We start from the raw sequence: 230686 nt of genomic DNA, 5'->3' as shown, positions 1-230686 counted from the left end.
CCATGACAAACTGGCGATGCACCTGAAGCGCATCGATTTGCCGCGCACGGGCGTGGTCCACGGTTTCGCCGGCAGCCTTCAGCAGGCGCAGCGTTTTATCGGGCTGGGCTATAAGATTGGCGTCGGCGGCACCATCACCTATCCGCGAGCCAGCAAAACCCGCGACGTGATGGCGCAACTCCCCCTGTCTTCGCTCCTGCTGGAAACGGATGCGCCTGACATGCCGCTGAATGGTTTTCAGGGCCAGCCCAACCGCCCGGAGCAGGCGGCGCGCGTTTTTGACGTGCTGTGTGAACTGCGTCAGGAGCCTGAAGAGGTGATTGCCGGCGCGCTGCTGGAAAATACCCGCGCGGTCTTTGGCATCACGCTATAGATAAAGGGCCGGGCGGATCACCGTAATGTGCTGCTGTTCCAGCGCCCGCGCCAGCGGCTCGACGTCCTCCGGCGTGGCGCTCCGCCATTGCGCCGCCTCCCTGTAAACTCCATGGGCATGAAACGCGTTGATCCGCACCGGAACGTTCCCCAACGCGTGGATAAAAGCGGTCAGCGATGGCAGATGTTGCAGATAATCACACCGATCGGGGATCGCCAGCAGGCGCAGCTCCGTCAGGCGATGACGCTCGGCCAGCCAGCGTATGCTCTGCTTGATCAGCGAATTTTCGCGCCCGGTCAGAAAACGGTGATGCTCATTGCCCCAGGCTTTCAGATCCACCATCGCGCCGTCAAACACCGGTAACAGCTTTTGCCAGCCGGTTTCGCTTAACATACCGTTGCTGTCTACCAGGCACGTCAGATGGCGCAGGGACGGATCGGCTTTGATCGCGGTGAACAGCGCCACCACAAACGGCAGCTGTGTGGTGGCTTCACCCCCGCTGACGGTCACGCCCTCAATAAAAGGCGCGGACGTGCGGACCCGGGCGAGGATCTCCTCGACGCTGTAGCGCTGCGCCATCGGCGTCGCCTGCTGTGGACACAGGTGCAGACAGGTGTCGCACTGCTGACAGTGACTTTCCTGCCACCAGACGCGCCCGGCCTGAAGAGTCAGCGCGTCATGAGGGCAGTGAGGAACACAGTCGCCGCAGTCGTTGCAGCGCCCTATCGTCCACGGATTGTGGCAGGTTTTGCAGCGCAGGTTACAGCCCTGAAGGAACAACGCCAGGCGGCTGCCCGGCCCGTCCACGCAGGAGAAGGGGATGACCTGACTAACTAAAGCGCATCTGCTGTTCATGGCTAATCACGCGCGGCTGACGTTCCAGAATACGGGTATTGCGTGCGGCCTCTTCGCCCAGCCACGTGGTGTTCGTTCTCGAACCCGCTTCCCGGTATTTCTCCATATCCGACAAGCGAACCATATACCCGGTCACGCGCACCAGGTCGTTTCCCGCCACATTCGCGGTGAATTCACGCATACCGGCATTGAACGCCCCCAGGCACAGCTGCACCACCGCCTGAGGATTGCGTTTGACCGTCTCATCCAGGGTGAGAATATCGCTGATTCCCGAGTGATAGTGTTTATGGTGTGGCGCTACGGCGAGCAGGTGGCTGATGGGATCCGGCTCGTCACCGTACGGCAGACGCGCCCCCGGCGTGGTGCCCGAATCAGAACTGATCCCTGACTGCGCATGCAGCATTGCGCGATGCTGCCAGCCGTGTTTCACCGGCGTGTTTTCAACAAACGCCGCAAGCTGTTCACTGATGCGGTAGCCCAGCGCATTGGCCTGCTCGCTTTTACCGTACCGTCCCGCTATGCCTGCTTTCTCGCACAGTACGTTCACCGCTTCGGCCAGGCCGTACATACCAAACATCGGCACAAAACGATCGGCATCAATCAGCCCCTCTTTTACCAGGAAGCTATTCTCAAAGAAGCCGGACTGCTCATATAAAAAATCGCAGCGCGCGTCGATTATTGCGATTTGCTGCTGACAGTAGTGCGGCAGGGTACGGGTGAAAAAGTCTTCCGGGGAGTGGCTGTGCTCCGCAATCGCTTTCAGGTTAAGGCGCACCAGCGTGCTGCCACCGCCTGCGAGCGGCAGGGAGTTGTAACAGCTCACCACGCCATAGCGACCTTTTGTGAAAATTTTATCATTCACCGGACCGTTGGAAATATGCGGCTTGCTGCACTCACAAATGTTTTTCGCCACGCTCAGCAGCAAATCGTCGGGGGTAACGTCCGGGTCGTAGATAAAGGTCAGATTCGGCGCAACCTGCTTCAGTTCAGCATCTGCGCGCAGAATGGCGCGGGTGACGGGCGTATCCGCCGGGCCGATATTGGCATGCATAAAGGCGTCTGGCAGGGTGCGGTCCAGATAGCGCCAAAAACGTTTTATTCGGCTATCGATTTCATCCTGTGTTAGAATTTTAACATAAGGACTGAGGATTTCATCGAGCTGGCCCAGATAGACCGGCATGGACGTGACGGACGGAACGTGGTGGTAAAGGATAGTGAGCAGCGAGAGGGCATCATCCAGATCGTTCGCCCCTTCCAGCTCCAGCCATTCTGAACCGTTAGCCAGGAATTTAGCGTAGTCCGGCAGCACGTAGCGCGGTTTGTAAGGCGCATGGCCTTCGAACATGTCGCAGATAAATCCCTCATCCAGCGCGGCGCGTGCCGCCTCTGGCAGAGCGGGATAGGGCAGATTGTTTTCCGCTTCCAGCGCCAGAAAATGACGTTTTTGTTCCGGGGTTAACACCGGGCTTGTCACAATGTGCTGGCATCGTTGTTGCAGGGCGTCGGGCATGTTCAACTTCCTTGAGGGTTCTGCGGATGGTGAACGAATTGTAGAAAGCCAGCCCGTTGGCGCTTTTGATCCGACAGGGGGTATCGCTGCTTTAGTCGGCGGTTGGCGCATGAAAGTTTGAAGAAGATCTCATTACAGTAATGCAAATTTGCACACAGTTTTCATTAACTGTGATGAATGTCGAAGTGTAGAGGCGGGTGAATGTTAGAATACTCACAGACCCGCAAGGTAAAATTGATACGGCACTGCCGTTGGAGAATGTTATGACCGATTTAACTGCAAGCAGCCTGCGCGCGTTGAAGCTGATGGACCTGACCACCCTGAACGATGACGACACCAATGAAAAAGTCATCGCCCTGTGCCATCAGGCGAAAACGCCAGTGGGTAACACCGCCGCCGTTTGTATCTACCCGCGCTTTATCCCGATTGCCCGCAAAACGCTGAAAGAGCAGGGCACGCCGGACGTGCGCATTGCAACCGTGACTAACTTCCCGCACGGCAATGACGACATTGAGATTGCGCTGGCGGAAACCCGCGCGGCGATTGCCTACGGCGCAGACGAAGTTGACGTGGTGTTCCCGTACCGTGCGCTGATTGCCGGCAATGAGCAGGTTGGCTTTGACCTGGTGAAAGCCTGTAAAGACGCCTGTGCGGCGGCAAACGTGCTGCTGAAAGTGATCATCGAAACCGGCGAGCTGAAAGAAGAAGCGCTGATTCGTAAAGCATCTGAAATTTCCATCAACGCTGGCGCAGATTTCATCAAAACCTCTACCGGTAAAGTGCCCGTCAACGCCACGCCGGAAAGCGCGCGCATCATGATGGAAGTCATTCGCGATATGGGCGTATCCAAAACCGTTGGCTTCAAACCTGCGGGCGGCGTACGTACTGCCGAAGACGCGCAGCAGTTCCTGGCGATTGCCGACGAACTGTTTGGTGCCGACTGGGCGGATTCCCGTCACTACCGTTTCGGCGCGTCCAGCCTGCTGGCCAGCCTGCTGAAAGCGCTGGGTCACGGCGACGGTAAGAGCGCAAGCAGCTACTGATTGCCAGACAATGCCGGATGACGCTTCGCTTATCCGGCCCACAGGATCGTAGGGCGGGTAAGTGTACCCGCCACAACTCCCCCGATTCCGCATGGAGGTTACCGTGTTTCTCGCACAAGAAATTATTCGTAAAAAACGTGATGGTCTTGCTTTAAGCGACGAAGAGATCCGCTTCTTCATCAACGGCATTCGTGACAACACCGTCTCAGAAGGGCAGATTGCTGCTCTGGCGATGACCATTTTCTTCCACGATATGTCGATGCCTGAGCGCGTGTCGCTGACCATGGCGATGCGAGATTCAGGAACCGTTCTGGACTGGAAAAGCCTTAACCTTAACGGCCCGATTGTGGACAAACATTCCACCGGCGGCGTGGGGGATGTGACTTCGCTGATGCTCGGCCCTATGGTGGCAGCCTGCGGCGGTTACGTTCCCATGATCTCCGGGCGCGGCCTGGGCCACACCGGCGGTACGCTCGACAAACTGGAAGCCATTCCGGGCTTCGATATCTTCCCGGATGACAATCGCTTCCGCGAGATTATTAAAGACGTTGGCGTGGCGATTATCGGCCAGACCAGCTCTCTTGCGCCGGCAGACAAGCGTTTTTACGCGACGCGCGATATTACCGCCACCGTAGACTCCATCCCGCTGATCACCGCCTCTATCCTTGCCAAAAAACTGGCGGAAGGGCTGGACGCGCTGGTGATGGACGTGAAGGTGGGCAGCGGCGCGTTTATGCCGACCTATGAACTCTCTGCTCAGCTTGCCGAAGCGATCGTTGGCGTCTCCAACGGCGCAGGCGTGCGCACCACCGCGCTGCTTACGGACATGAACCAGGTGCTGGCCTCCAGCGCCGGTAACGCGGTTGAAGTGCGCGAGGCCGTGCAGTTCCTGACGGGTGAATACCGCAACCCGCGCCTGTTCGACGTCACCATGGCGCTGTGCGTGGAGATGCTGATTTCCGGCAAGCTGGCCAAAGACGATGCGGAAGCCCGCGCGAAGCTTCAGGCGGTGCTGGACAACGGCAAAGCGGCGGAGATCTTTGGCCGTATGGTGGCGGCGCAGAAAGGCCCGACCGACTTCGTGGAAAACTACGCGAAATACCTGCCAACCGCGATGCTCAGCAAGGCGGTCTACGCGGACAGCGAAGGTTTTGTCTCCGCCATGGACACCCGCGCGCTCGGCATGGCTGTCGTGTCTATGGGCGGCGGTCGTCGCCAGGCATCGGACACCATTGATTACAGCGTCGGCTTTACCGATATGGCCCGTCTGGGCGACAGCGTTGACGGTCAACGTCCGCTGGCGGTGATCCACGCGAAGGACGAAGCCAGCTGGCAGGACGCGGCGAAAGCGGTGAAAGCGGCAATATCTCTTGACGATAAAGCACCGGAAACCACACCGACGGTCTATCGTCGTATCACCGAATAGCGGTATACTGATCTGATCGCATTTTTATGAAGCACTAAGTACGGAGAACAATTATGAAACGTGCATTTATTATGGTGCTGGACTCATTCGGCATCGGCGCAACCGAAGATGCAGAACGTTTTGGTGACGTGGGTTCCGATACCCTGGGTCACATCGCGGAAGCCTGTGCAAAAGGCGAAGCGGATAACGGTCGTAAAGGCCCTCTGAACCTGCCAAATCTGACCCGCCTCGGGCTGGTAAAAGCGCATGAAGGCTCTACCGGTAAAATCGCAGCCGGTATGGACGGTAACGCGGAAGTCGTGGGCGCCTACGCCTGGGCGCACGAGCTCTCTTCCGGGAAAGATACCCCGTCCGGCCACTGGGAAATCGCCGGTGTGCCGGTGCTGTTCGACTGGGGTTACTTCTCCGATCACGAGAACAGCTTCCCGCAGGAGCTGCTCGATAAGCTGGTGAAGCGCGCCAACCTGCCGGGCTACCTCGGTAACTGCCACTCTTCCGGTACCGTGATTCTGGATCAGCTCGGCGAAGAGCACATGAAAACCGGCAAGCCGATTTTCTACACCTCTGCTGACTCCGTGTTCCAGATTGCCTGCCACGAAGAGACGTTTGGCCTGGATAAACTCTACGAGCTGTGCGAAATCGCCCGTGAAGAGCTGACCGAAGGCGGCTACAACATTGGCCGCGTGATCGCACGTCCGTTTATCGGCGACAAAGCGGGTAACTTCCAGCGTACCGGTAACCGTCACGACCTGGCCGTTGAGCCACCGGCACCTACCGTGCTGCAAAAGCTCGTCGACGAGAAAGGCGGTCAGGTGGTTTCCGTGGGTAAAATCGCGGACATTTACGCCAACTGCGGCATTACCAAAAAGGTCAAAGCGACCGGTCTGGATGCGCTGTTCGACGCTACCATCAAAGAGATGAAAGAGGCGGGCGATAAGACCATTGTCTTCACCAACTTCGTGGACTTCGACTCCTCCTGGGGCCACCGTCGCGATGTAGCCGGTTACGCGGCAGGGCTGGAGCTGTTCGACCGCCGTCTGCCAGAGCTGATGGAGCTGGTGGGGGAAGATGATATTCTGATCCTGACCGCCGACCACGGCTGTGACCCAACCTGGACCGGTACCGACCACACCCGCGAGCATATTCCGGTGCTGGTGTACGGCCCGAAAGTAAAACCGGGTTCGCTGGGGCACCGTGAAACCTTCGCGGACATCGGCCAGACGATTGCGAAATACTTTGGTACGTCTGACATGGAATATGGCAAGGCTATGTTCTGATGTCATTGCCGGGTGGCGGCTGCGCCTTACCCGGCCTACAAAACCGTAGGCCCGGTAAGCGAAGCGCCACCGGGCAAAAAAACAAATGAAAAGGAACTGAAGATGGCAACTCCTCACATTAATGCAGAAATGGGTGATTTCGCTGACGTCGTATTGATGCCTGGCGACCCGCTGCGCGCGAAGCACATTGCAGAAACTTTCCTCGAAGACGTGCGTGAAGTGAACAACGTGCGCGGCATGCTGGGCTTCACCGGTACCTATAAAGGCCGCAAGATCTCCGTAATGGGCCACGGTATGGGTATCCCGTCCTGCTCCATCTACACCAAAGAGCTGATCACCGATTTCGGCGTGAAGAAAATCATCCGCGTTGGCTCCTGCGGTGCGGTGCGTATGGACGTTAAGCTGCGTGACGTGGTGATCGGCATGGGCGCGTGTACCGACTCTAAAGTTAACCGCATCCGCTTTAAGGATCACGATTTTGCGGCAATCGCCGACTTCGACATGGTGCGTAACGCGGTTGACGCGGCAAAAGCACTGGGCGTTGACGCGCGCGTGGGTAACCTGTTCTCTGCCGATCTGTTCTACTCGCCAGAAGGCGACATGTTCGACGTGATGGAAAAATACGGCATCCTGGGCGTGGAAATGGAAGCGGCCGGTATCTACGGCGTGGCGGCTGAGTTTGGTGCGAAAGCGCTGACCATCTGCACCGTGTCTGACCACATCCGTACCCACGAGCAGACCACCGCTGCCGAGCGTCAGACCACCTTCAACGACATGATCAAAATCGCGCTGGAATCCGTTCTGCTGGGCGATAAAGAGTAAAAGCTGTTGTGCCGGGTGGCGGCTTCGCCTGACCCGGCCTACGGTTTTCCAGGCCCGCTAAGCGCAGCGCCAGCGGGCTTTTTTACTAGCGTACTGCCTGCGCAATCCACGCCGATAAGTCCCGCAACTCTTGTTCCTGTTCCGGAAAATCAACGAGTAACGCGTCACACTCCTGTTGCAGCATATCCGCCCGATACAAACAGCCCTGCAACCGTGCCGCCAGCGCCTCCAGCGGTGCCGGATTCAGGCTATCGGTAAACACCTGCGTACGGGTGATATGGCCTTTTTCCACGTCAAAGTGCAGCTCCACGCCGCCCCAGGTGAAGCGCTCGTCCAGCAGGTGTGAAAACGCCGGTGCCTGGCCGAAGTTCCACTCCCAGCTGCTCTGGCGGGCAAAGGTTTCAGCGAAGTTGGGCAGGTCGGGGGTCTTATCGGGGGAGATCACTTCCGCCTCCACGCGCTCGCCGTAATGCTCAAAGAAGGCTTCACGAATCGCATCGCAAATTTGCTCGTGGGTAATGCCCGGCAGCAGTTCCACCAGATTCGTCACGCGACCGCGTACGGAGGTGATCCCTTTCGCCTGGAGCTTTTTCTTGTCCGGGTTGAGGTAGTTCGCCAGACGGCTCAGGTCGGCGTTCAGCAGGAGGGTACCGTGGTGGAATCCGCGATCCAGGGTTTCGCGGTAGGCGGAGCCTGACACTTTCCGGTCGCCCTCGGGCGTTTTCACGACCAGATCGTTACGTCCGGAGGCTTCGGCCTTCACGCCGAGCGCGTTGAGCGCGTTGAGGACAATGGCGGTCGAGATGGTTTTATCGTATTCAGGCTTGCCCGCCATAAAGGTAAAGCAGGTATTGCCCAGATCGTGAAACACCGCGCCGCCGCCGCTGCTGCGGCGCGCAAGGCGGACGTTGTCCTCTTCCATACGGCGGGTGTTACACTCTTTCCACGGGTTTTGCGCGCGGCCAATGACGACCGTATCGGCGTTGCGCCAGAGAAACAGCACGCGCTGAGTGGCGGGCATCTGGCGGAAGATGCACTCTTCCACCGCGAGATTAAACCAGGGATCGTAAGAGTCAGAGATAAGCAGGCGTAACGTCGTCATGGCAGAGTTCCTTTTCCGAATCATCTGCCTACTTTATCACTATTCTTTCTTCTCGCTCTCTTCCTCTTCGGGAACCGGCTTGCTGGCGGTTAGCAGGAACGGCGACTGCTGCCAGCGGGTACGTTTGCCTTGCAGCAGCGTACGCGCCAGTACCACGCCAATCGCCAGCGAGAGGAGCAGCATCAGGCGCAAAATATTGGTGGTGTTATCCACCTGTTTGGCTTCGGTTGGCAGGGTGTGGGTATCGAGCGTCAGGCGTAAATAGCCGAGCGGACCATTTTTGCCCTCAATAGGTTCGACGATTTGCTGATTGAAATAACCGCCGGCTTTTTTGCCGTCCAGCGCCAGCCTGTCGCGCACGTCGACATGCTCACCCGCGCGGGCAATCAGGTCGCCCTGTTCATCGTACACGCCTGCGTCCAGAATACGGCTGTTTTCCGTGAGCTGGCGCAATACCTGGGCTATCCGCTTGTCGTCCGGCGTTTCGGTACGCATAGACGGCGCGACGTTAAGCGTCACCTGGCGCGCCAGCGTGCGGGCCAGCTCTTCAAACTGCGGGTTACGTTGCCGTTGGTGATTCTGGCTAAACCAGGATGCCCCCTGCATCAGCGCCACTAACAGGGCGAGACAGATAAGGACAATCACGGCGCGATGAAGCCGGAATTTCAGTTTTGCGCGAGCCATATTCCACCTGCTGAAAATTTACGGCTTAATGTTGCCAGAAGTGATGGTTACAGGGTAGCCTCATGCGTTATTTTCCCTCTGGAACCTTCCGGCGCGAACGAAATTACAGGAGCTTCAATGCCGAACATTACCTGGTGCGACCTGCCAACGGATGTCTCTTTATGGCCAGGATTGCCGCTCTCGTTAAGTGGCGATGAGGTGATGCCCCTCGATTACCACGCTGGCCGTAGCGGCTGGCTGCTGTACGGACGCGGCCTGGATAAGCAACGCCTGACCCAGTATCAAACCAAACTGGGCGCAGCGATGGTCATCGTTGCGGCCTGGTGCGTGGAAGATTATCAGGTCATTCGCCTCGCGGGTTCCCTGACGCAGCGCGCCACGCGCCTGGCGCACGATGCCGGGCTGGACGTTGCCCCGCTCGGCAAGATCCCGCACCTGAAAACGCCGGGCCTGCTGGTGATGGACATGGACTCTACCGCCATTCAGATCGAATGTATCGACGAGATCGCTAAACTGGCGGGCAGCGGCGAGCTGGTGGCGGACGTCACCGAGCGCGCGATGCGCGGCGAGCTGGATTTCACCGCCAGCCTGAGACAACGCGTGGCGACCCTGAAGGGAGCCGATGCGAACATTTTGCGTCAGGTGCGCGATGAACTGCCCCTGATGCCGGGGCTGACGCAGCTGGTGCTCAAGCTGGAGACGCTCGGCTGGAAAGTGGCGATTGCCTCCGGCGGGTTCACCTTCTTTGCCGATTACCTGCGTGACAAGCTGCGTCTGACCACCGTGGTGGCAAACGAGCTGGAGATCATGGACGGCAAGCTGACCGGACAGGTCATCGGCGACATCGTGGATGCGCAGTACAAAGCCAGTACGCTGACGCGTCTGGCGGAAAAATATGACGTTCCGGTCGAGCAGACCGTCGCCATCGGCGATGGCGCGAACGATCTGCCGATGATCAAAGCTGCCGGTCTGGGTATTGCCTACCACGCCAAGCCAAAAGTGAATGAAAAGACGGAAGTCACTATCCGTCACGCTGACCTGATGGGGGTGTTCTGCATTCTCTCCGGCAGCATCAACCAGAAATAACGGTCTGCGTTGTAGGCCGGGTAAGCGTAAGCGCCACCCGGCACGCAGGCCGCACAGAAATAACGAGGTAAACCGTGGCGAAAGCTCCAAAACGCGCATTTGTCTGTAATGAATGTGGTGCGGATTATCCGCGCTGGCAGGGGCAATGCAGCGCCTGTCATGCCTGGAACACCATCACCGAAGTGCGTGGTGTGGCGGCTTCGCCGAGCGTGGCCCGCAATGAACGGCTGAGCGGCTATGCGGGCAATGCAGGCGTGTCGAAGGTACAAAAACTTTCGGATATCAGCCTTGAGGCGCTGCCGCGCTTCTCAACCGGATTCAAAGAATTTGACCGCGTGCTCGGCGGCGGCGTGGTGCCGGGCAGCGCTATTCTGATCGGCGGTAACCCGGGCGCGGGCAAATCGACCCTGCTGCTGCAAACGCTCTGCAAGCTCGCCGAACAGATGAAAACCCTGTACGTGACGGGTGAAGAATCCCTCCAGCAGGTGGCGATGCGCGCTCACCGTCTCGGACTGCCGATCGGTAACCTGAATATGCTGTCGGAAACCAGCATCGAGCAGATCTGCATGATCGCCGAAGAAGAGCAGCCGAAGCTGATGGTGATCGACTCCATCCAGGTGATGCACATGGCGGACATTCAGTCCTCGCCGGGCAGCGTGGCGCAGGTGCGTGAAACGGCTGCGTATTTAACGCGCTTTGCCAAAACGCGCGGCGTGGCGATTGTGATGGTCGGTCACGTCACCAAAGACGGCTCGCTGGCGGGGCCGAAGGTGCTGGAGCACTGTATCGACTGCTCGGTGATGCTCGACGGCGATGCGGACTCCCGCTTCCGTACCCTGCGCAGCCACAAAAACCGCTTCGGCGCGGTGAATGAGCTGGGCGTTTTTGCCATGACCGAGCAGGGGCTTCGCGAAGTCAGCAATCCGTCGGCCATCTTCCTGAGCCGTGGCGACGAGATTACGTCCGGGAGTTCGGTGATGGTGCTGTGGGAGGGGACGCGTCCGCTGCTCGTCGAAATTCAGGCGCTGGTGGATCATTCGATGATGGGCAACCCACGGCGCGTGGCGGTCGGTCTGGAACAGAACCGCCTGGCGATCCTGCTGGCGGTGCTGCACCGTCACGGCGGCCTGCAAATGGCGGATCAGGATGTGTTCGTCAACGTGGTGGGTGGCGTGAAGGTGACCGAAACCAGCGCGGACCTGGCGCTGCTGCTGGCGATGGTCTCCAGCCTGCGCGACAGGCCACTCCCGCAGGATCTGGTGGTGTTTGGCGAAGTGGGGCTGGCGGGCGAAATCCGCCCGGTGCCGAGCGGACAGGAGCGTATCTCCGAAGCGGCAAAACACGGCTTCCGCCGCGCGATTGTTCCGGCCGCCAACGTGCCGAAAAAAATCCCGGAAGGGATGCAGGTTTTTGGCGTTAAAAAACTCGCAGATGCGTTAAATGTCTTTGACGACTTATAATTACGTATTCGATTTTGCAGGAGGCACCGTAATTTATGTCATCCTTTGACTACATCAAGACCGCGATCCGCCAGAAGGGCTGCACGTTGCAGCAGGTGGCGGACGCCAGCGGCATGACCAAGGGCTACCTGAGCCAACTGCTGAACGCCAAAATCAAAAGCCCCAGCGCGCAGAAGCTTGAAGCGTTGCACCGTTTTCTGGGGCTTGAATTTCCGCGGATGCAAAAGAATATAGGCGTGGTGTTCGGCAAGTTCTACCCGCTGCATACCGGTCATATCTATCTGATCCAGCGCGCCTGTAGCCAGGTCGACGAGCTGCATATCATCATGGGTTACGACGAAACCCGCGATCGCCAGCTGTTTGAAGACAGCGCCATGTCGCAGCAGCCCACGGTGCCGGACCGCCTGCGCTGGCTGCTTCAGACGTTTAAGTATCAGAAAAATATTCGCATTCATGCCTTTAATGAAGAGGGCATGGAGCCGTATCCGCACGGCTGGGACGTGTGGAGCAACGGCGTCAAAGCGTTTATGGAAGAGAAGGGCATTACGCCTAACTGGATCTACACCTCTGAAGAGTCCGACGCGCCGCAGTTCCGCGAGCATCTGGGCATCGAGACGGTGCTGATCGATCCTAAACGCACCTTTATGAACATCAGCGGGGCGCAGATCCGTGAGAACCCGTTCCGTTACTGGGACTACATCCCGACCGAGGTGAAGCCGTTCTTCGTGCGTACGGTGGCGATCCTTGGCGGCGAGTCGAGCGGCAAATCGACGCTGGTCAATAAGCTGGCAAATATCTTTAACACCACCAGCGCGTGGGAGTACGGACGCGATTATGTCTTCTCACACCTCGGCGGTGACGAGATGGCATTGCAGTATTCCGACTACGACAAAATTGCGCTGGGACACGCCCAGTACATTGATTTTGCGGTGAAATACGCCAACAAAGTCGCGTTTATTGATACTGATTTCGTCACCACGCAGGCGTTCTGTAAAAAGTACGAAGGACGCGAGCACCCGTTTGTGCAGGCGCTGATTGACGAATATCGCTTTGACCTGGTGATCCTGCTGGAAAACAACACGCCGTGGGTGGCCGACGGCATGCGCAGCCTGGGCAGCTCGGTAGACAGGCGCGAGTTCCAGACCATGCTGGTTGAGATGCTTAACGAAAACAACGTTGAGTTTGTGCATGTTGAAGAGTCGGACTACGACACCCGTTTCCTGCGCTGCGTCGAGCTGGTGAAAGAGATGATGGGGGAGCAGGGTTAGGGTGAGGGGAATTATCCACTCAGAACTCAACCACTACCTCCCCACGCATATACCCCTGCGGCGCAATCATTTCACTGACCTGTGCTCCTAGATGAAATGCGTCTTGTTGAGGCTAGTCTGGTAAGGGGTCAACTGCGTGATAAAATGGACAATCCAGAGCTCACCGTTCGCACGGGATGAACAATCATGTTTAAACAGCTTCAGGATATGGCGCTGTTTGCGCTGGTGGCAGAAATGGGCAGCTTTACCGCGGCGGCGCTGAAAGCTGAGCTGCCGAAATCCAGCGTCAGCCAGCGCATCAGCCAGCTTGAACAGCAGGTGGGGATCCGTCTGCTGAATCGCACCACGCGCAGGATCAGCCTGACGTTCGCGGGCGAGCACTATCTGGTGCACTGTCGCGAGATGCTGGCGGCCAGCGAGCGGGCGGAGTATGCCATTCAGCGCCTGCGCGAAAACCCCAGCGGACGGCTGCGTATTACGTGTCCGGCGGGGATTGGCGCGACCCTGCTGGCGCATATGAATGCCGAGTTCCAGCTTCGCTATCCTGACGTTTCGCTCGATGTTTCAATTTCAGATGATGTCCTCGATCTGGTGGAGTCGGGTTTCGACGTTGCCCTGCGAACCGGGAAACCTCAGGACTCTTCCCTGATCGGCCGCATGATAGGGCACTGTCCACGCTACATGCTGGCATCGCCCGACTATCTGGCGCGCCGGGAGCCGTTAACCCATCCCCGACAGCTGGTGGATCACCGTTGTATTACCCATAAATCCTGGGCTGAGTGGTTGTTGCAGAGCGAGAGCGAGGATTATCGCTTTCTGCCGGATAACGCCCATCTGACGGATAACCTGGTGTACGCCCGCGAGTGCGCGATTGCCGGGGCGGGGATCACGCTGTTACCCGCATTCCTGCTGGAAGACAAAATCGAGAGAGGCGCGCTGGTGAAAGTGCTGCCGGAGTGGAGCGTTGAGGGAAACGATCTGTGGCTGGCCTATCCGAGCCGTAAGCTCAATTCGCCCGCGCTGATGAGCTATATCGAGTTTGCGATGGAGTTTGACGAGGTGAAGCGGTATTACGTGGGCAAATAAAAAAGCCGGGTGGCGGCTTCGCCTTACCCGGCCTACAAACAGAGCAGAACCGTAGGCCGGGTAAGCGTGAGCGCCACCCGGCTTTTTTTGGCACTTACTTAGCAATACGCTTGTACTTAATACGCTTCGGCTCCAGCGCGTCAGCGCCCAGCGTGCGTTTCTTGTACTCTTCGTATTCGGTGAAGTTACCTTCGAAGAACTCCACTTTACCTTCGTCCTGGTAGTCCAGGATGTGGGTCGCGATACGGTCAAGGAACCAGCGGTCGTGCGAGATAACCATGGCGCAGCCCGGGAACTCCAGCAGGGCGTTTTCCAGCGCGCGCAGGGTTTCGATGTCCAGGTCGTTGGTCGGTTCATCGAGCAGCAGAACGTTGCCGCCAACCTGAAGCAGTTTCGCCAGGTGCAGACGACCACGCTCACCGCCGGACAGCTCGCCCACGCGTTTGCCCTGGTCGGTGCCCTTGAAGTTAAAGCGGCCAACATAGGCGCGGCTTGGCATCTCGGTATTGCCGATACGCATGATATCCAGCCCGCCGGACACTTCTTCCCACACGGTTTTGCTGTTGTCCATCGCGTCGCGGAACTGGTCAACGGACGCCAGCTTCACGGTCTCACCCAGGGTGATAGAGCCGCTGTCAGGCTGCTCCTGACCGGACATCATGCGGAACAGGGTGGATTTACCCGCGCCGTTCGGACCGATAATGCCCACAATCGCACCTTTCGGTACGGAGAAGGTCAGATCGTCGATCAGCAGGCGGTCGCCGTATGACTTACGCAGGTTGGTCACTTCAACCACTTTATCCCCCAGACGTGCTCCAGGCGGGATAAACAGTTCGTTGGTTTCGTTACGCTTCTGGTATTCGGTGTTGTTCAGCTCTTCGAAGCGCGCCAGACGGGCTTTGCCCTTGGACTGACGGCCTTTCGCGCCCTGACGAACCCACTCCAGCTCTTTCTCAATAGACTTACGGCGCGCCGCTTCCTGAGAAGCTTCCTGCGCCAGACGCTGATCTTTCTGCTCCAGCCAGGAAGAGTAGTTGCCTTCCCACGGAATCCCTTCACCGCGGTCCAGCTCCAGGATCCAGCCTGCCACGTTGTCGAGGAAGTAACGGTCGTGGGTAATTGCCACTACGGTACCTTCGAAGTCGTGCAGGAAGCGCTCCAGCCAGGCCACGGATTCGGCATCCAGGTGGTTGGTTGGTTCGTCGAGCAGCAGCATGTCTGGTTTTTCCAGCAGCAGGCGGCACAGCGCCACGCGGCGGCGCTCACCACCGGAGAGGTTAGCGATTTTTGCATCCCAGTCCGGCAGACGCAGGGCATCGGCCGCGCGCTCCAGCTGCACGTTCAGGTTGTGACCGTCGTGCGCCTGGATAATCTCTTCATATTTGCCCTGCTGAGCGGCCAGTTTGTCGAAGTCCGCATCCGGCTCGGCGTATTTGGCATACACTTCATCCAGACCTTTCAGCGCGTTAACCACTTCGGACACCGCTTCTTCAACGGATTCACGCACGGTGTGCTCCGGGTTCAGCTGAGGTTCCTGCGGCAGGTAGCCGATCTTGATGCCAGGCTGCGGACGGGCTTCACCTTCGATGTCTGTATCGATGCCGGCCATGATGCGCAGCAGGGTGGACTTACCGGCACCGTTGAGACCCAGAACACCAATTTTTGCGCCCGGGAAGAAGCTCAGCGAGATATTTTTAAGAATATGACGTTTCGGCGGGACAACTTTGCCGACACGATGCATGGTATAAACGAATTGAGCCACGTTGGACTTCGCCTCTTTTATCGTGATGAGAATGAATTTCAGCCTCGAAGTGTAGCCTTTTTCACGCCCTAATCCCAGCCAGGAACGTCGGGAGTGTTAAAACGCGCAAGAAAGGTAAAAAAGTGTCCACGACGTGGCGCGTTGTGGGATGCCTGGTTAGCATAAGTTGAGGTAACTTTGACGTGGCAAGACGCTGCAACTAACGAAAAACAATGAGGAAGAGCTTGTGGAAAAAGCCAAACGGGTGGTCTGGCGTCTGCTGGCTGCCAGCGTATGCGTAATGGCGGTAAGCCAGGCGGTGCATGCCGATTCACTGGATGAACAACGTAACCGCTATGCCCAGATTAAACAGGCATGGGACAACAAGCAGATGGATACCGTGCAGGCGCTGATGCCGACGCTGAAGGATTATCCGCTGTATCCGTACCTTGAGTATCGCCAGATCACGGACGATCTCATGAATCAACCGACCGTCACCGTGAATAACTTCATTCAGGCGAACCCGACCCTGCCGCCTGCGCGCACCCTGAAATCCCGGTTCGTGAACGAGCTGGCCCGTCGTGAAGACTGGCGCGGCCTGCTGGCCTTCAGCCCTGATAAACCGGGTGCGACGGAAGCGCAGTGTAATTACTATTATGCGAAATGGGCGACCGGCCAGCAGGAGGAAGCCTGGGCCGGGGCGAAAGATTTGTGGTTGACGGGCAAAAGCCAGCCAAACGCCTGTGACCCGCTTTTCAGCGCCTGGCGCGCCTCGGGCAAGCAGGATCCGCTCGCTTACCTGGAACGCATTCGCCTGGCAATGAAGGCCGGAAACACCCGGCTGGTCAACGTGCTGGCGGGCCAGATGCCAGCGGATTATCAGACCATTGCGTCTGCCGTTATCGGTCTGGCAAACGATCCCAACACCGTGCTGACGTTTGCGCGTACCACCGGCGCGACCGATTTTACCCGTCAAATGGCGGCGGTGGCCTTTGCCAGCGTGGCGCGTGACGATGTGGAAAACGCGCGGCTGATGATCCCGCAGCTGGTGCAGGCCCAGCAGCTTAATGACGATCAAACCCAGGAGCTGCGCGACATTGTGGCGTGGCGACTGATGGGCACGGATGTCACCGACGAACAGGCGCGCTGGCGTGACGATGCGGTGATGCGTTCAAACTCCGTTTCGCTGGTGGAGCGCCGCGTGCGCATGGCGCTGGGCACGGGCGACCGCCGCGGCCTCAATACCTGGCTGGCGCGTCTGCCGATGGATGCCAAAGAGAAAGATGAGTGGCGTTACTGGCAGGCGGACCTGCTGCTGGAGCGTGGCCGTGAAGACGAAGCCAAAGCGATCCTCCACTCCCTGATGCAGCAGCGCGGCTTCTACCCGATGGCGGCGGCACAGCGTCTGGGTGAGGAGTACACGCTGAAGATCGACAAAGCGCCCGCCAACGCGAACCCGGCGCTGACCCAGGGGCCAGAAATGGCCCGCGTGCGTGAGCTGATGTACTGGAATCTGGATAATACCGCGCGCAGCGAGTGGGCCAATCTGGTGACCAGCCGTACCGTCGATGAGAAGGCGCAGCTTGCCCGCTACGCGTTTGATAATCGCTGGTGGGATCTGAGCGTACAGGCGACGATCGCCGGCAAGCTGTGGGATCATCTTGAGGAGCGTTTCCCGCTGGCGTACAACGATCTCTTTGAGCGCTACACCCGCGACAAAGATATCCCGCAGAGCTACGCGATGGCGATCGCGCGCCAGGAGAGCGCCTGGAACCCGAAAGTGCGTTCTCCGGTGGGGGCCAGCGGCCTGATGCAGATTATGCCGGGCACCGCGACGCACACGGTGAAGATGTTTAATATCCCGGGGTACAGCAGCCCGTCCCAGCTGCTGGATCCGGATACCAACATCAATATCGGTACCAGCTACTTGCAGTACGTCTATCAGCAGTTCGGTAATAACCGCATCTTCGCGTCAGCGGCGTACAACGCAGGGCCTGGGCGCGTGCGGACGTGGCTCGGCAACAGCGCAGGGCGACTCGACGCCGTGGCGTTCGTTGAAAGCATTCCGTTCTCGGAAACGCGCGGATACGTGAAGAACGTGCTGGCGTATGACGCCTACTATCGGCACTTCATGGGGGAGAAAGATGCCCTGATGAGCGATGCTGAGTGGCAGAGACGTTACTGATCGGCGTGGGTTGTGTTATGCTGTACTCGTTAATGAGTACAAGAGGCAGCATAACATGACCCAGCATTCCCCGTATTCCTCGGCCATGGCCGAACAGCGTCATCAGGAGTGGCTTCGTTTTGTGGAGCTGCTTCGACAGTCTTACGAGCAGGATTTGCACCTACCCCTCATGCAGCTGATGCTTACGCCGGACGAGCGTGAGGCGCTGGGCACGCGCGTGCGGATTATTGAAGAGCTATTACGCGGTGAGATGAGCCAGCGCGAGCTGAAAAACGAGCTGGGCGCGGGCATCGCGACTATCACCCGTGGATCGAACAGCCTGAAGTCTGCGCCGGTTGAGCTGCGCCAGTGGCTGGAAGCGGTATTGCTGAAAAACGCCGGATGACGGCTTCGCCTTATCCGGCCTACAAACTTAACGATAAATCGCGTTATGAAACGGGCTCAGCGCCAGGATCACCGCCTGGTGATAAACGCTCGAACGGGTGAGCTTGCCGGCGGTAAAGACGCCAATCGCCCCTTCTTTACGCCCAATTTCATCAATGCCGGTGTACTGTGACATCACCGGCCCGAGCGCTTCACCTGCGCGGACTTTTTCCAGAATGACCTCCGGCAGCGGCAGGGTGGCTGAACGCGCTTCGCCGCGCTGCTCGCGGCTTTCGATGACAACCCAGCTAAAGGTTGCTCCTTCGTCGATGCCCGCTTCAATCGCGACCCAGAAGTCAGCGTCGGGTGCGGCGGCTTTTGCATTCGCCACGCGATTTCGTGCGCCAGCGCGCGTTTCCTCGCTGCCAAACGGCTGTTCCGGCACGCCACTCTCGACGCCGACGGCGTCCATATGGCAGGATCCTTCGCCGAAGATCTCTTCAAATGCCCTTAGAATTGCCTGAATTTTGGCAGGATTGGTGGTAGCAGAGACAACATGGTGCATAATTAAGCTCGATTAAAAAATTCATCGCAGTATAACGGAAAAAAAGCATGTTACAGGTATACCTTGTTCGCCACGGTGAAACGCAGTGGAACGCCGAGCGACGTATTCAAGGGCAGTCAGACAGTCCTCTCACCGACAAGGGTGTGCAACAAGCGTGGCAGGTGGCGGAGCGCGCCAGAACGCTGGGCATCACTCACGTTATCTCCAGTGATTTAGGCCGCACGCAGCAGACGGCACGCATCATCGCCGATGCCTGTGGCTGTGACGTCACCCTCGAACCGCGCCTGCGCGAGCTGGATATGGGCGTGCTGGAAAAACGTCCCATCGATACGCTGACGGAAACCGAAGAAGGCTGGCGTCGCATGCTGGTGAACGGTACCGAAGATGGCCGCATCCCGGAGGGTGAATCCATGCAGGAGCTGAGCGTGCGTATGCATGCCGCGCTGGCCGAGTGCCTGAAGCTTCCGGCAGGTAGCCGTCCGCTGCTGGTGAGCCACGGTATCGCGCTGGGTTGCCTGGTGAGCACCATTCTGGGTCTGCCGGCTTACGCCGAGCGCCGTTTACGTCTGCGCAACTGTTCCATTTCCCGTATCGACTATCAGGAAAGCGCCTGGCTGGCATCGGGGTGGGTGGTTGAAACGGCAGGGGACATTTCGCATCTTGATGCCCCTGCACTGGACGAATTACAGCGTTAACGACGTACCGGAATCAGGAATTCCATACGCAGATTGATAGGGCCTTCTTCCGGTTTAGCATCCTGTGCCGGATAGTAGCGCTCAATGTCCTGACCTTTACGGCGATTCAGATTCAGCATCGGCATGCAGGTCCCGTAAACGGTCAGGATGAACTCCTGAACGCCCGTTCCTAACCCTTCGTATGAGAACATTACATATTCGCCGCCTTCCAGCACGACAGGCTGCGAGCCATGAATGTACCCGTTCGCCATGTCAGGCGTGAGCGCCGTGGTATAAAACACCTCCTGCTCGTCGTCTTTTTCCTGGCTTGGATGCGTTTCGTTCAGGCCATACAGAATCGGCGGGATCGCCGGCGCGTGGCTTAAAAATTCGCGCCAGAACTGAACGCGCATCTGATGGCGGAACTCGGAGATCTGCTCCAGGGAACAGGAGTAGCTCTGGGTGGTGCCGACCAGGTGCGTTTCCGGCAGGGTGATGATTTCATATTTTGGCATCGCAAATTCGCCCAGACGCAGCGGCGGACGCATACCAAAGGAGCTCCAGTCAGGCGAGCGGCGATAAAGCGCAGGCGTTAACGAGAACTGTTTCTTAAAGGCGCGGGTAAAGGTTTGCTGTGAATCGAAGCGATATTGCAGGGCAATATCGAGGATGGGTCGCGCGGTCAGGCGCAACGCAACAGCAGACTTTGATAACCGACGTGCACGAATATAGGCACCGATAGCATGACCGGTGACATCCTTGAACATCCTTTGCAGATGCCACTTGGAATAGCCTGCTTTTGCCGCCACATTATCCAGTGACAATGGCTGGTCGAGATGACCTTCCAGCCAGGTGAGCAGGTCGCGAATAATTCCAGCCTGATCCATATACTATCCTCATCCTTAAAACTGCCGCAGGTGCCTGTTTACAGGTTAGCGGATAATAGCATTTTTTGACGTTTTAGCATTCAGTGTTTTTTTTGCGCATAAATGCTTTTTGTGGGGGTTTATGTGCGGATATATTCTAATCCTGTGATCTTGCTACATTTTTAGCTAACGTGTTGAATAATCGCTCAGCGTAATTTTTTATGAATGGTAACAATATGAAATACAAGGCTTTACTCTTTACAGCGTTGGTACTCATGGCGGGAAGCGCAGCGCAGGCTGAACAGGTGGGCTCTGTGGATACCGTGTTTAAAATGTTTGGGCCGGACCACAAAATTGTGGTGGAGGCCTTTGACGATCCGGATGTTAAAAACGTCACCTGCTACGTCAGCCGGGCAAAGACGGGCGGGATTAAAGGCGGGCTGGGGCTGGCTGAGGATACGTCTGACGCGGCCATTTCCTGCCAGCAGGTCGGCCCGGTTGAATTGAGCGACAAAATCAAAAACGGCAAAGCTCAGGGCGACGTCGTATTCCAGAAACGGACCTCGCTGGTGTTCAAAAAGCTACAGGTGGTGCGTTTCTACGATGCGAAACGCAACACGTTAGCTTATCTGGCTTATTCCGACAAAGTCGTGGAAGGCTCACCGAAAAACGCGATCAGCGCGGTGCCCATTATGCCGTGGCATTGATAAAAAAAACGGCGCAAATGCGCCGTTTTTTACTGCGTGACGTGACGGATTATTCCTGTAGGTCACCGCAGAAACGATAGCCTTCACCATGGATCGTGGCGATGATTTCCGGCGTATCAGGCGTAGATTCGAAATGTTTACGAATACGACGGATGGTAACGTCAACGGTACGATCGTGTGGCTTCAACTCACGACCGGTCATTTTCTTCAGCAGTTCTGCACGGGACTGGATCTTGCCCGGGTTTTCGCAGAAGTGCAGCATCGCGCGGAATTCACTGCGCGGCAGTTTATACTGCTCACCGTTCGGGCTAATCAGCGAACGGCTATTGATATCAAGTTCCCAGCCGTTGAATTTGTAGCTGTCGACGCTACGACGCTCTTCACTGACCGTACCCAGATTCATGGTGCGGGACAGCAGGTTGCGTGCACGAATGGTTAACTCGCGTGGGTTAAACGGCTTGGTGATGTAGTCGTCCGCGCCGATTTCCAGACCAAGAATTTTATCAACCTCGTTGTCACGGCCTGTCAGGAACATCAACGCGACGTTCGCCTGTTCACGCAACTCGCGCGCCAGAAGAAGGCCGTTTTTGCCCGGCAGGTTGATATCCATAATCACCAGGTTGATATCATTTTCAGAAAGGATCTGATGCATCTCTGCGCCATCGGTCGCTTCAAAGACATCGTAGCCTTCTGCTTCGAAAATGCTCTTTAACGTGTTGCGTGTTACCAACTCGTCTTCAACGATAAGAATGTGCGGGGTCTGCATGTTTGCTACCTAAATTGCCAACTAAATCGAAACAGGAAGTACAAAAGTCCCTGACCTGCCTGATGCATGTCGCAAATTAACATGATCGGCCTAACGTGACTAAAGTACGTAATTGCGTTCTTGATGCACTTTCCATCAACGTCAACAACATCATTAGCTTGGTCGTGGGTACTTTCCCTCTGGACCCGACAGTGTCAAAAACGGCTGTCATCCTAACCATTTTAACAGCAACATAACAGGCTAAGTGACACCGGACACCCAATAAAACTACGCTTCGTTGACATATATCAAGTTCAATTGTAGCACGTTAACAGTTTGATGAAATCATCGTAGCTGAATGCTAGCCTTTGTCACAATTTTTCAATAAACCAACTAGTTGCGGACATTGATTGATAAACGATACGAATCCAATCAGAAAAGAGTATTCATATAGTCATTATCATTACAAAACATAAGGATAATATACTTCTGTTAACATTCTAACTGATTGTTCAGTCACAAAATAGTTTAGCTTTTTTTAATTGTTATGAAACGCTATTTCGGTGATTTGTGTTGCAAAATTGTAAATTCGTGCTGCGTAATATGTTGAAGTGAATCACATTTTTACCTGCTAACTGATTAAAAAGAGAGCATAAATGCATCTGTCGATTGTGCTGGTGGCACCAGCAAGAGCTGAAAATATTGGCGCTGCGGCGCGTGCCATGAAGACCATGGGTTTTACCGATTTGCGTATTGTAGACAGCACGGCGCATCTGGAGCCTGCCGCACGGTGGGTGGCGCACGGTTCGGGTGATATTCTCGATAATATAACCACTTACGCGACGCTCGCTGACGCCCTGCACGATATTTCCTTTACCGTCGCGACCACCGCGCGCAGCCGGGCGAAGTTTCACTATTACGCCACGCCTGCTGAACTGGTGCCCATGCTGGAAGAAAAAAGCCAGTGGCTGGAGAAAGCGGCGCTGGTGTTTGGGCGCGAAGATTCGGGGCTGACGAATGAAGAGCTGGAGCTGGCTGACGTGCTGACGGGCGCGCCGATGGTGGCGGATTATCCGTCACTTAATCTGGGCCAGGCGGTGATGGTTTACTGCTATCAATTAGCATCCTTAATACAAATTTCTCAGCCACCGGTGACGGCAACGGATGAAAACCAGCTGGCGGCCCTGCGCGTTCGCGCTGACAAACTGCTTATGCAGCTGGGCGTGGCTGACGATCGGAAAATGGTGGACTGGTTGCAGCAGCGCCTGGGACGTCTTGAACAGCGCGACACGGCAATGCTGCACCGATTGCTCCATGATATTGAAAAAAAATTAGCCGAGTAAAATGCTGTCATAAGTTTTTAATATGGCCGATCTCGCTGATAACTGGGGTTGCATATGGGGTATTCGGATGAAAATAAATCTGCTCGCAGCGGGACGTGAGAATGTCCCGAATTGTGATCAAAGTAAAAATTCATTGACTTAAGGTGCCCGATCCTTTAACCCTAAAAGAATAGAGCACAGACAGATAATAATGACAGAGTACACAACATCCATGAAACGCATCAGCATCACCACCATTACTACAACCACCATCATTACCACAGGTAACGATGCGGGCTGACGCGTACAGGAAAAACAGAAAAAAGCCCGCACCTGAACAGTGCGGGCTTTTTTTTCGGCTAAAGGAAATGAGGTAGAACCATGCGAGTGTTGAAGTTCGGCGGTACGTCAGTGGCAAATGCGGAGCGTTTTCTGCGCGTTGCCGATATCCTGGAAAGCAACGCCAGGCAGGGGCAGGTTGCCACCGTGCTCTCTGCCCCGGCCAAAATCACGAACCACCTGGTGGCGATGATTGAAAAAACCATTGGTGGTCAGGATGCACTTCCGAACATCAGCGACGCTGAGCGTATCTTCACCGAGCTGCTTCAGGGGCTGGCAGATGCCCAGCCGGGCTTCCCGCTGGCGCAGCTGAAAACCACCGTTGAACTCGAATTTGCCCAGATTAAACATGTCCTTCACGGTATCAGCCTGCTGGGTCAGTGCCCGGACAGCATCAACGCGGCGCTGATTTGCCGGGGTGAAAAACTCTCCATCGCCATCATGGCGGGCGTGCTGGAAGCGCGCGGTCACCGCGTGACGGTCATCGACCCGGTTGAAAAACTGCTGGCGGTGGGCCACTACCTCGAATCCACCGTGGATATTGCCGAATCAACCCGCCGTATCGCCGCGAGCAAAATCCCCTCTGACCATATGATCCTGATGGCGGGCTTTACCGCCGGGAACGAGAAGGGCGAATTAGTCGTGCTGGGCCGTAACGGCTCTGACTACTCCGCTGCCGTGCTGGCCGCGTGCCTGCGCGCAGACTGCTGTGAGATCTGGACTGACGTCGACGGCGTTTATACCTGCGATCCGCGCCAGGTGCCGGACGCCAGGCTGCTGAAGTCCATGTCGTATCAGGAAGCGATGGAGCTTTCCTACTTCGGCGCCAAAGTACTTCACCCGCGCACCATCTCCCCGATTGCCCAGTTCCAGATCCCATGCCTGATTAAAAACACCGGTAACCCGCAAGCGCCGGGCACGCTGATTGGCGCCAGCGCGAATGAAGATGACCTGCCGGTGAAAGGCATTTCGAACCTGAATAACATGGCGATGTTCAGCGTCTCCGGCCCGGGTATGAAGGGGATGGTCGGCATGGCTGCACGCGTGTTTGCCGCCATGTCCCGCAACGGGATCTCGGTGGTGCTGATCACCCAGTCCTCTTCCGAATACAGCATCAGCTTCTGCGTACCGCAGGGCGATTGCCTGCGCGCCCGTCGCGCGCTGGAGGAAGAGTTCTATCTGGAGCTGAAAGAGGAGCTGCTGGAGCCGCTCTCTATTCAGGAGCGTCTGGCGGTGATCTCCGTCGTTGGCGACGGCATGCGCACCCTGCGTGGTATCTCTGCCAAATTCTTTGCCGCGCTGGCGCGTGCCAATATCAACATCGTGGCGATTGCGCAGGGCTCGTCCGAGCGTTCAATTTCAGTTGTAGTCGATAACGACGATGCGACCACCGGCGTGCGCGTGGTTCACCAGATGCTGTTCAACACCGATCAGGTCATCGAGCTGTTCCTGATTGGCGTCGGCGGCGTCGGCGGTGCGCTGCTGGAGCAGGTGAAGCGCCAGCAGGAGTGGCTCAAGAAAAAGCACATCGATCTGCGCGTCTGCGGAATTGCGAATTCGAAAGCGCTGCTCACTAACGTCCACGGTCTGAACCTGGAAAACTGGCAGGCGGAGCTGGAAGAGGCGAAAGAGCCGTTCAACCTGGGCCGCCTGATCCGCCTGGTGAAAGAGTATCATCTGCTCAACCCGGTGATCGTTGACTGTACCTCGAACCAGGCCGTGGCCGACCAGTACGCGGACTTCCTGCGCGAAGGTTTCCACGTGGTGACGCCGAACAAAAAGGCCAACACCTCGTCGATGGATTACTATCACCAGCTGCGTCTGGCGGCGAGCAAGTCGCGCCGCAAGTTCCTGTACGACACTAACGTGGGCGCGGGCCTGCCGGTCATTGAGAACCTGCAAAACCTGCTGAACGCGGGCGACGAATTGCAGCGCTTCTCCGGCATCCTCTCCGGCTCCCTGTCGTTTATCTTCGGCAAGCTGGATGAAGGCATGAGCCTCTCGGAAGCCACCCGTGCCGCGCGCGAGCTGGGCTACACCGAGCCGGACCCGCGCGACGATCTCTCCGGGATGGACGTGGCGCGCAAGCTGCTGATCCTGGTGCGCGAAACGGGCCGCGAGCTGGAGCTTTCGGATATCGTGATTGAGCCGGTGCTGCCAGCAGAATTTGATGACAGTGGCGACGTCAGCGCCTTTATGGCGAATTTACCTCAGCTTGACGATGCCTTTGCCGCACGCGTGGCGAAAGCCCGTGATGAAGGTAAGGTATTGCGCTATGTTGGCAACATTGAAGAGGATGGCGTCTGCCGGGTGAAGATTGCCGAAGTGGATGGCAACGATCCGCTGTACAAGGTGAAAAACGGCGAGAATGCCCTGGCGTTCTACAGCCACTATTATCAGCCACTGCCGCTGGTGCTTCGCGGCTATGGCGCAGGGAATGATGTGACGGCGGCGGGCGTGTTTGCCGATCTGCTGCGTACCCTGTCATGGAAGTTAGGAGTTTAAGATGGTTAAAGTATATGCCCCGGCTTCCAGCGCCAATATGAGCGTCGGATTTGACGTGCTGGGCGCGGCGGTGACGCCGGTGGACGGTTCGCTGCTGGGTGATACGGTAACGGTTGAGGCGGCAGAGCGCTTCAGCCTGACTAACGTGGGCCGTTTCGCCAGTAAGCTGCCGCCTGAACCACGCGAGAATATTGTTTATCAGTGCTGGGAACGCTTCTGTCAGGAGATCGGCAAAAACGTGCCGGTCGCCATGACGCTGGAAAAAAGCATGCCGATTGGCTCGGGACTGGGCTCCAGCGCGTGTTCGGTAGTCGCCGCGCTGGTGGCGATGAACGAGCACTGCGGCAAGCCGCTGAACAACAGCCGTCTGCTGGCGCTGATGGGCGAGCTGGAAGGGCGCATCTCCGGCAGTATTCACTATGATAACGTGGCACCGTGCTTCCTCGGCGGCATGCAGCTGATGATTGAAGAAAATGGCATCATCAGCCAGCAGGTGCCCGGGTTTGACGAGTGGCTGTGGGTGCTGGCCTATCCTGGCATTAAGGTCTCGACCGCGGAAGCGCGCGCGATCCTGCCGGCGCAGTATCGTCGTCAGGACTGTATCGCTCACGGGCGTCACCTGGCGGGCTTTATTCACGCCTGCTACACCCGCCAGCCGCAGCTGGCGGCGAAACTCATGAAAGACGTGATTGCCGAGCCGTACCGCACGAAGCTGCTTCCTGGCTTTAACGAGGCGCGACAGGCTTCAATGGATATCGGCGCGCAGGCATGCGGCATCTCCGGCTCCGGCCCGACGCTGTTCGCCCTGTGCGACAAACCAGACACCGCGCAGCGCGTGGCGGACTGGCTCTCTAAACACTACCTGCAAAATCAGGAAGGCTTTGTTCATATTTGCCGTCTGGACACGGCTGGCGCACGAGTACTGGGATAACGAATGAAACTCTACAACCTTAAAGATCATAACGAGCAGGTCAGCTTCGCGCAGGCGGTCACGCAGGGGCTGGGCAAAAATCAGGGGCTGTTCTTCCCGCACGACCTGCCGGAATTCCAGCTGACCGAAATCGATGAGCTGCTGAAGCAGGACTTTGTCACCCGCAGCACCAAAATTCTGTCTGCGTTTATCGGCGATGAAATCCCGCAGGAGCTGCTGGAAGAGCGCGTGCGTGCGGCGTTTGCTTTCCCGGCTCCGGTTCAGCAGGTTGAGCCGGACGTCGGCTGTCTTGAGCTGTTCCACGGCCCGACGCTGGCGTTTAAAGACTTCGGCGGCCGCTTTATGGCGCAGATGCTTACTCACATCAGCGGCGACAAACCGGTGACGATTCTGACCGCGACCTCCGGCGATACCGGTGCGGCGGTGGCCCATGCGTTCTACGGCCTGAAAAACGTCCGCGTGGTGATCCTCTATCCGAAGGGCAAAATCAGTCCGCTTCAGGAAAAACTGTTCTGCACCCTTGGGGGCAACATTGAAACCGTGGCGATCGACGGCGATTTCGATGCCTGTCAGGCGCTGGTGAAGCAGGCCTTCGACGACGAAGAGCTGAAGGTGGCGCTGGGTCTGAACTCCGCCAACTCAATCAACATCAGCCGTTTGCTGGCGCAGATCTGCTACTACTTCGAAGCGGTGGCGCAGCTGCCGCAGGACGCGCGCAATCAGCTGGTGGTTTCCGTGCCAAGCGGCAACTTCGGCGACCTGACGGCGGGCCTGCTGGCGAAATCACTCGGTCTGCCGGTGAAGCGCTTTATTGCCGCCACTAACGCCAACGACACCGTGCCGCGCTACCTGAAAGACGGGAAATGGGCGCCGAACGCGACGCAGGCCACGCTCTCCAATGCGATGGATGTGTCACAGCCTAACAACTGGCCGCGTGTGGAAGAGCTGTTCCGCCGTAAGGTCTGGCGTCTGGGCGACCTCGGCTACGCTGCGGTGACGGATGAAACCACCAAAGCGACCATGCGTGAGCTGAAAGCCGTGGGCTATACCTCTGAGCCGCACGCGGCGATTGCTTACCGTGCGCTGCGCGACGCGCTTCAGCCGGGCGAGTATGGCCTGTTCCTCGGAACCGCTCATCCGGCGAAGTTTAAGGAGAGCGTGGAAGCGATCCTGGGTGAAACGCTGCCGCTGCCAAAAGAGCTGGCCGAGCGCGCTGATCTGCCGCTGCTGTCCCATGAGCTGCCGGCAGATTTTGCAGCACTGCGTAAGCTGATGATGGCCCGAGCGTGATTCTCTTGCCCGGTGGCGGCTACGCCTTACCGGGCCTACAAGATCCACAACGACCCCAACGAACCCAATCGTAGGCCGGGTAAGCGCAGCGCCACCCGGCAACGAGAGCTCCGGTCCGTAGGCCGGGTAAGGCGCAGCCGCCACCCGGCTTTTTTATGGAGAAATTAAGGAGAAAAACAGCAGGAAAAAAGCAGAAATTCCCAATAAATGCGGCCACTTAGCGTTTAGGATTGCAGAGAATAACATCCGCCGTTCCCATCACGTACTCTCCTTACATCGGCCCACGCTGGGCAAGAAGAATAAGGAGTCACCTATGTCTACACTGAAACCTGCACTCATCGCGCTCTCACTGATGCTGGTCGCTCCCATGGCGGTGCAGGCCGCTGAGATAACCCTCGTGCCTGCTGTAAAGCTGCAAATTGGCGATCGGGATAATAACGGACACTACTGGGATGGCGGCCGCTGGCGCGACCATGACTGGTGGAAAGCGCACTATGACTGGCGCGACAACCACTGGCGTCCGCACGATGAACATCGCGATCGTCACGATCGCCACCGTCATGACGATCATCGTCCGGGCCCGGACAGGAAACACCATTAACACAAACCCCGCCAGCTGGCGGGGTTGTCTTTTATTGCTCGTGACGCTTAAACACCAGTTCATTTTTGCCTGACGATGCCTCGTCGAAGAAATACCCTTCGCTGTTAAAAGCGGTGAGCTGCTCCGGCTTTGTCAGGCGGTTTTGAATGATGAATCGGCTCATCAGACCGCGCGCTTTTTTGGCGTAGAAGCTGATCACTTTAAATTTGCCGTTCTTCTCGTCGAGAAACACCGGCTTGATAATGTCCGCGTTCAGCTTTTTCGGCTTCACCGATTTGAAGTACTCATCGGAGGCCAGGTTGATCACCACGTTATCCCCCTGGGCTTGCAGCGCCGCGTTAAGCTTGTCGGTGATCACATCGCCCCAGAAGTGGTACAGATCTTTGCCTTTGGCGTTTTCCAGGCGAATACCCATCTCCAGACGATACGGCTGCATCAGATCCAGCGGGCGAAGTACGCCATACAGGCCGGACAGCATGCGCAGATGCTGCTGGGCAAAATCGAAATCGGCTTCGCTAAACGTTTCTGCTTGCAGGCCAGTGTAGACGTCACCTTTAAAGGCCAGCAGCGCCTGGCGCGCGTTGTCGGGCGTGAAGTCAGGCTGCCACTCGTGAAAACGGGTGGCGTTCAGGTCGGCGAGTTTATCGCTGATGCTCATCAGCGAGGCGATCTGCGGAGCCGACAGTTTACGCGCCTCGTGGATCAGCTGTTGCGAGTAGTCCAGCAGTTCCGGCTGGGTATAACGCTCAGTGGCGAGCGGGCTCTGGTAGTCAAGCGTTTTTGCAGGTGAAATCAGAATCAGCATATCCAGTCCTTGCAGGAAATTTAGAGCGACTTTAACAAAAAATCGCCCTGATTTGATCGATAGCTGTTATTGCCGCGGCAAATCATCCCAGGTGCCAGGGGCAATTTGTGACTCGATTTCGGGATAGCGTGAGGCGTCAAAGACGGGCGGCACGCCAAGCTTGCGCTGACGCAGATAATCCCGCGCGATCAGCGCCACAACCGGTGAAAGCAGCAAAATGGCCGTCAGGTTAGTGATGGCCATCAGCGCCATAATGACGTCCGCTATTTGCCAGACCATCGGCATGCTGAGCAGGGAGCCGACGAACACCATCCCCAGCACAGCCGCGCGAAGGACGTTGCGGGCCAGACGCGAATCGACGTTCAGGAAGACAAGGTTGTTTTCGGCATAGATATAGTTCACCGCAATGGAGCTGAAGGCAAAAAACCCCACGACAAGGGCGACCAGACCGGCGCCCCAGCCGCCAACGAGTGAGACCAGCGCCTGTTGTACCCAATGAATGCCTGCCGTACTGCCGGATGGATGTTCAACGGCGCCGGCCAGCAGCATTATCATCGCACTGGCGGAGCAGATAACAATGGTGTCCGTGAAGACGCCAATCATCTGCACAATGCCCTGCGCGGCGGGATGCGGGGGCCAGGATGCGGCCGCGGCGGCGGCATTTGGCGTGGAGCCCATTCCCGCTTCGTTGGAGAACATCCCCCGCTGAAACCCGGCAGTGAGGGCCTGGCTAACGGTGTAACCCAGCGCGCCGGACGCCGCTTCGCGCCAGCCAAACGCGCTTTTGAAAATGGTGGCGATGACGTTCGGCACCTCGTCGATATGTATCGCGCATACCAACAGGCTGGTGGACACCCACAGCAGCGCCATCAGGGGAACCAGCCACTGCATCAGTCGGGCAACCCCTTTAAGACCGGTCACTATGGTCAGCAGGGTGAGAAGGGCAAGCGCGCCGCCCGTCAGCCACTCCGGACAATTGAAGGCAAAGCGCAGCGCGTGGGCGACGGAATTTGCCTGAACGGTGTTGAAAATCAGGCCATACGCCACCAGCAAAAAGATCGAGAACAGAACGCCCATCCAGCGCATTCCCAGCCCGCGAGCCATATACCAGGCAGGTCCGCCGCGAAACTGGCCTTTGCTGTCTTTTTCTTTGTAGAGCTGGGCCAGCGAGCACTCGGCAAAGGCGGTGGCCATGCCGATAATCGCCGTTACCCACATCCAGAACACGGCGCCCGGACCGCCCGCGCCGATCGCCAGCGCAACACCGGCCAGGTTACCGCTGCCGATGCGTGCGGCGAGGCTGGTACAGAGCGCCTGAAACGACGTCAAGCCGCCCGGCTGCGGGGTGACGCTGTTTTTCAGACTTCTGCCAAATTTGCGGATATAGCGAAACTGAATCAGCCCGCTGCGCCACGTAAACCAGATACCTGCCCCTGAAAGCAGGTAAATCATGATCGAACCCCAGAGGACTTCGTTGATAAAGAAAAAGAAATCAGGCACTAACGTCCCTCTTGTTGATGCCAAAGTGAATATGTAAGCGCTACCACTGATTGTGCATGCTGTTACTTAGCAGCCTGTTAATATTGTGAGTTTATCATACTCTGCCTAAGCGCACTGTCTGCGGTTGCGCTGCCTCTCACTCGTGTTATCATCAGGGCAGACCGGTTACATCCCCCTAACAAGTAAACCTGTCATTTTTCCGCTGCTGGCAGGCTGTCGGTAGTGTGAATTATCCAGGGAACGTTAAAAGAGAAACACTATCATGACGGATAAATTGACCTCCCTTCGTCAGTTCACCACTGTCGTCGCTGACACCGGAGATATTGCGGCAATGAAGCTGTACCAGCCGCAGGATGCTACAACCAACCCTTCTCTGATCCTTAACGCTGCGCAGATCCCTGAGTATCGCAAACTGATCGACGAAGCGGTGACCTGGGCGAAAGCGCAGAGCAATGACCGCGCGCAGCAGGTTGTGGATGCTACCGACAAACTGGCGGTGAACATCGGTCTGGAAATTCTGAAACTGGTTCCTGGCCGTATCTCAACTGAAGTTGATGCTCGCCTGTCCTACGACACCGAAGCCTCTATCGCCAAAGCAAAACGCCTGATCAAACTGTACAACGATGCGGGCATCAGCAACGACCGTATCCTGATCAAACTGGCCTCTACCTGGCAGGGCATTCGCGCCGCCGAGCAGCTGGAAAAAGAAGGGATCAACTGTAACCTGACTCTGCTGTTCTCCTTCGCGCAGGCGCGTGCCTGTGCCGAAGCTGGCGTATACCTGATTTCTCCGTTCGTGGGCCGTATTCTGGACTGGTACAAAGCCAACACCGACAAGAAAGAGTACGCGGCGTCTGAAGATCCAGGCGTGATTTCCGTGACGGAAATCTACGAATACTACAAACAGCACGGCTATGAGACCGTTGTGATGGGCGCAAGCTTCCGTAACGTCGGTGAAATTATCGAGCTGGCCGGCTGTGACCGCCTGACCATCGCCCCTGCGCTGCTGAAAGAGCTGGCAGAAAGCGAAGGCGCTATCGAGCGTAAACTGTCTTACACCGGTGAAGTGAAAGCGCGCCCGGAGCGCATCACGGAATCCGAGTTCCTGTGGCAGCATAACCAGGATCCAATGGCAGTAGACAAGCTGGCGGACGGTATCCGTAAGTTTGCTATCGACCAGGAAAAACTGGAAAAAATGATCGGCGACCTGCTGTAATCATTCTGCGTGACCGGGCTCCCGGTCACGCGTCTTTCCCCCGCCTCTGTCTGAATTTTCTCTCTGCGTGTATCATTCCCATTAATCAGTACTTTTTGAATGGAATGGATATGAATACCTTACGCATCGGCTTAGTGTCGATTTCTGACCGCGCCTCCAGCGGTGTTTATCAGGATAAAGGCATCCCTGCTCTGGAAGAATGGCTGGGCAGCGCGCTGACTACCCCGTTTGAGATCCAGACTCGCCTGATCCCGGACGAGCAGCCGATCATCGAGCAGACCCTGTGCGAGCTGGTGGATGAGATGAGCTGCCACCTGGTGTTGACGACGGGCGGAACCGGCCCCGCGCGCCGCGACGTGACGCCTGACGCGACGCTGGCTATCGCCGAGCGGGAAATGCCGGGCTTCGGTGAACAGATGCGCCAGATCAGTCTACACTTTGTTCCGACGGCCATTCTTTCCCGTCAGGTCGGTGTGATCCGCAAACAGGCGCTGATCCTGAACCTGCCGGGGCAGCCGAAGTCGATCAAAGAGACGCTGGAAGGCTTAAAGGCCGAGGACGGTAGCGTCATCGTCCACGGTATCTTTGCAAGTGTACCGTATTGTATACAGCTGCTTGACGGGCCGTACGTTGAAACTGACGACAACGTGGTAGCAGCATTTCGTCCGAAAAGCGCCCGCCGCGAGACAATCTCCTGAAGTTGATTAAAATGTGACATTCGGGCCAGCGGCAGTAGCGTGTAAATGGATTTACGATATAGTAATTTTTTCTTTACGATTGCTGTAAAAATAAATCCACAACACACGCACAATGGTTCGCTATGTCACATAACGCCCGACCTCTGAATCGACAGGACTACAAAACCCTCACGCTCGCTGCCTTAGGCGGCGCGCTGGAGTTTTACGACTTCATCATCTTCGTTTTCTTCGCCGCCGTCGTGGGTGCGCTGTTCTTCCCGGCGGATATTCCGGAATGGCTGCGCCAGGTGCAAACCTTCGGCATTTTTGCTGCCGGGTATCTGGCGCGTCCGCTGGGCGGCATCGTCATGGCGCACTTTGGCGATCTGGTCGGGCGCAAGAAGATGTTTACCCTCAGTATCCTGCTGATGGCCGTGCCGACGCTGGCCATTGGCCTCTTGCCGACCTATGCATCGATGGGCATTATCGCTCCGTTATTGCTGCTGCTGATGCGCGTGCTCCAGGGCGCGGCCATTGGTGGAGAAGTGCCGGGCGCGTGGGTGTTTGTCGCCGAGCACGTCCCGGCGCGGCGCATCGGCATTGCGTGCGGAACGCTGACGGCCGGGCTAACGGTTGGCATTCTGCTTGGCTCCGTGGTGGCAACCCTCATCAATACCAGCATGACGCAGCAGACCGTTTACGACTGGGGCTGGCGTATTCCTTTCCTGCTGGGGGGAGCGTTCGGGCTGGTGGCGATGTACCTGCGTCGCTGGTTGCAGGAGACGCCAATATTTCTGGAAATGCAGCAGCGGAAGACGCTGGCACAAGAACTGCCGGTGAAAACGGTGGTGGTGCGGCATAAAAAAGCGGTGGTGGTGTCGATGCTGCTCACCTGGCTGCTGTCTGCGGGTATCGTGGTGGTCATTTTGATGTCGCCGGTCTGGCTGCAAAAGCAGTACGGTTTTGCGCCTGCGGTAACGTTGCAGGCGAACAGCATCGCGACGATTATGCTCTGCTTTGGCTGTCTGGCCGCCGGGCTGGCGGCGGATCGTTTTGGCGCCAGCGTGACCTTTATCGTTGGCAGCCTGCTGCTGGCCGCGTCGAGCTGGGCTTTTTATCATCTGGCGGGCACCCATCCTGAACAGCTGTTCCTGCTGTACGGCATCGTTGGGCTGTGCGTGGGGGTCGTTGGCGCCGTACCGTACGTGATGGTCCGCGCCTTTCCGCCGGAGGTACGCTTCACCGGGATCTCGTTCTCTTATAACGTCTCGTATGCCATTTTCGGTGGGCTAACGCCAATAGTGGTTACGGTGTTGATGGGCGTGTCGCCGCTCGCACCAGCGTGGTACGTGCTGGCGTTATCGCTGATGGGGCTGGTATTGGGGATATGGCTTCGTCAGTCTGGGGGTTATCGTGCCCGCGATGCGGGCACGACAGAGGGATCAGTGTTTTTCACCAATCGGTAATACGGTGCGGCCGAACTGCTCGTTCAGCACTTCACCCATTGCCAGGTAGATAGCGCTTGCGCCGCACACCAGACCAACCCAGCCGGCAACGTGAACGATGCCTTCGTTATCCGCCAGGTGACCCATTGCCAGCAGGGCGAACAGCACGGTCAGGCTCAGGAAGACGAATTGCAGTGCGCGGTTCGCCTTCAGGGTGCCGAAGAACATGAACAGGGTGAAGACGCCCCACAGTCCCAGGTACACACCCAGGAAGTGGGCGTTTGCCGCATCCGCCAGGCCCATTTTAGGCATCAGCAGAATTGCGACCAGCGTCAGCCAGAACGAACCGTAAGAGGTAAAGGCGGTTAAGCCGAAGGTATTGCCTTTCTTATATTCCAGCAGGCCTGCAAAGATTTGTGCGATACCGCCGTAAAAAATGCCCATCGCCAGGATTACGCCGTCCATCGGGAACATCCCGATGTTGTGCAGGTTCAGCAGAATGGTGGTCATGCCAAAACCCATCAGGCCCAGCGGAGCCGGATTAGCCAACTTAGTGTTGCCCATAAGTCCTCAAAAAAATCATCATTAAAATGGTGAAATGGTTAAACCCGCGTCAGTTCTACCTGACAGGGCGCGGCATCATAATGGGCGCGAGATGCTGCGTCTATGATCTGGATAGGGTGAAATAAAAAATTTTTACCTGCTAAGTTAGACAATTTCTCAAGTTATTCCTTAGTTTTTGTAATTGTATTTTAAAAGCCTCTGCCGCCAAACCAGACAGGGCGTCATGATGGCCACGACCTGTTCATATGTTTGTTAAAGCTAGGTTTAGCAATCATAAAATCATCAGGCTTTCGTTAGTAAGCGACGGATGCTTGGAAGGGGAGGTTTTAAGCGCAAAAATTAATACTCGCCGAGGGAATGCCTTCGCGTGTGCTTAAATGTTTAGGGAAGGGGGAGATTTTTTTATCTGATTTGACAGCACTCAAGTGGGAGTACTTTGGAACTGTATATTTGAGTGATTTTTTCGCTTTGGTGTTCACATCAACCCTGATACAGGCGCATCCATATTCGTAATCTCCACTGATTGTAACATATTGATCATAAAGAAATTTTTTGGATTTTCTACTTCTGGTGAAGAATTATCCCCTTGCAAAGAAATATCACATGTACCGTCTCGATCGGTGAGCCACTGATTGGCTGGACTGGGGCTTTGTAACCAGCCACACCTTAACTCCTTGGCTAAGGCATGATTGCTTAAAATCAGTAAGACCAAGGGTAGGTATTTTCTCATTGCGGCTCCCTCGTTACTGTTTTTTTGTACCAATACCTGTCTTTGTGGGGGTAAGAGTGTCAGAATGAATCCAACCGGACACAGAAGCTCCATTTCTTTTGAAATAGATGATTGAGGAAAACCCGTTATAATCGGCATTAGCGTTGACCAAGTCCCCTTGCACTAAAAAGAGATCTTTAATCTTACAGCTTTCATCTGGTGCGCTGTAAATATATGTTCTCCCAGCATTTTTAATAACATAGATTAAATCTTCAAGCGGTGTTTTTTCCTGCATTGCAACTGCCATTTTATTAGCGTCACTGCATTTTGAATTCGGGGAAGGCAATGCTCTAAAATCATCTGGATCACTTCCTTGGTTTGTGTAAATTCGACCATCAAATTTCCTTATGCGTAGGTCAAATAATTTTGCTGATGTTCCAGTATCGCCGCCGCATTGTGGCTTTGAATGATTCTCGCGAATAGGGATTAGAATATAACCATCATTACTATCATCAACATCAAATTCCAGGCACTCACCCTTGACTGACGTTAGGCGGTTATCATGGATAGCATCATATGCCTTTAGCACCATTTCATCTTTTTCCGAGCCAAGCGCAGAGAGGCTGTAACAAACTGAAGATATAAAAAATATTTTATTTATCAAATTCATATAAATCATATCGCTCCATAAGACGGATAAGTTTTGGTGCATAATCAGGATCAGTTGCATAGCCAGCTTTAGCTATTTCAGTGATGAATTGGTTTGGCTCAGTCGTGTGAATGAATGCGGGTTTATATCGTTTGTTTTCGTTCAAAAAACGACCGTAGTCATCAGCCGACTCCGCGTAATCTGCGTATGCACGAAAAGTATCTTTAATATGAATTACCTTGCCGTCGATGACTTCTGTTGTGCCAAATGACGTACTGTTTCCAGTTGGTGATTTGCCTTTAATGCCAAAGTATGCATTTTTTTTGACATGTTTCCCCCAGCCGGATTCCAAAGCTGATTGTGCGAGTAACACGGAAGCTGGTACTCCCCATTTAGCAGCGGCTTGTTCTGCTGAATCCGAAGCCATGTCCAGAAAGTCTTGGACATTTCGGGGTCTGATTACACCTCTTCGAGACTGCATTTTTAGCGCATCAAGGAACACCACCGGATGCATATGCCACAGAGCCTCACTGCTACGGATCTCTGGTACGTCCTTCATCCACACCAGTTTATTGATGAAGTCACGGTTGAATAGTGCCAGATCAGGATATTTCTTTGCCTGCTCATCAAGCGCTGCCTGCCAAAGAGCTGATGTGCCATCTTTAAGCCATTCGCTGTGGTGCTTCACCACCAGGCGCTGTACCTGATACCGGATATGTGGCTGACGGTTGTGCAGAAACCGCCACAGTTCACCAGCATCGATTACACCATCCTGGTTTGAATCCATCTGTTTAAGCAACTTCTGATACTTTTCGGTGTAGCTGGAGGAATACATATCCCGTGTTTCTCCCCTGGCTAATTCTTCAAGTCGTCCGAACGTTTGTCGTAGCCAGCTTTCTCTCGGGGTCTGGAAAATGCTCTGTGGGGCGTCCTCCTGTTCCAGAGGTATAAATCCTCTTTTTTCAAGATCAAATTGATTTGCTCTTTCCACATCTTCCGCCGCCATCCATGCCAGCTCGCCGGGAATGTAATACCAGGTTTTTCCGTCGGCCTCCAGTCGGCGGCACTGAGTTTCGGGAGTGTAACGCTCTGCTGTTGTTGGCGAAGGGTCACCGCCGACACCAGCCACGACAAAGGAATTATCTCTGTCACGATGCTGCCAGCGCATTTTATCCGCCAGAGTGTGCAGTTCTGCGACTCCTCTCGTTACGCCAGCCTTATTTGTCAGAAAATCCTTCATTCGTGCATCCTGGCTGAATAATTCCAGATGACAAAAATACTGAGGATTGCCATACGGTTGTTCTTTCAGGCTAAGGTGACCTATAACATCCCCGGCCTTAATCGGAAGTGCATCTTCCCCGGATACCGTCACGACCTGATTGAATACGTCATGTTTACGGGCTTCCTGCATCCACGCTGGTAATGTAATGTCTTGCCTCTTAACAAACTTATCCAGCCCAGAAATCCAGCCAGACTCTCCGACAGATAATCCGGTTTTAGCTCCTTCGGGGACTGACACAACAGTAATGAAAATGAATGGAGCCGGTTTGCCGTTAAGAATAAAAATCGCCTCTTGTTCAATCTCCACGACTGAACCGCGCGGTAATGTAGTATGCGTGTCCTGTGGAGCTTCATAGTGATGCAATGCATCGCGGGGAACGTTTATCCCCTGGGACATTCCGTTACGCATCCAGCCTGAAAATGTGTTGTCCTGACGGATTTTCAATGCGCTGGCGGTCACGGTGGCAGTCGGTGTGTCCGTAACACCATACTCAGAAAGCGGGGCTATTTGCATCCACAGCGTATAGAAGTCCAGTGAGTTATCGGGTCTGTCTTTATCTGGGGTACAGGTTGATTTGATGAGAACAAAGGTGGTGCTGAATTTAAGTATCTTCTTTTTAAACGGAGCGGTCTGGTAATCATCATTTAATCGCCAGGCGACCACCTGACCATCAGTCATGCATTTCAGACCATGGCTGCCGGGTTTAAATACAGCATTAGCCGCAAAACTGTCATAAAGATGGATTCCACCATGCCAGTGTTCGGCCTTCTTCATCAGCCAGTGAGTATCTCCCTCAGTGCCCTCTAAGGCCTCCATGAACCCTGTTGCCGAACTATAGCCATTAACTGGCAGTACCATTTTCATCATCTGTCCCTGGATTTACTATGGTTATTTGCTCATGCTACACCGCTTATGACATAACCCAAACTTTCAAAAGTGGACAAATTTGTTACAAAACGAAGCCTCAAAGCCTAAGGTGTTCTATCGTATTAATGCTCCGCTGAAAATCATCAGGAGTATCTCTCCCGTTTTGTTTTGCCATCTATGAAAAATATCCATAACGAAAAGTCAGATTGGTCAGGCAGTTTTCCCCCGTTAGTAATAGTTGCTCTTAATGTTTACCAAATATCAGCAGGGGTGAGGGCGTCATCGTCTAAGTGGTATCAACAATTGTTCGTTTTGTGATGCCAGTGAAACTTTTGTCAAGGTGGCGTAAACATAGTCGTAATCGGCGCCGTCTATGATCTCATCAGGGTGAAATTAAAAATTTTTTATGTCTCCCCCTTGATGGATGACGTTGCGACCCCATCTTGTAAGCAACCGCAGTGTGTGGACCTGAAAAAAATCAAATCTGGGCAGTTGAAAAAGCACGTTCTGCCCTTATTACAGGTACACAACCACATGTTGACTGAATTTTTAGTGGAGACGTTTAGATGGGTAAAATTATTGGTATCGACCTGGGTACTACCAACTCTTGTGTAGCGATTATGGATGGCACTACTGCACGCGTGCTGGAGAACGCTGAGGGCGATCGCACCACGCCTTCTATCATTGCTTATACCCAGGATGGTGAAACTCTGGTTGGTCAGCCGGCTAAACGTCAGGCAGTGACAAACCCGCAAAATACCCTGTTTGCGATCAAACGCCTGATTGGCCGCCGCTTCCAGGACGAAGAAGTTCAGCGTGACGTTTCCATCATGCCTTACAAAATCATCGCAGCCGATAACGGCGATGCATGGCTTGATGTGAAAGGCACCAAAACTGCACCTCCGCAGATCTCTGCTGAAGTGCTGAAGAAAATGAAGAAAACCGCAGAAGATTACCTGGGCGAACCGGTAACTGAAGCTGTTATCACCGTACCTGCTTACTTCAACGATGCTCAGCGTCAGGCAACCAAAGATGCTGGCCGTATCGCAGGTCTGGAAGTAAAACGTATCATCAACGAACCAACCGCAGCGGCGCTGGCTTACGGTCTGGATAAAGAAGTCGGCAACCGTACTATCGCGGTGTACGACCTTGGTGGTGGTACTTTCGATATTTCTATTATCGAAATCGACGACGTTGACGGCGAAAAAACCTTCGAAGTTCTGGCAACCAACGGTGATACCCACCTGGGTGGTGAAGACTTCGATACCCGTCTGATCAACTACCTCGTTGACGAGTTCAAGAAAGATCAGGGCATTGACCTGCGTAACGACCCGCTGGCGATGCAGCGCCTGAAAGAAGCCGCTGAGAAAGCGAAGATCGAACTGTCTTCCGCTCAGCAGACCGACGTGAACCTGCCGTACATCACCGCAGACGCGACCGGTCCTAAACACATGAACATCAAAGTGACCCGTGCGAAACTGGAAAGCCTGGTAGAAGACCTGGTGAACCGTTCTATCGAGCCACTGAAAGTTGCATTGCAGGACGCTGGCCTGTCCGTGTCTGACATCCAGGACGTTATCCTGGTAGGTGGTCAGACCCGTATGCCAATGGTTCAGAAGAAAGTGGCTGAATTCTTTGGTAAAGAGCCACGTAAAGACGTGAACCCGGACGAAGCGGTAGCTATCGGTGCTGCGGTTCAGGGCGGTGTATTGACCGGTGAAGTGAAAGACGTACTGCTGCTGGACGTTACCCCGCTGTCTCTGGGTATCGAAACCATGGGTGGCGTGATGACTCCGCTCATCAACAAAAACACCACTATCCCGACGAAACACAGCCAGGTGTTCTCTACCGCTGAAGACAACCAGTCTGCGGTAACCATCCATGTGATTCAGGGTGAGCGTAAGCGTGCGGCAGATAACAAATCTCTGGGTCAGTTCAACCTGGACGGTATCAGCCCGGCACCACGCGGTATGCCACAGATCGAAGTTACCTTCGACATCGATGCTGACGGTATCCTGCACGTGTCTGCGAAAGACAAAAACAGCGGTAAAGAGCAGAAGATCACCATCAAGGCATCTTCTGGCCTGAACGAAGCGGAAATCGAAAAAATGGTTCGTGATGCCGAAGCTAACGCGGAATCCGACCGTAAGTTCGAAGAGCTGGTTCAGACCCGTAACCAGGGTGACCATCTGCTGCACAGCACCCGTAAGCAGGTTGAAGAAGCGGGCGATAAACTGCCAGCGGAAGACAAAACTGCGATCGAAACTGCACTGAGCGCGCTGGAAACGTCTCTGAAAGGCGAAGACAAAGCGGACATTGAAGCGAAGATGCAGGAGCTGGCACAGGTTTCTCAGAAACTGATGGAAATCGCTCAGCAGCAGCACGCACAGCAGCAGGCGGGCGCTGATGCTTCGGCGAACAACGCGAAAGACGACGACGTTGTCGACGCTGAGTTCGAAGAAGTGAAAGATAAAAAATAATCGCCCTGATGCAGGGTAATTAATCGGCACGGGCGTAGGAGAATTCTCCACGCCCGTGCTCGCATGTTAAGGGGCTTAAAAAAACCAATGGCAAAGCAAGACTATTACGAGATTTTAGGCGTTCCGAAAACTGCGGAAGAGCGTGAAATCAAAAAGGCGTATAAGCGCCTGGCCATGAAATATCATCCAGACCGCAATCAGGGTGATAAAGAGGCTGAAGCCAAATTTAAAGAGATTAAAGAAGCCTACGAAGTCCTGACCGACGCGCAAAAACGCGCGGCTTATGACCAGTATGGTCACGCGGCCTTTGAACAGGGCGGCATGGGCGGCGGTGGATTTGGTGGCGGCGGCTTCGGCGGCGGCGCTGATTTCAGCGATATCTTTGGTGATGTATTCGGCGATATCTTCGGCGGCGGTCGTGGTCGCCAGCGCGCGGCGCGCGGCGCAGACCTGCGCTACAACATGGAGCTGACGCTGGAGGAAGCGGTTCGCGGCGTCACCAAAGAAATCCGTATTCCGACGCTGGAAGAGTGTGACGTTTGCCACGGCAGCGGCGCGAAAGCGGGGACTCAGCCACAAACCTGTCCAACCTGTCACGGTTCCGGTCAGGTGCAGATGCGCCAGGGCTTCTTCGCGGTGCAGCAGGCGTGTCCGCACTGTCACGGTCGCGGTACGCTGATCAAAGATCCGTGCAACAAGTGTCACGGCCACGGTCGCGTTGAGAAAACCAAAACCCTGTCCGTTAAGATCCCGGCAGGCGTCGATACGGGCGACCGCATCCGTCTGGCAGGCGAAGGCGAAGCGGGCGAGCACGGCGCACCGGCAGGCGATCTGTACGTTCAGGTTCAGGTGAAGCAGCACGCCATTTTCGAGCGTGAAGGCAACAACCTGTACTGCGAAGTGCCGATCAACTTCGCGATGGCGGCGCTGGGCGGCGAAATCGAAGTGCCGACGCTGGACGGTCGCGTGAACCTGAAGGTGCCGGGCGAAACACAGACCGGCAAGCTGTTCCGCATGCGCGGCAAAGGCGTTAAATCCGTTCGCGGTGGCGCGCAGGGCGACCTGCTATGCCGCGTGGTAGTCGAAACGCCAGTTGGCCTGAACGACAAGCAGAAACAGCTGCTGAAAGAGCTTCAGGAAAGTTTTGGCGGCCCGACGGGTGAGAAAAACAGCCCGCGCTCCAAAAGCTTCTTCGATGGCGTCAAAAAATTCTTCGATGATTTAACCCGCTAACCCGCAAGCTGGTTACTATCCTTTAAAGCCCGGAAGCGATTCCGGGCTTTTTCTTTACAGCGTTATTGCTCGGTTAAACTGAATCCATACCCAATATTAATCTGTTTTTACCGATCTGTTTGCGCTGATATTATGGTTTTACCGAGGTATTGTTGTAAAAGAGAGAATTAACGTGAAATTACTACACCGTTTCTTTAGCAGTGAGGCATCCGGCGGCGTCATCCTGATTATTGCTGCTGCGGCCGCCATGCTGCTCGCCAATATGGGTATGACGCGCGATCTCTATCACGCATTTCTGGAAACGCCCGTCGAGCTGAAGGTCGGGGCGCTGGAAATCAACAAAAACATGCTGCTGTGGATCAACGATGCGCTGATGGCGGTATTTTTCCTGCTGGTGGGCCTGGAGGTCAAACGTGAGCTGGTGAGCGGCTCGCTTGCCAGCCGTCAGCGCGCGGCGTTCCCTGCGATCGCGGCGATTGGCGGGATGATCGTGCCGGCGCTGCTCTTCCTCGCGTTCACGTGGCAGGATCCGGTTGCGCGCGACGGCTGGGCGATCCCGGCCGCAACGGATATCGCGTTTGCGCTCGGGGTATTAGCCTTGCTCGGTAGCCGCGTCCCGGTAGCACTGAAAATTTTCCTGATGGCGCTGGCGATTATCGATGACCTGGGCGCTATCGTGATTATCGCGCTGTTCTACACCAGCGATCTGTCCGTTCTGTCGCTGAGCGTGGCGGCCGTGGCTATCGCGGTGCTGGCGTTGCTGAACGTCTTCAACGTCCGACGCACGGGCATTTATATCCTGGTGGGAATGGTGCTGTGGACGGCGGTGCTGAAATCCGGCGTGCACGCCACGCTGGCGGGCGTCATCGTTGGTTTCTTTATCCCACTGAAGGAGCAGGACGGCAAATCGCCTGCCAGACAGTTAGAGCACGTGCTTCACCCGTGGGTAGGCTTTATGATCCTGCCGCTGTTTGCGTTTGCTAATGCGGGCGTTTCCCTAGAAGGGGTGACTTTGGACGGCCTCACCTCCGTGCTGCCGCTGGGTATTATCGCCGGTCTGTTTATCGGTAAGCCGCTGGGCATCAGCCTGTTCTGCTGGCTGGCGCTGAAGCTTAAGCTGGCGTCATTGCCAAACGGGACCACCTTTAGTCAGATTATGGCCGTCGGGGTGCTGTGCGGTATTGGATTCACCATGTCGATCTTTATCTCGACGCTGGCGTTTGGCGCAAGCGCGCCTGAGCTTATCGTCTGGGCGAAACTCGGCATTCTTATCGGGTCGCTGCTGGCCGCGGTTATCGGCTATACCTTGTTGAAGGTGAAGTTGTCCGGACAGGCTGTCCAGGCATAACGGGAAACCGGGAGGAGGGAAGCCTTCTCCCGATAAACTATCAGGGAGTGAAAACGCGATGTCTCATTTGAACTACAACCATCTCTATTACTTCTGGCATGTCTACAAGCAGGGCTCGGTCGTGGGAGCCGCTGAGGCGCTCTACCTGACGCCACAGACCATTACCGGGCAAATCAAAGCCCTGGAAGAGCGCTTGCAGGGCAAGCTTTTTAAGCGGAAAGGGCGTGGCATTGAGCCGAGCGAGCTGGGTGAGCTGGTGTTCCGTTACGCGGACAAGATGTTCACCCTGAGCCAGGAGATGCTGGATATCGTTAACTATCGCAAAGAGTCTAACCTGCTCTTTGACGTGGGCGTGGCGGATGCGCTATCCAAACGGCTGGTAAGCGGCGTGCTGGATGCGGCGGTGGTGGAAGATGAACAGATTCATTTACGCTGCTTTGAGTCCACCCACGAGATGCTGCTGGAACAGCTGAGCCAGCATAAGCTGGATATGATTATCTCGGATTGCCCCATCGACTCCACCCAGCAGGAAGGCTTGTTCTCGGTGAAAATTGGCGAATGCGGCGTCAGCTTCTGGTGCATCAATCCGCCACCGGAAAAACCGTTTCCGGCCTGCCTGGAAGAGCGCCGTTTGCTGGTGCCGGGAAGACGGTCAATGCTCGGACGTAAGCTGCTGAACTGGTTTAACTCCCAGGGGTTGAACGTGGAAATCCTCGGTGAGTTTGACGATGCCGCGCTGATGAAGGCCTTTGGCGAAGCGCATAATGCGATCTTCGTTGCCCCGACGCTGTACGCGCACGATCTCTATTCAGACGACAAGATTACTGAGATTGGCAGGGTGGAAAACGTGATGGAAGAGTATCACGCCATATTCGCCGAAAGGATGATTCAGCACCCGGCGGTGCAGCGTATCTGCAACCGGGACTACTCGGCGCTGTTTACGCCACCGGCAATCTGAAGACATAAAAAAACCCGCGTTAAGCGGGTTCTTTCAAACAAGCAACAACAAGTGGCGATTAAGCCAGTTTGTTGATCTGCGCGGTCAGGTTTGCTTTATGACGCGCTGCTTTGTTTTTGTGGATCAGACCTTTAGCAGCCTGACGATCCACGATTGGTTGCATTTCGTTAAATGCGTTCTGCGCTGCAGCTTTGTCGCCAGCTTCGATTGCTGCGTATACTTTCTTGATGAAAGTACGCATCATAGAGCGACGGCTTGCATTGTGCTTACGAGCCTTTTCAGACTGAACGGCACGTTTCTTAGCTGATTTGATATTAGCCAAGGTCCAACTCCCAAATATGATCTATGTGGACAATTCAAAGGCCGAGGAATATGCCCTCTATACCTTCTTTTGTCAATGGATTTGTGCAAATAAGCGCCGTTAATGTGGCGACGCTACGTTACGTAGTGATGGCGCAGGATTCTACCAGCTTGTCGTTCGTGAATACAGCTTTTCGGCGTAAAAAACGCTGTTCGCGGGCAGATTTTTTTGCTGTGAAAGGTCAGCGTGATGAAATCATACGGCTTTCTGTTTCGCGTGAACAATCGCCGGTTAACCTTAACCGCTGTACAAGGTATACTTTGGCGATTTTCACTGTTTTGAGCCAGTCATGAAGCTGATACGCGGCATACATAATCTCAGTCAAGCCCCGCGCGGGTGCGTGCTGACCATTGGTAATTTCGACGGCGTGCATCGTGGGCATCAGGCGCTGTTGCAGGGATTGCGTAAAGAAGGCGAGGCGCGAGGCCTGCCCGTCGTGGTGATGATTTTCGAGCCTCAGCCGCTGGAGCTGTTTGCGGGTGAGAAATCCCCCGCACGGCTGACCCGCCTGCGCGAGAAGTTACGCTATCTGGCGGAGTCCGGCGTGGACTACGTCCTGTGCGTACGTTTCGACCGTCGCTTTGCCGCGCTGACCGCACAAAACTTTGTTAGCGATCTGCTGGTCAGGCAGCTTGGCGTGCAGTTCCTCGCGGTAGGGGATGATTTCCGCTTTGGCGCTGGTCGTCAGGGCGATTTCTTGTTATTACAGAAGGCTGGTCTGGAGTACGGGTTTGACGTCACCAGTACGATGACCTTCTGCGAGGGCGGCGTACGCGTCAGCAGCACGGCGGTACGCCAGGCGCTGGCGAACGATGATCTGGACACGGCAGAAACGCTGCTGGGCCACCCGTTCACGATTTCAGGTCGCGTGGTCCATGGCGATGCGCTGGGCCGCACGATAGGTTTCCCGACGGCGAACATACCGCTGCGTCGTCAGGTCTCCCCGGTTAAAGGGGTATATGCGGTGGAAGTGACAGGACTGGGCGAGAAGCCTTTCTACGGCGTCGCCAACATTGGCACGCGTCCAACGGTTGCCGGTGTGCGTCAACAGTTAGAAGTACACCTGCTGGACGTTGTAATGGACCTCTACGGTCGCCATATAGATGTGATACTGCGTAAAAAAATACGCAATGAACAGCGATTCGCTTCGCTGGACGAGCTTAAGGCGCAAATCGCGCGAGATGAATTGACGGCCCGCGAGTTTTTTGGGCTTTAGAACCGGCTTAACTGCCTACGTGATAAATACGGAACCGAGAATCTGATGAGTGACTATAAATCAACCCTGAATTTGCCGGAAACAGGGTTCCCGATGCGCGGCGATCTCGCCAAGCGCGAACCGGGAATGCTGGCGCGTTGGACCGATGATGACCTGTACGGCATCATTCGTGCAGCCAAAAAAGGCAAAAAAACCTTCATTCTGCACGATGGCCCTCCATATGCGAATGGCAGCATTCATATTGGTCACTCTGTAAACAAGATTCTGAAAGACATTATCGTGAAGTCCAAAGGACTCGCGGGATATGACTCGCCTTACGTTCCGGGTTGGGACTGCCACGGCCTGCCAATCGAGCTGAAAGTTGAGCAAGAGTACGGCAAGCCAGGCGAGAAGTTCACCGCCGCTGAGTTCCGCGCGAAATGCCGCGAATATGCTGCCACCCAGGTTGACGGCCAGCGCGCAGACTTTATCCGTCTGGGCGTGCTGGGCGACTGGTCGCACCCGTACCTGACCATGGACTTCAAAACCGAAGCCAACATCATCCGGGCGCTGGGCAAAATCATCGGTAACGGTCACCTGCACAAAGGCGCTAAGCCGGTGCACTGGTGCGTGGACTGCCGCTCTGCGCTGGCAGAAGCCGAAGTGGAGTATTACGACAAAACGTCTCCTTCTATCGACGTGGCTTTCGAAGCGGTCGATCAGGATGCGATCAAAGCTAAATTCGGTCTGCCTGGCGTAAGCGGCCCGATCTCGCTGGTGATCTGGACCACCACCCCGTGGACCCTGCCGGCGAACCGCGCAATCTCTCTCTCCGGCGAGTTCGAATACGCGCTGGTGCAGGTTGACGGCCGCGCGGTTATCCTGGCGAAAGATCTGGTAGAAAGCGTGCTGAAGCGCGCGAACATCACCAACTACACCGTGCTGGGCACCGTGAAAGGCGACGCGCTGGAGCTGATGCGCTTCAAACACCCGTTCCTGGACTTCGACGTTCCGGCGATCCTGGGCGACCACGTTACGCTGGACGCGGGTACCGGTGCGGTGCATACCGCTGGCGGTCACGGTCCTGACGATTACAACATCAGCCTGAAATACGGTCTGGAAATCGCCAACCCGGTTGGCCCGGACGGGTCTTACCTGCCTGGCACCTACCCGGCGCTGGACGGTATCAACGTCTTTAAAGCCAACGACATCATCGTTGAGATGCTGCGTGAGCGCGGTGCGCTGCTGCACGTTGAAAAAATGCAGCACAGCTATCCGTGCTGCTGGCGTCACAAGACGCCGATCATCTTCCGTGCGACGCCGCAGTGGTTCGTCAGCATGGATCAGAAAGGCCTGCGCGAGCAGTCCCTGAAAGAGATCAAGGGCGTGCAGTGGATCCCGGACTGGGGTCAGGCGCGTATCGAATCCATGGTGGCTAACCGTCCTGACTGGTGTATCTCCCGCCAGCGTACCTGGGGCGTGCCGATGTCGCTGTTCGTGCACAAAGAGACGCAGGAACTGCATCCGAATACCCTGGAACTGATGGAAGAAGTGGCGAAGCGCGTTGAAGTTGACGGCATTCAGGCGTGGTGGGATCTCGACGCCCGCGACATCCTGGGCGCGGACGCGGATAACTACGAGAAAGTGCCGGATACCCTGGACGTGTGGTTCGACTCCGGTTCAACCCACGCCTCCGTGGTTGACGTGCGCCCTGAGTTCGCCGGTCACGCTGCCGACATGTATCTCGAAGGCTCCGACCAACACCGCGGCTGGTTCATGTCATCGCTGATGATCTCCACCGCCATGAAGGGCAAAGCGCCTTACCGTCAGGTACTGACCCACGGCTTCACCGTGGATGGCCAGGGCCGTAAGATGTCCAAGTCCATCGGTAACACCGTTTCGCCGCAGGACGTAATGAACAAGCTGGGCGCGGACATCCTGCGTCTGTGGGTAGCCTCTACCGACTACACCGGCGAAATGGCGGTGTCTGACGAGATCCTGAAACGTGCTGCCGACAGCTATCGTCGTATCCGTAACACCGCGCGCTTCCTGCTGGCGAACCTCAACGGGTTCGATCCGGTAAAAGACATGGTGAAGCCGGAAGAGATGGTCGTGCTCGATCGCTGGGCGGTAGGCTGCGCGAAAGCGGCGCAGGAAGACATCCTGAAAGCGTACGAGTCTTACGATTTCCACGAAGTGGTGCAGCGCCTGATGCGCTTCTGCTCCATCGAGATGGGCTCGTTCTACCTCGACATCATCAAAGACCGTCAGTACACCGCGAAAGCGGACAGCGTGGCGCGCCGCAGCTGTCAGTCTGCGCTGTACCATATCGCAGAAGCGCTGGTGCGCTGGATGGCGCCGATCATGTCCTTCACCGCCGATGAAATCTGGGGTTACCTGCCAGGCGAGCGTGAGAAGTATGTCTTCACCGGCGAGTGGTACGAAGGTCTGTTCGATCTCTCCAGCACCGAAGCGATGAACGATGCCTTCTGGGACGAGCTGCTGAAAGTACGTGGCGAAGTGAACAAGGTTATCGAGCAGGCGCGTGCTGACAAGAAAGTCGGCGGCTCTCTGGAAGCGGCAGTAACCCTGTACGCCGAACCGGAGCTGGCGGCGAAGCTGACGGCGCTGGGCGATGAATTGCGATTTGTCCTGTTGACCTCCGGTGCGAAAGTTGCGGATTATGCTGACGCGTCTGCTGATGCTCAGCAGAGCGAACTGCTCAAAGGACTGAAGGTCGCACTGAGCAAAGCCGACGGTGAGAAATGCCCGCGTTGCTGGCATTACACTACCGATGTCGGTCAGGTGGCGGAACACGCAGACATCTGCGGACGCTGTGTAAGCAACGTCGCCGGTGACGGCGAAAAACGTAAGTTTGCCTGATGAGTAAAACTCTCTGTTCCACAGGACTGCGCTGGCTGTGGCTGGTGGTGGTGGTGCTGATTATCGATCTGGGCAGCAAGTTCCTGATCCTCCAGAACTTTGCTCTGGGGGATACGGTCTCGCTGTTCCCGTCGCTTAACCTGCACTACGCCCGCAACTACGGCGCGGCGTTTAGTTTCCTGGCCGACAGCGGTGGCTGGCAGCGCTGGTTCTTCGCAGGTATCGCAATGGGTATCTGCGTTGTGCTGGCGGTGCTGATGTACCGTTCGAAAGCAACGCAAAAGCTGAATAACATCGCCTACGCGCTGATCATTGGCGGCGCGCTGGGCAACCTGTTTGACCGCCTGTGGCACGGCTTTGTGGTCGATATGATCGACTTCTACGTCGGCAACTGGCACTTCGCGACCTTTAACCTCGCCGATAGCGCAATTTGCATCGGTGCGGCGTTAATCGTGCTGGAAGGCTTCTTGCCTAAACCGGCGGCGAAAGAGCAGGCGTAACCAAACCAGCCGGGTGACGCTAGCGATCCCGGTCTACGGTTAATGTAGGCCCGGTAAGCGCAGCGCCACCGGGCAAAACAAGCGAGCAATTTGCATGTCTAAATCCGTACAGAGCAACAGCGCGGTACTCGTTCACTTCACGCTGAAGCTGGATGACGGCTCCACGGCTGAATCCACCCGCAATAACGGCAAACCGGCGCTGTTTCGTCTGGGCGATACCTCCCTGTCTGAAGGCCTTGAGCAGCAGCTTCTGGGTCTGAAAGAGGGCGAGACAAAGGCGTTTTCGCTGGAGCCGGACGCGGCATTTGGCGTGCCAAGCCCGGATCTGATTCAGTACTTCTCGCGCCGTGAGTTTATGGATGCGGGCGAGCCGGAAATCGGAGCGATTATGCTCTTTACCGCTATGGACGGCAGCGAAATGCCTGGCGTGATCCGCGAAATCAACGGGGACTCCATCACCGTTGACTTCAACCATCCGCTAGCCGGGCGTACCGTTCATTTTGATGTAGAAGTGCTGGAGATCGATCCGGCACTGGAGGCCTGAAATGCAGATCCTGTTGGCTAACCCGCGCGGTTTTTGCGCCGGTGTAGACCGCGCTATCAGCATTGTTGAAAACGCGCTGGAAATTTACGGCGCGCCGATTTACGTGCGTCATGAAGTGGTACACAACCGCTACGTGGTCGACAGCCTGCGCGAGCGCGGGGCGATTTTCATCGAGCAAATCAGCGAAGTGCCGGACGGCGCTATCCTGATCTTCTCCGCGCACGGCGTATCGCAGGCCGTGCGTAACGAAGCCAAAAGCCGCGATCTGACCGTCTTCGACGCCACCTGTCCGCTGGTCACCAAAGTGCATATGGAAGTGGCGCGCGCCAGCCGTCGCGGTGAAGAGTCGATCCTGATTGGTCACGCCGGTCACCCGGAAGTCGAGGGTACCATGGGCCAGTACAGCAACCCGGAAGGGGGGATGTATCTGGTTGAGTCGCCGGAAGATGTCCTGACGCTGAACGTGAAAAACGAAGCGCGTCTGTCGTTTATGACCCAGACCACGCTCTCCGTAGACGACACCTCAGACGTGATTGACGCCCTGCGCCAGCGCTTTCCGAAAATCGTCGGGCCGCGTAAGGATGATATCTGCTACGCCACCACTAACCGTCAGGAAGCGGTGCGCGCGCTGGCGGAACAGGCGGACGTGGTGCTGGTGGTCGGTTCAAAAAACTCCTCTAACTCTAACCGTCTGGCCGAACTGGCACAGCGAATGGGCAAGGCGGCGTTTTTAATCGACGACGCAACGGACATACAGGAAGCGTGGGTTAAAAACGCGGCCTGCGTCGGCGTCACCGCAGGGGCTTCTGCGCCGGATATCCTCGTGCAAAACGTCATTGCCCGCCTGCAAGAGCTGGGCGGTGGTGAAGCCGTTCCGCTCGAAGGCCGCGAGGAGAATATCGTCTTCGAAGTGCCGAAAGAGCTGCGAATCGACGCCCGCGAAGTGGAATAACTTCTTTTCTGATGAAAGGCCAGCACCTCCTGTGCTGGCCTTTTTTTTGCCCCGGACTTTATCGTGACGACAAAATCATGTCTTTTACTGATATCTGAGTCGGTTTCACGTTAAATTCTAATTATTGGTGTTTTCAGTTGGCAGCCTTTACGAAGGCTGGTTAATCTGAAAACGGTTTACATCATTTTAACGTAAGAGAATAACTATGCATGATGCACAGATCCGTGTCGCCATTGCGGGCGCGGGTGGACGTATGGGTCGCCAGCTGATTCAGGCGGCAATACAAATGGAAGGCGTGGCACTCGGCGCGGCGCTGGAGCGTGAAGGTTCATCCCTGCTGGGATCCGATGCGGGTGAACTGGCCGGCGCGGGCAAGACAGGCGTTACCGTTCAGAGCAGCCTTGATGCGGTGAAAGATGACTTCGACGTGTTCATCGACTTTACCCGTCCGGAAGGTACGCTGACTCACCTGGCGTTTTGCCGCCAGCACGGTAAGGGGATGGTGATTGGCACCACTGGCTTCGATGATGCGGGTAAACAGGCCATTCAGGATGCCGCCACCGACATTGCGATTGTCTTTGCCGCGAACTTTAGCGTAGGCGTTAACGTCATGCTGAAGCTGCTGGAAAAGGCGGCGAAGGTGATGGGCGACTACACCGACATTGAGATTATTGAAGCGCACCACCGTCATAAAGTTGATGCTCCATCAGGCACGGCGCTGGCGATGGGCGAAGCGATTGCTTATGCAATGGATAAAGATTTAAAAGACATCGCAGTCTATTCCCGTGAAGGGCATACCGGAGAACGCGTGCCGGGCACCATCGGTTTCGCAACCGTCCGGGCGGGCGATATCGTCGGCGAACACACGGCGATGTTCGCCGATATTGGCGAACGCGTTGAGATTACGCACAAAGCGTCAAGCCGCATGACGTTCGCCAATGGCGCAGTACGCTCCGCGTTGTGGCTGAAATCGAAAGAAAAGGGTCTTTTTGATATGCGAGATGTGCTTGATCTCACTAATTTATAAGCGTTATTACCCATCGTGATGTGGTTATTGCAGTCGTAATGTGTTGATTGCAAAGGGCAATAATTTATTGCCCTCTTATTTTGCCTGTTTTAGATGAAATTTGGTTTTTAATGGTTATAAAGCTGAGTTTTACGCCATTATTCTGTGAATTGAATGTAAATTTTGACCATTTGGTCCACTTTTTATCACTCCAGCCTCTAAAATTCCAAAAAACCTGCCGCGCAAGCGTTTCCCAGGATGATTTACCTGATCTTTTTGCCCTTTAAATCCCATTCAAGCCGCCAGTCCTGCAAAAGAATAAACAAAATACCCGTTTTAAGTTGACTTTTACATGCCAAATCCCCAGAATGCCGCCGTTTGCCAAAAATCCGCTGGCAACACATTTGCATTGATTCATGACGTGGTTATGAATTAATATGCAAATAAAGTGAGTGAATATTCTCTGGAGGGTGTTTTGATTAAGTCAGCGCTATTGGTTCTGGAAGACGGAACCCAGTTTATCGGTCGGGCCATAGGGGCAACGGGTTCGGCGGTTGGGGAAGTCGTTTTCAATACTTCAATGACCGGTTATCAAGAAATCCTCACTGATCCTTCCTATTCTCGCCAAATCGTTACTCTTACTTATCCTCATATCGGCAATGTCGGCACCAATGCGGCTGACGAAGAATCCTCTCAGGTACATGCGCAAGGCATGGTCATTCGTGACCTGCCGCTGATTGCCAGCAACTTCCGCAACACCGAAGACCTCTCTTCTTACCTGAAGCGCCATAACATTGTGGCGATTGCCGATATCGATACCCGCAAGCTGACGCGTCTGCTGCGTGAGAAGGGTGCACAGAACGGCTGCATCATCGCAGGGGATAACCTCGACGCGACGCTGGCGCTGGAAAAAGCGAAAGCCTTCCCGGGCCTGAACGGTATGGACCTGGCGAAAGAAGTGACCACGGCGGAAGCCTACAGCTGGACGCAGGGGAGCTGGACGCTGGAAGGCGACCTGCCGGAAGCGAAAAAAGAGAACGAACTGCCGTTCCACGTGGTGGCCTACGATTTTGGTGCCAAGCGCAACATCCTGCGTATGCTGGTTGACCGCGGCTGCCGCCTGACGGTGGTTCCGGCGCAAACGTCCGCTGAAGACGTGCTGAAGATGAACCCGGACGGCATCTTCCTTTCTAACGGCCCAGGCGACCCGGCGCCGTGCGATTACGCTATCGACGCCATCAAGTCCTTCCTCGAAACCGATATCCCGGTATTCGGCATCTGCCTCGGCCATCAGCTGCTGGCGCTGGCCAGCGGAGCGAACACCGTGAAGATGAAGTTTGGCCACCACGGTGGGAACCACCCGGTGAAAGACATCGACAACAACACGGTGATGATTACCGCGCAGAACCACGGCTTTGCCGTCGACGAAGCCTCGATGCCCGCTAACCTGCGCGTGACGCACAAATCCCTGTTCGATGGCACCTTGCAGGGTATCCATCGCACCGATAAGCCTGCGTTCAGCTTCCAGGGCCACCCTGAAGCCAGCCCGGGCCCGCACGATGCCGCGCCGCTGTTCGATCACTTCATCGAACTTATCGAGCAATACCGTAAGACCGCTAAATAATCAGGAGCTGAGAAGACCATGCCAAAACGTACAGACATAAAAAGCATCCTGATCCTTGGCGCTGGCCCGATCGTGATCGGCCAGGCCTGTGAATTTGACTACTCCGGCGCGCAGGCATGTAAAGCCCTGCGCGAAGAGGGTTACCGCGTTATCCTGGTGAACTCTAACCCGGCCACCATCATGACCGACCCGGAAATGGCGGATGCGACTTACATCGAGCCAATTCACTGGGAAGTGGTACGCAAAATCATCGAGAAAGAGCGTCCGGACGCGGTGCTGCCAACCATGGGCGGCCAGACGGCGCTGAACTGCGCGCTGGAGCTGGAGCGTCAGGGCGTGCTGGAAGAGTTCGGCGTGACCATGATCGGTGCAACCGCCGACGCGATTGATAAAGCTGAAGACCGTCGCCGCTTCGACGTGGCGATGAAAAAAATCGGCCTCGACACCGCGCGTTCCGGTATCGCACACAATATGGAAGAAGCGCTGGCCGTTGCGGCTGAAGTGGGGTATCCGTGCATCATCCGTCCTTCCTTCACCATGGGCGGCACCGGCGGCGGTATCGCCTACAACCGCGAAGAGTTTGAAGAGATTTGCGAGCGCGGCCTGGATCTCTCCCCAACCAAAGAGCTGCTGATTGATGAATCGCTGATTGGCTGGAAAGAGTACGAGATGGAAGTGGTGCGTGATAAAAACGACAACTGCATCATCGTCTGCTCCATCGAAAACTTCGATGCGATGGGGATCCACACCGGCGACTCCATCACCGTTGCGCCAGCCCAGACGCTGACCGACAAAGAATATCAAATCATGCGTAACGCCTCGATGGCGGTACTGCGTGAAATTGGCGTGGAAACCGGCGGCTCTAACGTGCAGTTCTCGGTGAACCCGAAAACCGGTCGTCTGATCGTTATCGAAATGAACCCGCGCGTGTCCCGTTCCTCCGCGCTGGCCTCTAAAGCCACCGGCTTCCCGATTGCGAAAGTGGCGGCGAAGCTGGCGGTGGGTTATACCCTCGACGAGCTGATGAACGACATCACCGGTGGCCGCACGCCAGCCTCCTTCGAGCCGTCTATCGACTACGTTGTGACCAAAATTCCACGCTTCAACTTCGAGAAATTCGCCGGCGCGAACGACCGTCTGACGACCCAGATGAAATCTGTGGGTGAAGTGATGGCGATTGGCCGCACGCAGCAGGAATCCCTGCAAAAAGCGCTGCGCGGCCTGGAAGTGGGCGCCACCGGCTTTGACCCGAAAGTGAGCCTGGACGACCCTGAAGCGCTGACCAAAATTCGCCGCGAGCTGAAAGACGCGGGCGCAGAGCGTATCTGGTACATCGCCGATGCCTTCCGCGCGGGCCTGTCCGTGGATGGCGTATTTAACCTGACTAACATCGACCGCTGGTTCCTGGTGCAGATTGAAGAGCTGGTGCGTCTGGAAGAGAAAGTGGCGGAGCTGGGCATCAACGGCCTGGACGCAGACTTCCTGCGCATGCTGAAGCGTAAAGGCTTCGCCGATGCGCGTCTGGCTAAACTGGCGGGCGTGCGTGAAGCGGAAATCCGCAAGCTGCGCGACCAGTATGACCTGCACCCGGTTTACAAGCGTGTGGACACCTGTGCGGCAGAGTTCTCGACCGATACCGCGTACATGTACTCCACTTATGAAGACGAGTGCGAGGCGAACCCGTCCGTTGACCGCGACAAGATCATGGTGCTGGGCGGCGGTCCAAACCGTATCGGCCAGGGCATCGAGTTCGATTACTGCTGCGTACACGCCTCGCTGGCGCTGCGCGAAGACGGTTACGAGACCATCATGGTCAACTGTAACCCGGAAACCGTGTCGACCGACTACGACACCTCCGACCGCCTCTACTTCGAGCCGGTAACCCTGGAAGACGTGCTGGAAATCGTGCGCATCGAGAAGCCAAAAGGCGTGATCGTGCAGTACGGCGGCCAGACTCCGCTGAAGCTGGCACGCGCGCTGGAAGCCGCAGGCGTGCCGGTTATCGGCACCAGCCCGGACGCGATTGACCGCGCGGAAGACCGTGAGCGTTTCCAGCAGGCGGTTGACCGTCTCAAGCTGAAACAGCCGGCGAACGCCACCGTGACCGCCATTGAAATGGCCGTTGAGAAGGCGAAAGAGATTGGCTACCCGCTGGTGGTGCGCCCGTCCTACGTGCTGGGCGGCCGCGCGATGGAAATCGTCTACGACGAAGCCGACCTGCGCCGCTACTTCCAGACGGCGGTGAGCGTTTCCAACGATGCGCCAGTGCTGCTTGACCGCTTCCTCGACGACGCGGTTGAGGTGGACGTGGATGCTATCTGCGACGGCGAAATGGTGCTGATTGGCGGCATCATGGAGCATATCGAGCAGGCAGGCGTGCACTCCGGTGACTCCGCCTGTTCTCTGCCGGCCTACACGCTGAGCCAGGAAATTCAGGACGTGATGCGCCAGCAGGTGCAGAAGCTGGCCTTTGAGTTGCAGGTTCGTGGCCTGATGAACGTTCAGTTCGCGGTGAAAGACAACGAAGTTTATCTGATTGAAGTCAACCCGCGTGCGGCGCGTACCGTACCGTTCGTCTCTAAAGCAACCGGTATTCCGCTGGCGAAAGTGGCGGCGCGCGTGATGGCTGGCCAGACGCTGGCGCAGCAGGGCGTCACCAAAGAAATCATCCCGCCGTATTACTCGGTGAAAGAGGTGGTGCTGCCGTTCAACAAATTCCCGGGCGTTGACCCGCTGTTAGGGCCAGAGATGCGCTCTACCGGGGAAGTGATGGGCGTGGGCCGTACCTTCGCAGAAGCGTTTGCCAAGGCGCAGCTGGGCAGCAGCTCTACGATGAGAAAATCGGGCCGTGCGCTGCTCTCCGTTCGCGAAGGCGATAAAGAGCGCGTGGTTGACCTGGCCGCCAAGTTGCTGAAACAGGGCTTCGAGCTGGACGCAACCCACGGTACGGCGATTGTGCTGGGTGAAGCGGGTATCAACCCGCGTCTGGTGAACAAAGTGCATGAAGGTCGTCCGCACATTCAGGACCGCATCAAGAATGGCGAGTACACCTACATCATTAACACCACCGCAGGTCGCCAGGCGATTGAAGACTCCAAGCTGATTCGCCGCAGCGCCCTCCAGTACAAAGTGCACTACGACACCACCCTGAACGGCGGTTTCGCGACGGCCATGGCGCTGAATGCGGACGCCACCGAGAAGGTGATTTCGGTGCAGGAAATGCACGCTCAGATTAGCAAATAATCTGCGTAGGCCCGGCAAGCGGAAGCGCCGCCGGGCAAATGGCGGGTGGCGCTTCGCTCACCCGCCCTACGGTTTTCTTTACCCATCTTAAGAACCTTCTGGTTTTTCATCCGCTTTCAGTCAGTTAGCCTAAAATGGTTAGGTCGATAACGAAAATTCAACTGAGAGCAGGGGAAAACACCATGCAAAATAAACTACTGATCGCTTCCGTTCTGGCTGCCACCGCAATGTTCACCGTAGCGGGCTGTTCGTCCAATCAGGCCGTAAAAACCACCGATGGCAAAACGATTGTCACCGACGGGAAACCGCAGGTGGATGACGATACCGGGCTGGTGTCGTACAAAAACGCCGAAACCGGTCAGACTGAACAGATTAACCGCGACCAGGTGAAATCCATGGGCGAACTGGATAACTAATTCAGTTTTCTGACGTTAGCCCGTCAATAATATTCACTATTAGCCTGTTGAATTACTGTCTACACTCTTCTGGTAAAAGAAAGCAGTAAAACAACAGGCTACTCAATGATTCTGATAATTTATGCGCACCCTTATCCGCAGCACTCTCACGCGAATAAGCGGATGCTTGAGCAGGCAAGGACGCTCGAAAACGTAGAGATACGTTCCCTCTATCAACTCTATCCCGATTTTAATATCGATATCGCCGCCGAACAGGAGGCGCTCTCTCGTGCCGATCTGATCGTCTGGCAGCATCCGATGCAGTGGTACAGCACGCCACCGCTGCTGAAACTGTGGATCGACAAAGTCTTCTCGCACGGTTGGGCATACGGACACAACGGCAAAGCGCTTCAGGGCAAAAGCCTGATGTGGGCCGTAACCACCGGCGGCGGTGAAAGCCACTTTGAGATTGGCGCTTTCCCGGGATTTGAGGTGCTGGCGCAGCCGCTTCAGGCTACCGCCCTTTACTGTGGCCTGACCTGGCTTCCGCCTTTTGCAATGCACTGTACCTTTGTCTGCGACGATGAAACCTTGCAGGCGCAGGCTCGTCACTACAAACAACGTTTACTCGAGTGGCAGGAGGCGCACAATGGATAGCCATACGCTGATACAGGCGCTGATTTACCTCGGCGCGGCGGCATTAATTGTGCCGGTAGCGGTGCGTCTGGGGCTGGGATCGGTCCTCGGCTATCTGATTGCAGGATGTGTCATTGGCCCCTGGGGTTTCCGCCTGGTGACGGATGCCGAGTCGATCCTGCATTTTGCAGAGATCGGCGTGGTGCTGATGCTGTTTGTGATTGGTCTGGAGCTGGATCCGCAGCGGCTGTGGAAGCTGCGCGCCTCGGTATTTGGCGGAGGCGCTCTGCAAATGCTGGCCTGCGGCCTGTTGTTAGGCGGATTCTGCATTTTGTTAGGCATGGAGTGGAAAGTCGCGGAGCTGATCGGCATGACGCTGGCGCTCTCCTCGACGGCGATTGCCATGCAGGCAATGAACGAGCGTAACCTGACGGTCTCGCAAATGGGGCGCAGCGCCTTTTCCGTTCTGCTGTTCCAGGATATTGCCGCGATCCCGCTGGTGGCGATGATCCCGCTGCTGGCAACCAGCGGCGCGTCAACGACGCTGGGAGCGTTTGCCCTCTCGGCGCTGAAGGTTGTCGGCGCGCTGGCGCTGGTGATCCTGCTGGGCCGCTACGTAACGCGTCCGCTGCTGCGCTTTGTTGCGCGCTCTGGCCTGCGCGAAGTGTTCAGCGCCGTTGCGTTATTCCTGGTGTTTGGTTTTGGATTGCTGCTGGAAGAGGCCGGGCTGTCGATGGCGATGGGTGCCTTCCTCGCGGGCGTTTTACTGGCAAGCTCCGAATATCGGCACGCGCTGGAAAGCGATATCGAGCCGTTTAAAGGGCTGCTGCTGGGGCTGTTTTTCATCGGCGTCGGGATGTCTATCGACTTCGGAACGCTGGTCACCCATCCGCTGCGCATCATTATTCTGCTGGTGGGCTTCCTGGTTATAAAAATGACCATGCTGTGGCTGATTGCCCGTCCGTTAAACGTGCCAAAACCGCAGCGCCGCTGGTTTGCCGTGCTGCTGGGGCAGGGGAGTGAGTTTGCGTTCGTGGTCTTTGGCGCGGCGCAAATGGCCAACGTACTCGATCCAGAATGGGCAAAAGCCCTGACGCTGGCGGTCGCGCTGTCGATGGCCGCAACGCCGATCCTGCTGGTGCTGCTGACGCGTCTGGAAAAAGCGGGAAGCGAACAGGAGCGAGAAGCCGACGAGATCGACGAAGAGCAGCCGCGCGTAATCATCGCTGGGTTTGGCCGCTTCGGGCAAATCACTGGCCGTTTACTGCTCTCCAGCGGTGTGAAAATGGTTATCCTCGATCACGATCCCGACCATGTCGATACGTTGCGTAAGTTCGATATGAAGGTGTTTTACGGCGATGCGACCCGGGTTGACCTGCTGGAATCCGCCGGCGCGGCGAAGGCCGAGGTGTTGATTAACGCCATCGACGATCCTGAGACCAGCATGCAGATGGTTGAGCTGGTCAAAGAGCACTTCCCGAACCTGACGATTATCTCGCGTGCGCGCGACGTGGATCACTACATCCAGCTGCGTCAGGCGGGAGTGGCGGCACCGGAGCGTGAAACCTTCGAAGGGGCGCTCAAATCGGGCCGCATGGCGCTGGAAAGCCTGGGGCTTGGCGCGTATGAAGCGCGTGAGCGTGCCGATCTGTTCCGCCGTTTTAATCATGAGATGGTGGAAGAGATGGTGGCGATGGCGAGCAGTACGGCAACCGAACGCGCAGCGGTGTTTAAACGCACCAGCACCATGCTGACGGAGATCATCAACGAGGATCGTAATCACCTGTCGCTGGTTCAGCGCCACGGCTGGCAAGGAACGGAAGAGGGCAAACATACCGGTAATCCGGAAGATGAACCGGAGAGTAAACCCTCCGCGTGAAGTGGAGTTGCCAGCAATATTAAAAAATTTCTAATTCTTTACCCTGCCGCCAGTCGACGAAAGATTAAGCTTTCCGTATAGTGGCGGCAATTTTTTGCATCCGGGAAATTTTCAATGATCAGTCTGATTGCAGCGCTGGCGGTAGACCGCGTTATCGGCATGGAAAACGCCATGCCGTGGAACCTGCCTGCCGATCTCGCATGGTTTAAACGTACGACGTTAAACAAGCCGGTAGTGATGGGCCGCCTGACCTGGGAGTCGATTGGTCGTCCATTGCCAGGGCGTAAGAATATTGTGATCAGTAGCCAGCCGGGCACAGACGATCGCGTTCAGTGGGTTAAGTCCGTTGATGAAGCGATTGCCGCCTGCGGTGATGCCGAAGAGATCATGGTCATCGGCGGCGGTCGTGTTTATGAGCAGTTCCTGCCAAAAGCGCAGAAGCTGTATCTGACCCACATTGATGCGGAAGTGGAAGGGGACACGCATTTCCCGGATTACGATCCGGATGAGTGGGAGTCCGTGTTCAGCGAGTTTCACGATGCGGATGCGCAAAACTCACACAGCTACTGCTTCGAAATTCTGGAACGTCGTTAACGGTTTTATCCTCTCCCGGTGGGAGAGGATAAACGTCCTCAGGAAGCGACCGCTTCACCCTCACCTAAGTCCAGCTGTCGGTTGGATGGCTGCACAAAGTAAGTTTTATCTTCCCAGCGTAAGCAGGTTAAATCCCCACCCCAGCAGCATCCGGTATCCAGCGCATAGATATTTTCCGGCGTACCTTTCCCTTCCAGCGAGGCCCAGTGGCCAAATACCACGCTGTATTCATTCGTCACGGGGCCTGGAATGGCAAACCACGGCTTAAGCGGCGCAGGGGCATTTTCCGGCGTATCTTTGCAATACATATCCAGCTGCCCGTTCGGGAAGCAGTAGCGCATCCGCGTAAACGCATTGGTGATAAAACGCAGTCGCGCCAGGCCGCTGAGGTCATCACTCCAGTTGTTCGGCATGTCGCCGTACATCGCATCGAGGAAGAACGGATAGGAGTCGCTCGCCAGCACCGCTTCCGCGTCGCGCGCGCAGGTTTTTGCCGTCTCAAGATCCCACTGAGGCGTGATGCCGGCATGGGCCATCACCAGTTTTTTCTCTTCGTCAATCTGGAGCAGCGGCTGGCGACGTAGCCAGTTGAGCAACTCGTCGGCATCCGGTGCTTCCAGCAGGGGGGTAATACGATCTTTCGGCTTATTACGGCTGATCCCGGCGTATACGGCCAGCAAATGCAGATCGTGGTTGCCCAGCACCAGCCGCACGCTGTCGCCCAGAGATTTGACATAGCGGAGGACGTCCAGCGAGCCTGGACCGCGCGCCACTAAGTCGCCTGTGAGCCAGAGCGTGTCCTGCCCGGGAATAAAGTCGACCTGTTTTAATAATGCGATCAGTTCATCGTAGCAACCGTGAACGTCGCCAATCAGATATGTAGACATTAGATTAATGAATAAGTGTAGGTACGGCGAGACGGAATACGGGAATGGCAATGCGGAAGGCATTACCGTCGGCATCGACCATTTCGTAATGGCCCTGCATGGTGCCCAGCGGCGTTTCAATTACCGCGCCGCTGGTGTACTGATACTCTTCGCCAGGGGCGATATGAGGTTGTTCACCGACCACACCTTCACCCTGGACTTCAATTTCACGGCCATTGCCGTTGGTGATAAGCCAGTAGCGCCCGAGCAGCTGCACGGGCATCCGCCCCAGATTGCGAATGGTTACGGTATAAGCAAAGACAAAACGTTCTTCATCCGGTGTGGATTGGGACTCAATGTAGACGCTTTGAACCTGAACACAGACGCGGGGCGAATCAATCATGGCTTAGCTCTCCTTCGGCGGCGCATTGTCGCTGATGTAATTAGCCAGCTTGCAGTACTGCTCAACGGAAATATTTTCCGCACGCATTGCCGGGTCGATACCCAACTCAGCTAACACGTCAACGGTAAACAGATTGCCAAGGCTGTTACGAATCGTTTTACGACGCTGGTTAAAGGCTTCAGTGGTAATACGGCTCAGCACGCGCAGGTCTTTGACCGGGTACGGCATCGTTTTATGCGGCACCAGGCGTACCACCGCAGAATCCACTTTTGGCGGCGGCGTGAACGCGGTAGGCGGTACTTCTAATACCGGGATCACGTTGCAGTAATATTGCGCCATCACGCTTAAACGACCATACGCCTTACTGTTCGGCCCTGCAACCAGACGGTTAACGACCTCTTTTTGCAGCATGAAGTGCATGTCGGCAATGGCATCAGTATAGCTAAACAGATGGAACATCAGCGGGGTGGAGATGTTGTACGGCAGGTTACCGAACACGCGCAGCGGCTGGCCCATTTTTTCTGACAGTTCGCCGAAGTTCATGGTCATCGCATCTTGCTGATAAATCGTCAGCTTCGGCCCGAGGAACGGATGCGTTTGCAGACGCGCGGCCAGATCGCGGTCAAGTTCGATAACGGTCAGTTCGTCAAGGCGTTCGCCTACCGGCTCGGTCAGCGCGGCAAGACCCGGGCCGATTTCGACCATGGCCTGGCCTTTCTGCGGATTAATGGCAGAGACGATGCTGTCGATCACGAACTGATCGTTGAGAAAGTTTTGCCCGAAGCGTTTACGGGCTAAGTGGCCCTGATGGACTCGATTAGTCATTGAGTATTAACAATCATTTTGATGGCGAGATTAAGCGCCGTAATAAAACTGCCGACATCCGCTTTTCCCTGGCCTGCCAGATCCAGCGCAGTACCGTGGTCAACGGACGTTCGAATAAAGGGTAAACCGAGGGTGATATTCACCCCGCGGCCAAAGCCCTGGTATTTTAGCACGGGCAGACCCTGATCGTGGTACATCGCGAGCACGGCGTCAGCATTATCCAGGTATTTGGGCTGGAAAAGGGTGTCGGCAGGCAATGGCCCGCTGAGGTTCATCCCTTTCGCCCGCATCTCCTCAAGTACCGGAATGATGGTGTCGATCTCTTCGGTGCCCATATGTCCGCCCTCACCCGCGTGCGGATTCAGGCCACAAACCAGCACATGCGGCTGCGGAATGCCGAATTTGGTTTGCAGATCGTGATGCAAAATGCCGATGATCTCACGCAGGAGTTCAGGCGTAATGGCATCCGGAATGGCTTTGATGGGCAGGTGAGTCGTAACCAGCGCAACGCGCATTTCTTCGGTTGCCAGCATCATGACCACTTTCGGGCTGTGCGAACGCTCTTCGAAAAATTCGGTATGCCCGGTAAATGGAATGCCCGCGTCGTTGATTACGCCTTTATGCACCGGACCGGTGATCAGGGCGGCAAATTCGCCCTTCAGACACCCGTCACAGGCGCGCGCCAGCGTCTCGACAACGTAGTGGCCGTTTTCAGTGTGTAACTCACCGGGGACAACAGGTGCACGAAGCGGAACAGAGAGCAGGGTGAGGGTGCCAGCCTGCTGCGGTGCGGGCTGTTGGCCTTCAACGTATGGGATGAGCGTTAAAGGCAGACCGAGCAAGGCTGCCCGGTCTTGTAACAGTGTTGCATCAGCGCAGACAACCAGCTCGACTGGCCAGCTACGCTGGGCGAGCTGAACCACAAGGTCAGGCCCAATCCCGGCGGGTTCGCCGGGAGTGATCGCAACACGATGCGGCTTCATCAGTTGCTCAGGACCTTCACGTAAGCGCTGGCGCGTTGTTCCTGCATCCAGGTTGCAGCTTCTTCAGAGAACTTACGGTTGAACAGCATACGATACGCTCGGTCTTTCTGTGCCGCGTCGGTTTTATCCACGTTGCGGGTGTCCATCAGCTGGATCAGATGCCAGCCGAAGGAGGAGTGCACTGGCGCGCTCATCTGGCCTTTGTTCAGCTTCATTAACGCATCGCGGAAAGCCGGATCGTAAATATCGGCTGCCGCCCAACCCAGGTCACCGCCCTGGTTAGCAGAGCCAGGATCCTGAGAGAACTCTTTTGCCGCTTTATCAAAGGTGGTTTTACCGCTCTTGATGTCTGCCGCGATCTGTTCCAGCTTCGCACGGGCCTGATCGTCAGTCATGATCGGAGACGGTTTAAGCAGGATATGACGCGCGTGAACTTCGGTGACGGAAATGTTCTGGCTCTGGCCGCGCAGATCGTTCACTTTCAGAATGTGGAAGCCCACACCGGAACGGATAGGACCGACGATGTCGCCTTTCTTCGCCGTGCTCAGCGCCTGTGCAAACAGGGATGGCAGCTCCTGAATACGTCCCCAGCCCATCTGGCCGCCTTTCAGCGCCTGCTGGTCAGCAGAGTACGTGATGGCCAGCTTGCCGAAGTCATCGCCATTACGCGCCTGCTCAACGATAGCGCGCGCCTGGCTTTCTGCCTCAGCCGCCTGATCGGAGGTTGGGTTTTCCGGCAGTGGGATCAGGATGTGGCTCAGGTTAAGCTCGGTGCTGGCATCATTCTGATTACCCACCTGTTTTGCCAGAGCTTCCACTTCCTGAGGCAGGATGGTGACGCGGCGACGGACTTCATTATTACGCACTTCTGAAATCAGCATCTCTTTACGGATCTGATTACGGTAGGTGGCATAGCTGATGCCGTCATAGGCCAGGCGGCTACGCATCTGATCCGGGGTAATGTTGTTCTGCTTTGCGATGTTGGCGATCGCCTGATCGAGCTGCTCGTCAGAGATCGTCACGCCCATTTTCTGGCCCATTTGCAGGACAATCTGATCCATGATCAGACGTTCCAGGATCTGGTGGCGCAGCGTGGCGTCATCCGGAAGTTGTTGACCTGCTTCGCCCGAATTGAGCTTTACAGATTTCATCAAACCGTCAACGTCACTTTCAAGCACGACGCCGTTGTTAACCACAGCCGCGACTTTATCGACAACCTGTGGGGCCGCGAAGCTGGTATTCGCAACCATAGCGACACCGAGTAGCAGCGTTTTCCAGTTCTTCATACTTTTTCCATTTCAATTAACCGCAAAGCGGATTACGTTGTAAATCAAGCACATTACAATGAACTACGATACGGCAGAATGTTCGAGCGCAGCATCTGCTGCGTGCCCAGACCGTAGTTAGAACTCAGGCCGCGCAACTCGATATTAAAGCCAATCACGTTATCGTATTTGCCCTGACTGTTTTGCGTATCCCAGCCGTTAAGTTTGCGTTCGTAACCGACACGTATTGCGTAACAGCAGGAGTTATATTGCAGACCTAACATCTGGTCGGCAGGTTTTTGGGCATTCGTGTCATAGTAGTAGGCCCCGACGACTGACCAGCGATCGGCGATCGGCCAGCTCGCGGCAGTACCTACCTGTGAAATACCGTCTTTGTATTGGTCCGTATTCGCATAGTTAGGCAGCGTCGCCTGGATATACTCCGGGCTGGCGTAACGATACGTCAACTGCAACATGCGGTCTTCATCACGACGATACTCAATGGCAGCGCTGCCCGTCGCGATATTGTCCAGTCGTGTATCGTACTGAACACCACCGCGCAGACCCCAACGATCCGTCATGCGCCAGTAGGTATCGCCTGCCCATACCAGTGAGCCCGTTTTGTTGTCTTTCTCCCAGTTAATGTCGTCATCACCGGTACGAGACTCGGTGAAATAGTAGATTTGACCAACAGAAACGTTAAAACGTTCAACGGCAGCATCATCATAAACGCGCGTTGTGACGCCGGTCGTTAACTGGTTAGCAGACGCAATACGGTCAAGGCCGCCGTAGGTACGGTCACGGAACAGGCCGCTGTAGTCTGATTGCAGGAAAGACGAGTCGTAGTTTTGAATTTTGCTCTGATCGCGATAAGGCACGTAGAGATACTGCATACGCGGCTCAAGCGTCTGGGTGTATCCATCGGCGAGAAGACCCATATCACGTTCGAAGATCAGCTTTCCGTCCATTTTGAACTGCGGAAGCGTACGGTTTACCGACTCTTCAAGATCGGTGCCATAGCGTTTGTTATACCAGTCCAGATTCTTCTGCTGGTAGTGGGTGGCCATCAGCTTGGCTTCGGTGTTGAGGCTCGCCCAGTCGTTTGACCATGGCAGATTGATCGTTGGCTCGATATGCAGACGCGTTGATTCCGGCATATCCGAGTTGGTGTTGACGAAATGAACCGCCTGAGCATAAACGAGCGTGTCGAAAGGACCCACATCGTTCTGATACCAGTTCACGTCCAGCTGCGGCTCTGCACCGTAGGTACTGCGCGATTGCGTATCAAATACCTGGAACTGCTTGGTCGACACGGTGGCGTCAAAGTTCTCAATGGCGTAGCCCACGCTGAATTTCTGCGTGGCGTAACCGTCGGTACTGGACCCGTATTTAGAGTCAAAGTCGTTGAAGTAATACGGATCGCTGACCTTGGTATAGTCGATGTTGAAGCGCCATACCTGATCCAATACCCCGGCGTGCTTCCAGTAGTACATCCAACGGTGCTTATCGCCTTCGGAAGGATGCTCGTCCTGGAACACTTTATCTGATGGCAGATAATCAAATTCCATCAGACCCGCGCCCGCCTTGGTCAGATAGCGGAACTCGTTCTCCCACATGATGTTACCGCGCTTGTGGATATAGTGCGGCGTGATCGTGGCGTCCATGTTGGGCGCAATGTTCCAGTAGTACGGCAGGTAGAACTCAAAGTAGTTCGACGTGCTGTACTTGGCGTTCGGGATCAGGAAGCCCGAACGACGTTTGTCGCCCACCGGCAATTGCAGGTAAGGACTATAGAAAATCGGCACCGGGCCAAGCTTGAAGCGAGCGTTCCAGATCTCGGCGACCTGTTCTTCACGGTCGTGGATCACTTCACTGCCCACGACGCTCCAGGTATTTGACCCAGGCAAACAGGACGTAAACGTACCGTTTTCAAGAATGGTGTAGCGGTTTTCGCCGCGCTGCTTCATCAGGTCTGCGGTTCCGCGACCCTGACGACCCACCATCTGGTAATCACCTTCCCAGACGTTGGTATCTTTCGTATTCAGATTGGACCAGGCTTTCGGACCTTTCAGGATGACCTGATTGTCGTCATAGTGCACATTACCCAGCGCATCCACCGTACGGACAGGCGCCTGGGCACCTTCCGGTTGCTTCTGGTGCAATTGCACTTCGTCAGCCAGCAGACGGCTGTTTCCCTGGTTAATATCGACATTGCCCGTAAAGGTCGCGTTGTCAGGATAATTACCTTTTGCGCTGTCGGCATTAATGGTGACGGGTAAGTCATTCGTATCGCCTTTCACCAGTGGGCGATTGTAACTTGGGACGCCAAGCATACACTGCGAGGCGAGATCGGCTGCGAGCCCCTGTTGGCTATACAGGGCGGTGCCAATCATTGTGGCCAGAAGGGTGGGGATACGTTTTTTCATACGTTGTATTTTATTGTTCCGTCATCAGTGGCTACGGCTTACAAACGCTCAGAGACTATCTTACTCATCAGCGCAGTACCAGCGTTAATCCTGCCCGTTTGCGCGCCAGAGTGTTAGGCTCGCTATCGAATGACGAGTATGATAATGCAAATTATAGGCGATGTCCCTCAATTGACCGTGGCGCGACCACTGTAATGATGGCGTTGCGTCGGCCAGGAACATGACCATTCGGGGAGTATATGCAGTATTGGGGTAAAATAATCGGCGTTGCGTTCGCAATTATTATGGGTGCCGGATTCTGGGGCGTTGTTCTTGGCCTCATTATCGGTCATATGTTTGATAAGGCACGCAGCCGCAAAATGGCCTGGTTTGCCAACCAGCGCGAGCGCCAGTCACTCTTTTTCTCCACCACCTTTGAGGTGATGGGGCATTTAACCAAATCAAAAGGGCGCGTAACGGAAGCCGACATTCAGGTCGCCAGCGTCTTTATGGATCGCATGAATCTGCACGGCGAATCACGCATCGCGGCGCAGAATGCGTTCCGGATTGGTAAAGCAGATAACTACCCGCTGCGAGAAAAAATGCGGCAGTTCCGTAGCATCTGTTTCGGGCGCTTTGATTTAATTCGGATGTTTCTGGAAATTCAAATCCAGGCCGCTTTCGCGGATGGCTCTCTGCATCCGAATGAACGGGACGTCTTATACGTGATTGCCGAAGAGCTGGGCATTTCCCGTATGCAGTTCGACCAGTTCCTGCGTATGATGCAGGGCGGTGCGCACTTTGGCGGCGGTTATCAGCAGCAATCGTCCGGCGGCGGCTGGCAGCAGGCGCAGCGTGGCCCTACGCTTGAAGATGCCTGTAACGTCCTCGGCGTGAAGCCGTCTGACGATGTCACGACCATCAAACGCGCGTATCGTAAGCTGATGAGCGAGCACCATCCGGATAAGCTGGTGGCGAAAGGCCTGCCGCCAGAGATGATGGAGATGGCGAAACAGAAAGCGCAGGAAATCCAGAAAGCCTACGAGCTGATTAAAGAGCAGAAAGGTTTTAAATAAAAAAAGGCCCGACACAGCGTCGGGCCTTTTTTTCAGAAGTCCACCGGGGCTTTAAACGTCATGGTGTTGCCGAAAGCAGGGTGGGTGATGGTGAGCGTCTGCGCATGCAGTTGCAGGCGCGGCGCTAACGCCAGCGCTTCCGGCGGCGCATAAAATCTGTCTCCCAGAATGGGGTGACCCATCGCCAGCATATGCACGCGCAGCTGGTGGGAGCGCCCGGTAATCGGCTTCAGCAGGACGCGGGCGGTGTTATCCGGCGCGTACTCCAGCACTTCATACTCGGTTTGCGCGGCCTTGCCGGTTTCATAACACACCTTCTGCTTTGGCCGGTTCGGCCAGTCGCAAATCAGCGGTAAATCCACCAGCCCTTCCGCCTGCGCCGGATGGCCCCACACGCGGGCGACATACTGCTTCTTCGGCTCGCGCTCGCGGAACTGACGCTTAAGCTCGCGCTCCGCGGGTTTATTCAGCGCCACCACAATCACGCCGCTGGTGGCCATATCCAGACGATGGACAGACTCGGCCTGCGGATAATCGCGCTGAATGCGCGTCATCACGCTGTCCTTGTGCTCATCCAGACGGCCCGGCACGGACAACAAGCCGCTTGGCTTGTTGACCACCATAATGTGCTCATCCTGATACAGAATGACCAGCCACGGTTCCATCGGGGGATCGTAGGGCTCCATTACCATCTTGCGCTCCGCTTACTGATGCGTCACAACGATAAGGCGCAGGGCGTCGAGACGCCATCCCGCCTGATTCAGGCTTTCCAGCACCTGCTGACGGTTGCTCTCAATCGCGGCCAGTTCATCGTCACGAATGTTCGGGTTCACCGCTTTCAACGCTTCCAGACGCGACAGTTCAGCTGACAGCTTCTCGTCGGCTTCGCTGCGCGCCGCATCGATCAGCTCTCTGGCCGCTTTTTCGGCCTGGGCTTCACCCAGTTGCAGGATGGCATGCACGTCCTGCTGCACCGCATTCACCAGCTTGCTGCCGGTATGGCGGTTGACCGCGCTCAACTGGCGGTTGAAGCTTTCAAACTCCACCTGGCCGGCCAGGTTCGTACCGTTTTTATCCAGCAGCAGACGCACCGGCGTTGGCGGCAGGAAGCGGTTAAGCTGAAGCTGTTTCGGCGCCTGCGCTTCCACAACGTAGATCAGCTCCACCAGCAGCGTGCCCACGGGCAACGCTTTGTTCTTCAACAGGGAGATGGTGCTGCTGCCGGTATCGCCGGAGAGGATCAGATCCAGACCGTTGCGGATCAGCGGGTGCTCCCAGGTGATGAACTGTGCGTCTTCGCGGGACAGCGCCACATCACGCTCAAAGGTGATGGTGCAGCCATCTTCCGGCAGGCCCGGGAAATCCGGCACCAGCATGTGATCGGACGGGGTCAGCACGATCATGTTCTCGCCGCGATCGTCCTGGTTAATGCCGACGATGTCGAACAGGTTCATGGAGAAGCTGATGAGGCTGGTGTCGTCGTCCTGTTCTTCAATACTTTCGGCAAGCTGCTGCGCTTTTTCACCGCCGTTGGAATGGATCTCCAGCAGGCGGTCGCGCCCCTGCTCCAGCTGGGCTTTCAGCGCGTCGTGCTTCTCGCGGCAGGATTTGATCAGCTCATCAAAGCCGTCGGTATTTTCCGGCGCCGCGAGATAACCGATCAGATCGCCATGCACCTGGTCATAAATGGTGCGGCCCGTCGGACAGGTATGTTCAAACGCATCCAGCCCTTCGTGATACCAGCGAACCAGAACGGACTGAGCGGTTTTCTCCAGATACGGAACGTGGATCTGAATGTCGTGCGCCTGACCGATACGATCCAGACGGCCGATACGCTGCTCCAGCAGATCCGGGTTAAACGGCAGATCAAACATCACCAGATTGCTGGCAAACTGGAAGTTACGGCCTTCAGAACCGATTTCGGAGCACAGCAGAACCTGTGCGCCGCTGTCCTCTTCACCAAACCAGGCCGCAGCGCGGTCGCGCTCGACAATGGACATGCCTTCGTGGAACACGGCGGCGCGAATACCTTCACGCTCGCGCAGAACCTGTTCCAGCTGAAGCGCGGTGGCGGCTTTGGCGCAGATCACCAGCACCTTCTGGGAACGGTGCGCGGTCAGGTAGCCCATCAGCCACTCCACGCGCGGATCGAAGTTCCACCAGGTGCCGGTGTCGCCTTCAAATTCCTGATAAATCTGCTCCGGGTAGAGCATGTCGCGCGCGCGATCTTCCGCCGATTTACGGGTGCCCATGATGCCGGAGACTTTAATCGCGGTCTGATACTGGGTCGGCAGCGGCAGCTTGATGGTGTGCAGCTCGCGTTTCGGGAACCCCTTCACGCCGTTACGGGTGTTGCGGAACAGCACGCGGCTGGTGCCGTGACGGTCCATCAGCATGTCGATCAGCTCTTTACGCGCGGATCCCGCGTTATCACTGTCGCTGTTCGCGGCCTGAAGCAGCGGCTCGATGTCCTGCTCGCCAATCAGATCGCTCAGGGTGTTGAGTTCATCATTAGAGAGACGATTACCTGCCAGCAGCAGCGCGACGGCGTCCGCTACCGGACGGTAGTTTTTCTGCTCTTCAACAAACTGCACAAAATCGTGGAAACGGTTCGGGTCGAGCAGGCGCAGACGGGCGAAGTGGCTCTCAAGACCCAGCTGCTCCGGCGTTGCGGTCAGGAGCAGAACGCCCGGTACGCGCTCGGCAAGCTGCTCGATCGCCATGTATTCACGGCTTGGCGCATCTTCGCTCCAGACGAGGTGGTGTGCTTCGTCGACGACCATCAGATCCCATTCAGCATCGCACAGATGCTCCAGGCGCTGCTTGCTGCGGCGCACGAAGTCCAGGGAGCAAATGACCAGCTGTTCGGTTTCAAACGGGTTGTCCGCGTCGTGCTGGGCTTCGGCATAACGCTCGTCGTCGAACAGGGAGAAGCGCAGGTTAAAGCGGCGCAGCATCTCGACCAGCCACTGGTGTTGCAGCGTTTCCGGCACCACAATCAGCACGCGCTCGGCAGCGCCAGAGAGCAGCTGCTGGTGCAGGATCATGCCGGCTTCGATGGTTTTACCCAGGCCCACTTCGTCAGCCAGCAGCACGCGAGGCGCATGGCGACGGCCCACGTCATGGGCGATGTTCAGCTGATGGGGGATCAGGCTGGTACGCTGACCGCGCAGGCCGCTCCACGGCATGCGGTACTGTTCACTCTGGAACTTACGCGCGCGGTAGCGCAGGGAGAAGCGATCCATTCGGTCGATTTGCCCGGCAAACAGACGGTCCTGCGGCTTGCTGAACACCAGTTTGCTGTCGAGCAGCACTTCACGCAGGATGACGTTCGTCTCGTCGGTATCAAGGCGCGTTCCGATGTAGGCGAGCAGTCCATTCTCTTCTTTTACGTCTTCAACCTTTAGCTGCCAGCCGTCATGGCTGGTCACGGTATCACCCGGATTGAACATTACGCGGGTAACAGGGGAGTCATTGCGAGCGTACAGGCGGTTTTCACCGGTAGCAGGGAAAAGGAGGGTAACCATGCGCGCATCGACGGCAACGACGGTTCCTAATCCAAGTTCGCTTTCTGTATCGCTGATCCAGCGTTGACCAAGTGTAAAAGGCATAGTTGTTCGGCTCTAATCTTTAATTGCAGGCAATAGTTCGACCCCCGTCAAAAAAGACGGTCATCGAAAAATGGGTCCGGGAATGGAAAGGGCGCTATGGTACTGGATGGCAACGGTTTCGTCACGCGTCAAAATAGCCCAAGTTGTCCTGTCACTAGTGTAGCAAAGTCGTCGTCGATGAACGGTAAAATTCCCTCCGCAACCGGCTGAAGCTGGCGGGTGAGGTAGTGATCGTAATCGAGAGGCGACTGTTGATAATCAACGGGTTCCGGTCCGTTCGTCGTCCAGACGTATTTTATGGTCCCCCGGTTCTGATACTGCGGTGCGCGTCCCCGACGAACGTTCTCTTCGTCCGCCAGCCGCGCGGCGCGCACGTGAGGGGGAACGTTACGCTGATACTCCGCCAGCGGGCGGCGCAGGCGTTTGCGATACACCAGCTGGTCATCCAGTTCACCCGCCATCAGGCTGGCGATGGTGTCGCGCACGTAATCCTGATAAGGCTCATTGCGGAATATTCGCAGGTAGAGCGTCTGCTGGAACTGCTGTGCCAGCGGCGTCCAGTCGGTGCGCACCGTCTCCAGCCCCTTAAACACCATCCGCTGCGCTTCACCTTCCTGAATCAGCCCGGCGTAGCGCTTCTTGCTGCCCTGGTCGGTTCCGCGAATGGTTGGCATTAGAAAGCGGGTGAAATGGGTTTCAAACTCCAGCTCTAACGCGCTGGTTAACCGCTCTTTTTGCAAAGTTTCGCGCCACCAGTCGTTCACAAAGGCGACCAGATCTTTGCCGATTTGCGCGGCGTCGTCTTCCGAATGGGCAGCTTTCAGCCAGACAAAGGTGGAGTCGGTATCGCCATAAATGACGTCATAGCCCCGGGATTCAATCAGTGCTTTGGTCTGGCGCATAATCTCGTGCCCGCGCATGGTGATGGACGACGCCAGACGCGGATCAAAGAAGCGGCAGGCGCTGGTACCCAGCACGCCGTAAAAGGCGTTCATAATGATTTTTAGCGCCTGTGAGAGCGGCTTGTTGCCGTGGCGTTTCGCCTCGTCGCGGCCGTGCCAGATGTTTCCCACGATTTCCGGCAGGCAGTGTTTTTCGCGCGAGAAGCGTGCCCCGAGAAAACCTTCGGTGCTGTGTTCATCATCTGGCTGCGCCATCCCCTCCACCAGCCCTACCGGGTCAATGAGGAAGGTGCGGATAATCGACGGGTACAGGCTTTTATAGTCCAGCACCAGAACCGAGTCATACAGCCCGGGCCGAGAATCCATCACGTAGCCGCCGGGGCTGGCCTGCGGCGGCACGTCCCCGAGGTTGGGCGCAACGTAGCCCGCACGGTGCATTCGTGGGAAATAGAGGTGGCTAAAGGCGGCTACCGAGCCGCCGTGCCTGTCGACCGCCAGGCCGTTCACCGTCGCGCGCTCCAGCAGGAACGGCATGATCTCGGTTTTGTGGAAAATCTGCGTCACCAGCTCGCAGTCCTTCAGGTTATAGGTGGCGAGCGCCGGCTTATCTTCGTTAAAGCGCCGGTCAATCTCGTCCATTCTGTCCCAGGGATTGTCGATGGATTTCCCTTCGCCGAGCAGCTCCCGGGCGACCGCTTCGAGGGAGAATGACGAGAAGTTCCAGAAGGCGGATTTCAGCGCCTCGATGCCGTCGAGAATCAGGCGACCATTGGCCTGGGCAAAGAAAACGCCGTTCTTGAAACCGTGCTCACGCCACTCCAGCTCGCTGTTGCCGCGTCCCAGTATTAAGGGAATGCGGTAACGTTCGGCATGTTTTTGCAGCACGCGCAGGTCAAACTGGACGACGTTCCAGCCTATCAGCACGTCCGGATCGTGCTCGGCAAACCACTGGTTAAGCTTCTCCAGCAGCTGCGGGCGGCTGCTGACGTACTCAAGCTGAAAATCCAGCGCGGATGCATCGCCGTTCGGTGGCCCGAGCATATAGACAACCCGCTGCCCGCAGCCTTCCAGGCCAATGCAATACAGTTCACCGTGGCGGGTGGTTTCGATATCCAGCGAGACCCACTTGAGCGGCGGGCGATAATTCGGGTTAGGCTTGAGGCGCGCGTTCACGAGACTGCCATTCTTTTCCGCGCCGTCCACCCAGACGGGCGCGGTAATAAACCGCTCCATCAGAAAACGTTCCGGCGGGCGAATGTCCGCTTCGTAGAGCGTTACGCCCGCTTCGCGCAGCAGCTTTTCGTAGCGCATCAGCTGGCGATGGGCGCGGCAGTAAAGGCCATACACCGGCTGACGGTGGAAATCTTTTAGCTCAAGAGGCGTGAGGCGCCAGCCGTTTTCACCGCGCAGCAGCTGCTTTACCTTCTCGACGTGGCCTTCAGGGATAAACGCCACGGACTCCTGAGGCGGCAGGGTAACGTGCAGCGGGCCGTTATCCGTCGCCAGCCAGAACGCAACCTCGGTGCCCTGAGGAGTATCCCGCCAGTGTCGGGTCAGTAAAAAGCCTTCTTGCGCCTGTGCCACGCTGCGATCCCATAAAACAAAACCAGGCCTGATTATAGCCTGGTTGAGGGGTGTTTGCTGGGGTTTTATACAGTGCCTGTTTTGCCGGATGGCGCTGCGCTTATCCGGCCTACAGGACCCGTAGGCCCGGCAAGCGCAGCGCCACCGGGCAATGATTTACTGCCCGTAGTACGCCTTCGCGCCGTGCTTGCGCAGATAATGCTTATCCAGCAGGGTTTGCTGCATATCCGGCAATTGCGGCGCCAGCTGGCGGCAGAAGATCCCCATGTAGGCGACTTCCTCCAGCACTATCGCGTTATGCACCGCATCTTCCGCATTTTTCCCCCAGGCAAACGGGCCGTGGGAGTGCACCAGCACGCCGGGCATCTGCGCCGCGTCGATCCCCTGTTTTTCAAAGGTTTCGACGATCACATTACCCGTTTCCCATTCGTACTCACCGTTAATCTCCGCATCGGTCATCAGACGCGTGCAGGGAATGGTGCCGTAAAAGTAGTCCGCGTGGGTGGTGCCGGTGGCCGGAATGGACTGGCCCGCCTGCGCCCAGATGGTCGCGTGACGCGAATGGGTATGCACGATGCCGCCGATGGTCGGGAAGGACTGATACAGCAGGCGATGAGTCGGCGTATCGGATGAGGGCTTTTTGTTGCCTTCGACCACTTCGCCCGTTTCGATGCTGACCACGACCATATCCTCTGCGGTCATCACCGTGTAATCCACGCCCGAAGGCTTGATCACGAATACCCCTTTTTCCCGGTCAACGGCGCTGACGTTGCCCCAGGTCAGGGTCACCAGGTTATGTTTTGGCAGCGCCAGGTTAGCTTCAAGTACCTGACGTTTGAGATCTTCTAACATGGTTGTCTCCAGTGCCGGATGGCGCTTCGCTTATCCGGCCTACAGGAGCGTAGGCCCGGTAAACGCAGTGCCACCGGGCATTGCGTACTTAGCGTTTTGAACCGTAATAGACTTCGTTCCAGCGCAGCGCGTCTTTAAAGGCTGGCAGACGGGTGTCGTTATCAATCACGGTCAGCTCGATGTCGTGCAGCTCGGCAAACTGACGCATATCGTTCAGGTCAAGCGCATGGCTGAAGACGGTGTGGTGCGCGCCACCCGCCAGGATCCACGCCTCTGACGCGGTTGGCAGGTCCGGCTGCGCTTTCCACAAGGCATTGGCGACCGGCAGCTTCGGCAGAGAGTGCGGGGTTTCAACCGCATCGACGCAGTTCACCAGCAGGCGGAAGCGGTCGCCGAGGTCGATCAGGCTGGCGTTGATGGCCGGGCCGGTACGGGTGTTGAAGATAAGACGGGCCGGATCCGCTTTGCCGCCAATGCCGAGGTACTGCACGTCAAGGATCGGTTTCTCTTCAACCGCGATGGAGGGACACACTTCCAGCATGTGCGAGCCGAGCACAAGATCGTTGCCGTTCTCAAAGTGGTAGGTATAGTCCTCCATAAAGGAGGTGCCGCCCTGTAGACCGGTCGACATCACCTTCATGATGCGAAGCAGAGCGGCAGTTTTCCAGTCGCCTTCGCCCGCAAAGCCGTAGCCCTGCTGCATCAGACGTTGTACTGCCAGACCCGGCAGCTGTTTCAGGCCGTGCAGGTCTTCAAATGTAGTGGTAAAGGCGTGGAAGCCGCCCTGTTCCAGAAAACGCTTCATGCCCAGCTCAATGCGTGCGGCATCCAGCACGTTCTGGCGCTTGTCGCCGTTAACTTGCGCCGCAGGCGTCAGGCGGTAGCTGCTTTCATATTCATCTACCAGCGCGTTAACGTCACCCTCGCTGATGTCATTCACCACCTGCACCAGGTCGCCCACCGCCCAGGTGTTCACGGAGAAGCCAAACTTGATCTGCGCGGCCACTTTGTCACCGTCGGTGACCGCCACTTCGCGCATGTTGTCGCCAAAACGCACCACCTTCAGGTGACGGGTGTCCTGCTTAGAGACCGCCTGACGCATCCAGGAGCCAATGCGTTGTTGTGCCTGGCCGTCCTGCCAGTGGCCGGTCACCACGGCGTGCTGCTGGCGCATGCGCGCGCCGATGAAGCCGAACTCGCGGCCGCCGTGCGCGGTCTGGTTCAGGTTCATGAAGTCCATGTCGATGCTGTCCCACGGCAGGGAGGCATTGAACTGAGTGTGGAATTGCAGCAGCGGTTTATTGAGGATTGCCAGGCCGTTGATCCACATTTTGGCCGGTGAGAAGGTGTGCAGCCACACCACCAGGCCGGCGCATTTGTCGTCGTAGTTGGCATCGCGGCAGATGTTGGTGATTTCGTCCGGCGTCGTACCCAGCGGCTTCAGCACCAGTTTGCACGGCAGTTTGGCTTCCGCGTTCAGGGCATTCACAACGTGCTCCGCATGTTTCGTCACCTGCTGCAACGCTTCCGGCCCGTACAAATGCTGGCTGCCAATCACAAACCACACTTCATAATTATTAAAAATGGTCATTATCGTGTCCTTAATGTGTCAGGGTTGCCGTAGTGTCCGCGGTACTTTTGGCCGGGGCGGCGACAGGGAGATAGTGAAGTTCGGCGCTTTTTGCCCATTGCTGGTAGCGCTGATAAAGCTGTTCAAAGCGTTGTGCCTGCTGAGGCTGCGGCTGGAGCGTACTTTCGACGGCGCTCGCCATATGCTGTTGCGCGGTCGGGATATCCGCATGTACGCCTGCGGCCACGGCAGCGAAAATCGCGGCGCCCAGCGCACAGCACTGATCGGAGGCCACTATTTGCAGCGGACGGTTCAGCACGTCGCAGCAGGCCTGCATAATCACCGGGTTTTTACGGGCGATACCGCCCAGCGCCATCACGTTGTTCACGTCGATGCCCTGTTCGGTGAAGCACTCCATAATGGCGCGCGCGCCGAACGCGGTGGCAGCAATCAGGCCGCCGAACAGCGCGGGCGCGTCGGTCGCCAGGTTGAGATCGGTAATCACCCCTTTCAGGCGCTGGTTCGCGAACGGCGTGCGGCGTCCGTTGAACCAGTCCAGCACCACCGGAAGGTGGTCGAGAGACGGATTTTTTGCCCAGGCTTCGGTGAGTTGCGGCAGGAGCTGTTTTTTGCTCGCGATAATCTGTGTTTTCAGCTCAGGATGCGCGGCAGCCAGCTGACCCAGCGGCCAGCCGAGCACGCGGCCAAACCAGGCGTAGATATCACCAAACGCGGACTGTCCGGCTTCAAGGCCGATAAACTCCGGCACCACGCTGCCGTCAACCTGGCCGCAGATGCCTTTTACCGCGCGGTCTCCGACGCTGGCCTTATCTGCCGTCAGGATGTCGCAGGTAGAGGTGCCAATTACTTTCACCAGCGTGTTAGGCTGTGCACCCGCGCCCACGGCGCCCATGTGGCAGTCGAACGCGCCGCCGGAAATGGTTACATTTTGCGGCAGGCCGAGACGCGTCGCCCACTCTTCGCAGAGCGTGCCGACCGGAATATCGGCGGTGAAGGTGTCGGTAAAGAGCGGGTATGTCAGGTTTTTGTTGATGATCGGGTCAAGCTCATCGAAGAACGCTGCCGGAGGAAGACCGCCCCAGCCTTCATGCCACAGGGATTTATGTCCGGCGCTACAGCGTCCGCGGCGGATATCCTGCGGGCGAGTGGTGCCGGAGAGCAGGGCGGGCACCCAGTCGCACAGCTCAATCCATGATGCCGCGGCCTGGGCGACCGAAGCGTCCGCGCGGGTAACGTGCAGGATTTTGGCCCAGAACCACTCGCTGGAGTAAATTCCGCCGATATAGCGTGAGTAGTCGGTCTTGCCCGGCTGATGGCATAAGCGGGTGATGGCTTCCGCCTCTTCCACGGCGGTATGGTCTTTCCACAGCACAAACATGGCGTTCGGGTTGTCGGCAAACTCCGGGCGCAGCGCCAGCACGCGGCCTTCGGCATCGACAGGGGCCGGCGTTGAGCCAGTGCTGTCGACGCCAATCCCCACGACGTCGGCCCGCTGGGCGTCCGTCAGTTCAGCCAGCACGGTTTTGATCGCCGCTTCCATCGATTCAATGTAATCGCGCGGGTGGTGACGGAACTGGTTGTTTGGCGCATCGCAGTAGCGCCCCTCTTGCCAGCGCGGATACCACTCAACGCTGGTTGCTATCTCCTGGCCAGTCGTACAGTCCACTGCCAGCGCGCGAACCGAGTCGCTGCCAAAATCGAGGCCAATTGCAATTGCCATGGTGTTGCTCCATCCGAAACAGGTATGGAAGAACATTAGAGACTGGGGACAAAAATCGTCAGGCAGGATCCGCTAATCTTATGGACTAAATTGCTGTAGCAACGGAAAGTGTGACGCCGTGCAAATATTCAATGTGGACATTTCTGCCGTACTTATAGACACTTTTGTTACTGCTTCTCTGCCCGTGTCGGCAGAAAAATCAGGGGAAAAGGCTGAAACATGGCGGACGTAAAAGAGGCGTGATGCTTTTTGGATCTTTTCGCGGGCCATTTTTATACTGCTTTTATCGATATGGACAAATGGTTTCCTTCAGGACCCTTTGGAGAACTGAATCTATGGCCGAACCGCAAAACGATCCCCTGCTGCCGGGATACTCATTTAACGCCCATCTGGTGGCGGGTCTGACGCCAATTGAGGCCGAGGGGTATCTCGATTTTTACGTCGACCGACCGCTCGGCATGAAAGGGTATATTCTGAACCTGACCGTACGCGGGGAAGGGGTGATCAAAAACGGCGATCGGCAGTTTGTTTGCCGCCCGGGCGATATGCTGCTGTTCCCGCCGGGGGAGATCCACCACTACGGGCGTCACCCGGATGCCAAAGAATGGTATCACCAGTGGGTCTATTTCCGCCCGCGCGCCTACTGGCAGGAGTGGCTCTCATGGCCGGCTATTTTCGCGCAAACCGGTTTTTATCGTCCGGATGAGGCGCATCTGGCGCAGTTTCGTGAGCTGTTCGCACAAATTATTGAGGCGGGGCAGGCGGGCGGGCGCTATGCCGAGCTGCTGGCGATCAACCTGCTTGAGCAGGTGCTGCTGCGCCGCATGGAGGCGATCAACGAATCGCTTAACCCGCCGCTGGACAACCGCGTCCGTGATGCCTGTCAGTACATCAGTGACCATCTGGCCGACAGCCAGTTTGATATCGCCAGCGTTGCCCAGCACGTCTGTCTTTCGCCGTCCCGCCTGTCACACCTGTTCCGCCAGCAGCTTGGCGTGAGCGTGCTCAGCTGGCGTGAGGATCAGCGCATCAGCCAGGCGAAACTGCTGCTCAGCACCACCCGAATGCCTATCGCCACCGTCGGACGTAACGTGGGCTTTGAAGATCAGCTCTATTTTTCTCGCGTGTTTAAGAAGTGCACGGGCGCCAGCCCCAGTGAATTTCGCGCGGGATGTGAATAATCGGTAAAAAAAGCTAAACATGCAGGTGAACTCAGAAAGCACCCTGTAAACTATTCAGACAATTGTTGCCTTGACGCGGTGCAGGGCGCTAAGCAGAATCGCTGATTCGTTTTCTGACCGGAATAGTTATGCAGGCATTGCTGGAACATTTTATTACCCAGTCCGTTATGTATTCGCTCATCGCCGTGGCGCTGGTGGCGTTTCTGGAATCGCTGGCGCTGGTCGGGCTGATCCTGCCCGGCACCGTGATGATGGCGGGGCTTGGGGCGCTTATCGGCAGCGGTGAGGTCAATTTCTGGCAGGCGTGGATGGCCGGGATTATCGGCTGTTTGCTGGGGGACTGGATCTCCTTCTGGCTGGGCTGGCGCTTTAAGAAGCCGCTGCACCGCTGGTCATTCATGAAAAAGAACAAAGCGCTGCTGGATAAAACCGAGCATGCGCTGCATCAGCACAGCATGTTCACCATCCTCGTGGGGCGCTTCGTTGGCCCAACGCGTCCGCTGGTGCCGATGGTTGCCGGGATGCTGGACCTGCCCGTCGCGAAATTCGTGGTGCCGAACATCATTGGCTGCGTCTTCTGGCCGCCGTTCTACTTCCTGCCGGGTATTCTGGCAGGCGCGGCCATTGATATCCCTGACGGTATGCAAAGCGGTGAGTTCAAATGGCTGCTGCTGGGAACGGCGGTGCTGCTGTGGCTGGCGGTCTGGCTCTGCTGGCGGCTATGGCGCAGCGCGAAAGCCAGCGTCGATCGCCTGACGCGCTATCTCCCGCGCACGCGCCTGCTCTGGCTGGCCCCGCTGACGCTGGGCGTGGCGGTGGTGGCGCTGGTCGCGCTGATTCGTCACCCGCTGATGCCGGTGTACGGCGAGATCCTGTTGAAGGTGGTGAGCCGTTAAGGTGTTTTCCCTCTCCCCGTGGGAGAGGGCCAGGGTGAGGGCATCAGACCGCACGAATGCCCAACAATGAAGATGCCCCCGCGTTACCACTCAGAAGTTCTTCTGTTTCTCCATCCCACAAAATCCGTCCCTCCGCGATCACTACCGATCGCGGCGCGATGCGTGCGGCATCTTCAATGCTGTGCGAAACCATCAGCATCGTGATCTGCTGGCGCTGGCAAACCTCCTCAACCAGCGAGAGCATCTCCTGACGCAGGGCCGGATCAAGGGCCGAGAAGGGTTCGTCGAGCAGCAGCAGCGGCTGTTCGCGCACCAGGCAACGTGCCAGCGCCACGCGCTGACGCTGGCCGCCGGAAAGCTCGCCGGGCAGTCTGGTAATCAACGCGGACAGGCCCATTTGTTCGGCAATCGCCGCCAGCTTCTGACGCTGCGCAGCGTTGAGCTTTAACCCCGGATCGATTCCCAGCGCGATGTTCTGCCACACCGTAAGGTGATTAAACAGATTGTTTTCCTGAAACAGCATCGACACCGGGCGCTTAGCCGGCGGAGCGTAGGTATACTCGCCATTATCAATGACGATCGACCCGCTGGCAGGCTGCAAAAAACCGGCAATCAAATTGAGCAGGGTACTTTTTCCGGCCCCGCTTGGGCCAAGCACCGCAATTCGCTCCCCCTGACGAACGGAAAGGGTAAAACGCATGGGCAGGTGCTCGTAAAGCCAGGTTACATCAGTCAGTTTTAACATCACGCCCCGGAAGTTTTTCGATAACGGTAAATAAGGCAAAGCACAGCAGTAACAGGAGCAGCGCCGTGACGGCACCGTCCTGGCTGCGGTAGGAGCCAATTTGCTGATAAAGCCAGAACGGCAGCGTGCGGAAATCCTCGTTGCCAAAGAGGGCCACCACGCCAAAATCTCCAATCGACAGCACGCAGGCGAAGGCCATCGCCTGGGCGAGTGGCCGCTTCAGGGCGCGCAGTTCGACCACTTTCAGCCGCCGCCAGCCCATAATGCCTAGGGACTGGCACAGGGCGCTGTACCGGCTGTTAACATCCCGCATCGGGTTTTCCAGCACCTTCAGCGCATACGGGATGGCCATTAAGGCGTTGGTAAAAATGACGATGCCGTCGGCGCTTTCCGGCAGGCCGATGGTGCTGTTAAACAGTAAAAAGAAGCCGGTCGCCAGCACGATGCCCGGCATCGCCAGGATCAGCATACCCGTCAGTTCCAGCGCGTGTCCGGCTTTGCGGGCATGGCGCGCGTAAAGCTCGCGGCTGCTCCAGAGCAGCATCATGGTCAGGATCACACACAGGAGCCCGGCTGCCAGCGCGATGCGCAACGAGGTCCACGTGGCCTGCCACAGGACCGGCTGTTGCAGTACCGACACCACATTCCTGTTGAGGCCATCGGCGATCACGGCCAGCAGCGGCGGCAGCAGAAGCAGGAGCGCCAGCGCGATCAGCATCACGTCCGAGATGCGGCTGTGCAGGCTGTCCAGCGGATCGCGCCAGCCGGAAAGGGTATTGCTTCCTGCGGGGATCGCTTTGCTCAGCCGCTGGCTAAGTAACACCAGCGCCAGGCAGCACACCATCTGCACGATCGCCAGCAACGCGGCGCGCCCCGGATCGTAGTCGTAGCTTAACGCCTGATAGATCGCCAGCTCAATGGTGGTGGCCTGCGGGCCGCCGCCGAGCGAAAGGACGGTGGCAAAGCTGGCGAAGCAGAGCATAAAGATCAGCGCGGCAACCGGGGCGATCTGACGTCGCAGCCACGGCCATTCGACAAAACGGAAGAACGACCAGCCGCGCATGCCAAGCTGGGCGGCAATCTGGCGCTGCTCGCCGGGAATGTTCTCCAGCGCCTGTAAAAAGAGGCGCGTCGCCATCGGCATATTGAAAAAAATATGCGCCAGCAGAATGCCCTTCAGGCCGTAAGGGGAGAAGGTCCATTCCAGACCAAGCAGGTTGAAGAGGGAGGCCAGCCAGCCCTGGCGACCGTATACGCTCAGAATCCCGAACACCGCCACCAGTACGGGCAGGATCAGCGTCATGGCACACAGGCGCAGCAGGGCCAGCCTGCCGGGGAAACGTCTGCGATAGAGGGCGCGGGCGAGGAAAATGGCCGGGATGACTGACAGCAGCGCGGAGAGAAATGCCTGCCAGAAGGAGAAACGGATGACGTGCCAGAGATAGCTATCGTGCCAGAGCGCGAGCAGATCGCTCTCTGGCGCGTTAAACCACAGCGCGAGAAACGCGCCCAGACTGACGATCACCATCAGTATGGCGGCAATCAGTCCGGGCACTAACCAGCCGGGGATCAGCGGCTGACGGCGCGTTGCCATTCACTTATCCATGCGGCGCGCTGAGTGGCAACCTGCTGCGGCGTAAATTCCAGCGCGGTCTGCGGTTTGTCCAGCTCCTCAAAGCCTGCCGGCAGCGCCGCGTCGGTGACCGGGTACATCCAGTTGCCCGTCGGAATGGCGTTCTGGAATGCCGGGGAGACCATAAATTTCAGGAATTTTTCGGCCAGTTCCGGCTGCTTGCTGGCAGCGGTCCGCGCCGCCACTTCCACCTGGAGATAATGCCCTTCGGCAAAGTTCGCGGCGGCGTAGTTATCTTTCTTCTCGGCAATAATGTGGTAGGCCGGAGAGGTGGTGTAGCTCAGCACCAGGTCGCTTTCGCCTTTCAGGAACAGGCCATAGGCTTCGCTCCAGCCTTTCGTGACCGTAACGGTTTTCGCAGCCAGCTTCTGCCACGCCTCCGGCGTTTTGTCGCCGTAGACTTTCTGCATCCACAGCAGCAGCCCCAGGCCCGGCGTGCTGGTGCGCGGATCTTCATAAATCACGCGCCATTTCTGGTCGCTTTCGACCAGCTCTTTCAGGCTCTTCGGCGGATTCTTCAGCTTGTTTTTATCGTAGACGAACGCAAAGTAGCCGTAATCGAAGGGAACGAAGGTGTCGTTTTTCCAGCCGCCCGGCACGTTGACGGCATCTGCCGCTACGCCGCTTTTGGCAAACAGTCTGGTTTGCGTGGCGGCTTCCAGCAGGTTGTTATCCAGCCCGAGTACCACGTCGGCCTTGCTGTTTTTGCCTTCCATGCGCAGACGGTTGAGCAGCGACACGCCATCTTCCAGCGCCACGAACTTCAGCTCGCAGTTGCAGTCGGCTTCAAAGGCTTTTTTCACCACCGGGCCAGGGCCCCAGTCGGCGGAGAAGGAGTCGTAGGTATAGACCGTCAGAACAGGCTTAGCAAAAACAGGCAGCGCAAACAGCGCCAGCAGAGGAAGAACGTTTTTTAACACTTTGCACCTCAGGGTTGAGTGGCAAAGGATTTTGAGAAACAGCCTCAAATCCCTTCGCCGGCGTTATCCGGATCAGGTTCGACGGGTATTATCTCAGCGCACATCAGTGATGCAGCACCCCGTTGAGAACGGCGCTATTGTAATGATTTGGTGAATATTACGAAAGCGTTATGGCTCCGGCGGCGCAAACCACGCGGATTTAAAATCAAACCAGCCCAGTGTGTTCATCCGCAGGCCGCGCATGCTGCGCTGCCCCTGGATCAGCAGCCAGTGGTGAATTAACGGTACGATCGTCTGCCCGGCCAGCAGCTCCTGGCACCAGGCGGCCAGATCCATCTCTCCTGCCCGCCACCTTGCGGCGTCCTGCTGCCAGTCCCGGCTGATGCAGTGCTGAATAAGAGGCACTTCATACAGGTGTGAAAAGAGCGAGAAATCCAGCGGCAGCGTGAAGTTCGCGCTGTTGAGCCAGATATCGCTGACCACATCCCCACGGTGCCATTCATCATAGTCCACTTCCTGTATCGCCAGCGTCACCCCCTCGGCTGCCAGCAGCTTACTCATGATCCTCGCGATAAACCGGTGCTCAATGTGATCGCGATAGTAGCTGAGGGTGATGGTCTCCAGTCCGGCAGGTTTCTCGCTGCGGACCGGCTGTGCATGATGCCAGCGCGGAAGCAGGCCATAGGCCGGGAACCACCAGGTCTGGTATTGCTCTTCAGCGTGATAAATCAGGTTAGCGGGGGCCAGAATATGGCTGATCCACTTGCGGACGTCGTGATTCGCCCCGCGATGGCTGCGGCTGTCAAAAAGCAGATAGTAGCAGCCCTCTTCCAGGCGACTCTCGAACGCCTTTTCGCTGGTTGTTGGCCCTTCCAGGGTGAGGCCTGCGCTCAGCTCTTCGTTGAGATCCGGTAACACCCAGACGTTCACTTCGTCGATCAGCGCCCGATAGCCAAAATAGTCATCAAAGGCGCGGATCTTCAGCTGATTGCTGTTATTGCGCGTAACGGAGTAGGGGCCTGTACCAATCGGCTGGCTGGAAAAATTGTTCAGGGATCGCCACTCGGCAGGCAGGATCATCGAGGGCACGTAGCCAAGAAGCCACGGAAGCCAGTTGTCCGGCTGCGATAGCTCAATATCCAGCGTCCAGGCCGTTGGGGAGTGGATCCGCGTGATATGCGAATAGAGCGGCAGCGTGCGGGCGCGCTCTAAAGAAGCGATGACGTCACGCATCTCCAGCTCGCGTCCATGGTGGAAATGAATGCCCGGGCGTAAAAAGAAGCGCCAGTGCAGCGGGGAAAGCTGCTGCCAGTGGTGCGCGATATCCGCTTCCAGTTCCCCGTTTTCCTCATTTATTTTCGTCAGGCCGCTGAATATCTGCCGGGCCATGTGGGTTTCAGAGCGACGCAGCGCCGTACCAGGCAGCAGATTTTTCATTGGGCGGTAGTAAAGCACCCGCAGAATGTGGCGTCCCTGGCGAAAGCTGCGTCCCAGGTGCGAGACCAGCATCTGGCGCACGGCGGCTTTGTCGCCCACCAGCTGGACCAGCTGATCGATGCGGTCCTGCTCCAGCAAATCTTCCGCCCGCTGCTGCTGCAACGCCAGGCCGGTATAAAGGAACGTCAGGCGCGAGCGCTTGCCGCGTCCCGCCTCCGCTTCCCAGCTGAGCCAGCCGTGCTGCTGCATGGTGTTGAGAAGGGTGCGCATATGACGCCGGGAGCAGTTAAGCAGCTCGGCCAGTTCGTTCAGCGTGGTCTCCTGCGACTGCCCCTCGCAGCACTGCCACAGGCGGATGAATTGTTGTTGCAGACGACCGGAAGGCATAAAAGGGGAACTCCTGACAAAAAACCAGCAATTTATTTATCCCTATATTAGGCCAATAATTCTTCCCGATGAAGCGAGGAGGTAAATTATGAAGAGGTCTACCGCACGTCAGTTTTATCAGCACTATTTTTCAGCGACAAAGGGAGTGTCCTGGCTGGCCCGCCAGTGCGCAGAGCAGCGGCTGAGAATCCTGGAAGATCTGATGCAGTGGGACGTTACGAAACCGACCTCTTCTCGCTAACTCGCCTCGATCATGTGTGACTGAGTATTGGTGCTAATCACCCGCCAGCAAAATGTTTTTGCTGGCTTTTTTCGTTTACTATTTCACCCAAATTCGATTCGCTTTCACAAGGACTTGCGCATGCTCTGGTTGATGACGATGGGGCGACGCCTGAACGGCGTGTACGCCGCTTTTATGCTGGTGGCCTTCATGATGGGCGTGGCCGGTGCGCTACAGGCACCGACGCTGAGCCTGTTTCTCAGCCGTGAGGTGGGGGCGCAGCCGTTTTGGGTGGGGCTGTTCTATACCGTCAACGCCATTGCCGGGATCCTCGTCAGCCTGTGGCTGGCGAAACGATCCGACAGCCAGGGCGATCGCCGCAAACTGATCCTCTTTTGCTGCGCCATGGCCGTGGGCAACGCGCTGCTGTTTGCCTTCAACCGCCATTACCTGACCCTCATCACCTGCGGCGTGCTGCTGGCTTCTCTGGCAAACACCGCCATGCCGCAGCTGTTCGCTCTGGCCCGGGAGTACGCCGACAACTCGGCGCGGGAAGTGGTGATGTTCAGTTCGGTGATGCGTGCCCAGCTCTCTCTCGCGTGGGTCATCGGCCCTCCGCTGGCGTTCATGCTGGCGCTGAACTACGGTTTCACCGCTATGTTCTCCATCGCCGCGGGGATTTTTGCCATCAGCCTGGCGCTGATTGCCTTTGCGCTGCCGTCGGTGGCGCGCGTGGAGCAGGCGTCGGACAAGCCCATCACGCAGGTGAGCGGCTGGCAGGATAAAAACGTCCGCATGTTGTTTATCGCCTCCACGCTGATGTGGACCTGCAACACCATGTACATCATCGACATGCCGCTGTGGATCAGCAGCGATCTGGGGCTGCCGGACAAGCTTGCGGGGATCTTAATGGGTACCGCTGCCGGGCTGGAAATTCCGGCAATGATTCTGGCGGGATATTACGTCAAGCGCTTCGGAAAACGCAAAATGATGGTGGTGGCGGTTGCCGCCGGGGTGATGTTCTATATCGGGCTGATCTTCTTCCACTCGCACAACGCGCTGCTGGCGCTGCAACTGTTTAATGCCGTGTTTATCGGGATTGTCGCCGGGATAGGCATGCTCTGGTTCCAGGATCTCATGCCTGGACGCGCTGGCTCGGCGACCACGCTGTTTACCAACAGTATTTCGACTGGCGTGATCCTGGCGGGTGTAATTCAGGGGGCGCTGGCGCAAAGCTATGGCCATGCATCCGTGTACTGGGTGATTGCGGCGATTTCGATTGTCACGCTGGTGTTGACGTGCCGGGTTAAAGACGTTTGATTCTGGAAGGCGGCTTCACGAAATGAAACGATTTTCTGACAGGTGCAAAGAAGGCGCATAGAGTGCGTGACGGGTGCTTGAGGCTGTTTGCCTCAGGCTTTCGCAAGAGGCAAACAGTGGAGAGTCCCACATCAAAAAACTGATGGGGAGACAAACTTCACAACGATCATTGCGAGGTTAGTCTCTTCATTGCCGAAAAGCAATAAGGAGGCTGGAATGCCAAAACGTACTCTGCTGTTAGGTTTGTTTCTGATCTGTTCGACGCTGTTGATCTTCACCTGGATGGTGCGCGACTCGCTGTGCGAACTGCATTTCAGACAGGAGAAAACAGAGCTGGCGGCAGTGTTGGCTTACGAAGCAAAACGTTAGCGGTATGGGCGGGGAGAGGTTTCCCCGCCACTTAAAAGTGGTTACGCCTCAACGCACCCTTATCAATGGCCCGCGCCCTGCGGGCCATTGCTTCTACCCCATAAACGCAGGCTGTTTTTTCTCGTAGGCGGAGATAGCCTCTTCGTGTTGCAGCGTCAGGCCAATGCTGTCCAGACCGTTCAGCATGCAGTGGCGACGGAACGCATCAATGCTGAAGCTATAGGTTTTATCCCCGGCTTTCACCACTTCCGCTTCCAGATCCACCTCAAACGAAATCCCCGGATTCGCCTGCACCAGCGCAAACAGTTCATCGACCTGCTCGTCGCTCAGCGTCACCGGCAGCAGCTGGTTGTTGAAGCTGTTGCCGTAGAAAATATCCGCGAAGCTCGGGGCGATAACCACCTTAAAGCCGTAGTCGGTCAGCGCCCAGGGCGCGTGTTCACGCGACGATCCGCAGCCAAAGTTTTCCCGCGCCAGCAGAATCGACGCGCCTTTGTATTCCGGAAAGTTCAGGACGAACTCCGGGTTGGGCACTTCGCCTTTATCGTCAAGGAAACGCCAGTCGTTGAACAGGTGCGCGCCAAAGCCCGTGCGCGTCACTTTCTGCAAAAACTGCTTAGGAATGATCGCGTCCGTATCGACGTTCGCGGCGTCCAGCGGGACAACACGGCCCGTATGTTGGGTAAATTTCTCTGCCATGATTGTCTCCTTATTTCAGGCTGCGAATATCGGCGAAATGACCGGTAACTGCCGCGGCGGCGGCCATTGCCGGGCTGACCAGGTGGGTGCGTCCACCCCGGCCCTGTCGGCCTTCGAAGTTACGGTTGCTGGTGGATGCGCAACGCTCACCCGGATTCAGGCGGTCATTGTTCATCGCCAGACACATCGAGCAGCCCGGCAGGCGCCACTCGAAGCCTGCATCAATAAAAATCTTATCCAGACCTTCCGCTTCCGCCTGGGCTTTCACCGGACCGGAACCCGGCACAACCAGCGCCTGCACACCGGGCGCCACTTTGCGGCCTTTAGCAATCTCAGCCGCCGCGCGTAAATCTTCGATACGGGAGTTGGTGCAGGAGCCGATGAACACCTTATCAATGCTCACGTCAGTCAGCGGTACGCCGGGTTTCAGCCCCATATAGGCCAGCGCTTTTTCCGCACTGGCGCGTTCGACCGGATCGGCGAAGGAAGCCGGGTCAGGAATGCTGTCGTTGACGGAGATGACCTGGCCCGGGTTGGTGCCCCAGGTGACCTGGGGGGCGATCTCTTCCGCCTGCAACGTCACCACGGTATCAAAAACTGCCCCCTCGTCCGTTTTCAGGGTTTTCCAGTACGCGACCGCGTCGTCAAAATCCTGTGCTTTCGGGGCATGCAGACGCCCCTTCACATAGTTGAAGGTGGTTTCGTCCGGTGCGACCAGCCCTGCCTTGGCGCCCATCTCAATGGCCATATTGCACAAGGTCATACGACCTTCCATGCTCAGCGCCTGGATAGCGCCACCGCAGAATTCAACCACGTGACCGGTGCCGCCTGCGCTGCCGGTTTTGCCGATAATCGCCAGCACGATATCTTTCGCGGTGATACCCGGTGCGGCTTTGCCCTTCACCTCAATCTTCATGGTTTTGGCGCGGCCCTGTTTCAGGGTCTGTGTCGCCAGAACGTGTTCAACTTCAGAGGTGCCTATCCCGAACGCCAGCGCGCCAAACGCGCCGTGCGTCGCGGTATGGGAGTCGCCGCAGACGATGGTCATGCCCGGCAGCGTAATACCCTGCTCAGGTCCCATCACGTGGACGATTCCCTGATACGGGTGGTTCAGATCGTACAGCTCCACGCCAAATTCGTTGCAGTTCTTGATCAGCTCCTGCATCTGGATGCGCGCCATCTCGCCGGAAGCATTAATGTCTTTGGTCTGGGTGGAGACGTTGTGATCCATCGTGGCAAAGGTTTTACCCGGCTGACGCACCGGGCGCTTGTGCGCACGCAGTCCGTCGAAGGCCTGAGGGGAGGTCACTTCGTGCACCAGATGGCGGTCAATGTACAGCAGCGGGGTTTCGTCTGGCGCCTCGTGGACAACGTGCGCATCAAACAACTTCTCATATAACGTTTTAGCCATGATTACACCCCTTCAGCGACATAGCGGGCAATGATGTCGCCCATTTCATCGGTACTGACTGCCGCCGTGCCGCGTGCTAAATCACCGGTACGGACGCCTTCTTCTAACGCGCGGTTAATGGCGTTTTCAATTGCGGTTGCTGCATCGCCTGCATCCAGGCTGTAGCGCAGCAGCAGGGCCAGCGAAAGAATTTGCGCAATCGGGTTGGCAATGTTTTTGCCTGCGATATCCGGCGCGGAGCCGCCCGCCGGCTCGTACAGGCCAAAGCCTTCTTCGTTCAGGCTGGCAGAGGGCAGCATGCCCATCGAGCCGGTAATCATTGCGCACTCGTCCGAGAGAATATCGCCGAACAGGTTGGAACACAGCAGGACGTCAAACTGTGACGGGTCCTTAATCAGCTGCATCGTCGCGTTGTCGATGTACATGTGCGACAGCTCAACGTCCGGGTACTGCTTAGCCACTTCGCTGACGATTTCGCGCCACAAAATAGACGACTGGAGTACGTTCGCTTTATCAATGGAGGTCACCTTGCGGCGGCGTTTGCGCGCCGACTCAAAGGCGATATGGGCAATACGTTCAATTTCAAAACGGTGATAGACCTCGGTATCAAACGCTTTTTCATGCTGACCGCTGCCTTCGCGGCCTTTTGGCTGACCGAAGTAGATGCCGCCGGTAAGCTCACGCACGCACAGGATGTCGAAACTGTTGGCCGCGATATCCGCACGCAGCGGACAAAACTCTTCCAGCCCCGGGTACAGCTTCGCCGGACGCAGGTTGCTGAACAGCTTGAAATGTTTACGCAGCGGCAGCAGCGCGCCGCGCTCAGGCTGCCCGGCCGGCGGCAGGTGTTCCCACTTCGGGCCGCCTACGGAGCCAAACAGCACGGCATCGGCATTTTCACAGCCTTCCACCGTTGCATTTGGCAGCGGCGTACCGTGGTTATCAATCGCAATACCGCCCACGTCGTAGTGGCTGGTGGTAATTTTCATCGCAAAACGCGAGCGAACGGCTTCCAGTACTTTCAGCGCCTGTGCCATCACTTCCGGGCCAATACCGTCACCCGGCAACACGGCAATATGGTAATTCTTCGACATCACACGGTTTCCTTGTTGTTCTCTTTATTCTGAGCTTTGCGTTGCAACTCTTTTTCGACTTCAGCGGCGCGCCAGATGTTGTTCAGGACATGCACCATCGCTTTTGCGGAGGATTCGACAATATCTGTCGCCAGACCCACACCGTGGAAGCGGCGACCGTTGTAGTTGACGACGATATCAACCTGACCCAGGGCGTCTTTGCCGTGCCCTTTCGCCGTCAGGTCGTATTTCACCAGCTCAACGTCGTACTCGGTAACGCGATTGATCGCCTGGTAAATGGCATCCACAGGGCCGTTACCGTTGGCGGCTTCCGCTTTAATTTCCTCGCCGCAGGCCAGCTTGACGGAGGCGGTAGCGATATCGCTTGAGCCTGACTGCACGTTGAAGTAGTCCAGACGGAAATGCTCTGGCTCTTCCTGCTGTTTGTTGATGAATGCCAGCGCTTCCAGGTCGTAATCGAATACCTGGCCTTTCTTGTCGGCCAGCTTCAGGAAGGCGTCGTACAGCTGATCCATGTTGTAATCGCTGTCCTGATAGCCCATCTCTTCCATACGGTGTTTAACCGCCGCGCGGCCAGAGCGTGAGGTCAGGTTCAGCTGAACCTGGTTCAGACCGATGGATTCCGGTGTCATGATTTCGTAGTTTTCACGGTTCTTCAGCACGCCGTCCTGGTGAATACCGGAGGAGTGGGCGAACGCGCCGGTTCCAACAATCGCCTTGTTGGCCGGGATCGGCATGTTGCAAATCTGGCTCACGGTCTGGCTGGTGCGCCAGATTTCGTTGTGATTAATGCGGGTGTGCACGTTCATGATGTCTTTGCGCACCTTGATCGCCATGATCACTTCTTCCAGCGAGCAGTTGCCGGCACGTTCACCAATGCCGTTCATTGCGCCTTCAACCTGACGCGCACCGGCGTGGACGGCGGCGATGGCATTACCCACCGCCAGGCCCAAATCATCGTGGGTGTGCACGGAGATGATGGCTTTATCAATATTTGGCACGCGGTCGTACAGGCCGGTAATGATGTTGGCGAACTCAAATGGCATGGTGTAGCCGACGGTGTCCGGGATGTTGATGGTTCTGGCACCGGCATTGATGGCGGCTTCCACCACGCGGGCCAGATCGTCAATCGGCGTGCGGCCAGCATCTTCACAGGAAAATTCAACGTCATCAGTGTAGTTACGCGCGCGTTTGACCATGTAAACCGCGCGTTCGATCACGTCATCCAGCGTACTGCGCAACTTGGTCGCAATGTGCATAGGTGAGGTGGCAATGAACGTATGAATACGGAAGGCTTCTGCAACTTTCAGGGATTCCGCAGCCACATCGATATCTTTCTCAACGCAGCGCGCCAGACCGCACACGCGGCTGTTTTTGATGGTGCGGGCGATGGTCTGCACAGACTCAAAATCACCCGGCGAGGAGACAGGAAAACCGACCTCCATTACGTCTACACCCATGCGTTCCAGGGCCAGCGCAATTTGCAGTTTCTCTTTAACACTCAGGCTCGCCTGTAATGCCTGTTCACCGTCACGTAAAGTAGTATCGAAAATAACGACTTGCTGGCTCATGGGTTAGGTCCTTGTCAGTCTTAGGGCGCCTTGCTACGAGCATAAAAAAACCCGCGCAGTGGCGCGGGTTTTTAGTTTTACTGAAGACGATTCAACGCTGAATTTCGCCCGCCAGTCTACCGCGCACAGTGGATGCGTTTAGTAGTAGTAGACCGGTGAAACGAAGGGTGCGAATCATGAATCGTGCTCCAGGTGAATGCGTTATGCTTTTAGTGGTACTGGATACGCTGACGCATGTCAACCCCTCACAGGCAAAACGGCTATTCAGTACAGGGTAAGTACGTTAGCTAATTGTGCTGGTTTTGGCATGGCTAACCGACTTTATTGTCTATTATTGGACTGAAGATTCATCTCTGGAATAATTTGAATATAATTGGTAGCAATTGAACACAGTATTTTTACCGACATGCTGTGAAAAGAAATCTGTTTCATCTTGTTGATTTATAAGTGACGTGAATGAGTTGCGGGTGAGTAAATGATCAATATTGATATCAGTTTGTTAATGAAAACGCGGCCTATGCCATTAATAGTTTAATAATACTTAAGTCGTTATTCAAGAGGGCGGTGATTGTGTATTTGTCTGGTTTATGGTTTCATGCCTGCATTAAAGTTTAAGATATCATTTGAACGTTTTTAGCGCTTCATTTTTGGGCGGCGTAATGCCACGCCAGAAACGAGGGCTCTTTATATATTCCGAATTTTAAATAATTCTCTTTCGCTTGTTGTATATGCATGGTAAATCATATTTTTCGAACTTATTACTGTACTTTGGCAAAGGGAATTTAGCGTGACGGTGGAGTCAGAAATGCCAGAAAATAATATTAACCAACCACAGTCTTATGATGGGGTTAAGCCTCAGTTACGCACAGTGGATCTTAACTTGTTAACGGTATTTGATGCTGTGATGCAGGAGCAGAATATTACACGAGCAGCGCAATCTCTGGGAATGTCTCAACCTGCCGTGAGTAATGCCGTAGCCAGACTTAAGGTGATGTTTAACGACGAGTTATTTGTACGTTATGGACGGGGGATACAGCCCACGGCGCGTGCATTCCAGCTATTCGGTTCGATTCGTCAGGCGCTACAGCTGGTTCAAAATGAGCTTCCCGGTTCGGGCTTTGAACCCTTAAGCAGTGAGCGAGTTTTCCATCTCTGTGTTTGCAGTCCGTTAGACAATTATTTGACGTCTGTTATATATAATAAAGTTGAACAGATCGCCCCAAATATTCACCTCGTTTTTAAATCATCATTAAATCAAAACACTGAACACCAGCTTCGTTATCAGGAAACAGAGTTTGTTCTGGGCTATGAAGAGTTCCGCCGTCCAGAATTTGCCTGCGTTCCATTGTTCAAAGATGAAATGGTATTAGTTGCCAGTAAAAAACATCCCCGTATGAATTCGCCGCTGCGTGAAAGCGATGTTTACAGCGAGCAGCACGCCGTTGTTGCGCTTGACCGATATGCCTCATTCAGTCAGCCGTGGTATGACACTGCCGATAAACAAGCCAGCGTGGCCTATCAGGGGATGGCCATGGTCAGCGTATTAAACGTCGTTTCTCAGACCCATTTAGTCGCCATCGCACCGCGCTGGCTTGCTGAAGAGTTCTCCGATTCGCTGGACCTGCAAATTTTACCTCTGCCGCTCAAGCTTAATAGCCGTACCTGTTACCTTTCATGGCATGAAGCCGCGGGTCGGGATAAAGGGCATCAGTGGATGGAAGAGCTGCTGATCGCTATTTGTCGTCGCTAAATTCGGGTGAATAAACCGCATGGCACCGTGCGGTTTATTCTGTGATTTTTCATGCGGGCAAAATTTTGTTCTGCTTTCATTTTTTTCACTCACTCAGACATGCTCAAAAATAGATGATTTCCTGATCCCTCCTCTTTTTAAGAGATGAATTATTATTGTCTCCACGCATTCCAGACGAATACACCATATTCGTATCTGACAGCTGTTTATTCTGCTTTTCTTACTCATTCCCGTTTCCGGTTTGCTAATTGCCTGCCTCATAACGAGCGGTTAAGGTAGCAATCACTCTGCAAATTATAAGATGGGTTAACCCTGTCAGAAGACGGCGCGGAAATGAATTCTGTAGACCGTCTATAACAAAAGCCTGGAGGCAAAGCATGGAGATGTTGTCTGGCGCGGAAATGGTCGTCCGATCGCTTATCGATCAGGGCGTGAAGCAGGTGTTCGGCTATCCTGGAGGCGCAGTTCTCGATATCTATGACGCGCTGCACACGGTAGGCGGTATCGATCATGTTCTGGTTCGTCATGAGCAGGCCGCTGTGCATATGGCTGACGGTCTGGCCCGCGCCACGGGCGAAGTGGGTGTTGTGCTGGTCACTTCCGGCCCCGGGGCGACCAATGCCATTACCGGCATCGCGACGGCGTATATGGATTCCATTCCGCTGGTCATTCTTTCCGGACAGGTGGCGACGTCACTGATTGGCTATGATGCGTTTCAGGAGTGCGACATGGTGGGGATCTCACGCCCCGTGGTGAAGCACAGCTTTCTGGTTAAGCAAACTGAAGACATCCCGGGCGTACTGAAAAAAGCCTTCTGGCTGGCCGCCAGCGGTCGTCCCGGGCCCGTGGTCGTCGATCTGCCAAAAGATATTCTCAACCCGGCAAATAAACTGCCTTACCTGTGGCCTGAGTCGGTGAGCATGCGTTCGTATAATCCAACGACGCAAGGGCACAAAGGACAGATTAAGCGTGCGCTGCAAACGCTGCTGGCTGCGAAAAAGCCGGTAGTCTATGTGGGCGGCGGCGCCGTCAATGCGGCCTGTGAAACGCAGCTACGCGAACTGATCGAGAAGCTTAATCTTCCTGTCGCGTCATCGCTGATGGGGCTGGGGGCATTCCCGGCTACCCACCGTCAGGCGCTCGGCATGCTGGGTATGCATGGCACCTATGAAGCCAATATGACAATGCACAACGCTGACGTGATTTTTGCCGTCGGCGTGCGTTTTGACGATCGCACCACCAATAACCTGGCGAAATACTGTCCGAATGCGACGGTGCTGCATATTGATATCGATCCTACCTCTATCTCTAAAACGGTGCCGGCGGATGTACCGATCGTGGGTGACGCCCGTCAGGTGCTGGAGCAGATGTTAGATCTGCTGGCGCAGGAATCCGCGTCTCAACCGCTGGACGAGATCCGCGACTGGTGGCAGCAAATCGAGCTATGGCGGAGCCGTCAGTGCCTTAAATACGACACGCACAGTGAGAGCATCAAGCCGCAGGCGGTGATCGAAACGATCTGGCGTCTGACGAACGGCGATGCGTATGTAACGTCTGACGTGGGCCAGCATCAGATGTTCGCTGCGCTGTATTACCCGTTTGATAAACCGCGTCGCTGGATCAACTCAGGCGGGCTGGGCACGATGGGCTTTGGCCTGCCCGCCGCGCTGGGAGTGAAGCTGGCGCTGCCGAACGAAACGGTCATCTGCGTGACGGGTGACGGCAGTATTCAGATGAATATTCAGGAGCTTTCTACCGCGCTGCAATATGAGCTGCCAGTGCTGGTGCTGAACCTGAATAACGGTTACCTCGGGATGGTGAAGCAGTGGCAGGATATGATTTATTCCGGCCGTCACTCTCAGTCTTATATGAGGTCACTTCCGGATTTTGTCCGTCTGGCTGAAGCCTATGGCCATATTGGCATGCGGGTAACCGATCCGTCAGAGCTGGAAGCGAAGCTCGGCGAAGCGCTTGAGCACGTTAAAAACAATCGCCTCGTCTTCATGGACGTGATCGTTGACGGCTCAGAACACGTTTATCCGATGCATATTCGCGGCGGTGGTATGGATGAAATGTGGTTAAGCAAAACGGAGAGAACCTGATATGCGCCGGATATTATCTGTATTACTGGAAAATGAGTCGGGCGCACTGTCGCGCGTCATTGGGCTTTTTGCGCAGCGTGGCTACAACATTGAAAGCCTGACCGTTGCACCGACCGACGATCCCACGCTCTCCCGAATGACGATCCAGACCGTCGGCGATGCGAAAGTGCTTGAGCAGATCGAAAAGCAGCTGCATAAGCTGGTGGACGTGTTGCGCGTCAGCGAGCTGGGGCAGGGGGCTTACGTTGAACGTGAAGTGATGCTGGTGAAAATCCAGGCCAGCGGTTACGGCCGTGAAGAGGTCAAACGCAACACGGATATCTTCCGTGGGCAGATCATCGACGTCACGCCTTCTATATATACTGTGCAGCTTGCCGGAACGAGCGATAAGCTGGACGCATTCCTGGCGTCTGTCAGGGATGTGGCAAAAATTGTTGAAGTTGCGCGCTCTGGCGTTGTTGGCCTCTCGCGCGGCGATAAAATCATGCGTGAGTAGCGCAAAAGGTTCGCCTCTTTCAGCCCGGTAGCCAAAGCCGGGCTTTTTTTTGCGTAATCCGCCGACAACGCAGACAAAAGCGGTTGCCGTGAAGGCTATTCTGCGTTTAGATGTTAAAATATTTAACCATAACCTTGACAGGGCCATGGACTTTTTTCTTTTTTGAGAGGCAATTGTGAAACTGGATGAAATCGCCCGGCTCGCCGGCGTGTCGAGAACCACGGCCAGCTATGTGATTAACGGTAAAGCAAAGCAGTATCGTGTCAGCGATAAGACCGTTGAGAAAGTGATGGCAGTCGTTCGTGAGCATAATTACCATCCGAATGCTGTCGCCGCAGGGTTACGTGCCGGGCGCACCCGCTCGATTGGCCTGGTGATCCCGGACCTGGAAAACACCAGCTACACCCGCATCGCCAACTATCTGGAACGTCAGGCTCGCCAGCGTGGCTATCAGCTGCTGATTGCCTGCTCCGAGGATCAGCCCGACAACGAGATGCGTTGCATTGAGCATCTGCTGCAACGTCAGGTTGACGCCATCATCGTGTCGACCTCTTTACCACCGGAGCATCCTTTCTATCAGCGCTGGGCGAACGATCCGTTCCCTATTGTGGCGCTGGATCGTGCGCTTGACCGTGAGCATTTCACAAGCGTAGTGGGTGCCGATCAGGATGATGCAGAAATGCTGGCTGCCGAGCTGCGTACTTTCCCGGCTGAAACGGTACTGTATCTTGGCGCGTTGCCTGAACTCTCCGTGAGCTTCCTGCGTGAACAAGGGTTCCGTACCGCATGGAAAGACGATCCGCGTGACGTTCACTATCTGTATGCCAACAGCTATGAGCGCGAAGCGGCTGCTCAGCTGTTCGAGAAATGGCTGGAAACGCACCCTATGCCGCAGGCCCTGTTTACCACCTCGTTTGCCCTGTTGCAGGGGGTCATGGACGTCACATTACGTCGCGATGGCAAGCTGCCATCCGATCTGGCGATTGCGACCTTCGGCGATAACGAACTGCTCGACTTCCTGCAATGTCCGGTGCTGGCCGTGGCCCAGCGTCACCGCGACGTCGCCGAGCGGGTGCTGGAGATCGTTCTGGCAAGCCTGGATGAACCCCGTAAGCCGAAACCCGGGCTGACGCGCATCAAACGTAATCTCTATCGGCGCGGAATTTTGAGCCGTCATTAATATCTCAGCGGGGGGAGCGAAAACTGCCCCCTAGCTGTACATTTATTACGTAAATTAAAATCCGGATAAAAATTAAGATTATTCCTTATGAAAGATAGCCTGCTATTTTTCTGAATCTTTTTTGGCTTATAAAAGACCTTTTATTGCTCTATAAAAGATTTTGTTTGTATTGTTTTGTTACAAACAGGCGCCAGCCGATGAATATTCAGCCATTTTTTAAAACGTCTCCAGCCCTTAAGGCACCTGAAGGGCACCTTATCGCCTTATCGCTCATCTGAGGCTGTCATCACCCGCCAATATGCCTTAAAATGCTGCCCGCGTCGCAAACTGACACTTTATATTTCCTTGCGATGATATTGAGTGAGTCTTAACGCTCGTGTGCATATTCGGTTTTTTTCTTACAAATATTCATAACGTTAATTTTGCCTCGCCAGTTGTGTAGTTATTAGCCAGGTCACTCTTGCTCTGTAAATACGGTGCTTTCGCCCCGGTATAGAGAGAGTCCTGGCTTGACAAGCTTTTCCCTCGCTCCGTAAACTCCTTCAGGTGGGAATTTGTGGGTTAAAGTGGTGAGGAGGGGTGAGGCTGGCATGTTCCGTGGAGCAACGTTAGTCAATCTCGACAGCAAAGGGCGTTTATCGGTACCAACCCGATACCGCGACCAGCTGATTGAGAACGCTTCGGGTCAACTGGTTTGCACCATTGACATCAACTCCCCCTGCCTGCTGCTTTACCCTTTGCCTGAATGGGAAATCATTGAGCAAAAGCTGTCGCGACTGTCGAGCATGAACCCGCAGGAACGCCGCGTGCAGCGGCTGTTATTGGGTCATGCCAGTGAATGTCAGATGGATAGCGCCGGGCGATTATTGATTGCGCCGGTGTTGCGGCAACATGCCGGTCTGACAAAAGAAGTGATGCTGGTCGGGCAGTTCAACAAGTTTGAACTGTGGGACGAAACGACCTGGTATCAACAGGTCAAGGAAGATATCGACGCTGAGCAATCTGATTCCGCAACATTGTCGGAACGGTTGCAGGACTTGTCACTATAAATATGATGGAAAATTATAAACATACAACGGTGCTGCTGGACGAGGCCGTTAACGGCCTGAATATTCGTCCGGACGGCATCTATATCGATGGCACTTTTGGTCGCGGTGGTCACTCGCGTTTGATCCTCTCTCAGCTTGGAGCGGAAGGACGCCTGCTGGCAATTGACCGCGATCCGCAGGCGATTGCCGTTGCGCAAACCATCGATGACCCTCGCTTTTCCATCGTGCATGGACCTTTCTCTGCGCTTGCGGATTATGTTGCCGAGCGCGACCTGACCGGCAAAATCGACGGGATCCTCCTCGATCTTGGCGTCTCTTCACCACAGCTTGATGATGCAGAACGCGGCTTCTCCTTTATGCGCGACGGTCCGCTGGATATGCGTATGGACCCCACCCGCGGTCAGTCTGCCGCCGAGTGGTTACAAACCGCCGACGAAGCGGATATCGCTTGGGTGATTAAAACCTTCGGCGAAGAGCGTTTTGGCAAACGTATCGCGCGCGCCATCGTTGAGCGCAACCGTATTGAGCCTATGACTCGCACCAAAGAGCTGGCAGAAGTCATCGCGGCGGCAACGCCGGTGAAGGATAAGCACAAACATCCTGCGACCCGTACCTTCCAGGCGGTTCGCATCTGGGTAAACAGTGAACTGGAGGAAATAGAGCTGGCGCTAAAAAGCTCGCTCGACGTGCTGGCCCCGGGTGGGCGGTTATCCATCATCAGCTTCCATTCACTGGAAGATCGCATCGTGAAGCGCTTTATGCGTGAACAGAGCCGCGGTCCACAGGTTCCAGCGGGGCTGCCGATGACGGAAGAACAACTCAGGAAACTGGGCGGCCGTCAGTTGCGAGCATTAGGCAAGTTGATGCCGGGCGAAGAAGAGGTGGCAGAGAATCCACGTGCCCGTAGTTCAGTGCTGCGCATTGCAGAGAGGACGAACGCATGATCGGCAGAGTGACAGAGACCCTAAGCAAAGTTAAGGGATCGTTAGGAAGCAACGAGCGCCATGCCTTGCCTGGCGTGATCGGCGACGATCTTTTGCGGTTTGGGAAGCTGCCACTCTGCTTGTTCATTTGCATCATTGTGACGGCAATCATGGTGGTCACTACCGCGCACCATACCCGTTTATTGACTGCGCAGCGCGAGCAGATGGTGCTGGAACGCGATGCGCTGGATATTGAATGGCGAAACCTGATCCTTGAAGAAAATGCGCTCGGCGATCACAGCCGGGTTGAACGGATCGCAACGGAAAAGCTGCAATTGCAGCATGTTGATCCTTCGCAGGAAAATATCGTAGTACAAAAATAAGGGAAAACGCGACGCATGAAAGCAGCGGCAAAAACGCTAAAACCAAAACGTCAGGAAGAACAGGCCAACTTTGTCAGTTGGCGTTTTGCGTTGCTTTGCGGCTGCATTTTACTGGCGCTGGGTTTCCTGCTGGGCCGCGTGGCGTGGCTGCAAATCATCGCCCCCGACATGCTGGTACGTCAGGGTGATATGCGTTCTCTGCGCGTACAGGAAGTCTCTACCTCTCGTGGGATGATCACCGACCGCTCCGGCCGTCCGCTGGCGGTAAGCGTGCCGGTGAAGGCGATCTGGGCCGATCCGAAGGAACTGCACGACGCCGGCGGGATCTCGCTGGATAACCGCTGGAAGGCGCTCGCAGACGCGTTAAAAATGCCGCTGGACCAGCTGGCTTCCCGCGTGAATGCCAACCCGAAAGGGCGCTTTATCTATCTGGCCCGTCAGGTAAACCCTGATATGGCTGACTATATTAAAAAGCTGAAGCTGCCGGGCATTCATCTTCGTGAAGAATCCCGCCGCTACTATCCTTCCGGCGAAGTAACCGCTCACCTCATTGGCTTCACTAACGTCGACAGCCAGGGGATCGAGGGCGTTGAAAAAAGCTTCGATAAATGGCTGACCGGCCAGCCTGGCGAGCGAATCGTACGTAAAGACCGCTATGGCCGCGTCATTGAAGACATTTCCTCAACAGACAGCCAGGCCGCGCACAACCTCGCTCTGAGTATTGATGAGCGCTTGCAGGCGCTGGTCTACCGCGAGCTGAACAACGCCGTGGCGTTTAACAAGGCGGAATCGGGCAGTGCCGTGCTGGTGGATGTGGCGACAGGTGAAGTGCTGGCGATGGCCAGTAGCCCTTCATACAATCCAAATAATTTTGCCGGTACAGCAAAGGATGCGATGCGTAACCGCTCAATCACCGATGTGTTTGAACCCGGCTCAACCGTAAAACCGATGGTGGTGATGACGGCTCTACAACGAGGCATCGTCAACGAAAATACCGTTCTGAATACGATCCCTTACCGAATTAACGGTCACGAAATCAAAGACGTGGCGCGGTACAGCGAACTGACCCTGACCGGGGTCTTACAGAAGTCGAGTAACGTCGGTGTGTCAAAGCTGGCGTTAGCGATGCCGTCCTCAGCGTTAGTAGATACTTACTCACGTTTTGGGCTGGGAAAGGCGACCAATTTGGGGTTGGTCGGAGAACGCAGTGGCTTATATCCTCAAAAACAACGGTGGTCTGACATAGAGAGGGCCACCTTCTCTTTCGGCTACGGGCTAATGGTAACCCCGTTACAGTTAGCGCGAGTCTACGCAACGATTGGCAGCTATGGCATTTATCGCCCGCTGTCGATCACCAAAGTTGATCCACCGGTTCCGGGTGAGCGTGTTTTCCCTGAATCTATCGTGCGTACCGTTGTGCATATGATGGAAAGCGTTGCGCTGCCTGGCGGTGGCGGCGTGAAGGCCGCGATTAAGGGCTATCGTATCGCCATTAAAACCGGTACGGCTAAAAAAGTGGGGCCGGACGGCCGCTATATCAACAAATACATTGCCTATACCGCAGGCGTAGCGCCTGCAAGCAATCCGCGTTTTGCGCTGGTGGTTGTCATTAACGATCCGCAGGCGGGTAAGTACTACGGCGGCGCCGTCTCCGCGCCTGTATTCGGGGCTATTATGGGCGGCGTGTTGCGCACCATGAATATTGAACCGGATGCGCTGGCGACGGGCGAAAAAAGTGAATTTGTAATTAATCAAGGCGAGGGAACAGGTGGCAGATCGTAATTTGCGCGACCTTCTTGCTCCGTGGGTGCCAATGCTACCTGCGCGAGCACTGCGAGAGATGGTACTGGACAGCCGCGTAGCGGCTGCTGGCGATCTTTTTGTGGCAGTGTTAGGTCATCAGGCGGACGGGCGTCGTTATATCCCGCAGGCGATTGCGCAAGGTGTTGCTGCCGTTATTGCAGAGGCCAAAGATGAGGCAACAGACGGTGAGATCCGTGAAATGCACGGCGTGCCGGTCATCTATCTCAGCCAGCTGAATGAGCGTCTCTCCGCGCTGGCAGGACGTTTTTACCACGAACCTTCCGACCAGTTAAAGCTGGTTGGCGTGACCGGAACCAACGGAAAAACCACCACAACCCAGCTGATGGCGCAGTGGGCACAGCTGCTGGGCGAAACCGGCGCCGTCATGGGCACGGTGGGGAACGGTCTTCTGGGCAAAGTCAGCCCGACGGAAAACACCACCGGCTCGGCGGTTGACGTGCAGCGTGTGCTGGCGGGCCTTGCAGAGCAGGGGGCGACCTTTGCCGCGATGGAAGTCTCTTCCCATGGCCTGGTACAGCATCGCGTGGCGGCGCTGAAATTTGCCGCCTCCGTCTTTACCAACCTGAGCCGCGATCACCTTGATTATCACGGTGATATGGAACACTACGAAGCGGCGAAATGGCTGCTCTATTCCACTCACCACCACGGACAGGCGATCATTAACGCCGACGACGAAGTCGGTCGCCGCTGGCTGGAAAAACTGCCGGATGCGGTAGCGGTGTCGATGGAAGATCATATTAACCCTAACTGCCGTGGCCGCTGGCTGAAGGCGGTCGAGGTGAACTACCACGATAGCGGGGCGACGATCCGCTTTGCTTCCACCTGGGGCGACGGTGAGATCGAAAGCCGCCTGATGGGGGCCTTTAACGTCAGCAACCTTCTGCTGGCGCTGGCGACGCTGCTGGCGCTGGGGTACCCGATGGCGGATCTGCTGAAAACGGCTGAGCGTCTGCAACCGGTTTGTGGCCGAATGGAAGTGTTCAGCGCGCCGGGCAAGCCGACGGTGGTGGTGGATTACGCCCACACGCCGGACGCGCTGGAAAAAGCGCTGGAAGCGGCGCGTTTGCACTGCGCAGGCAAGCTCTGGTGCGTATTTGGCTGCGGCGGCGATCGCGACAAGGGCAAACGACCGCTGATGGGCGCGATTGCCGAGCAGTTCGCGGATATTCCGGTGGTGACCGATGACAACCCGCGTACCGAAGAGCCGCGTGCCATTATCAACGACATTCTGGCCGGCATGCTGGATGCGGGCCGCGCGCGCGTGGTCGAAGGCCGTGCGGAGGCCGTGACTAACGCCATTATGCAGGCGCAGGAGAATGATGTGGTTCTGCTGGCCGGTAAGGGTCATGAAGATTATCAGATAGTCGGCAATCGTCGTCTGGATTACTCGGATCGCGTGACGGCAGCGCGTCTGCTGGGAGTGGTGGCATGATTAGCATTACCTTAAGCCAGGCCGCTGCGGTATTGCAGGGGGCACTGCATGGTCAGGATCTGACCATCGAGGCCGTGACCACCGACACCCGTAAAGTGACTGCGGGCTGCCTGTTTGTGGCGCTGAAGGGCGAGCGTTTTGACGCCCACGATTTTGCACAGCAGGCCAAAGATAACGGGGCCGGCGCGCTGCTGGTCAGCCGCAAGCTCGATATCGATCTGCCGCAGATTGTGGTGAAAGATACGCGCCTGGCGTTTGGCGAGCTGGCGGCATGGGTTCGCCAGCAGGTGCCGACCCGCGTAGTGGCGCTGACGGGCTCGTCGGGAAAAACCTCCGTTAAGGAGATGACGGCGGCCATCCTCAGCCAGTGCGGCAACACGCTTTATACGGCGGGCAACCTTAATAACGACATCGGCGTGCCGATGACGCTGCTGCGCCTGAGCAAAGAGCATGAATATGCGGTGATTGAGTTAGGGGCTAACCATCAGGGCGAAATCGCCTGGACCGTGAGCCTGACGCGTCCGGAAGCGGCGCTGGTGAATAACCTGGCGGCGGCACATCTTGAAGGTTTTGGTTCGCTGCAAGGCGTGGCGAAAGCGAAAGGTGAAATCTATACCGGCCTGCCGGATGACGGCATCGCCATCATGAATGCCGATAACAACGACTGGCTGAACTGGCAGAACATCATCGGTTCACGCAAGACCTGGCGCTTCTCGCCAAACGCGGCAAACAGAGATTTTTCGGCGACCAACATTCATGTGACGTCACACGGTACTGAGTTCACCCTCTCTACCCCAACGGGCGACATTGACGTGCTGCTCCCGCTGCCGGGTCGTCATAACATCGCCAACGCGCTTGCCGCGGCAGCGCTGTCGATGGCGGTAGGTGCTTCACACGATGCGATCAAAGCAGGTCTGGCAAACTTAAAGGCCGTGCCGGGACGTCTGTTCCCGATTCAGTTGGCTGAAAACAAACTGCTGCTGGATGACTCCTACAACGCCAACGTCGGCTCCATGACGGCGGCCGTGCAGGTACTGTCTGAAATGCCGGGCTATCGGGTGATGGTTGTGGGCGATATGGCCGAGCTGGGTGATGAAAGCGAAGCCTGCCATATTCAGGTTGGCGAAGCGGCGAAAGCGGCAGGACTTGACCGAGTACTGAGCGCCGGCACGCTGAGCAAGGCTATTTCTGATGCCAGTGAAGTTGGCGAACATTTTGCCGATAAATCTGCACTGATTGAACGCCTGAAGGCGCTGATTGCAGAAAAACAAATTGTGACTGTTTTAGTTAAAGGTTCACGTAGTGCCGCCATGGAAGAGGTTGTGCACGCATTACAGGAGAACGGGACATGTTAGTTTGGCTGGCCGAACATTTGGTCAAATATTATTCAGGCTTTAACGTCTTTTCCTATCTGACGTTTCGCGCCATCGTCAGCCTGCTGACTGCGCTGTTCATCTCGCTGTGGATGGGCCCGCGCATGATTGCCCGTCTGCAAAAACTCTCTTTCGGCCAGGTTGTGCGTAACGACGGTCCGGAATCGCATTTCAGCAAGCGCGGTACGCCGACCATGGGCGGGATCATGATCCTGACCGCGATTGTGGTGTCCGTTCTGCTGTGGGCATATCCGTCTAACCCGTACGTCTGGTGCGTGCTGACGGTTCTGGTTGGCTACGGGATCATCGGCTTTGTGGATGACTACCGCAAAGTCGTGCGTAAAGACACCAAAGGCCTGATTGCCCGCTGGAAGTATTTCTGGATGTCGGTGATTGCGCTGGGCGTGGCGTTCGCGCTGTACCTGGCGGGTAAAGACACCCCGGCCACCGAGTTGGTGGTGCCGTTCTTCAAAGACGTGATGCCGCAGCTGGGGCTGTTCTACATCCTGCTGGCCTATTTTGTCATCGTCGGCACCGGTAACGCCGTCAACCTGACCGATGGTCTGGATGGCCTGGCCATCATGCCAACCGTTTTTGTCGCCGGCGGTTTCGCGCTGGTAGCGTGGGCGACCGGTAACATGAACTTTGCTAACTACCTGCACATTCCATACCTGCGTCACGCGGGTGAGCTGGTGATCGTCTGTACGGCGATTGTCGGGGCGGGTCTCGGCTTCCTGTGGTTCAACACCTATCCGGCGCAGGTCTTTATGGGCGACGTCGGTTCGCTGGCGCTGGGCGGCGCGCTGGGCATTATCGCCGTGCTGCTGCGTCAGGAGTTCCTGCTGGTGATCATGGGCGGTGTGTTTGTGGTTGAGACCCTGTCGGTGATTTTGCAGGTCGGTTCCTTCAAGCTGCGCGGTCAGCGCATCTTCCGTATGGCACCGATTCACCACCACTATGAACTGAAAGGCTGGCCGGAGCCGCGCGTCATTGTGCGCTTCTGGATTATTTCGCTGATGCTGGTGCTGATTGGCCTGGCAACGCTGAAGGTACGTTAATCATGGCAGATTACCAGGGCAAAAAAGTCGTTATCATCGGGTTGGGCCTGACCGGGCTCTCCTGCGTGGACTTTTTCCTTGCGCGTGGCGTGACGCCGCGCGTGATGGATACGCGCGTCTCTCCGCCGGGTCTGGACAAGCTGCCGGAGCAGGTTGAACGCCACCTGGGTGGTCTGAATGATGAGTGGCTGCTGGCCGCGGATCTGATTGTTGCCAGCCCGGGCATGGCGCTGGCGCACCCTTCGCTGAGCGCTGCGGCGGATGCCGGGGTTGAGATCGTTGGCGATATCGAACTGTTCTGCCGGGAGGCGCAGGCCCCGATCGTTGCCATTACCGGTTCAAACGGTAAAAGCACCGTCACCACGCTGGTGGGTGAGATGGCGAAAGCGGCGGGTAAAAATGTCGGCGTGGGCGGTAACATTGGTCTGCCCGCGTTGATGCTGCTCGATAAAGGGTGTGAGCTGTTTGTACTGGAGCTTTCCAGTTTCCAGCTGGAAACTACCTCAAGTCTGCATGCAGCGGCGGCGACGATCCTTAACGTCACCGAAGATCATATGGACCGCTACCCGTTCGGCTTGCAGCAGTACCGCGCGGCCAAGCTGCGCGTCTATGAAAATGCCAACGTTTGCGTGGTGAACGCCGATGATGCGCTCACCATGCCGGTGCGCGGCGCGGACGATCGCTGCATTAGCTTCGGTATTAACATGGGTGACTATCACCTCAACCGTCAGCAGGGCGAAACCTGGCTGCGGGTGAAAGGTGAGAAGGTGCTGAACGTGAAAGAGATGATACTTTCCGGCCAGCATAACTACACCAATGCCCTGGCGGCGCTGGCGCTTGCGGATGCCGTTGGCCTGCCGCGATCGTCCAGCCTGAAAGCGCTGACCACCTTTACCGGCCTGGCGCACCGTTTCCAGCTGGCGCTGGAGCATAACGGCGTGCGCTGGATTAATGATTCCAAAGCCACCAACGTAGGCAGCACCGAGGCCGCGCTGAACGGCCTGCACGTTGACGGCACGCTGCACCTGCTGCTGGGCGGCGATGGTAAATCGGCCGACTTCTCCTCGCTGAAGCCGTATCTCGGCGGCGATAACGTGCGCCTGTACTGCTTTGGCCGCGACGGTCGCGAGCTGGCGGCGCTGCGTCCTGAGGTTGCCGAGCAAACCGAGACCATGGAGCAGGCGATGCGCCTTATTGCCCCGCGCGTGAAGCCCGGCGATATGGTGCTGCTGTCGCCTGCCTGCGCCAGCCTCGACCAATTTAAGAATTTCGAACAGCGGGGCGATCTCTTTACCCGCCTGGCGAAGGAGTTAGGCTGATGCGTTTTTCACTCCCTCGCCTGAGAATGCCGCGCCTGCCAGGATTTGGCATCCTGGTGTGGCTGTTTGAGGCGCTGAAAGGCTGGGTGATGGCTTCCCGGGATAAAGATTCCGACAGCCTGATCATGTATGACCGTATGCTGTTCTGGCTCACGCTGGGGCTGGCAGCAATCGGCTTTATCATGGTCACCTCGGCGTCAATGCCCGTTGGACAACGTCTGGCAAACGATCCGTTCCTGTTTGCCAAGCGTGACGGACTGTACATCATTCTGGCGTTCTGCCTGGCGATGATCACCTTACGCCTGCCGATGACGTTCTGGCAGCGGCACAGTACGGCCATGCTGATTGCGTCGATTATTATGCTGCTGATTGTACTGGTAGTCGGGAGCTCCGTTAACGGGGCATCGCGCTGGATCGCCTTTGGTCCACTGCGTATTCAGCCTGCGGAGTTCACCAAGCTCTCTCTGTTCTGCTACCTGGCGAACTACCTGGTGCGTAAAGTTGACGAGGTTCGTAACAATCTGCGCGGCTTCTTAAAACCGATGGGCGTGATTCTGGTGCTCGCGATCCTGCTGCTGGCGCAGCCCGACCTCGGTACGGTAGTCGTACTGTTTGTCACAACGCTGGCGATGCTGTTCCTGGCGGGCGCAAAGCTGTGGCAGTTCATCGCCATTATCGGAATGGGGATCTCGGCGGTTGTGCTGCTGATCCTGGCCGAGCCATACCGTATCCGCCGCGTAACCTCGTTCTGGAACCCGTGGGAAGATCCGTTCGGCAGCGGCTATCAGCTGACGCAGTCGCTGATGGCGTTTGGTCGCGGCGAAGTCTGGGGGCAAGGCCTGGGCAACTCGGTGCAAAAACTGGAGTATTTACCGGAGGCGCACACCGACTTCATCTTCTCCATTATTGGGGAAGAACTGGGTTATATCGGTGTGGTATTGGCGCTATTAATGGTATTCTTCGTCGCTTTCCGCGCCATGTCGATTGGCCGTAAAGCGCTGGAGATCGATCACCGCTTCTCCGGTTTTCTGGCCTGCTCAATTGGCATCTGGTTTAGCTTCCAGGCGCTGGTAAACGTTGGGGCCGCAGCGGGTATGCTGCCAACCAAAGGCCTGACGCTGCCGCTGATCAGTTATGGTGGTTCGAGTCTGTTGATCATGTCGACGGCCATCATGTTTTTGTTACGCATAGATTATGAAACGCGTCTGGAGAAAGCCCAGGCGTTTACACGAGGTTCACGATGAATCAACCGAAGCGGTTAATGGTGATGGCAGGCGGTACCGGCGGACACGTGTTCCCGGGGCTGGCGGTTGCGCACCATTTAATGGATCAGGGCTGGCAGGTACGCTGGCTGGGAACCGCAGACCGCATGGAAGCCGACCTGGTACCGAAGCACGGTATCGAGATCGACTTTATTCGTATTTCCGGCCTTCGTGGCAAAGGGATTAAGGCGCTGCTGCTGGCCCCGGTGCGTATTTTCAACGCCTGGCGTCAGGCGCGCGCCATTATGAAGCGTTTTAAGCCTGACGTCGTACTGGGTATGGGCGGTTACGTTTCCGGTCCTGGTGGGCTGGCGGCGTGGTCACTTGGGATCCCCGTTGTTCTGCACGAGCAGAACGGTATTGCCGGTTTGACCAACAAATGGCTGGCGAAAATTGCCACCAAAGTGATGCAGGCCTTCCCTGGGGCATTCCCGAAAGCAGATGTCGTAGGGAACCCGGTGCGCGTAGACGTGCTGGCGCTGCCGCTGCCGGACGTGCGTCTGGCCGGTCGCGAAGGACCGGTGCGTGTGCTGGTGGTTGGCGGTTCACAGGGCGCACGTATCTTAAACCAGACGATGCCGCAGGTTGCGGCAAAACTGGGTGATGCCGTGACCATCTGGCACCAGAGCGGGAAGGGCGCACAGCAGACCGTTGAGCAGGCCTACGCGACAGAAGGTCAGCCGCAGCATAAGGTCACTGAATTTATTGATGACATGGCCGCAGCCTATGCCTGGGCCGATGTCGTGGTCTGTCGTTCGGGCGCGCTGACGGTGAGCGAAATCGCTGCCGCCGGCCTGCCTGCGCTGTTCGTGCCGTTCCAGCACAAAGACAGACAGCAGTACTGGAATGCGCTGCCGCTGGAGAAAGCGGGCGCGGCGAAAATTTTTGAGCAGCCACAATTTACCGCTGAGGCGGTCGCCACTACCCTGGCGGGCTGGAACCGGGATGTATTACTGGAGATGGCGCAACGCGCGCGCGCGACCGCTATCCCGGATGCAACGGAACGGGTGGCAAAAGAAGTGAGCCTGGCAGCCCAGGCATAATTCTCGCAGCGCGTGTTGCGCTGCACGATTTTTTTGAAGTAGTCGATGGCGTTTAGAGAATGAATACACAACAACTGGCAAAACTGCGTTCTATCGTGCCCGAGATGCGTCGCGTCCGGCACATTCACTTTGTCGGCATCGGTGGTGCTGGCATGGGCGGTATTGCCGAAGTGTTAGCTAACGAAGGCTATCAGATCAGCGGGTCTGACCTGGCGCCAAACCCTGTTACGCAGCAGCTGGCGTCGCTTGGGGCGACTATCTATTTCAATCATCGCCCGGAAAACGTGAGCGATGCGAGCGTGGTGGTGGTATCCAGCGCCATCTCCGCCGATAACCCGGAAATCGTTGCCGCGCATGAGGCGCGCATTCCGGTGATCCGTCGCGCGGAAATGCTGGCGGAACTGATGCGTTTCCGTCACGGCATTGCAGTGGCCGGTACGCATGGCAAAACCACTACCACGGCGATGGTTTCCAGCATTTATGCGGAAGCGGGTCTCGATCCGACGTTCGTCAACGGTGGTCTGGTGAAAGCCGCTGGCGTACATGCGCGTCTGGGTCACAGCCGTTATCTGATTGCGGAAGCGGATGAGAGCGACGCGTCGTTCCTGCACCTGCAACCCATGGTGGCGATCGTCACCAATATCGAAGCTGACCATATGGATACCTACCAGGGTGACTTCGAGAACTTAAAGCAAACCTTTATTAATTTCCTGCACAATCTGCCGTTTTATGGCCGTGCGGTAATGTGCGTGGACGATCCGGTGATCCGCGAGCTGCTGCCGCGCGTCGGGCGTCAAATCACCACCTATGGTTTCAGCGAAGACGCTGACGTACGCGTAGAAGATTACAAGCAGATTGGTGCGCAGGGGCATTTCACCCTGGCACGTCAGGACAAAGACCTGCTGCGTGTCACCCTGAACGCGCCGGGGCGCCACAACGCCCTGAATGCGGCTGCGGCCGTAGCGGTTGCGACAGAAGAAGGCATTGACGATGAGGCGATCCTGCGCGCGCTGGAAAGCTTCCAGGGAACGGGCCGTCGCTTCGACTTCCTCGGTGAATTCCCACTGGAGCCGGTAAATGGTAAGCCAGGTTCTGCGATGCTGGTAGACGACTACGGTCACCATCCGACCGAAGTGGACGCCACCATCAAAGCGGCACGCGCGGGTTGGCCAGAAAAGAATCTGGTTATGATCTTCCAGCCGCACCGTTACACGCGTACCCGCGATCTGTACGACGATTTTGCCAACGTGCTTTCGCAGGTCGATACCCTGCTGATGCTGGACGTTTATGCCGCAGGCGAAAATCCGATTCCGGGCGCGGATAGTCGTTCTTTATGTCGTACCATCCGTGGACGAGGTAAAGTGGATCCTATTCTGGTTCCCGACCCGGCACAGGTGGCAGAAATGCTTGCCCCGGTCCTGACAGGCAACGATCTGATCCTGATTCAGGGTGCGGGAAATATCGGCAAAATCGCCCGTACCTTAGCTGAAATCAAACTGAAGCCGCAAACTCAGGAGGACGAGCGTCATGGCTGATAAGATTGCTGTCCTGTTTGGCGGCACCTCCGCCGAACGCGAGGTATCTCTGAATTCGGGCGCTGCCGTGCTGGCGGGCCTGCGTGAAGGGGGCGTCGACGCGCACCCGGTTGATCCGAAAGACGTAGACGTTACGCAGTTGAAAGCGATGGGCTTCGATAAAGCCTTCATCGCGTTGCACGGTCGCGGCGGTGAAGACGGCACGTTACAGGGGCTGCTGGAGCTTATCGGTATGCCGTATACCGGCAGCGGCGTGATGGCATCTGCCATCTCCATGGATAAACTGCGCAGCAAACTGCTGTGGCAGGGCGCCGGCCTGCCCGTTGCGCCATGGGTTGCACTGACGCGTCGCGAATATGAATTAGGCCTGTCGGACAACATTAATACACACATTGCCGCGCTGGGCTTACCGGTTATTGTCAAGCCGAGCCGCGAAGGGTCGAGCGTGGGAATGTCCAAAGTGGATAAAGCTGGCGATTTAGCGTCCGCTTTAGCATTGGCATTTCAACACGATGAAGAAGTATTGATTGAAAAATGGCTCAGCGGGCCGGAATTTACCGTCGCGATGCTTGGCGAAGAAATTTTACCGTCAATTCGCATCCAACCCGCGGGAGTCTTCTATGATTATGAGGCGAAGTATCTCTCTGATGAGACGCAATATTTCTGTCCTGGTGGCCTTGAAGCAGAACGTGAAGCCGAATTACAGTCTCTGGTGCTTAAAGCCTGGAATGTTCTCGGATGCCGTGGCTGGGGACGCATCGACGTGATGCTCGACGGTGACGGGCAATTTTATCTGCTGGAAGCAAACACGTCTCCGGGTATGACCAGCCATAGCCTTGTGCCAATGGCGGCGCGTCAGGCAGGAATGAGTTTCTCGCAGTTAGTCGTACGTATTCTGGACCAGGCGGGCTGATATGTCTCAGGCTGCATTGAACACGCGCAACCGCGAGGAAGAAGAATACACTTCTTCGCGCCGGAGTAATGGTACGCGTCTTGCAGGTATCATCTTCCTGCTCGGAGTGCTGTGCACCGTGTTTATCAGCGGCTGGATGGTGCTGGGCTGGATGGAAGACGCGCAGCGGTTGCCGCTGTCGAAGCTGGTGGTGACCGGGGAACGTCACTACACGCGTAACGATGACATTCGCCAGTCTATTCTGGCACTAGGGTCGCCTGGCACCTTTATGACGCAGGACGTCAACATTATCCAGAGTCAGATTGAACGTCTGCCCTGGATTAAACAGGCAAGTGTCAGAAAGCAATGGCCCGATGAATTGAAGATTCATCTGGTTGAATATGTGCCGATTGCGCGTTGGAATGATCAGCATATGGTTGACGTAGACGGAAATTCGTTCAGCGTCCCGAGCGATCGTGTCAACAAGCAGAATTTACCGATGTTGTATGGCCCGGAAGGCAGCGAAAACGAAGTCTTGCAGGGTTTTCGTGAGATGGGGCAGGTGCTGGCTAAGGATCGTTTTGCGTTAAAAGAAGCTGCGATGACGGCGCGCCGCTCCTGGCAGCTGACGCTTACGAACGGCATTAAGCTTAACCTTGGCCGCGGCGACACAATGAAACGTCTGGCGCGTTTTGTAGAACTTTACCCGGTTTTACAGCAGCAGGCGCAGACGGATGGCAAACGGATAAGCTACGTTGATTTGCGCTATGACTCAGGCGCAGCAGTCGGTTGGGAGCCGGCTCCGGTCGAGGAACCTAATCAGCAACAGAATCAGGCACAGGTACAGGCAGAACAACAATGATCAAGTCGACGGACAGAAAATTGGTAGTAGGACTGGAGATTGGCACCGCGAAGGTTGCCGCTTTAGTAGGGGAAGTTCTGCCCGACGGTATGGTCAATATCATTGGCGTGGGCAGCTGCCCGTCCCGTGGTATGGATAAAGGTGGGGTAAACGACCTTGAGTCGGTGGTGAAATGCGTTCAGCGCGCCATCGACCAGGCTGAATTGATGGCAGATTGCCAGATTTCCTCTGTCTATCTGGCCCTTTCTGGTAAGCACATCAGCTGCCAGAATGAAATCGGTATGGTGCCGATTTCCGAAGAAGAAGTGACGCAGGAAGACGTTGAGAACGTTGTCCACACGGCGAAATCCGTGCGCGTTCGCGACGAGCACCGTGTGCTGCATGTGATTCCGCAGGAATACGCGATCGACTACCAGGAAGGCATCAAGAATCCAGTCGGTCTGTCGGGCGTGCGTATGCAGGCAAAAGTGCACCTGATCACATGTCACAACGATATGGCGAAGAACATTGTAAAAGCCGTTGAACGTTGTGGCCTGAAAGTTGACCAACTTATTTTCGCCGGTCTTGCCGCGAGCTATTCCGTGCTGACCGAAGACGAACGTGAACTGGGCGTCTGTGTGGTGGATATTGGTGGTGGTACAATGGACATGGCTGTCTATACCGGCGGTGCGTTGCGCCACACCAAAGTGATCCCGTACGCCGGGAATGTGGTGACCAGCGATATCGCTTACGCCTTTGGTACGCCACCGAGCGACGCAGAGGCGATTAAAGTGCGCCATGGTTGCGCGCTGGGTTCTATCGTCGGCAAAGACGAAAGCGTTGAAGTGCCGAGCGTAGGTGGGCGACCGCCGCGCAGCCTGCAACGCCAGACCCTGGCAGAGGTGATTGAGCCGCGCTATACCGAGCTGCTTAACCTGGTCAACGAAGAGATTTTGCAGTTACAGGAACAGCTTCGCCAGCAGGGTGTGAAACATCATCTCGCGGCGGGGATTGTATTAACCGGCGGGGCAGCGCAAATTGAAGGTCTTGCGGCCTGCGCTCAGCGCGTGTTCCATACGCAGGTGCGTATCGGTGCGCCGCTGAATATCACCGGTTTAACGGATTATGCTCAGGAGCCGTACTATTCAACGGCGGTGGGCCTGCTGCACTACGGGAAAGAGTCCCATTTAAGTGGTGAAGCAGAGGTGGAAAAACGCGTCTCGGTGGGGTCGTGGGTCAAACGACTTAACACCTGGTTGCGAAAAGAATTTTAATTTTTTAAGAGACCGGAGAGAATTAGCGGTCTCGGGCGACAGGCACAACGGAGAGAAACTATGTTTGAACCAATGGAATTAACCAACGACGCGGTGATTAAAGTCATCGGCGTCGGTGGCGGCGGCGGTAACGCCGTAGAGCATATGGTGCGCGAGCGCATTGAAGGTGTTGAATTCTTCGCGGTGAACACCGATGCACAGGCACTGCGTAAAACGGCTGTTGGCCAGACCATTCAGATCGGTGGTGGCATCACCAAAGGCCTGGGAGCAGGGGCTAACCCGGAAGTGGGCCGTAACGCGGCTGAAGAAGATCGTGAAGCGCTGCGCGCTGCACTGGACGGTGCTGACATGGTCTTCATCGCAGCGGGTATGGGCGGCGGTACAGGTACCGGTGCAGCACCCGTTGTGGCGGAAGTCGCAAAAGATTTAGGTATTCTGACCGTTGCTGTCGTGACCAAGCCTTTCAACTTTGAAGGCAAGAAGCGTATGGCTTTCGCGGAGCAGGGTATCACCGAGCTGTCCAAGCACGTGGACTCTCTGATTACCATCCCGAACGACAAGCTGCTTAAAGTGCTGGGTCGCGGTATTTCTCTGCTGGACGCCTTTGGCGCAGCAAACGACGTGCTGAAAGGCGCGGTTCAGGGTATCGCTGAACTGATTACCCGTCCTGGCCTGATGAACGTTGACTTTGCAGACGTTCGCACCGTGATGTCCGAAATGGGCTACGCGATGATGGGTTCTGGCGTGGCAAGCGGCGAAGACCGTGCGGAAGAAGCGGCTGAAATGGCGATCTCTTCTCCACTGCTGGAAGATATCGACCTGTCCGGTGCGCGCGGCGTGCTGGTCAACATTACCGCTGGCTTTGACCTGCGTCTGGATGAGTTCGAAACCGTGGGTAACACCATCCGTGCGTTCGCCTCTGACAACGCGACCGTGGTAATCGGTACGTCACTTGATCCGGAAATGAACGACGAGCTGCGTGTGACTGTTGTCGCCACCGGTATCGGTATGGACAAGCGTCCTGAGATCACCCTGGTAACCAACAAACAGACTCAGCAGCCGGTGATGGATCGTTACCAGCAGCACGGTATGGCGCCTCTGACTCAGGAGCAAAAACCGGCGGCGAAAGTGGTGAACGACCCGACTCCACAAACGGCAAAAGAGCCAGATTATCTGGACATCCCGGCGTTCCTGCGTAAGCAAGCTGACTAAGAATTGGCTGGAATTTGGGGATTTGCGCTCTTTGTGCTAAACTGGCCCGCCGTTAGTGATATACACTCTCGGTTGGATAGTTAATTTGGCGAGATTATACGATGATCAAACAAAGGACACTTAAACGTATCGTTCAGGCGACGGGTGTCGGTTTACATACCGGCAAGAAAGTCACACTGACGTTACGCCCTGCGCCGGCCAATACCGGGGTCATCTATCGTCGCACCGACTTGAATCCACCGGTAGATTTTCCGGCCGATGCCAAATCTGTGCGTGATACTATGCTCTGTACTTGTCTGGTGAACGAGCATGACGTGCGGATTTCTACCGTAGAGCACCTGAACGCCGCCCTGGCGGGTCTGGGTATCGACAACATTATTGTTGAAGTCGATGCGCCAGAAATCCCGATCATGGACGGGAGTGCTGCTCCGTTCGTTTATTTGCTGCTGGATGCCGGCATCGAAGAACTGAACTGCGCGAAGAAATTTGTTCGCATTAAAGAGACCGTTCGCGTCGAAGATGGCGACAAATGGGCTGAATTCAAACCGTACAATGGTTTCTCGTTGGACTTCACCATCGATTTTAACCACCCGGCGATTGATTCCAGCACCCAGCGCTACGCGATGAACTTCTCTGCGGATGCGTTTATGCGTCAGATCAGCCGAGCGCGTACTTTCGGCTTCATGCGTGATATCGAATATTTGCAGTCCCGCGGCCTGTGCCTGGGCGGCAGCTTCGATTGTGCCATCGTTGTTGACGATTATCGCGTACTGAACGAAGACGGCCTGCGTTTTGAAGATGAATTTGTTCGTCACAAAATGCTGGATGCGATCGGCGACCTCTTCATGTGTGGTCACAATATCATTGGTGCCTTTACCGCGTTTAAATCCGGTCATGCACTGAACAACAAACTGTTGCAGGCAGTCCTGGCAAAACAGGAAGCCTGGGAATATGTGACCTTCGAAGACGAAGCTGAACTGCCGCTGGCGTTCAAAGCACCGACTATGGTCCTGGCGTAACGGTTAAACCCGTTTCGTAAGAAAAGCGACTGGTTCACCTGGTACTCTCTCCGACCAGGGAAGCCAGTCGTTTTTATTTCTGCCTTTCTTTGATTTGCCCCTCTCACCCCTGGCGCGTGTCAGGTGCCGAATAACGGTGTGTTCGCTGCATTATTGACCGTTTTTACCTGCTGCAAGGTGTCATTCCTGCTGCTGTGTATTGGCTTTAGTGGTAATATCTGGGCGCTAAAAAAAGAATAACTGAATTCAGCCTGCACCGGCGGGCGAACGTGGTGGAGCAAGTGAGCGGAATACTGACGCGCTGGCGACAATTTGGCAGACGTTACTTCTGGCCGCATCTCTTATTAGGGATGGTCGCGGCGAGTCTCGGCTTGCCTGTGCTCAGCAACAGTGCAGAGGCGGCAACGCCAGCACGTTCCACGACGACCAAACACGATCTCACCACGCGGGTTAACTTTACTAATCTCGCCTGGCTTGAAGCCAGCCGTCGTCCCAATTTCTCCGTTGATTACTGGCAGCAACACGCTATACGCACGGTTATCCGCCATCTGTCGTTCGCGATGGCGCCGCAGACGATGCCCGTTGCTGAGGAAACGCTGCCGGTTCAGGCCCAGCATCTTGCCCTGCTTGATACGCTTAATGCGCTGCTGACGCAGGACAATCAACCGCCTGTGGCCGTAAGCCAGACGGCACAAACCGATTTTGTTCCCCCTTCCTCCTTCTCTGTTTCGACATGGATTAGCCAGGTTCACGGCATCCGTGCCGGGCCTCTGCGCCTCAGCTAAATTAATCTTTTTCAATACCTTAATTTATCTGCCCGTCTGGGGCGTTTGAGAATTTATTATGCTAATCAAATTATTAACCAAAGTTTTTGGTAGTCGTAACGATCGTACCCTGCGCCGTATGCGCAAAGCTGTAAACGTCATCAACGGTATGGAACCGGCGATGGAGAAGCTCTCTGATGATGAGCTGAAGGCGAAAACTGCGGAGTTCCGCGCGCGCCTGGAAAAAGGCGAAACCTTAGAAAGCCTGATCCCGGAAGCCTTTGCTGTCGTTCGTGAGGCGAGTAAGCGTGTGTTCGGCATGCGTCACTTCGACGTACAGCTGCTGGGCGGCATGGTGCTTAACGAGCGCTGCATCGCCGAAATGCGTACCGGTGAAGGTAAAACCCTGACCGCTACGCTGCCGGCCTACCTGAACGCGCTGACCGGGAAAGGCGTTCACGTTGTTACCGTCAACGACTATCTGGCGCAGCGTGACGCCGAAAACAACCGTCCACTGTTCGAATTCCTTGGCATGACCGTCGGCATTAACATGTCCGGCCTGCCGGCACCCGCCAAGCGTGAAGCCTATAACGCGGATATTACTTACGGAACGAACAACGAATACGGCTTCGACTACCTGCGCGACAACATGGCGTTCAGCCCGGAAGAGCGCGTCCAGCGTAAGCTGCACTATGCGCTGGTGGATGAGGTTGACTCCATTCTGATTGATGAAGCGCGTACCCCGCTGATCATCTCCGGCCCGGCCGAAGACAGCTCCGAGATGTACCGTAAAGTCGACAAAATCATTCCACACCTGCTGCGTCAGGAGAAAGAAGACTCCGATACCTTCCAGGGTGAAGGTCACTTCTCCGTGGATGAAAAAGCGCGCCAGGTGAACCTGACCGAACGCGGTCTGGTGAAAATCGAAGAGCTGCTGGTGGCTGAAGGCATTATGGAAGAGGGCGAGTCCCTGTATTCCCCGAGCAACATCATGCTGATGCACCACGTGACCGCCGCACTGCGCGCGCACGCGCTGTTTACCCGCGACGTTGACTATATCGTGAAAGACGGTGAAGTCATCATCGTCGATGAACACACCGGTCGTACCATGCAGGGCCGTCGCTGGTCCGATGGCCTGCACCAGGCCGTGGAAGCGAAAGAAGGCGTGGACATTCAAAACGAAAACCAGACGCTGGCATCTATCACCTTCCAGAACTACTTCCGTCTGTACGAGAAGCTGGCGGGGATGACCGGTACCGCAGATACCGAAGCGTTTGAATTCAGCTCCATCTACAAGCTGGATACCGTGGTGGTGCCAACCAACCGTCCAATGATCCGTAAGGATATGCCGGACCTGGTATACATGACCGAAGCGGAAAAAATTCAGGCGATCATCGAAGATATTCGCGATCGCACTGCGAAGGGGCAGCCAGTACTGGTGGGGACCATCTCCATCGAGAAATCCGAAGTGGTGTCTAACGAACTGACCAAAGCGGGCATTAAACACAACGTACTGAACGCTAAGTTCCACGCAAAAGAAGCGGATATCGTAGCTCAGGCGGGTTATCCGGCAGCCGTGACCATCGCCACCAACATGGCGGGTCGTGGTACCGATATTATGCTCGGTGGTAGCTGGCAGGCCGAAGTCGCGGAGCTGGAAAACCCAACGCCAGAGCAAATCGCGCAGATCAAAGCCGACTGGCAGGTGCGTCACGACGCGGTGCTGGCATCCGGTGGTCTGCACATCATTGGTACCGAGCGTCACGAATCTCGTCGTATCGATAACCAGCTGCGTGGCCGTGCGGGCCGTCAGGGTGATGCCGGTTCTTCCCGCTTCTACCTGTCTATGGAAGATGCGCTGATGCGTATTTTCGCCTCCGACCGCGTGTCCGGCATGATGCGTAAACTGGGCATGAAGCCTGGTGAAGCCATTGAGCACCCGTGGGTGACTAAAGCGATTGCCAACGCCCAGCGTAAAGTGGAAAGTCGCAACTTCGATATTCGTAAGCAGCTGCTGGAATATGATGACGTGGCCAACGACCAGCGTCGTGCGATCTACACCCAGCGTAACGAACTGCTGGACGTGTCTGACGTGAGCGAAACCATAAACAGCATTCGTGAAGATGTGTTCAAAGCCACTATCGATGCGCACATTCCGCCGCAGTCTCTGGAAGAGATGTGGGATATCGAAGGCTTGCAGGAACGTCTGAAAAATGACTTCGACCTCGAGCTGCCAATCAAAGAGTGGCTGGACAAAGAGCCTGAGCTGCACGAAGAGACGCTGCGCGAGCGTATCTACGAAACCGCGCTGGACGTCTACAAGCGTAAAGAAGAAGTGGTTGGCGCTGAGATGATGCGTCACTTCGAGAAAGGCGTTATGTTGCAGACGCTGGATTCCCTGTGGAAAGAGCACCTGGCGGCAATGGACTACCTGCGTCAGGGTATCCACCTGCGTGGTTATGCGCAGAAAGATCCGAAGCAGGAGTACAAGCGTGAATCCTTCGCCATGTTTGCTGCCATGCTGGAATCGCTGAAGTATGAAGTCATCAGCACCCTGAGCAAAGTTCAGGTGCGTATGCCGGAAGAGGTAGAAGCGATGGAGCAGCAGCGCCGTGAAGAAGCTGAGCGTCTGGCGCAGATGCAGCAGCTGAGCCACCAGACCGATGAAAGCGAAGCCGCAGCGGCAATCGCCGCGCAGACGGGCGATCGTAAGGTCGGTCGTAACGATCCGTGCCCATGCGGTTCCGGCAAAAAATACAAGGCGTGCCACGGCCGCCTGAGCTAAGACATAACCACTCGAAAAGGCGCAGACTTCTGCGCCTTTTTTATGGACGTGACACGATGAAAACACTGCAAATTGCTGTCGGGATCATTCGCAACCCGCAAAATCAGATCTTTATAACCCAACGCGCCGCCGATGCGCACATGGCGAACAAATGGGAATTTCCGGGCGGGAAAATTGAATCCGGTGAAACACCGGAGCAGGCGCTGGTGCGCGAGCTTCAGGAAGAGGTCGGCATTACTCCGATTGGCGCAACGCTGTTTGATAAGCTGGAATACCAGTTTCCGGACAGGCACATCACGCTGTGGTTCTGGCTGGTGGAAAGCTGGGAAGGTGAACCGTGGGGCAAAGAGGGGCAACCGGGTGGCTGGGTTACGCTTCACGCGAGTGATGCCGAAAAATTTCCTCCGGCAAATGCGCCCGTCATATCCCGGCTAACGGGAGACCTGTAGGCCTGCTAAGCGAAGCGCCAGCAGGCTTCAGAGGTTACTGCTGGTTCTCGCTCCAGTCATCGCTATCGGAGAGATCGCCTTCGCTGGGAATGCGTTTCTCTTCCGCCGCCCATTCGCCCAGGTCTATAAGCTGACAGCGCTTGCAGCAGAACGGGCGAAACGGACTCACTTCTCCCCAGACGACAGTTTTCCCACAGGTTGGGCAGTTTACGGTGGTTACGTCAGACATCGGCACTCCTTAACAACAGGCCAGTTCAAAATCGAGGCGTTCCGGCACGGTGCCATGTTCACTGTCCAGCGGCATGAAGCGGATCGCGAAACGGCTTTTATGCCCGGAAATTTGCGGGTAAAGCTGCTCGCCAAGAGCCAGATTCAGACGCAGAAGATCGGCGTCGTCGCCGTTGTCCTGATAGAAACCGTTGAGGCTGGTTTGCTTGCGGAACGGGGCAGAGTTACGCACAAGATCGAGGATCAGCGATAACGTCTGATTCATCGGCTCCAGGCTGCCCAGCCAGCTGTTTACCTGACGATCGCGCTGCTCCTGCGGCATGTGCAACCACATATGCAGCGTTGGCAGGTCAAAGCTACAGCACCCACCCGGTATGCTCAGGCGCTGGCGCACCAGCGCAATGAGACGGTCCTCTCGTAAAAACTGCCCGACGCGCGGTGCAGCCATCAGCGTTGTGCTGCTGTTTTTCAATTGCTGGCGTAAGGCGTCAATTCGGCTTTGATCCACGCCCGGCACTTCGGCCCAGGCCTGCAATTTACGCTGCTGGCGCTCCAGCTCTTTCAACAGCTCCGTGCGGACATCGCCGCGTTCAATCACATCCAGCAGATCGCCCACGTTGCGGAAAAAATGCAGCGCGGTGGCGTGATCGTTGACGGGCAGATGTTGTGAAAGCTGTTGAATAAGGAATTCTATGCGTAGCCAGGTACGCATTTTTTCGTTAAGCGGGTGCTCAAAAAGGATATGAGTCGACATTATGGTTTTTCCTGTGCAACGGCCTGCGCGGCGAAGGTCAGATACTGCGCGTGCAGACGAGCAACATCCGATGCAATGGCATCTGGTGCGCCGTTATTATCAATAACATCATCCGCAACGGCGAGGCGCGCTTCGCGCGTGGCCTGTGCGGCAAGAATTTGTTCAGCATGCTCGCGTGAAACGTGGTCACGCGCCATGGTTCTCTGGATTTGCGTTTCGCGGGAAACGTCAATCACCAGCGTTCTGTCTGCTTTATTCTGAAGCTGATTTTCAACCAGTAACGGGACCACCCACAACACATAGGGCGAACGGGCTGCGGCAATTTGACGCTGGGTTTCCTGGTGGATAATGGGGTGGAGCAGGGCATTAAGCCAGGCTTTTTCCACAGGATCGGAAAATATGCACTCGCGCAGCTGCCGACGATTCAGGGTGCCGTCAGCCTGTATAACACTGCGACCAAAATGCGCTTCGATGGCGTTTAAGGCGGGTGTATTGGGTTCTACCACCTGACGGGCAATGATGTCGGCGTCGATAATCGTGATGCCGAGACGAGCAAACGCCTGCGCAACGGTGCTTTTACCACTACCGATGCCGCCGGTTAATGCGACGATATACCCCATTAAATCGGATCCTGGGAATTATTCATTTTTAAAATCAGTTGCTTAAAATTCAAACTTACAACAGCCAATGTTTAGCTCTCTTTACCCGCTTTTTACCAGGTAAATTTATAGGATTGTAGCGTAAAAAAAGAGAATTTCGCAGTCTTGCGGAGCAGGTATTAGTGCGTATGATAGCGTCACTGGAGTTGTGCTTTTAATAAATTTGCCTCTAACCCCAGGAATCCGCACATGCGTATCGAAGAAGATCTGAAGTTAGGTTTTAAAGACGTTCTTATCCGCCCTAAACGCTCTACACTGAAAAGTCGCTCAGACGTTGAACTTGAACGTCAATTCACCTTTAAGCATTCCGGTCAGACGTGGTCTGGCGTGCCGATTATCGCGGCCAACATGGACACGGTCGGGACCTTCGAGATGGCGACCGCACTGGCGCAATTCGACATCCTTACTGCGGTACACAAACACTACAGCCCTGAGGAGTGGAATGCGTTTGTCGCCTCAGCCTCCGCTGACGTGGTGAAGCATGTGATGGTCTCGACCGGTACGTCTGATGCCGACTTCGAGAAAACCAAACAGATCCTGAACGCGAATCCTGCGCTGAATTTTGTCTGCATTGACGTGGCAAACGGGTATTCCGAGCATTTCGTCCAGTTCGTCAGCAAGGCGCGTGAAGCCTGGCCAACCAAAACCATCATCGCGGGCAACGTGGTGACCGGTGAAATGTGTGAAGAGCTGATCCTCTCCGGTGCCGACATTGTGAAAGTGGGCATCGGCCCGGGGTCCGTATGCACCACGCGCGTGAAAACCGGTGTGGGTTATCCGCAACTGTCTGCGGTCATTGAATGCGCTGACGCCGCGCACGGTCTGGGCGGCCAAATCATCAGCGACGGTGGCTGCACCATGCCGGGCGATGTCGCGAAAGCCTTTGGCGGCGGCGCAGACTTCGTGATGCTCGGCGGCATGCTGGCAGGCCACGAAGAGAGCGGCGGTACCGTGGTGGAAGAAAACGGCGAGAAATTCATGCTGTTCTACGGCATGAGCTCTGAATCTGCGATGACCCGTCACGTGGGTGGCGTAGCCAAATACCGTGCGGCGGAAGGCAAAACCGTTAAGCTGCCGCTGCGTGGCCCGGTCGAGAACACGGCGCGCGATATTCTCGGCGGTCTGCGCTCCGCCTGTACCTACGTTGGGGCTTCCCGCCTGAAAGAGCTGACTAAACGCACGACGTTTATCCGCGTTCAGGAGCAGGAAAACCGCGTATTTAATAGCCTCTGACGGCTACGGCTGGCGCGCATCCGTGCGCCAGCGCTACCCCAAGCTCATTGCATCCCCCAGATGAAAAATCGGCAGATACATCGCCACCACCAGCGTGCCGATAATCAGTCCCGTCACGACAAGTAACAGAGGCTCAAGCAGCGCCGCCAGATTGTCTGCCTGCTGAAATGTCTGCTCCGTATGGTGACGGGCCAGATTCATCAGCATTACATCAAGCGAACCCGATATTTCGCCGGTGCGAATGAGCTGAATACACAGTGGCGTAAAAACAGAGGCCTTCTGGAAGGAGGACCACACGGGCATGCCCTGTTCGATATTGCTGCGTATCGCGCGGAGTTTCTCCTGCCAGTAGCCACGCTCAACGATCTCCTCCGCGCTTTCCAGCCCTTGTAAAAAGGTAATGCCGGCCTGCTGGGTTAATGACAGCACGGTAAAAATTTGTCCCAGCTTTTGTCCGCGCGTCAGCGTGCCCATTACCGGTACGTGTAACAAGACATACTGCCAGTGCGGGTGCCGCCGCAGTTTAAAGGCGATGATAGCCAATATGATGAGCAGGGCGACAAGGGTAAGAACATGCGTCTGAACAAAGGCCGCCAGCCCCATGACTGCCTGCGTGAGCAAGGGCAGCGGGGTGTTAAACGTTTTGTAGATTGCAGCAAACTCGGGCAACACCAGCGTGACCATAGCCAGCACCACGAAAACGGCCAGCGTCAGAATGATCGTTGGATAGCGCAGCGCTTTCTTTACCTTTGCATTGAGCTGCTGCTGGGATTTCTGCTGCTGCGCAAGCTGACGGCAGCACGCTTCGAGCTTTCCCGTCAGCTCACCCGTTTTCACCATGGAGACATACAGGGGACTGAACACCTCAGGCCATTTCTTCATGGCCTCTGACAGGGCGCAGCCTTCACTGAGGTCATCAGCAAGACTGTGCAGCAGCGCCTGCCACTGTTTCAAAGGATGCTGTTCCGCCAGCATTTGCAGGCTTTGGGACAGCGTGAGTCCGGCCTGTAACAGCGTGGCGAGCTGGCGAAAAATCTCGTAGCAGTGCTCCACCTGCCATCGGTGGCGTCCCTGACAGCGCTTGAGCGCCAGCGGGTGCAGCTGTTTAAGCACCAGTGCGGTGAAAGCTGCGTCACGGTCTATGGCCCAGAGGGTGCCCGTTTGCACGTCCCCCTCGGGGGTAAGAGCACGCCAGCGCCAGAGCGAATTAGCAGCCATCGGGCATTCCCAGTACGCGCAACAGCTCTTCGAGCGTGGTCAGCCCTTGCTCCACGGCCATGCAGCCATGCTCAAACAAAGAGGCCATTCCCGCCTGTCGTGCGCTGGAGCCAATCACCTCCGTACTTGCTCCGCTGGCAATGGCCTGACGGAGCGCATCGTCAATGACCAGCACTTCAAAAATGGCTACGCGACCGTAAAAACCGTGATAGCAGCGATCGCAGCCGGTGGGTTGCCAGCGAGGAAGCGGACGGGGCCACAGCGTGCGCGGCAGTTCGGCGTGGCGGCCGGTTTCCTGCCGGCAGTACGGACATAAACGGCGTACCAGCCGCTGGGCAATCACCATCGAGAGCGCCGAGGAGATCATCCAGCGTGCGACGCCCATCTGTTGCAGCCTGACCAGCGTTTCAGTCGTCGAGTTAGTATGAAGGGTGGACAGCACCAGATGCCCGGTTTGCGCGGCCTTAATCGCAATTTCTGCCGTTTCGCCGTCGCGAATTTCACCCACCATAATGATGTCAGGATCCTGCCTGAGCAGCGCGCGCAGCACGCTCTGAAAGGTCAGCCCCGCGCGCGGATTAATCTGCGTCTGGTTTAAGCCTGCAAGGGGAATTTCCACCGGATCTTCCACGCTGCAAATATTGACGTCAGGGGTATTCCTGGCCTGCAACGCGCTGTACAGCGTCACCGTTTTCCCGCTACCGGTCGGGCCGGTGACCAGAATTAAACCCTGAGGGCTGTTAAGCACTCCGGCAAAACGGGCCTGCTGGTCTGCGCTCATCCCCAGCTGTTCAAGCTCCAGAGCTTGCTGTACCTGATGAAGCAGGCGGAGCACGATTTTTTCTCCACCGCTACAGGGAAGGGTTGCGATACGAAAAGAGACGGGGACGCTTGCCAGCTCCACCGTAAACTGACCGTCCTGCGGCAGCCGACGTTCTGCAATATCCAGCTGGCCCAGCACCTTCAGGCGTGCGGCAAGCGTCGTCCCGAGGGCGGCAGGGATCGGCGGCTGCGGGTAGAGAACGCCGTCAATTCGCAACCGGATCTGGTAGCCGTTGTCGGTCGGTTCAATATGGATGTCGGAGGCACGCTGGTTTACTGCCTGCTGCAACGTTGTGTTGAGCACATCTGCGGCTGAGTTTGGCGCTATGCCCGGCAGATGTGATAATGAGACGGGCTGTAGCCGTTTTTCCATCCGCTCGGCCGTCCAGCACTCGATATCAATACGCTTCTGTGTGGCGAAGCGTAACGCCTCCATCAGCTCAGAGGCAGGGTTACCCACCACCGCAATGCTGATCGTGTCGGTGTCGCTTGCGAGCAGCAGTGCGTGATGGCGCTGACAGAGCGTCATAAGCTGTTCGGTATTCATTGCCCACTCCTGTCAGTTGGTGTCGAAGCGGAAAACATCTTCACAGGCTTGTCTGAGCGCACTGTCGGACGCAATTTTGCAGTCACGCGTCCAGCCCGTCATACCGTTACCGTCGCTCCAGATCGGCGTCATCAGCACTTCGAGTCCGTTAAGACTTTCCTGCCCTGTTAACGATACGACCCCCTTTGCTACGCTCATCGCCGAAACGTAACGCGTGGTTGTCGGAGAGGGAATGCCATTGGTGCCTGCGTCGCAGCGATCCACGCCCCCCCGATCCAGGGCGCAAAGGTCAATGGCGGTACGGTAGGGAATGAACGTTTGCAGCATATCGGTGAGCGCCGCTTTTCGCAGGTAGTTCTGGTAGGCCGGGACGCCAATCGCGCTCAGGATGGCAATAATGCCAATGACGACCATTAGCTCAATCAGCGTAAATCCTTGTTGTCTGTTCATGTCTGCTCCTTACGTTAGGTGGCGCTACTCTGGCAGTGCCGGGACGCAGAAACGAGGGGCAAAAGCGTGAACGTGAAGGGGCTTTCAGGGAAATGATTCAGCGTTGCAGAGATGGACAGCGTAATTGCGAGCGGTTTCGTATTTCCCCCCTCCGGGCGGAGAGGGGAAGGGCAAATTATTTGAAGCGCATCGAGAGGTCGAGGGCGCGTACGTGCTTGGTCAGCGCGCCAACGGAGATGTAGTCGACGCCGGTTTCAGCAAATTCACGGAGGGTGTCGAACGTCACGTTGCCGGACACCTCCAGCTGCGCCTGGCCGTTTGTGCGTTTGACCGCTTCACGCATCTGCTCCGTGTCGAAGTTATCGAGCATGATGATGTCAGCCCCCGCCTTGATGGCCTCGTCCAGCTCGTCCAGATTTTCCACTTCTACTTCGACCGGCACATCCGGATGCAGCCAGAAGGCTTTTTCTACTGCCTTGCGCACCGAGCCAGAGGCAATAATGTGGTTCTCTTTGATCAGGAAGGCGTCGGATAAGCCCAGACGATGGTTTGCGCCGCCGCCGCAGAGCACGGCGTATTTTAGCGCGGTGCGCAGGCCAGGCAGGGTTTTACGGGTGTCCAGCAGCTGCGTGCGGGTACCTGCCAGCAGGTCAACGTAGCGGCGCACTTCGCTGGCGACGCCAGAGAGCGTTTGCACAAAGTTGAGCGCGGTGCGTTCGCCGGTCAGCAAGACGCGGGACGGACCGTCCAGCTCGAAAAGGGGCTGATTCGCACTGACCGTATCGCCGTCGTTAACGTGCCATGTTACCTGCACCTCGTCGCCCGCCAGCTGGGTGAAGACCTCCTCAACCCAGCGTTTGCCGCAAAATACGCCGTCTTCGCGGGTGATGATGACCGCGTGCGAGCGTGTCTCTTTTGGCAACAATTGGGCGGTAATATCGTTATCGGCGCTGACGTCGCCGCCCAAGTCTTCTTTCAGAGCATGGGCAACGCTTGTCGGAATATCACTATTAATACGTTCCAGAAGCGCGTCACGTCGGTGGTCGGGGTTATAGCGGCGAGGCGGCATGATAAAACTCCAAATTGGTAACGAATCATAATATTGAAACATGCTACTCTGAACCGAGTAACTGCACCATAGATAAGGAGTTCCAGCATGTTGTTAGAAAACGGATGGCTGGTGGACGCGCGACATGTACCGTCGCCGCACCACGATTGCCGCCCGGAGGATGAAAAACCCACACTGCTGGTGGTTCATAACATTAGTCTCCCGCCGGGTGAATTTGGCGGTCCGTGGATCGACGCGTTATTCACTGGAACGATAGATCCCGATGCCCACCCTTTCTTTGCTGAGATTGCACACCTGCGCGTATCGGCGCACTGCCTGATCCGTCGTGACGGCGAAGTGGTTCAGTATGTTCCCTTTGATAAGCGAGCCTGGCATGCGGGCGTGTCGATGTACAAAGGACGCGAGCGCTGCAACGATTTTTCCATTGGAATAGAGCTGGAAGGCACCGACACCACGCCTTACACCGATGCGCAATATCAGAAACTGGTTGCTGTGACGAAAACGTTAGTCGGGCTTTATCCCGCCATTGCAGACATTATTACGGGCCACAGCGACATCGCCCCCGAAAGAAAAACTGACCCCGGCCCGGCGTTTGACTGGTCCCGGTTTCACGCCATGCTTACCACGTCGTCAGATAAGGAGATAACATGACGTTGTTTACCATGCTGCTGGTTATGATCGCCGAACGCCTGTTTAAGCTCGGCGAGCACTGGCATCTGGATCACCGGCTGGAAGTGTTATTCCGCCGCATCAGGCATTTTTCTATGCTACGCACGCTGCTGATGACGGCCGGTGTGATGGTCATTACCTTCCTGCTGCTGCGCGCGCTTTACGGCCTCTTTTTCAACGTGCCGCTGCTGGTGGTGTGGATCCTGCTGGGCGTGCTGTGCATCGGCGCGGGCAAGGTGCGTATGCACTATCATGCCTACCTGAAAGCCGCCTCACGGGACGATGCCCACGCGCGCGGCGCGATGGCAAGCGAGCTGACGATGATCCACGGCGTGCCGCCGGACTGCGATGAACGTGAGTTCCTGCGCGAGCTGCAAAACGCGCTGCTGTGGATTAACTTCCGTTATTACCTGGCGCCGCTGTTCTGGTTTGTGGTGGGCGGCCCGTGGGGGCCGGTTCTGCTGATGGGCTATGCGTTCCTGCGCGCCTGGCAGACCTGGCTTGCCCGTTATCTGACCCCGCATGAGCGTTTGCTTTCCGGCATTGATGCCATTCTGCACGTGCTTGACTGGATCCCGGTGCGTCTGGTGGGCGTGGTCTATGCCCTTATCGGTCACGGCGAAAAAGCGCTGCCCGCGTGGTTTGCCTCCCTTGCGGACCGCCATACGTCGCAGTATCAGGTGTTAACCCGCCTGGCGCAGTTCTCACTGGCGCGTGAGCCGCACGCGGACAAAGTCGAAACGCCAAAAGCAGCTGTCTCGATGGCGAAGAAAACGTCGTTTGTGGTGGTGGTGGTTGTGGCGCTGTTGACGATTTACGGCACGCTGGTCTAAGCCAGCGCGCCGAAGCCGTTACAGCGTATCCGCAGGCGGGATGCCGAAATCAGGCATCCCGTTTTCGTCCCAGCGGACGCGCTTCAGGCGAGTGTGGCGATTGGGATCGTACAGCGGATCGCCTTCAATTTCAGTGTAGTTTCGCGCGTGGTAGACCAGCACATCGTCGCCCTCAGGGGTCTGCGTAAAGCTGTTATGGCCTGGCCCATACTGCCGGTTTTCATAGCTGGTGACGAACACCGGGCGCGGGGATTTCTGCCAGTTAGCCGGGTTTTGCGGATCGGCATTCACGTCTATCCACAGTAATCCCATGCAATAGTTTTCGTCGGTGGCGCTGGCGGAGTAGCTGATGAACAGCTTATCGCCGTGGAACAGCACTGCCGGGCCTTCGTTAACCCAGAACCCACGGCACTCCCAGTCATATTCCGGCTTGCTGAGCATCACCGGTTCTCCCTTCAGCGTCCACGGATTTTCCATTTCACACAGGTAAAGATTGGAGTTACCGGAAATATCCGGGGCTTTTTGCGCCCACAGGTACCAGCGTTTGCCCTGATGAACAAAGGTGGTGGCGTCCAGCGCGAAGGTGTCGAAAGGCGTTTTGATTTGCCCTTTTTCCACCCACGACCCGGTGAGCGGATCGCCGTCGGCGCACGCCAGCGCGAACATGCGGTGCTGGAACATCCCCAGCTTGTCGAGCGCCTGCGTATGCGTGGCGGCAAAATAGATGTACCACTTGTTGTCAATGTGGTGCAGTTCGGGTGCCCAGATCAGCTGGCTCATCGGGCCGGCGTCAGGCTTGCGCCAGACCACCACCTCTTCGGCATCACGTAAACCTTCCAGCGAGTCCGCGCGGCGGATCGCCAGCCGATCGTACTCCGGCACGGAGGCGATAAAGTAATATTGCCCGTCGTGGCGCAGGATGTACGGGTCGGCGCGTTGTTCAATAAACGGGTTTGGCCAGGTTTGCATTCGGCTTTCCTTATTTAGTCTCAGCGGCGCTGATTTCCTGATACTCGTTCAGCTCGCGATAGTTAATGCGGCGCTTCTCCAGGTCTTCCTGGATCCGCTTCATCGTCTCCCGGTCAACCTTCAGCAGACGCACCACGCCAGCGGTTATGAGATACCCGACGCCTGGAATGACGGTAAAGAGCAGCACGATGCCGTTGATGGCATCCGCGCTCTGCGCTTTCGCCCCCGCGTCGTAACCGTACCAGGAGAGCAGGAAGCCCACCATCGCACCGGCAATCGCCAGGCCCAGCTTGAGGAAGAAGATGTTGCCGGAGAAGCTGATCCCGGTGATGCGCTTCCCGGTTTTCCATTCGCCGTAGTCGTCCACGTCGGCCATCAGGGACCAGTGCAGCGGGGAGGGGATCTGGTGCAGGATGTTGAGCAGGACGTAGAGCACCACGATGGTGACGGTGGCTTTCGGGTCGAAGAAGTAGAAGGCGCAGGAGAAGATCGCCAGCGCGATGTTGGTCCAGAAGAAGACCTTCAGCTTACACCAGCGGTCGGTCAGCACTTTCGCCAGCATGCTGCCAAACATCATGCCGACAACGCCCAGGCTGATAAACAGCGTGGCAAAATGGGTGCTTTGACCCATTACCCAGGTAACGTAATACATGGTTGCCGCCATGCGGATAAAGCCCGGGCAGACGTTGCACAGCGTCAGCAGCAGAATACGCACCCACTGGTCGTTCTTCCACACGTCCTTCAGATCATTTTTCAGCTCATCATGGGTTTGCACCGCCGGACGTACGCGCTCGCGCACGGTGGCGAAGCAGAACAGGAACATGCAGGTACCCACCAGCGCCAGCACGGTCATCGCCATCTGGTAGCCTTTGGCTTTGTTATCCCCGCCGAACCAGTCGGCCATCGGCAGCAGCGTTAAGGAGAGCAGCAGCGTGGCGATACCGACCATCACAAAACGATAGGACTGGCAGGCAACGCGCTCTTTCGGGTCGTTGGTGATCACGCCCCCGAGCGAGCAGTACGGGATGTTGATGGCGGTATAGGTCAGCGACAGCAGGAAATAGGTGACGAACGCATAGATAACCTTGCTGTTATAGCTCCAGTCGGGCGTGGTAAACATCAGGATGCTGAACAGCGCATAGGGGAAGGCAATCCACAGCAGCCATGGACGAAACCGGCCATATTTGCTGCGGGTACGGTCGGCTATCGCGCCCATGATCGGGTCCGTTACGGCATCGATGACGCGTACAGAAAGCAGCAAAACGCCAACCAGCGCAGGCGCAAGACCAAAAATATCCGTATAAAAATAGTTAACAAATAACATGATGGCGCCAAAGATAATGTTGCATCCGGCGTCACCCATGCCATAGCCGATCTTTTCTTTTACTGACAGTTTGTTGTTATTCATCGACAGCTCTCCGGGTTTCGGTATGGAGAGAATTATTCGCTGGCAAACGAATATATGCGTTGCAGTATAAGGGCGGTGATATGGATGATTTTGCTGTTGGCGTGAATTTGTGAGGAAGGTAACAAGACGCTGCGCCCGGCAGGACGGGCGCAGCGAGAAAACACTTAGTGCGCTTTCACCGTTTTGGCATTTTTCTGCTTCACCAGATAGCCCACGCCGAGGATCGCAATCCAGACCGGGATCAGGTAAACGGAAATCGCCATGCCGGGGGTGATGAGCATGATAACCAGCACGGCCGCCATGAACACCAGGCAAACCCAGTTCCCCAGCGGATAGAGCAGGGCAGGGAAGCGAGTGGTTACGCCCTGCTGCTGCTTGGCGCGGCGGAACTTGATGTGCGCGAGGCTAATCATCGCCCAGTTGATCACCAGCGCGGAAACCACCAGCGCCATCAGCAGGCCGAAGGCCGATTCCGGGGCCAGGTAGTTAATCAGCACGCACAGCGCCGTCACGACCGCCGACACGATAATGGTGTTAACCGGTACGCCACGCTTATCAACGGTGAGCAGCGCTTTCGGCGCGTTGCCCTGCTGCGCCAGGCCGAACAGCATACGGCTGTTGCAGTAAACGCAGCTGTTATAAACAGAGAGCGCGGCAGTCAGCACCACGACGTTAAGCGCGTTCGCTACGAAGGTGTCGCCCAGCTCGTGGAAGATCAGCACGAACGGACTGGTATCCGCCGTGACGCGCGTCCATGGCAGCAGGGAGAGCAGTACCGCCAGGGAGCCCACATAGAAGATCAGAATACGGTAGATAACCTGGTTAGTGGCTTTCGGGATACTCTGCTCCGGGTTGTCGGCTTCGGCAGCGGTGATGCCCACCAACTCCAGACCACCGAAAGAGAACATAATGATCGCCATCATCATCACCAGGCCGGTCATGCCGTGCGGCAGGAAGCCACCCTGTTCCCAGAGGTTGCGTACGGTGGCCTGCGGGCCGCCGTTGCCGCTGAAGAGCAGCCAGCCGCCGAAGATGATCATCGCCACCACGGCAATGACTTTGATAATCGCAAACCAGAACTCCATCTCGCCGAACACTTTTACGTTGGTCAGGTTAATGGCGTTGATGATAACGAAGAAGGCCGCGGCTGACGCCCAGGTGGGGATCTCCGGATACCAGAACTGAATGTACTTCCCAACCGCGGTTAGCTCGGCCATAGCAACCAGAACGTACAGAACCCAGTAGTTCCAGCCGGAGGCGAAGCCTGCAAAGCTGCCCCAGTATTTGTAGGCAAAGTGGCTGAACGAGCCTGCGACCGGCTCCTCAACGACCATTTCACCCAGCTGGCGCATAATCAGAAAAGCAATGAAACCCGCAATCGCGTAACCCAAAATAATGCCTGGACCGGCAGACTGGATTACGGATGCGCTGCCCAGAAACAGGCCAGTACCAATAGCACCGCCCAGGGCGATGAGCTGAATATGGCGGTTTTTAAGGCCGCGCTTTAGCTGATCGCCATGCTGTTGAGCTTCCATTTGAAACCTCGTGTGTGGTTGTTATGTTCACGCTGTGCGTGTGTAATTATGAAAGTCCATATTCTGTATTTATTTCTTTACGGTTAACGATACCGAAAAAAGCGGAGATGGCTTCCGTTAGCGCCAGAATAGTGGTAAGCGCAGCCGAATGCACCTGCTTTATGAAGGGATGAAGACGACTTGAATAAAAAGAAACCAATTGTAAATCGGTACGTTAACCCCTCATACCCAACCTATAGAATAGAAATGCGTCAAAAGCGGGCGAATTTTCATATTTTGCCCTGTTGAATCGCTTCAGATTGCAATAACCCTCGTTTAATTATGGTTAAAACTGCCTCTTTGGGAGTAACCATTTCATTTGTGCAAAGTTACATTCCTGAAACGTTAGTTCTGTAAGGTTGTTAAAATCTGCCGGGTTTACTGATTTCAATCAAAACCAATATGGACAGAAGGTGAATACTTTGTTACTTTAGCGATACGAACATGAAATTGGTAAGACCAATTGACTCCGGGCAAAAAGGCGTAAGACAGGGAATATGGCCTACAGCAAAATTCGCCAACCAAAACTTTCCGATGTGATTGAGCAGCAGCTGGAGTTTTTAATTCTCGAAGGGACACTGCGCCCGGGCGAGAAGCTCCCGCCAGAACGCGAGCTGGCCAAACAGTTCGACGTTTCACGTCCCTCTCTGCGTGAGGCGATTCAACGTCTCGAAGCAAAGGGCCTGTTGCTCCGTCGCCAGGGTGGCGGAACCTTTGTGCAAAACAGCCTGTGGCAGAGCTTCAGCGATCCGCTGGTCGAACTTCTCTCTGACCACCCAGAATCCCAGTTTGATCTGCTTGAGACCCGTCACGCGCTGGAAGGTATTGCGGCCTATTACGCCGCCCTTCGCAGCACTGATGAAGATCGCGTGCGTATTCGCGAGCTGCATCAGGCCATTGAACGGGCACAGCAGTCCGGCGATTTAGACGCCGAGTCCAGCGCCGTCGTCCAGTATCAAATTGCCGTCACCGAAGCAGCACACAACGTGGTGCTCCTCCATCTGCTACGCTGCATGGAGCCGATGCTGGCCCAGAACGTTCGTCAGAATTTTGAATTGTTGTATGCCCGTCGGGAGATGCTCCCGCTGGTAAGCAACCATCGCACCCGAGTATTCGAGGCGATAATGGCCGGGGAACCGGAGCAGGCGCGTGAAGCGTCGCACCGCCATCTGGCTTTCATTGAGGAAATCTTGCTGGACCGCAGCCGTGAACAATCGCGTCGCGAACGTTCATTACGCCGCATACAGCAACGAAAGGATTAAGCGCCAGGTACTTTTAGAGCGCGGCAACTAAACGCAGAACCTGTCTTATTGTGTTTTCTGGGGAAAATACAATGGGACAGGTTCCAGACAAATCAACGTATTAGATAGATAAGGAATACCCCCATGTCAGAACGTCTCCAAAATGACGTGGATCCGATCGAAACTCGCGACTGGCTACAGGCGATCGAATCGGTCATCCGTGAAGAAGGTGTTGAGCGCGCTCAGTATCTGATTGATCAGCTGCTTTCTGAAGCGCGCAAAGGCGGCGTGAAAGTGGCTTCAGGTGCAGGGGCTAACAACTACGTAAACACGATTGCCGTCGAAGACGAACCGGAATACCCGGGCAATCTGGATCTGGAACGCCGTATCCGTTCTGCTATCCGCTGGAACGCCATCATGACCGTTCTGCGCGCATCCAAGAAAGACCTGGAGCTGGGTGGCCACATGGCGTCCTTCCAGTCTTCAGCGACCGTTTACGAAGTGTGCTTCAACCACTTCTTCCGTGCAGCTAACGAGAAAGATGGCGGCGATCTGGTGTACTTCCAGGGCCACATCTCTCCGGGCATCTATGCGCGTGCCTTCCTGGAAGGTCGTCTGACTGAAGAGCAGATGAACAACTTCCGTCAGGAAGTTCACGGTAAAGGTCTGTCTTCTTACCCGCACCCTAAACTGATGCCTGAGTTCTGGCAGTTCCCGACCGTTTCTATGGGTCTGGGCCCAATCGGTGCGATCTACCAGGCTAAATTCCTGAAGTACCTGGAACACCGTGGTCTGAAAGACACCTCTGAGCAGACCGTTTACGCCTTCCTGGGCGACGGTGAAATGGATGAGCCAGAATCTAAAGGTGCGATCACCATCGCAACCCGTGAGAAGCTGGACAACCTGTGCTTCATCATCAACTGTAACCTGCAACGTCTGGATGGTCCGGTAACCGGTAACGGCAAGATCATCAACGAGCTGGAAGGCATCTTCGCGGGTGCTGGCTGGAACGTGATCAAAGTCATGTGGGGCGGTCGTTGGGATGAGCTGCTGCGTAAAGACACCAGCGGTAAGCTGATCCAGCTGATGAACGAAACCGTTGACGGCGACTACCAGACCTTCAAATCCAAAGACGGTGCGTACGTACGTGAGCACTTCTTCGGTAAATACCCTGAAACCGCAGCACTGGTTGCAGACTGGACTGATGAGCAGATCTGGGCCCTGAACCGTGGCGGTCACGATCCGAAGAAAGTCTACGCTGCACTGAAAAAAGCGCAGGAAACCAAAGGTAAAGCGACTGTAATCCTGGCCCACACCATCAAAGGTTACGGCATGGGTGATACCGCAGAAGGTAAAAACATCGCTCACCAGGTTAAGAAAATGAACATGGACGGCGTGCGTTACATCCGCGACCGTTTCAACGTTCCAGTGACCGATGAGCAGGTAGAAAACCTGTCTTACATCACCTTCCCGGAAGGTTCTGAAGAGCACAAGTACCTGCACGAACGTCGTCAGGCGCTGAAAGGCTACCTGCCTGCTCGTCAGCCTAACTTCACCGAGAAGCTGGAACTGCCGGCGCTGGAAGACTTCTCTCAGCTGCTGGAAGAGCAGAACAAAGAGATCTCCACCACCATCGCTTTCGTTCGTGCCCTGAACGTGATGCTGAAGAACAAGTCGATCAAAGATCGTCTGGTCCCAATCATCGCCGACGAAGCGCGTACTTTCGGTATGGAAGGTCTGTTCCGTCAGATCGGTATCTACAGCCCAAACGGCCAGCAGTACACCCCGCAGGACCGTGAGCAGGTTGCTTACTACAAAGAAGACGAGAAAGGTCAGATCCTTCAGGAAGGTATCAACGAGCTGGGCGCAGGCGCATCCTGGCTGGCTGCTGCGACCTCTTACAGCACCAACAACCTGCCGATGATCCCGTTCTACATCTACTACTCCATGTTCGGGTTCCAGCGTATCGGTGACCTGTGCTGGCAGGCAGGCGACCAGCAGGCTCGCGGCTTCCTGATCGGTGGTACTTCTGGTCGTACGACCCTGAACGGTGAAGGTCTCCAGCACGAAGATGGCCACAGCCATATTCAGTCTCTGACTATCCCGAACTGTATCTCTTACGATCCGTCCTACGCGTACGAAGTGGCAGTCATCATGCATGACGGCTTGCAGCGCATGTACGGCGAAGCGCAAGAGAACATTTACTACTACATCACCACCCTGAACGAAAACTACCACATGCCGGCAATGCCAGCAGGTGCCGAGGAAGGTATCCGTAAAGGTATCTACAAACTCGAAACCATTGAAGGTAGCAAAGGTAAAGTTCAGCTGCTGGGCTCCGGCTCTATCCTGCGTCACGTTCGTGAAGCAGCACAGATCCTGGCGAAAGACTACGGCGTCGGTTCCGACGTGTACAGCGTCACCTCCTTCACTGAACTGGCGCGTGATGGCCAGGATTGTGAGCGCTGGAACATGCTGCACCCACTGGAAACCCCACGCGTTCCGTACATCGCTCAGGTGATGAACGACGCGCCAGCGGTGGCGTCTACTGACTATATGAAACTGTTCGCTGAGCAGGTTCGTACTTACGTTCCAGCTGATGATTATCGCGTACTGGGTACTGACGGCTTCGGTCGTTCTGACAGCCGCGAAAACCTGCGTCACCACTTCGAAGTTGATGCTTCCTACGTGGTGGTAGCAGCACTGGGCGAACTGGCTAAACGTGGCGAAATCGATAAGAAAGTGGTTGCGGACGCAATTACCAAATTCAACATCGATGCAGATAAAGTTAACCCGCGTCTGGCGTAAGAGGTAAAAGAATAATGGCTATCGAAATCAATGTACCGGACATCGGGGCTGATGAAGTTGAAATCACCGAGATCCTGGTCAAAGTGGGCGACAAAGTTGAAGCTGAACAGTCGCTGATCACCGTAGAAGGCGACAAAGCCTCTATGGAAGTCCCGTCTCCTCAGGCTGGCATCGTTAAGGAGATCAAAGTCTCCGTTGGCGATAAAACCGAGACCGGCAAACTGATCATGATTTTCGATTCCGCCGACGGTGCAGCAGTTGCTGCACCTGCGCAGGAAGAGAAGAAAGAAGCCGCTCCGGCCGCCGCTGCTCCAGCAGCTGCCGCGAGCGCGAAAGACGTTAACGTGCCTGACATCGGCGGTGACGAAGTTGAAGTTACCGAAATCCTGGTGAAAGTGGGCGACAAAGTTGAAGCTGAGCAGTCACTGATCACCGTAGAAGGCGACAAAGCCTCTATGGAAGTACCGGCGCCGTTCGCGGGTACTGTGAAAGAGATCAAGATCAACACCGGTGACAAAGTGTCTACTGGTTCCCTGATTATGGTCTTCGAAGTGGCGGGCGCCGAAGGCGCTGCGGCTCCAGCGAAAGCGGAAGCTGCTCCGGCTCAGGCGGCTGCACCAGCGGCTGCTGGCGGTGCGAAAGACGTTAACGTACCGGATATCGGCGGTGACGAAGTTGAAGTCACCGAAGTGATGGTGAAAGTGGGCGATAAAGTTGCCGCTGAACAGTCACTGATCACCGTTGAAGGCGACAAGGCTTCCATGGAAGTGCCTGCGCCGTTTGCCGGTACCGTTAAAGAGATCAAAATCAGCACCGGCGACAAAGTGTCTACTGGCTCCCTGATTATGGTCTTCGAAGTGGAAGGCGCTGCGCCTGCCGCAGCTCCGGCTGCCGCGGCTGCTCCAGCACCGGCTGCTGCACCGGCTCAGGCTGCTAAACCAGCCGCTGCCCCTGCTGCAAAAGCAGAAAAATCTGAGTTTGCTGAAAACGACGCATACGTCCACGCGACTCCGCTGATCCGTCGCCTGGCGCGCGAGTTCGGCGTGAACCTGGCGAAAGTGAAAGGCACCGGCCGTAAGGGTCGTATCCTGCGCGAAGACGTTCAGGCTTACGTGAAAGACGCGGTGAAACGCGCCGAAGCTGCACCTGCGGCAGCGGCTGGCGGCGGTATCCCGGGCATGCTGCCATGGCCGAAAGTGGACTTCAGCAAGTTCGGCGAAATCGAAGAAGTGGAGCTGGGCCGTATCCAGAAAATCTCTGGTGCTAACCTGAGCCGTAACTGGGTGATGATCCCGCACGTTACGCACTTCGATAAGACCGATATCACCGATCTGGAAGCGTTCCGTAAACAGCAGAACGCCGAAGCCGAGAAGCGTAAGCTGGACGTGAAATTCACCCCAGTGGTCTTCATCATGAAAGCCGTTGCCGCTGCTCTGGAGCAGATGCCACGCTTCAACAGCTCCCTGTCCGAAGACGGCCAGAAGCTGACGCTGAAGAAATACATTAACATCGGTGTTGCGGTAGATACGCCAAATGGTCTGGTTGTTCCGGTCTTCAAGGACGTGAACAAGAAGAGCATTACCGAGCTGTCCCGTGAACTGACCACCATCTCCAAGAAAGCGCGTGATGGTAAGCTGACTGCCGGCGAAATGCAGGGCGGCTGCTTCACTATCTCCAGCATCGGCGGCCTGGGTACCACCCACTTCGCGCCGATTGTTAACGCGCCGGAAGTGGCTATCCTCGGTGTGTCCAAGTCCGCGATGGAGCCGGTGTGGAATGGCAAAGAGTTCGTGCCGCGTCTGATGATGCCAATCTCTCTGTCCTTCGACCACCGCGTGATCGACGGGGCTGATGGTGCGCGTTTCATCACCATCATCAACAACACCCTGAGCGACATTCGCCGCCTGGTGATGTAATCGAAAAGCCGGCCAATCGGCCGGCTTTTTTCTGATAATCTCATGGGGCTTTTGAGGTTATTGGTGAAAGCGATAATTCGTGAGCCGTTTGTTGTTTCAAAATTGTTAACAATTTTGTAAAATACGGGCGGATAGAACGACCCGGTGGACGACGGGTATACATTAAGAGGTCATGATGAGCACAGAAATCAAAACTCAGGTCGTAGTACTTGGGGCAGGCCCGGCAGGTTACTCCGCAGCATTTCGCGCAGCGGATTTAGGTCTGGAAACCGTCATCGTAGAACGTTACAGCACCCTCGGCGGTGTTTGTCTGAACGTCGGCTGTATCCCTTCTAAAGCGCTGCTGCACGTAGCGAAAGTTATCGAAGAAGCCAAAGCGCTGGCTGAACACGGTATCGTCTTCGGCGAGCCAAAAACCGACATCGACAAAATTCGTACCTGGAAAGAAAAAGTTATCACTCAGCTGACCGGTGGTCTGGCTGGCATGGCGAAAGGCCGTAAGGTAAAAGTGGTTAACGGTCTGGGTAAATTCACCGGTGCGAACACCCTGGAAGTGGAAGGCGAAAACGGCAAAACCGTGATCAACTTCGACAACGCGATCATCGCGGCAGGCTCTCGCCCAATCGAACTGCCATTCATTCCGCATGAAGATCCGCGCGTGTGGGATTCCACCGATGCCCTGGAGCTGAAAACCGTTCCTAAGCGCCTGCTGGTGATGGGCGGCGGTATCATCGGTCTGGAAATGGGTACCGTATACCATGCGCTGGGTTCAGAGATCGACGTGGTTGAAATGTTCGACCAGGTGATCCCGGCTGCTGATAAAGACATCGTTAAAGTCTTCACCAAGCGCATCAGCAAGAAATTCAACCTGATGCTGGAAACCAAAGTGACTGCCGTTGAAGCGAAAGAAGACGGTATTTACGTTTCCATGGAAGGCAAAAAAGCCCCTGCTGAACCACAGCGTTACGACGCCGTGCTGGTGGCTATCGGCCGCGTGCCGAACGGTAAAAACCTCGACGCCGGTAAAGCGGGCGTGGAAGTGGACGACCGTGGCTTCATCCGCGTTGACAAACAGCTGCGCACCAACGTGCCGCACATCTTTGCTATCGGCGACATCGTCGGTCAGCCAATGCTGGCGCACAAAGGTGTTCACGAAGGTCACGTTGCCGCTGAAGTTATCGCCGGCATGAAGCACTACTTCGATCCGAAAGTGATCCCATCCATCGCGTACACCGAGCCAGAAGTGGCATGGGTCGGTCTGACCGAGAAAGAAGCGAAAGAGAAAGGCATCAGCTACGAAACCGCCACCTTCCCGTGGGCTGCTTCTGGCCGTGCTATCGCGTCCGACTGTGCAGACGGTATGACCAAGCTGATCTTCGACAAAGAGACTCACCGCGTGATCGGTGGTGCGATTGTCGGCACCAACGGCGGCGAGCTGCTGGGTGAAATCGGTCTGGCTATCGAAATGGGCTGTGACGCGGAAGACATCGCGCTGACCATCCACGCGCACCCGACTCTGCACGAGTCCGTGGGCCTGGCGGCAGAAGTGTTTGAAGGTAGCATCACTGACCTGCCAAACGCGAAAGCGAAGAAGAAATAAGTTTCTTCAGATGAAAAAAGCGGCCTCAGGCCGCTTTTTTTATGCGCTGCGTTCAGGGGGCGACAGGCTGCCAGGTTTTATCCGGGTGATATTCAGACAGAGCCTGCGCTTTCTGCGCTGAGTCATTACCGAGATCAGCCTGATAGACCTCGTCATTCTGGTTTACAACAAAGCTCATTATCCCCGTCTGACCGTAGCTCACGGGCCAGGCAACCATGGCAAAGCCATTCTTATCCGACAGGATGCGGAAGCGATAGCCATGGTAACCCGCCCCCGGATGTGGTGGACTAAACGCCGGACCAAGCGGACTTGGCGCATCGCCTGGCGAGACGGGCCAGTACAGCCCATCCTTTTTCCCTTCAGAACTGACAATTTTCTGCGCGTATTTCTGGTTCAGTGCAAAGTAACGCTGCTGCGCATCGACGTAGGCGTGAAGCGCTTCGATGGCTGCGAGCTCGTTGCGACCGATTTCGCGGGTCTGGATCTCTTCAGCAGCTTTCTGCATGTCGAACTGCCAGCCTGAGGCGGTTTTGATTACCGGTATCGGCAGCTGCCAGCCGTTCTCGCCCACCGCCAGGTGCGCCACGTCGCCATTGACGACGGTTTCATGGCGAACCTTCCAGTCTCTCAGAAAACGATCCACGGCATCGGGATCGACCCCTTCGGGCGGCAGAACCTCGCGCCATTTTTCGCCGAGCAGCGCGCTCATCGCGCTTTCGTTGTGCTCGCTGATGGCGGTTGCCAGCGCGCGGGTCGCCCGATCCGGCGAGCTGAAGGATTGCTGCGCCATAACCGCAGCCGACACCATGAACAACACTATTCCACTGAGTAGTTTACTTTTCATGTCGGCTCCCTTAACGATGACGGAATTCGCGGTGTTCGGTACGGTCGGCGGTGCGCTGTCGGGGATGCTGCTGTGCCGACAGGTGGCGGCTTTGCGCCCCGCGCTGCTGCTGGGCCTGCCAGGAGGCCGAGCGGCTGTCGTTGCCGCTCAGGGCATTGGCGCGGTGTGCGCTGGCAGGGTGCCGCGCCGTCTGCGTAATACGCTTCTCAGGAGCCTGATGATTTTCATGCTGCGGCGCGCTGGTCCGTTGTACGGCTTGCGGCCTGGCGTCATACCCGCGGAAATTATTGCGCTGTGATATTTGCTTAAGCTGCTGCGTTGAGGCCAGACGCTGAGCGTCTCGCGCATTCGTATGTGTCGATTGTGGGAACGTTTTTCCCGTCGCTTTTTCCATCTGGCTGAGAGCGGCCTGGCGCTGGCTGTCGCGATTGACCGGCCTTTGCTGGGTCGCACTTAATCCCGTCGCCGCGTTCGTGGGGTGGAAACGGTTAGCCAGTTGGTTATTTGGATAAGCCACGCCTTCACGATAAGCAGGGTTGTGCTGCCAGGTGCGGTCATTGCCGTTCAGGTGCTGCCCGCTGATTCTGTTGAAGTTATCCACGTTGATATTGATATTGTTATCACCGTTACGGTTATAGCCGCCGTGATTGTCCCAGTCATCATCGTGATGATGGTGATCCCAGTCGTCGTCATCCCAGTCAATATTGCTGAAGATGGCGTAGGTTGTCGCGACCCCGAGGCTGAAGCCTAATCCTTTAACAAGGCTGTCGGTAAACTGTTCGCCGGGTGAGGGCGGGAGATAGACGGGCGGGTACGCGGGTTCAGGCCAGGTGCCGTAAACCGTATTCGGGTTATAGGTAGGGACATACACCACCTGCGGATCGGCGGATTCAATCTTAATCACCGTTGGGCTGGAGGGGGTTGCGGTTGTCGCGGTTTTTGTCGGTGCAGCCTTTGTGACGGTGGTGACCGTCTGCTGCGGCGTGGATTGTAGCGCACCCGTTTGTTGGGCCAGCAGGCGCAACCGCTGTACTGAATCCATCACATCCTTCGGCTGTGCAAGAAAGGCATCCCCCAGGTTCTGTACCCATGGCGGATTTTCGCCCATCAGCGACATCAACTGAGGAAAGGCGACCAGCGATTTTACGCTGGGATCCCATGGCTGGTTGGCGACCGCCTGAATGGCGGCATCCCCCTGCATTTTGGGGTTATCCTTTGACCACTGCGCGGCCTGTATAACGTTAGACGGGTAGGTCGACGCCATCAGGATTTGCGACAGCAGGGCATCCGGGTAAAGCGCAACAGGGGCTACCCACTGGTCGATTTGCGCAGCAGTGTAGGCCGGGGTAGCGACAGCAGCAGGTTGGGCTGCCGGTGGGGCAGAGGGCTGTGCAACCGGAGCAGGCTCCGTTACGCGGCTTTTAACAAACATGACGCCCGAGGCGGCAAACAGTCCCGCACTGCAAAGCAGAACAAGAAGATGGGGTTTAAAAGGCAACTTCATAAAATGGCTCCAACGAGACGAGTGCAGTGCCGGGAGGCGTTGCTGTTGCCGCGAGTATCATTCACCCGTGTTTTACCGTTTTGACTTTTCTTGGGAAACCACCCGGCGCGTCCGGATAAAGAGTGTGTGCATTTATTACACAATTATATCTCGTGGCTAAAAAAGACGCAGGGAAAGAGAGCGAAAGTCGACGTGTCTCCCCGCTACACCATGCTTAACGATTCAGCAAATAATTTAATGTTGCTTTTTTGTAAACAGATTAACACTGTGCAGAAATCCTGCTATGCTGCCCGACGCGGTATCGGGCATTTACCCTACAAACTGCTGTCTCACAGGAGCGTGAAGAGAACGCCCGCCGCATATGACAATGAGAGCGAGGAGAACCGTCGTGCTAGAAGAATACCGTAAGCACGTAGCAGAACGTGCCGCCGAGGGAATTGTACCCAAACCTTTAGATGCAACCCAAATGGCCGCGCTCGTCGAGCTGCTGAAGAGCCCGCCTAAGGGCGAAGAAGAATTCCTGTTAGATCTGTTGATCAACCGTGTACCGCCTGGCGTAGATGAAGCTGCCTACGTAAAAGCCGGATTCCTTGCCGCCGTTGCCAAAGGCGAAGCCACCTCCCCACTGGTTACTCCTGAAAAAGCGATTGAACTGCTCGGCACCATGCAGGGCGGCTACAACATTCATCCGCTGATTGACGCGCTGGATAACGACACGCTGGCACCGATTGCCGCCAAAGCGCTCTCTTCAACGCTGCTGATGTTCGATAACTTCTACGATGTGGAAGAAAAAGCCAAAGCGGGCAACGTTTACGCGAAGCAGGTCATGCAGTCCTGGGCCGATGCCGAATGGTTCCTGAACCGCCCTGCGCTGGCTGAAAAAATTACCGTGACCGTCTTTAAGGTGACCGGTGAAACCAACACCGATGACCTGTCTCCGGCACCGGACGCGTGGTCTCGTCCTGATATCCCGCTGCACGCTCTGGCGATGCTGAAAAACGCCCGTGAAGGGATCGAGCCGGATCAGCCGGGCGTAGTGGGCCCGATCAAACAGATCGAAGCGCTGCAACAAAAAGGTTTCCCGCTGGCCTACGTTGGCGACGTTGTGGGTACCGGTTCTTCCCGTAAGTCCGCAACCAACTCCGTGCTGTGGTTCATGGGCGACGATATTCCGCACGTGCCGAACAAGCGCGGCGGCGGCCTGTGCCTCGGCGGCAAAATTGCACCGATCTTCTTTAACACCATGGAAGATGCGGGCGCGCTGCCGATCGAAGTGGATGTTTCTAACCTGAACATGGGCGACGTGATTGACGTTTACCCGTTCAAGGGCGAAGTGCGCAATCACGAAACCAACGAACTGCTGGCAAGCTTCGAGCTGAAAACCGACGTGCTGATCGACGAAGTGCGTGCCGGTGGCCGTATCCCGCTGATCATCGGTCGTGGCCTGACCACTAAAGCGCGTGAAGCGCTGGGTCTGCCGCACAGTGATGTATTCCGTCAGGCGAAAGACGTGGCGGAAAGCAACCGCGGCTTCTCGCTGGCACAGAAAATGGTGGGTCGCGCCTGCGGCGTTGCCGGTATCCGTCCTGGCGCGTACTGCGAGCCGAAGATGACCTCCGTGGGTTCTCAGGACACCACTGGCCCAATGACCCGTGATGAACTGAAAGATCTGGCGTGCCTGGGCTTCTCTTCTGACCTGGTGATGCAGTCCTTCTGCCACACGGCGGCGTATCCTAAGCCGGTTGACGTGACCACGCACCACACGCTGCCGGACTTCATCATGAACCGCGGCGGTGTCTCCCTGCGTCCGGGCGACGGCGTCATCCACTCCTGGCTGAACCGCATGCTGCTGCCGGATACCGTGGGCACCGGCGGTGATTCTCATACCCGTTTCCCAATCGGGATCTCCTTCCCGGCGGGCTCCGGCCTGGTGGCGTTTGCCGCCGCGACCGGCGTAATGCCGCTCGACATGCCTGAATCCGTGCTGGTGCGCTTCAAGGGCAAAATGCAGCCGGGCATCACGCTGCGCGACCTGGTTCACGCGATCCCGCTGTACGCCATTAAACAGGGGCTGCTGACCGTTGAGAAGAAAGGGAAGAAAAACATCTTCTCTGGCCGCATTCTGGAAATTGAAGGGCTGCCGGATCTGAAAGTTGAGCAGGCGTTCGAGCTGACCGACGCCTCCGCCGAGCGTTCTGCGGCAGGCTGTACCATCAAGCTGAACAAAGAGCCGATTATCGAGTATCTGACCTCCAACATCGTGCTGCTGAAGTGGATGATTGCAGAAGGCTACGGCGACCGTCGTACGCTGGAGCGTCGTATTCAGGGCATGGAAAAATGGCTGGCGGATCCGCAGCTGCTGGAAGCCGACGCTGACGCAGAGTACGCGGCGGTGATCGACATCGATCTGGCGGATATCAAAGAGCCGATCCTGTGCGCACCAAACGATCCTGACGATGCGCGTCTGCTTTCAGACGTGCAGGGCGATAAGATCGACGAAGTGTTCATCGGCTCCTGCATGACCAACATCGGCCACTTCCGCGCCGCCGGTAAGCTGCTGGATACCCACAAGGGCCAGCTGCCGACCCGCCTGTGGGTGGCGCCGCCAACCCGTATGGACGCGGCACAGCTGACGGAAGAAGGCTACTACAGCGTGTTCGGTAAGAGCGGGGCGCGTATTGAAATCCCTGGCTGTTCCCTGTGCATGGGCAACCAGGCGCGCGTGGCCGACGGTGCGACGGTGGTTTCCACCTCTACCCGTAACTTCCCGAACCGTTTAGGTACCGGTGCGAACGTCTACCTGGCCTCTGCGGAGCTGGCGGCGGTTGCGGCGCTGATTGGCAAACTGCCAACGCCGGAAGAGTACCAGACCTTTGTGGCGCAGGTGGATAAGACGGCGGTGGATACCTATCGCTATCTGAACTTCGACCAGCTCTCTCAGTACACCGAGAAGGCTGACGGGGTGATCTTCCAGACGGCGGTATGAATGCTACCCTCTCCCGTGGGAGAGGGGCTGGGGGTGAGGGCACCAGACCGCACCTGACCCATTGCCCGGTGGCGCTACGCTTACCGGGCCTACAAAACCCATCGCAACATCGGTGGGTTTTTTATTTTCATTCCTCCCACCTCTCCCGCTTTTTTTCTTCCTCTCTGCTGCGATAATTACCCTAATGGCTTTGCAGAGGAAAACGCTATGGATTACGAATTTTTGCGCGACATCACCGGCGTGGTGAAAGTGCGAATGTCGATGGGGCACGAAGCCGTTGGGCACTGGTTTAACGAAGAGGTGAAAGAGAACCTCGCGCTGCTGGATGAAGTCGAACAGGCGGCGGAAACGGTGAAAGGCAGTGAACGCTCCTGGCAACGTGCCGGGCATGAGTACACCCTGTGGATGGATGGCGAAGAGGTGATGGTGCGCGCCAACCAGCTGGAGTTTTCGGGGGATGAGATGGAAGAGGGGATGAGCTACTACGACGAAGAGAGCCTGTCGCTGTGCGGTGTGGAAGACTTCCTGAAAGTGGTGAACGCCTACCGCGACTTTATGAAACAGAAGTAACTCCCCGAAGCATCCCTGCTTCGGGTCACGTTTACACGGTCGGAATATTGCGGCCGTAGTAAATCTCGCGCATCTCTTTCCAGAGCAGGTCGGTAATGACCTTACGCTCTTCTTCACTCAAATCTTCCGGCCTGGTGTGGAACATATAGTGCTTAAGGTCGAATTCTTTAAGCATCATCTTGGTATGGAAGATGTTTTCCTGATAGACGTTCACATCCATCATGTCGTACAGCGACTTCATATCGTCGGACATGAAGTTCTGAATGGAGTTGATCTCATGATCGATGAAGTGCTTCATGCCGTTGATATCACGGGTAAAACCGCGCACGCGATAATCAATGGTGACGATGTCTGATTCCAGCTGGTGGATTAAGTAATTCAACGCATTCAGCGGTGAAATCACCCCGCAGGTCGACACTTCAATATCCGCGCGGAACGTACACAGTCCGCCTTCAGGGTGGCTTTCCGGGTAGGTGTGAACGCAGATATGGCTTTTATCGAGGTGCGCCACCACCACTTCGGGCAGCGGGCCGGGATGTTCGGTTTTGTCGATCAGCTGCGGGTCAACCGGCTCTTCACTGACCAGGATGGTGACGCTCGCGCCCTGAGGCTCATAATCCTGGCGCGCAATGTTCAGGATGTTCGCGCCGATAATCGAGCAGGTCTCTGACAGGATCTCGGTCAGACGGTTGGCGTTGTAGAGTTCATCGATATAGGCGATATAACCATCGCGCTCTTCTGCCGTTTTGGCGTAGCAGATATCGTAAATACAAAAACTCAGGCTTTTGGTCAGATTGTTAAAGCCATGCAGTTTAAGCTTTTTCAATTAGTTCACCTCCTTTGAGGACAGCGCGTCTTGCAGGTATTGAGGCAACGCAAAGGCTGCGGTGTGGATCGCCGGATTGTAGTATCGGCACGTGAGTCCGGCCTGGTGGAAGCGGGCCTGAATGATTTCGGTGGAGAGATGGCGCAGGACGTCGTTATCCGTCGCCCAGGCAAAGGTCATAATCCCGCCGTAGTAGGTCGGGATCGCCGCCTGATAGAAGCTGACATCGCTAAAATAGGTGCTCAGCTTACGGTGGCTATCCAGCGCTTCATCCTGTTGCAGGAAGCAGACGCCGTTTTGCGCCACAAAAATCCCACCAGGTTTCAGGCAGCGCTTGCAGCCTTCGTAAAACGAAGAGGTAAACAGCGACGCGCCGGGGCCGATAGGGTCGGTACAGTCAGAGATAATGACATCAAACGTTTGTATGGTCTGGTTAACAAAATTGACGCCATCGTCGATAACCAGCTGAAAGCGCGGATCGTCATAGCTGCCGGCATTGTGGTTTGGCAGATACTGGCGGCAAAACGACACCACCCCGGCGTCGATTTCCACCATGGTGATGGTTTCGATATTCTGGTGGCGAGAAACTTCACGCAGCATGGCGCCGTCACCGCCCCCAATGATCAGCACGTGCTTCGCGTGGCCGTGGGCCAGCAGCGGGACGTGGGTCATCATTTCGTGATAGATAAACTCGTCGCGCTCGGTGGTCTGCACCACGCCATCCAGCGCCATGACGCGGCCAAAGGCAGCGTTCTCGAAGATTATCAGATCCTGATGATCGGTTTTCTCATGATAGAGCACGTTATCCACGGCAAAATATTGACCAAACTGGTCATGCAGCGTTTCTTGCCATACCGTTTTATCGGTCATGGGGAGCACCTCCTTCGTTAACATCCATTACATCCGGCAGATGGGCGCAACACAAAACCGCCGTGAGGCGGTTAGCGGGTCAACAAGGGGCGTCGGGAAGGTTACTTCACGTAGGCGAGCAGGCTGAGTGAATCGCGTGCCAGCGCTTTGCATTTTTTAGCAGTGGGAATACCAATACCGCTTAAATCACGGTAGCTGTCTTCACCGAGCGCCTTCATGTCGAAGCTGTCGTAGTTGCTGAGGTCCCATTGGTTCTGCTGGGCAAAAAAGACCAGTGCGCGACGAATTTGCCCATTGGGTAAATTCTGGTAACCACAATCGTTCTTCAGAAAAACAAAAACTGCCGTCAGATCGGCCATATCTTCCGCTTCGTTTTCACTAAGCGCGTAACTGTTCGCACACATCGCCATCAGGCTGGCGAACAAAATTGTTCTGAAAAACGTCTTCATTGCCTTTACCACTGCATCACGGAAAATTAACGTTAGCATACTTGATGCCAGGCCGACGATCTTTATTATTGCCGCCGTGCTTGACCTTCCGGTAAGGGGAGGGTTTATGCTCAAAAGATCGCCGCCTGGAAATAAGGAAATGCACATGCAACGTCGTGATTTTTTAAAATATTCTGCCGCGCTGGGGGTTGCCAGCGCGTTACCGCTCTGGAGCCGCGCTGTTTTTGCCGCCGACAGACCTGCTTTACCCATCCCTGAGTTACTCAGCGCAGATGCCCGCAGCCGCATCCAGCTTGTGGTGCAGGCAGGCAAAACCACGTTCGGGCAACACGCCGCGACGACGTGGGGTTATAACGGCAATCTGCTCGGCCCGGCGTTGCAGCTACGAAAAGGGAAAGCGGTGACGGTAGACATTCATAACTCGCTTTCTGAAGAGACCACGCTGCACTGGCACGGGCTGGAAGTCCCGGGCGAAGTGGATGGTGGTCCCCAGGGGCTTATCAAGCCTGGGGGTAAACGCAGCGTAACCTTTACCCCTGACCAGCGGGCGGCAACCTGCTGGTTCCACCCGCATCAGCATGGCAAAACGGGCCATCAGGTGGCGATGGGGCTGGCCGGACTGGTGTTGATTGAGGATGACGAAAGCCGTCTCCTGCGCCTGCCAAAACAGTGGGGTATCGACGATGTGCCGGTGATTGTGCAGGACAAAAAATTCAGCGCTGACGGGCAAATTGACTATCAGCTGGATGTGATGAGCGCGGCGGTAGGCTGGTTTGGCGATACGTTGCTGACCAACGGGGCAATCTACCCACAGCATGCCGCCCCGAAAGGCTGGCTGCGCTTACGCCTGCTTAACGGCTGTAACGCCCGCTCGCTGAACTTCGCCACCAGCGATAAGCGCCCGCTTTACGTGGTGGCAAGCGACGGCGGCCTGCTGCCGGAACCGGTAAAAGTGAGCGAGCTGCCGATGCTGATGGGCGAACGCTTCGAGGTGCTGGTGGATATCAGCGATGGCAAAGCGTTTGATCTCGTGACCCTGCCGGTCAGCCAGATGGGGATGGCCGTCGCGCCGTTTGATAAACCACACCCGGTGCTGCGCATTCAGCCACTACAGATCACCGCCTCCGGCACGCTGCCGGACACCCTGACCACGCTGCCTGCGCTCCCGTCGCTGGATGGGCTCACGCAGCGTAAGCTTCAGCTCTCTATGGACCCGATGCTCGACATGATGGGCATGCAGGCGCTGATGAAGAAGTATGGCAATCAGGCGATGGCGGGAATGCACCACGGCCAGATGATGGGCCACATGAATATGGACCACGGCAAGATGGGCGGCATGGATCACGGCGGACATGGCTTCGATTTCCACAACGCCAACCGTATCAACGGCCAGGCGTTCGATATGAACACACCGATGTTCGCCGCCACGAAAGGGCAGTTTGAGCGCTGGGTCATTTCAGGCGAAGGCGACATGATGCTGCACCCGTTCCATATCCACGGCACGCAGTTCCGCATTCTCTCCGAGAACGGTAAAGCGCCGGACGCGCATCGCGCGGGCTGGAAAGATACGGTGAGGGTGGAAGGCGGCGTCAGCGAGGTGCTGGTGAAGTTCGACCACGAGGCGCCGAAAGAGTTTGCCTATATGGCGCACTGTCACCTGCTGGAGCATGAAGATACGGGGATGATGCTGGGCTTTACCGTATAAAAAAAGCCGGGTGGCGGCTTCGCCTTACCCGGCCTACATAGGACACCCGAAAGCCCGGTATGCGTTAGCGCCACCGGGCTTTTTCATTACTTAGCGTCGTCAGGCAATGCATACGCGACAATATAGTCGCCCATCTTCGTACCAAACGAACCGTGACCACCCGCAGAGATGACAACGTACTGCTTGCCATTCACTTCATAGGTCATCGGCGTTGCCTGGCCACCGGCCGGCAGACGGCCCTGCCACAGTTTTTCACCGTTGGTCATGTTGTACGCGCGCAGGTAGTTATCTGCGGTTGCCGCGATGAACAGCACGTTACCGGCGGTGGAAATTGGACCACCCAGCATAGGCATACCCATATTGAACGGCACCGGAACCGGCATCGGGAACGGCATGCTGTCCTGCGGCGTACCAATACGTTTCTTCCAGACAATCTTGTTGGTCTTCAGATCCAGGCCGGAGATATAACCCCAGGCAGGCTGTTTACACGGCAGACCGAACGGAGAGAGGAACGGATTCAGAGTCACGCCGTAAGGAACGCCATACTGCGGCTGGATACCGGCTTCGGTACCGCTGCCTTTCGCATCTTTCGGCTGCTCCATTGGGTTACCCGGACCGCGTGGGATCAGACGGGACACGAACGGCAGCGCCATTGGGTTAGCGATAGCGACCTGACGGTTCGGGTCAACGGAGATCCCGCCCCATTCGAACATCCCCAGGTTACCCGGGAAGACCAGCGTACCCTGCTCTGACGGTGGGGTGAAAATCCCTTCGTAGCGCAGCTGATGGAACATCACGCGGCACACCAGCTGGTCAAACATGGTGGCACCCCACATGTCTGCACCGCTGAGGTTTTTCTCCGGACGGAAGCTCAGGTCAGAGAACGGCTGCGTTTTGGTGACGTAGTCGCCTTTGGCAGCGCCCTGTGGAACCGGTTTTTCCGGCGCAGGCACAACCAGCTTACCGTTGCTGCGATCCAGCACGAAGATATTGCCGGTTTTCGCCGGGGCGTAAATCACCGGAACGGTTTTGCCGTTAACGGTAATGTCCGCCAGCGTCGGCTGGGATGGCATATCCATATCCCACAGATCGTGGTGAACGGTCTGATAGCTCCACGCCAGTTTACCGGTCGTTGCGTTCAGCGCCACGATGGAGCTGGCGTAACGTTCCTGCTCCGGCGTGCGGTTACCGCCCCAGATATCCGGCGTGGTCACGCCCATTGGCAGGTAAACCAGGTCCAGCTTTGCATCATACGCGGCCGGTGCCCAGGAGTTCGGCGAGTTAAAGGTAAAGGTGTGCTCGTCAGACGGGATTGCGTTTGGATCTTTCGCGCCCGGGTCGAAGGCCCACAGCAGTTTACCGGTGTTCACGTCGAAACCACGGATAACGCCGGAGGTTTCACGGGTAGAGAAGTTATCCGTTACCGAACCGGCAATCACGATGGTTTTATCGGTGATGATTGGCGGGGAGGTTGGCTCATACAGACCCGGCGTGGTGTCCGGCATGTTGGTCTGAAGATTCAGGATACCTTTATTGGCGAAGGTTTCGCACAGCTTGCCGGTCTCAGCGTTAATGGCAAACAGGCGGCCATCGTTAACCGGCAGCATAATGCGGCGAGGACAGTCGGCAATGACTTCCGGGCTGGCATTATCCGCGCGCGCTTCGTGGTAAGAGACGCCGCGGCAGGTGATGTGCTGGAACGACGGGTTGGAGTTCAGTTGTGGATCGAAGTGCCATTTCTCTTTACCGGTGGCCGCGTCGAGCGCGAACAGACGCTGGTGCGCCGTACACAGGTAGAGCATGTTGCCCACTTTAATCGGGGTCACTTCGTTGGTCAGCTCACCCGGATCGTTCGGCATTTTCAGGTCGCCGGTGCGGAATACCCAGGCTTCCTTCAGGTTTTTCACGTTGTCCGCGTTGATCTGCTTCAGCGGGGAGTAGCGTTGACCTTCCTGATTACGGCCATAGGCGGGCCAGTCGCCGTCAGCCACCTGCGAAATAGCCGCGGTTGGCGTGGATTCTGTGTTCAGCGTACCGTGGATCTCCTGCGGGTCGTTGAAACCGGCCCAGGTCAGGATACCGCCGCTAATCAGCAGGGCAACGAGCAGGCCGGCTACGGCACCGCTGGACGGAACGATCAGGCGACGCCAGACAAACGGCAGGATCAGCCAGATACCGAAGAAGACCAGAATGTCGCTGCGCGGCGTCAGCGCCCAGAAGTCGAACCCGACTTCCCACACGCCCCAGATCATGGTGGCAAGGAGCAGGGCGGCATACAGCCACAGAGCAGAACGTTTTCTCCGCAACAGCAGGACGGTTACGCCCACCATAACCAGACCCGCAATCGGGTAGTACCAGGAGCCGCCAATAGCGACCAGCCAGACGCCACCGATCAACAAATACAGCGCGCAGAATGCGGCAAACGCGGCTGTTAATGTTACCAGTAGACGCGGCTGCTTAGTTTTTGTTTCAGCCATAGAAAAGTACTCGTCAGTTTTGTTAATTATTTGCTAGCAATTAATTATAGGTATTAACAACTGTGATCGGAATCACAAATATTGCTTTTATAACTCATACGCCAGGCTTATCCATTTACTGATATAATGGCTGGCTTGCGTATCGATGCCGGAGCAAGATTCATCCGCATTGAGAGATTTTCATTAAAATCATTTGGTTAGTAATATGAAACATACTGTTGAAGTGATGATCCCGGAAGCCGAGATCAAAGCGCGTATCGCCGAACTGGGTCGTCAAATCACCGAGCATTACAAGGACAGCGGCAGCGAAATGGTGCTGGTTGGTCTGCTGCGCGGTTCTTTCATGTTCATGGCAGACCTGTGCCGTGAAGTGCAGGTACCGCACGAGGTCGATTTTATGACCGCTTCCAGCTACGGCAGCGGCATGTCCACAACCCGTGATGTGAAAATCCTGAAAGATCTGGATGAAGATATTCGTGGCAAAGATGTGTTGATCGTTGAGGACATCATCGACTCCGGCAACACGCTCTCTAAAGTGCGGGAGATCCTGAGCCTGCGCGGACCAAAATCGCTGGCGATTTGTACCCTGCTGGATAAGCCTGAGCGCCGTGAAGTACAGGTGCCGGTGGAGTTCGTTGGCTTCTCCATCCCGGACGAATTCGTCGTGGGTTACGGCATTGACTACGCGCAGCGTTATCGTCATTTGCCGTATGTTGGCAAGGTCGTGATGCTGGACGAGTAATGGTGGCGTGTTGCCCGGTGGCGCTCCGCTTACCGGGCCTACGAAGGGCACGTGTAGGCCGGGTAAGGCGCAGCCGCCACCCGGCTTTGTTTATTTGTGGTTAACGTGCTTAAGCTTGAGGTTGGCAATCCCCGAGCGGTAACGCTGCTCCAGCGTTTCACGGTTGGTGGCGGTCACTTCCAGATTGCGCAGCAGACCGTCGTGAATACCGTACGCCCAGCCGTGGATAGAGACCTTCTGCCCGCGTTTCCACGCCGACTGCATAATGGTAGAGTGGCCCAGGTTGTACACCTGCTCCATCACGTTCAGCTCGCACAGGGTGTCGAGACGGCGTTCCTGCGGCATTTCGCCCAGCAGTGAGCTATGTTTGAACCAGATATCACGAATGTGCAGCAGCCAGTTATCGATTAACCCCAGCTCTGTATTTTCGACCGCCGCCTGCACGCCGCCGCAGCCGTAGTGGCCGCAGATAATAATGTGCTCGACCTCCAGAACATCAACGGCATACTGAACAACCGAAAGGCAGTTGAGATCGGTATGAATAACCAGATTAGCAACGTTGCGGTGAACAAACAGTTCGCCAGGCTCAAGACCGGTCAGACGTTCGGCGGGGACGCGGCTGTCGGAACATCCAATCCAGAGAAAGCGCGGGTTCTGCGCTTGTGCTAGTTTTCCAAAAAATCCGGGGTCTTCCTCCACCAGCATTTTTGACCATAGTGCATTGTTGCTGATGAGTGTATCTATGTCGTTCATGGAGGTTAGCGACCTGTAACCAAGTGATTGCGTTGCGCTACTATAGGGTAACCAGACTTTTAATGAAACCACACAACGTGTGTCAGAACTTAAGGTAAGTTGAATTCATGGCGATTGCACTGGAGCTGGAACAGCTCAAAAAAACCTACCCGGGAGGCGTTCAGGCGCTGCGCGGGATAGATCTTAAAGTCGAAGCGGGAGATTTCTACGCGCTTCTGGGGCCGAACGGGGCGGGGAAATCCACCACCATCGGGATCATCAGCTCGCTGGTCAACAAAACTTCCGGTCGCGTCAGCGTGTTTGGCTACGATCTGCAAAAAGACGTGGTCAACGCCAAGCGTCAGCTGGGGCTGGTGCCGCAGGAGTTTAACTTCAACCCGTTTGAAACGGTGCAGCAGATTGTGGTTAACCAGGCGGGTTACTACGGCGTCGAGCGTAAAGAGGCGCTGGAGCGTAGCGAAAAGTACCTGAAACAGCTCGATCTGTGGGAAAAGCGTAACGAACGCGCGCGGATGTTGTCCGGGGGGATGAAGCGCCGCCTGATGATTGCCCGCGCGCTGATGCATGAGCCAAAGCTGCTTATTCTCGATGAGCCGACCGCCGGGGTGGATATTGAACTGCGTCGCTCCATGTGGGGCTTCCTGAAGGATCTGAACGATAAAGGCACCACCATCATTCTGACCACGCACTATCTGGAAGAGGCGGAAATGCTGTGCCGCAATATCGGCATTATCCAGCACGGCGAGCTGGTGGAAAACACCTCAATGAAGAATCTGCTCTCTAAATTGAAATCAGAGACCTTTATCCTCGATCTGGCGGCGAAAAGCGCACTGCCGAAGCTGGAGGGGTATAACTACCGTCTGGTCGATACCTCGACGCTGGAAGTGGAAGTGCTGCGCGAGCAGGGGATCAACAGCGTGTTTTCACAGCTGAGCGCGCAGGGCATTCAGGTATTAAGTATGCGTAACAAAGCGAACCGACTGGAAGAGCTGTTTGTCTCTCTGGTGCACGATAAACAAGGAGACAAGGCATGACGCATCTTTACTGGGTCGCGCTGAAAAGCATCTGGGCGAAAGAGATCAACCGCTTTATGCGTATCTGGGTGCAAACCCTGGTGCCGCCGGTTATCACCATGACGCTCTACTTCATCATTTTCGGTAACCTGATTGGTTCCCGCATCGGTGAGATGCACGGTTTCACCTATATGCAGTTCATCGTGCCGGGCCTGATCATGATGGCGGTGATCACCAACGCTTATGCGAACGTGGCCTCGTCGTTCTTCAGCGCCAAGTTCCAGCGCAACATTGAAGAGCTGCTGGTGGCGCCAGTGCCAACGCACGTCATCATCGCCGGTTACGTGGGCGGCGGCGTGGCGCGCGGGCTGTGCGTGGGGATCCTGGTTACGGCCATTTCGCTGTTCTTCGTGCCGTTCCAGGTTCACTCCTGGCTGTTCGTGGCGCTGACGCTGTTGCTGACGGCAATCCTGTTCTCGCTGGCCGGCTTGCTGAATGCGGTGTTCGCGAAAACGTTTGACGACATCAGCCTGATCCCGACCTTTGTGCTGACGCCGCTGACCTACCTCGGCGGGGTGTTCTACTCCCTGACGCTGCTGCCGCCGTTCTGGCAGGCGCTCTCGCACCTGAACCCGATTGTCTACATGATCAGCGGTTTTCGCTTCGGTTTCCTCGGCATTACCGACGTGCCGCTGTTCACCACCGTCGTCGTGCTGGCGGTGTTTATCGTGGCGTTCTACCTGCTGTGCTGGTATCTGATCCAGCGTGGTCGCGGCCTGCGCAGCTAAACCTCTGCCTTCTGCCCGGCAACGTACCGTCTGCCGGGCACTTTCTTTGACAGTTATCACCGTAAACTAACCTTCACTCCGGTAAACTACTCGCCTGCTAAGGAGAGACGTTATGCTGGGATGGGTGATTACCTGCCACGATGAAGTGGCGCAGGAAATGCTGCTGAAGCTGGAGGCCCGATTTGGTCCCCTGGCGCAATGCCGCGCGGTAAACTACTGGCGAGGGCTAAGCACCAACATGCTCAGCCGAATGATGTGCGACGCGCTGCATGAAACCGACACCGGTGATGGGGTGATTTTTCTCACCGACAGATCGGGCGCGGCGCCTTATCGTTCAGCGGCATTAATGAGCCACAAGCACGATAATTGTGAAGTGATCTCCGGTATCAGCCTGCCGTTACTCGAAGTCATGTACCCGCTACGCGCAACGTTGAGCAGCGCTGAGTTTCGCCACGCCATTGTGGCGCAGGGCTTGCCGGGCGTGAGTAGCCTATGGCACCAGCAGCAGAAAAACCCGCCTTTCGTTCTGCTTCACGATCTGTATAAGCATTAAACATTGGTATTGATGACGCTTTTGCTACAATGGCGGCTGATTTTCCGTGTCGATTTATATCCCATGCTCATGCGCGTCATCTTTATCCTTCTGCTGCTGGTTTCCAGTGGTGCGTCTGCCAGCCTGACCAGTCAGCAAGGCCTACCTGCTCAATATATGCAAACCACTGAAGATGCGGCCATATGGGCGCAGGTGGGTAACGCCGTGGTGAACGTGGGTAACGTCCACGCCGGGCAGATCCTCGCCGTTTTCCCGGCGGCAGCTGATTACTACGAATTTCGTTTTGGATTTGGCACGGGCTTTATTGATAAAGACCACCTTGAGAAAGTGCAGGGTAAACAACGTGTTGAGGATAGCCTGGGCGACCTCAATAAGCCGCTCAGTAATCAAAACCTCATCACCTGGAAAGACACGCCTGTCTACAATGCCCCCAGCAGCGGAAGCGCGCCGTTTGGCACCTTAAGCGCCAATCTTCGCTATCCGATCCTGAATAAGCTGAAAGACCGCCTGAACCAGACCTGGTTCCAGATCCGTATCGGCAATCGTCTGGCGTGGATCAGCAGCCTGGACGCGCAGGAAGATAACGGACTGCCGGTTCTGACCTACCATCATATTCTGCGTGATGAAGAGAACACCCGTTTTCGCCACACCTCCACGACGACAAGCGTACGCGCGTTTAATAACCAGATGGCCTGGCTACGCGATCAAGGCTATACCACGCTGACGATGTACCAGCTGGAAGGGTACGTGCGCAACAAAATGAACCTCCCCGCGAAAGCGGTGGTGATCACCTTTGACGACGGCCTGAAGTCGGTGAGCCGCTACGCGTATCCGGTGCTGAAAAAGTATGGCTTCAACGCGACGGCGTTTATTATTTCATCCCGTATCAAGGGCCATCCGCAAAAGTGGGACCCAAAATCGCTACAGTTCATGAGCGTTCAGGAAATTAAGAGCATCCAGGACGTGTTCGACATCCAGTCTCACACCCATTTTCTGCATCGCGTGGATGGGTATAAACACCCCATCTTACTGAGCCGCAGCTATCATGTGATCCTGTTTGATTTTGAACGCTCGCGGCGTGCGCTGGCGCAGTTCAATCCGCGCGTGCTGTATCTCTCCTACCCGTTTGGCGGGTATGACAATAAAGCGATAAAGGCGGCGAATGATGCCGGTTTCCATCTGGCCGTGACGACGATGAAGGGGAAGGTGAAGCCGGGGGATAATCCGTTCTTACTGAAACGCCTGTATATCTTAAGAACGGATTCGCTGGAGACGATGTCGCGGCTGATCAGTAATCAGCCGCAGGGGTAAGCGTCAGGCAACCTGAACCGGAATCGCCTTAGCGGTGCGCTTCATGTCGTTATCGCCTTCAAAGTAAGCGACCTTTGGCTGCCAGCGGCGCGCTTCTTCATCAGACATCATGACGAAGCTGGCGATGATCACAATATCACCCACGTCCGCGCAGTGTGCCGCCGCGCCGTTCACGGAGATGATTTTAGAGCCGCGCTCGGCGGCGATCGCATACGTGGAGAAGCGTTTGCCGTTATTCACGTTCCAGATATCAATCGCTTCGTTTTCGAGAATACCCGCCGCGTCGAGAAAATCCTGGTCGATCGCGCAGGAGCCTTCATAGTGCAGGTCGGCCTGAGTGACTTTCACACGGTGAAGCTTACCTTGCAGCATTTTGCGAATCATTACGTTTACCTTTCATCTTCCGGGTAGAAAAACTACGCCAGCTCAACCACTTTGTTGTCGATAAGGCGAGCCTGGCCGAGCCATGCCGCCACCAGAATTACCGCACGTTTGCTGGTCTCTGAAAGCGCCAGAAGCGTATCGGCATCCCGAATTTGCACGTCGTCAGCACGAAGACCTTTGTCGTTCAGCGCCTGTTCAGCCAGAGCAACAATCTCTTCTGCGGTTAACTCTTTCGCCAGCAGCTGCTCTGCCATGGTATTCATGACCTTGCTTAAGCCCGGCGCAATTTTACGCTGTTCGGCGGTCAGGTAGCCGTTACGGGAACTGAGCGCCAGGCCGTCTTTCGCACGCACAATCGGCACGCCGACAATCTCTATGTCGTAGCCCATGTCGGCAACCATTTTGCGGATCAGCGCCAGCTGCTGGAAATCTTTCTCACCAAAGCAGGCGATGTCCGGCTGCACCAGGTTAAACAGCTTGCTGACGATGGTGGAGACGCCGCGGAAATGGCCCGGGCGGCTGGCGCCTTCCAGCATGGTGGAAATGCCCGGTACGTCCACGTAGGTCGCTTCACCGGTTCCCTGTGGATAAACGTCTGCCGGAGCCGGCGCGAAGACGATATCCCCATGACGTTTTTTGAGCTTCTCGCAATCTTCCTGCAAGGTGCGCGGGTAGCGCGCCAGATCGTCTTCACGATCGAACTGCATCGGGTTAACGAAGATGCTGACTACCACGATATCTGCACGGGCTCTCGCTTCATCGACCAGCTTCATATGGCCGTCGTGCAGGTTGCCCATGGTTGGGACCAGTGCGATACGTTTACCTTCCTGACGCGCCCGGCGGATATGCTGGCGCAGCAGCGGCAGGGTTTCTATGATTAGCACACCTTGACTCCTTAATGGAAACTGTGTTCTTCGCCCGGATACACGCCGGACTCAACCTCGGTAATATACTGCCGCACCGCAGCGCGCATGTCGCCTGCTTCTGTCAGGAAATTTTTAGCGAATTTTGGAATATGTCCGCCGGTGATCCCGAAGGCATCATGCATCACCAGAATCTGGCCGTCGGTGACGTTGCCCGCGCCGATGCCGATAACCGGAATCGACAGCGCCTCGGTGATGCGTTTAGCCAGCTCAACCGGCACGCACTCCAGCACCAGCAGCTGCGCCCCGGCGGCTTCCAGCGCCAGGGCATCATCGAACAGCGTCTGCGCCGCATCGCCGCGCCCCTGAACCTTATAGCCACCAAAAATGTTTACTGATTGCGGCGTCAGCCCTAAGTGCCCGCAAACCGGCACGGCGCGTTCGGTGAGCATTTTCACCGTGTCCACCAGCCAGGCGCCGCCTTCAATTTTGACCATATTGGCGCCGGCGCGCATCACGGCTGCCGCATTTTCAAAGGCCTGTTCCGGGGTGGCGTACGCCATAAACGGCAGATCGGAAAGCAGCAGGCAGGCGGGGGCACCCCGGCGCACGGCGCGGGTATGGTATGCAATATCGTCGACTGTGACCGGCAGAGTGGAATCATGCCCTTGTACCGTCATCCCTAACGAATCTCCGACCAGCATGACGTTGATCCCCTCTTCGGCAAACAGTTTTGCGAAGCTGTAGTCATACGCGGTGATGGTGGCGAAGCGTTTTTTTTCCTGTTTGCATTTCTGCAATAAGGAGATGGTGGTTGGTTTCATACTGTTTCCTGATGGCCCAAAAGCGAATCTTTGCGCATTCTAACAGTAACATTCGAGGGAACAATGATTTTAGGCAATCGATTAACCACAATTAACAAATGGCTAATCGACGGTGACGCGGGATTACCAGCGGGCCGGTTTTTCCACGTTGAGGTTTTGCAGAACGGTCTTCAGCGAGATGCCGTCAGGGAAGGTGAGATCGGGGGCGATTTCATACAGCGGCCAGAGCATAAATCCACGGTTTTTCATGTCGTAATGCGGAACGGTGAGGCGTTCGGTGTTAATCACCTCGTGGCCGAATAGCATCATATCCAGGTCGAGCGTGCGCGGCCCCCAGCGTTCGGCTTTGCGGACGCGGCCCTGCTGTAGCTCAATGCGCTGGGTGTTATCCAGCAGCGTTTCAGGATCAAGGGCCGTTTCCAGCGCCACGGCGGCGTTCAGATAGTCAGGCTGATCCTGCGGGCCGAGCGGTGGCGTACGGTAAAACGAAGAGACAGCAACGATGCGGCTTTGCGGGATCTCCCCCAGCGCCTGCACGGCAGCGTTAACCTGCTCCAGCGGAGAGGCCAGATTGCTGCCGATGGCTATATACGCGAGGGTCATGCCGTGCCTTCACGACGCGGTGCGCGCTTGCGCGGACGACGGTGACGACGGCGCGGTGCCGGCTCATCATCCAGATCCGTAAGCATATCTTTTTGCTCCGGTGGTGCAGAAACCTGAAACTCGCCCCACCACTGCGCCAGGCGCTGTAGCTCCGGGTTTCTTTCCACTTCAGCACGCAGAGAGAGCAGGTCGAACGCGGCGCGGAACTTCGGATGCTCCATCAGCTTCCAGGCGCGTTTACCCTGACGGCGGGACATGCGCAGCTGAAGCTGCCAGATATCACGCACCAGCGTGGTAATACGTTTCGGGATCGCCAGCGTGCGACAGCCTTCGTCCAGCACGTCGTTTGCCGCCAGCGCGAACGCATCATAATAGGCGAGACCGCTCTCCTGAGTGATGCGCTGTGCCGTTTCCAGCAGCGGATACCAGAACATGGCCGCGAACAGGAATGCCGGGTTAACGCGCATATCGTTATGAATGCGGGTGTCAGTGTTCTTCAGCACCTGCGCAATCATCCGCTCCATTGCGCTGTCACCGTTTTCGGTGAAGTAGCGGGTAATGGTCGGGAACAGCGGCTGGAACAGGTTGTATTCACGCAGCAGATTGTAGGTTTCAAACCCGTAGCCTGCCTGGAGCAGCTTTAATGACTCTTCGAACAGACGGGCAGGGGGCACGTCGTTAATCAGCGTTGCCAGGCGTGGAATAGGTTCTGCGGTTTCCGGGCTGATACGCATGTTCAGCTTGGCGGCGAAACGCACGGCGCGCAGCATCCTGACCGGATCTTCGCGATAGCGCGTTTCTGGCGTGCCGATCAGACGAATCAGGCCGTCTTTCAGATCCTGCATGCCGCCGACGTAATCACGCACGGTGAAATCCGCCACGCTGTAGTAAAGGCTGTTGATGGTGAAATCGCGACGCTGAGCATCTTCTTCAATAGAGCCGAAGATGTTGTCGCGCAGCAGCATGCCGTTTTGACCGCGCTGGGAAGTGGTGCGATCGTTGACGCCCGCTTCGTGGTGACCGCGGAAGGTCGCCACTTCAATAATTTCCGGGCCAAACATCACGTGCGCCAGACGGAAACGGCGGCCAACCAGACGGCAGTTGCGGAATAATTTACGCACCTGCTCAGGCGTGGCGCTGGTCGTCACGTCGAAATCTTTTGGCTTTTTGCCCAGCAGTAAATCGCGAACCCCGCCGCCGACGAGATAGGCCTCGTAGCCTGCTTTATTCAGACGATAGAGCACCTTGAGGGCATTTTCACTGATATCTTTGCGGGAAATGTTGTGCTGCTCACGCGGAACGACCGACATGTGTGGCTGTGCAATAGCGTCGTTCGCCATGCTCTCTTCGCGGCTCAGCACTTTACGGCAAAAATTAGCGACTCGGGTAAAAATAGTACACCTCGTAGTGTGTTTTGTTATCAAAAAAGCGGCTAATCATAGCTCAGCGCAACGCATTTGAGAATGCTGGATTTTTGGCACGGCCATTAGCGTCCAGCCAGCAACCGCTCTTTTCAGCAATTCATCCAGACTCAGATCCTGCCATTCCTGCGTTACATTCTGGTTGAGAAATCGCAGCGCGTCGATCAAAACCGGGCGCGGATCGCCGTCAGGCAGCGCCGGGGCATGGTTCTGTTTTGACAGCTTATTCCCCTGTTCATTGACCGCCAGCGGCAGATGAATGTAATCCGGCACCGTCCAGCCAAACTGCTGGTAAAGCGATATCTGCCGCACGGTAGGTTCGACGAGATCCGCTCCACGCACGATTTCCGTGACGCCCTGAAAATGGTCATCGACAACGACCGCCAGATTATAGGCAAACAGACCATCACGACGGTGAATAATAAAATCCTCACGCGCCAGGCGTTCGTCCGCCTGAAGGGTGCCTGAGAGCACGTCGGTAAACTGCGTCACCGGGAAGCGCTGTATCAGCCGTACGGCGGCATTTTCAGGGCCGTTGTGCAGCGTACGGCAGTGGCCGTCGTAAACGCCACCCACGCTCTGAATACGCGCGCGCGTGCAGGTGCAGTTATAAGAAAGACCCTGTTCAGCAAGCCATGCCAGGCGTTCACGGTAGGCATCATGGCGTTGAGACTGCCAGAGCACTTCGCCGTCCCAGTGAAGACCGTAATGTTCCAGCTGACGCAGAATGGTTTCTGCTGCACCGGGAACTTCACGCGGAGGATCGATATCTTCAATGCGGACCAGCCATTTACCCTGACGGGCGCGAGCCTGTAGGTAGCTGCCGAGCGCGGCAATTAATGAGCCGAAGTGTAATTCACCGGAGGGAGATGGCGCAAAGCGCCCAATATAGTGAGATTCAGACATATCAACGGTAACAAGGCGGGAGAGACTCCCGCCTTTGCAGTAGTGAGAGGGCAGGCGTTAACCGGCCATCTGTTTTTCGCGGATTTCTGCCAGCGTTTTACAGTCGATGCACAGATCGGCTGTTGGACGCGCTTCCAGGCGACGAATACCGATTTCAACACCGCAGGATTCGCAGTAGCCAAAATCTTCGTCCTCGACCTTCTTCAGCGTTTTTTCAATCTTTTTGATCAGTTTGCGCTCGCGGTCACGGTTACGCAGTTCGAGGCTGAACTCTTCTTCCTGAGCGGCACGGTCGACCGGATCCGGGTAGTTAGCAGCTTCATCCTGCATATGTGTAACGGTGCGATCGACTTCATCCCTGAGTTGATTACGCCATGCTTCAAGAATACGCTTGAAGTGCGACAGCTGGGCTTCGTTCATATACTCTTCGCCCGGCTTCTCTTGATACGGCTCCACCCCAGCGATGGCGAGAATACTCAGGGACGATGTTTTACGGTTTTGCCCTTCTTGCATGTTGCTTCTCCTTAACACGCACTATCGATCCCCATGTTGGGGGAAAAATCAGGTCGCTATAAATAGCAGATGCTTTTCCGTATGGCAATTATCTAAACGTAACACTTGACAACCCTGTGAGGAAAAGCGTATTTGCGCACGCGGCCAGAACACTTATTAGTCAATCGTCTAATCCCTTATAAGACAATGGGAAGAGAGGATCTCAGAGTCATATTATCGGCAGAAAGTTCCGCTTTATAAGCCAAAATCTCTACCCCCTGCTTTTGTGCCTCATTCAACAATTGCGCGTATTTAGGATCAATATGACGGGCCGGGGAAAACCGTTCAATGGCTGAATGCAGAACCGCAAACAGCAACACGGCGCGCTTGCCCGCCGCCGCCACACTCATTAGCTCTCGCAGATGCTTCTGGCCACGTAGCGTTACCGCATCCGGAAAGAAGCCGTTTTCCTGTTCTGCTAACGTCACTGATTTCACTTCAATATAGCACTCAGGCCGGTCTTCCGCCTGTAGCATAAAATCAATTCTGCTGCCTTCATCGCCATATTTCACTTCGCTTTTTTGCGTGCCGTAACCCACAAGTTCAGGAAGGGTTCCCTGGGTCAGGGATTCTTTAACCAGCTGATTGGCGCGCAGGGTATTAACACAAATAAATGCCCCGTTTTGCGTTTCGGTCATTTCCCAGGTATGGGGATATTTGCGTTTAGTATTTTCTGAAGTGGAATACCAGACCGTATCACCCGGCGTGGCGCAACCGGTCATGGCGCCGGTGTTAGGGCAGTGCAGCGTGAGCGTTTCGCCCTCAGGCGTGATTACGTCAGCGAGAAAGCGTTTGTAACGCTGGAGCAGCGTGGCGGGCTGGAGTGCAGGGCTAAACTTCATCAGGATTCCTTAGCGTGTCGCCCAGCGTCCAGCGCTGGAGCGGAGTATAGCGGGTGCGTCCTTGTACAAAGGCAGATTCGTAAAGCGCAAATTCCTTCACCTCAAAGGACCAGTGAAAGCCCGGTGGCGGGATGGCAACGGCCTGACCCGCATCGCGCAGCAGGGTAATGTGGGGATGAAACGGCTGCGGGCTCTGGTAACAGCCGCTGCGCGCGGCCTGCGCCCGCAGCATGCTGGCGAGCTGGAGCAGCCCGCGAGGGGGCTGACGCGTCCCCAGCCAGACCACCCGAGAGCGCAGCCATTGCCCGGCATCGTCAAGATGCAGCGTAAACCCCGGCTGGGAAATGCGTCCGGCCAGTGCGCTTAAGGCGCGCTGCTTTTCAGCGCTTACATCGCCGAGAAACGCTAACGTCAGGTGCATATTGGCGGCGGCGACAGGGCGGCCCGCTTCTGCCGGGAAGTGGCTGGCGCGCCAGCGAACAATTTGCCGTTGAAGCGAGGCGGGTAATTCAATGGCGAAGAATAGCCGTTTTGACTCAGACATGCGCAAGACTCGGTAATGATATGCGCCGATGCTACAATGTACGCCGATTAATGTTAACCCTCTGGAGCCGTAAGTGTCTTCTTTGCCCGTTGCCGTCGTCCTTCCTGAGCTTCTTGCTGCCTTAGAACATGCGCCACAGGTTTTGCTCAGCGCGCCCACGGGAGCGGGTAAATCCACCTGGCTGCCCCTGCAAATCCTGCGTGAGGGGAACATCAGCGGGAAAATTATCCTGCTGGAGCCGCGCAGGCTGGCCGCGCGCAACGTGGCGCAGCGCCTCGCGGAACTGCTGAATGAAAAACCGGGCGAGACGGTAGGGTACCGGATGCGCGCCGAAACCTGCGTTGGCGCGTCCACGCGGCTGGAGGTGGTCACCGAAGGCATTCTCACCCGCATGCTGCAAAACGATCCGGAGCTGACCGGCGTCGTGCTGGTGATCCTTGATGAATTTCACGAGCGCAGCCTACAGGCCGATCTGGCTCTTGCGCTGCTGCTCGACGTTCAGCAGGGGCTGCGCGACGACCTTCGCCTGCTGATTATGTCGGCGACGCTGGATAACGAGCGGCTCCGGCAGACGCTCCCCGACGCGCCGATGATTGCCTCCGAAGGACGAGCCTTTCCGGTTGAGCGCCGCTATCAGCCGCTGCCTGCCCATCAGCGCGTTGACGAAGCCGTTGCCATCGCCACCGCCGAACTGCTCCGCCAGGAGCCCGGCTCGCTGCTGCTGTTTTTACCCGGCGTAGGTGAAATCCAGCGCGTACAGGAACAGCTGGCGTCACGGGTGAGCAGCGATGTTGCGCTTTGTCCGCTGTATGGCGCCCTGTCGTTAAGCGACCAGCGCAAAGCAATCCTTCCCGCCCCGGCGGGGCAGCGCAAAGTGGTGCTGGCGACCAATATTGCCGAAACCAGTTTGACCATCGAAGGCATTCGCCTTGTGGTGGACAGTACGCAGGAGAGGGTCGCCAGCTTTGATCCGCGCACCGGGCTGACCAGGCTGCTGACGCAGCGCATTAGCCAGGCCTCGATGGTGCAGCGCGCAGGGCGAGCCGGGCGTCTTGAGCCGGGTATTTGTCTGCATTTAACCAGCGCCGAGCAGGCGGAGCGTGCGGCACTACAAAGCACGCCTGAAATTTTACAAAGCGATCTCTCCGGGCTGGTGATGGATCTGATGCAGTGGGGCTGCCCGGATCCTGACCAGCTCACCTGGCTTAATCCTCCGCCTGTCGTGAACCTCACCGCCGCGCGCAGCCTGCTGACCCAGCTTGGCGCGCTGGAAGGTGAACGTCTGACGGCGCGCGGCCAGAAAATGGCGGAACTGGGCAACGATCCGCGACTGGCAGCGATGCTGGTGGCCGCGCAGGGCGAAGATGAAATTGCCACGGCGGCGAAACTGGCGGCTATTCTTGAGGAGCCGCCGCGCGGCGGCGGCAGCGATCTGGGGCAGGCCTTTTCACGCAATCAGGGAAACTGGCAGCAGCGGGCACAGCAGCTATGTCATCGCCTGAAGTGCCGGGGAGGATCGCCTGACAGCGATAAAATGACTTCTCTGCTGGCACAGGCTTTTCCGGACAGGATTGCGCGCCGCCGCGGACTTGACGGCCGCTATCAGCTGGCAAACGGGATGGGCGCGATGCTCGACAGCGATGATGCCCTGACGCGTCATGAATGGCTCATTGCCCCTTTGCTGCTACAGGGCAGCCATTCCCCGGATGCGCGCATTTTGCAGGCGATTGCGGTGGATATTGACGCCCTGACGCGTGCCTGCCCGCAGCTGCTTCAGCAATCTGACATTGTCGAATGGGATGATGCCCAGGGTACGCTGAAGGCATTCCGTCGTAGTCAGATTGGTAAACTGACGCTCGGGACGACACCGCTGGCGAAGCCGTCGGAAGAAGAGTTACACCAGGCGATGCTGAACGGCATTCGTGAAAAAGGGCTGAGCGTTCTGAACTGGACACCGGAGGCGGAGCAGTACCGTATTCGTCTGCACTGCGCCGCGAAATGGCTGCCGGCGTACGGCTGGCCGGCGGTGGATGACGATACCCTGCTCGCGACGCTTGAACAGTGGCTGCTGCCGCAAATGAGCGGCGTGCACTCGCTGCGCGCCCTTAAGGCGCTTGATGTTAAGGCAGCGTTACAGAATTTACTGGACTGGTCGTTACGTCAACGTCTGGATAGTGAACTGCCTGGGCATTACACTGTGCCAACCGGGAGCCGGATTGCTATTCGTTATCATGAGGATAATCCTCCGGCGCTGGCGGTTCGGATGCAGGAGATGTTTGGTGAGGCCACCACGCCGTCGATCGCTGAAGGGCGTGTGCCGTTGGTGCTTGAGCTGCTTTCGCCCGCGCATCGTCCCTTGCAGATCACCCGCGATCTGGGCGCGTTCTGGGCGGGGAGCTATCGTGACGTGCAGAAAGAGATGAAAGGGCGGTACCCCAAACACGTCTGGCCGGACGATCCGGCGAATACCGCGCCGACGCGGCGCACGAAGAAATATTCGTGATGAATCGAAAAGGGGAGGGCGGCCTGATGCCCTCACCCCGGCCTTCTACCACGGGGAGAGGGGAGAAACAAACTTTGAGAGATTTCTTCTTTCACTGACCTGTGCAAGATAAGAAAATCTGGCCTTTGCGCCTGAATGTTGCGGAGAAAAAGCATGGCGGGGAATGACCGCGAGCCAATAGGACGTAAGGGAAAGCCAGCGCGTCCGGCGAAAGAAAAGGTAAGCCGTCGTCGCCTCAGAGATGAGGAGTATGACGATGACTATGAAGACGATTATGAGGATGAAGAACCGATGCCGCGTAAAGGGAAAGGCAAAGGGCGTAAGCCTCGTGGGAAGCGCGGCTGGTTCTGGCTGCTGCTGAAGCTGTTCATTGTTTTTGTTGTTCTGATCGCGATTTACGGCGTGTATCTGGATCAGAAGATCCGCAGTCGTATCGACGGGAAAGTCTGGCAATTGCCGGCGGCAGTGTATGGTCGCATGGTGAACCTTGAGCCGGACATGTCCATCAGCAAAAACGAGATGGTGAAACTGCTGCAAGCTACGCAGTATCGTCAGGTCACGAAAATGACCCGTCCGGGCGAATTTACCGTCCAGGCGAAAAGCATTGAGATGATCCGCCGTCCGTTCGACTTCCCGGACAGCAAAGAGGGCCAGGTGCGCGCGCGTCTGACCTTTGACGGCGATCGCCTGGAAACCATTGAGAACATGGATAACGACCGCCAGTTCGGTTTCTTCCGTCTCGATCCGCGCCTGATCACCATGCTGTCGTCCGCAAACGGCGAACAGCGCCTGTTCGTGGCGCGTAACGGCTTCCCGGATCTGCTGGTGGATACCCTGCTGGCAACCGAAGACCGTCACTTCTACGAGCACGACGGTATCAGCCTCTACTCCATTGGCCGTGCGGTGCTGGCGAACCTGACCGCCGGGCGTACGGTGCAGGGGGCGAGTACGCTTACCCAGCAGCTGGTGAAAAACCTGTTCCTCTCCAGCGAGCGCTCTTACTGGCGTAAAGCCAACGAAGCGTACATGGCCGTGCTGATGGATGCGCGCTACAGCAAGGATCGTATCCTTGAGCTGTACATGAACGAGGTGTACCTCGGCCAGAGCGGCGATAACGAAATCCGCGGCTTCCCGCTGGCGAGCCTGTACTACTTTGGCCGTCCGGTGGAAGAGCTGAGCCTTGATCAGCAGGCGCTGCTGGTGGGCATGGTTAAAGGGGCGTCAATCTATAACCCGTGGCGCAACCCGAAACTGGCGCTGGAGCGTCGTAATCTGGTGCTGCGTCTGCTGCAACAGCAGCAGGTGATTGACCAGGAGCTGTACGACATGCTGAGCGCGCGTCCGCTGGGCGTTCAGCCGCGCGGTGGGGTGATCTCCCCGCAGCCTGCCTTTATGCAGATGGTGCGTCAGGAGCTGCAATCTAAGCTCGGAGATAAAGTAAAAGATCTCTCCGGAGTGAAGATCTTTACCACCTTTGACTCCGTGGCGCAGGATGCGGCAGAAAAAGCGGCGGTGGAAGGTATTCCGGTTCTGAAGAAGCAGCGTAAGCTGAGCGATCTGGAAACCGCGATGGTGGTGGTTGACCGCAACACCGGTGAAGTTCGCGCCATGGTGGGCGGTGCCGAGCCGCAGTATGCGGGCTATAACCGTGCGATGCAGGCGCGTCGTTCGATTGGTTCTCTGGCAAAACCGGCGACCTATCTGACCGCGCTGAGCCAGCCGAACCTCTATCGCCTGAACACCTGGATTGCCGATGCGCCTATCTCCCTGCGCCAGCCTAACGGTCAGGTATGGTCTCCACAGAACGACGATAAGCAGTTCAGCGGTCAGGTGATGCTGGTGGATGCGTTAACCCGCTCAATGAACGTGCCGACGGTTAACCTCGGGATGGCGCTGGGCCTGCCGGCCATCACCGATACCTGGCAGAAGCTGGGCGTGCCGAAAGATCAGCTGCACCCTGTTCCGGCCATGATCCTGGGGGCGCTTAACCTGACGCCAATCGAAGTAGCCCAGGCGTTCCAGACCATTGCCAGCGGCGGTAATCGTGCTCCGCTTTCCGCCCTGCGTTCGGTGATAGCGGAAGATGGCTCCGTGCTGTATCAAAGCTTCCCGCAGGCTGAGCGCGCGGTTCCGGCGCAGGCAGCCTATATGACGTTATGGACGATGCAGCAGGTTGTACAGCGCGGTACCGGGCGTCAGCTGGGGGCGAAGTATCCGGGTCTGCATCTGGCAGGTAAAACCGGGACCACCAACAACAACGTTGATACCTGGTTTGCCGGTATTGACGGCCGTGAAGTGGTGATCACCTGGGTGGGTCGCGACAACAACCAGCCGACCAAACTGTATGGTGCAAGCGGTGCAATGTCGATTTACCAGCGCTATCTGGCAAATCAGTCTCCGGTGCCGCTGAACCTCGTTGCGCCGGAAGATATCGTCGATATGGGCGTGGACAGCTCAGGTAACTTCATCTGCGGCGGCGGCGTGCGTTCGCTGCCGGTCTGGACGACCAATCCGGATGCGCTGTGTCAGCAAAGCCAGCCTGAGCAGCCAACGGGCAATCCGTTTGACCAGTCTTCTCAGCCTCAGCAGCCGCAGCAGCAACAGCCGCAGCAGCAGGACGAGAAGAAAGACAGCGACGGCGTCGCCGGCTGGATCAAAGACATGTTCGGCGGAAATTAATTAATTCCCTGAATTTAAAAGCCGCTTTCTCGTAAAGCGGCTTTTTTTTATTTCCCTCCGTTGCTTTAGTATAATTATTAAATACTGAATGTAGAATTATTAATCTTATAGACTAGTTTTATAAATCAGGGGGTTATAATAATCGTGACCGATTTTACCCTTTTGCACGCTGGACATGATAAAGAATAATCTGATGTAATCCCGCCATGAAATTCATCATTCATCAGGACATTCTTATTAATAGGTGTCGGAAAATGAATGATGTCTCGCTTTACCTGACATTCTGATGCAAATTCGCTTTGCCGGGAATGGATACCTTCATCAGCAAATATAAGGATATTGTTATGCGTAAATATATTATTACTTCTTTACTGGGCGGAAGCATTTTGGCGGCGCTGTCGCTTCCGGTTTTGGCATCGAATGATTCCGGCACGGTGAACTTTGCCGGAAAAATTGTTGCGGATACCTGCGAAATTAACGTTGATGGCACCGGTACGAATGCATCGACAGTAACGTTTGCCGATACCTATCCTTCGGATTATAGCGGCGACGGCTCGGTGGGAACGTCAAAAGCGTTCAAAATTGAGGTGAAGAAATGTGACCCGCTGGTCGCAAAACTGAACCTGAAGTTCAGCGGCTCCACCACGGACGCCGCCTACAAACGTCTTCAGAACGATCTGACCGGTGTAGGTAATGCCACCAACGTCGGTATTATCGTCAGCAATGAGAATGGCACGAAAGGGGACGTGATTTTTGACGGATCTACCCCTAACGCGGGCACTGACGTTGCGAACGATGCGACGGGACAGGCTGCTTCCGTCTTTAACTACACCGCGAAGGTTATTCAGGCTGGAGAAGACGCGCCAACGGCGGGTCATTATGCCTCCTCTGCCACGTTCGAGGTTGTTTATCGCTAAAAAAAATCAGGCAGCCTGAAAAGGCTGCCTTCTGGAACGCAGGATGAAACATTTAATTAAAGTGTTATGCGGCTGCCTGGTTATTTCCTGCTGTACAGCGCAGGCCAGCGTGGTTCTCGGTGGAACGCGAATCGTTTATCCATCGAATAAGTCTGAAGTGCAAATTGCCCTCAAAAATAAAGATCCTCATACGCGTTATCTGGTACAGAGCTGGGTGAGCTATCCCGATAATGCGAAAGCCCCCTTTGTTATCACGCCTCCCGTGTATAAATTACAGGGAAATCGCCAGACGCTTTTACATATTATTTTTACCGGCGATAAAAAAAGCCTGCCTGCGGATCGGGAGTCGCTATTTCTGGCTAACGTTAAATCCGTTTCGGCCTTATCGCCGGAATTAAAAGATAAGAATACCCTTCAGTTTGCGATGAAGACGCGTCTGAAGCTGTTCTGGCGCCCTGCGCAACTGAAAGAAACGGACGCTCTGCACGCCTTTGAAAAAATCACGTTTCGCCGTCAGGGTGACACTCTGATTGCAAAAAATTCCACGCCTTTTTACGTCTCATTTGGCGAGCTGGCCGTTGGCGGCAAAAGCGTGCCGGTGGTGGATAACAAAGCCATGCCGGGAGCGATTTCCATGATGGTTGCGCCATTCAGCGAGCAGCGTTTCGCCCTGCCCGGTTCGGCAAAAGGTGCCGTGACGTGGACGGCAATCAACGATTTCGGCGCGCAAACCCCTCAACGCAGTCAGGCACTGTAAACCGATCATGCTGGTATCGTATGTCATCATCGTCACGGCTCAAACAGGTTCTGAAGGGGATCGCGCTGGCATTGCTGGCCGCGATCCAGCCTGCCGCGGCTGATGACGACTTCAACCTGCGGATTCTGGAGCTGGATACGCCGCTTGAAAATACCGCGACGCTGAAAAATTTCATCAATGATAACGGCCTGATGCCCGGCAGTTACCAGACCACGATCCTCTGGGACGGGGATGTTCTGGATAAGCGCCCCGTAACGTATGTTCTCTCGGCGGACAAACAGCGCCTGCTGCCTGAGCTGACCAAAGCCGAGCTGCGCGCGCTGGGGGTAAAGGTGGATGCCATTGCCGATATGGCCGGGCTGGACGACGCGGCGCGCATCGACGATATCTCCCGTTTTATAAAAAATGCCCGCTACGAATTTAATCAGGATAATCAGACGCTGACGCTGGTTATCCCCCAGATGTACCGCGATCGGGCGACGGCGGGGGCCATCAGCCCTAAGCTGTGGGATGACGGTGCTCCGGCGGCCTGGACCAGCTACCAGCTTAGCGGTTCGCAGCAGCGCTATAGCGGGGGCAATACCTCGTCAACCTGGCTGGGCCTGGACTCCGGTATTAACGTGGGCGCATGGCGCCTGCGCAACAACAGTACCTGGAGCGATACCGCCGGCTGGGACGCTATCGCCACCACGCTACAGCGCGACGTTAAGCCGCTGCAAAGCCAGATGGAGATTGGCCAGACCTATACCAACGGTGAACTTTTCGACAGCATTCAAATGACCGGGATGAAGCTCGAGACCGACACGTCCATGCTTCCCACCGGCCAGCAGGGTTTTGCTCCGGTCATACGCGGCATTGCGAACAGCGACGCGAAGGTCACCGTGAAGCAAAACGGCTACACGATTTACCAGAGCAACGTCTCGCCGGGGCCGTTCGCGATCCGTGATTTGAGCCAGGTGGCGTCGGGCGCCGATCTGGAAGTGACCGTTGAAGAAGCGGATGGCAGCGAGCACAGCTTTATCCAGGCCAGCGCGTCGGTGCCGGTGCTCCAGCGCGAAGGAAACCTGAAATATTCTCTGGCGATGGGGCGCTATCGCGGCAGCGAGGGCGAGGATACGCCTGCGTTTGCCCAGGGAACGGCGATCTATGGCTTTCCGTATGGCATAACGGCCTATACCGGCGTGCTGGGTGCGTCGCAGTATCACGCGGCGCTGGTCGGGGCGGGGGCGGATTTGGGGCGCTTCGGTTCGGCATCGGTGGATGTCACGGGTGCCCGCACCGCTTTTGATGACGGTCGTGATGACGCGAGCGGATTATCCTGGCGCGCGCAATATGCGAAAGATATTCCGGATACGAATACCACCGTCACGCTTGCCAGCTACCGCTACTCCACCGCCGGTTTTTACACCTTTCAGGAGGCAATCGACCAGCGCGACGGTGAGATTGACGACGGGATTTATACCTATCGCCTGACCAACAACCGGCGAAGCCGTATGCAGCTTAACCTTTCTCAGCGCCTTTCGGACTGGGGGTCGGCTTACCTGAACACCTATCAGCAGGATTACTGGGACATGGATGGCCGCGAGCGCAGCGTCAGTGCCGGGCTGAGCTCCAGCTGGCGCGATATCTCCTGGTCATTAAGCTACAGCCTGACCCGGACGCCCGATGCGGATGCTGACCGGCAGATGGCCCTGACGCTGAATATTCCCTTCTCCCACTGGCTACCCAACGCCTGGGCGAGCTACAGCGTCAACACCGCCAGCGGAGGTTTTGTCTCGCATCAGGTGGGGCTTGGCGGCACCGCGCTTGAGGATAATAAGCTCAGCTACAGCCTTCAGCAGACGTACGCTAATCATGATACCGGCTACGGCGGCAGCCTGTCCGGCCGCTATCGGGGAGCCTCCGGCGATCTGGGGCTGGGGTACAGCTATGGCGGTGATAACCGGCAGTGGAACTACAGCGCACAGGGCTCCGTCGTGGCGCATGAACATGGCGTGACCTTAGGGCAGACGGTCCGCGACGCGTTCGCCGTTGTGCATATCGAGGGCGGCGACAACGTTAAGGTTCAGAACGGCCGGGGTATTTCAACCGATCGCTTTGGCAACGCGGTTGTCCCGTCGCTGACCGCCTACCGGCATAACGTCATCACGGTAAATACCCAGGATCGGGACGATATCGACATTGAGGCCGCGACGCAGGATCTTGTCCCGACGAAAGGGGCGGCGCTGGCCGCAACGTTCGACGCGCGCGTCGGGCGGCGGGCGCTGGTCATGTTGCTTCATCGGGGCAAGGCCGTGCCGTTCGGGGCCGTACTCGCCCTGCAAAACGCGACCGCCATCGTGGGAGACGAAGGGGAAGTGTATTTAACCGGGCTGCGCGGCAGCACAGCGTTTAACGTGCAGTGGGGAGAAGAGGGGGACGCGCAGTGCCGCGGCACGCTCGACGTGCCCGCCGACGGCGCGACAGGCATTTTTAAAACAACGGTAAACTGCCAATAAAATGGGTGAAACAATGCGTCTACGTTTTTCATTTTCCTCGCTTATCGCCTGCGCGCTGGCGCTGGGCGCGGTTGTCTTTATTCACCCGGCGAGCGCCAACTGTAGCTTTAGCGGCGGCGAGGGCAACGACGGGGTCGTCACGTTCCAGCTGCCTGCGGTCATCGCCGTCGCGCCTGACGCGCCGGTGGGCACCGTGATTTATGACGGTAGCGTTGAAAGTAATGAAATTACCGTGGATTGCGGTGGCGCCGACGCCCAGATCCGCCGCGGCTATTTGTCCATCACCAGCGCCGACGCGCGCGAAGACGTCATGCCCGGCGTGTACAGAACCAACGTGCCGGGAATCGGGATCCGCGCTGCCTCATCCACGGAAAAGCACCCCAGCTATACGTCAGGCGATCTCGTGCGCCCATGGGACTTTCTGGGAACCATGCATGGTTATTCGCATCAGGTATTGACCTTCCGCGCCGCCGCGCAGCTGCTGGTGATCGGGAATGTTGAAGAGGGCAACCTCGATACCGGACGATTAACCGCGCAGGATACGCTGGGCGGCGCGGTTATCGGCGAAATGCGCTTCTCGCCCACCAGCGTGCGCATTACGACCAATACCTGTAACCTGGTCGACCGGAATATTTACGTCCCGCTGAAGACCGTTAATACGCAGGATTTCACCGGCCAGTACACCGACGTGCTGACCGACAACAGCTTTAAAATTGAGATAAGCGAGTGTGCGGCAGGCACAAAGGTGGATTATCAGTTTACGAGCATAGGATCGACGGGCGTTACAAACGGGAATACGTTAGGCATTGCCGCCGGGGATCATGCCGCCGCGGGAGTCGGGATCCAGATTCTGGACGGCAATAATACGGTGCTGCAATTCGACCATAGCTATACGGCGATAACCAGCACGCAGGATAACGTGCCCGTGGAAATTCCGCTGAAAGCGCGCTACGTCAAAACGGGAGAGGTGAAAGCCGGCAAGGTTGATGCGGTTGCTACTTTTGAACTTTTTTATCGCTGATCGCCGCCCGCCCGCGCGGGTTTTTGCGATCATTTCGCTACACTTTTTAACCCTCTCTTTTCATCTGGTTATTTCTTAAACCCTCAATTCTTGTAGGGCCGCATATCGCTTGCTATGCCGTCAGCGTTTCGCATATTATTCTGCGGTCATAATAATAATTCTCGTTTACGTTATCATTCACCTTTTTCATCAGAGATCCATCATGGCGCTTTCCAATACTGCTCAGCCAATTAACACGTCGCTGCGTAAAATCGCAGCCGTCGTAGCCACAGCGGTTGCCGGCATGTCTGCTTACGCACAGGCCGCTGAAACCCCCAAGAAAGAAGAAACCATCACCGTGACTGCCGCACCGGCTGCACAGGAAAGTGCCTGGGGGCCTGCACCGACGATTGCGGCAAAACGTACCGCAACGGCGACGAAAACCGATACGCCGATTGAGAAAACTCCGCAGTCTATTTCCGTGGTAACACGCGAAGAGATGGACATGAAACAGCCGGGGACGGTTAAACAGGCGTTGGCCTATACCCCAAGCGTTTTCGCAACGCGCGGCTCATCCACAACTTACGATGTGGTTTCGATTCGTGGTTTCACTACCTCCAGCACCGTGAATACCAACCAGTATCTGGATGGTATGAAGTTGCAGGGGGACAACTACTCTGAAGCGTCCATGGATCCGTACTTCCTTGAGCGCGTAGAGCTGCTGCGTGGCCCGACGTCCGTACTGTATGGTAAAAGCCATCCGGGCGGCGTGGTAAGCATGGTCAGCAAGCGTCCGACTACTGAACCGTTGAAAGAAATTCAGTTCAAAATGGGGACGGATAACCTCTGGCAGACCGGGTTTGATTTCAGCGACGCGATTGACGATAACGGCGTGTGGTCATACCGTCTGACCGGCCTGGGACGCAGCGAGAACGCGCAGCAGGATATGGTGAAGTCTACTCGTTACGCGATTGCGCCGTCTTTCAGCTGGCGCCCCGATGATAAAACCGACTTCACTTTCCTGAGCAACTTCCAGAGCGATCCGGATGCAGGTTACTACGGCTGGCTGCCGCGTGAAGGTACGGTCGTGCCTTACTATGATGCAGCCGGAAAGGCGCATAAGCTGCCGACCGACTTCAACGAAGGCGATGAAGACAACAAGATCTCCCGCCGTCAGAAAATGGTGGGGTATAGCTTCGCGCATGAATTTAACGACACCTTCACCGTGCGCCAGAACCTGCGGTACACCAAAATCAACACGCTTTACCGTTCAGTTTACGGTAACGGCTATATCGCCCCGGCCCAGATCAGCCGTGCGTATGTACGTTCTGATGAAGACCTTAACTCGTTTACGGTTGATACCCAACTCCAGTCAAAATTCGCGACCGGCGCCGTTGACCATACGCTGCTGACGGGTGTGGATTACCTTCGCATGCGCAATGACATCGATGCTGACTACGGCACTGCCGATCCCATCAGCATGAATAATCCGCAGCACGGCAACGCGAACGTCAATGTGAACTTCCCGTATGCCATGCTCAATCGCCAGGAGCAGACCGGGCTCTATGCGCAGGATCAGGCGGAATGGGATAAGTGGGTACTCACCATGGGTGGCCGCTATGACTTTGCGAAAACGTCTGCCTTTAACCGTAATAACGGGACCACTGCGGAAATCAACGATCGGGCATTCACCTGGCGCGGGGGGATTAACTACCTGTTCGACAACGGGATCACCCCATACTTCAGCTACAGCGAATCCTTCGAGCCTATTTCGGGTACCACCCAGGGCGGCAAACCGTTCGATCCGGCTCGCGGCAAGCAGTATGAAGCGGGCGTGAAGTATGTGCCGAAAGATCTGCCTGTTGTAGTGACGGCAGCGGTATACCAGCTGACCAAAAACAACAACCTGACCGCCGATCCGGCGAACCCGACCAGCGGCTTTAGCGTGCAGGGCGGTGAAATTCGCTCCCGTGGCTTTGAGCTGGAAGCGAAAGCGGCGGTGTCGGCTAACGTGAACGTGACGGCGGCCTACAGCTATACCGATGCGGAATATACCCACGATACCTGGTATGAAGGACGTCGTCCGGCGGAAGTGCCGCGCAACATGGCGTCTCTGTGGGCAGATTACACCTTCCACGAGACTGCGCTGAGCGGCCTGACCGTCGGTGCGGGCGCGCGTTATATCGGTGACACCGTTTCCTACTACTCTTCGGCGTCGCCTAAAGCCTATGAGTCCTTTAACGTTGCGGGCTATGCTCTGGCGGATGCGACGGTGAAATACGATCTGGCACGCTTTGGTCTGCCGGGCTCTTCCGTCGGCGTCAACGTGAACAACATCTTTGACCGCGAGTACGTCTCCAGCTGCTACAGCGAGTATGCATGCTACTGGGGAGCAGGACGCCAGGTTGTCGCCACCGCGACCTTCCGCTTCTAACCTCTTTATGGGCACGGTTCGCCGTGCCCTTTTTATTTAAGTTGGCTGACATGCAGGATAATAAAACGCAATCCGACTCCACCTTCACGCTCAACAATCTCTCCTTTCGCGTACCCGGGCGTACCTTGTTGCATCCGCTCTCTTTGACCTTTCCCGCAGGTAAAGTTACCGGCTTAATCGGCCACAATGGTTCTGGTAAATCGACCCTGCTCAAGATGTTGGGCCGCCATCAGCCGCCGTCCGAGGGCGACATTCTGCTGGATGACCATCCGCTGGCAAGCTGGAGCAGTAAGGCCTTTGCCCGCAAGGTGGCCTATCTGCCGCAGCAGCTGCCGCAGGCGGAAGGAATGACGGTGCGCGAGCTGGTGGCGATTGGACGTTATCCGTGGCACGGTGCGCTCGGGCGTTTTGGCGTCGCTGACAGAGAGAAAGTGGAAGAGGCGATTGCGCTGGTTGGGCTCAAACCGCTGGCGCACCGTCTGGTGGATAGCCTGTCCGGCGGCGAGCGTCAGCGCGCGTGGATTGCAATGCTGGTGGCGCAGGACAGCCGCTGCCTGCTGCTCGACGAACCTACCTCGGCGCTGGATATTGCCCATCAGGTTGACGTGCTGGCGCTGGTGCATCGCTTAAGCCAGCAGCGCGGCCTGACGGTGATTGCCGTTCTGCATGACATCAATATGGCGGCGCGCTATTGCGACTATCTGGTGGCGCTGCGCGGCGGTGAAATGATCGCTCAGGGCACGCCTGACGAGCTGATGCGCAGCGAAACGCTGGAGCATATCTACGGTATTCCAATGGGGATCCTGCCTCACCCTGCCGGGGCCGCTCCCGTGAGCTTTGTTTACTGATGCTGCATTCAACATACATTAGCCGCCGTCGCCTGCTGACGGCCATGGCGCTCTCGCCGCTGCTGTTGAAGATGGCCCCGGCCCGCGCCGCCGCTATCGATCCGCACCGCATCGTGGCGCTGGAGTGGTTACCCGTCGAGCTGATGATGGCCCTGGGTATCACACCCTACGGCGTGGCCGACATTCCCAACTACACCCTGTGGGTGAATGAGCCAAAACTGCCGGACTCCGTCATTGATATCGGTCTGCGCACAGAGCCAAACCTTGAGCTTCTCACGCAGATGAAACCGTCTTATTTGTTCTGGTCTGCGGGGTATGGCCCGTCGGAAGAGATCATGGCGAAGATTGCGCCGGGACGAGGCTTTTCCTTTAGCGACGGTAAAAAGCCGCTGACCATGGCAAAAAAGTCTATCCACGAGATGGCCCAGTTCCTCAACCGGGAAGCGGAAGCAAAACAGCATCTCGATGAGTTTGATGCGCTGATTGAGTCCCTTAAGCCGCGCTTTGCCCGCCGAGGCGACCGGCCTCTGCTGATGGTGACGCTGCTGGACGCCCGCCATATGCTGGTCTTTGGCAAAAACTGCCTGTTCCAGGAAGTGCTCGACAGCTTCGGCATTCGCAACGCCTGGGAAGGCGAGATGACGTTCTGGGGAAGCACCGCCGTGGGCATCGACCGCCTGGCGGCGTTTCGCGACGTCGACGTGCTGTGCTTTGACCACGGCAACGAGCGTGAAATGCAAACCCTGATGGCAACCCCGCTCTGGCAGGCGATGCCGTTCGTTCGCGAGCAGCGCTTCCTGCGCGCTCCTGCGGTATGGTTTTACGGCGCGACGCTGTCGGCAATGCACTTTGCCCGCGTGCTGGACAACGTGATGGGGGGCAGAGCATGAGTACGCGTATTGCCCGTTTCCCGGCGCTGCTGCTGGGGCTGATTTTTCTGGCGGCGCTGGCGCTAACCGGGTTCAACCTCTCCACGGCACTGCCGCGCGAGCAGTGGGCGGCCGCGTTTGCCGCTCCGGATATCGACAATATTCAGCAGATGCTCTTCCACTACAGCCTGCTGCCGCGTCTTAGCATCTCCTTGCTGGTCGGCGCGGGGCTGGGACTGGTGGGCGTGCTGTTCCAGCAGGTGCTGCGTAACCCGCTGGCGGAGCCCACCACGCTGGGCGTGGCGACGGGTGCACAGCTGGGGATCACCATCACCACCCTCTGGACCCTGCCGGGGGCGTTAACCTCGCAGTTTGCCGCGCTGGCAGGCGCCTGCGTCGTGGGCGCGCTGGTCTTTGGCGTGGCCTGGGGAAAACGTCTCTCGCCGGTCACGCTGATCCTCGCCGGGCTGGTCGTCAGCCTCTACTGTGGTGCAATCAACCAGCTTCTGGTGCTGTTTCACCACGACCAGCTGCAAAGCATGTTTATGTGGAGCACCGGTACGCTCACCCAGACCGACTGGAGTATCGTCCAGCGCCTGTGGCCGCAGCTGTTTGGCGGCGTGGTGCTCACGCTGCTGCTGCTGCGCCCGCTCACGCTGATGGGGCTGGATGACGGCGTGGCGCGCAACCTGGGGCTGGCGCTGTCGCTGGCCCGCCTGGCTGCCCTGACGCTGGCGATTGTGCTGAGCGCGCTGTTGGTTAACGCCGTCGGCATCATCGGGTTTATCGGCCTGTTTGCGCCGCTGCTGGCGAAAATGCTTGGCGCGCGCCGTCTTCTGGCGCGCCTGATGCTGGCGCCGCTGATTGGCGCGCTGATCCTCTGGCTTTCCGATCAGCTCATTCTCTGGCTGGCGCGCGTCTGGATGGAGGTCTCCACGGGGTCGGTGACGGCCCTTATCGGCGCGCCGCTACTGCTCTGGCTGCTGCCGCGCCTGCGCAGCATTAGCGCGCCGGCGATGGACGCTGGGGATAAGGTCTCGGCAGAACGTCAGTCGATAGTGTGGTTCAGCCTTGCCGGGCTGGCGGTGCTGGCGATCGCTTCGTTCGCCGCGCTCTCGCTGGGGCGCGACGCTACCGGCTGGCACTGGGCTACCGGTGATTTACTGAATGAACTTATGCAGTGGCGCTGGCCGCGGATCTTCTCCGCACTGATTGCTGGCGTGATGCTGGCGGTGGCGGGCTGTATTATCCAGCGCCTGACCGGGAACCCGATGGCAAGCCCGGAAGTTCTGGGGATCAGCTCCGGTGCCGCGTTTGGGGTGGTGTTGATGCTGTTCCTCGTGCCGGGAAATGCGTTCGGCTGGCTGATGCCTGCCGGCAGTATCGGTGCGGCGGCGACGCTGATGATTATCCTGATCGCCTCCGGGCGGGGCGGATTCTCGCCTCATCGTATGCTGCTGGCCGGGATGGCGCTCAGCACCGCGTTTACCATGCTGCTGATGATGTTGCAGGCGAGCGGCGATCCGCGCATGGCGCAGATCCTGACCTGGATTTCCGGTTCAACGTACAACGCCACCGGCAGCCAGGTGGTGCATACGGGGATCGTGATGGTCGTGCTGCTGGCGATAGTGCCGCTGTGCCGTCGCTGGATGACCATTCTGCCGCTGGGCGGTGACACCGCGCGCGCGGTCGGGCTGGCGCTGACGCCAACGCGTATCGCCCTGCTGCTGCTGGCCGCGTGCCTGACGGCGACGGCCACCATGACTATCGGCCCGCTCAGTTTTGTTGGATTAATGGCGCCTCACATCGCCCGTATGATGGGCTTTCGCCGGACAATGCCGCATATCGTCATGTCTGCGCTGACGGGCGGGGCGATTCTGGTCTTTGCTGACTGGTGCGGAAGGATGGTGCTGTTCCCGTATCAGATCCCGGCGGGCCTGCTGTCGACCTTCATCGGCGCGCCGTACTTTATTTATCTGTTGAGAAAGCAGAGTCGGTAGTCAGGTGCGGCCTGATGCCCTCACCCCGTCCCTACCCCATGGCGAGAGGGAGAACATCGTAGGCCGGGTAAGCGTTAGCGCCACCCGGCAATGCCCTTAAAGCTTCGCAAACGCCTTACGCGCCGCGTCGATGGTGTTATTGATATCTTCTTCGCTGTGCGCCACGGACATAAAGCCCGCTTCAAACGCTGACGGGGCCAGGTATACGCCTTCTTCCAGCATCAGGTGGAAGAAGCGCTTGAAGCGTTCCACGTCGCACTTCACCACGTCCTGATAGCAGGTCACGGTTTTCGCTTCGGTGAAGAAAATCCCGAACATCCCGCCAACGTGGTTCACCACCAGCGGAATACCCGCTTCTTCTGCGGCTTCCAGCAGGCCATTCGCCAGCTGCGTCGTGCGGGCGGTCAGGGTTTCGTGGATGCCCGGCTGGGCGACTTCGGTCAGACAGGCGAAGCCCGCCGCCATCGCAATCGGGTTACCGGAGAGCGTGCCCGCCTGGTAAACCGGACCGGTTGGCGCCAGCGCGTCCATCACGTCCTTACGGCCGCCAAACGCGCCGACAGGCATGCCGCCGCCGATGATTTTGCCGAGGCAGGTCAAATCCGGCTCTACGCCGTAATATGACTGCGCGCCCGCCAGCGCTACGCGGAAGCCGGTCATCACTTCGTCGATGATCAGCAGTGCGCCAAACTCATCGCACAGCGCGCGCAGGCCCGGCAGGAAATCTGGCTGCGGTGGAATGCAGTTCATGTTGCCCGCCACCGGCTCAACGATAATGCAGGCGATCTCCTGCGGATACTGCTCGAACGCCGCACGAACGGTGTTCAGATCGTTATAGGTGCAGGTCAGCGTGTGCTTCGCGAAATCAGCCGGTACGCCCGGGGAGTTCGGCTGGCCGAGGGTCAGCGCGCCTGAACCGGCTTTCACCAGCAGGCAGTCGGCGTGGCCGTGATAACAGCCTTCGAACTTGATGATTTTGTCACGGCCGGTAAAACCGCGCGCCAGGCGGATAGCGCTCATGGTGGCTTCGGTCCCGGAGTTCACCATACGTACCATGTCCATCGTTGGCACCAGTTCGGTGACCAGCTCCGCCATTTTAACTTCCATCTCGGTTGGCGCGCCGAAGCTCAGGCCGCGCTGAGCGGCTTCAATCACCGCGTTGCGGATAGCCGGGTGGTTATGCCCCAGCACCATCGGGCCCCAGGAGCCGACGTAATCGACATAGGCTTTGCCATCCACATCATACAGATACGCGCCGTCCGCACGTTCGATAAACAGCGGGGTGCCGCCCACGCCGGTAAAGGCGCGCACCGGAGAGTTCACGCCGCCCGGGATTAACTCGCGGGCTGCACTGTAGAGGTTTTCAGACTTGCTCATGGCGTCGTTCCTGGTTCGTAGAAATAAGTTAAGAGGACTATTCTAAGTGATCCAGAAGAGGTTATAAAATTTTTGCCCCTCAACGGGCTTAACAATTGTTAAGTATTTTTCAGGGGACGAGGGGATTGTCTCTGGTAGAATCCTTGCGGCCTTTTGTATGACGAAACAGAACAGGTAATGAACGAGAACACGCCTTCTTTTGAACAACAACAATTTACGCGCGCGAAGCACCGGGTCAGCATCCGGCGGCTGCTCAACCGTGACAAAACCCCGTTAGCCATACTGCTGGCAGCCGCCGTGGTGGGTACGCTGGCCGGGCTGGTGGGCGTCGCGTTTGAAAAGGCCGTCAACGCGGTGCTCAACTGGCGCATCGGTACCGTTGCCAGCTTTGCGGATCGGGAATGGCTGGTCTGGGTGTTGGCATTTGGCCTTTCGGCGCTGTTCGCCATGGTGGGGTATTTCCTGGTGCGTAAATTTGCGCCCGAAGCCGGCGGCTCGGGGATCCCCGAAATTGAAGGGGCGCTGGAAGAGCTGCGTCCGGTTCGCTGGTGGCGCGTGCTTCCTGTGAAATTTATCGGCGGGATGGGGACGCTCGGGGCGGGCATGGTGCTGGGTCGCGAAGGGCCAACGGTACAGCTGGGCGGCAACGTCGGGCGTATGGTCGGCGACCTGTTCCGCATGCGCAGCGCTGAAGCGCGCCATACGCTGCTGGCGACGGGGGCGGCGGCGGGGCTGTCTGCCGCGTTTAACGCACCGCTGGCGGGTATCCTGTTCATCATCGAAGAGATGCGCGCCCAGTTCCGTTACAACCTGATCTCCATTAAAGCGGTGTTTACCGGCGTGATTATGTCGAGCATTGTCTTTCGCCTCTTTAACGGCGAAGGGGCGGTGATTGAGGTTGGCAAGCTGACCAATGCCCCGGTCAATACCCTGTGGCTGTATCTGGTTCTTGGAATGATTTTTGGCATCGTCGGCCCGCTTTTCAATACCCTGATTTTACGTGCGCAGGATATGTTTCAGCGCATCCATGGCGGAAATACCACGAAATGGGTGCTGGTGGGAGGCCTGCTTGGCGGCGTGTGCGGGATCCTCGGCTTTATCGAACCGAACGCGGCGGGCGGCGGTTTCGGGCTGATTCCCATTGCCGCGGCGGGGAATTTCAGCGTGGGGCTGCTGCTGTTTATGTTTATCTCGCGGGTGATCACGACTGTGCTGTGCTTCTCCTCCGGCGCGCCGGGCGGCATTTTTGCCCCGATGCTGGCGCTGGGAACGCTGCTGGGCACGGCGTTTGGCATGGCGGCAGCGGTTGGCTTCCCGGCCTATCATCTGGATGCGGGGACGTTTGCGGTGGCGGGAATGGGGGCGCTGCTGGCGGCCTCCCTGCGCGCGCCGCTGACCGGGATCGTGCTGGTGCTGGAGATGACCGACAATTACCAGCTCATTTTGCCAATGATCATTACCTGCCTTGGCGCGACACTATTAGCCCAATTCCTGGGTGGAAAACCGCTATACTCCACCATTCTTGCCCGTACCCTGGCAAAACAGGAGGCTGAACAGGCCCTGAAGCAGAATACTTGAATGAATTACCAGGGTATTAGATAATGACAAAAAGAATTGGGTGATTTTTACCCAATAGCAGTCGCAGTATTCATGGGAGCATAAGATGAGTGATGACGTAGCGTTGCCGCTGGAATTTACCGAAGCCGCAGCGAAAAAAGTGAAAACCCTGATTGCCGACGAGGACAATCCGGACCTTAAACTGCGTGTTTATATTACCGGCGGCGGCTGTAGTGGCTTCCAGTATGGTTTTACCTTTGACGACCAGGTCAACGATGGTGATATGACTATCGAGAAACAGGGCGTCGCGCTGGTGGTTGACCCGATGAGCCTGCAATATCTTGTGGGCGGTTCAGTGGACTACACTGAAGGTCTGGAAGGTTCGCGCTTTGTGGTGACGAACCCGAACGCGACCAGCACCTGCGGGTGTGGTTCATCGTTCAGCATTTAAGCCTGAATGCGGATTGTAGGCCCGGTAAGCGCAGCGCCACCGGGCTTATCAACAACCCCTACCTTGAATTTTCATCCAGCGCAAACGTCGGCAGCTTCAGGTGCCAGCGTATCGCCGCTAAACGGATCGCCAGCGTGACCACCATCCCCAGCATCGCCGCGTTTTCCAGCGGGACAGCGAAGGTGTAATACGCCGTGGCGTGAACAATTCCCCCAATGATACAGGCCGTCGCGTAGATCTCCGTTCGCAGGATCATCGGGACTTCTCGCGCCAGAATGTCGCGAATAATCCCCCCGCCCACGCCGGTCAGTACGCCCATGCAGATTGCCACCAGCGGCCCTGTCCCGGCAATAAAGGCTTTGTTGACGCCTATGCCCACAAAGACGGCCAGGCCGACGGCGTCCAGCACCGGCAGCACCCATTTGGGGAGCCTGCGCGGCTGACGCACCAGCACGATGGTCAGCAGGCAGGTGACCATTGCTACTACCAGATCCGTCGGATCTTTTACCCAGAATACCGGGCCGTTTGCCAGCGCCATATCGCGGATCGTTCCGCCGCCTACCGCCGTAACGACGCCGAGCACCAGTACGCCAAAGGGATCCATGCGCAGTTTTCCGGCAAGCAGAACGCCGGAGATAGCAAAAACGGCTGTGCCAAGAATATCCAGCCAATACACGAGCATCGTTAAATCCTCGAATAGGGTATTTATCTGTTTGAGTGACGCTCTGCCAGTTCGGCGCAGAGTTGTTTTGCGGCGAGGATAATACGCGGGCTGGCGCGTTCAAACCAGTCGCTGTTGAGGGCGATCACCGGAATTTTAAGCTGGTGATGCCAGAATTGTTTAATTTTGGGAATGTCGCTCGCATTTCCGACCACCACGATAGCCTGTGGCTGCCGCGCCAAAACCTGCTCACGGCTGACCTGCGGCCACGGCACCCGGCTTTCGGCAAAGATATTTTCACCTCCACAGGTCTCAAGCACCTGATTCTGGATCGAACCTTTTCCGGTAGTGAACAGCGGCTGGCTGCCAAATTGCAGAAAAACGCGTTGTTTCGGCTGCGTGCCGTACCGGGCTTTTAGCGCGGCAAAATCGTTGAGCATCTGCTGTGCTGCCTGCCCGGCGCGTTGTGGGGTCGGGCTGAAGGGCGCGAGGTCACGCAGGGCTTGCGCCACCTGTTCGATGCTCACCGCATCCACCCATTTCACGGTTATTCCCAGCGATGAGAGCTGGTTCACCTGTCGTTCGGCATTACCGCCGCGCCAGGCAAGGACGAGATCGGGCTTGAGCGCCACAATGCGTTCCAGGTTCATTCCCTGCCAGGTGGCAACCTGTTCGATATGGGCGGCCTGCGGCGGGTAATCGGAAAAGCTGCTCACCGCAACGGGCGTGATCCCCGCGGCAAACGCCAGTTCCGTATTGGCAGGGGAGAGGGTAATCACCCGCGGCGCGGCGGTGAGCCAGGCCGGGGCGAGCAGAAGCAGGGCGACCAGCGCCCTGAAGGACACCTTACCCACGCGCCAGTTTCTGCACCAGGGTTTCCACCATCACGGTGGACTGTTTTGCCGCAACGGCCAGGAATTCGTCGAAGCTGATGTGGGACTGCTGGTCCGCCACGTCAGAGATCGCGCGAACGACCACGAACGGCACGCTGAAGTTATGGCACACGTGCGCGATGGCCGTGGCTTCCATTTCAACGGCGACAGCCTGCGGGAAGTTATGACGGATTTTCGCCAGACCGACAGAGCCGTTGATAAAGGCATCGCCGCTGACGATCAGGCCACGTACCGCGTTGAGGTTCAGCTCGTTGATGCAGCTTTCAGCGGCGGTAATCAGCTTATCATCCGCCTTAAACCCGGCCGGGCAGCCCGGAAGCTGGCCATATTCGTAGCCAAATGCGGTGACGTCTGCATCGTGGTAACGCGCTTCGTCGGAAACCACGATATCACCCACTTTCAGCGTTGGCGCCAGACCGCCCGCAGAGCCTGTGTTAATGATAACGTCAGGCTTGCAGCGCTCAAGCAGCAGGGTCGCGCCCAGGGCCGCTGCAACTTTACCGATGCCTGATTTCAGCAGAGCCACGTCAACGCCGTTCAGCTGGCCGGTGTAGATCTCACAGCCACCGAGGGAGAGGGTCTGACGGTTCTCAATTTTGTCACGCAGCAGCGTAACTTCTTCTTCCATTGCACCAATAATGCCGATTTTCATAGATTTACTCGCGATGTGCCTTGTTAAGATGCATAGTCTATCATGCGGTTAAGGGGAAACGCATTCTCACGCGGGGGAGCACATGGCACCAATCGATTTTCGCACCAAAATTAACTGGCACCGACGTTTCCGTTCGCCGCAGGGCGATAAGAGCGAACATGAGATCCTGCGTATTTTCGAAAGCGATCGCGGACGCATCATCAACTCGCCTGCTATCCGCCGGTTACAGCAAAAAACCCAGGTCTTCCCGCTGGAGCGTAACGCCGCGGTGCGTACGCGGTTAACGCACTCCATGGAAGTGCAGCAGGTGGGACGCTACATTGCAAAAGAGATCCTCAGCCGTCTCAAAGAGCAACGTCTGCTGGAAACCTACGGGCTGGATGAACTGACCGGGCCGTTCGAAAGCATCGTTGAGATGGCCTGCCTGATGCACGATATCGGCAATCCGCCCTTTGGTCATTTCGGCGAGGCCGCTATAAATGACTGGTTTAAACAGCGGCTTTTTCCCTCTGACGCCATAAGCCAGCCGCTTAGCGATGACCGCTGCGTGGTCCGCGATTTATGCCTGCGCGAGGGCGAAGAGAGCCTGAACGACCTGCGCCGCAAGGTGCGTCAGGATCTGTGTCATTTTGAAGGTAACGCGCAGGGTATTCGCCTTGTGCACTCCCTGATGCGCATGAATCTGACCTGGGCGCAGGTGGGCTGCATTCTTAAATACACGCGTCCCGCGTGGTGGATGGGGGAAACGCCCGCCACCCATAGCTACCTGATGAAAAAACCGGGCTATTACCTGTCGGAAGAAGCGTACGTTGAACGGCTGCGTAAAGAACTTTCGCTGACGCCGAATGGCCGTTTTCCATTGACGTGGATTATGGAAGCCGCCGACGATATTTCCTATTGCGTGGCCGACCTGGAAGATGCGGTTGAAAAAAGAATATTCAGCGTCGAAGAGCTGTATCAGCATCTTCATGATGCCTGGGGGGAGCATGAAAAAGGTTCTCTGTTTGCGCAGGTCGTCGAAAATGCGTGGGAGAAATCGCGTTCAAATACCCTGAGCCGCAGCACCGAAGATCAGTTCTTTATGTATTTGCGGGTCAATACGCTGAATAAACTGGTGCCGTATGCGGCCGCCCGTTTTATTGATAATTTGCCGATGATATTTAGCGGGGAATTTAATCACGCTCTGCTGGAAGATGAGAGCAGTTTTAGTCAGCTTCTTGAATTATATAAAAACGTGGCGGTTCGCCATGTTTTCAGCCACCCGGATGTCGAACAGCTCGAGCTGCAAGGATACCGGGTTATCAGTGGGTTGCTGGAGATCTATGGCCCACTGCTCCAGCTGACGGTCGATGAGTTCAGCGAACTGGTAGAAAACGAGCGTGTTCGCCGTTTTCCAATTGAATCTCGCCTCTATCAGAAGCTTTCAACCCGTCACAGGCTGGCATACATTGAAGCCGTCAGTAAAATAGATCGCCATTCTTCACAATGGCCGGTTATGGAATATTATTATCGCTGCCGGCTTATCCAGGACTATATCAGCGGGATGACCGATTTGTATGCCTGGGATGAATACCGCAAGCTGATGGCCGTTGAATAAGCCATGAGTTTTGTAAAGACGACCAATAAATTTTTACTTTTTCCATAAACTTAATCCCGGAACTAAGCGGTATAAAACGAATCTGAGTTACACAGCAATTTTGCGTTATCTGGTAAATCGAGATTGAGAAACATGAAAAAAACCACATTAGCAATGAGTGCACTGGCTCTGAGTTTAGGTTTAGCGCTGTCTCCTCTGGCAGCGACGGCAGCCGAGACAGCTTCCTCGGCAGCGACTGCGCAGCAGATGCCAAGCCTGGCCCCGATGCTCGAAAAAGTGATGCCATCGGTGGTGAGTATTAACGTTGAGGGCAGCACAACCGTCAATACGCCGCGTATGCCGCGTAATTTCCAGCAGTTCTTCGGCGACAATTCGCCATTCTGCCAGGACGGTTCGCCATTCCAGAGCTCCCCGTTCTGTCAGGGCGGCGGTGCAGGGGATGACGGCATGGGCGGCGGCCAGCAGCAGAAATTCATGGCACTTGGCTCGGGCGTGATCATTGATGCAGCCAAAGGCTACGTGGTGACCAATAACCACGTGGTAGATAATGCGAACGTTATTAAAGTGCAGATGAGCGATGGCCGTAAATTCGATGCCAAAGTGGTCGGTAAAGACCCGCGCTCCGACATTGCGCTGATTCAGATTCAGGATCCGAAGAACCTGACGGCGATTAAGCTTGCCGATTCCGACGCGCTGCGCGTCGGTGACTACACCGTCGCCATCGGTAACCCGTTCGGTCTGGGCGAAACCGTGACCTCGGGTATCGTCTCTGCGCTGGGACGCAGTGGCCTGAACGCAGAAAACTATGAAAACTTCATCCAGACGGATGCGGCCATCAACCGCGGTAACTCCGGCGGTGCGCTGGTGAACCTGAACGGCGAGCTGATCGGTATCAACACCGCTATCCTCGCACCGGACGGTGGCAACATCGGTATCGGCTTCGCTATTCCGAGTAACATGGTGAAAAACCTTACTGCGCAGATGGTCCAGTATGGGCAGGTGAAACGCGGTGAGCTGGGTATCATGGGTACCGAACTGAACTCAGAACTGGCGAAGGCGATGAAGGTGGATGCTCAGCGCGGCGCGTTCGTAAGCCAGGTCATGCCGAACTCCTCGGCGGCGAAGGCCGGTATCAAAGCGGGTGACGTGATCACCTCTCTGAACGGTAAGCCGATCAGCAGCTTTGCCGCCCTGCGTGCGGAAGTCGGTTCTATGCCAATCGGCAGTAAAGTGACCCTCGGCCTGCTGCGTGAAGGTAAGCCGGTCAACGTGAGCCTGGAACTTCAGCAGAGCAGCCAGAATCAGGTGGATTCCAGCACCATCTTCAGCGGTATTGAAGGTGCCGAGATGAGCAACAAAGGGGCAGATAAAGGCGTGGTGGTGAACAACGTGAAAGCGAACTCTCCTGCTGCCCGTATCGGCCTGAAAAAAGGTGATGTGATCATGGGCGCTAACCAGCAGCCGGTGAAAAACATTGCTGAACTGCGCAAAATCCTCGACAGCAAGCCTTCCGTGCTGGCGCTGAATATTCAGCGGGGTGATACCTCTATTTATCTCCTGATGCAGTAATCTTCTTAAGCCCCTGTTCGCAGGGGCTGTCTCGTTTCTGTGACCTTTCCCACAACTCCATACATCTCTCTCTGCCTTTGGGCATCTGCACAATGCAGCCTTAGCTGAACTTCCCTATGCTTGAGCTCTGCTCACGGGAGGGTTATATGGCTGGCTGGCATCTGGATACCAAAATGGCGCAGGATATCGTGGCGCGAACCATGCGCATCATCGATACCAATATCAACGTAATGGATGCCCGCGGGCGCATTATCGGCAGCGGCGATCGTGAGCGTATTGGTGAATTGCACGAAGGGGCGTTGCTGGTGCTCTCTCAGGGGCGCGTGGTCGACATTGACGACGCCGTGGCGAAACATCTGCACGGGGTCCGTCAGGGGATCAACCTGCCGCTGCGTCTGGAAGGGGAAATTGTTGGCGTTATCGGGCTGACCGGCGATCCTGAATCGCTGCGTAAATACGGCGAGCTGGTCTGCATGACGGCGGAGATGATGCTGGAGCAGTCGCGCCTGATGCACCTGCTTGCCCAGGACAGCCGCCTGCGTGAAGAGTTGGTGATGAATTTGATCCAGGCGGAGGAGCATACGCCTGCCCTGAGCGAGTGGGCGCAGCGTCTGGGCATTGACCTGAATCAGCCCCGCGTGGTTGCCGTCATTGAGGTAGATAGCGGTCAGCTTGGCGTTGACAGCGCCATGGTAGAGCTTCAGCAGCTGCAAAACATGCTGGCGACGCCGGAGCGTAACAACCTGGTGGCGATTGTCTCTTTGACGGAAATGGTGGTGCTTAAGCCTGCGCTTAACCAGTTTGGTCGCTGGGACGCGGAAGATCATCGTCGTCGCGTGGAGCTGCTCATCGAGCGCATGAAGGAGAACGGTCAGCTCCGTTTTCGCGTCGCGCTGGGGAATTATTTTACCGGTCCGGGGAGTATCGCCCGTTCATGGCGAACCGCGCGCACCACCATGATGGTTGGTAAACAGCGCATGCCGGAGAGCCGCAGTTATTTCTATCAGGACTTGATGCTGCCGGTCCTGCTCGACAGCCTGCGCGGTGGCTGGCAGGCCAACGAGCTGGCGCGTCCGCTGGTGCGTCTGAAAGCGATGGACAACAACGGTCTGCTGCGCCGCACGTTGCAGGCGTGGTTCCGGCATAACGTGCAGCCGCTGGCAACGTCAAAAGCGCTGTTTATTCATCGTAATACGCTTGAGTATCGGCTAAACCGCATCTCGGAGCTGACGGGGCTGGATTTAGGGAATTTTGACGACCGGCTGCTGCTGTATGTGGCGTTGCAGCTGGATGAACAGAGATGATGCTGTTTGCCGGGTGGCGGCTTCGCCTTACCCGGCCTACATGCGTTCGTAGGCCCGGTAAGCGAAGCGCCACCGGGCAATAAAACGGCTCATTTGTTACGCGTCAATTTCTCAAGATCTGCTTCAATCTCGCTGATCTTATTGGTGACGACGCTTTCAAGGTGACGAAGATCGTCAAGGATCTTACGTTTCAAATCGATTTCGCTGCGATCGCGCTGGCAGATCTGATCGAGTTCGTCGATCACATAGCGCAGGTTAGGGCTGATTTCCTGTACTTCTTTGTATCCCTGACCGATACCGTCAGCGACAACGGTCTTACGCTGGCGTGGGTATTTAAACTTCACGCTTTTGGCGAAAAACTCTCCTTTGTCCTTGTGAAAATAGATTTTCAAAATATCGTTATTCGCTTCCTGGCGGAGACTATAACGATCAATTTCATCAGGATTGGTAATGCCCAGACTTTTCAGATTATCGTACATAGCGGTACCCTTGATCTCAACATAACCTATGAATAATTAACGAAAAAATCTATTTCCGCCACCTTCAGATATAAAAAAAGCGGGGTTGCCCCCGCTTTTTGTTATACCTGATTAATCGATGGTGCGCAGCAGTTCGTTGATACCCACCTTACCGCGGGTTTTCGCGTCCACTTTTTTCACGATAACCGCGCAGTACAGGCTGTATTTGCCGTCTTTAGACGGCAGGTTGCCGGAGACCACAACGGAACCGGCTGGTACGCGGCCGTAATGGATTTCACCGGTTTCGCGGTCGTAAATACGGGTGCTCTGACCGATGTAGACGCCCATGGAGATCACTGAACCTTCTTCGACGATCACGCCTTCAACCACTTCGGAACGCGCGCCGATGAAGCAGTTGTCTTCGATGATGGTTGGGTTGGCCTGAAGTGGCTCCAGAACGCCACCGATGCCCACGCCGCCGGACAGGTGAACGTTTTTACCGATCTGCGCGCAGGAACCGACGGTGGCCCAGGTGTCTACCATGGTGCCTTCGTCAACGTAGGCGCCGATGTTCACGTAGGATGGCATCAGCACGGTATTGCGTGCGATGAAGGCACCCTGACGAACCGCCGCCGGTGGCACCACGCGGAAGCCCTCTTTCTGGAAGCGCGCTTCGTCGTAGTCCGCAAATTTCATTGGCACTTTGTCAAAGTAGCGGCTTTCTGCTCCGTCGATAACCTGGTTATCGTTGATACGGAAAGAGAGCAGCACAGCTTTCTTCAGCCATTGATGAGTGACCCACTGACCGTCGATTTTTTCTGCCACGCGCAGTGCGCCGGAATCCAGCAGGGAAATAACCTGGTTAACCGCTTCACGGGTCACGGTATCCACATTTGCCGGAGTGATGTCGGCGCGACGCTCAAAAGCGGACTCAATAACGTTCTGTAACTGCTGCATTGTTTACTCTTTCCATTTCACTAAAAAACACGTCACCCTTTATCGTTTGGATTGAGGGCTGCTGTCAACCGTTGTTGCACTTCAAGTTGCAGGTCATTATTAAGGGCACGCCGGTCGGCGGTGGCGATTATAAATAAATCTTCTACTCGCTCGCCAATGGTTGTAATTCGGGCGCCGTGAAGCGAAATTCCCAGATCGGCAAAAACCTGGCCGACGCGGGCGAGCAGCCCTGGCTGGTCGAGCGCGATCAGCTCCAGGAACGATTTACGATCGGTATGGGTCGGCAGGAAATTCACCTCGGTATCGACGGTAAAGTGGCGCAGTTTCGCCGGCTGACGGCGCGGCTGCGGCGGCTGCCAGCTGCGCTGGGTAATCGCCTGTTCCAGACCGAAGCGTATTCCTTCATGACGATCGGCTGAGAGCGGGCTGCCGTCCGGCTCCAGCACAATAAAGGTGTCCATGGCCATGCCGTCGCGGGTGGTAAAAATCTGCGCGTCGTGAACGCTCAGGTTACGCCTGTCCAGCTCTGCACAGACCGCAGCAAACAAATAGGGCCGGTCCGGGCTCCAGATAAAGATCTCCGTCCCGCCGCGCGTGGCCTGCGGGCTGAGCAGGATCATCGGTTTCGTCAGGTCATGCTTCAGCAGATGCCGGGCGTGCCAGGCAAGCTGGTTTGGGCTGTGGCGCACAAAATAGTTGGCGCGACAGCGCGCCCAAATCTGATGCAGCGCCTCTTCGTTGATGTTATCCATGCGCAGCAGGGCCAGCGCCTGCAACTGGTGGTGACGCACGCGCTCGCGCATGTCCGGGGTGTTCTGCATCCCGCGACGCAGCTGTTTTTCGGTGGCGAAGTACAGCTCGCGCAGCAGGCTTTGCTTCCAGCTGTTCCACAGGGTTTCGTTGGTGGCGCAGATATCGGCCACCGTCAGGCAGACCAGATAGCGCAGGCGGTTTTCCGTTTGTACCTCTTCGGCGAACTGCTTGATCACTTCCGGATCCTGAATGTCACGACGCTGAGCGGTAACCGACATCAGCAGATGATGGCGAACCAGCCAGGCCACCAGCTGCGTTTCGCGCGAGTTCAGGCCGTGCAGCTCGGCAAATTTCAGCACGTCCTGGGCGCCGAGCACGGAGTGGTCGCCGCCGCGTCCTTTGGCGATGTCGTGGAACAGGGCGGCAATCAGGATCAGTTCCGGGTGCGCCAGACGTGGCCACAAATCAACGCACAGCGGATGGCGGGAGCGCGTTTCTTCTTTAGCGAAACTTTCCAGCTTCAGCATGACGCGGATCGTGTGCTCATCTACCGTATAGGCGTGAAACAGGTCAAACTGCATCTGCCCGACAATATGCGACCACTGCGGCATATAGGCCCACAGCACGCTGTGGCGGTGCATCGGCAGCAGACCGCGGCTGACGGCGCCCGGATGACGAAGCATGCTCAGGAACAGCGAGCGCGCCTCCGGGATGTAGCACAGCGGTTGCTTCAGATGACGCCGTGCATGGCGCAGGTGGCGCAGGGTGGTGGAGTAGATCCCGGTAATGGTGCTGTTGCGCACCATGGTGTAAAACATTCGCAGGATCGCTTCCGGTTCGCGGATGAACAGCGTTTCGTCGCGCAGATCGATCAGCGTGCCGCGCAGCTGAAACTCGTCATCAATCGGACGCGGTTTTTCATCCGCCGTCAGCGCGAGGATCGCCTCATCGAACAGCTGCAACAGCATCTGGTTGAGTTCAGAGACGCGGCGGGTGACGCGGAAGAAATCCTTCATCATCTGCTCAACCGGCTCGTTGCCTTCGCCCTGGTAGTTCAGACGCTGCGCCACGCTGAGCTGGCGGTCAAACAGCAGGCGGTTATCATAGCGGGTGACTTCCAGATGCAGGGCAAAACGAATGCGCCAGAGCAGGTGCAGACACTCATTGAGTTCGTTACGTTCCGCTTCGGTCAGAAAACCGAAACCGACCATTTCGTCCAGCGAAGTTGCCCCAAAATGACGACGGGCGACCCATTGCAGCGTGTGGATATCGCGCAGGCCACCGGGGCTGCTTTTGATATCCGGCTCAAGATTATAGCTGGTGCCGTGATAGCGCTGGTGGCGCTGGTTTTGTTCTTCGACTTTTGCGGCGAAGAATTTTTCCGAGGGCCAGAAGCCGTCGCTAAATATGTGCTTTTGCAGCTCGAGGAACAGCGCCACGTCGCCAATCAGCAGGCGGGTTTCAATCAGGTTGGTGGCGACGGTCAGGTCAGATAACCCCTCCAGCAGACACTCTTCCAGCGTGCGCACGCTGTGGCCCACCTCCAGCTTTACGTCCCAGAGCAGGGTTAGCAGTTCACCGATTTTTTGCGCCCGATCGTCCGGCAATTTTTTACGGCTTAAGATCAGCAGGTCGATATCAGAGAGCGGATGCAGTTCACCCCGGCCATAACCGCCGACCGCAACCAGCGCGACGTCGCTCACCTGCCCGAAACCGTAGTCGATCCACAGACGTTGCAGGAGCTGGTCGATAAACTCGGTACGCGCTTCAATGAGCTGCTCGGCTGACACGCCTGCGTCAAACGCGCTACCCAGCCAGCGATGGAAAACCGCCATATGGGCTTTGATATGCGCGCAGGTCAGCTCATGCGCCGGCCAGACGCCCGGGTTGTCAGGCTGGTCGGGGAGGGTGGGAAGAGCCGTGTTAGCATACTGTTCGGGTAAAAGATTACTCATCGTGCGCCACCCATAAGAAAAAGCTATCGCCATTAAAAAAGCCGGCATTCGCCGGCTTCTTATCACTCAATGTTCGTCAGTATCGCCGGGATGTTGTCATCCTTGCGCAACGTCATAATTTCGCAGCCGTTGTCTGTTACCACAATAGTATGCTCGTACTGGGCCGACAAGCTTCTGTCCTTGGTTTTTACCGTCCAGCCATCTTTCATGGTGCGGATGCGGTAATCGCCCGCATTGACCATTGGCTCAATGGTGAAGGTCATGCCTTTTTGCAGGACCACGCCGCCGTCGTCAGCATCGTAATGCAGTACCTGCGGCTCTTCGTGGAACACGCGGCCAATGCCGTGACCGCAGTATTCGCGCACCACGGAGAAACCTTCCGCTTCCACGAACTTCTGAATTGCCGCGCCGATAGTGCGCAGGCGGATGCCCGGCTTCACCATCTTCAGCGCCAGGTAGAGGCTGTCCTGGGTGACCTTGCACAGGCGCTCGCCCAGAATGGTTGGCTTGCCAACGATGAACATCTTAGAGGTGTCACCGTGGTAGTCGTCTTTAATGACGGTCACGTCGATGTTGACGATGTCGCCATCTTTCAGCAATTTCTCGTCATCCGGAATGCCGTGGCAAACCACTTCATTGATAGAGATGCAGACGGATTTCGGGAAACCGTGATAGCCCAGGCAGGCGGAGACCGCGTGCTGCTCGTTGACGATATAGTCGTTACAGATGCGATCCAGTTCGCCAGTGCTGACGCCCGGTTTCACAAACGGTTCGATCATTTCCAGCACGTCCGCGGCCAGACGACCGGCGACGCGCATCTTTTCAATTTCTTCAGGTGTCTTAATAGAGATAGCCATGTAATCTGTCCATCGGTGTCGATTTTTTCGACAATACTAGTGTAAGTGTTGTCAATGGTATCAGTCAGGCGCACCCCGTGCCAAATTGAGAATCATTAACAGCACACTCAGCCAACAACTATTGGTTTCCGACCGTGTTTTATGGTATAAAGCGCGCCGGACTTCCGATCCATCTCAGATACACAGGCTGGACGGGAGCGACAAATCTCACTTTGTGTAACAACACACACGTATCGGCACATATTCCGGGGTGCCCTTCGGGGTCGGTAATATGGGATACGTGGAGGCATAACCCCAACTTTTAATATAGAGGTTTTAAACATGGCAACTGTTTCCATGCGCGACATGCTCAAGGCTGGTGTTCACTTCGGTCACCAGACCCGTTACTGGAACCCGAAAATGAAGCCTTTCATCTTCGGCGCGCGTAACAAAGTTCACATCATCAACCTTGAGAAAACTGTACCAATGTTCAACGAAGCCCTGGCTGAGCTGAACAAGATCTCTTCCCGTAAAGGTAAGATTCTGTTCGTTGGTACCAAGCGCGCTGCAAGCGAAGCTGTGAAAGATGCTGCTAACAGCTGCGACCAGTTCTTCGTGAACCATCGCTGGTTGGGCGGCATGCTGACCAACTGGAAAACTGTTCGTCAGTCCATCAAGCGCCTGAAAGATCTGGAAACCCAGTCTCAGGACGGTACTTTCGATAAGCTGACTAAGAAAGAAGCGCTGATGCGCACTCGTGAGCTGGACAAGCTGGAAAACAGCCTGGGCGGTATCAAAGATATGGGCGGCCTGCCAGACGCGCTGTTCGTAATCGATGCAGACCACGAGCACATCGCAATCAAAGAAGCTAACAACCTGGGTATCCCGGTATTCGCTATCGTTGATACCAACTCCGATCCGGACGGTGTTGACTTCGTTATCCCGGGTAACGACGACGCAATCCGTGCTGTTAGCCTGTACCTGAGCGCTGTAGCTGCTACCGTTCGTGAAGGCCGTTCCCAGGATCTGGCTTCTCAGGCGGAAGAAAGCTTCGTAGAAGCTGAATAATAAGGTTTTACCCCTTATTAGTACCGTGTATGAATAGGGGCCCATTATCGGCCCCTTTTTTCAATTTATACTGTTTGGCTCCCGGCCGGGCAGTTCACATCTCCCGAGGATTTAAGAATGGCTGAAATTACCGCATCCCTGGTAAAAGAGCTGCGTGAGCGTACTGGCGCAGGCATGATGGATTGCAAAAAAGCGCTGACCGAAGCGAACGGCGACATCGAGCTGGCAATCGAAAACATGCGTAAATCCGGTGCGATCAAAGCAGCTAAGAAAGCAGGCAACGTGGCTGCTGACGGCGTGATCATCACCAAAATCGACGGCACCTACGGCATCATTCTGGAAGTTAACTGCCAGACTGACTTCGTTGCTAAAGATGCTGGTTTCCAGGCATTTGCTAACAAAGTTCTGGACGCAGCGGTTGCAGGCAAAATCACTGACGTTGAAGTACTGAAAGCACAGTTCGAAGAAGAGCGTGTTGCGCTGGTTGCTAAGATCGGTGAGAACATCAACATCCGTCGCGTTGCTTCCCTGGAAGGTGACGTTCTGGGCTCTTACCAGCACGGCGCGCGTATCGGTGTTCTGGTTGCGGCTAAAGGCGCTGACGAAGAGCTGGTTAAACAGCTGGCAATGCACATCGCTGCAAGCAAGCCAGAATTCGTTAAGCCAGAAGACGTGTCTGCTGAAGTAGTAGAGAAAGAGTACCAGGTTCAGCTGGACATCGCGATGCAGTCCGGTAAGCCAAAAGAAATCGCAGAGAAAATGGTTGAAGGCCGCATGAAGAAATTCACCGGCGAAGTTTCTCTGACTGGCCAGCCTTTCGTTATGGATCCAAGCAAGTCTGTTGCTCAGCTGCTGAAAGAGCACAACGCTGACGTGACTGGCTTCATCCGCTTCGAAGTGGGCGAAGGCATCGAGAAAGTTGAGACTGACTTCGCAGCAGAAGTTGCTGCAATGTCCAAGCAGTCTTAATGATGCAAAAGGAGCCGCCTGAGGGCGGCTTCTTTTTGTCACCCGTCTTACGAAATCAGACAGGCTCCAGTATCGCTGTGCTGATATGCGACATATCATGTCGCCAGAATTAACCCCATCTTAATCGTTGACAGTCTCAGGAAAGAAACATGGCTACCAATGCAAAACCCGTGTACAAACGCATTCTGCTTAAGCTGAGTGGCGAAGCGCTGCAAGGATCGGAAGGCTTCGGTATTGACGCAAGCATCCTTGATCGCATGGCACAGGAAATCAAAGAACTGGTCGAACTGGGTATTCAGGTTGGCGTGGTCATTGGCGGTGGCAACCTTTTCCGTGGTGCTGGTCTGGCGAAAGCGGGGATGAACCGCGTTGTGGGCGACCACATGGGTATGCTGGCAACCGTGATGAATGGCCTGGCGATGCGTGATGCGCTTCATCGCGCCTATGTGAACGCTCGCCTGATGTCCGCGATTCCTTTGAATGGCGTATGCGATAATTACAGCTGGGCAGAGGCCATCAGCCTGCTGCGCAACAACCGCGTGGTGATCCTCTCCGCCGGTACGGGTAACCCGTTCTTTACCACCGATTCCGCTGCCTGCCTGCGCGGTATCGAAATCGAAGCCGATGTGGTGCTGAAAGCGACCAAAGTGGATGGCGTGTTTACTGCCGATCCGGCAAAAGATCCGTCTGCGACCATGTACGATCAGCTGAGCTACAGCGAAGTGCTGGATAAAGAGCTGAAAGTGATGGATCTTGCCGCCTTTACGCTGGCTCGTGACCACAAACTGCCGATTCGTGTCTTCAACATGAACAAGCCTGGCGCGCTGCGTCGCGTTGTTATGGGCGAAAAAGAAGGCACTTTGATCACGGAATAATTTCCGTCGACGATAAATACAGGTAAGATTCCGCTTTACTTTGTAGTGGTATCTTACCTGGACGCGCCTTTGGCGCTGTCATGATTTAAACGCGACTATACTTAGCACACCTGTAGCGCTGTGCTGGCGGATAGTCTGCCTGAGACAAGTTTTCAAGGATTCGTAACGTGATTAACGACATCAGAAAAGATGCTGAAGTACGCATGGACAAATGCGTAGAAGCGTTCAAAAACCAAATCAGCAAAATCCGTACTGGCCGTGCTTCCCCAAGCCTGCTGGATGGCATCATCGTAGAATACTACGGTACGCCAACGCCACTGCGTCAGCTGGCGAGCGTGACGGTAGAAGATACCCGTACCCTGAAAATCAACGTGTTCGATCGCTCGATGAGCCCGGCCGTTGAAAAAGCCATTATGGCATCTGACCTGGGTCTGAACCCAAGCTCAGCGGGCGCGGACATTCGCGTTCCACTGCCTCCGCTGACGGAAGAGCGTCGTAAAGACCTGATCAAAGTCGTGCGTGGTGAAGCTGAGCAGGGTCGCGTTTCCGTACGTAACGTGCGTCGCGATGCGAACGATAAAGTGAAAGCGCTGCTGAAAGAAAAAGAGATTAGCGAAGACGACGATCGTCGTTCACAGGACGACATTCAGAAAATGACCGACGCGGCGATCAAGAAAATTGATGCGGCGCTGGCAGAAAAAGAAGCGGAACTGATGCAGTTCTGATTTTCGCTGTACACTGATAAACGCCGTTCAGAAGGACATTGAGTCTTGCTGGCGGCGTTTTGCTTTTATCTGGTCTAACTTTTGGGCATCTCATGAAGCATCTCACTCTCCTCGGCTCGACTGGCTCTATCGGTTGCAGCACTCTCGACGTTGTTCGTCATAACCCTGACAGCTATACCGTGACCGCTCTCGTGGCCGGAAAAAACGTGCAGCGAATGGTCGAGCAGTGTCTGGAGTTTACCCCCCGTTTTGCGGTGATGGATGATGAAGAGAGCGCCCGGCAGGTGAAAGCGCTGTTACTGGAAAAGGGCAGCCGTACCGAGGTGCTCAGCGGGCAACAGGCCGCCTGCGATATGGCGGCGCTGGATGAGGTTGATCAGGTGATGGCGGCAATCGTCGGGGCGGCGGGTCTTCTGCCGACGCTTGCCGCTATTGATGCGGGAAAAGATGTCCTGCTCGCGAACAAAGAGTCGCTGGTTACCTGCGGACGCCTGTTTATGGAGGCGGTAAAACAGCGTGGGGCGCGTCTATTGCCGGTCGATAGCGAGCACAACGCGATTTTTCAGAGTTTGCCTCAACCTTTTCAGCAGAACCTGGGGTACGCTGACCTCGAGCAGAATGGGGTTGTGTCGATTCTGCTTACCGGGTCTGGTGGCCCGTTCCGTGAAACGCCACTGTCTGAACTGCGCGCAATGACGCCGGATCAGGCGTGTCGCCATCCGAACTGGTCGATGGGGCGTAAGATCTCCGTCGATTCGGCCACCATGATGAATAAAGGTCTGGAATACATTGAAGCTCGCTGGCTGTTTAACGCGTCGGCGAAACAGATGGAAGTACTGATCCACCCGCAGTCGGTGATTCACTCAATGGTGCGCTATCAGGACGGCAGCGTGCTGGCGCAGTTGGGCGAACCGGATATGCGTACGCCTATTGCTCATTCGATGGCGTGGCCAAACCGCGTGAAATCCGGCGTAAAGCCGCTCGACTTTTGCAAGCTGAGTTCACTGACGTTTAGCGAGCCGGATTACGACCGATATCCGTGCCTGAAGCTGGCGATGACGGCGTTCGATCAGGGGCAGGCGGCGACAACAGCGCTTAATGCAGCCAATGAAGTGACCGTTGAAGCCTTTCTGAATCAGCAGATCCGCTTTACTGATATCGCCGCGTTGAATTTAACCGTGCTGGAGATGATGGATCTGCGTGAGCCACAAAGTGTGGAAGAGGTGCTGGCCGTGGATGCACAGGCACGCATTGTTGCGCGTAAACAGGTGACACGTCTCGCAAGCTGGTGATAAAGCAAGCACTAGTCGTCGTGCTATTTGTTAGCGTTGGGCTTCAGTGATATAGTCTGCGCCACCTGATCGCAGGTATTTGGCTTTAAGTGGTCAGGTAAGCCGTGGTTTGACACGGCTTTTTTATGTATAGGCTTCAGTATTCCTGTGTACCGTTAAATCCTTTCAGGGACTAAAAACGCGTTATGTTGTCTGCGAATCAACCAATAAGCGAAAACTTGCCAGCACATGGCTGTCGCCATGTTGCAATCATCATGGATGGCAATGGCCGCTGGGCGAAAAGACAAGGGAAGATACGAGCCTTTGGGCATAAAGCTGGGGCGAAATCTGTTCGCCGCGCCGTTTCTTTTGCCGCCAATAACGGCATTGATGCGTTAACGCTCTATGCTTTTAGTAGTGAAAACTGGAATCGACCTGCGCAGGAAGTGACTGCGTTGATGGAACTGTTTGTGTGGGCGCTCGATAGCGAAGTAAAAAGCCTGCACCGCCACAACGTCCGCCTGCGTATTATTGGCGAAACCAGTCGTTTTAACTCACGTCTACAGGAACGGATTCGCAAAGCAGAGGCGCTGACGGAAAATAATACCGGCCTGACGCTCAATATCGCGGCGAATTACGGCGGACGCTGGGATATTATCCAGGGGGTTCGGCATTTGGCTGAGCAGGTTCAGGAAGGGCTGCTAAGACCCGACCAGATTGATGAAGAGGCGCTGAGTCAGCAAATCTGCATGAATGAACTGGCACCCGTGGATTTGGTTATAAGGACAGGGGGGGAACATCGCATAAGTAACTTTTTGCTGTGGCAAATTGCCTACGCCGAACTTTACTTTACGGATGTTCTTTGGCCAGATTTTGATGAACAAGACTTTGAAGGTGCGCTGCATGCCTTTGCCAATCGAGAGCGTCGTTTCGGCGGCACCGAGCCTGGTGGCGATAACGCCTGATGGGGGTAGCTTTTGCTGAAGTATCGCCTGATTTCCGCTTTTGTATTAATACCCGTCGTTATCGCAGCGCTGTTTTTACTGCCTCCGGTGGGATTCGCTATTGTTACGCTGGTGGTGTGTATGCTCGCCGCGTGGGAATGGGGGCAGCTTAGCGGCTTTACCTCGCGCACTCAGCGGGTATGGCTGGCGGTACTCTGTGGTTTTTTACTGGCCCTGATGCTGTATACCTTGCCTGAATACCATCACGACGTTCACCAGCCGCTGGTGGCCGGATCTTTATGGATATCGCTGGCGTGGTGGATTGCTGCGCTTGTTTTAGTGCTTTTCTATCCGGGCTCTGCGGCAATCTGGCGTAACTCTAAAGTGTTGCGCCTTATTTTTGGCCTGCTCACCATCGTTCCGTTTTTCTGGGGAATGGTTGCGCTGCGCGCCTGGCACTATGACGAAAACCACTACAGCGGCGCGATATGGCTGCTTTATGTCATGATTCTCGTCTGGGGGGCTGACTCCGGGGCCTATATGTTTGGTAAACTGTTTGGCAAACATAAGCTGGCGCCAAAAGTTTCCCCAGGTAAAACCTGGCAAGGCTTCATCGGCGGCCTGTTTACGGCGGCGATCATCTCCTGGGGCTATGGCGTCTGGGCGAATCTTGAGGTTGCCCCCTCAACGCTGCTGATATGTTCGATTTTCGCGGCGCTGGCATCGGTACTGGGTGATTTAACCGAGAGTATGTTTAAGCGTGAAGCAGGGATTAAGGACAGTGGTCACCTGATTCCAGGACACGGCGGAATACTGGATCGCATTGACAGCCTGACAGCGGCTGTTCCAGTGTTTGCTTGCCTGCTTTTACTGGTGTTTGGGACGATATAACGGAAGGTTTTATGCTGAGCATTCTCTGGAATCTGGCGGCGTTCATTGTTGCACTGGGTGTACTGATTACCGTGCATGAATTTGGCCATTTCTGGGTTGCCCGGCGCTGTGGTGTGCGGGTAGAGCGATTCTCGATTGGCTTTGGCAAATCGCTCTGGAAGCGCACCGATAAGCATGGCACCGAGTTTGTCATTGCTCTGATTCCTCTGGGCGGCTACGTCAAAATGCTCGACGAACGCGTTGAGCCCGTCGCCCCGGAACTTCGACATAGCGCGTTTAACAACAAAACGGTTGGACAACGTGCTGCCATCATCGCTGCCGGCCCGGTAGCCAATTTCATCTTTGCTATCTTCGCCTACTGGCTGGTGTTTATCATCGGCGTGCCTGGCGTGCGCCCGGTTGTGGGCGAAATCACCACGGGTTCCATTGCGGCAACCGCGCAAATTGCACCGGGAATGGAACTTAAAGCGATTGATGGTATCGAAACCCCTGATTGGGATGCCGTGAGGTTACAACTGGTCGCCAAAATCGGTGATGAGCAGACAACCGTCAGCGTATCGCCTTTTGGTTCCGACCAGCGGCAGGAAAAAGTGCTGGATTTACGCCACTGGCGCTTTGAGCCTGATAAAGAAGATCCCGTCGCCGCGCTGGGGATTCGTCCGCGCGGCGCGCAGATCGAGCCGGTGTTAGCCGAAGTACAGTCTCATTCGGCGGCAAGTAAAGCAGGTTTACAAGCGGGTGACAGGATCGTTAAAGTCGATGGTCAACCATTAACACAATGGATGACCTTTGTTACTCTGGTGCGCGATAATCCAGGCACGCTGCTCGCGCTGGAAGTGGAAAGGCAGGGGAGTTCGCTCTCGCTGACCCTCACCCCGGATACGAAATCGGGCGGCGGTAAGGCGGAAGGGTTTGCCGGCGTTGTGCCGAAAGTGATCCCACTGCCAGATGAGTACAAGACAATACGCCAGTATGGGCCGTTTAGCGCCATCGTTGAGGCCACGGATAAAACATGGCAGCTGATGAAGCTAACGGTCAACATGTTGGGGAAATTGATAACCGGTGATGTCAAACTGAACAACCTCAGTGGGCCAATTTCGATTGCTCAGGGGGCTGGGATGTCAGCGGAGTTCGGGGTGATTTACTATCTCATGTTCCTTGCGCTGATTAGCGTGAACCTGGGGATAATCAACCTGTTCCCGCTTCCCGTATTAGATGGGGGCCATCTGCTGTTTTTAGCGATTGAAAAGCTAAAAGGCGGACCGGTATCCGAGCGAGTTCAAGACTTTAGTTATCGCATTGGCTCGATTTTGCTGGTGCTGTTAATGGGGCTTGCACTTTTCAATGATTTCTCTCGGTTGTAAGAGAGTTAGTTAGGAAGAACGCATAATAACGATGGCGATGAAAAAGTTGCTCATAGCGTCGCTGCTGTTTAGCAGCGCGACCGTATACGGTGCTGACGGGTTCGTAGTGAAAGATATTCATTTCGAAGGCCTTCAGCGTGTCGCCGTTGGTGCGGCCCTCCTCAGTATGCCTGTGCGCCCCGGCGATACGGTTAATGATGAAGATATCAGTAACACCATCCGTGCTCTGTTTGCCACCGGCAACTTTGAGGACGTCCGCGTCCTGCGCGATGGTGATACGCTGGTGGTTCAGGTAAAAGAACGTCCAACGATTGCCAGCATCACTTTCTCCGGTAACAAGTCGGTGAAAGATGACATGCTCAAGCAGAACCTTGAGGCATCGGGTGTTCGTGTGGGGGAATCTCTGGACCGCACAACGCTTGCAGACATTGAAAAAGGTCTGGAAGACTTCTACTACAGCGTCGGTAAGTACAGCGCGAGCGTGAAAGCGGTTGTCACTCCGCTGCCGCGTAACCGCGTTGACCTGAAGCTGGTCTTCCAGGAAGGTGTTTCTGCGAAGATCCAGCAGATCAACATCGTGGGTAACCACGCCTTCAGCACCGACGAACTGATCTCCAACTTCCAGCTGCGTGACGAAGTGCCGTGGTGGAACGTGGTGGGCGATCGTAAATACCAGAAACAGAAGCTGGCGGGTGACCTTGAAACCCTGCGTAGCTACTACCTGGATCGCGGTTACGCCCGTTTCAACATCGATTCAACTCAGGTGAGTCTGACTCCGGACAAGAAAGGTATCTATATTACCGTTAACATCACAGAAGGCGATAAGTACACGCTTTCAGGTGTAGAAGTCAGCGGCAACCTGGCAGGGCATTCAGCTGAAATTGAATCTCTGACCAAAATTCAGCCGGGCGATCTGTACAGCGGTTCTAAAGTGACCAAAATGGAAGACAGCATTAAGAAGCTGCTCGGCCGTTATGGTTATGCGTATCCGCGCGTGCAAACGCAGCCGGAAATTAACGACACGGATAAAACCGTTAAGCTTCACGTTAACGTTGATGCGGGCAACCGTTTCTACGTGCGTAAGATCCGCTTCGAAGGTAATGACACCTCCAAAGATTCCGTTCTGCGCCGTGAAATGCGCCAGATGGAAGGGGCATGGCTGGGAAGCGATCTGGTAGACCAGGGTAAAGAGCGTCTGAACCGTCTGGGCTACTTCGAAACGGTCGATACCGATACGCAGCGTGTACCGGGTCGTCCGGATCAGGTGGATGTTGTTTATAAAGTTAAAGAACGTAATACCGGTAGCTTCAACTTTGGTATTGGTTACGGTACTGAAAGTGGCGTGAGCTTCCAGGTTGGCGTTCAGCAGGATAACTGGCTGGGTACAGGCTACTCTGTCGGAATCAACGGGACGAAAAACGATTACCAGACCTATTCTGAGTTCTCCGTGACTAACCCATACTTCACCGTTGACGGTGTAAGCCTGGGCGGTCGTATCTTCTATAACGACTTTAAAGCGGACGACGCGGACCTCTCCTCGTATACCAACAAGAGTTACGGTCTGGATGGTACGCTCGGCTTCCCGGTTAACGAATACAACACCCTGCGTGCAGGTTTAGGGTACGTGCATAACGACCTGTCCAACATGCAACCGCAGGTGGCGATGTGGCGTTATCTGGATTCCATCGGCCAGTCGGCGAGTACGTCCAGCGATGACAACGGTTTCGCTGCGGATGACTTCACCTTCAACTACGGTTGGACCTATAACCGTCTTGACCGTGGCTTCTTCCCAACGGAAGGTTCACGTGTCAACCTGAACGGTAAAGTGACGATCCCGGGCTCCGATAACGAGTTCTATAAGGTCACGCTGGATACGGCGTCCTACTTCCCAATTGATGACGACCACAAGTGGGTCGTGCTGGGTCGTACCCGCTGGGGCTATGGTGACGGTATCGGAAGCAAAGAGCTGCCGTTCTATGAGAACTTCTACGCCGGTGGTTCAAGCACCGTTCGTGGCTTCCAGTCCAATAACATTGGTCCGAAAGCGGTTTACTACGGCGGTAATGACGAAGATAACTGCGCAAGCCGCGATCCGAAACAGGTCTGTAGCTCTGATGATGCGGTAGGCGGTAACGCCATGGCCGTGGCGAGCCTTGAGTTCATCACGCCGACGCCGTTTATCAGCGATAAGTACGCGAACTCTGTCCGTACCTCCTTCTTTATGGATGCAGGTACGGTGTGGGATACCAACTGGGAGAACACCGCCCAGATGCGTGCAGCGGGCGTTCCGGACTATAGCGATCCGGGCAACATTCGCATGTCCGCAGGTATCGCATTACAATGGATGTCACCGCTGGGGCCGTTGGTCTTCTCTTACGCCCAGCCGTTTAAGAAATACGATGGAGACAAAGCGGAGCAGTTCCAGTTTAACATTGGTAAAACCTGGTAATAATCCGCTGCAATGGAATGCGTTGGCAGTGTAGCGCTGACAACCGGCGATCGGTAAAACGGTCGCCTTGCCACGCAAAGAACGGCACCCCACGGGTGCCAATGGGATGGTAAGGAGTTAATTGTGAAAAAGTGGTTATTAGCTGCAGGTCTCGGTTTAGCGATGGCAACTTCTGCTCAGGCAGCGGACAAAATTGCAATCGTCAACATGGGTAATTTGTTCCAGCAGGTCGCGCAGAAAACCGGTGTTTCTGCAACTCTGGAAAACGAATTCAAAGGCCGTGCGAGCGAACTGCAACGTATGGAAGGTGATCTTCAGTCCAAGATGCAGCGTTTACAGCGTGATGGTTCTACCATGAAAGCGAGCGAGCGCAGCAAACTGGAAAAAGACGTCATGTCTCAGCGCCAGACCTTCTCTCAGAAAGCGCAGGCTTTCGAGCAGGATCGTCAGCGTCGTTCTAACGAAGAGCGTGGCAAGCTGGTGACTCGCATTCAGTCTGCCGTTAAAGCAGTAGCAGCCGATCAGAGCATCGATCTGGTTGTTGATGCGAACGCCGTTGCATTCAACAGCAGCGATGTTAAAGACATCACCGCTGATGTTCTGAAACAGGTTAAATAAGTAATGCCTTCAATTCGACTGGCTGATTTAGCTCAGCAGTTGGATGCAGAATTACACGGTGATGGCGATATCGTCATCACCGCTGTTGCGTCCATGCAATCAGCTAAAGCAGGCACTATTACCTTCATGGTAAGCCCTAAGTACCGTGAACACCTGGCCCAGTGCCAGGCGTCTGCCGTTGTTCTGACGCAGGACGATCTTCCGTTTGCCGCTTGCGCTGCGCTGGTAGTGAAAAATCCCTACCTGACGTATGCACGTATGGCCCAAATTCTTGATACCACGCCGCAGCCGGCACAGAACATTGCAGCCAGTGCTGCGATTGATCCGACGGCGCAGTTGGGTAACAACGTAGCAGTCGGCGCAAACGCCGTTATTGAGTCCGGCGTTGTGCTGGGCGATAACGTGGTGATTGGCCCTGGCTGCTTTGTTGGAAAAAATACGAAAATTGGCGCAGGGACTCGTCTGTGGGCCAATGTTTCTGTCTACCATGAGGTTGAGATTGGCGAGCATTGTCTCGTTCAGTCCAGCACGGTGATTGGTTCTGATGGATTTGGTTACGCCAACGATCGGGGTAACTGGGTTAAGATCCCTCAGCTGGGTCGCGTGATTATTGGCGATCGCGTTGAGATCGGCGCGTGCACAACCATTGACCGTGGTGCGCTTGACGACACCATTATTGGTAACGGTGTTATCATTGATAACCAGTGCCAGATTGCACATAACGTTGTGATTGGCGACAATACCGCAGTTGCGGGTGGTGTTATCATGGCAGGCAGCCTGAAAATTGGCCGCTACTGCATGATTGGCGGTGCCAGCGTGATCAATGGCCATATGGAAATATGCGACAAAGTCACGGTGACGGGGATGGGCATGGTGATGCGTCCCATCACTGAGCCCGGCGTTTACTCCTCGGGTATACCGCTGCAACCGAACAAGGTCTGGCGTAAAACAGCTGCTCTGGTGATGAATATTGATGATATGAGCAAGCGACTCAAAGCGATTGAGCGCAAAATCGATCAACAAGACTAAGCGTTCATCCGTTTAACGCTAAATTTCCCGGCCTGTCGGCTTTGTTTATAAACCGGCAGGCCGTGTTATTATTGCTACTTAGTACATTTGACAGGAAGAGTATTTTGACTACTGACACTCATACTCTGCATATTGAAGAGATTTTAGAACTTCTGCCGCACCGCTACCCGTTTTTGCTGGTAGACCGTGTGCTGGATTTTGAAGAAGGTCGTTTTCTGCGCGCAGTGAAAAATGTCTCCGTTAACGAGCCGTTCTTCCAGGGGCACTTCCCTGGTAAGCCTATCTTCCCGGGTGTGTTGATCCTGGAAGCGATGGCACAGGCTACTGGTATTCTGGCGTTTAAAAGCGTAGGTAAACTGGAGCCGGGTGAACTCTATTACTTCGCGGGTATCGATGAAGCGCGCTTCAAGCGTCCGGTCGTGCCTGGTGATCAAATGATCATGGAAGTCACTTTTGAAAAAACGCGTCGCGGCCTGACTCGCTTTAAAGGCGTAGCTATGGTTGACGGCAAAGTTGTTTGCGAAGCGACAATGATGTGTGCGCGTAGCCGGGAGGCCTGATACGTGATTGATAAATCCGCCTTTATTCATCCTACCGCCATTGTGGAAACGGGTGCCATTATTGGCGCAAACGTCCACATTGGCCCGTTTTGTATCGTTGGACCCCAAGTCGAAATTGGTGAGGGTACAGTACTGAAATCTCACGTTGTGGTGAATGGTCATACGACCATTGGCTGCAATAATGAGATCTATCAGTTCGCCTCCATCGGCGAAGTTAACCAGGATCTTAAGTATGCTGGCGAACCGACCCGTGTGGAAATCGGCGATCGTAACCGCATTCGCGAAAGCGTCACCATTCATCGTGGTACAACGCAAGGCGGTGGATTGACGAAGGTGGGCAGCGACAACCTGTTTATGGTTAATGCGCATATTGCACATGACTGTACCGTGGGTGACCGCTGTATTCTCGCCAACAACGCAACGCTGGCGGGACACGTATCGGTTGATGACTTCGCAATTATCGGCGGCATGACCGCAGTCCATCAGTTCTGCATCATTGGTGCACACGTGATGGTTGGCGGATGCTCCGGTGTGGCGCAGGACGTCCCACCGTTTGTGATTGCGCAGGGCAACCATGCCACGCCGTTTGGCGTGAACATCGAAGGCCTCAAGCGTCGTGGCTTCAGCCGCGAAGCGATTACAGCGATCCGCAACGCGTACAAATTGCTGTACCGTAGCGGTAAAACGCTGGAAGAGGCGAAGCCGGAAATTGCCGAACTGGCGAATAAGCACGATGAAGTGAAGGCGTTCATGGAATTCTTTGAACGTTCCACGCGTGGTCTGATTCGTTAATGGTCGACAGTCGTCCGCTTACCATCGCCCTGGTCGCCGGAGAAACCTCCGGCGATATTCTTGGTGCAGGTCTTATCCGCGCGCTGAAAGCCCGCGTACCCAACGCCCGCTTTGTTGGCGTGGCTGGTCCGCTGATGCAGGCCGAGGGCTGTGAAGCCTGGTACGAAATGGAAGAGCTGGCCGTGATGGGCATCGTCGAGGTGCTGGGGCGCCTGCGTCGTCTGCTGCATATCCGCGCCGATCTTACCCGCCGTTTTACCGACCTCAAACCCGATGTGTTTGTCGGTATTGATGCGCCTGATTTCAATATTACCCTTGAAGGGAACCTGAAAAAGCAGGGTATCAAAACTATCCATTACGTCAGTCCGTCCGTCTGGGCGTGGCGACAGAAACGCGTTTTCAAAATCGGACGGTCCACCAATCTGGTGTTGGCTTTTCTGCCTTTCGAAAAAGCGTTTTACGACAGATTTAACGTCCCGTGCCGTTTTATCGGCCATACCATGGCGGATGCCATGCCGCTGGATCCGGATAAAAACGCCGCGCGTGACGAGCTGGGCATCCCGCACGATGTTCACTGTCTGGCGCTGCTGCCGGGAAGCCGGGGCGCAGAAGTGGAAATGCTCAGCGCTGATTTCCTGAAAACGGCGCAAATTCTTCGCAAGACTTACCCCGATCTTGAAGTGGTGGTGCCGCTGGTGAATGCCAAACGCCGCGAGCAGTTTGAGCGTATCAAAGCCGACGTTGCTCCGGATCTTCACGTTCGCCTGTTGGACGGGAAAGGGCGTGAGGCCATGTTTGCGAGCGATGCCGCGCTGCTGGCTTCCGGCACGGCTGCGCTGGAGTGTATGCTGGCAAAATGCCCAATGGTGGTCGGTTATCGCATGAAGCCGTTTACCTTCTGGCTGGCAAAACGTCTGGTAAAAACGGATTACGTATCTCTGCCAAACCTGCTTGCGGGTCGCGAGCTGGTGAAAGAGCTCTTGCAGGATGAATGCCAGCCGCAGGCACTGGCAGATGCATTACTGCCGCTGCTGGCCAACGGTAAAACCAGCCACCAGATGCACGATACGTTCCGTGAGCTGCATCAACTGATCCGCTGTAATGCTGATGAGCAGGCAGCCGATGCGGTGCTGGAGTTAGCACAATGATGGAATTTATCTATCCCCATACCCACCTTGTTGCCGGTGTAGATGAAGTTGGTCGTGGCCCGTTAGTGGGTGCGGTCGTGACCGCGGCGGTGATCCTCGATCCCGCCCGCCCAATCGTGGGCCTGAACGACTCGAAAAAACTGAGCGAAAAGCGTCGCCTGGCGCTGTTCGATGAAATTAAAGAGAAGGCGCTGGCCTGGAGTCTCGGGCGCGCAGAGCCGGAAGAGATCGACGATCTGAACATTCTGCATGCCACCATGCTGGCGATGCAGCGTGCCGTTGCGGGCCTGAAGATTGTGCCTGAGTATGTGCTGATTGACGGTAACCGTTGCCCGGCGCTGCCGATGCCTTCAATGGCTGTTGTTAAAGGCGATAGCCGCGTCGCAGAAATCAGCGCGGCGTCAATCATTGCCAAAGTGACGCGCGACGCCGAAATGGCCGCGCTGGACCTCACCTATCCCGCGTATGGTTTCGCCCAGCATAAGGGATATCCAACGGCTTTCCATCTGGAAAAGCTGGCTGAACATGGCGCAACTGAACATCATCGGCGCAGTTTTGGCCCGGTGAAACGCGCGCTGGGACTGGTGTCCTGAATCAAGACGCAAGCAATTAAGTAACGCGGGATTTGAAGATGGCTGAACCACGTTTCGTACACCTGCGGGTGCATAGCGACTACTCCATGATCGATGGGCTGGCTAAGACCGGGCCGCTGGTAAAAAAGGCGGCCTCGCTTGGCATGCCTGCGCTGGCGATCACCGATTTTACCAACCTGTGTGGCCTGGTGAAGTTCTACGGAACGGCGCATGGCGCAGGATTAAAGCCCATCGTCGGCGCGGATTTTCACGTGCAGAGCGACCTGCTCGGCGATGAGATGACGCAAATATCCGTGTTAGCCATGAATAACACGGGTTATCAGAACCTCACTCTGCTGATTTCAAAAGCGTACCAGCGCGGCTACGGTGCGCTGGGTCCGTGGATTGACCGCGACTGGCTGGCGGAGCTGAACGAAGGCCTGCTGCTGATCTCCGGCGGCCGTATGGGCGATGTCGGCAAAAGCCTGCTGCGCGGTAACAGCGCGCTGGTGGATCAGTGCGTCTCGTTCTACGAAGAGTATTTCCCGGATCGCTATTATCTGGAGCTGATCCGCACCGGGCGCGCAGACGAAGAGAGCTATCTGCATGCGGCGGTCGCCCTCGCGGAAGCGCGTGGCCTGCCTGTGGTGGCCACCAACGACGTGCGCTTCCTCGAGGCGGGCGATTTTGACGCGCACGAAATCCGCGTTGCGATCCACGACGGCTTTACCCTCGACGATCCGAAACGCCCGCGCAACTACTCCTCGCAGCAGTACATGCGCAGCGAAGAAGAGATGTGCGAGCTTTTCTCGGACATCCCGGAAGCGCTGGAAAACAGCGTAGAAATTGCCAAGCGCTGTAACGTCACCGTACGTCTCGGCGAATACTTCCTGCCGCAGTTCCCGACGGGCGACATGACCACGGAAGATTTCCTGGTCATGAAATCGAAAGAGGGCCTTGAAGAGCGTCTGGAATTCCTCTTCCCGGATGAAGCGGTCCGTAAAGAGAAGCGTCCTGAATATGACGAGCGTCTGGATATTGAGCTCCAGGTGATCAACCAGATGGGGTTCCCGGGCTACTTCCTGATCGTGATGGAGTTCATCCAGTGGTCGAAGGATAACGGCGTGCCGGTAGGCCCGGGCCGTGGTTCCGGTGCCGGCTCGCTGGTGGCGTATGCGCTGAAAATCACCGACCTCGATCCGCTGGAATTTGACCTGCTGTTCGAACGTTTCCTTAACCCGGAACGTGTCTCCATGCCCGACTTCGACGTCGACTTCTGCATGGAAAAACGCGACCAGGTGATTGAGCACGTGGCCGATATGTACGGTCGTGATGCGGTTTCGCAGATCATTACCTTCGGTACGATGGCGGCGAAAGCGGTTATCCGCGACGTGGGCCGCGTGCTGGGCCACCCGTACGGTTTCGTCGATCGTATCTCGAAGCTGGTGCCGCCCGATCCGGGCATGACCCTGGCGAAAGCCTTTGAAGCCGAACCTCAGCTGCCGGAAATCTACGACGCCGACGAAGAGGTGAAAGCGCTCATCGACATGGCGCGCAAGCTCGAAGGCGTGACGCGAAATGCCGGTAAGCATGCGGGGGGCGTGGTTATCGCCCCGACCAAAATCACTGATTTTGCGCCGCTGTACTGCGACGAAGCGGGCCAGCATCCGGTAACCCAGTTCGACAAGAACGACGTGGAATACGCCGGGCTGGTGAAGTTCGACTTCCTCGGCCTGCGTACGCTCACCATCATCAACTGGGCGCTGGAGATGATCAACGCCCGCCGTGAGAAGAACGGCGAGCCGCCGCTGGATATCGCGGCTATCCCGCTTGATGACAAGAAAAGTTTCGACATGCTGCAACGCTCGGAGACGACAGCCGTCTTCCAGCTTGAATCCCGCGGCATGAAAGATTTGATTAAGCGTCTGCAACCAGACTGCTTCGAAGATATGATTGCGCTGGTGGCCCTGTTCCGTCCGGGCCCGTTGCAGTCGGGGATGGTGGATAACTTCATCGACCGTAAACACGGGCGCGAAGAGATTTCCTACCCGGACGTGCAGTGGCAGCATGAAAGCCTGAAACCGGTACTGGAGCCGACCTACGGCATCATCCTTTATCAGGAACAGGTTATGCAGATCGCCCAGGTGCTTTCTGGTTACACCCTTGGCGGCGCGGACATGCTGCGTCGTGCGATGGGTAAGAAAAAGCCGGAAGAGATGGCCAAGCAGCGTTCCATCTTTGAAGACGGGGCGAAGAAAAACGGCGTCGATGGCGAACTGGCGATGAAAATCTTCGACCTGGTGGAGAAATTCGCCGGGTACGGATTTAACAAATCCCACTCCGCCGCCTATGCTTTGGTGTCGTATCAAACGCTGTGGCTCAAGGCCCACTATCCCGCTGAGTTTATGGCGGCGGTCATGACCGCCGATATGGACAACACCGAGAAGGTGGTTGGCCTGGTGGACGAGTGCTGGCGCATGGGGCTGAAGATCCTGCCGCCGGATATTAACTCGGGTCTGTACCATTTCCACGTTAACGATGACGGGGAAATCGTCTACGGGATCGGCGCGATCAAGGGCGTGGGTGAGGGGCCGATCGAGGCGATCATCGAAGCGCGTAACAACGGCGGCTATTTCCGCGAACTGTTCGATCTGTGCGCCCGTACCGATACCAAAAAACTGAACCGCCGCGTGCTGGAAAAACTGATCATGTCCGGCGCGTTTGACAGGCTGGGGCCACACCGCGCCGCGCTGATGAACTCGCTCGGCGATGCGTTGAAGGCGGCCGATCAGCATGCGAAAGCGGAAGCCATTGGCCAGGCGGATATGTTCGGCGTGCTGGCGGAAGAGCCAGAGCAGATCGAGCAGTCCTATTCCAACTGCCAGCCGTGGCCAGAACAGGTAGTGCTGGATGGAGAGCGGGAAACGTTAGGTCTGTACCTGACGGGGCACCCGATCAACCAGTATCTTAAAGAAATTGAGCGCTATGTCGGCGGCCACAGGCTTAAAGACATGCATCCGACAGAACGTGGTAAAATCACCACGGCTGCGGGGCTCGTGATTGCTGCAAGGGTAATGGTCACCAAGCGCGGCAATCGTATCGGCATCTGTACCCTGGATGACCGTTCCGGGCGTCTGGAGGTGATGTTGTTCACCGACGCGCTGGATAAATACCAGCAATTGCTGGAAAAAGACCGCATACTTATCGTCAGCGGACAGGTCAGCTTTGATGACTTCAGCGGGGGGCTTAAAATGACCGCCCGCGAAGTGATGGACATTGACGAAGCCCGGGAAAAATATGCTCGCGGGCTTGCTATCTCGCTGACGGACAGGCAAATTGATGACCAGCTTTTAAACCGACTCCGTCAGTCTCTGGAACCCCACCGCTCGGGGACCATTCCAGTACATCTCTACTATCAGAGGGCGGATGCACGTGCGCGGTTGCGCTTTGGTGCAACGTGGCGTGTCTCTCCGAGCGATCGTTTACTGAACGATCTCCGTGGCCTCATTGGTTCGGAGCAGGTGGAACTGGAGTTTGACTAATACAGGAATACTATGAGTCTGAATTTCCTTGATTTCGAACAGCCGATTGCAGAGCTGGAAGCGAAAATCGATTCTCTGACAGCAGTTAGCCGTCAGGATGAAAAACTGGATATTAACATCGACGAAGAAGTGCATCGTCTGCGCGAAAAAAGCGTAGAGCTGACGCGCAAAATCTTTGCCGATCTCGGCGCATGGCAGATCGCCCAGCTGGCGCGTCATCCACAGCGTCCGTACACCCTGGATTATGTCCGCCTGGCGTTTGACGAATTTGACGAACTGGCAGGCGACCGCGCATACGCTGACGATAAAGCTATCGTTGGCGGTATCGCGCGTCTGGATGGACGTCCGGTGATGATCATTGGTCACCAGAAAGGCCGTGAAACCAAAGAGAAGATCCGTCGTAACTTCGGTATGCCAGCACCAGAAGGCTACCGTAAGGCCCTGCGTCTGATGGAGATGGCTGAGCGTTTCAATATGCCAATCATCACCTTCATCGACACGCCGGGAGCTTACCCGGGTGTTGGCGCGGAAGAGCGCGGTCAGTCTGAAGCCATCGCACGCAACCTGCGTGAGATGTCTCGCCTGAGCGTACCGGTCATCTGTACCGTTATCGGTGAGGGGGGGTCCGGCGGTGCGCTGGCAATTGGCGTGGGCGATAAAGTGAATATGCTTCAGTACAGCACCTATTCCGTTATCTCTCCGGAAGGCTGTGCCTCCATTCTGTGGAAAAGCGCCGACAAAGCGCCGCTGGCTGCGGAAGCGATGGGCATCATTGCCCCGCGTCTGAAAGAGCTGAAGCTGATCGACACCGTCATCCCTGAACCGCTGGGTGGCGCACACCGTAAGCCAGAAGTGATGGCCGCGTCCCTGAAAGCGCAGCTGCTGGCAGACCTGGCGGACCTGGACGTGCTGAGCAAAGAAGATCTGCTCAACCGTCGTTACCAGCGTCTGATGACCTACGGTTACGCATAAGCCTCACAATTATCCTAAAAGCCGCACATTGTTGCGGCTTTTTTTATACCTGCCGTTTACCTTAACTATGCTTATCTGATGTTTTTCAAGGAGGTAAACCATGAACATCATCGCCATCATGGGGCCACACGGCGTCTTTTATAAAGACGAACCCATCAAGGAACTTGAACAGGCCCTTAAGGCACGCGGTTATCAGCTGATCTGGCCGCAAAACAGCGCCGACCTGCTGAAATTCATCGAACATAATCCGCGCATCTGTGGCGTGATATTCGACTGGGACGAATACGACATGGAGTTGTGCAGCGAGATCAATAAGCTCAACGAATATCTTCCGCTGTATGCCTTTATCAACACCCACTCGACCATGGACGTGAGCGCGCACGATATGCGCATGGCGCTGTGGTTCTTCGAGTACGCGCTCGGCGTGGCTGAGGACATTGCGACCCGTATTCAGCAGTACACCGGTGAATATCTGGATAACATCACGCCGCCGTTTACGCGCGCGTTGTTCACCTATGTGAAAGAAGGAAAGTACACCTTCTGTACGCCAGGCCATATGGCGGGGACGGCCTATCAAAAAAGCCCGGTAGGGTGCCTGTTCTACGATTTCTTTGGCGGCAATACGCTGAAGGCGGATGTGTCGATTTCAGTGACCGAGCTGGGCTCGCTGCTGGATCATACCGGCCCGCATCTGGAAGCTGAAGAGTACATCGCCCGCACCTTTGGCGCCGAGCAAAGCTACATGGTGACCAACGGTACCTCGACGTCGAACAAAATCGTCGGGATGTACGCCGCGCCTGCCGGCAGCACGTTGCTGATTGACCGGAACTGCCACAAGTCGCTGGCGCATTTGCTGATGATGAGTGACGTGGTGCCGCTCTGGCTGTCGCCCACACGTAACGCGCTGGGAATTCTCGGCGGCATTCCTCGTCGCGAGTTCACCCATGCCGCCATCGAAAATAAGGTCGCGGCGACCCCTGAGGCAAGCTGGCCCGTGCACGCGGTGATCACCAACTCCACCTATGACGGGCTGCTGTATAACACTAACTGGATCAAGCAGACGCTGGACGTGCCGTCGATCCACTTTGATTCCGCGTGGGTGCCTTATACCAACTTCCATCCGATTTACTCGGGGAAAAGCGGGATGAGCGGCGAGCGCGTGCCGGGCAAGGTCTTTTTCGAAACGCAGTCGACGCACAAAATGCTGGCCGCGTTTTCCCAGGCGTCTCTCATTCACATCAAGGGCGAGTACGACGAGGATACCTTCAACGAAGCCTTTATGATGCACACCACCACCTCACCGAGCTATCCGCTGGTGGCGTCCATCGAAACGGCGGCGGCGATGCTGCGCGGAAATCCGGGTAAACGCCTGATCAACCGTTCGGTGGAGCGGGCGCTGCATTTCCGCAAAGAAGTTCAGCGGCTTAAAGATGAAGCGGACGGCTGGTTCTTTGATATCTGGCAGCCTGAAGAGATCGACGAGGCGGAGTGCTGGCCCGTCTCGCCGGGGGAAAGCTGGCACGGCTTCCGGGATGCCGATGCGGACCATATGTTCCTCGATCCGGTTAAGGTGACGATCCTGACGCCGGGCATGGACGAGCAGGGCGTGATGGGCGAGGAGGGGATCCCCGCCGCGCTGGTGGCGAAGTTCCTCGACGAGCGCGGCGTGGTGGTGGAAAAAACCGGCCCTTACAATCTGCTGTTCCTGTTCAGTATCGGGATCGATAAAACCCGGGCAATGGGGCTGCTCCGCGGGCTGATGGAGTTCAAGCGCGCGTACGATCTGAACCTGCGGGTGAAGAACATGCTGCCGGATCTCTATGCGGAAGATCCTGACTTTTACCGCACTATGCGCATTCAGGATCTGGCGCAGGGGATCCACAGGCTGATCCGCCAGCACGATCTGCCGCGCCTGATGCTCCAGGCTTTTGACGTGCTGCCGGAAATGAAGCTGACGCCGCACAAGGCGTGGCAGCAGCAGGTGAAAGGGGAGGTGGAAACCGTTGAGCTGGAGAACCTGGTGGGACGGGTATCGGCCAACATGATCCTGCCTTATCCGCCGGGCGTGCCGCTGCTGATGCCGGGCGAGATGATCACCGAGAAGAGCCGGTCAGTGCTCGACTTCCTGCTGATGCTCTGTTCGGTGGGGCGCCACTATCCGGGCTTTGAGACGGATATTCACGGCGCGAAACGCGATGATAACGGCGTGTACTGGGTGAGAGTCCTAAAATAAAAGGGGCCGCTTGCCAGGGGCCAGCTGTCGGTTGTAACGTTCAGGGCATCATAAAAAGGAGAAGCTATGCTGGGTTTAAAAGCTGTTCATCATATTGCGATTATCGCCACCGATTACGCGAAAAGTAAGGCATTCTACTGTGACGTACTCGGCTTTACGCTGTTAAGCGAGGCCTACCGTGAGGAGCGCGACTCCTGGAAAGGCGATCTGGCGCTGAACGGGCAATATGTGATTGAGCTGTTCTCTTTTCCTTTCCCGCCCGCTCGTCCTTCGCGCCCGGAAGCCTGCGGCCTGCGCCATCTGGCCTTCAGCGTCGACGATCTGGACAACGCGGTAAAACATCTGGAAGCCCACGGCGTGGCCTGTGAAGCGATTCGCGTCGATCCCTTTACCGATAAGCGTTTCACCTTTTTCAGCGATCCGGACGGCCTGCCGCTGGAGCTTTACCAGCAGTAATCGCCGTCATGTGTGATAATGCCCGTTCATTTCGGGCATTTTTTATGTGTGATTTCCTATGACCTTACCCGCTATCGCGCACGCTGTTTCGCCCTACCGCCAGCTGCTGGTGGGGTTCAGCGGTGGCCTGGATTCCACCGTTTTGCTTCATCGCCTTAAGCTCTGGCGCGACCGCGAGCCTGACGTCCAGCTGCGGGCGATGCATATCCATCACGGCCTGAGTCCCCATGCTGATGACTGGGTGGCGCACTGTGAAGCGGTGTGCGCAGCGTGGGCAATCCCGCTGATCGTGGAACGGGTCACGCTGGAGGAGGAAGGGCTGGGCGTTGAAGCGCAGGCGCGAAAAGCCCGCTACGCTGCGTTTTCCGGCGCATTGCGGCCTGGAGAAGCGTTGGTTACCGCCCAGCATCTGGACGATCAGTGTGAAACATTCTTACTGGCGCTCAAGCGGGGGAGCGGGCCCGCGGGCTTATCCGCCATGCCTGAGCGCGCTGATTTTGCCGGAACAGAACTCATCCGTCCGCTGCTGAACGAGACGCGCGCGTCACTGGAGGCCTGGGCCCATCACTATCATCTGCGCTGGATAGAAGACGAAAGCAATCAGGACGACAGTTATGACCGTAACTTCCTGCGTTTGCGCGTTTTACCGCTTCTGACCGAGCGCTGGGCACATTTTTCCGAAGCGGCAGCCAGAAGCGCCATACTGTGTGCTGAACAGGAAAGCTTGCTGGATGAGCTGCTGAGTGAGGAGCTGACTGCGCTGATTACCGCTGACGGCGCGCTGGATATTGCGCCGTTGAAGATGATGAGCCCCGCGCGTCGGGCTGCCCTGATCCGTCGCTGGCTGGCTTTTCACCGTGCGGCTATGCCGTCCCGGGCGATGCTCAACCGTATCTGGGACGAGGTCGCTCAGGCAAGGGAAGATGCCGCGCCGTGCGTACACCTGAACGGTTTTGACGTCAGGCGCTATCAGGACCGGCTCTGGTGGGTAAAATCCGCGCCGTCGCTGGCAGACGTTGTGCTCGACTGGCCGTCGCCGGAGAAAGCATTAACGCTACCGTTGAATGCGGGCGTGGTTGCGTTGAGCCGTCCGGGTAACGTGCGTTTACCCGAGCCGGACGAGAAGGTCACCGTTCGCTTCAGGGCCAGCGGCATGCTGCATATCGTCGGGCGTAACGGTGGGCGTAAGCTGAAGAAAATCTGGCAGGAGAATAATGTTCCGCCCTGGAAGCGTGATACCACGCCGCTCCTGTTTTACGGCGATACGCTCGTGGCGGCGGCAGGGGTGTTCATCACGGAAGAGGGGTGGGCTGAAGCGGGTGTGAATTTTGAGTGGAAAGCGTAACGGGCAGCCTGGCTGCCCGTTGGTTATCAGGATTCGCTCACCACGACAGTGCCGATTTCCGGATGGCTGAAACTGGCAATCCTGTCGAGGCGCAGCTCGCGGGTTGCACCTGCATCTTCTACAACCAGATATTCCACGTTTTTACGGGAAACCAGGTCGCTGGCCTTTGCCTTTAGCACTTCGCCATCTTTGAGTTCCAGCGTCAGTATTAAATGATGCTGGCAGGCGAGTTCGAGGTTGTCATAGTCATCACAATTGATGGGTTGATAGGTATCATTCATCGACATAATCGCTCACCAGTAAATTCGCCGCAGCATACGCTGCTTTTTCCCTGACCGATTCAGAAAGGCTCTCATCAGAGGCCACTTCATTTAGCACGTTCAATACACAGCCCAACGCATCCGGGATGTACCCCAGATCTCCGCTGGCGATTTCCGCATACCGTCTGCGAATCAACTCACAATAATTATTCACATCCCCTCCTGCCAGCGTACTGACTTACTGTGAGATATCATTAAGCCTACGAAGTTAAACTCGGTTTAGCAAGGTGACTATACCATACTCATTTAAGCATTATCAGCGCCTTGATAAGGGGGATTCGCCACTTCATAACAGCCTTTTGCTGCGGCTTTCGCTACAATGTACGCCTGATTCGAAAGGAGTTCTCTCATGGCGCTGAAAGCGACAATTTATAAAGCTGTGGTCAACGTGGCGGATCTTGACCGTAACCAGTTTCTGGATGCGTCATTGACGCTGGCGCGTCACCCCTCTGAAACCCAGGAGCGCATGATGCTGCGCCTGCTGGCGTGGATTAAATATGCCGATGACCGCCTGCAATTTACCCGTGGCTTAAGCGCGGAAGATGAACCGGAAGCCTGGTTACGCAACGATCATCTGGGTATCGACTTATGGATTGAGCTTGGCCTTCCGGATGAACGCCGGATCAAAAAGGCATGCACCCAGTCCGCAGAGGTGGCGCTGTTTGCCTACAACCAGCGCGCCGCGGAGATCTGGTGGCAACAAAACAAAAATAAGTGTGCGCAGTTCAAAAATCTTACCGTCTGGTATCTGGATGATGAACAGCTGGCACAGCTGAGCGCGTTCGCCAGCCGGACAATGGCGCTCCAGGCAACCATTCAGGACGGCGCTATCTGGCTTTCTGATTCTCAGAATAATCTGGAAATTCATCTTACGGCCTGGCAGCCCGCATCATGATTGTGTTGTCCCGAAACGTCAGCATTCCTGATAACGAGCTGGAGATCACTGCCATCCGGGCTCAGGGAGCAGGGGGCCAGCACGTTAACAAGGCCTCAACGGCTATCCATTTGCGCTTTGACATTCGGGCCTCCAGCCTGCCAGAGTATTATAAAGAAAGCCTGCTTGCCGCCAGCCATCACCTGATCACCAGCGAGGGGGTGATCGTGATCAAAGCGCAGGAATATCGCAGCCAGGAAATGAACCGGGAAGCGGCACTTTCCAGACTGGCGGCGGTCATAAAAGAATTAACAACCGTGCAAAAAAGCCGCCGGGCAACGCGTCCAACGCGGGCATCGAAAGAACGTCGATTGTCATCGAAGGCGCAAAAATCCACCGTAAAATCACTGCGTGGCAAAGTCCGTCACCCGTAATGTGACGAAAGGGACACCCTTTTTCATAAGGAATGTATTGTGAAAAAAGCATTATTATCAGCGCTGGCCGTGACGAGCCTGTTCGCGCTTTTTGGCTGTAACAACCGTTCGGAAACACAGGTATTACCGCCAACGCAAAATGAAGAATTAAAGCCGATGCAGCAGAGCTGGCGCGGCGTATTGCCATGTGCAGATTGTGAAGGCATCGAAACTTCCCTGTTCCTGCAAAAAGATGGCACCTGGGTAATGAACCAGCGATATCAGGGAGCGAAAGAGCCGTCATCTTTTGCAACTTACGGAACGTGGGCGCGTACGGCTGAGAAGCTGGTATTGACCGATACCACGGGCGATAAAACCTATTTTCGCGCCAAAGGCGAGGGGATGGAGATGCTCGATCGCGAAGGCAACCCGATTGAATCCCAGTTCAATTACACGCTGGCCCCGGTGAAAGCGTCCCTGCCCGCAACCCCAATGGCGATGCGAGGGATGTATTTCTACATGGCGGATGCGGCGATCTTCACGGATTGCGCAACCGGTAAGAAAGTCAGCGTGGCGAACAATGCCCAGCTGGAGCGTGACTATGCCGTCGCGCGCGGCAATGACAGTAAGCCCGTGTTGCTGACGGTTGAAGGGCACTTTACGCTGGAGCCAAACCCGGATAGCGGCGAGCTGGTGAAAACGCTGGTTGCTGATAAAGACGCGAAGTTTGCTGCGGGTAAAAACTGCGAAAGCAAATAGGATTTAGCCATTAAAAAACCCCGCGCTTGCGGGGTTTTTTGTTTCTTAACCTTTGATGGCTTTCACCAGGTAATCAAGAATGTCGCCCGTCTTGATCATCTGTTTTTCGCCGTTGCGACGGTACTTGTATTCAATCTCGTCGCTGTCGAGGTTACGGTCGCCGATGACGACGGTGTGCGGAATACCGATCAGTTCCATGTCAGCAAACATCACGCCAGGACGCTCTTTACGGTCATCCATCAGTACGTCGATACCTTTCGCGCTCAGCTCAGCGTAGAGTTTTTCGGCCAGCTCCTGCACGCGGTAAGACTTGTGCATGTTCATTGGCAGGATCGCCACCTGGAACGGTGCGATGTTATCCGGCCAGACGATACCGCGCTCGTCATAGTTCTGCTCAATAGCGGCAGCAACCACGCGGGTTACGCCAATGCCGTAGCAGCCCATGGTCAGAACCTGATTACGGCCATCTTCGCCCTGAACCGCCGCGTTCATTGCGCGAGAGTACTTATCGCCCAGCTGGAAGATGTGACCTACTTCGATACCGCGTTTGATCATCAGGGTACCCTTGCCGTCCGGGCTTGGATCGCCTGCGACCACGTTACGGATGTCAGCCACTTCCGGCGTCGCCACGTCACGATCCCAGTTGATGCCGAAGTAGTGTTTCCCGTCAATGTTTGCGCCCGCAGAGAAGTCGCTCATTGCCGCAACGGTGCGGTCAATCACCACAGGAACAGGCATATTCACCGGACCCAGAGAGCCTGGGCCTGCGTTCACCACGGCGCGGATTTCGGCTTCCGTCGCGAAGGTTAGCGGGCTGGCAACCTGCGGCAGCTTCTCGGCCTTCACTTCGTTCAGCTCGTGATCGCCACGGACCAGCAGGGCTACCAGCGGGTAAGCGCTGCCTTCAGCAGATTTCACCAGCAGCGTTTTAACCGTTTTTTCGATCGGCAGAGTAAACTGCTCAACCAGCTCGGCGATGGTTTTCGCGTTTGGCGTATCAACCAGCGTCATCTCTTGGGTTGCTGCCGCACGAGGTTCTTTTGGTGCCAGCGCTTCTGCGAACTCAATGTTGGCGGCGTAATCAGAGGAGTCAGAGAAAATGACATCGTCTTCGCCGCTCTGCGCCAGAACCTGGAATTCATGAGAGGCGCTGCCGCCGATTGAACCGGTATCAGCCTGTACAGCACGGAAATCCAGCCCCATGCGGGAGAAGATTTTGCTATAAGCCACGTACATTTTGTCGTAGGTCTCTTGCAGAGATTCCTGAGAGGTATGGAAAGAGTAAGCGTCTTTCATCAGGAATTCGCGAGAGCGCATAACGCCAAAGCGTGGGCGCACTTCGTCACGGAACTTGGTCTGGATCTGGAAGAAGTTCAGCGGCAGCTGTTTGTAAGAGCTCAGCTCGTTACGGATCAGATCGGTGATCACTTCTTCATGCGTTGGGCCGAGAACAAATGGACGATCGCCACGATCGGCAATACGCAGCAGCTCCGGACCATACTGCTCCCAGCGACCGCTCTCCTGCCACAGTTCAGAAGGCTGAACCACCGGCATTAACACCTCGATTGCACCGGCGTTGTTCATCTCTTCACGCACGATGTTTTCGACTTTTTTCAGGACGCGCACGCCGGTCGGCAGCCAGGTGTATAACCCGGAGGCCAGCTTGCGGATCATCCCGGCGCGCAGCATCAGCTGGTGGCTGATCACCTCGGCGTCGGCAGGTGTCTCCTTCAGAGTGGAGAGCAGATATTGGCTAGTACGCATGTTGTTACGGTTCCATTTCGACGATTGGAACAGGCTGAAATGCCAGCCTGACACAAAAAAAGTGGTTTAGTTTACCAGTGTGGCAAAGATGCCAAAAGAGAGGAGAACAAAATTACCTGGGTTCCAGGGCAAACACCTCAAAACCCGCATCAGTCACGCGCCAGCGCACGTTAAAGTCCAGCAGCCAGACGGCGTACGTTTTTCCGGCGTCTTCCTCTTTGCGGTAGGCGGGACGAGGGTCCTGCGCCAACACTTCAACGATAAAGTCACGCAGACGGGGATAGCGTTTTTCCAGCTGGCCGATTTGCGTCGCTATTTCAGACGTGAAGTAAACCGGCATATCTGCCTGCGGCGCGTCCTGAGCATAGCTTGCACGCGCATTCGGCAGCGCTTCGGCAAAGGGCAGGTAAGGCTTAATATCAATGACCGGCGTGCCGTCTACCAGGTCAAGGCTGCCTAACTCCAGGATCACCCGATCTTTCTGACAGCGTATCCCTTTCAGTTCGACCAGCGACATCCCAACTGGATTCGGTCGGAACGTTGAGCGGGTGGCAAAAACCCCCATTCTGGCATTACCGCCCAGACGAGGCGGGCGCACGGTCGGACGCCAGCCGCCTTCCATGGTCTGGTGAAATACAAAAACCACCCATAAATGGCTGAACGCCTCAAGCCCGCGCACCGCATCGGCCTGATTGTAGGGCGCGACGAGATGCAGCTCGCCGCCGCCGTTAATGACCAGACCCGGCTGACGCGGCACGGCGAACTTTTCTTTATAAGGAGAGCGGATAACGCCTATCTGCTCGAACTGAAATGCACTCATTTCGCCGTGATGTTAAGCGCAGAACCGATACATACCGCCTGACGGTAGCAGCCTGGCGTACCGCTGGTGACTTCACAGCTGTGCAGCAGCACCGCGTTGGCTTTCATTTTCGACGCGTTGATTTGCATACGCTTGCGGGCTGTTGGGATATTTGGAGGGGAGTCCTGATTCGTTGCCTGACAGGATTCGCCGCTCACTTCGCCCAGTTCACGGAATGGCTTACCGACCAGCTCGTCGGCTTTGGTAATAATACGTACCGGCGCAGCGCGAGGCGCTTTCGGTTTTGCTGGCTCCGCTTTTGGCGGGGTTGCAGTGCTTTGAACGGGTTCAACAGGAGATCTGCTTAGCATAGAACAGCCGCTCAGCATCAGTGCTAAAAGACAGATCGGTAAAGCACGCATAATAATTCCTCAGTGGATAATCAAAACGTCAGATATTGAAGCAGTTGACCGCACAAATGACAAGACGGGCAAATGCCCGTCTTGATGATATTACACTGAGATGAGATTACCAGCCTTTAACAGCGCCGCCGTTAAACACCTTATTGGCTTCCTGGTAAACTTCTTCAGACTGATATGCCTGAAGGAATTTCTTCACGTTTTCCGCGTCTTTGTTGTCTTCGCGAGTCACGATCAGGTTGACGTACGGGGAATCTTTGTCTTCAACGAAGATGCCATCTTTCGCAGGGGTCAGGCCGATCTGGCTGGCGTAAGTGGTGTTGATAACGGCCAGCGCGATCTGTGCATCGTCCAGAGAACGTGGCAGCTGAGGGGCTTCCAGTTCAACAATTTTCAGATTTTTCGGGTTTTCGGTGACGTCCAGAACGGTCGGCAACAGGCCAACACCTTCTTTCAGTTTAATCAGGCCCACTTTCTGGAGCAGAAGCAGCGAACGGCCAAGGTTGGTTGGGTCGTTAGGGACGGCAACCTGTGAACCCGGCTGGAGTTCATCCAGAGATTTAATTTTCTTGGAATAACCTGCAATCGGGTAAACGAAGGTGTTACCGACAGCAACCAGCTTGTAGCCGCGATCTTTGATCTGCTGATCCAGGTACGGTTTATGCTGGAAGGCGTTAGCGTCAATGTCGCCTTTGCTCAGCGCTTCGTTCGGCAGAACGTAATCGTTGAAAGTCACCAGCTCAACGTCCAGGCCGTATTTTTCTTTCGCGATTTTCTGCGCGGCCTCAGCAACCTGCTGCTCTGCACCGACGATAACGCCTACCTTGATGTGGTTTGGATCTTTTTCGTCCTGACCGCAACCCACCAGTGCCAGCGAACCAATCAGTGCGCCTACTGCTGCAAAGGTCTTAAATTTAAACGCCATGTTATATCCTTAACTCGTCGAGTTTGTGTTGTTTGTAACGTTATTTATGCGTAACAGCCCGGACGATACGATCGCCAGAGAATTGGATTAAGTAAACCAGCACAACCAGCAATACCAGAACGGTATTCATTACGGTAGCGTTATAGCCAATATAGCCGTACTGATACCCAATCTGGCCTAAACCGCCGGCACCCACGGCACCGCCCATCGCGGAATAACCGACCAGCGTGATAAGCGTGATGGTTGCTGCATTCACCAGCCCTGGTAACGCCTCAGGCAGCAGAACTTTACGAACGATCTGCATTGGCGTTGCACCCATCGCGCGGGAAGCTTCAATCAGGCCCGTTGGGATTTCCAGCAGGGCGTTTTCCACCATGCGGGCGATAAACGGCGCGGCGCCTACGGTTAGCGGGACGATTGCCGCCTGCAAACCAATCGACGTCCCGACAATCACGCGGGTAAACGGAATCATCCACACCAGCAGAATAATGAACGGTATAGAACGGAAAATGTTGACCAGCGCAGAAAGCGTGCGATACAGCTTCGCGTTTTCAATAATTTGACCCGGGCGCGTGACGTACAGCAGTACGCCGACCGGCAGCCCAATCACAAAACCAAAAAAGCCCGATACGAAGGTCATTGCCAGCGTTTCCCAAACGCCGCGAACCAGTAGCCACATCATCGGCTCAGACATAACCCAGTACCTCTACTTTTACATGATGTTCTTGCAGCCAGGCAATTGCCGCCTGGGTTTCTTCCTGCGTGCCGTGCATTTCCGTCAGCATGATGCCGAACTTCACGCCGCCGGCGTAATCCATCTGCGCGCTAATAATGTTGTTGTTCACGTTAAAGCGACGCGCGGTTTCGGAAAGCAGCGGGGCGTCTACGGACTGGCCCGTAAATTCCATGCTCAGCATTGGGACGCTGTCCGCCGCAGCGTCTGTTTTCAGACGTTCCAGATAATCTTCCGGAATATCCAGATGCAGCGTGGACTGAATGAACTGCTGAGCCAGCAGCGTCTTAGGATGTGAAAACACTTCGCTGACCGTGTCCTGCTCGATCAGCTCACCGTTGCTGATGACGGCGACACAGTCGCAGATACGCTTCACCACGTCCATCTCGTGCGTAATGAGGAGGATAGTCAGGCCCAGACGACGGTTAATGTCCTTCAGCAGTTCCAGGATAGAACGCGTGGTGGCCGGATCCAGTGCGCTGGTGGCTTCATCACACAGCAGCACTTTTGGATTGCTTGCCAGCGCGCGCGCAATCGCCACGCGCTGCTTTTGCCCGCCGGAGAGATTAGCCGGGTAGCTGTCATGCTTATCACCCAGCCCAACCAGATCCAGCAGCTCGGTGACGCGACGCGTAACTTCTTCCTTCGGCGTGTTGTCCAGCTCCAGCGGCAACGCCACGTTTCCGAAAACGGTGCGTGAGGCCAGCAGGTTAAAGTGCTGGAAAATCATGCCGATCTGACGACGTGCTTTCGTGAGTTCTTTTTCGGAAAGCGCCGTAAGCTCCTGGCCGCCAACTTCTACGCTGCCCTGGGTTGGGCGCTCAAGCAGGTTAACACACCGGATCAGCGTACTTTTACCTGCACCCGATGCGCCAATGACGCCATAAATTTGACCAGCAGGCACATGCAGGCTGACGTTGTTCAGCGCCTGAATGGTACGGTTCCCCTGCTGGAACACTTTGGTGATATTGGAAAGTTTAATCATTAGATTATTTTTATCGTAAGTAAGTTAGCCGTGGCATTTTCTTCTGCCAGATACGGGGGATGACCGTAAACAAAATGGATGTTAAGGCATCCAGACGTCTAAATCAATCCAACTCTGTGCGATGAGCACTTTATTGCGCTGCGATTCATGAGATACTAGCTGAACAAGCCTTTTTCAGGAGCAAACCGGTGGCAAAATCTGTACCCGCAATTTTTCTCGATCGTGATGGCACTATTAATGTGGATCACGGTTACGTCCATGAGATTGATGAGTTCGAATTTATTGAGGGCGTAATAGATGCCATGCGCCAGCTGAAAGAGATGGGTTACGCGCTGGTGGTGGTAACTAATCAATCCGGTATCGCCCGGGGGAAATTCACCGAAGCACAGTTCGAAACGCTGACGGAATGGATGGATTGGTCTCTGGCCGATCGCGGCGTCGATCTTGATGGCATCTATTATTGTCCGCATCATCCACAGGGAACCGTAGAAGCGTATCGTCAGACCTGTGATTGCCGTAAACCGCATCCGGGCATGTTTATCTCTGCACAGGAATTCCTGCACATTGATATGGCCGCGTCTTATATGGTGGGCGATAAACTGGAAGATATGCAGGCAGCGGCGGCGGCAGGTGTGGGAACCAAAGTATTAGTGCGGACCGGTAAACCTGTCACCCCAGAAGCAGAAAATGTAGCCGACTGGGTGATAAATAGTCTGGCAGATCTGCCAAAAGAGATTAAAAAGCACCAAAAATAGACGTTTTGGTGAAAAGGTGAGCGGTTGAAATAAAAATGCATTTTTCCGCTTGTCATTCCTCGGCGGCTCCCTATAATGCGCCTCCATCGACACGGCGGATGTGAATCACTTCACGGACAACCCGGTCGGTTGAAGAGAAAAAATCCTGAAATAACGGGTTGACTCTGAAAGAGGAAAGCGTAATATACGCCACCTCGCAACGGTGAGCGAAAGCCGCGTTGCACTGCTCTTTAACAATTTATCAGACAATCTGTGTGGGCACTCAAAGTGACATGGATTCTTAATGTCCTCGGACACTAAATGAATACCAAGTCTCAACGAGTGAACACGTAATTCATTACGAAGTTTAATTCATTGAGCATCAAACTTTTAAATTGAAGAGTTTGATCATGGCTCAGATTGAACGCTGGCGGCAGGCCTAACACATGCAAGTCGAACGGTAACAGGAAGCAGCTTGCTGCTTCGCTGACGAGTGGCGGACGGGTGAGTAATGTCTGGGAAACTGCCTGATGGAGGGGGATAACTACTGGAAACGGTAGCTAATACCGCATAACGTCGCAAGACCAAAGAGGGGGACCTTCGGGCCTCTTGCCATCGGATGTGCCCAGATGGGATTAGCTAGTAGGTGGGGTAACGGCTCACCTAGGCGACGATCCCTAGCTGGTCTGAGAGGATGACCAGCCACACTGGAACTGAGACACGGTCCAGACTCCTACGGGAGGCAGCAGTGGGGAATATTGCACAATGGGCGCAAGCCTGATGCAGCCATGCCGCGTGTATGAAGAAGGCCTTCGGGTTGTAAAGTACTTTCAGCGGGGAGGAAGGCGATAAGGTTAATAACCTTGTCGATTGACGTTACCCGCAGAAGAAGCACCGGCTAACTCCGTGCCAGCAGCCGCGGTAATACGGAGGGTGCAAGCGTTAATCGGAATTACTGGGCGTAAAGCGCACGCAGGCGGTCTGTCAAGTCGGATGTGAAATCCCCGGGCTCAACCTGGGAACTGCATTCGAAACTGGCAGGCTAGAGTCTTGTAGAGGGGGGTAGAATTCCAGGTGTAGCGGTGAAATGCGTAGAGATCTGGAGGAATACCGGTGGCGAAGGCGGCCCCCTGGACAAAGACTGACGCTCAGGTGCGAAAGCGTGGGGAGCAAACAGGATTAGATACCCTGGTAGTCCACGCCGTAAACGATGTCGACTTGGAGGTTGTGCCCTTGAGGCGTGGCTTCCGGAGCTAACGCGTTAAGTCGACCGCCTGGGGAGTACGGCCGCAAGGTTAAAACTCAAATGAATTGACGGGGGCCCGCACAAGCGGTGGAGCATGTGGTTTAATTCGATGCAACGCGAAGAACCTTACCTACTCTTGACATCCAGAGAACTTAGCAGAGATGCTTTGGTGCCTTCGGGAACTCTGAGACAGGTGCTGCATGGCTGTCGTCAGCTCGTGTTGTGAAATGTTGGGTTAAGTCCCGCAACGAGCGCAACCCTTATCCTTTGTTGCCAGCGGTTAGGCCGGGAACTCAAAGGAGACTGCCAGTGATAAACTGGAGGAAGGTGGGGATGACGTCAAGTCATCATGGCCCTTACGAGTAGGGCTACACACGTGCTACAATGGCGCATACAAAGAGAAGCGACCTCGCGAGAGCAAGCGGACCTCATAAAGTGCGTCGTAGTCCGGATTGGAGTCTGCAACTCGACTCCATGAAGTCGGAATCGCTAGTAATCGTGGATCAGAATGCCACGGTGAATACGTTCCCGGGCCTTGTACACACCGCCCGTCACACCATGGGAGTGGGTTGCAAAAGAAGTAGGTAGCTTAACCTTCGGGAGGGCGCTTACCACTTTGTGATTCATGACTGGGGTGAAGTCGTAACAAGGTAACCGTAGGGGAACCTGCGGTTGGATCACCTCCTTACCTTAAAGAACCTGCCTTTGCAGTGCTCACACAGATTGTCTGATGAAAA

General features: G+C 56.1%; 199 protein-coding genes, 1 rRNA gene, 2 pseudogenes, 1 riboswitch and 1 other annotated feature (1 of these 204 cut by a window edge). Of the genes and pseudogenes, 124 read left to right on the top strand and 78 right to left on the bottom strand.

The annotated features are described in order from the left end of the window. A protein-coding gene (locus tag INF58_RS01900; protein ID WP_193526875.1) for a TatD family hydrolase crosses the window boundary here: on the top strand, nt 1-373 show its 3' end. 410 nt of this gene lie to the left of the window's left edge; only the last 373 of its 783 coding nucleotides appear in the window; the start codon falls outside the window, past its left edge; it ends in the stop codon at nt 371-373. Here the strand turns inward: INF58_RS01900 and INF58_RS01895 are convergent. Together INF58_RS01895 and INF58_RS01890 are read right to left on the bottom strand one after the other, a co-directional pair. After that, nucleotides 368-1228 (bottom strand): YjjW family glycine radical enzyme activase, encoded by an 861-nt coding sequence (locus INF58_RS01895; protein ID WP_193526874.1) that lies wholly within the window; start codon nt 1226-1228, stop codon nt 368-370. The two genes, INF58_RS01900 and INF58_RS01895, sit on opposite strands and share 6 nt — an antisense overlap. Then, entirely contained in the window at nt 1203-2738 is a 1536-nt protein-coding gene (locus tag INF58_RS01890; protein WP_193526873.1) for a YjjI family glycine radical enzyme, read from the bottom strand. The genes INF58_RS01895 and INF58_RS01890 overlap by 26 nt, the downstream gene beginning before the upstream one ends. Nucleotides 2739-3001: 263 nt before the next feature. Between INF58_RS01890 and deoC the strand changes: the two genes are divergently transcribed. The 4 genes from deoC to deoD all read left to right on the top strand — a co-directional run bounded on the left by deoC (nt 3002) and on the right by deoD (nt 7306). After that, nucleotides 3002-3781 carry a deoxyribose-phosphate aldolase gene (gene deoC / locus INF58_RS01885; protein ID WP_063867406.1) on the top strand — a complete coding sequence of 260 codons (780 nt, stop codon included), beginning with the start codon at nt 3002-3004 and terminating at the stop codon, nt 3779-3781. A gap of 103 nt (nt 3782-3884) precedes the next feature. After that, nucleotides 3885-5207, top strand: coding sequence for a thymidine phosphorylase (gene deoA, locus INF58_RS01880; RefSeq protein ID WP_063867522.1), 1323 nt, complete (start codon nt 3885-3887; stop codon nt 5205-5207). Nucleotides 5208-5260: 53 nt separating this feature from the next. Beyond that, on the top strand, nt 5261-6484 hold the full coding sequence (gene deoB, locus INF58_RS01875) for a phosphopentomutase (protein WP_063867407.1): 1224 nt from the start codon (nt 5261-5263) through the stop codon (nt 6482-6484). A 102-nt stretch (nt 6485-6586) separates the two neighbouring features. Then, nucleotides 6587-7306 carry a purine-nucleoside phosphorylase gene (gene deoD / locus INF58_RS01870; protein ID WP_003856538.1) on the top strand — a complete coding sequence of 240 codons (720 nt, stop codon included), beginning with the start codon at nt 6587-6589 and terminating at the stop codon, nt 7304-7306. 85 nt (nt 7307-7391) lie between these two features. On the opposite strand, the gene lplA is transcribed toward deoD, so the two are convergent. Further along, a complete protein-coding gene (lplA, locus tag INF58_RS01865; protein WP_193526872.1) occupies nt 7392-8408 on the bottom strand; it encodes a lipoate--protein ligase LplA in 1017 nt (338 codons plus the stop codon). A gap of 39 nt (nt 8409-8447) precedes the next feature. Then, a complete protein-coding gene (locus INF58_RS01860) occupies nt 8448-9092 on the bottom strand; it encodes a YtjB family periplasmic protein (protein ID WP_064910148.1) in 645 nt (214 codons plus the stop codon). Nucleotides 9093-9209: 117 nt separating this feature from the next. Here INF58_RS01860 and serB point away from each other — a divergent pair, with 117 nt between their 5' ends. The 4 genes from serB to INF58_RS01840 all read left to right on the top strand — a co-directional run bounded on the left by serB (nt 9210) and on the right by INF58_RS01840 (nt 13992). Beyond that, nucleotides 9210-10178 (top strand): phosphoserine phosphatase, encoded by a 969-nt coding sequence (gene serB, locus INF58_RS01855; protein ID WP_107534658.1) that lies wholly within the window; start codon nt 9210-9212, stop codon nt 10176-10178. A gap of 74 nt (nt 10179-10252) precedes the next feature. Next, complete coding sequence (radA, locus tag INF58_RS01850) at nt 10253-11638, top strand: DNA repair protein RadA (protein WP_193526871.1); 1386 nt, start codon at nt 10253-10255, stop codon at nt 11636-11638. 35 nt (nt 11639-11673) lie between these two features. Then, complete coding sequence (nadR, locus tag INF58_RS01845) at nt 11674-12906, top strand: multifunctional transcriptional regulator/nicotinamide-nucleotide adenylyltransferase/ribosylnicotinamide kinase NadR (RefSeq protein ID WP_063867411.1); 1233 nt, start codon at nt 11674-11676, stop codon at nt 12904-12906. A gap of 186 nt (nt 12907-13092) precedes the next feature. Further along, entirely contained in the window at nt 13093-13992 is a 900-nt protein-coding gene (locus INF58_RS01840; protein WP_193526870.1) for a LysR family transcriptional regulator, read from the top strand. A 94-nt stretch (nt 13993-14086) separates the two neighbouring features. Here the strand turns inward: INF58_RS01840 and ettA are convergent, their stop codons facing one another. Then, entirely contained in the window at nt 14087-15754 is a 1668-nt protein-coding gene (ettA, locus tag INF58_RS01835; RefSeq protein WP_006810191.1) for an energy-dependent translational throttle protein EttA, read from the bottom strand. Nucleotides 15755-15980: 226 nt separating this feature from the next. Here ettA and sltY point away from each other — a divergent pair, with 226 nt between their 5' ends. Then, a complete protein-coding gene (gene sltY / locus INF58_RS01830) occupies nt 15981-17918 on the top strand; it encodes a murein transglycosylase (protein WP_131636656.1) in 1938 nt (645 codons plus the stop codon). A gap of 55 nt (nt 17919-17973) precedes the next feature. Then, on the top strand, nt 17974-18303 hold the full coding sequence (gene trpR / locus INF58_RS01825) for a trp operon repressor (RefSeq protein WP_010427104.1): 330 nt from the start codon (nt 17974-17976) through the stop codon (nt 18301-18303). A gap of 27 nt (nt 18304-18330) precedes the next feature. Here trpR and yjjX read toward each other — a convergent pair whose 3' ends face one another. Further along, complete coding sequence (gene yjjX, locus INF58_RS01820; protein WP_131636657.1) at nt 18331-18846, bottom strand: inosine/xanthosine triphosphatase; 516 nt, start codon at nt 18844-18846, stop codon at nt 18331-18333. 47 nt (nt 18847-18893) lie between these two features. On the opposite strand from yjjX, the gene gpmB reads away from it, so the two are divergent. Then, nucleotides 18894-19541, top strand: a complete 648-nt coding sequence (gene gpmB, locus INF58_RS01815; protein WP_063867415.1) for a 2,3-diphosphoglycerate-dependent phosphoglycerate mutase GpmB — start codon at nt 18894-18896, stop codon at nt 19539-19541. Here gpmB and robA read toward each other — a convergent pair. Then, the gene (gene robA, locus INF58_RS01810) at nt 19538-20407 is read right to left on the bottom strand and encodes an MDR efflux pump AcrAB transcriptional activator RobA (RefSeq protein ID WP_063450712.1); all 870 of its coding nucleotides are present in this window, start codon (nt 20405-20407) and stop codon (nt 19538-19540) included. The genes gpmB and robA overlap by 4 nt on opposite strands. A gap of 215 nt (nt 20408-20622) precedes the next feature. Between robA and creA the strand changes: the two genes are divergently transcribed. Next, the gene (creA, locus tag INF58_RS01805) at nt 20623-21093 is read left to right on the top strand and encodes a protein CreA (RefSeq protein WP_063450711.1); all 471 of its coding nucleotides are present in this window, start codon (nt 20623-20625) and stop codon (nt 21091-21093) included. Between the two features lie 49 nt (nt 21094-21142). Here creA and arcA read toward each other — a convergent pair whose 3' ends face one another. Further along, nucleotides 21143-21859 (bottom strand): two-component system response regulator ArcA, encoded by a 717-nt coding sequence (gene arcA, locus INF58_RS01800; RefSeq protein WP_003856501.1) that lies wholly within the window; start codon nt 21857-21859, stop codon nt 21143-21145. Between the two features lie 95 nt (nt 21860-21954). Between arcA and yjjY the strand changes: the two genes are divergently transcribed. From yjjY to INF58_RS01765, 7 genes are all read left to right on the top strand, one after another. Next, nucleotides 21955-22095 (top strand): protein YjjY, encoded by a 141-nt coding sequence (gene yjjY / locus INF58_RS01795; protein WP_001541509.1) that lies wholly within the window; start codon nt 21955-21957, stop codon nt 22093-22095. Nucleotides 22096-22494: 399 nt separating this feature from the next. Beyond that, nucleotides 22495-23181, top strand: a complete 687-nt coding sequence (locus INF58_RS01790; RefSeq protein ID WP_112792008.1) for a tRNA/rRNA methyltransferase — start codon at nt 22495-22497, stop codon at nt 23179-23181. 211 nt (nt 23182-23392) lie between these two features. Beyond that, entirely contained in the window at nt 23393-23461 is a 69-nt protein-coding gene (thrL, locus tag INF58_RS01785; protein WP_072039575.1) for a thr operon leader peptide, read from the top strand. Next, nucleotides 23400-23517, top strand: a sequence feature (Thr leader region). It overlaps the preceding gene by 62 nt. A 24-nt stretch (nt 23518-23541) precedes the next feature. Beyond that, nucleotides 23542-26004: a bifunctional aspartate kinase/homoserine dehydrogenase I gene (thrA, locus tag INF58_RS01780; protein WP_107534662.1), complete on the top strand. Its 2463-nt coding sequence runs from the start codon at nt 23542-23544 to the stop codon at nt 26002-26004. A gap of 1 nt (nt 26005) precedes the next feature. After that, nucleotides 26006-26935 carry a homoserine kinase gene (thrB, locus tag INF58_RS01775; RefSeq protein WP_193033821.1) on the top strand — a complete coding sequence of 310 codons (930 nt, stop codon included), beginning with the start codon at nt 26006-26008 and terminating at the stop codon, nt 26933-26935. 3 nt (nt 26936-26938) lie between these two features. Then, a complete protein-coding gene (gene thrC / locus INF58_RS01770; RefSeq protein WP_193526869.1) occupies nt 26939-28225 on the top strand; it encodes a threonine synthase in 1287 nt (428 codons plus the stop codon). A gap of 313 nt (nt 28226-28538) precedes the next feature. Beyond that, a complete protein-coding gene (locus tag INF58_RS01765) occupies nt 28539-28826 on the top strand; it encodes a DUF2502 domain-containing protein (RefSeq protein ID WP_107534663.1) in 288 nt (95 codons plus the stop codon). 31 nt (nt 28827-28857) lie between these two features. On the opposite strand, the gene yaaA is transcribed toward INF58_RS01765, so the two are convergent. Together yaaA and INF58_RS01755 are read right to left on the bottom strand one after the other, a co-directional pair. After that, a complete protein-coding gene (yaaA, locus tag INF58_RS01760; RefSeq protein WP_063867419.1) occupies nt 28858-29631 on the bottom strand; it encodes a peroxide stress protein YaaA in 774 nt (257 codons plus the stop codon). A gap of 66 nt (nt 29632-29697) precedes the next feature. Continuing rightward, nucleotides 29698-31131 carry a sodium:alanine symporter family protein gene (locus INF58_RS01755; RefSeq protein ID WP_193526868.1) on the bottom strand — a complete coding sequence of 478 codons (1434 nt, stop codon included), beginning with the start codon at nt 31129-31131 and terminating at the stop codon, nt 29698-29700. A gap of 262 nt (nt 31132-31393) precedes the next feature. Here INF58_RS01755 and tal point away from each other — a divergent pair, with 262 nt between their 5' ends. The 3 genes from tal to INF58_RS01740 all read left to right on the top strand — a co-directional run bounded on the left by tal (nt 31394) and on the right by INF58_RS01740 (nt 34490). Continuing rightward, nucleotides 31394-32347 (top strand): transaldolase, encoded by a 954-nt coding sequence (tal, locus tag INF58_RS01750; protein ID WP_003856481.1) that lies wholly within the window; start codon nt 31394-31396, stop codon nt 32345-32347. A 110-nt stretch (nt 32348-32457) separates the two neighbouring features. Next, nucleotides 32458-33045 carry a molybdopterin adenylyltransferase gene (gene mog, locus INF58_RS01745; protein WP_193526867.1) on the top strand — a complete coding sequence of 196 codons (588 nt, stop codon included), beginning with the start codon at nt 32458-32460 and terminating at the stop codon, nt 33043-33045. Nucleotides 33046-33167: 122 nt separating this feature from the next. Then, on the top strand, nt 33168-34490 hold the full coding sequence (locus INF58_RS01740) for an MFS transporter (RefSeq protein WP_193526866.1): 1323 nt from the start codon (nt 33168-33170) through the stop codon (nt 34488-34490). Here INF58_RS01740 and satP read toward each other — a convergent pair. From satP to INF58_RS01720, 4 genes and pseudogenes are all read right to left on the bottom strand, one after another. Continuing rightward, nucleotides 34467-35033, bottom strand: a complete 567-nt coding sequence (gene satP, locus INF58_RS01735) for an acetate uptake transporter (protein ID WP_063450701.1) — start codon at nt 35031-35033, stop codon at nt 34467-34469. The genes INF58_RS01740 and satP overlap by 24 nt on opposite strands. Before the next feature lie 326 nt (nt 35034-35359). Beyond that, nucleotides 35360-35763, bottom strand: a pseudogene (locus INF58_RS21060) (DUF4087 domain-containing protein). Nucleotides 35764-35776: 13 nt separating this feature from the next. After that, nucleotides 35777-36421: a hypothetical protein gene (locus INF58_RS01725; protein ID WP_193526864.1), complete on the bottom strand. Its 645-nt coding sequence runs from the start codon at nt 36419-36421 to the stop codon at nt 35777-35779. After that, nucleotides 36396-38540, bottom strand: a complete 2145-nt coding sequence (locus tag INF58_RS01720; protein WP_193526863.1) for a glucosaminidase domain-containing protein — start codon at nt 38538-38540, stop codon at nt 36396-36398. Before INF58_RS01720 ends, INF58_RS01725 begins: the two co-directional genes overlap by 26 nt. A 566-nt stretch (nt 38541-39106) precedes the next feature. On the opposite strand from INF58_RS01720, the gene dnaK reads away from it, so the two are divergent. The 4 genes from dnaK to nhaR all read left to right on the top strand — a co-directional run bounded on the left by dnaK (nt 39107) and on the right by nhaR (nt 44559). After that, nucleotides 39107-41020 (top strand): molecular chaperone DnaK, encoded by a 1914-nt coding sequence (dnaK, locus tag INF58_RS01715; RefSeq protein ID WP_063450699.1) that lies wholly within the window; start codon nt 39107-39109, stop codon nt 41018-41020. Nucleotides 41021-41107: 87 nt separating this feature from the next. Then, the gene (gene dnaJ, locus INF58_RS01710) at nt 41108-42253 is read left to right on the top strand and encodes a molecular chaperone DnaJ (RefSeq protein ID WP_063450698.1); all 1146 of its coding nucleotides are present in this window, start codon (nt 41108-41110) and stop codon (nt 42251-42253) included. Nucleotides 42254-42425: 172 nt separating this feature from the next. Then, entirely contained in the window at nt 42426-43601 is a 1176-nt protein-coding gene (gene nhaA / locus INF58_RS01705) for a Na+/H+ antiporter NhaA (protein ID WP_193526862.1), read from the top strand. Nucleotides 43602-43659: 58 nt separating this feature from the next. Beyond that, nucleotides 43660-44559: a transcriptional activator NhaR gene (gene nhaR / locus INF58_RS01700; RefSeq protein ID WP_063450696.1), complete on the top strand. Its 900-nt coding sequence runs from the start codon at nt 43660-43662 to the stop codon at nt 44557-44559. A gap of 58 nt (nt 44560-44617) precedes the next feature. Here the strand turns inward: nhaR and rpsT are convergent, their stop codons facing one another. Further along, a complete protein-coding gene (gene rpsT / locus INF58_RS01695) occupies nt 44618-44881 on the bottom strand; it encodes a 30S ribosomal protein S20 (protein ID WP_003856458.1) in 264 nt (87 codons plus the stop codon). A gap of 115 nt (nt 44882-44996) precedes the next feature. On the opposite strand from rpsT, the pseudogene INF58_RS21055 reads away from it, so the two are divergent. The 13 genes and pseudogenes from INF58_RS21055 to folA all read left to right on the top strand — a co-directional run. Further along, nucleotides 44997-45202: pseudogene (locus INF58_RS21055) on the top strand (DUF2575 domain-containing protein); the annotation flags it as partial. A 7-nt stretch (nt 45203-45209) separates the two neighbouring features. After that, a complete protein-coding gene (gene ribF, locus INF58_RS01690) occupies nt 45210-46136 on the top strand; it encodes a bifunctional riboflavin kinase/FAD synthetase (protein WP_193033815.1) in 927 nt (308 codons plus the stop codon). A 45-nt stretch (nt 46137-46181) separates the two neighbouring features. Further along, nucleotides 46182-48998, top strand: a complete 2817-nt coding sequence (gene ileS / locus INF58_RS01685; RefSeq protein ID WP_131636661.1) for an isoleucine--tRNA ligase — start codon at nt 46182-46184, stop codon at nt 48996-48998. Continuing rightward, nucleotides 48998-49498: a signal peptidase II gene (gene lspA / locus INF58_RS01680; RefSeq protein WP_193526861.1), complete on the top strand. Its 501-nt coding sequence runs from the start codon at nt 48998-49000 to the stop codon at nt 49496-49498. The genes ileS and lspA overlap by 1 nt, the downstream gene beginning before the upstream one ends. A 94-nt stretch (nt 49499-49592) precedes the next feature. Continuing rightward, complete coding sequence (fkpB, locus tag INF58_RS01675) at nt 49593-50042, top strand: FKBP-type peptidyl-prolyl cis-trans isomerase (protein ID WP_063867427.1); 450 nt, start codon at nt 49593-49595, stop codon at nt 50040-50042. Between the two features lies 1 nt (nt 50043). Next, a complete protein-coding gene (gene ispH / locus INF58_RS01670; RefSeq protein WP_028015471.1) occupies nt 50044-50994 on the top strand; it encodes a 4-hydroxy-3-methylbut-2-enyl diphosphate reductase in 951 nt (316 codons plus the stop codon). Nucleotides 50995-51199: 205 nt separating this feature from the next. Then, a complete protein-coding gene (gene dapB, locus INF58_RS01665; RefSeq protein ID WP_064910144.1) occupies nt 51200-52021 on the top strand; it encodes a 4-hydroxy-tetrahydrodipicolinate reductase in 822 nt (273 codons plus the stop codon). 454 nt (nt 52022-52475) lie between these two features. Beyond that, nucleotides 52476-53624 carry a glutamine-hydrolyzing carbamoyl-phosphate synthase small subunit gene (carA, locus tag INF58_RS01660; RefSeq protein WP_193526860.1) on the top strand — a complete coding sequence of 383 codons (1149 nt, stop codon included), beginning with the start codon at nt 52476-52478 and terminating at the stop codon, nt 53622-53624. 18 nt (nt 53625-53642) lie between these two features. Then, the gene (gene carB / locus INF58_RS01655) at nt 53643-56867 is read left to right on the top strand and encodes a carbamoyl-phosphate synthase large subunit (protein ID WP_023315370.1); all 3225 of its coding nucleotides are present in this window, start codon (nt 53643-53645) and stop codon (nt 56865-56867) included. A gap of 182 nt (nt 56868-57049) precedes the next feature. After that, entirely contained in the window at nt 57050-57283 is a 234-nt protein-coding gene (locus INF58_RS01650; RefSeq protein WP_003856439.1) for a YgdI/YgdR family lipoprotein, read from the top strand. Nucleotides 57284-57388: 105 nt separating this feature from the next. After that, on the top strand, nt 57389-57919 hold the full coding sequence (gene kefF, locus INF58_RS01645; protein WP_063867430.1) for a glutathione-regulated potassium-efflux system oxidoreductase KefF: 531 nt from the start codon (nt 57389-57391) through the stop codon (nt 57917-57919). Continuing rightward, entirely contained in the window at nt 57912-59777 is a 1866-nt protein-coding gene (kefC, locus tag INF58_RS01640; RefSeq protein ID WP_107534672.1) for a glutathione-regulated potassium-efflux system protein KefC, read from the top strand. The genes kefF and kefC overlap by 8 nt, the downstream gene beginning before the upstream one ends. 114 nt (nt 59778-59891) lie before the next feature. Then, on the top strand, nt 59892-60371 hold the full coding sequence (gene folA / locus INF58_RS01635) for a type 3 dihydrofolate reductase (RefSeq protein WP_003856431.1): 480 nt from the start codon (nt 59892-59894) through the stop codon (nt 60369-60371). 38 nt (nt 60372-60409) lie between these two features. Here folA and apaH read toward each other — a convergent pair whose 3' ends face one another. From apaH to lptD, 6 genes are read right to left on the bottom strand one after another with little or no spacing between them, the layout of a single operon-like run. Further along, entirely contained in the window at nt 60410-61258 is an 849-nt protein-coding gene (gene apaH, locus INF58_RS01630; RefSeq protein WP_063450689.1) for a bis(5'-nucleosyl)-tetraphosphatase (symmetrical) ApaH, read from the bottom strand. Nucleotides 61259-61262: 4 nt separating this feature from the next. Beyond that, nucleotides 61263-61640 (bottom strand): Co2+/Mg2+ efflux protein ApaG, encoded by a 378-nt coding sequence (gene apaG / locus INF58_RS01625; protein WP_003856425.1) that lies wholly within the window; start codon nt 61638-61640, stop codon nt 61263-61265. 3 nt (nt 61641-61643) lie between these two features. Continuing rightward, the gene (gene rsmA / locus INF58_RS01620; RefSeq protein ID WP_063450688.1) at nt 61644-62465 is read right to left on the bottom strand and encodes a 16S rRNA (adenine(1518)-N(6)/adenine(1519)-N(6))-dimethyltransferase RsmA; all 822 of its coding nucleotides are present in this window, start codon (nt 62463-62465) and stop codon (nt 61644-61646) included. Further along, nucleotides 62462-63448, bottom strand: a complete 987-nt coding sequence (gene pdxA / locus INF58_RS01615; RefSeq protein WP_063450687.1) for a 4-hydroxythreonine-4-phosphate dehydrogenase PdxA — start codon at nt 63446-63448, stop codon at nt 62462-62464. Before pdxA ends, rsmA begins: the two co-directional genes overlap by 4 nt. Continuing rightward, on the bottom strand, nt 63448-64734 hold the full coding sequence (gene surA / locus INF58_RS01610) for a peptidylprolyl isomerase SurA (protein ID WP_063867433.1): 1287 nt from the start codon (nt 64732-64734) through the stop codon (nt 63448-63450). The genes pdxA and surA overlap by 1 nt, the downstream gene beginning before the upstream one ends. Before the next feature lie 53 nt (nt 64735-64787). Continuing rightward, a complete protein-coding gene (gene lptD, locus INF58_RS01605) occupies nt 64788-67139 on the bottom strand; it encodes an LPS assembly protein LptD (protein ID WP_193526859.1) in 2352 nt (783 codons plus the stop codon). Nucleotides 67140-67378: 239 nt separating this feature from the next. Here lptD and djlA point away from each other — a divergent pair, with 239 nt between their 5' ends. Then, nucleotides 67379-68194 (top strand): co-chaperone DjlA, encoded by an 816-nt coding sequence (gene djlA / locus INF58_RS01600; RefSeq protein WP_063867435.1) that lies wholly within the window; start codon nt 67379-67381, stop codon nt 68192-68194. A 32-nt stretch (nt 68195-68226) separates the two neighbouring features. Here djlA and rluA read toward each other — a convergent pair whose 3' ends face one another. The 6 genes from rluA to araB all read right to left on the bottom strand — a co-directional run bounded on the left by rluA (nt 68227) and on the right by araB (nt 78454). Beyond that, nucleotides 68227-68886, bottom strand: coding sequence for a bifunctional tRNA pseudouridine(32) synthase/23S rRNA pseudouridine(746) synthase RluA (gene rluA / locus INF58_RS01595; RefSeq protein ID WP_193526858.1), 660 nt, complete (start codon nt 68884-68886; stop codon nt 68227-68229). Nucleotides 68887-68898: 12 nt separating this feature from the next. Next, nucleotides 68899-71805 carry an RNA polymerase-associated protein RapA gene (rapA, locus tag INF58_RS01590; protein ID WP_193526857.1) on the bottom strand — a complete coding sequence of 969 codons (2907 nt, stop codon included), beginning with the start codon at nt 71803-71805 and terminating at the stop codon, nt 68899-68901. Nucleotides 71806-71933: 128 nt separating this feature from the next. After that, on the bottom strand, nt 71934-74291 hold the full coding sequence (gene polB, locus INF58_RS01585) for a DNA polymerase II (protein ID WP_193526856.1): 2358 nt from the start codon (nt 74289-74291) through the stop codon (nt 71934-71936). A 156-nt stretch (nt 74292-74447) separates the two neighbouring features. Continuing rightward, nucleotides 74448-75143 (bottom strand): L-ribulose-5-phosphate 4-epimerase, encoded by a 696-nt coding sequence (gene araD / locus INF58_RS01580; protein ID WP_063867439.1) that lies wholly within the window; start codon nt 75141-75143, stop codon nt 74448-74450. An 88-nt stretch (nt 75144-75231) separates the two neighbouring features. Continuing rightward, a complete protein-coding gene (araA, locus tag INF58_RS01575; RefSeq protein ID WP_063450678.1) occupies nt 75232-76734 on the bottom strand; it encodes an L-arabinose isomerase in 1503 nt (500 codons plus the stop codon). 10 nt (nt 76735-76744) lie between these two features. Then, the gene (gene araB / locus INF58_RS01570; RefSeq protein WP_193526855.1) at nt 76745-78454 is read right to left on the bottom strand and encodes a ribulokinase; all 1710 of its coding nucleotides are present in this window, start codon (nt 78452-78454) and stop codon (nt 76745-76747) included. Nucleotides 78455-78789: 335 nt separating this feature from the next. On the opposite strand from araB, the gene araC reads away from it, so the two are divergent. Continuing rightward, on the top strand, nt 78790-79635 hold the full coding sequence (gene araC / locus INF58_RS01565) for an arabinose operon transcriptional regulator AraC (RefSeq protein ID WP_028015490.1): 846 nt from the start codon (nt 78790-78792) through the stop codon (nt 79633-79635). Between the two features lie 128 nt (nt 79636-79763). Then, entirely contained in the window at nt 79764-80531 is a 768-nt protein-coding gene (locus tag INF58_RS01560) for a DedA family protein (protein WP_017383796.1), read from the top strand. 43 nt (nt 80532-80574) lie between these two features. Here the strand turns inward: INF58_RS01560 and thiQ are convergent, their stop codons facing one another. From thiQ to sgrR, 4 genes are all read right to left on the bottom strand, one after another. Next, nucleotides 80575-81276 carry a thiamine ABC transporter ATP-binding protein ThiQ gene (gene thiQ, locus INF58_RS01555; RefSeq protein ID WP_112791994.1) on the bottom strand — a complete coding sequence of 234 codons (702 nt, stop codon included), beginning with the start codon at nt 81274-81276 and terminating at the stop codon, nt 80575-80577. Then, complete coding sequence (gene thiP, locus INF58_RS01550; RefSeq protein WP_193526854.1) at nt 81260-82870, bottom strand: thiamine/thiamine pyrophosphate ABC transporter permease ThiP; 1611 nt, start codon at nt 82868-82870, stop codon at nt 81260-81262. The genes thiQ and thiP overlap by 17 nt, the downstream gene beginning before the upstream one ends. Next, nucleotides 82846-83829, bottom strand: a complete 984-nt coding sequence (gene thiB, locus INF58_RS01545; RefSeq protein ID WP_193526853.1) for a thiamine ABC transporter substrate binding subunit — start codon at nt 83827-83829, stop codon at nt 82846-82848. Before thiB ends, thiP begins: the two co-directional genes overlap by 25 nt. Before the next feature lie 31 nt (nt 83830-83860). Next, a riboswitch (TPP riboswitch) is annotated at nt 83861-83961 on the bottom strand. Between the two features lie 36 nt (nt 83962-83997). Further along, complete coding sequence (gene sgrR / locus INF58_RS01540; RefSeq protein ID WP_063867445.1) at nt 83998-85653, bottom strand: HTH-type transcriptional regulator SgrR; 1656 nt, start codon at nt 85651-85653, stop codon at nt 83998-84000. 88 nt (nt 85654-85741) lie between these two features. On the opposite strand from sgrR, the gene sgrT reads away from it, so the two are divergent. From sgrT to INF58_RS01525, 3 genes are all read left to right on the top strand, one after another. Further along, entirely contained in the window at nt 85742-85894 is a 153-nt protein-coding gene (gene sgrT / locus INF58_RS01535; RefSeq protein ID WP_003856388.1) for a glucose uptake inhibitor SgrT, read from the top strand. 120 nt (nt 85895-86014) lie between these two features. Beyond that, a complete protein-coding gene (locus tag INF58_RS01530; RefSeq protein ID WP_112791991.1) occupies nt 86015-87193 on the top strand; it encodes a sugar efflux transporter in 1179 nt (392 codons plus the stop codon). Nucleotides 87194-87409: 216 nt separating this feature from the next. Beyond that, nucleotides 87410-87562 (top strand): Hok/Gef family protein, encoded by a 153-nt coding sequence (locus INF58_RS01525; RefSeq protein WP_063867447.1) that lies wholly within the window; start codon nt 87410-87412, stop codon nt 87560-87562. Nucleotides 87563-87655: 93 nt separating this feature from the next. On the opposite strand, the gene leuD is transcribed toward INF58_RS01525, so the two are convergent. From leuD to leuL, 5 genes are all read right to left on the bottom strand, one after another. After that, nucleotides 87656-88261, bottom strand: a complete 606-nt coding sequence (gene leuD, locus INF58_RS01520; protein ID WP_045141617.1) for a 3-isopropylmalate dehydratase small subunit — start codon at nt 88259-88261, stop codon at nt 87656-87658. Between the two features lie 10 nt (nt 88262-88271). Next, complete coding sequence (gene leuC / locus INF58_RS01515; protein WP_193526852.1) at nt 88272-89672, bottom strand: 3-isopropylmalate dehydratase large subunit; 1401 nt, start codon at nt 89670-89672, stop codon at nt 88272-88274. A gap of 2 nt (nt 89673-89674) precedes the next feature. After that, complete coding sequence (gene leuB / locus INF58_RS01510; protein ID WP_193526851.1) at nt 89675-90766, bottom strand: 3-isopropylmalate dehydrogenase; 1092 nt, start codon at nt 90764-90766, stop codon at nt 89675-89677. Next, entirely contained in the window at nt 90766-92337 is a 1572-nt protein-coding gene (gene leuA, locus INF58_RS01505; protein ID WP_063867449.1) for a 2-isopropylmalate synthase, read from the bottom strand. Before leuA ends, leuB begins: the two co-directional genes overlap by 1 nt. A 91-nt stretch (nt 92338-92428) precedes the next feature. After that, nucleotides 92429-92515, bottom strand: a complete 87-nt coding sequence (leuL, locus tag INF58_RS21050) for a leu operon leader peptide (protein ID WP_057979999.1) — start codon at nt 92513-92515, stop codon at nt 92429-92431. Nucleotides 92516-93142: 627 nt separating this feature from the next. Here leuL and leuO point away from each other — a divergent pair. The 23 genes from leuO to mutT all read left to right on the top strand — a co-directional run bounded on the left by leuO (nt 93143) and on the right by mutT (nt 120302). Next, nucleotides 93143-94087: a transcriptional regulator LeuO gene (gene leuO / locus INF58_RS01495; protein ID WP_063867450.1), complete on the top strand. Its 945-nt coding sequence runs from the start codon at nt 93143-93145 to the stop codon at nt 94085-94087. 377 nt (nt 94088-94464) lie between these two features. Beyond that, nucleotides 94465-96189: an acetolactate synthase 3 large subunit gene (gene ilvI, locus INF58_RS01490; protein ID WP_129741628.1), complete on the top strand. Its 1725-nt coding sequence runs from the start codon at nt 94465-94467 to the stop codon at nt 96187-96189. A 1-nt stretch (nt 96190) separates the two neighbouring features. Beyond that, entirely contained in the window at nt 96191-96685 is a 495-nt protein-coding gene (gene ilvN / locus INF58_RS01485; RefSeq protein ID WP_001252742.1) for an acetolactate synthase small subunit, read from the top strand. 175 nt (nt 96686-96860) lie between these two features. Further along, nucleotides 96861-97865 carry a catabolite repressor/activator gene (cra, locus tag INF58_RS01480; RefSeq protein WP_003856369.1) on the top strand — a complete coding sequence of 335 codons (1005 nt, stop codon included), beginning with the start codon at nt 96861-96863 and terminating at the stop codon, nt 97863-97865. Nucleotides 97866-98455: 590 nt separating this feature from the next. After that, nucleotides 98456-98914: a division/cell wall cluster transcriptional repressor MraZ gene (gene mraZ, locus INF58_RS01475; RefSeq protein WP_014830641.1), complete on the top strand. Its 459-nt coding sequence runs from the start codon at nt 98456-98458 to the stop codon at nt 98912-98914. Nucleotides 98915-98916: 2 nt separating this feature from the next. Next, complete coding sequence (rsmH, locus tag INF58_RS01470; RefSeq protein WP_107534689.1) at nt 98917-99858, top strand: 16S rRNA (cytosine(1402)-N(4))-methyltransferase RsmH; 942 nt, start codon at nt 98917-98919, stop codon at nt 99856-99858. Beyond that, entirely contained in the window at nt 99855-100220 is a 366-nt protein-coding gene (ftsL, locus tag INF58_RS01465; protein WP_063450662.1) for a cell division protein FtsL, read from the top strand. Before rsmH ends, ftsL begins: the two co-directional genes overlap by 4 nt. A gap of 15 nt (nt 100221-100235) precedes the next feature. Next, a complete protein-coding gene (ftsI, locus tag INF58_RS01460) occupies nt 100236-102002 on the top strand; it encodes a peptidoglycan glycosyltransferase FtsI (RefSeq protein WP_063450661.1) in 1767 nt (588 codons plus the stop codon). Further along, nucleotides 101989-103476 carry a UDP-N-acetylmuramoyl-L-alanyl-D-glutamate--2,6-diaminopimelate ligase gene (gene murE, locus INF58_RS01455; protein WP_193526850.1) on the top strand — a complete coding sequence of 496 codons (1488 nt, stop codon included), beginning with the start codon at nt 101989-101991 and terminating at the stop codon, nt 103474-103476. The genes ftsI and murE overlap by 14 nt, the downstream gene beginning before the upstream one ends. Then, a complete protein-coding gene (gene murF / locus INF58_RS01450; RefSeq protein ID WP_193526849.1) occupies nt 103473-104831 on the top strand; it encodes a UDP-N-acetylmuramoyl-tripeptide--D-alanyl-D-alanine ligase in 1359 nt (452 codons plus the stop codon). Before murE ends, murF begins: the two co-directional genes overlap by 4 nt. Further along, a complete protein-coding gene (gene mraY / locus INF58_RS01445) occupies nt 104825-105907 on the top strand; it encodes a phospho-N-acetylmuramoyl-pentapeptide-transferase (RefSeq protein WP_003856353.1) in 1083 nt (360 codons plus the stop codon). The genes murF and mraY overlap by 7 nt, the downstream gene beginning before the upstream one ends. Nucleotides 105908-105909: 2 nt before the next feature. Next, on the top strand, nt 105910-107226 hold the full coding sequence (murD, locus tag INF58_RS01440) for a UDP-N-acetylmuramoyl-L-alanine--D-glutamate ligase (protein ID WP_063450658.1): 1317 nt from the start codon (nt 105910-105912) through the stop codon (nt 107224-107226). After that, entirely contained in the window at nt 107226-108470 is a 1245-nt protein-coding gene (gene ftsW / locus INF58_RS01435; RefSeq protein ID WP_063450657.1) for a cell division protein FtsW, read from the top strand. The genes murD and ftsW overlap by 1 nt, the downstream gene beginning before the upstream one ends. Beyond that, on the top strand, nt 108467-109531 hold the full coding sequence (gene murG, locus INF58_RS01430; protein ID WP_193526848.1) for an undecaprenyldiphospho-muramoylpentapeptide beta-N-acetylglucosaminyltransferase: 1065 nt from the start codon (nt 108467-108469) through the stop codon (nt 109529-109531). The genes ftsW and murG overlap by 4 nt, the downstream gene beginning before the upstream one ends. Before the next feature lie 59 nt (nt 109532-109590). Then, nucleotides 109591-111066, top strand: coding sequence for a UDP-N-acetylmuramate--L-alanine ligase (murC, locus tag INF58_RS01425; protein WP_063450655.1), 1476 nt, complete (start codon nt 109591-109593; stop codon nt 111064-111066). Continuing rightward, nucleotides 111059-111979 (top strand): D-alanine--D-alanine ligase, encoded by a 921-nt coding sequence (locus tag INF58_RS01420; protein WP_193526847.1) that lies wholly within the window; start codon nt 111059-111061, stop codon nt 111977-111979. The genes murC and INF58_RS01420 overlap by 8 nt, the downstream gene beginning before the upstream one ends. A 1-nt stretch (nt 111980) precedes the next feature. Then, nucleotides 111981-112820: a cell division protein FtsQ gene (gene ftsQ / locus INF58_RS01415; protein WP_063450653.1), complete on the top strand. Its 840-nt coding sequence runs from the start codon at nt 111981-111983 to the stop codon at nt 112818-112820. Continuing rightward, nucleotides 112817-114073: a cell division protein FtsA gene (gene ftsA, locus INF58_RS01410; protein ID WP_003856340.1), complete on the top strand. Its 1257-nt coding sequence runs from the start codon at nt 112817-112819 to the stop codon at nt 114071-114073. The genes ftsQ and ftsA overlap by 4 nt, the downstream gene beginning before the upstream one ends. 60 nt (nt 114074-114133) lie before the next feature. Further along, a complete protein-coding gene (gene ftsZ, locus INF58_RS01405; protein ID WP_003856338.1) occupies nt 114134-115285 on the top strand; it encodes a cell division protein FtsZ in 1152 nt (383 codons plus the stop codon). A 101-nt stretch (nt 115286-115386) separates the two neighbouring features. Beyond that, complete coding sequence (lpxC, locus tag INF58_RS01400; RefSeq protein ID WP_006810110.1) at nt 115387-116304, top strand: UDP-3-O-acyl-N-acetylglucosamine deacetylase; 918 nt, start codon at nt 115387-115389, stop codon at nt 116302-116304. A 281-nt stretch (nt 116305-116585) separates the two neighbouring features. After that, a complete protein-coding gene (secM, locus tag INF58_RS01395) occupies nt 116586-117089 on the top strand; it encodes a secA translation cis-regulator SecM (RefSeq protein WP_193526846.1) in 504 nt (167 codons plus the stop codon). A gap of 58 nt (nt 117090-117147) precedes the next feature. Continuing rightward, nucleotides 117148-119853 (top strand): preprotein translocase subunit SecA, encoded by a 2706-nt coding sequence (gene secA / locus INF58_RS01390; RefSeq protein WP_063450652.1) that lies wholly within the window; start codon nt 117148-117150, stop codon nt 119851-119853. 56 nt (nt 119854-119909) lie between these two features. Further along, entirely contained in the window at nt 119910-120302 is a 393-nt protein-coding gene (gene mutT / locus INF58_RS01385) for an 8-oxo-dGTP diphosphatase MutT (protein WP_193526845.1), read from the top strand. Between the two features lie 34 nt (nt 120303-120336). Here mutT and yacG read toward each other — a convergent pair whose 3' ends face one another. Genes yacG through coaE form a run of 3 tightly spaced genes read right to left on the bottom strand, consistent with a single transcriptional unit; the run spans nt 120337 to nt 121904 of the window. Continuing rightward, nucleotides 120337-120531, bottom strand: coding sequence for a DNA gyrase inhibitor YacG (yacG, locus tag INF58_RS01380; RefSeq protein ID WP_003856332.1), 195 nt, complete (start codon nt 120529-120531; stop codon nt 120337-120339). Between the two features lie 9 nt (nt 120532-120540). Then, nucleotides 120541-121284, bottom strand: coding sequence for a cell division protein ZapD (gene zapD / locus INF58_RS01375; protein ID WP_063450650.1), 744 nt, complete (start codon nt 121282-121284; stop codon nt 120541-120543). Then, nucleotides 121284-121904, bottom strand: a complete 621-nt coding sequence (coaE, locus tag INF58_RS01370; RefSeq protein ID WP_193526844.1) for a dephospho-CoA kinase — start codon at nt 121902-121904, stop codon at nt 121284-121286. Before coaE ends, zapD begins: the two co-directional genes overlap by 1 nt. 228 nt (nt 121905-122132) lie before the next feature. Between coaE and INF58_RS01365 the strand changes: the two genes are divergently transcribed. Then, nucleotides 122133-123176: a GMP reductase gene (locus INF58_RS01365; RefSeq protein WP_022647054.1), complete on the top strand. Its 1044-nt coding sequence runs from the start codon at nt 122133-122135 to the stop codon at nt 123174-123176. A gap of 33 nt (nt 123177-123209) precedes the next feature. Here INF58_RS01365 and hofC read toward each other — a convergent pair whose 3' ends face one another. The 4 genes from hofC to nadC all read right to left on the bottom strand — a co-directional run bounded on the left by hofC (nt 123210) and on the right by nadC (nt 127282). Then, complete coding sequence (gene hofC / locus INF58_RS01360; RefSeq protein ID WP_193526843.1) at nt 123210-124394, bottom strand: protein transport protein HofC; 1185 nt, start codon at nt 124392-124394, stop codon at nt 123210-123212. Next, a complete protein-coding gene (gene gspE, locus INF58_RS01355; RefSeq protein ID WP_193526842.1) occupies nt 124384-125763 on the bottom strand; it encodes a type II secretion system protein GspE in 1380 nt (459 codons plus the stop codon). The genes hofC and gspE overlap by 11 nt, the downstream gene beginning before the upstream one ends. 12 nt (nt 125764-125775) lie before the next feature. Further along, nucleotides 125776-126213 carry a prepilin peptidase-dependent pilin gene (gene ppdD, locus INF58_RS01350; protein ID WP_193526841.1) on the bottom strand — a complete coding sequence of 146 codons (438 nt, stop codon included), beginning with the start codon at nt 126211-126213 and terminating at the stop codon, nt 125776-125778. 175 nt (nt 126214-126388) lie between these two features. Then, nucleotides 126389-127282 (bottom strand): carboxylating nicotinate-nucleotide diphosphorylase, encoded by an 894-nt coding sequence (nadC, locus tag INF58_RS01345; protein WP_193526840.1) that lies wholly within the window; start codon nt 127280-127282, stop codon nt 126389-126391. 87 nt (nt 127283-127369) lie between these two features. On the opposite strand from nadC, the gene ampD reads away from it, so the two are divergent. Both ampD and ampE read left to right on the top strand, forming a co-directional pair. Next, nucleotides 127370-127933, top strand: coding sequence for a 1,6-anhydro-N-acetylmuramyl-L-alanine amidase AmpD (gene ampD / locus INF58_RS01340; RefSeq protein WP_193526839.1), 564 nt, complete (start codon nt 127370-127372; stop codon nt 127931-127933). After that, a complete protein-coding gene (gene ampE / locus INF58_RS01335; RefSeq protein ID WP_064910129.1) occupies nt 127930-128784 on the top strand; it encodes a beta-lactamase regulator AmpE in 855 nt (284 codons plus the stop codon). The genes ampD and ampE overlap by 4 nt, the downstream gene beginning before the upstream one ends. 18 nt (nt 128785-128802) lie before the next feature. Here ampE and INF58_RS01330 read toward each other — a convergent pair whose 3' ends face one another. From INF58_RS01330 to aroP, 3 genes are all read right to left on the bottom strand, one after another. Next, on the bottom strand, nt 128803-129753 hold the full coding sequence (locus INF58_RS01330; protein ID WP_193526838.1) for a family 43 glycosylhydrolase: 951 nt from the start codon (nt 129751-129753) through the stop codon (nt 128803-128805). A gap of 10 nt (nt 129754-129763) precedes the next feature. Then, on the bottom strand, nt 129764-131161 hold the full coding sequence (locus INF58_RS01325; protein ID WP_193526837.1) for a glycoside-pentoside-hexuronide (GPH):cation symporter: 1398 nt from the start codon (nt 131159-131161) through the stop codon (nt 129764-129766). Between the two features lie 164 nt (nt 131162-131325). Continuing rightward, nucleotides 131326-132696, bottom strand: coding sequence for an aromatic amino acid transporter AroP (gene aroP, locus INF58_RS01320; RefSeq protein ID WP_063450640.1), 1371 nt, complete (start codon nt 132694-132696; stop codon nt 131326-131328). 536 nt (nt 132697-133232) lie between these two features. Between aroP and pdhR the strand changes: the two genes are divergently transcribed. The 4 genes from pdhR to lpdA all read left to right on the top strand — a co-directional run bounded on the left by pdhR (nt 133233) and on the right by lpdA (nt 140300). After that, a complete protein-coding gene (pdhR, locus tag INF58_RS01315) occupies nt 133233-133997 on the top strand; it encodes a pyruvate dehydrogenase complex transcriptional repressor PdhR (RefSeq protein WP_006173806.1) in 765 nt (254 codons plus the stop codon). Between the two features lie 123 nt (nt 133998-134120). Then, on the top strand, nt 134121-136784 hold the full coding sequence (gene aceE / locus INF58_RS01310; protein ID WP_063867468.1) for a pyruvate dehydrogenase (acetyl-transferring), homodimeric type: 2664 nt from the start codon (nt 134121-134123) through the stop codon (nt 136782-136784). A 14-nt stretch (nt 136785-136798) separates the two neighbouring features. Next, nucleotides 136799-138700 (top strand): pyruvate dehydrogenase complex dihydrolipoyllysine-residue acetyltransferase, encoded by a 1902-nt coding sequence (gene aceF, locus INF58_RS01305; RefSeq protein WP_193526836.1) that lies wholly within the window; start codon nt 136799-136801, stop codon nt 138698-138700. Between the two features lie 175 nt (nt 138701-138875). Then, nucleotides 138876-140300: a dihydrolipoyl dehydrogenase gene (lpdA, locus tag INF58_RS01300; protein WP_063450636.1), complete on the top strand. Its 1425-nt coding sequence runs from the start codon at nt 138876-138878 to the stop codon at nt 140298-140300. A gap of 52 nt (nt 140301-140352) precedes the next feature. Here the strand turns inward: lpdA and INF58_RS01295 are convergent, their stop codons facing one another. Next, a complete protein-coding gene (locus INF58_RS01295; protein ID WP_193526835.1) occupies nt 140353-141144 on the bottom strand; it encodes a DUF2950 family protein in 792 nt (263 codons plus the stop codon). A gap of 10 nt (nt 141145-141154) precedes the next feature. Then, complete coding sequence (locus INF58_RS01290; RefSeq protein ID WP_193526834.1) at nt 141155-142648, bottom strand: DUF3300 domain-containing protein; 1494 nt, start codon at nt 142646-142648, stop codon at nt 141155-141157. Nucleotides 142649-143036: 388 nt separating this feature from the next. Here INF58_RS01290 and acnB point away from each other — a divergent pair, with 388 nt between their 5' ends. After that, the gene (gene acnB / locus INF58_RS01285; protein WP_193526833.1) at nt 143037-145634 is read left to right on the top strand and encodes a bifunctional aconitate hydratase 2/2-methylisocitrate dehydratase; all 2598 of its coding nucleotides are present in this window, start codon (nt 143037-143039) and stop codon (nt 145632-145634) included. Nucleotides 145635-145841: 207 nt separating this feature from the next. Next, nucleotides 145842-146204: a protein YacL gene (yacL, locus tag INF58_RS01280; protein WP_022647069.1), complete on the top strand. Its 363-nt coding sequence runs from the start codon at nt 145842-145844 to the stop codon at nt 146202-146204. A gap of 31 nt (nt 146205-146235) precedes the next feature. Here the strand turns inward: yacL and speD are convergent, their stop codons facing one another. The 3 genes from speD to INF58_RS01265 all read right to left on the bottom strand — a co-directional run bounded on the left by speD (nt 146236) and on the right by INF58_RS01265 (nt 148349). Continuing rightward, a complete protein-coding gene (gene speD, locus INF58_RS01275; RefSeq protein ID WP_063450632.1) occupies nt 146236-147030 on the bottom strand; it encodes an adenosylmethionine decarboxylase in 795 nt (264 codons plus the stop codon). After that, on the bottom strand, nt 147031-147900 hold the full coding sequence (gene speE, locus INF58_RS01270) for a polyamine aminopropyltransferase (protein ID WP_193526832.1): 870 nt from the start codon (nt 147898-147900) through the stop codon (nt 147031-147033). It lies immediately after the preceding gene. 101 nt (nt 147901-148001) lie between these two features. Further along, nucleotides 148002-148349: a YacC family pilotin-like protein gene (locus tag INF58_RS01265; RefSeq protein ID WP_003856306.1), complete on the bottom strand. Its 348-nt coding sequence runs from the start codon at nt 148347-148349 to the stop codon at nt 148002-148004. A 145-nt stretch (nt 148350-148494) separates the two neighbouring features. Between INF58_RS01265 and cueO the strand changes: the two genes are divergently transcribed. Further along, nucleotides 148495-150054 (top strand): multicopper oxidase CueO, encoded by a 1560-nt coding sequence (cueO, locus tag INF58_RS01260; RefSeq protein WP_193526831.1) that lies wholly within the window; start codon nt 148495-148497, stop codon nt 150052-150054. Between the two features lie 86 nt (nt 150055-150140). On the opposite strand, the gene INF58_RS01255 is transcribed toward cueO, so the two are convergent. Next, entirely contained in the window at nt 150141-152531 is a 2391-nt protein-coding gene (locus INF58_RS01255) for a glucose/quinate/shikimate family membrane-bound PQQ-dependent dehydrogenase (RefSeq protein WP_193526830.1), read from the bottom strand. 205 nt (nt 152532-152736) lie between these two features. Here INF58_RS01255 and hpt point away from each other — a divergent pair, with 205 nt between their 5' ends. Continuing rightward, nucleotides 152737-153273 carry a hypoxanthine phosphoribosyltransferase gene (gene hpt, locus INF58_RS01250; protein ID WP_063450628.1) on the top strand — a complete coding sequence of 179 codons (537 nt, stop codon included), beginning with the start codon at nt 152737-152739 and terminating at the stop codon, nt 153271-153273. A gap of 90 nt (nt 153274-153363) precedes the next feature. Here the strand turns inward: hpt and can are convergent, their stop codons facing one another. Continuing rightward, nucleotides 153364-154026, bottom strand: a complete 663-nt coding sequence (gene can, locus INF58_RS01245) for a carbonate dehydratase (protein ID WP_003856301.1) — start codon at nt 154024-154026, stop codon at nt 153364-153366. A gap of 107 nt (nt 154027-154133) precedes the next feature. Here can and INF58_RS01240 point away from each other — a divergent pair, with 107 nt between their 5' ends. The 4 genes from INF58_RS01240 (at nt 154134) to INF58_RS01225 (ending at nt 157691) form a co-directional block, all read left to right on the top strand. Continuing rightward, on the top strand, nt 154134-155060 hold the full coding sequence (locus tag INF58_RS01240) for an ABC transporter ATP-binding protein (protein ID WP_003856300.1): 927 nt from the start codon (nt 154134-154136) through the stop codon (nt 155058-155060). Then, nucleotides 155057-155827, top strand: a complete 771-nt coding sequence (locus INF58_RS01235) for an ABC transporter permease (RefSeq protein ID WP_006810078.1) — start codon at nt 155057-155059, stop codon at nt 155825-155827. The genes INF58_RS01240 and INF58_RS01235 overlap by 4 nt, the downstream gene beginning before the upstream one ends. 112 nt (nt 155828-155939) lie before the next feature. Further along, on the top strand, nt 155940-156380 hold the full coding sequence (locus tag INF58_RS01230) for a PTS sugar transporter subunit IIA (protein ID WP_063867474.1): 441 nt from the start codon (nt 155940-155942) through the stop codon (nt 156378-156380). Nucleotides 156381-156443: 63 nt separating this feature from the next. Then, the gene (locus tag INF58_RS01225; protein ID WP_193526933.1) at nt 156444-157691 is read left to right on the top strand and encodes a polysaccharide deacetylase family protein; all 1248 of its coding nucleotides are present in this window, start codon (nt 156444-156446) and stop codon (nt 157689-157691) included. 3 nt (nt 157692-157694) lie between these two features. On the opposite strand, the gene panD is transcribed toward INF58_RS01225, so the two are convergent. The 9 genes from panD to thpR form a co-directional block, all read right to left on the bottom strand. Further along, nucleotides 157695-158075 (bottom strand): aspartate 1-decarboxylase, encoded by a 381-nt coding sequence (gene panD / locus INF58_RS01220; protein ID WP_006810068.1) that lies wholly within the window; start codon nt 158073-158075, stop codon nt 157695-157697. 32 nt (nt 158076-158107) lie between these two features. Continuing rightward, nucleotides 158108-158959, bottom strand: coding sequence for a pantoate--beta-alanine ligase (gene panC / locus INF58_RS01215; protein ID WP_193526829.1), 852 nt, complete (start codon nt 158957-158959; stop codon nt 158108-158110). Nucleotides 158960-158970: 11 nt separating this feature from the next. Then, on the bottom strand, nt 158971-159762 hold the full coding sequence (gene panB / locus INF58_RS01210; protein ID WP_193526828.1) for a 3-methyl-2-oxobutanoate hydroxymethyltransferase: 792 nt from the start codon (nt 159760-159762) through the stop codon (nt 158971-158973). A 123-nt stretch (nt 159763-159885) separates the two neighbouring features. Beyond that, complete coding sequence (gene folK, locus INF58_RS01205) at nt 159886-160365, bottom strand: 2-amino-4-hydroxy-6-hydroxymethyldihydropteridine diphosphokinase (protein WP_131636695.1); 480 nt, start codon at nt 160363-160365, stop codon at nt 159886-159888. After that, nucleotides 160362-161759 carry a polynucleotide adenylyltransferase PcnB gene (gene pcnB / locus INF58_RS01200; protein ID WP_074177770.1) on the bottom strand — a complete coding sequence of 466 codons (1398 nt, stop codon included), beginning with the start codon at nt 161757-161759 and terminating at the stop codon, nt 160362-160364. The genes folK and pcnB overlap by 4 nt, the downstream gene beginning before the upstream one ends. Nucleotides 161760-161801: 42 nt before the next feature. Beyond that, on the bottom strand, nt 161802-162692 hold the full coding sequence (gene gluQRS, locus INF58_RS01195) for a tRNA glutamyl-Q(34) synthetase GluQRS (RefSeq protein ID WP_193526827.1): 891 nt from the start codon (nt 162690-162692) through the stop codon (nt 161802-161804). A 57-nt stretch (nt 162693-162749) separates the two neighbouring features. Further along, nucleotides 162750-163205: an RNA polymerase-binding protein DksA gene (gene dksA / locus INF58_RS01190; protein WP_193526826.1), complete on the bottom strand. Its 456-nt coding sequence runs from the start codon at nt 163203-163205 to the stop codon at nt 162750-162752. Nucleotides 163206-163381: 176 nt separating this feature from the next. Next, nucleotides 163382-164086, bottom strand: coding sequence for a DNA/RNA nuclease SfsA (sfsA, locus tag INF58_RS01185; RefSeq protein ID WP_193526825.1), 705 nt, complete (start codon nt 164084-164086; stop codon nt 163382-163384). After that, nucleotides 164076-164630, bottom strand: coding sequence for an RNA 2',3'-cyclic phosphodiesterase (gene thpR / locus INF58_RS01180; protein WP_063450614.1), 555 nt, complete (start codon nt 164628-164630; stop codon nt 164076-164078). The genes sfsA and thpR overlap by 11 nt, the downstream gene beginning before the upstream one ends. 73 nt (nt 164631-164703) lie before the next feature. Here thpR and hrpB point away from each other — a divergent pair, with 73 nt between their 5' ends. From hrpB to fhuB, 10 genes are all read left to right on the top strand, one after another. Next, nucleotides 164704-167133 carry an ATP-dependent helicase HrpB gene (gene hrpB, locus INF58_RS01175; protein ID WP_193526824.1) on the top strand — a complete coding sequence of 810 codons (2430 nt, stop codon included), beginning with the start codon at nt 164704-164706 and terminating at the stop codon, nt 167131-167133. Between the two features lie 153 nt (nt 167134-167286). Further along, a complete protein-coding gene (gene mrcB, locus INF58_RS01170) occupies nt 167287-169812 on the top strand; it encodes a bifunctional glycosyl transferase/transpeptidase (protein ID WP_063450612.1) in 2526 nt (841 codons plus the stop codon). 344 nt (nt 169813-170156) lie between these two features. Continuing rightward, nucleotides 170157-170729, top strand: coding sequence for a fimbrial protein (locus tag INF58_RS01165; RefSeq protein ID WP_227414977.1), 573 nt, complete (start codon nt 170157-170159; stop codon nt 170727-170729). A gap of 43 nt (nt 170730-170772) precedes the next feature. Further along, the gene (locus INF58_RS01160) at nt 170773-171486 is read left to right on the top strand and encodes a molecular chaperone (protein WP_193526822.1); all 714 of its coding nucleotides are present in this window, start codon (nt 170773-170775) and stop codon (nt 171484-171486) included. 20 nt (nt 171487-171506) lie between these two features. After that, a complete protein-coding gene (locus tag INF58_RS01155; RefSeq protein WP_193526821.1) occupies nt 171507-173984 on the top strand; it encodes a fimbria/pilus outer membrane usher protein in 2478 nt (825 codons plus the stop codon). Nucleotides 173985-173997: 13 nt separating this feature from the next. Then, a complete protein-coding gene (locus INF58_RS01150; protein WP_193526820.1) occupies nt 173998-175005 on the top strand; it encodes a fimbrial protein in 1008 nt (335 codons plus the stop codon). A gap of 202 nt (nt 175006-175207) precedes the next feature. Next, entirely contained in the window at nt 175208-177418 is a 2211-nt protein-coding gene (gene fhuA / locus INF58_RS01145) for a ferrichrome porin FhuA (RefSeq protein ID WP_063867487.1), read from the top strand. A 50-nt stretch (nt 177419-177468) separates the two neighbouring features. Next, nucleotides 177469-178266, top strand: coding sequence for a Fe3+-hydroxamate ABC transporter ATP-binding protein FhuC (gene fhuC / locus INF58_RS01140; protein WP_064910115.1), 798 nt, complete (start codon nt 177469-177471; stop codon nt 178264-178266). Then, on the top strand, nt 178266-179156 hold the full coding sequence (gene fhuD / locus INF58_RS01135; RefSeq protein ID WP_193526819.1) for a Fe(3+)-hydroxamate ABC transporter substrate-binding protein FhuD: 891 nt from the start codon (nt 178266-178268) through the stop codon (nt 179154-179156). Before fhuC ends, fhuD begins: the two co-directional genes overlap by 1 nt. Beyond that, nucleotides 179153-181135, top strand: coding sequence for a Fe(3+)-hydroxamate ABC transporter permease FhuB (gene fhuB, locus INF58_RS01130; protein ID WP_063867490.1), 1983 nt, complete (start codon nt 179153-179155; stop codon nt 181133-181135). Before fhuD ends, fhuB begins: the two co-directional genes overlap by 4 nt. Nucleotides 181136-181231: 96 nt before the next feature. On the opposite strand, the gene hemL is transcribed toward fhuB, so the two are convergent. Next, on the bottom strand, nt 181232-182512 hold the full coding sequence (gene hemL, locus INF58_RS01125; protein WP_063450605.1) for a glutamate-1-semialdehyde 2,1-aminomutase: 1281 nt from the start codon (nt 182510-182512) through the stop codon (nt 181232-181234). 177 nt (nt 182513-182689) lie between these two features. Here hemL and clcA point away from each other — a divergent pair, with 177 nt between their 5' ends. Together clcA and erpA are read left to right on the top strand one after the other, a co-directional pair. Beyond that, nucleotides 182690-184090 carry a H(+)/Cl(-) exchange transporter ClcA gene (gene clcA, locus INF58_RS01120; RefSeq protein ID WP_063450604.1) on the top strand — a complete coding sequence of 467 codons (1401 nt, stop codon included), beginning with the start codon at nt 182690-182692 and terminating at the stop codon, nt 184088-184090. An 85-nt stretch (nt 184091-184175) separates the two neighbouring features. Next, on the top strand, nt 184176-184520 hold the full coding sequence (gene erpA, locus INF58_RS01115) for an iron-sulfur cluster insertion protein ErpA (protein ID WP_003856230.1): 345 nt from the start codon (nt 184176-184178) through the stop codon (nt 184518-184520). Nucleotides 184521-184578: 58 nt separating this feature from the next. Here erpA and INF58_RS01110 read toward each other — a convergent pair whose 3' ends face one another. From INF58_RS01110 to mtnN, 3 genes are read right to left on the bottom strand one after another with little or no spacing between them, the layout of a single operon-like run. Next, nucleotides 184579-185202, bottom strand: a complete 624-nt coding sequence (locus INF58_RS01110) for a TRIC cation channel family protein (RefSeq protein ID WP_063450603.1) — start codon at nt 185200-185202, stop codon at nt 184579-184581. Between the two features lie 23 nt (nt 185203-185225). Further along, a complete protein-coding gene (btuF, locus tag INF58_RS01105; protein ID WP_112791950.1) occupies nt 185226-186035 on the bottom strand; it encodes a vitamin B12 ABC transporter substrate-binding protein BtuF in 810 nt (269 codons plus the stop codon). Continuing rightward, the gene (mtnN, locus tag INF58_RS01100) at nt 186028-186726 is read right to left on the bottom strand and encodes a 5'-methylthioadenosine/S-adenosylhomocysteine nucleosidase (RefSeq protein ID WP_063867494.1); all 699 of its coding nucleotides are present in this window, start codon (nt 186724-186726) and stop codon (nt 186028-186030) included. Before mtnN ends, btuF begins: the two co-directional genes overlap by 8 nt. 82 nt (nt 186727-186808) lie before the next feature. On the opposite strand from mtnN, the gene dgt reads away from it, so the two are divergent. The 3 genes from dgt to INF58_RS01085 all read left to right on the top strand — a co-directional run bounded on the left by dgt (nt 186809) and on the right by INF58_RS01085 (nt 191196). Further along, nucleotides 186809-188323, top strand: a complete 1515-nt coding sequence (dgt, locus tag INF58_RS01095; protein WP_193526818.1) for a dGTPase — start codon at nt 186809-186811, stop codon at nt 188321-188323. A 132-nt stretch (nt 188324-188455) separates the two neighbouring features. Further along, a complete protein-coding gene (degP, locus tag INF58_RS01090) occupies nt 188456-189892 on the top strand; it encodes a serine endoprotease DegP (RefSeq protein ID WP_063867496.1) in 1437 nt (478 codons plus the stop codon). Nucleotides 189893-190038: 146 nt separating this feature from the next. Continuing rightward, a complete protein-coding gene (locus INF58_RS01085) occupies nt 190039-191196 on the top strand; it encodes a CdaR family transcriptional regulator (protein WP_003856217.1) in 1158 nt (385 codons plus the stop codon). Between the two features lie 89 nt (nt 191197-191285). On the opposite strand, the gene INF58_RS01080 is transcribed toward INF58_RS01085, so the two are convergent. The 4 genes from INF58_RS01080 to map form a co-directional block, all read right to left on the bottom strand. Further along, nucleotides 191286-191675: a DUF3461 family protein gene (locus INF58_RS01080; RefSeq protein ID WP_063867497.1), complete on the bottom strand. Its 390-nt coding sequence runs from the start codon at nt 191673-191675 to the stop codon at nt 191286-191288. A 111-nt stretch (nt 191676-191786) separates the two neighbouring features. Next, nucleotides 191787-192611 carry a 2,3,4,5-tetrahydropyridine-2,6-dicarboxylate N-succinyltransferase gene (gene dapD / locus INF58_RS01075; protein WP_003856214.1) on the bottom strand — a complete coding sequence of 275 codons (825 nt, stop codon included), beginning with the start codon at nt 192609-192611 and terminating at the stop codon, nt 191787-191789. A 32-nt stretch (nt 192612-192643) separates the two neighbouring features. Next, nucleotides 192644-195319: a bifunctional uridylyltransferase/uridylyl-removing protein GlnD gene (gene glnD, locus INF58_RS01070; RefSeq protein ID WP_063450597.1), complete on the bottom strand. Its 2676-nt coding sequence runs from the start codon at nt 195317-195319 to the stop codon at nt 192644-192646. Between the two features lie 62 nt (nt 195320-195381). After that, nucleotides 195382-196176: a type I methionyl aminopeptidase gene (map, locus tag INF58_RS01065; protein WP_193526817.1), complete on the bottom strand. Its 795-nt coding sequence runs from the start codon at nt 196174-196176 to the stop codon at nt 195382-195384. A gap of 321 nt (nt 196177-196497) precedes the next feature. On the opposite strand from map, the gene rpsB reads away from it, so the two are divergent. The 20 genes from rpsB to tilS all read left to right on the top strand — a co-directional run bounded on the left by rpsB (nt 196498) and on the right by tilS (nt 219978). After that, the gene (gene rpsB / locus INF58_RS01060) at nt 196498-197223 is read left to right on the top strand and encodes a 30S ribosomal protein S2 (RefSeq protein WP_003856207.1); all 726 of its coding nucleotides are present in this window, start codon (nt 196498-196500) and stop codon (nt 197221-197223) included. A gap of 117 nt (nt 197224-197340) precedes the next feature. Then, nucleotides 197341-198192, top strand: a complete 852-nt coding sequence (gene tsf, locus INF58_RS01055; protein WP_006810044.1) for a translation elongation factor Ts — start codon at nt 197341-197343, stop codon at nt 198190-198192. Nucleotides 198193-198341: 149 nt separating this feature from the next. Beyond that, the gene (gene pyrH / locus INF58_RS01050; RefSeq protein ID WP_008501910.1) at nt 198342-199067 is read left to right on the top strand and encodes a UMP kinase; all 726 of its coding nucleotides are present in this window, start codon (nt 198342-198344) and stop codon (nt 199065-199067) included. Between the two features lie 167 nt (nt 199068-199234). Continuing rightward, on the top strand, nt 199235-199792 hold the full coding sequence (gene frr, locus INF58_RS01045; RefSeq protein ID WP_003856180.1) for a ribosome recycling factor: 558 nt from the start codon (nt 199235-199237) through the stop codon (nt 199790-199792). A gap of 92 nt (nt 199793-199884) precedes the next feature. Beyond that, nucleotides 199885-201084: a 1-deoxy-D-xylulose-5-phosphate reductoisomerase gene (gene ispC / locus INF58_RS01040; RefSeq protein ID WP_063450596.1), complete on the top strand. Its 1200-nt coding sequence runs from the start codon at nt 199885-199887 to the stop codon at nt 201082-201084. A 185-nt stretch (nt 201085-201269) separates the two neighbouring features. Then, complete coding sequence (ispU, locus tag INF58_RS01035; protein ID WP_003856176.1) at nt 201270-202028, top strand: (2E,6E)-farnesyl-diphosphate-specific ditrans,polycis-undecaprenyl-diphosphate synthase; 759 nt, start codon at nt 201270-201272, stop codon at nt 202026-202028. 12 nt (nt 202029-202040) lie between these two features. After that, nucleotides 202041-202898, top strand: coding sequence for a phosphatidate cytidylyltransferase (gene cdsA / locus INF58_RS01030; RefSeq protein WP_023299368.1), 858 nt, complete (start codon nt 202041-202043; stop codon nt 202896-202898). An 11-nt stretch (nt 202899-202909) separates the two neighbouring features. Beyond that, nucleotides 202910-204262 carry a sigma E protease regulator RseP gene (gene rseP, locus INF58_RS01025; RefSeq protein ID WP_193526816.1) on the top strand — a complete coding sequence of 451 codons (1353 nt, stop codon included), beginning with the start codon at nt 202910-202912 and terminating at the stop codon, nt 204260-204262. 31 nt (nt 204263-204293) lie between these two features. After that, entirely contained in the window at nt 204294-206711 is a 2418-nt protein-coding gene (gene bamA / locus INF58_RS01020; protein WP_063450593.1) for an outer membrane protein assembly factor BamA, read from the top strand. Between the two features lie 123 nt (nt 206712-206834). Then, on the top strand, nt 206835-207329 hold the full coding sequence (gene skp / locus INF58_RS01015; protein ID WP_006810039.1) for a molecular chaperone Skp: 495 nt from the start codon (nt 206835-206837) through the stop codon (nt 207327-207329). Between the two features lie 3 nt (nt 207330-207332). Beyond that, the gene (gene lpxD / locus INF58_RS01010; RefSeq protein WP_107534733.1) at nt 207333-208358 is read left to right on the top strand and encodes a UDP-3-O-(3-hydroxymyristoyl)glucosamine N-acyltransferase; all 1026 of its coding nucleotides are present in this window, start codon (nt 207333-207335) and stop codon (nt 208356-208358) included. 104 nt (nt 208359-208462) lie between these two features. After that, entirely contained in the window at nt 208463-208918 is a 456-nt protein-coding gene (gene fabZ / locus INF58_RS01005) for a 3-hydroxyacyl-ACP dehydratase FabZ (RefSeq protein ID WP_003856165.1), read from the top strand. Between the two features lie 3 nt (nt 208919-208921). Then, nucleotides 208922-209710, top strand: coding sequence for an acyl-ACP--UDP-N-acetylglucosamine O-acyltransferase (gene lpxA / locus INF58_RS01000; RefSeq protein WP_102750363.1), 789 nt, complete (start codon nt 208922-208924; stop codon nt 209708-209710). Next, nucleotides 209710-210858: a lipid-A-disaccharide synthase gene (gene lpxB / locus INF58_RS00995; protein ID WP_063867503.1), complete on the top strand. Its 1149-nt coding sequence runs from the start codon at nt 209710-209712 to the stop codon at nt 210856-210858. The genes lpxA and lpxB overlap by 1 nt, the downstream gene beginning before the upstream one ends. After that, on the top strand, nt 210855-211451 hold the full coding sequence (gene rnhB, locus INF58_RS00990) for a ribonuclease HII (protein WP_006810035.1): 597 nt from the start codon (nt 210855-210857) through the stop codon (nt 211449-211451). The genes lpxB and rnhB overlap by 4 nt, the downstream gene beginning before the upstream one ends. A 38-nt stretch (nt 211452-211489) precedes the next feature. Beyond that, a complete protein-coding gene (gene dnaE / locus INF58_RS00985) occupies nt 211490-214972 on the top strand; it encodes a DNA polymerase III subunit alpha (protein ID WP_131636709.1) in 3483 nt (1160 codons plus the stop codon). Between the two features lie 12 nt (nt 214973-214984). After that, nucleotides 214985-215944 carry an acetyl-CoA carboxylase carboxyl transferase subunit alpha gene (gene accA, locus INF58_RS00980; protein WP_006810033.1) on the top strand — a complete coding sequence of 320 codons (960 nt, stop codon included), beginning with the start codon at nt 214985-214987 and terminating at the stop codon, nt 215942-215944. Nucleotides 215945-216044: 100 nt separating this feature from the next. Next, the gene (locus tag INF58_RS00975) at nt 216045-218177 is read left to right on the top strand and encodes a lysine decarboxylase LdcC (protein WP_193526815.1); all 2133 of its coding nucleotides are present in this window, start codon (nt 216045-216047) and stop codon (nt 218175-218177) included. A 66-nt stretch (nt 218178-218243) separates the two neighbouring features. Next, nucleotides 218244-218633 (top strand): VOC family protein, encoded by a 390-nt coding sequence (locus tag INF58_RS00970; RefSeq protein ID WP_193526814.1) that lies wholly within the window; start codon nt 218244-218246, stop codon nt 218631-218633. A 58-nt stretch (nt 218634-218691) separates the two neighbouring features. Then, a complete protein-coding gene (gene tilS, locus INF58_RS00965) occupies nt 218692-219978 on the top strand; it encodes a tRNA lysidine(34) synthetase TilS (RefSeq protein WP_112791945.1) in 1287 nt (428 codons plus the stop codon). Nucleotides 219979-220004: 26 nt separating this feature from the next. On the opposite strand, the gene rof is transcribed toward tilS, so the two are convergent. Then, on the bottom strand, nt 220005-220265 hold the full coding sequence (gene rof / locus INF58_RS00960; RefSeq protein WP_063450586.1) for a Rho-binding antiterminator: 261 nt from the start codon (nt 220263-220265) through the stop codon (nt 220005-220007). Further along, nucleotides 220252-220452: a YaeP family protein gene (locus tag INF58_RS00955; RefSeq protein ID WP_003856146.1), complete on the bottom strand. Its 201-nt coding sequence runs from the start codon at nt 220450-220452 to the stop codon at nt 220252-220254. The genes rof and INF58_RS00955 overlap by 14 nt, the downstream gene beginning before the upstream one ends. A 195-nt stretch (nt 220453-220647) precedes the next feature. Between INF58_RS00955 and INF58_RS00950 the strand changes: the two genes are divergently transcribed. The 3 genes from INF58_RS00950 to nlpE are packed head-to-tail and all read left to right on the top strand — an operon-like array spanning nt 220648 to nt 222344. Next, entirely contained in the window at nt 220648-221193 is a 546-nt protein-coding gene (locus tag INF58_RS00950; protein ID WP_063867507.1) for a YaeQ family protein, read from the top strand. Then, nucleotides 221190-221606: an alternative ribosome rescue aminoacyl-tRNA hydrolase ArfB gene (gene arfB / locus INF58_RS00945; RefSeq protein WP_064910107.1), complete on the top strand. Its 417-nt coding sequence runs from the start codon at nt 221190-221192 to the stop codon at nt 221604-221606. The genes INF58_RS00950 and arfB overlap by 4 nt, the downstream gene beginning before the upstream one ends. Before the next feature lie 39 nt (nt 221607-221645). Further along, complete coding sequence (gene nlpE, locus INF58_RS00940; protein WP_063867509.1) at nt 221646-222344, top strand: envelope stress response activation lipoprotein NlpE; 699 nt, start codon at nt 221646-221648, stop codon at nt 222342-222344. Nucleotides 222345-222389: 45 nt separating this feature from the next. On the opposite strand, the gene proS is transcribed toward nlpE, so the two are convergent. The 6 genes from proS to metN all read right to left on the bottom strand — a co-directional run bounded on the left by proS (nt 222390) and on the right by metN (nt 227969). Further along, the gene (gene proS, locus INF58_RS00935; RefSeq protein WP_063450582.1) at nt 222390-224108 is read right to left on the bottom strand and encodes a proline--tRNA ligase; all 1719 of its coding nucleotides are present in this window, start codon (nt 224106-224108) and stop codon (nt 222390-222392) included. Nucleotides 224109-224220: 112 nt separating this feature from the next. Continuing rightward, a complete protein-coding gene (gene tsaA / locus INF58_RS00930; protein WP_063450581.1) occupies nt 224221-224928 on the bottom strand; it encodes a tRNA (N6-threonylcarbamoyladenosine(37)-N6)-methyltransferase TrmO in 708 nt (235 codons plus the stop codon). Further along, nucleotides 224925-225329 carry an Rcs stress response system protein RcsF gene (gene rcsF / locus INF58_RS00925; protein ID WP_003856133.1) on the bottom strand — a complete coding sequence of 135 codons (405 nt, stop codon included), beginning with the start codon at nt 225327-225329 and terminating at the stop codon, nt 224925-224927. The genes tsaA and rcsF overlap by 4 nt, the downstream gene beginning before the upstream one ends. Before the next feature lie 106 nt (nt 225330-225435). Next, nucleotides 225436-226251 carry a methionine ABC transporter substrate-binding lipoprotein MetQ gene (gene metQ / locus INF58_RS00920; RefSeq protein ID WP_006810023.1) on the bottom strand — a complete coding sequence of 272 codons (816 nt, stop codon included), beginning with the start codon at nt 226249-226251 and terminating at the stop codon, nt 225436-225438. Between the two features lie 40 nt (nt 226252-226291). After that, nucleotides 226292-226945 (bottom strand): methionine ABC transporter permease MetI, encoded by a 654-nt coding sequence (locus tag INF58_RS00915; RefSeq protein ID WP_003856130.1) that lies wholly within the window; start codon nt 226943-226945, stop codon nt 226292-226294. Beyond that, entirely contained in the window at nt 226938-227969 is a 1032-nt protein-coding gene (gene metN / locus INF58_RS00910) for a methionine ABC transporter ATP-binding protein MetN (RefSeq protein WP_193526813.1), read from the bottom strand. Before metN ends, INF58_RS00915 begins: the two co-directional genes overlap by 8 nt. A gap of 188 nt (nt 227970-228157) precedes the next feature. On the opposite strand from metN, the gene gmhB reads away from it, so the two are divergent. Together gmhB and INF58_RS00900 are read left to right on the top strand one after the other, a co-directional pair. Beyond that, a complete protein-coding gene (gene gmhB / locus INF58_RS00905) occupies nt 228158-228724 on the top strand; it encodes a D-glycero-beta-D-manno-heptose 1,7-bisphosphate 7-phosphatase (protein ID WP_193526812.1) in 567 nt (188 codons plus the stop codon). Nucleotides 228725-229095: 371 nt separating this feature from the next. Further along, nucleotides 229096-230637 (top strand): 16S ribosomal RNA (locus INF58_RS00900). Nucleotides 230638-230686 lie beyond the last annotated feature (49 nt).

Source organism: Enterobacter cloacae complex sp. P24RS (assembly GCF_014982165.1).
GTDB classification, from domain to species: domain Bacteria; phylum Pseudomonadota; class Gammaproteobacteria; order Enterobacterales; family Enterobacteriaceae; genus Enterobacter; species Enterobacter quasihormaechei.
The sequence above is the reverse complement of the archived record's forward strand: the minus strand, read 5'-3'. Positions and strand labels throughout refer to the sequence as shown.

What these genes read in the sequence shown, in the direction of transcription:
- ribF (WP_193033815.1), top strand. Translation starts at nt 45,210, where the DNA reads ATGAAGCTGATACGCGGCATACATAATCTCAGTCAAGCCCCGCGCGGG.
- clcA (WP_063450604.1), top strand. Translation starts at nt 182,690, where the DNA reads ATGAACGAGAACACGCCTTCTTTTGAACAACAACAATTTACGCGCGCG.
- aceF (WP_193526836.1), top strand. Translation starts at nt 136,799, where the DNA reads ATGGCTATCGAAATCAATGTACCGGACATCGGGGCTGATGAAGTTGAA.
- ftsI (WP_063450661.1), top strand. Translation starts at nt 100,236, where the DNA reads ATGAAAGCAGCGGCAAAAACGCTAAAACCAAAACGTCAGGAAGAACAG.
- mraY (WP_003856353.1), top strand. Translation starts at nt 104,825, where the DNA reads ATGTTAGTTTGGCTGGCCGAACATTTGGTCAAATATTATTCAGGCTTT.
- thrB (WP_193033821.1), top strand. Translation starts at nt 26,006, where the DNA reads ATGGTTAAAGTATATGCCCCGGCTTCCAGCGCCAATATGAGCGTCGGA.
- tilS (WP_112791945.1), top strand. Translation starts at nt 218,692, where the DNA reads ATGACCTTACCCGCTATCGCGCACGCTGTTTCGCCCTACCGCCAGCTG.
- thrA (WP_107534662.1), top strand. Translation starts at nt 23,542, where the DNA reads ATGCGAGTGTTGAAGTTCGGCGGTACGTCAGTGGCAAATGCGGAGCGT.
- INF58_RS01160 (WP_193526822.1), top strand. Translation starts at nt 170,773, where the DNA reads ATGAAACATTTAATTAAAGTGTTATGCGGCTGCCTGGTTATTTCCTGC.
- dnaK (WP_063450699.1), top strand. Translation starts at nt 39,107, where the DNA reads ATGGGTAAAATTATTGGTATCGACCTGGGTACTACCAACTCTTGTGTA.
- kefF (WP_063867430.1), top strand. Translation starts at nt 57,389, where the DNA reads ATGATTCTGATAATTTATGCGCACCCTTATCCGCAGCACTCTCACGCG.
- rcsF (WP_003856133.1), bottom strand. Translation starts at nt 225,329, where the DNA reads ATGCGTGCTTTACCGATCTGTCTTTTAGCACTGATGCTGAGCGGCTGT.
- tsf (WP_006810044.1), top strand. Translation starts at nt 197,341, where the DNA reads ATGGCTGAAATTACCGCATCCCTGGTAAAAGAGCTGCGTGAGCGTACT.
- rof (WP_063450586.1), bottom strand. Translation starts at nt 220,265, where the DNA reads ATGTCGATGAATGATACCTATCAACCCATCAATTGTGATGACTATGAC.
- ftsL (WP_063450662.1), top strand. Translation starts at nt 99,855, where the DNA reads ATGATCGGCAGAGTGACAGAGACCCTAAGCAAAGTTAAGGGATCGTTA.
- ilvI (WP_129741628.1), top strand. Translation starts at nt 94,465, where the DNA reads ATGGAGATGTTGTCTGGCGCGGAAATGGTCGTCCGATCGCTTATCGAT.
- aroP (WP_063450640.1), bottom strand. Translation starts at nt 132,696, where the DNA reads ATGGAAGCTCAACAGCATGGCGATCAGCTAAAGCGCGGCCTTAAAAAC.
- fhuA (WP_063867487.1), top strand. Translation starts at nt 175,208, where the DNA reads ATGGCGCTTTCCAATACTGCTCAGCCAATTAACACGTCGCTGCGTAAA.
- leuC (WP_193526852.1), bottom strand. Translation starts at nt 89,672, where the DNA reads ATGGCTAAAACGTTATATGAGAAGTTGTTTGATGCGCACGTTGTCCAC.
- leuO (WP_063867450.1), top strand. Translation starts at nt 93,143, where the DNA reads ATGCCAGAAAATAATATTAACCAACCACAGTCTTATGATGGGGTTAAG.
- arcA (WP_003856501.1), bottom strand. Translation starts at nt 21,859, where the DNA reads ATGCAGACCCCGCACATTCTTATCGTTGAAGACGAGTTGGTAACACGC.
- serB (WP_107534658.1), top strand. Translation starts at nt 9,210, where the DNA reads ATGCCGAACATTACCTGGTGCGACCTGCCAACGGATGTCTCTTTATGG.
- dapD (WP_003856214.1), bottom strand. Translation starts at nt 192,611, where the DNA reads ATGCAGCAGTTACAGAACGTTATTGAGTCCGCTTTTGAGCGTCGCGCC.
- secA (WP_063450652.1), top strand. Translation starts at nt 117,148, where the DNA reads ATGCTAATCAAATTATTAACCAAAGTTTTTGGTAGTCGTAACGATCGT.
- INF58_RS00970 (WP_193526814.1), top strand. Translation starts at nt 218,244, where the DNA reads ATGCTGGGTTTAAAAGCTGTTCATCATATTGCGATTATCGCCACCGAT.
- yjjX (WP_131636657.1), bottom strand. Translation starts at nt 18,846, where the DNA reads ATGCACCATGTTGTCTCTGCTACCACCAATCCTGCCAAAATTCAGGCA.
- speE (WP_193526832.1), bottom strand. Translation starts at nt 147,900, where the DNA reads ATGACCGATAAAACGGTATGGCAAGAAACGCTGCATGACCAGTTTGGT.
- leuD (WP_045141617.1), bottom strand. Translation starts at nt 88,261, where the DNA reads ATGGCAGAGAAATTTACCCAACATACGGGCCGTGTTGTCCCGCTGGAC.
- fhuC (WP_064910115.1), top strand. Translation starts at nt 177,469, where the DNA reads ATGCAGGATAATAAAACGCAATCCGACTCCACCTTCACGCTCAACAAT.
- ispH (WP_028015471.1), top strand. Translation starts at nt 50,044, where the DNA reads ATGCAGATCCTGTTGGCTAACCCGCGCGGTTTTTGCGCCGGTGTAGAC.
- INF58_RS01235 (WP_006810078.1), top strand. Translation starts at nt 155,057, where the DNA reads ATGACGCATCTTTACTGGGTCGCGCTGAAAAGCATCTGGGCGAAAGAG.
- djlA (WP_063867435.1), top strand. Translation starts at nt 67,379, where the DNA reads ATGCAGTATTGGGGTAAAATAATCGGCGTTGCGTTCGCAATTATTATG.
- INF58_RS01155 (WP_193526821.1), top strand. Translation starts at nt 171,507, where the DNA reads ATGTCATCATCGTCACGGCTCAAACAGGTTCTGAAGGGGATCGCGCTG.
- INF58_RS01080 (WP_063867497.1), bottom strand. Translation starts at nt 191,675, where the DNA reads ATGTACGATAATCTGAAAAGTCTGGGCATTACCAATCCTGATGAAATT.
- lpxD (WP_107534733.1), top strand. Translation starts at nt 207,333, where the DNA reads ATGCCTTCAATTCGACTGGCTGATTTAGCTCAGCAGTTGGATGCAGAA.
- apaH (WP_063450689.1), bottom strand. Translation starts at nt 61,258, where the DNA reads ATGTCTACATATCTGATTGGCGACGTTCACGGTTGCTACGATGAACTG.
- zapD (WP_063450650.1), bottom strand. Translation starts at nt 121,284, where the DNA reads ATGTCGACTCATATCCTTTTTGAGCACCCGCTTAACGAAAAAATGCGT.
- mog (WP_193526867.1), top strand. Translation starts at nt 32,458, where the DNA reads ATGAATACCTTACGCATCGGCTTAGTGTCGATTTCTGACCGCGCCTCC.
- thiQ (WP_112791994.1), bottom strand. Translation starts at nt 81,276, where the DNA reads ATGTTAAAACTGACTGATGTAACCTGGCTTTACGAGCACCTGCCCATG.
- cueO (WP_193526831.1), top strand. Translation starts at nt 148,495, where the DNA reads ATGCAACGTCGTGATTTTTTAAAATATTCTGCCGCGCTGGGGGTTGCC.
- rapA (WP_193526857.1), bottom strand. Translation starts at nt 71,805, where the DNA reads ATGCCTTTTACACTTGGTCAACGCTGGATCAGCGATACAGAAAGCGAA.
- accA (WP_006810033.1), top strand. Translation starts at nt 214,985, where the DNA reads ATGAGTCTGAATTTCCTTGATTTCGAACAGCCGATTGCAGAGCTGGAA.
- tal (WP_003856481.1), top strand. Translation starts at nt 31,394, where the DNA reads ATGACGGATAAATTGACCTCCCTTCGTCAGTTCACCACTGTCGTCGCT.
- ampD (WP_193526839.1), top strand. Translation starts at nt 127,370, where the DNA reads ATGTTGTTAGAAAACGGATGGCTGGTGGACGCGCGACATGTACCGTCG.
- metQ (WP_006810023.1), bottom strand. Translation starts at nt 226,251, where the DNA reads ATGGCGTTTAAATTTAAGACCTTTGCAGCAGTAGGCGCACTGATTGGT.
- ftsA (WP_003856340.1), top strand. Translation starts at nt 112,817, where the DNA reads ATGATCAAGTCGACGGACAGAAAATTGGTAGTAGGACTGGAGATTGGC.
- INF58_RS01740 (WP_193526866.1), top strand. Translation starts at nt 33,168, where the DNA reads ATGTCACATAACGCCCGACCTCTGAATCGACAGGACTACAAAACCCTC.
- araD (WP_063867439.1), bottom strand. Translation starts at nt 75,143, where the DNA reads ATGTTAGAAGATCTCAAACGTCAGGTACTTGAAGCTAACCTGGCGCTG.
- sfsA (WP_193526825.1), bottom strand. Translation starts at nt 164,086, where the DNA reads ATGAAGTTTAGCCCTGCACTCCAGCCCGCCACGCTGCTCCAGCGTTAC.
- INF58_RS01420 (WP_193526847.1), top strand. Translation starts at nt 111,059, where the DNA reads ATGGCTGATAAGATTGCTGTCCTGTTTGGCGGCACCTCCGCCGAACGC.
- nhaR (WP_063450696.1), top strand. Translation starts at nt 43,660, where the DNA reads ATGTCTCATTTGAACTACAACCATCTCTATTACTTCTGGCATGTCTAC.
- ppdD (WP_193526841.1), bottom strand. Translation starts at nt 126,213, where the DNA reads ATGAACAGACAACAAGGATTTACGCTGATTGAGCTAATGGTCGTCATT.
- rsmA (WP_063450688.1), bottom strand. Translation starts at nt 62,465, where the DNA reads ATGACTAATCGAGTCCATCAGGGCCACTTAGCCCGTAAACGCTTCGGG.
- INF58_RS01525 (WP_063867447.1), top strand. Translation starts at nt 87,410, where the DNA reads ATGCCAAAACGTACTCTGCTGTTAGGTTTGTTTCTGATCTGTTCGACG.
- erpA (WP_003856230.1), top strand. Translation starts at nt 184,176, where the DNA reads ATGAGTGATGACGTAGCGTTGCCGCTGGAATTTACCGAAGCCGCAGCG.
- gpmB (WP_063867415.1), top strand. Translation starts at nt 18,894, where the DNA reads ATGTTACAGGTATACCTTGTTCGCCACGGTGAAACGCAGTGGAACGCC.
- araA (WP_063450678.1), bottom strand. Translation starts at nt 76,734, where the DNA reads ATGACCATTTTTAATAATTATGAAGTGTGGTTTGTGATTGGCAGCCAG.
- lptD (WP_193526859.1), bottom strand. Translation starts at nt 67,139, where the DNA reads ATGAAAAAACGTATCCCCACCCTTCTGGCCACAATGATTGGCACCGCC.
- INF58_RS01895 (WP_193526874.1), bottom strand. Translation starts at nt 1,228, where the DNA reads ATGAACAGCAGATGCGCTTTAGTTAGTCAGGTCATCCCCTTCTCCTGC.
- deoC (WP_063867406.1), top strand. Translation starts at nt 3,002, where the DNA reads ATGACCGATTTAACTGCAAGCAGCCTGCGCGCGTTGAAGCTGATGGAC.
- dnaE (WP_131636709.1), top strand. Translation starts at nt 211,490, where the DNA reads ATGGCTGAACCACGTTTCGTACACCTGCGGGTGCATAGCGACTACTCC.
- rnhB (WP_006810035.1), top strand. Translation starts at nt 210,855, where the DNA reads ATGATGGAATTTATCTATCCCCATACCCACCTTGTTGCCGGTGTAGAT.
- INF58_RS01290 (WP_193526834.1), bottom strand. Translation starts at nt 142,648, where the DNA reads ATGAAGTTGCCTTTTAAACCCCATCTTCTTGTTCTGCTTTGCAGTGCG.
- murG (WP_193526848.1), top strand. Translation starts at nt 108,467, where the DNA reads ATGAATCAACCGAAGCGGTTAATGGTGATGGCAGGCGGTACCGGCGGA.
- yaaA (WP_063867419.1), bottom strand. Translation starts at nt 29,631, where the DNA reads ATGCTGATTCTGATTTCACCTGCAAAAACGCTTGACTACCAGAGCCCG.
- INF58_RS01325 (WP_193526837.1), bottom strand. Translation starts at nt 131,161, where the DNA reads ATGAATAACAACAAACTGTCAGTAAAAGAAAAGATCGGCTATGGCATG.
- kefC (WP_107534672.1), top strand. Translation starts at nt 57,912, where the DNA reads ATGGATAGCCATACGCTGATACAGGCGCTGATTTACCTCGGCGCGGCG.
- INF58_RS01150 (WP_193526820.1), top strand. Translation starts at nt 173,998, where the DNA reads ATGCGTCTACGTTTTTCATTTTCCTCGCTTATCGCCTGCGCGCTGGCG.
- INF58_RS01790 (WP_112792008.1), top strand. Translation starts at nt 22,495, where the DNA reads ATGCATCTGTCGATTGTGCTGGTGGCACCAGCAAGAGCTGAAAATATT.
- INF58_RS01650 (WP_003856439.1), top strand. Translation starts at nt 57,050, where the DNA reads ATGCAAAATAAACTACTGATCGCTTCCGTTCTGGCTGCCACCGCAATG.
- gluQRS (WP_193526827.1), bottom strand. Translation starts at nt 162,692, where the DNA reads ATGTCTGAATCTCACTATATTGGGCGCTTTGCGCCATCTCCCTCCGGT.
- dgt (WP_193526818.1), top strand. Translation starts at nt 186,809, where the DNA reads ATGGCACCAATCGATTTTCGCACCAAAATTAACTGGCACCGACGTTTC.
- mrcB (WP_063450612.1), top strand. Translation starts at nt 167,287, where the DNA reads ATGGCGGGGAATGACCGCGAGCCAATAGGACGTAAGGGAAAGCCAGCG.
- INF58_RS00975 (WP_193526815.1), top strand. Translation starts at nt 216,045, where the DNA reads ATGAACATCATCGCCATCATGGGGCCACACGGCGTCTTTTATAAAGAC.
- rseP (WP_193526816.1), top strand. Translation starts at nt 202,910, where the DNA reads ATGCTGAGCATTCTCTGGAATCTGGCGGCGTTCATTGTTGCACTGGGT.
- fkpB (WP_063867427.1), top strand. Translation starts at nt 49,593, where the DNA reads ATGTCTAAATCCGTACAGAGCAACAGCGCGGTACTCGTTCACTTCACG.
- deoD (WP_003856538.1), top strand. Translation starts at nt 6,587, where the DNA reads ATGGCAACTCCTCACATTAATGCAGAAATGGGTGATTTCGCTGACGTC.
- murC (WP_063450655.1), top strand. Translation starts at nt 109,591, where the DNA reads ATGAATACACAACAACTGGCAAAACTGCGTTCTATCGTGCCCGAGATG.
- ispC (WP_063450596.1), top strand. Translation starts at nt 199,885, where the DNA reads ATGAAGCATCTCACTCTCCTCGGCTCGACTGGCTCTATCGGTTGCAGC.
- ileS (WP_131636661.1), top strand. Translation starts at nt 46,182, where the DNA reads ATGAGTGACTATAAATCAACCCTGAATTTGCCGGAAACAGGGTTCCCG.
- fhuD (WP_193526819.1), top strand. Translation starts at nt 178,266, where the DNA reads ATGCTGCATTCAACATACATTAGCCGCCGTCGCCTGCTGACGGCCATG.
- leuL (WP_057979999.1), bottom strand. Translation starts at nt 92,515, where the DNA reads ATGATTCGCACCCTTCGTTTCACCGGTCTACTACTACTAAACGCATCC.
- folA (WP_003856431.1), top strand. Translation starts at nt 59,892, where the DNA reads ATGATCAGTCTGATTGCAGCGCTGGCGGTAGACCGCGTTATCGGCATG.
- INF58_RS01860 (WP_064910148.1), bottom strand. Translation starts at nt 9,092, where the DNA reads ATGGCTCGCGCAAAACTGAAATTCCGGCTTCATCGCGCCGTGATTGTC.
- rluA (WP_193526858.1), bottom strand. Translation starts at nt 68,886, where the DNA reads ATGGTAATGGAGCCCTACGATCCCCCGATGGAACCGTGGCTGGTCATT.
- araB (WP_193526855.1), bottom strand. Translation starts at nt 78,454, where the DNA reads ATGGCAATTGCAATTGGCCTCGATTTTGGCAGCGACTCGGTTCGCGCG.
- INF58_RS01765 (WP_107534663.1), top strand. Translation starts at nt 28,539, where the DNA reads ATGTCTACACTGAAACCTGCACTCATCGCGCTCTCACTGATGCTGGTC.
- thpR (WP_063450614.1), bottom strand. Translation starts at nt 164,630, where the DNA reads ATGTCTGAGTCAAAACGGCTATTCTTCGCCATTGAATTACCCGCCTCG.
- metN (WP_193526813.1), bottom strand. Translation starts at nt 227,969, where the DNA reads ATGATTAAACTTTCCAATATCACCAAAGTGTTCCAGCAGGGGAACCGT.
- araC (WP_028015490.1), top strand. Translation starts at nt 78,790, where the DNA reads ATGGCCGAACCGCAAAACGATCCCCTGCTGCCGGGATACTCATTTAAC.
- murD (WP_063450658.1), top strand. Translation starts at nt 105,910, where the DNA reads ATGGCAGATTACCAGGGCAAAAAAGTCGTTATCATCGGGTTGGGCCTG.
- mraZ (WP_014830641.1), top strand. Translation starts at nt 98,456, where the DNA reads ATGTTCCGTGGAGCAACGTTAGTCAATCTCGACAGCAAAGGGCGTTTA.
- robA (WP_063450712.1), bottom strand. Translation starts at nt 20,407, where the DNA reads ATGGATCAGGCTGGAATTATTCGCGACCTGCTCACCTGGCTGGAAGGT.
- INF58_RS01085 (WP_003856217.1), top strand. Translation starts at nt 190,039, where the DNA reads ATGGCTGGCTGGCATCTGGATACCAAAATGGCGCAGGATATCGTGGCG.
- pdxA (WP_063450687.1), bottom strand. Translation starts at nt 63,448, where the DNA reads ATGAAGCCGCATCGTGTTGCGATCACTCCCGGCGAACCCGCCGGGATT.
- fhuB (WP_063867490.1), top strand. Translation starts at nt 179,153, where the DNA reads ATGAGTACGCGTATTGCCCGTTTCCCGGCGCTGCTGCTGGGGCTGATT.
- hofC (WP_193526843.1), bottom strand. Translation starts at nt 124,394, where the DNA reads ATGGCTGCTAATTCGCTCTGGCGCTGGCGTGCTCTTACCCCCGAGGGG.
- aceE (WP_063867468.1), top strand. Translation starts at nt 134,121, where the DNA reads ATGTCAGAACGTCTCCAAAATGACGTGGATCCGATCGAAACTCGCGAC.
- INF58_RS01110 (WP_063450603.1), bottom strand. Translation starts at nt 185,202, where the DNA reads ATGCTCGTGTATTGGCTGGATATTCTTGGCACAGCCGTTTTTGCTATC.
- nadR (WP_063867411.1), top strand. Translation starts at nt 11,674, where the DNA reads ATGTCATCCTTTGACTACATCAAGACCGCGATCCGCCAGAAGGGCTGC.
- lplA (WP_193526872.1), bottom strand. Translation starts at nt 8,408, where the DNA reads ATGACGACGTTACGCCTGCTTATCTCTGACTCTTACGATCCCTGGTTT.
- INF58_RS01560 (WP_017383796.1), top strand. Translation starts at nt 79,764, where the DNA reads ATGCAGGCATTGCTGGAACATTTTATTACCCAGTCCGTTATGTATTCG.
- nadC (WP_193526840.1), bottom strand. Translation starts at nt 127,282, where the DNA reads ATGCCGCCTCGCCGCTATAACCCCGACCACCGACGTGACGCGCTTCTG.
- mtnN (WP_063867494.1), bottom strand. Translation starts at nt 186,726, where the DNA reads ATGAAAATCGGCATTATTGGTGCAATGGAAGAAGAAGTTACGCTGCTG.
- INF58_RS01225 (WP_193526933.1), top strand. Translation starts at nt 156,444, where the DNA reads ATGCTCATGCGCGTCATCTTTATCCTTCTGCTGCTGGTTTCCAGTGGT.
- surA (WP_063867433.1), bottom strand. Translation starts at nt 64,734, where the DNA reads ATGAAGAACTGGAAAACGCTGCTACTCGGTGTCGCTATGGTTGCGAAT.
- INF58_RS01230 (WP_063867474.1), top strand. Translation starts at nt 155,940, where the DNA reads ATGCTGGGATGGGTGATTACCTGCCACGATGAAGTGGCGCAGGAAATG.
- trpR (WP_010427104.1), top strand. Translation starts at nt 17,974, where the DNA reads ATGACCCAGCATTCCCCGTATTCCTCGGCCATGGCCGAACAGCGTCAT.
- ftsZ (WP_003856338.1), top strand. Translation starts at nt 114,134, where the DNA reads ATGTTTGAACCAATGGAATTAACCAACGACGCGGTGATTAAAGTCATC.
- INF58_RS01255 (WP_193526830.1), bottom strand. Translation starts at nt 152,531, where the DNA reads ATGGCTGAAACAAAAACTAAGCAGCCGCGTCTACTGGTAACATTAACA.
- INF58_RS01725 (WP_193526864.1), bottom strand. Translation starts at nt 36,421, where the DNA reads ATGATTTATATGAATTTGATAAATAAAATATTTTTTATATCTTCAGTT.
- degP (WP_063867496.1), top strand. Translation starts at nt 188,456, where the DNA reads ATGAAAAAAACCACATTAGCAATGAGTGCACTGGCTCTGAGTTTAGGT.
- INF58_RS00915 (WP_003856130.1), bottom strand. Translation starts at nt 226,945, where the DNA reads ATGTCTGAGCCGATGATGTGGCTACTGGTTCGCGGCGTTTGGGAAACG.
- ampE (WP_064910129.1), top strand. Translation starts at nt 127,930, where the DNA reads ATGACGTTGTTTACCATGCTGCTGGTTATGATCGCCGAACGCCTGTTT.
- INF58_RS01295 (WP_193526835.1), bottom strand. Translation starts at nt 141,144, where the DNA reads ATGAAAAGTAAACTACTCAGTGGAATAGTGTTGTTCATGGTGTCGGCT.
- arfB (WP_064910107.1), top strand. Translation starts at nt 221,190, where the DNA reads ATGATTGTGTTGTCCCGAAACGTCAGCATTCCTGATAACGAGCTGGAG.
- yacL (WP_022647069.1), top strand. Translation starts at nt 145,842, where the DNA reads ATGGATTACGAATTTTTGCGCGACATCACCGGCGTGGTGAAAGTGCGA.
- coaE (WP_193526844.1), bottom strand. Translation starts at nt 121,904, where the DNA reads ATGGGGTATATCGTCGCATTAACCGGCGGCATCGGTAGTGGTAAAAGC.
- dapB (WP_064910144.1), top strand. Translation starts at nt 51,200, where the DNA reads ATGCATGATGCACAGATCCGTGTCGCCATTGCGGGCGCGGGTGGACGT.
- leuB (WP_193526851.1), bottom strand. Translation starts at nt 90,766, where the DNA reads ATGTCGAAGAATTACCATATTGCCGTGTTGCCGGGTGACGGTATTGGC.
- leuA (WP_063867449.1), bottom strand. Translation starts at nt 92,337, where the DNA reads ATGAGCCAGCAAGTCGTTATTTTCGATACTACTTTACGTGACGGTGAA.
- can (WP_003856301.1), bottom strand. Translation starts at nt 154,026, where the DNA reads ATGAACGACATAGATACACTCATCAGCAACAATGCACTATGGTCAAAA.
- pyrH (WP_008501910.1), top strand. Translation starts at nt 198,342, where the DNA reads ATGGCTACCAATGCAAAACCCGTGTACAAACGCATTCTGCTTAAGCTG.
- INF58_RS01265 (WP_003856306.1), bottom strand. Translation starts at nt 148,349, where the DNA reads ATGAAGACGTTTTTCAGAACAATTTTGTTCGCCAGCCTGATGGCGATG.
- INF58_RS01890 (WP_193526873.1), bottom strand. Translation starts at nt 2,738, where the DNA reads ATGCCCGACGCCCTGCAACAACGATGCCAGCACATTGTGACAAGCCCG.
- dnaJ (WP_063450698.1), top strand. Translation starts at nt 41,108, where the DNA reads ATGGCAAAGCAAGACTATTACGAGATTTTAGGCGTTCCGAAAACTGCG.
- yacG (WP_003856332.1), bottom strand. Translation starts at nt 120,531, where the DNA reads ATGTCTGACGTAACCACCGTAAACTGCCCAACCTGTGGGAAAACTGTC.
- rsmH (WP_107534689.1), top strand. Translation starts at nt 98,917, where the DNA reads ATGATGGAAAATTATAAACATACAACGGTGCTGCTGGACGAGGCCGTT.
- glnD (WP_063450597.1), bottom strand. Translation starts at nt 195,319, where the DNA reads ATGAGTAATCTTTTACCCGAACAGTATGCTAACACGGCTCTTCCCACC.
- lspA (WP_193526861.1), top strand. Translation starts at nt 48,998, where the DNA reads ATGAGTAAAACTCTCTGTTCCACAGGACTGCGCTGGCTGTGGCTGGTG.
- creA (WP_063450711.1), top strand. Translation starts at nt 20,623, where the DNA reads ATGAAATACAAGGCTTTACTCTTTACAGCGTTGGTACTCATGGCGGGA.
- tsaA (WP_063450581.1), bottom strand. Translation starts at nt 224,928, where the DNA reads ATGAGTGCATTTCAGTTCGAGCAGATAGGCGTTATCCGCTCTCCTTAT.
- deoB (WP_063867407.1), top strand. Translation starts at nt 5,261, where the DNA reads ATGAAACGTGCATTTATTATGGTGCTGGACTCATTCGGCATCGGCGCA.
- sgrT (WP_003856388.1), top strand. Translation starts at nt 85,742, where the DNA reads ATGAAGAGGTCTACCGCACGTCAGTTTTATCAGCACTATTTTTCAGCG.
- lpxC (WP_006810110.1), top strand. Translation starts at nt 115,387, where the DNA reads ATGATCAAACAAAGGACACTTAAACGTATCGTTCAGGCGACGGGTGTC.
- ftsQ (WP_063450653.1), top strand. Translation starts at nt 111,981, where the DNA reads ATGTCTCAGGCTGCATTGAACACGCGCAACCGCGAGGAAGAAGAATAC.
- proS (WP_063450582.1), bottom strand. Translation starts at nt 224,108, where the DNA reads ATGCGTACTAGCCAATATCTGCTCTCCACTCTGAAGGAGACACCTGCC.
- bamA (WP_063450593.1), top strand. Translation starts at nt 204,294, where the DNA reads ATGGCGATGAAAAAGTTGCTCATAGCGTCGCTGCTGTTTAGCAGCGCG.
- dksA (WP_193526826.1), bottom strand. Translation starts at nt 163,205, where the DNA reads ATGCAAGAAGGGCAAAACCGTAAAACATCGTCCCTGAGTATTCTCGCC.
- pdhR (WP_006173806.1), top strand. Translation starts at nt 133,233, where the DNA reads ATGGCCTACAGCAAAATTCGCCAACCAAAACTTTCCGATGTGATTGAG.
- INF58_RS01240 (WP_003856300.1), top strand. Translation starts at nt 154,134, where the DNA reads ATGGCGATTGCACTGGAGCTGGAACAGCTCAAAAAAACCTACCCGGGA.
- INF58_RS00950 (WP_063867507.1), top strand. Translation starts at nt 220,648, where the DNA reads ATGGCGCTGAAAGCGACAATTTATAAAGCTGTGGTCAACGTGGCGGAT.
- INF58_RS01530 (WP_112791991.1), top strand. Translation starts at nt 86,015, where the DNA reads ATGCTCTGGTTGATGACGATGGGGCGACGCCTGAACGGCGTGTACGCC.
- ispU (WP_003856176.1), top strand. Translation starts at nt 201,270, where the DNA reads ATGTTGTCTGCGAATCAACCAATAAGCGAAAACTTGCCAGCACATGGC.
- rpsB (WP_003856207.1), top strand. Translation starts at nt 196,498, where the DNA reads ATGGCAACTGTTTCCATGCGCGACATGCTCAAGGCTGGTGTTCACTTC.
- carB (WP_023315370.1), top strand. Translation starts at nt 53,643, where the DNA reads ATGCCAAAACGTACAGACATAAAAAGCATCCTGATCCTTGGCGCTGGC.
- INF58_RS01840 (WP_193526870.1), top strand. Translation starts at nt 13,093, where the DNA reads ATGTTTAAACAGCTTCAGGATATGGCGCTGTTTGCGCTGGTGGCAGAA.
- thiP (WP_193526854.1), bottom strand. Translation starts at nt 82,870, where the DNA reads ATGGCAACGCGCCGTCAGCCGCTGATCCCCGGCTGGTTAGTGCCCGGA.
- INF58_RS01365 (WP_022647054.1), top strand. Translation starts at nt 122,133, where the DNA reads ATGCGTATCGAAGAAGATCTGAAGTTAGGTTTTAAAGACGTTCTTATC.
- hemL (WP_063450605.1), bottom strand. Translation starts at nt 182,512, where the DNA reads ATGAGCAAGTCTGAAAACCTCTACAGTGCAGCCCGCGAGTTAATCCCG.
- lpxB (WP_063867503.1), top strand. Translation starts at nt 209,710, where the DNA reads ATGGTCGACAGTCGTCCGCTTACCATCGCCCTGGTCGCCGGAGAAACC.
- mutT (WP_193526845.1), top strand. Translation starts at nt 119,910, where the DNA reads ATGAAAACACTGCAAATTGCTGTCGGGATCATTCGCAACCCGCAAAAT.
- hpt (WP_063450628.1), top strand. Translation starts at nt 152,737, where the DNA reads ATGAAACATACTGTTGAAGTGATGATCCCGGAAGCCGAGATCAAAGCG.
- sgrR (WP_063867445.1), bottom strand. Translation starts at nt 85,653, where the DNA reads ATGCCTTCCGGTCGTCTGCAACAACAATTCATCCGCCTGTGGCAGTGC.
- satP (WP_063450701.1), bottom strand. Translation starts at nt 35,033, where the DNA reads ATGGGCAACACTAAGTTGGCTAATCCGGCTCCGCTGGGCCTGATGGGT.
- INF58_RS01165 (WP_227414977.1), top strand. Translation starts at nt 170,157, where the DNA reads ATGCGTAAATATATTATTACTTCTTTACTGGGCGGAAGCATTTTGGCG.
- panD (WP_006810068.1), bottom strand. Translation starts at nt 158,075, where the DNA reads ATGATTCGCAAAATGCTGCAAGGTAAGCTTCACCGTGTGAAAGTCACT.
- INF58_RS01720 (WP_193526863.1), bottom strand. Translation starts at nt 38,540, where the DNA reads ATGATGAAAATGGTACTGCCAGTTAATGGCTATAGTTCGGCAACAGGG.
- lpdA (WP_063450636.1), top strand. Translation starts at nt 138,876, where the DNA reads ATGAGCACAGAAATCAAAACTCAGGTCGTAGTACTTGGGGCAGGCCCG.
- thrC (WP_193526869.1), top strand. Translation starts at nt 26,939, where the DNA reads ATGAAACTCTACAACCTTAAAGATCATAACGAGCAGGTCAGCTTCGCG.
- apaG (WP_003856425.1), bottom strand. Translation starts at nt 61,640, where the DNA reads ATGATTGATTCGCCCCGCGTCTGTGTTCAGGTTCAAAGCGTCTACATT.
- gspE (WP_193526842.1), bottom strand. Translation starts at nt 125,763, where the DNA reads ATGAATACCGAACAGCTTATGACGCTCTGTCAGCGCCATCACGCACTG.
- INF58_RS01330 (WP_193526838.1), bottom strand. Translation starts at nt 129,753, where the DNA reads ATGCAAACCTGGCCAAACCCGTTTATTGAACAACGCGCCGACCCGTAC.
- ilvN (WP_001252742.1), top strand. Translation starts at nt 96,191, where the DNA reads ATGCGCCGGATATTATCTGTATTACTGGAAAATGAGTCGGGCGCACTG.
- folK (WP_131636695.1), bottom strand. Translation starts at nt 160,365, where the DNA reads ATGACCCTCGCGTATATAGCCATCGGCAGCAATCTGGCCTCTCCGCTG.
- panB (WP_193526828.1), bottom strand. Translation starts at nt 159,762, where the DNA reads ATGAAACCAACCACCATCTCCTTATTGCAGAAATGCAAACAGGAAAAA.
- ftsW (WP_063450657.1), top strand. Translation starts at nt 107,226, where the DNA reads ATGCGTTTTTCACTCCCTCGCCTGAGAATGCCGCGCCTGCCAGGATTT.
- murF (WP_193526849.1), top strand. Translation starts at nt 103,473, where the DNA reads ATGATTAGCATTACCTTAAGCCAGGCCGCTGCGGTATTGCAGGGGGCA.
- map (WP_193526817.1), bottom strand. Translation starts at nt 196,176, where the DNA reads ATGGCTATCTCTATTAAGACACCTGAAGAAATTGAAAAGATGCGCGTC.